General features: G+C 71.5%; 196 protein-coding genes, 4 tRNA genes and 6 pseudogenes (2 of these 206 only partly in view). 110 read left to right on the forward strand and 96 right to left on the reverse strand.

Annotation, left to right across the window (positions count from 1 at the left end; genetic code table 11):
* Positions 1-700 carry the beginning of a valine--tRNA ligase gene (locus tag AB0B29_RS02385; RefSeq protein WP_362232847.1) on the reverse strand. 1,931 nt of this gene lie to the left of the window's left edge, so 700 of the gene's 2,631 nt are visible here — the first part of the coding sequence; its start codon is at positions 698-700; its stop codon lies beyond the left edge, outside the window.
* A 138-nt stretch (positions 701-838) separates the two neighbouring features.
* On the opposite strand from AB0B29_RS02385, the gene AB0B29_RS02390 reads away from it, so the two are divergent.
* On the forward strand, positions 839-1,804 hold the full coding sequence (locus tag AB0B29_RS02390; protein WP_362232850.1) for a hypothetical protein: 966 nt from the start codon (positions 839-841) through the stop codon (positions 1,802-1,804).
* A gap of 66 nt (positions 1,805-1,870) precedes the next feature.
* On the opposite strand, the gene clpX is transcribed toward AB0B29_RS02390, so the two are convergent.
* The 5 genes from clpX to AB0B29_RS02415 all read right to left on the reverse strand — a co-directional run bounded on the left by clpX (position 1,871) and on the right by AB0B29_RS02415 (position 6,754).
* Positions 1,871-3,157 (reverse strand): ATP-dependent Clp protease ATP-binding subunit ClpX, encoded by a 1,287-nt coding sequence (gene clpX, locus AB0B29_RS02395; protein WP_086853897.1) that lies wholly within the window; start codon positions 3,155-3,157, stop codon positions 1,871-1,873.
* Between the two features lie 180 nt (positions 3,158-3,337).
* Positions 3,338-4,045, reverse strand: a complete 708-nt coding sequence (locus tag AB0B29_RS02400) for an ATP-dependent Clp protease proteolytic subunit (protein ID WP_362232853.1) — start codon at positions 4,043-4,045, stop codon at positions 3,338-3,340.
* Positions 4,046-4,154: 109 nt separating this feature from the next.
* Complete coding sequence (locus AB0B29_RS02405) at positions 4,155-4,760, reverse strand: ATP-dependent Clp protease proteolytic subunit (protein WP_362233886.1); 606 nt, start codon at positions 4,758-4,760, stop codon at positions 4,155-4,157.
* Between the two features lie 338 nt (positions 4,761-5,098).
* A complete protein-coding gene (tig, locus tag AB0B29_RS02410; RefSeq protein WP_362232856.1) occupies positions 5,099-6,484 on the reverse strand; it encodes a trigger factor in 1,386 nt (461 codons plus the stop codon).
* 193 nt (positions 6,485-6,677) lie between these two features.
* Positions 6,678-6,754: transfer RNA gene (locus AB0B29_RS02415), tRNA-Pro, on the reverse strand.
* Positions 6,755-6,918: 164 nt separating this feature from the next.
* On the opposite strand from AB0B29_RS02415, the gene AB0B29_RS02420 reads away from it, so the two are divergent.
* Positions 6,919-6,989: transfer RNA gene (locus AB0B29_RS02420), tRNA-Gly, on the forward strand.
* Positions 6,990-7,096: 107 nt separating this feature from the next.
* Here AB0B29_RS02420 and AB0B29_RS02425 read toward each other — a convergent pair.
* Positions 7,097-7,291, reverse strand: a complete 195-nt coding sequence (locus AB0B29_RS02425; protein WP_362232859.1) for a hypothetical protein — start codon at positions 7,289-7,291, stop codon at positions 7,097-7,099.
* 226 nt (positions 7,292-7,517) lie between these two features.
* Between AB0B29_RS02425 and AB0B29_RS02430 the strand changes: the two genes are divergently transcribed.
* Positions 7,518-7,721 (forward strand): hypothetical protein, encoded by a 204-nt coding sequence (locus AB0B29_RS02430; protein ID WP_104779999.1) that lies wholly within the window; start codon positions 7,518-7,520, stop codon positions 7,719-7,721.
* Positions 7,722-7,853: 132 nt separating this feature from the next.
* Here the strand turns inward: AB0B29_RS02430 and AB0B29_RS02435 are convergent, their stop codons facing one another.
* From AB0B29_RS02435 to AB0B29_RS02445, 3 genes are all read right to left on the reverse strand, one after another.
* On the reverse strand, positions 7,854-9,878 hold the full coding sequence (locus AB0B29_RS02435; RefSeq protein WP_362233888.1) for an outer membrane protein assembly factor BamB family protein: 2,025 nt from the start codon (positions 9,876-9,878) through the stop codon (positions 7,854-7,856).
* Positions 9,878-10,003, reverse strand: a complete 126-nt coding sequence (locus tag AB0B29_RS02440; protein ID WP_362232862.1) for a hypothetical protein — start codon at positions 10,001-10,003, stop codon at positions 9,878-9,880. Before AB0B29_RS02440 ends, AB0B29_RS02435 begins: the two co-directional genes overlap by 1 nt.
* Positions 10,004-10,107: 104 nt before the next feature.
* On the reverse strand, positions 10,108-10,302 hold the full coding sequence (locus AB0B29_RS02445) for a hypothetical protein (RefSeq protein ID WP_003990237.1): 195 nt from the start codon (positions 10,300-10,302) through the stop codon (positions 10,108-10,110).
* 624 nt (positions 10,303-10,926) lie between these two features.
* Between AB0B29_RS02445 and AB0B29_RS02450 the strand changes: the two genes are divergently transcribed.
* On the forward strand, positions 10,927-12,111 hold the full coding sequence (locus AB0B29_RS02450) for an acyltransferase family protein (RefSeq protein WP_362232864.1): 1,185 nt from the start codon (positions 10,927-10,929) through the stop codon (positions 12,109-12,111).
* A 15-nt stretch (positions 12,112-12,126) separates the two neighbouring features.
* Here AB0B29_RS02450 and AB0B29_RS02455 read toward each other — a convergent pair whose 3' ends face one another.
* Positions 12,127-12,564 (reverse strand): HD domain-containing protein, encoded by a 438-nt coding sequence (locus tag AB0B29_RS02455; protein WP_362233891.1) that lies wholly within the window; start codon positions 12,562-12,564, stop codon positions 12,127-12,129.
* 30 nt (positions 12,565-12,594) lie between these two features.
* Positions 12,595-13,773, reverse strand: a complete 1,179-nt coding sequence (locus AB0B29_RS02460) for a PP2C family protein-serine/threonine phosphatase (protein ID WP_362232867.1) — start codon at positions 13,771-13,773, stop codon at positions 12,595-12,597.
* A 162-nt stretch (positions 13,774-13,935) separates the two neighbouring features.
* Here AB0B29_RS02460 and AB0B29_RS02465 point away from each other — a divergent pair, with 162 nt between their 5' ends.
* Entirely contained in the window at positions 13,936-15,186 is a 1,251-nt protein-coding gene (locus AB0B29_RS02465) for a GNAT family N-acetyltransferase (protein WP_362232869.1), read from the forward strand.
* A 71-nt stretch (positions 15,187-15,257) separates the two neighbouring features.
* On the opposite strand, the gene AB0B29_RS02470 is transcribed toward AB0B29_RS02465, so the two are convergent.
* Together AB0B29_RS02470 and AB0B29_RS02475 are read right to left on the reverse strand one after the other, a co-directional pair.
* Positions 15,258-16,067 (reverse strand): Fpg/Nei family DNA glycosylase, encoded by an 810-nt coding sequence (locus AB0B29_RS02470; RefSeq protein ID WP_362232872.1) that lies wholly within the window; start codon positions 16,065-16,067, stop codon positions 15,258-15,260.
* A gap of 257 nt (positions 16,068-16,324) precedes the next feature.
* On the reverse strand, positions 16,325-16,810 hold the full coding sequence (locus AB0B29_RS02475; RefSeq protein ID WP_344453552.1) for a ribose-5-phosphate isomerase: 486 nt from the start codon (positions 16,808-16,810) through the stop codon (positions 16,325-16,327).
* 277 nt (positions 16,811-17,087) lie between these two features.
* On the opposite strand from AB0B29_RS02475, the gene AB0B29_RS02480 reads away from it, so the two are divergent.
* Entirely contained in the window at positions 17,088-18,578 is a 1,491-nt protein-coding gene (locus AB0B29_RS02480; RefSeq protein ID WP_362232875.1) for an amino acid permease, read from the forward strand.
* A gap of 104 nt (positions 18,579-18,682) precedes the next feature.
* On the opposite strand, the gene AB0B29_RS02485 is transcribed toward AB0B29_RS02480, so the two are convergent.
* The gene (locus AB0B29_RS02485; protein WP_436845768.1) at positions 18,683-20,794 is read right to left on the reverse strand and encodes a protein kinase domain-containing protein; all 2,112 of its coding nucleotides are present in this window, start codon (positions 20,792-20,794) and stop codon (positions 18,683-18,685) included.
* A gap of 250 nt (positions 20,795-21,044) precedes the next feature.
* On the opposite strand from AB0B29_RS02485, the gene AB0B29_RS02490 reads away from it, so the two are divergent.
* The gene (locus AB0B29_RS02490; protein WP_362232878.1) at positions 21,045-21,770 is read left to right on the forward strand and encodes a hypothetical protein; all 726 of its coding nucleotides are present in this window, start codon (positions 21,045-21,047) and stop codon (positions 21,768-21,770) included.
* A 182-nt stretch (positions 21,771-21,952) separates the two neighbouring features.
* Here the strand turns inward: AB0B29_RS02490 and AB0B29_RS02495 are convergent, their stop codons facing one another.
* Entirely contained in the window at positions 21,953-22,534 is a 582-nt protein-coding gene (locus AB0B29_RS02495) for a biotin transporter BioY (protein ID WP_362232880.1), read from the reverse strand.
* A 449-nt stretch (positions 22,535-22,983) separates the two neighbouring features.
* On the opposite strand from AB0B29_RS02495, the gene AB0B29_RS02500 reads away from it, so the two are divergent.
* The 8 genes from AB0B29_RS02500 (at position 22,984) to AB0B29_RS02535 (ending at position 31,592) form a co-directional block, all read left to right on the forward strand.
* Positions 22,984-24,183: an ROK family transcriptional regulator gene (locus AB0B29_RS02500; protein WP_362232883.1), complete on the forward strand. Its 1,200-nt coding sequence runs from the start codon at positions 22,984-22,986 to the stop codon at positions 24,181-24,183.
* Positions 24,184-24,414: 231 nt separating this feature from the next.
* Positions 24,415-25,470, forward strand: coding sequence for an ABC transporter substrate-binding protein (locus AB0B29_RS02505; RefSeq protein WP_362232885.1), 1,056 nt, complete (start codon positions 24,415-24,417; stop codon positions 25,468-25,470).
* Positions 25,467-26,330 carry an ABC transporter permease gene (locus AB0B29_RS02510; RefSeq protein ID WP_362232887.1) on the forward strand — a complete coding sequence of 288 codons (864 nt, stop codon included), beginning with the start codon at positions 25,467-25,469 and terminating at the stop codon, positions 26,328-26,330. Before AB0B29_RS02505 ends, AB0B29_RS02510 begins: the two co-directional genes overlap by 4 nt.
* Positions 26,306-27,040: an ABC transporter ATP-binding protein gene (locus AB0B29_RS02515; protein ID WP_362232890.1), complete on the forward strand. Its 735-nt coding sequence runs from the start codon at positions 26,306-26,308 to the stop codon at positions 27,038-27,040. The genes AB0B29_RS02510 and AB0B29_RS02515 overlap by 25 nt, the downstream gene beginning before the upstream one ends.
* Positions 27,037-28,377 (forward strand): LLM class flavin-dependent oxidoreductase, encoded by a 1,341-nt coding sequence (locus AB0B29_RS02520; RefSeq protein ID WP_362232893.1) that lies wholly within the window; start codon positions 27,037-27,039, stop codon positions 28,375-28,377. The genes AB0B29_RS02515 and AB0B29_RS02520 overlap by 4 nt, the downstream gene beginning before the upstream one ends.
* A gap of 38 nt (positions 28,378-28,415) precedes the next feature.
* Positions 28,416-29,309: a TauD/TfdA dioxygenase family protein gene (locus AB0B29_RS02525; RefSeq protein WP_362232895.1), complete on the forward strand. Its 894-nt coding sequence runs from the start codon at positions 28,416-28,418 to the stop codon at positions 29,307-29,309.
* A gap of 120 nt (positions 29,310-29,429) precedes the next feature.
* The gene (locus AB0B29_RS02530; protein WP_362232898.1) at positions 29,430-30,809 is read left to right on the forward strand and encodes an amino acid permease; all 1,380 of its coding nucleotides are present in this window, start codon (positions 29,430-29,432) and stop codon (positions 30,807-30,809) included.
* A gap of 135 nt (positions 30,810-30,944) precedes the next feature.
* Positions 30,945-31,592, forward strand: coding sequence for a superoxide dismutase (locus AB0B29_RS02535; RefSeq protein ID WP_362232901.1), 648 nt, complete (start codon positions 30,945-30,947; stop codon positions 31,590-31,592).
* A 113-nt stretch (positions 31,593-31,705) separates the two neighbouring features.
* Here AB0B29_RS02535 and AB0B29_RS37720 read toward each other — a convergent pair.
* The 3 genes and pseudogenes from AB0B29_RS37720 to AB0B29_RS02545 all read right to left on the reverse strand — a co-directional run.
* Positions 31,706-31,817, reverse strand: a pseudogene (locus AB0B29_RS37720) (SAM-dependent methyltransferase); the annotation flags it as partial.
* Positions 31,818-31,839: 22 nt separating this feature from the next.
* Entirely contained in the window at positions 31,840-32,463 is a 624-nt protein-coding gene (locus AB0B29_RS02540; protein WP_362232904.1) for a histidine phosphatase family protein, read from the reverse strand.
* A complete protein-coding gene (locus AB0B29_RS02545; RefSeq protein WP_362232907.1) occupies positions 32,460-33,956 on the reverse strand; it encodes an FGGY-family carbohydrate kinase in 1,497 nt (498 codons plus the stop codon). The genes AB0B29_RS02540 and AB0B29_RS02545 overlap by 4 nt, the downstream gene beginning before the upstream one ends.
* A gap of 156 nt (positions 33,957-34,112) precedes the next feature.
* Between AB0B29_RS02545 and AB0B29_RS02550 the strand changes: the two genes are divergently transcribed.
* From AB0B29_RS02550 to AB0B29_RS02595, 10 genes are read left to right on the forward strand one after another with little or no spacing between them, the layout of a single operon-like run.
* Entirely contained in the window at positions 34,113-35,534 is a 1,422-nt protein-coding gene (locus tag AB0B29_RS02550) for an ABC transporter substrate-binding protein (protein ID WP_362232910.1), read from the forward strand.
* A 2-nt stretch (positions 35,535-35,536) separates the two neighbouring features.
* On the forward strand, positions 35,537-36,415 hold the full coding sequence (locus tag AB0B29_RS02555; RefSeq protein WP_362232913.1) for a carbohydrate ABC transporter permease: 879 nt from the start codon (positions 35,537-35,539) through the stop codon (positions 36,413-36,415).
* Positions 36,412-37,236: a carbohydrate ABC transporter permease gene (locus tag AB0B29_RS02560; RefSeq protein ID WP_362232916.1), complete on the forward strand. Its 825-nt coding sequence runs from the start codon at positions 36,412-36,414 to the stop codon at positions 37,234-37,236. Before AB0B29_RS02555 ends, AB0B29_RS02560 begins: the two co-directional genes overlap by 4 nt.
* A complete protein-coding gene (locus AB0B29_RS02565) occupies positions 37,233-38,321 on the forward strand; it encodes an ABC transporter ATP-binding protein (RefSeq protein WP_362232919.1) in 1,089 nt (362 codons plus the stop codon). The genes AB0B29_RS02560 and AB0B29_RS02565 overlap by 4 nt, the downstream gene beginning before the upstream one ends.
* Entirely contained in the window at positions 38,318-39,145 is an 828-nt protein-coding gene (locus tag AB0B29_RS02570; RefSeq protein WP_362232921.1) for a DeoR/GlpR family DNA-binding transcription regulator, read from the forward strand. The genes AB0B29_RS02565 and AB0B29_RS02570 overlap by 4 nt, the downstream gene beginning before the upstream one ends.
* Entirely contained in the window at positions 39,123-40,211 is a 1,089-nt protein-coding gene (locus AB0B29_RS02575; protein WP_362232923.1) for an ABC transporter ATP-binding protein, read from the forward strand. The genes AB0B29_RS02570 and AB0B29_RS02575 overlap by 23 nt, the downstream gene beginning before the upstream one ends.
* Positions 40,208-41,239: a 2-hydroxyacid dehydrogenase gene (locus AB0B29_RS02580; protein WP_362232925.1), complete on the forward strand. Its 1,032-nt coding sequence runs from the start codon at positions 40,208-40,210 to the stop codon at positions 41,237-41,239. Before AB0B29_RS02575 ends, AB0B29_RS02580 begins: the two co-directional genes overlap by 4 nt.
* 19 nt (positions 41,240-41,258) lie before the next feature.
* Entirely contained in the window at positions 41,259-42,683 is a 1,425-nt protein-coding gene (locus tag AB0B29_RS02585) for an FGGY-family carbohydrate kinase (RefSeq protein ID WP_362232928.1), read from the forward strand.
* Between the two features lie 26 nt (positions 42,684-42,709).
* Complete coding sequence (locus AB0B29_RS02590; RefSeq protein WP_362232930.1) at positions 42,710-43,747, forward strand: glycerophosphodiester phosphodiesterase family protein; 1,038 nt, start codon at positions 42,710-42,712, stop codon at positions 43,745-43,747.
* The gene (locus AB0B29_RS02595) at positions 43,747-43,974 is read left to right on the forward strand and encodes a hypothetical protein (RefSeq protein WP_362232933.1); all 228 of its coding nucleotides are present in this window, start codon (positions 43,747-43,749) and stop codon (positions 43,972-43,974) included. The genes AB0B29_RS02590 and AB0B29_RS02595 overlap by 1 nt, the downstream gene beginning before the upstream one ends.
* Positions 43,975-43,977: 3 nt before the next feature.
* Here AB0B29_RS02595 and AB0B29_RS02600 read toward each other — a convergent pair whose 3' ends face one another.
* The gene (locus AB0B29_RS02600) at positions 43,978-44,616 is read right to left on the reverse strand and encodes a mycothiol-dependent nitroreductase Rv2466c family protein (RefSeq protein ID WP_362232936.1); all 639 of its coding nucleotides are present in this window, start codon (positions 44,614-44,616) and stop codon (positions 43,978-43,980) included.
* A gap of 137 nt (positions 44,617-44,753) precedes the next feature.
* Here AB0B29_RS02600 and pepN (AB0B29_RS02605) point away from each other — a divergent pair, with 137 nt between their 5' ends.
* Positions 44,754-47,333 carry an aminopeptidase N gene (gene pepN / locus AB0B29_RS02605; protein WP_362232939.1) on the forward strand — a complete coding sequence of 860 codons (2,580 nt, stop codon included), beginning with the start codon at positions 44,754-44,756 and terminating at the stop codon, positions 47,331-47,333.
* Between the two features lie 196 nt (positions 47,334-47,529).
* A complete protein-coding gene (locus AB0B29_RS02610) occupies positions 47,530-48,570 on the forward strand; it encodes a hypothetical protein (RefSeq protein WP_362232941.1) in 1,041 nt (346 codons plus the stop codon).
* A 79-nt stretch (positions 48,571-48,649) separates the two neighbouring features.
* Here AB0B29_RS02610 and AB0B29_RS02615 read toward each other — a convergent pair whose 3' ends face one another.
* The 3 genes from AB0B29_RS02615 to AB0B29_RS02625 form a co-directional block, all read right to left on the reverse strand.
* Positions 48,650-49,801 carry a serine hydrolase domain-containing protein gene (locus tag AB0B29_RS02615; protein ID WP_362232944.1) on the reverse strand — a complete coding sequence of 384 codons (1,152 nt, stop codon included), beginning with the start codon at positions 49,799-49,801 and terminating at the stop codon, positions 48,650-48,652.
* 100 nt (positions 49,802-49,901) lie between these two features.
* Positions 49,902-51,674: a TIGR03767 family metallophosphoesterase gene (locus AB0B29_RS02620; RefSeq protein WP_362232946.1), complete on the reverse strand. Its 1,773-nt coding sequence runs from the start codon at positions 51,672-51,674 to the stop codon at positions 49,902-49,904.
* A 231-nt stretch (positions 51,675-51,905) separates the two neighbouring features.
* A complete protein-coding gene (locus AB0B29_RS02625) occupies positions 51,906-52,364 on the reverse strand; it encodes an NUDIX hydrolase (RefSeq protein ID WP_362232949.1) in 459 nt (152 codons plus the stop codon).
* Between the two features lie 225 nt (positions 52,365-52,589).
* Between AB0B29_RS02625 and AB0B29_RS02630 the strand changes: the two genes are divergently transcribed.
* Positions 52,590-55,901, forward strand: a complete 3,312-nt coding sequence (locus tag AB0B29_RS02630) for a S8 family serine peptidase (RefSeq protein ID WP_362232952.1) — start codon at positions 52,590-52,592, stop codon at positions 55,899-55,901.
* A 60-nt stretch (positions 55,902-55,961) separates the two neighbouring features.
* Here AB0B29_RS02630 and AB0B29_RS02635 read toward each other — a convergent pair whose 3' ends face one another.
* Together AB0B29_RS02635 and AB0B29_RS02640 are read right to left on the reverse strand one after the other, a co-directional pair.
* Positions 55,962-56,723: a hypothetical protein gene (locus AB0B29_RS02635; RefSeq protein ID WP_362232954.1), complete on the reverse strand. Its 762-nt coding sequence runs from the start codon at positions 56,721-56,723 to the stop codon at positions 55,962-55,964.
* A 1-nt stretch (position 56,724) separates the two neighbouring features.
* On the reverse strand, positions 56,725-57,297 hold the full coding sequence (locus AB0B29_RS02640; RefSeq protein ID WP_436845782.1) for an RNA polymerase sigma factor: 573 nt from the start codon (positions 57,295-57,297) through the stop codon (positions 56,725-56,727).
* Positions 57,298-57,698: 401 nt separating this feature from the next.
* On the opposite strand from AB0B29_RS02640, the gene AB0B29_RS02645 reads away from it, so the two are divergent.
* Complete coding sequence (locus AB0B29_RS02645; protein ID WP_362232957.1) at positions 57,699-58,715, forward strand: aspartate-semialdehyde dehydrogenase; 1,017 nt, start codon at positions 57,699-57,701, stop codon at positions 58,713-58,715.
* Here the strand turns inward: AB0B29_RS02645 and AB0B29_RS02650 are convergent.
* Positions 58,712-59,275, reverse strand: a complete 564-nt coding sequence (locus AB0B29_RS02650) for a DUF1203 domain-containing protein (RefSeq protein ID WP_362232960.1) — start codon at positions 59,273-59,275, stop codon at positions 58,712-58,714. The genes AB0B29_RS02645 and AB0B29_RS02650 overlap by 4 nt on opposite strands.
* A gap of 5 nt (positions 59,276-59,280) precedes the next feature.
* Positions 59,281-60,528, reverse strand: a complete 1,248-nt coding sequence (locus tag AB0B29_RS02655) for an MFS transporter (protein ID WP_362232961.1) — start codon at positions 60,526-60,528, stop codon at positions 59,281-59,283.
* A 96-nt stretch (positions 60,529-60,624) separates the two neighbouring features.
* Here AB0B29_RS02655 and AB0B29_RS02660 point away from each other — a divergent pair, with 96 nt between their 5' ends.
* Complete coding sequence (locus AB0B29_RS02660) at positions 60,625-61,521, forward strand: LysR family transcriptional regulator (protein ID WP_362232964.1); 897 nt, start codon at positions 60,625-60,627, stop codon at positions 61,519-61,521.
* A 55-nt stretch (positions 61,522-61,576) separates the two neighbouring features.
* Complete coding sequence (gene pepN / locus AB0B29_RS02665; protein ID WP_362232966.1) at positions 61,577-64,156, forward strand: aminopeptidase N; 2,580 nt, start codon at positions 61,577-61,579, stop codon at positions 64,154-64,156.
* Between the two features lie 93 nt (positions 64,157-64,249).
* Here pepN (AB0B29_RS02665) and AB0B29_RS02670 read toward each other — a convergent pair whose 3' ends face one another.
* A complete protein-coding gene (locus AB0B29_RS02670; protein ID WP_362232968.1) occupies positions 64,250-65,179 on the reverse strand; it encodes an EamA family transporter in 930 nt (309 codons plus the stop codon).
* Positions 65,180-65,298: 119 nt separating this feature from the next.
* Between AB0B29_RS02670 and AB0B29_RS02675 the strand changes: the two genes are divergently transcribed.
* Positions 65,299-65,811 carry a MarR family winged helix-turn-helix transcriptional regulator gene (locus tag AB0B29_RS02675; protein ID WP_362232970.1) on the forward strand — a complete coding sequence of 171 codons (513 nt, stop codon included), beginning with the start codon at positions 65,299-65,301 and terminating at the stop codon, positions 65,809-65,811.
* Positions 65,812-65,868: 57 nt separating this feature from the next.
* On the opposite strand, the gene AB0B29_RS02680 is transcribed toward AB0B29_RS02675, so the two are convergent.
* The 3 genes from AB0B29_RS02680 to AB0B29_RS02690 form a co-directional block, all read right to left on the reverse strand.
* Entirely contained in the window at positions 65,869-66,156 is a 288-nt protein-coding gene (locus AB0B29_RS02680; RefSeq protein ID WP_362232973.1) for a hypothetical protein, read from the reverse strand.
* A 63-nt stretch (positions 66,157-66,219) separates the two neighbouring features.
* Positions 66,220-68,304 carry a 4-alpha-glucanotransferase gene (gene malQ, locus AB0B29_RS02685; protein ID WP_362232975.1) on the reverse strand — a complete coding sequence of 695 codons (2,085 nt, stop codon included), beginning with the start codon at positions 68,302-68,304 and terminating at the stop codon, positions 66,220-66,222.
* The gene (locus AB0B29_RS02690) at positions 68,305-68,562 is read right to left on the reverse strand and encodes a hypothetical protein (protein WP_184846438.1); all 258 of its coding nucleotides are present in this window, start codon (positions 68,560-68,562) and stop codon (positions 68,305-68,307) included.
* 223 nt (positions 68,563-68,785) lie between these two features.
* Between AB0B29_RS02690 and AB0B29_RS02695 the strand changes: the two genes are divergently transcribed.
* From AB0B29_RS02695 to AB0B29_RS02710, 4 genes are all read left to right on the forward strand, one after another.
* Positions 68,786-71,680, forward strand: coding sequence for a beta-N-acetylglucosaminidase domain-containing protein (locus AB0B29_RS02695; protein WP_362232978.1), 2,895 nt, complete (start codon positions 68,786-68,788; stop codon positions 71,678-71,680).
* A gap of 78 nt (positions 71,681-71,758) precedes the next feature.
* Positions 71,759-72,292, forward strand: a complete 534-nt coding sequence (locus AB0B29_RS02700) for a PadR family transcriptional regulator (RefSeq protein ID WP_362232981.1) — start codon at positions 71,759-71,761, stop codon at positions 72,290-72,292.
* On the forward strand, positions 72,289-72,975 hold the full coding sequence (locus tag AB0B29_RS02705; RefSeq protein WP_362232983.1) for an ABC transporter ATP-binding protein: 687 nt from the start codon (positions 72,289-72,291) through the stop codon (positions 72,973-72,975). Before AB0B29_RS02700 ends, AB0B29_RS02705 begins: the two co-directional genes overlap by 4 nt.
* Positions 72,972-74,327 carry an FtsX-like permease family protein gene (locus AB0B29_RS02710; RefSeq protein ID WP_362232986.1) on the forward strand — a complete coding sequence of 452 codons (1,356 nt, stop codon included), beginning with the start codon at positions 72,972-72,974 and terminating at the stop codon, positions 74,325-74,327. Before AB0B29_RS02705 ends, AB0B29_RS02710 begins: the two co-directional genes overlap by 4 nt.
* Before the next feature lie 103 nt (positions 74,328-74,430).
* Here the strand turns inward: AB0B29_RS02710 and AB0B29_RS02715 are convergent, their stop codons facing one another.
* On the reverse strand, positions 74,431-74,967 hold the full coding sequence (locus AB0B29_RS02715; RefSeq protein ID WP_033314199.1) for an HNH endonuclease: 537 nt from the start codon (positions 74,965-74,967) through the stop codon (positions 74,431-74,433).
* A gap of 313 nt (positions 74,968-75,280) precedes the next feature.
* On the opposite strand from AB0B29_RS02715, the gene AB0B29_RS02720 reads away from it, so the two are divergent.
* The 14 genes from AB0B29_RS02720 to AB0B29_RS02785 all read left to right on the forward strand — a co-directional run bounded on the left by AB0B29_RS02720 (position 75,281) and on the right by AB0B29_RS02785 (position 94,525).
* Complete coding sequence (locus AB0B29_RS02720; protein ID WP_436845769.1) at positions 75,281-76,390, forward strand: mechanosensitive ion channel family protein; 1,110 nt, start codon at positions 75,281-75,283, stop codon at positions 76,388-76,390.
* 229 nt (positions 76,391-76,619) lie between these two features.
* Entirely contained in the window at positions 76,620-77,831 is a 1,212-nt protein-coding gene (locus AB0B29_RS02725; protein WP_362232988.1) for an ROK family transcriptional regulator, read from the forward strand.
* A gap of 171 nt (positions 77,832-78,002) precedes the next feature.
* The gene (locus tag AB0B29_RS02730; protein WP_362232990.1) at positions 78,003-79,340 is read left to right on the forward strand and encodes an ABC transporter substrate-binding protein; all 1,338 of its coding nucleotides are present in this window, start codon (positions 78,003-78,005) and stop codon (positions 79,338-79,340) included.
* A 3-nt stretch (positions 79,341-79,343) separates the two neighbouring features.
* Complete coding sequence (locus AB0B29_RS02735) at positions 79,344-80,288, forward strand: carbohydrate ABC transporter permease (RefSeq protein ID WP_362232992.1); 945 nt, start codon at positions 79,344-79,346, stop codon at positions 80,286-80,288.
* Complete coding sequence (locus AB0B29_RS02740) at positions 80,285-81,178, forward strand: carbohydrate ABC transporter permease (protein WP_362232995.1); 894 nt, start codon at positions 80,285-80,287, stop codon at positions 81,176-81,178. Before AB0B29_RS02735 ends, AB0B29_RS02740 begins: the two co-directional genes overlap by 4 nt.
* Before the next feature lie 2 nt (positions 81,179-81,180).
* Entirely contained in the window at positions 81,181-82,446 is a 1,266-nt protein-coding gene (locus AB0B29_RS02745; protein WP_362232997.1) for a 6-phospho-beta-glucosidase, read from the forward strand.
* The gene (locus tag AB0B29_RS02750; protein WP_362232999.1) at positions 82,437-83,408 is read left to right on the forward strand and encodes an N-acetylglucosamine kinase; all 972 of its coding nucleotides are present in this window, start codon (positions 82,437-82,439) and stop codon (positions 83,406-83,408) included. Before AB0B29_RS02745 ends, AB0B29_RS02750 begins: the two co-directional genes overlap by 10 nt.
* Before the next feature lie 254 nt (positions 83,409-83,662).
* Positions 83,663-85,105 (forward strand): hypothetical protein, encoded by a 1,443-nt coding sequence (locus AB0B29_RS02755; RefSeq protein WP_436845770.1) that lies wholly within the window; start codon positions 83,663-83,665, stop codon positions 85,103-85,105.
* A 59-nt stretch (positions 85,106-85,164) separates the two neighbouring features.
* The gene (locus AB0B29_RS02760) at positions 85,165-86,154 is read left to right on the forward strand and encodes a glutamate ABC transporter substrate-binding protein (protein ID WP_436845783.1); all 990 of its coding nucleotides are present in this window, start codon (positions 85,165-85,167) and stop codon (positions 86,152-86,154) included.
* Between the two features lie 68 nt (positions 86,155-86,222).
* Positions 86,223-87,560, forward strand: a complete 1,338-nt coding sequence (locus AB0B29_RS02765; protein WP_362233004.1) for a hypothetical protein — start codon at positions 86,223-86,225, stop codon at positions 87,558-87,560.
* Positions 87,561-87,577: 17 nt separating this feature from the next.
* Positions 87,578-90,142 carry a serine/threonine-protein kinase gene (locus tag AB0B29_RS02770; RefSeq protein WP_362233007.1) on the forward strand — a complete coding sequence of 855 codons (2,565 nt, stop codon included), beginning with the start codon at positions 87,578-87,580 and terminating at the stop codon, positions 90,140-90,142.
* Between the two features lie 3 nt (positions 90,143-90,145).
* Positions 90,146-91,570 carry a PP2C family serine/threonine-protein phosphatase gene (locus tag AB0B29_RS02775; protein WP_362233009.1) on the forward strand — a complete coding sequence of 475 codons (1,425 nt, stop codon included), beginning with the start codon at positions 90,146-90,148 and terminating at the stop codon, positions 91,568-91,570.
* Positions 91,571-91,670: 100 nt separating this feature from the next.
* Positions 91,671-93,017 carry a vWA domain-containing protein gene (locus AB0B29_RS02780; protein WP_362233012.1) on the forward strand — a complete coding sequence of 449 codons (1,347 nt, stop codon included), beginning with the start codon at positions 91,671-91,673 and terminating at the stop codon, positions 93,015-93,017.
* A gap of 32 nt (positions 93,018-93,049) precedes the next feature.
* Entirely contained in the window at positions 93,050-94,525 is a 1,476-nt protein-coding gene (locus tag AB0B29_RS02785; RefSeq protein WP_362233015.1) for an FHA domain-containing protein, read from the forward strand.
* A gap of 145 nt (positions 94,526-94,670) precedes the next feature.
* Here AB0B29_RS02785 and AB0B29_RS02790 read toward each other — a convergent pair whose 3' ends face one another.
* On the reverse strand, positions 94,671-95,654 hold the full coding sequence (locus AB0B29_RS02790) for a methyltransferase domain-containing protein (protein ID WP_362233018.1): 984 nt from the start codon (positions 95,652-95,654) through the stop codon (positions 94,671-94,673).
* Between the two features lie 59 nt (positions 95,655-95,713).
* On the opposite strand from AB0B29_RS02790, the gene AB0B29_RS02795 reads away from it, so the two are divergent.
* On the forward strand, positions 95,714-96,127 hold the full coding sequence (locus tag AB0B29_RS02795) for a globin (protein ID WP_053671759.1): 414 nt from the start codon (positions 95,714-95,716) through the stop codon (positions 96,125-96,127).
* A gap of 36 nt (positions 96,128-96,163) precedes the next feature.
* Here AB0B29_RS02795 and AB0B29_RS02800 read toward each other — a convergent pair whose 3' ends face one another.
* From AB0B29_RS02800 to ettA, 3 genes are read right to left on the reverse strand one after another with little or no spacing between them, the layout of a single operon-like run.
* Positions 96,164-96,832 (reverse strand): hypothetical protein, encoded by a 669-nt coding sequence (locus AB0B29_RS02800; protein ID WP_362233021.1) that lies wholly within the window; start codon positions 96,830-96,832, stop codon positions 96,164-96,166.
* Entirely contained in the window at positions 96,829-97,242 is a 414-nt protein-coding gene (locus AB0B29_RS02805; RefSeq protein ID WP_362233024.1) for an acyl-CoA thioesterase, read from the reverse strand. The genes AB0B29_RS02800 and AB0B29_RS02805 overlap by 4 nt, the downstream gene beginning before the upstream one ends.
* Positions 97,243-97,248: 6 nt before the next feature.
* Positions 97,249-98,913 (reverse strand): energy-dependent translational throttle protein EttA, encoded by a 1,665-nt coding sequence (gene ettA / locus AB0B29_RS02810; RefSeq protein ID WP_362233026.1) that lies wholly within the window; start codon positions 98,911-98,913, stop codon positions 97,249-97,251.
* Between the two features lie 290 nt (positions 98,914-99,203).
* Here ettA and AB0B29_RS02815 point away from each other — a divergent pair, with 290 nt between their 5' ends.
* Together AB0B29_RS02815 and AB0B29_RS02820 are read left to right on the forward strand one after the other, a co-directional pair.
* Positions 99,204-99,848 (forward strand): LysE family translocator, encoded by a 645-nt coding sequence (locus AB0B29_RS02815; protein ID WP_362233028.1) that lies wholly within the window; start codon positions 99,204-99,206, stop codon positions 99,846-99,848.
* 176 nt (positions 99,849-100,024) lie between these two features.
* Positions 100,025-100,426, forward strand: coding sequence for a DUF4234 domain-containing protein (locus AB0B29_RS02820; RefSeq protein WP_362233031.1), 402 nt, complete (start codon positions 100,025-100,027; stop codon positions 100,424-100,426).
* 51 nt (positions 100,427-100,477) lie between these two features.
* On the opposite strand, the gene AB0B29_RS02825 is transcribed toward AB0B29_RS02820, so the two are convergent.
* The 4 genes from AB0B29_RS02825 to AB0B29_RS02840 form a co-directional block, all read right to left on the reverse strand.
* Complete coding sequence (locus AB0B29_RS02825) at positions 100,478-101,887, reverse strand: Cys-Gln thioester bond-forming surface protein (RefSeq protein WP_362233033.1); 1,410 nt, start codon at positions 101,885-101,887, stop codon at positions 100,478-100,480.
* Positions 101,888-102,174: 287 nt separating this feature from the next.
* Positions 102,175-102,654 carry a single-stranded DNA-binding protein gene (locus AB0B29_RS02830; protein ID WP_362233035.1) on the reverse strand — a complete coding sequence of 160 codons (480 nt, stop codon included), beginning with the start codon at positions 102,652-102,654 and terminating at the stop codon, positions 102,175-102,177.
* Positions 102,655-102,992: 338 nt separating this feature from the next.
* Complete coding sequence (locus AB0B29_RS02835) at positions 102,993-104,813, reverse strand: YfjP family GTPase (protein ID WP_362233038.1); 1,821 nt, start codon at positions 104,811-104,813, stop codon at positions 102,993-102,995.
* Between the two features lie 3 nt (positions 104,814-104,816).
* A complete protein-coding gene (locus tag AB0B29_RS02840) occupies positions 104,817-106,424 on the reverse strand; it encodes a dynamin family protein (RefSeq protein WP_362233040.1) in 1,608 nt (535 codons plus the stop codon).
* 320 nt (positions 106,425-106,744) lie between these two features.
* Here AB0B29_RS02840 and AB0B29_RS02845 point away from each other — a divergent pair.
* Positions 106,745-106,817, forward strand: a tRNA-Arg gene (locus AB0B29_RS02845).
* 268 nt (positions 106,818-107,085) lie between these two features.
* On the opposite strand, the gene AB0B29_RS02850 is transcribed toward AB0B29_RS02845, so the two are convergent.
* Together AB0B29_RS02850 and AB0B29_RS02855 are read right to left on the reverse strand one after the other, a co-directional pair.
* Positions 107,086-107,280, reverse strand: a complete 195-nt coding sequence (locus tag AB0B29_RS02850) for a hypothetical protein (RefSeq protein WP_362233043.1) — start codon at positions 107,278-107,280, stop codon at positions 107,086-107,088.
* A gap of 89 nt (positions 107,281-107,369) precedes the next feature.
* Positions 107,370-107,555: pseudogene (locus AB0B29_RS02855) on the reverse strand (SpdD-like protein); the annotation flags it as partial.
* Between AB0B29_RS02855 and AB0B29_RS02860 the strand changes: the two are divergent.
* The 3 genes from AB0B29_RS02860 to AB0B29_RS02870 all read left to right on the forward strand — a co-directional run bounded on the left by AB0B29_RS02860 (position 107,532) and on the right by AB0B29_RS02870 (position 108,868).
* Positions 107,532-107,622, forward strand: a tRNA-Gly gene (locus tag AB0B29_RS02860). The pseudogene AB0B29_RS02855 and the gene AB0B29_RS02860 sit on opposite strands and share 24 nt — an antisense overlap.
* A gap of 59 nt (positions 107,623-107,681) precedes the next feature.
* Positions 107,682-108,629, forward strand: a complete 948-nt coding sequence (locus AB0B29_RS02865; protein WP_362233045.1) for a MerR family transcriptional regulator — start codon at positions 107,682-107,684, stop codon at positions 108,627-108,629.
* 17 nt (positions 108,630-108,646) lie between these two features.
* Positions 108,647-108,868 carry a hypothetical protein gene (locus AB0B29_RS02870; RefSeq protein WP_362233047.1) on the forward strand — a complete coding sequence of 74 codons (222 nt, stop codon included), beginning with the start codon at positions 108,647-108,649 and terminating at the stop codon, positions 108,866-108,868.
* Positions 108,869-109,165: 297 nt separating this feature from the next.
* Here the strand turns inward: AB0B29_RS02870 and AB0B29_RS02875 are convergent, their stop codons facing one another.
* Entirely contained in the window at positions 109,166-109,462 is a 297-nt protein-coding gene (locus AB0B29_RS02875; RefSeq protein WP_362233049.1) for a hypothetical protein, read from the reverse strand.
* Between the two features lie 272 nt (positions 109,463-109,734).
* On the opposite strand from AB0B29_RS02875, the gene AB0B29_RS02880 reads away from it, so the two are divergent.
* The gene (locus AB0B29_RS02880; protein WP_362233052.1) at positions 109,735-110,490 is read left to right on the forward strand and encodes a GntR family transcriptional regulator; all 756 of its coding nucleotides are present in this window, start codon (positions 109,735-109,737) and stop codon (positions 110,488-110,490) included.
* A 487-nt stretch (positions 110,491-110,977) separates the two neighbouring features.
* Here AB0B29_RS02880 and AB0B29_RS02885 read toward each other — a convergent pair whose 3' ends face one another.
* Entirely contained in the window at positions 110,978-111,160 is a 183-nt protein-coding gene (locus tag AB0B29_RS02885) for a hypothetical protein (RefSeq protein ID WP_362233054.1), read from the reverse strand.
* 220 nt (positions 111,161-111,380) lie between these two features.
* Positions 111,381-111,569, reverse strand: a complete 189-nt coding sequence (locus AB0B29_RS02890; RefSeq protein WP_362233056.1) for a KOW motif-containing protein — start codon at positions 111,567-111,569, stop codon at positions 111,381-111,383.
* Between the two features lie 225 nt (positions 111,570-111,794).
* Between AB0B29_RS02890 and AB0B29_RS02895 the strand changes: the two genes are divergently transcribed.
* Together AB0B29_RS02895 and AB0B29_RS02900 are read left to right on the forward strand one after the other, a co-directional pair.
* The gene (locus AB0B29_RS02895; protein ID WP_362233059.1) at positions 111,795-112,232 is read left to right on the forward strand and encodes a hypothetical protein; all 438 of its coding nucleotides are present in this window, start codon (positions 111,795-111,797) and stop codon (positions 112,230-112,232) included.
* A gap of 109 nt (positions 112,233-112,341) precedes the next feature.
* Positions 112,342-113,301, forward strand: coding sequence for a D-2-hydroxyacid dehydrogenase family protein (locus AB0B29_RS02900; protein WP_362233061.1), 960 nt, complete (start codon positions 112,342-112,344; stop codon positions 113,299-113,301).
* A 122-nt stretch (positions 113,302-113,423) separates the two neighbouring features.
* On the opposite strand, the gene AB0B29_RS02905 is transcribed toward AB0B29_RS02900, so the two are convergent.
* The 3 genes from AB0B29_RS02905 to AB0B29_RS02915 form a co-directional block, all read right to left on the reverse strand.
* Positions 113,424-113,699 carry a hypothetical protein gene (locus tag AB0B29_RS02905; RefSeq protein WP_362233064.1) on the reverse strand — a complete coding sequence of 92 codons (276 nt, stop codon included), beginning with the start codon at positions 113,697-113,699 and terminating at the stop codon, positions 113,424-113,426.
* A gap of 130 nt (positions 113,700-113,829) precedes the next feature.
* Complete coding sequence (locus AB0B29_RS02910) at positions 113,830-114,096, reverse strand: hypothetical protein (RefSeq protein WP_362233068.1); 267 nt, start codon at positions 114,094-114,096, stop codon at positions 113,830-113,832.
* Positions 114,097-114,321: 225 nt separating this feature from the next.
* Positions 114,322-114,588 carry a hypothetical protein gene (locus AB0B29_RS02915; protein WP_362233071.1) on the reverse strand — a complete coding sequence of 89 codons (267 nt, stop codon included), beginning with the start codon at positions 114,586-114,588 and terminating at the stop codon, positions 114,322-114,324.
* A 229-nt stretch (positions 114,589-114,817) separates the two neighbouring features.
* On the opposite strand from AB0B29_RS02915, the gene AB0B29_RS02920 reads away from it, so the two are divergent.
* Both AB0B29_RS02920 and AB0B29_RS02925 read left to right on the forward strand, forming a co-directional pair.
* On the forward strand, positions 114,818-115,117 hold the full coding sequence (locus AB0B29_RS02920; protein ID WP_362233074.1) for a chaplin: 300 nt from the start codon (positions 114,818-114,820) through the stop codon (positions 115,115-115,117).
* A 105-nt stretch (positions 115,118-115,222) separates the two neighbouring features.
* A complete protein-coding gene (locus AB0B29_RS02925; protein ID WP_436845784.1) occupies positions 115,223-115,561 on the forward strand; it encodes a hypothetical protein in 339 nt (112 codons plus the stop codon).
* An 869-nt stretch (positions 115,562-116,430) separates the two neighbouring features.
* Here the strand turns inward: AB0B29_RS02925 and AB0B29_RS02935 are convergent.
* Positions 116,431-117,018, reverse strand: coding sequence for a hypothetical protein (locus AB0B29_RS02935; protein ID WP_362233079.1), 588 nt, complete (start codon positions 117,016-117,018; stop codon positions 116,431-116,433).
* Between the two features lie 186 nt (positions 117,019-117,204).
* Positions 117,205-117,924, reverse strand: coding sequence for a hypothetical protein (locus tag AB0B29_RS02940; RefSeq protein WP_362233082.1), 720 nt, complete (start codon positions 117,922-117,924; stop codon positions 117,205-117,207).
* A 396-nt stretch (positions 117,925-118,320) separates the two neighbouring features.
* Here AB0B29_RS02940 and AB0B29_RS02945 point away from each other — a divergent pair, with 396 nt between their 5' ends.
* From AB0B29_RS02945 to AB0B29_RS02980, 8 genes are read left to right on the forward strand one after another with little or no spacing between them, the layout of a single operon-like run.
* Positions 118,321-119,400, forward strand: coding sequence for a DUF3344 domain-containing protein (locus AB0B29_RS02945; protein ID WP_362233085.1), 1,080 nt, complete (start codon positions 118,321-118,323; stop codon positions 119,398-119,400).
* A gap of 50 nt (positions 119,401-119,450) precedes the next feature.
* Positions 119,451-120,701, forward strand: coding sequence for a glycosyltransferase family 4 protein (locus tag AB0B29_RS02950; RefSeq protein WP_362233088.1), 1,251 nt, complete (start codon positions 119,451-119,453; stop codon positions 120,699-120,701).
* Positions 120,698-122,125 (forward strand): exopolysaccharide biosynthesis polyprenyl glycosylphosphotransferase, encoded by a 1,428-nt coding sequence (locus tag AB0B29_RS02955; RefSeq protein WP_362233091.1) that lies wholly within the window; start codon positions 120,698-120,700, stop codon positions 122,123-122,125. The genes AB0B29_RS02950 and AB0B29_RS02955 overlap by 4 nt, the downstream gene beginning before the upstream one ends.
* A gap of 5 nt (positions 122,126-122,130) precedes the next feature.
* Positions 122,131-123,471, forward strand: coding sequence for an O-antigen ligase family protein (locus AB0B29_RS02960; RefSeq protein WP_362233094.1), 1,341 nt, complete (start codon positions 122,131-122,133; stop codon positions 123,469-123,471).
* On the forward strand, positions 123,468-125,168 hold the full coding sequence (locus AB0B29_RS02965) for a lipid II flippase MurJ (RefSeq protein WP_362233097.1): 1,701 nt from the start codon (positions 123,468-123,470) through the stop codon (positions 125,166-125,168). Before AB0B29_RS02960 ends, AB0B29_RS02965 begins: the two co-directional genes overlap by 4 nt.
* Positions 125,152-125,916, forward strand: coding sequence for a polysaccharide deacetylase family protein (locus AB0B29_RS02970; RefSeq protein ID WP_362233100.1), 765 nt, complete (start codon positions 125,152-125,154; stop codon positions 125,914-125,916). The genes AB0B29_RS02965 and AB0B29_RS02970 overlap by 17 nt, the downstream gene beginning before the upstream one ends.
* Before the next feature lies 1 nt (position 125,917).
* Entirely contained in the window at positions 125,918-127,069 is a 1,152-nt protein-coding gene (locus tag AB0B29_RS02975) for a glycosyltransferase (protein WP_362233103.1), read from the forward strand.
* Positions 127,066-127,713, forward strand: a complete 648-nt coding sequence (locus tag AB0B29_RS02980) for a lipopolysaccharide biosynthesis protein (protein WP_362233106.1) — start codon at positions 127,066-127,068, stop codon at positions 127,711-127,713. Before AB0B29_RS02975 ends, AB0B29_RS02980 begins: the two co-directional genes overlap by 4 nt.
* A 67-nt stretch (positions 127,714-127,780) precedes the next feature.
* Here AB0B29_RS02980 and AB0B29_RS02985 read toward each other — a convergent pair whose 3' ends face one another.
* Positions 127,781-129,103: a glycoside hydrolase family 26 protein gene (locus tag AB0B29_RS02985; protein WP_362233109.1), complete on the reverse strand. Its 1,323-nt coding sequence runs from the start codon at positions 129,101-129,103 to the stop codon at positions 127,781-127,783.
* Positions 129,104-129,270: 167 nt separating this feature from the next.
* On the opposite strand from AB0B29_RS02985, the gene AB0B29_RS02990 reads away from it, so the two are divergent.
* Complete coding sequence (locus AB0B29_RS02990; RefSeq protein WP_362233112.1) at positions 129,271-130,521, forward strand: carboxylate--amine ligase; 1,251 nt, start codon at positions 129,271-129,273, stop codon at positions 130,519-130,521.
* Positions 130,521-131,789, forward strand: a complete 1,269-nt coding sequence (locus AB0B29_RS02995; RefSeq protein WP_362233114.1) for an NAD(P)-binding domain-containing protein — start codon at positions 130,521-130,523, stop codon at positions 131,787-131,789. Before AB0B29_RS02990 ends, AB0B29_RS02995 begins: the two co-directional genes overlap by 1 nt.
* Positions 131,790-131,989: 200 nt before the next feature.
* Here the strand turns inward: AB0B29_RS02995 and AB0B29_RS03000 are convergent, their stop codons facing one another.
* The 4 genes from AB0B29_RS03000 to AB0B29_RS03015 form a co-directional block, all read right to left on the reverse strand.
* Positions 131,990-132,703, reverse strand: a complete 714-nt coding sequence (locus AB0B29_RS03000) for a chaplin (protein ID WP_362233116.1) — start codon at positions 132,701-132,703, stop codon at positions 131,990-131,992.
* A 396-nt stretch (positions 132,704-133,099) separates the two neighbouring features.
* Complete coding sequence (locus AB0B29_RS03005) at positions 133,100-134,620, reverse strand: vWA domain-containing protein (protein ID WP_362233118.1); 1,521 nt, start codon at positions 134,618-134,620, stop codon at positions 133,100-133,102.
* A 191-nt stretch (positions 134,621-134,811) separates the two neighbouring features.
* Complete coding sequence (locus AB0B29_RS03010) at positions 134,812-135,678, reverse strand: ABC transporter permease (protein WP_362233120.1); 867 nt, start codon at positions 135,676-135,678, stop codon at positions 134,812-134,814.
* Positions 135,675-138,332 (reverse strand): CocE/NonD family hydrolase, encoded by a 2,658-nt coding sequence (locus tag AB0B29_RS03015; RefSeq protein WP_362233123.1) that lies wholly within the window; start codon positions 138,330-138,332, stop codon positions 135,675-135,677. Before AB0B29_RS03015 ends, AB0B29_RS03010 begins: the two co-directional genes overlap by 4 nt.
* A 1,074-nt stretch (positions 138,333-139,406) precedes the next feature.
* Here AB0B29_RS03015 and lxmK point away from each other — a divergent pair.
* The 7 genes from lxmK (at position 139,407) to AB0B29_RS03050 (ending at position 147,246) form a co-directional block, all read left to right on the forward strand.
* On the forward strand, positions 139,407-140,528 hold the full coding sequence (gene lxmK / locus AB0B29_RS03020; protein WP_362233126.1) for a class V lanthionine synthetase subunit LxmK: 1,122 nt from the start codon (positions 139,407-139,409) through the stop codon (positions 140,526-140,528).
* The gene (locus tag AB0B29_RS03025) at positions 140,525-141,586 is read left to right on the forward strand and encodes a T3SS effector HopA1 family protein (RefSeq protein WP_362233129.1); all 1,062 of its coding nucleotides are present in this window, start codon (positions 140,525-140,527) and stop codon (positions 141,584-141,586) included. The genes lxmK and AB0B29_RS03025 overlap by 4 nt, the downstream gene beginning before the upstream one ends.
* Before the next feature lie 63 nt (positions 141,587-141,649).
* Positions 141,650-143,455, forward strand: a complete 1,806-nt coding sequence (locus AB0B29_RS03030; protein ID WP_362233131.1) for an ABC transporter ATP-binding protein — start codon at positions 141,650-141,652, stop codon at positions 143,453-143,455.
* Positions 143,452-144,117, forward strand: coding sequence for a flavoprotein (locus AB0B29_RS03035; RefSeq protein WP_362233134.1), 666 nt, complete (start codon positions 143,452-143,454; stop codon positions 144,115-144,117). The genes AB0B29_RS03030 and AB0B29_RS03035 overlap by 4 nt, the downstream gene beginning before the upstream one ends.
* Positions 144,114-144,917, forward strand: a complete 804-nt coding sequence (locus AB0B29_RS03040; RefSeq protein WP_362233136.1) for a class I SAM-dependent methyltransferase — start codon at positions 144,114-144,116, stop codon at positions 144,915-144,917. The genes AB0B29_RS03035 and AB0B29_RS03040 overlap by 4 nt, the downstream gene beginning before the upstream one ends.
* A 68-nt stretch (positions 144,918-144,985) precedes the next feature.
* Positions 144,986-145,981: an ABC transporter ATP-binding protein gene (locus AB0B29_RS03045; RefSeq protein ID WP_362233139.1), complete on the forward strand. Its 996-nt coding sequence runs from the start codon at positions 144,986-144,988 to the stop codon at positions 145,979-145,981.
* A complete protein-coding gene (locus AB0B29_RS03050) occupies positions 145,978-147,246 on the forward strand; it encodes an ABC transporter permease (RefSeq protein ID WP_362233141.1) in 1,269 nt (422 codons plus the stop codon). The genes AB0B29_RS03045 and AB0B29_RS03050 overlap by 4 nt, the downstream gene beginning before the upstream one ends.
* 293 nt (positions 147,247-147,539) lie before the next feature.
* Here the strand turns inward: AB0B29_RS03050 and AB0B29_RS03055 are convergent, their stop codons facing one another.
* Complete coding sequence (locus AB0B29_RS03055) at positions 147,540-148,889, reverse strand: M16 family metallopeptidase (RefSeq protein WP_362233144.1); 1,350 nt, start codon at positions 148,887-148,889, stop codon at positions 147,540-147,542.
* Positions 148,886-150,199, reverse strand: a complete 1,314-nt coding sequence (locus AB0B29_RS03060; RefSeq protein WP_362233146.1) for a M16 family metallopeptidase — start codon at positions 150,197-150,199, stop codon at positions 148,886-148,888. The genes AB0B29_RS03055 and AB0B29_RS03060 overlap by 4 nt, the downstream gene beginning before the upstream one ends.
* Before the next feature lie 195 nt (positions 150,200-150,394).
* Here AB0B29_RS03060 and AB0B29_RS03065 point away from each other — a divergent pair, with 195 nt between their 5' ends.
* Positions 150,395-150,574, forward strand: coding sequence for a hypothetical protein (locus AB0B29_RS03065; protein WP_159030605.1), 180 nt, complete (start codon positions 150,395-150,397; stop codon positions 150,572-150,574).
* Positions 150,575-150,674: 100 nt separating this feature from the next.
* Here AB0B29_RS03065 and AB0B29_RS03070 read toward each other — a convergent pair whose 3' ends face one another.
* Together AB0B29_RS03070 and AB0B29_RS03075 are read right to left on the reverse strand one after the other, a co-directional pair.
* Positions 150,675-151,142: a hypothetical protein gene (locus tag AB0B29_RS03070; RefSeq protein WP_362233149.1), complete on the reverse strand. Its 468-nt coding sequence runs from the start codon at positions 151,140-151,142 to the stop codon at positions 150,675-150,677.
* Positions 151,139-151,411 carry a helix-turn-helix transcriptional regulator gene (locus tag AB0B29_RS03075; RefSeq protein WP_362233151.1) on the reverse strand — a complete coding sequence of 91 codons (273 nt, stop codon included), beginning with the start codon at positions 151,409-151,411 and terminating at the stop codon, positions 151,139-151,141. The genes AB0B29_RS03070 and AB0B29_RS03075 overlap by 4 nt, the downstream gene beginning before the upstream one ends.
* Positions 151,412-151,506: 95 nt before the next feature.
* On the opposite strand from AB0B29_RS03075, the gene AB0B29_RS03080 reads away from it, so the two are divergent.
* Complete coding sequence (locus AB0B29_RS03080; protein WP_362233154.1) at positions 151,507-152,496, forward strand: LLM class flavin-dependent oxidoreductase; 990 nt, start codon at positions 151,507-151,509, stop codon at positions 152,494-152,496.
* Positions 152,489-153,676: a phosphotransferase family protein gene (locus AB0B29_RS03085; RefSeq protein ID WP_362233156.1), complete on the forward strand. Its 1,188-nt coding sequence runs from the start codon at positions 152,489-152,491 to the stop codon at positions 153,674-153,676. Before AB0B29_RS03080 ends, AB0B29_RS03085 begins: the two co-directional genes overlap by 8 nt.
* A gap of 55 nt (positions 153,677-153,731) precedes the next feature.
* On the opposite strand, the gene AB0B29_RS03090 is transcribed toward AB0B29_RS03085, so the two are convergent.
* The 5 genes from AB0B29_RS03090 to iolC all read right to left on the reverse strand — a co-directional run bounded on the left by AB0B29_RS03090 (position 153,732) and on the right by iolC (position 160,015).
* Positions 153,732-154,424, reverse strand: a complete 693-nt coding sequence (locus AB0B29_RS03090; RefSeq protein ID WP_362233159.1) for a GOLPH3/VPS74 family protein — start codon at positions 154,422-154,424, stop codon at positions 153,732-153,734.
* Between the two features lie 54 nt (positions 154,425-154,478).
* Complete coding sequence (gene mmsA, locus AB0B29_RS03095) at positions 154,479-155,981, reverse strand: CoA-acylating methylmalonate-semialdehyde dehydrogenase (protein WP_362233161.1); 1,503 nt, start codon at positions 155,979-155,981, stop codon at positions 154,479-154,481.
* Between the two features lie 14 nt (positions 155,982-155,995).
* Positions 155,996-157,879: a 3D-(3,5/4)-trihydroxycyclohexane-1,2-dione acylhydrolase (decyclizing) gene (iolD, locus tag AB0B29_RS03100; RefSeq protein ID WP_362233164.1), complete on the reverse strand. Its 1,884-nt coding sequence runs from the start codon at positions 157,877-157,879 to the stop codon at positions 155,996-155,998.
* 298 nt (positions 157,880-158,177) lie between these two features.
* Positions 158,178-159,068, reverse strand: a complete 891-nt coding sequence (locus AB0B29_RS03105) for a Cgl0159 family (beta/alpha)8-fold protein (RefSeq protein WP_362233167.1) — start codon at positions 159,066-159,068, stop codon at positions 158,178-158,180.
* A complete protein-coding gene (gene iolC / locus AB0B29_RS03110) occupies positions 159,065-160,015 on the reverse strand; it encodes a 5-dehydro-2-deoxygluconokinase (RefSeq protein WP_362233170.1) in 951 nt (316 codons plus the stop codon). Before iolC ends, AB0B29_RS03105 begins: the two co-directional genes overlap by 4 nt.
* A gap of 449 nt (positions 160,016-160,464) precedes the next feature.
* Here iolC and AB0B29_RS03115 point away from each other — a divergent pair, with 449 nt between their 5' ends.
* The gene (locus AB0B29_RS03115) at positions 160,465-160,665 is read left to right on the forward strand and encodes a helix-turn-helix transcriptional regulator (RefSeq protein ID WP_362233172.1); all 201 of its coding nucleotides are present in this window, start codon (positions 160,465-160,467) and stop codon (positions 160,663-160,665) included.
* Positions 160,666-160,723: 58 nt separating this feature from the next.
* On the opposite strand, the gene AB0B29_RS03120 is transcribed toward AB0B29_RS03115, so the two are convergent.
* Together AB0B29_RS03120 and AB0B29_RS03125 are read right to left on the reverse strand one after the other, a co-directional pair.
* Positions 160,724-161,767 carry a zinc-dependent alcohol dehydrogenase family protein gene (locus AB0B29_RS03120; protein ID WP_362233174.1) on the reverse strand — a complete coding sequence of 348 codons (1,044 nt, stop codon included), beginning with the start codon at positions 161,765-161,767 and terminating at the stop codon, positions 160,724-160,726.
* Positions 161,768-161,922: 155 nt separating this feature from the next.
* Positions 161,923-164,166 carry an MMPL family transporter gene (locus AB0B29_RS03125; protein WP_362233177.1) on the reverse strand — a complete coding sequence of 748 codons (2,244 nt, stop codon included), beginning with the start codon at positions 164,164-164,166 and terminating at the stop codon, positions 161,923-161,925.
* Positions 164,167-164,327: 161 nt separating this feature from the next.
* Between AB0B29_RS03125 and AB0B29_RS03130 the strand changes: the two genes are divergently transcribed.
* From AB0B29_RS03130 to AB0B29_RS03140, 3 genes are all read left to right on the forward strand, one after another.
* Positions 164,328-165,023 (forward strand): TetR/AcrR family transcriptional regulator, encoded by a 696-nt coding sequence (locus AB0B29_RS03130; RefSeq protein WP_362233180.1) that lies wholly within the window; start codon positions 164,328-164,330, stop codon positions 165,021-165,023.
* A gap of 70 nt (positions 165,024-165,093) precedes the next feature.
* Complete coding sequence (locus AB0B29_RS03135; RefSeq protein ID WP_362233182.1) at positions 165,094-165,333, forward strand: heavy-metal-associated domain-containing protein; 240 nt, start codon at positions 165,094-165,096, stop codon at positions 165,331-165,333.
* A gap of 138 nt (positions 165,334-165,471) precedes the next feature.
* Positions 165,472-167,709 carry a heavy metal translocating P-type ATPase gene (locus AB0B29_RS03140; RefSeq protein ID WP_362233185.1) on the forward strand — a complete coding sequence of 746 codons (2,238 nt, stop codon included), beginning with the start codon at positions 165,472-165,474 and terminating at the stop codon, positions 167,707-167,709.
* A 724-nt stretch (positions 167,710-168,433) separates the two neighbouring features.
* On the opposite strand, the gene AB0B29_RS03145 is transcribed toward AB0B29_RS03140, so the two are convergent.
* On the reverse strand, positions 168,434-169,723 hold the full coding sequence (locus tag AB0B29_RS03145; RefSeq protein ID WP_362233188.1) for a citrate synthase: 1,290 nt from the start codon (positions 169,721-169,723) through the stop codon (positions 168,434-168,436).
* Positions 169,724-169,902: 179 nt separating this feature from the next.
* Positions 169,903-172,182, reverse strand: coding sequence for an SF1B family DNA helicase RecD2 (recD2, locus tag AB0B29_RS03150; protein ID WP_362233190.1), 2,280 nt, complete (start codon positions 172,180-172,182; stop codon positions 169,903-169,905).
* Positions 172,183-172,753: 571 nt separating this feature from the next.
* Here recD2 and AB0B29_RS03155 point away from each other — a divergent pair.
* Together AB0B29_RS03155 and AB0B29_RS03160 are read left to right on the forward strand one after the other, a co-directional pair.
* Positions 172,754-172,924, forward strand: coding sequence for a hypothetical protein (locus AB0B29_RS03155; protein ID WP_157851227.1), 171 nt, complete (start codon positions 172,754-172,756; stop codon positions 172,922-172,924).
* An 85-nt stretch (positions 172,925-173,009) separates the two neighbouring features.
* Positions 173,010-173,258 (forward strand): annotated as a pseudogene (locus AB0B29_RS03160) (GNAT family N-acetyltransferase); the annotation flags it as partial.
* Between the two features lie 154 nt (positions 173,259-173,412).
* Here the strand turns inward: AB0B29_RS03160 and AB0B29_RS03165 are convergent.
* The 8 genes from AB0B29_RS03165 to AB0B29_RS03200 form a co-directional block, all read right to left on the reverse strand.
* On the reverse strand, positions 173,413-173,730 hold the full coding sequence (locus tag AB0B29_RS03165; protein ID WP_362233193.1) for a hypothetical protein: 318 nt from the start codon (positions 173,728-173,730) through the stop codon (positions 173,413-173,415).
* A gap of 280 nt (positions 173,731-174,010) precedes the next feature.
* A complete protein-coding gene (locus AB0B29_RS03170) occupies positions 174,011-176,194 on the reverse strand; it encodes a glycosyltransferase (RefSeq protein ID WP_362233196.1) in 2,184 nt (727 codons plus the stop codon).
* Complete coding sequence (locus AB0B29_RS03175) at positions 176,194-176,877, reverse strand: hypothetical protein (protein ID WP_362233199.1); 684 nt, start codon at positions 176,875-176,877, stop codon at positions 176,194-176,196. The genes AB0B29_RS03170 and AB0B29_RS03175 overlap by 1 nt, the downstream gene beginning before the upstream one ends.
* 302 nt (positions 176,878-177,179) lie before the next feature.
* Positions 177,180-177,569, reverse strand: a complete 390-nt coding sequence (gene rbsD, locus AB0B29_RS03180) for a D-ribose pyranase (protein WP_362233202.1) — start codon at positions 177,567-177,569, stop codon at positions 177,180-177,182.
* Positions 177,566-178,468 carry a ribokinase gene (locus AB0B29_RS03185; protein WP_362233204.1) on the reverse strand — a complete coding sequence of 301 codons (903 nt, stop codon included), beginning with the start codon at positions 178,466-178,468 and terminating at the stop codon, positions 177,566-177,568. The genes rbsD and AB0B29_RS03185 overlap by 4 nt, the downstream gene beginning before the upstream one ends.
* Before the next feature lie 76 nt (positions 178,469-178,544).
* Positions 178,545-180,494 carry an ABC transporter permease/substrate-binding protein gene (locus AB0B29_RS03190; protein WP_362233206.1) on the reverse strand — a complete coding sequence of 650 codons (1,950 nt, stop codon included), beginning with the start codon at positions 180,492-180,494 and terminating at the stop codon, positions 178,545-178,547.
* The gene (locus AB0B29_RS03195) at positions 180,484-182,028 is read right to left on the reverse strand and encodes a sugar ABC transporter ATP-binding protein (protein ID WP_362233208.1); all 1,545 of its coding nucleotides are present in this window, start codon (positions 182,026-182,028) and stop codon (positions 180,484-180,486) included. Before AB0B29_RS03195 ends, AB0B29_RS03190 begins: the two co-directional genes overlap by 11 nt.
* A complete protein-coding gene (locus AB0B29_RS03200; RefSeq protein ID WP_362233211.1) occupies positions 182,025-183,044 on the reverse strand; it encodes a LacI family DNA-binding transcriptional regulator in 1,020 nt (339 codons plus the stop codon). The genes AB0B29_RS03195 and AB0B29_RS03200 overlap by 4 nt, the downstream gene beginning before the upstream one ends.
* Before the next feature lie 264 nt (positions 183,045-183,308).
* Between AB0B29_RS03200 and AB0B29_RS03205 the strand changes: the two genes are divergently transcribed.
* Both AB0B29_RS03205 and AB0B29_RS03210 read left to right on the forward strand, forming a co-directional pair.
* Positions 183,309-183,674 (forward strand): hypothetical protein, encoded by a 366-nt coding sequence (locus AB0B29_RS03205; protein ID WP_362233215.1) that lies wholly within the window; start codon positions 183,309-183,311, stop codon positions 183,672-183,674.
* Positions 183,675-183,850: 176 nt separating this feature from the next.
* Complete coding sequence (locus AB0B29_RS03210; protein WP_362233218.1) at positions 183,851-184,498, forward strand: dihydrofolate reductase family protein; 648 nt, start codon at positions 183,851-183,853, stop codon at positions 184,496-184,498.
* Positions 184,499-184,505: 7 nt separating this feature from the next.
* On the opposite strand, the gene AB0B29_RS03215 is transcribed toward AB0B29_RS03210, so the two are convergent.
* Complete coding sequence (locus AB0B29_RS03215) at positions 184,506-185,306, reverse strand: MBL fold metallo-hydrolase (protein WP_362233221.1); 801 nt, start codon at positions 185,304-185,306, stop codon at positions 184,506-184,508.
* Positions 185,307-185,392: 86 nt separating this feature from the next.
* Between AB0B29_RS03215 and AB0B29_RS03220 the strand changes: the two genes are divergently transcribed.
* Positions 185,393-185,986 carry a CGNR zinc finger domain-containing protein gene (locus AB0B29_RS03220; protein WP_362233224.1) on the forward strand — a complete coding sequence of 198 codons (594 nt, stop codon included), beginning with the start codon at positions 185,393-185,395 and terminating at the stop codon, positions 185,984-185,986.
* Between the two features lie 127 nt (positions 185,987-186,113).
* Complete coding sequence (locus AB0B29_RS03225; protein WP_362233226.1) at positions 186,114-186,974, forward strand: RCC1 domain-containing protein; 861 nt, start codon at positions 186,114-186,116, stop codon at positions 186,972-186,974.
* Between the two features lie 55 nt (positions 186,975-187,029).
* Here the strand turns inward: AB0B29_RS03225 and AB0B29_RS03230 are convergent, their stop codons facing one another.
* The 3 genes and pseudogenes from AB0B29_RS03230 to AB0B29_RS03240 all read right to left on the reverse strand — a co-directional run.
* Positions 187,030-187,860, reverse strand: coding sequence for a tetratricopeptide repeat protein (locus AB0B29_RS03230; protein WP_362233228.1), 831 nt, complete (start codon positions 187,858-187,860; stop codon positions 187,030-187,032).
* Between the two features lie 192 nt (positions 187,861-188,052).
* Entirely contained in the window at positions 188,053-188,856 is an 804-nt protein-coding gene (locus AB0B29_RS03235) for a sugar phosphate isomerase/epimerase family protein (RefSeq protein ID WP_362233231.1), read from the reverse strand.
* Between the two features lie 66 nt (positions 188,857-188,922).
* Positions 188,923-189,101, reverse strand: a pseudogene (locus tag AB0B29_RS03240) (MarR family transcriptional regulator); the annotation flags it as partial.
* Positions 189,102-189,236: 135 nt separating this feature from the next.
* Here AB0B29_RS03240 and AB0B29_RS03245 point away from each other — a divergent pair.
* Positions 189,237-189,809, forward strand: a complete 573-nt coding sequence (locus AB0B29_RS03245; RefSeq protein WP_362233233.1) for a dihydrofolate reductase family protein — start codon at positions 189,237-189,239, stop codon at positions 189,807-189,809.
* A 101-nt stretch (positions 189,810-189,910) separates the two neighbouring features.
* Here the strand turns inward: AB0B29_RS03245 and AB0B29_RS03250 are convergent, their stop codons facing one another.
* A complete protein-coding gene (locus tag AB0B29_RS03250) occupies positions 189,911-190,960 on the reverse strand; it encodes a LacI family DNA-binding transcriptional regulator (protein WP_362233235.1) in 1,050 nt (349 codons plus the stop codon).
* Between the two features lie 334 nt (positions 190,961-191,294).
* Between AB0B29_RS03250 and AB0B29_RS03255 the strand changes: the two genes are divergently transcribed.
* The 4 genes from AB0B29_RS03255 (at position 191,295) to AB0B29_RS03270 (ending at position 195,880) form a co-directional block, all read left to right on the forward strand.
* The gene (locus AB0B29_RS03255) at positions 191,295-192,446 is read left to right on the forward strand and encodes a Gfo/Idh/MocA family protein (RefSeq protein ID WP_362233237.1); all 1,152 of its coding nucleotides are present in this window, start codon (positions 191,295-191,297) and stop codon (positions 192,444-192,446) included.
* On the forward strand, positions 192,443-193,597 hold the full coding sequence (locus AB0B29_RS03260) for a dihydrodipicolinate synthase family protein (protein WP_362233240.1): 1,155 nt from the start codon (positions 192,443-192,445) through the stop codon (positions 193,595-193,597). Before AB0B29_RS03255 ends, AB0B29_RS03260 begins: the two co-directional genes overlap by 4 nt.
* 32 nt (positions 193,598-193,629) lie before the next feature.
* Positions 193,630-194,427: a sugar phosphate isomerase/epimerase family protein gene (locus AB0B29_RS03265; protein WP_362233904.1), complete on the forward strand. Its 798-nt coding sequence runs from the start codon at positions 193,630-193,632 to the stop codon at positions 194,425-194,427.
* Between the two features lie 268 nt (positions 194,428-194,695).
* Positions 194,696-195,880 (forward strand): hypothetical protein, encoded by a 1,185-nt coding sequence (locus AB0B29_RS03270; protein ID WP_362233243.1) that lies wholly within the window; start codon positions 194,696-194,698, stop codon positions 195,878-195,880.
* On the opposite strand, the gene AB0B29_RS03275 is transcribed toward AB0B29_RS03270, so the two are convergent.
* Positions 195,846-196,844, reverse strand: coding sequence for an EamA family transporter (locus AB0B29_RS03275; RefSeq protein WP_362233246.1), 999 nt, complete (start codon positions 196,842-196,844; stop codon positions 195,846-195,848). The genes AB0B29_RS03270 and AB0B29_RS03275 overlap by 35 nt on opposite strands.
* A gap of 135 nt (positions 196,845-196,979) precedes the next feature.
* On the opposite strand from AB0B29_RS03275, the gene AB0B29_RS03280 reads away from it, so the two are divergent.
* From AB0B29_RS03280 to AB0B29_RS03290, 3 genes are all read left to right on the forward strand, one after another.
* Positions 196,980-197,897 (forward strand): LysR family transcriptional regulator, encoded by a 918-nt coding sequence (locus tag AB0B29_RS03280; protein ID WP_362233907.1) that lies wholly within the window; start codon positions 196,980-196,982, stop codon positions 197,895-197,897.
* Between the two features lie 332 nt (positions 197,898-198,229).
* Positions 198,230-200,062 carry a glycoside hydrolase family 3 protein gene (locus AB0B29_RS03285; RefSeq protein ID WP_362233248.1) on the forward strand — a complete coding sequence of 611 codons (1,833 nt, stop codon included), beginning with the start codon at positions 198,230-198,232 and terminating at the stop codon, positions 200,060-200,062.
* A gap of 115 nt (positions 200,063-200,177) precedes the next feature.
* The gene (locus AB0B29_RS03290) at positions 200,178-200,861 is read left to right on the forward strand and encodes a hypothetical protein (RefSeq protein ID WP_362233250.1); all 684 of its coding nucleotides are present in this window, start codon (positions 200,178-200,180) and stop codon (positions 200,859-200,861) included.
* A 28-nt stretch (positions 200,862-200,889) separates the two neighbouring features.
* On the opposite strand, the gene AB0B29_RS03295 is transcribed toward AB0B29_RS03290, so the two are convergent.
* The 4 genes from AB0B29_RS03295 to AB0B29_RS03310 form a co-directional block, all read right to left on the reverse strand.
* On the reverse strand, positions 200,890-202,326 hold the full coding sequence (locus AB0B29_RS03295; protein ID WP_362233253.1) for a S28 family serine protease: 1,437 nt from the start codon (positions 202,324-202,326) through the stop codon (positions 200,890-200,892).
* A gap of 136 nt (positions 202,327-202,462) precedes the next feature.
* On the reverse strand, positions 202,463-202,855 hold the full coding sequence (locus tag AB0B29_RS03300; protein ID WP_362233256.1) for a hypothetical protein: 393 nt from the start codon (positions 202,853-202,855) through the stop codon (positions 202,463-202,465).
* A 109-nt stretch (positions 202,856-202,964) separates the two neighbouring features.
* The gene (locus AB0B29_RS03305) at positions 202,965-206,684 is read right to left on the reverse strand and encodes an ABC transporter ATP-binding protein (protein ID WP_362233259.1); all 3,720 of its coding nucleotides are present in this window, start codon (positions 206,682-206,684) and stop codon (positions 202,965-202,967) included.
* Between the two features lie 134 nt (positions 206,685-206,818).
* A complete protein-coding gene (locus AB0B29_RS03310; protein ID WP_362233262.1) occupies positions 206,819-207,670 on the reverse strand; it encodes a serine hydrolase in 852 nt (283 codons plus the stop codon).
* 155 nt (positions 207,671-207,825) lie between these two features.
* On the opposite strand from AB0B29_RS03310, the gene AB0B29_RS03315 reads away from it, so the two are divergent.
* From AB0B29_RS03315 to AB0B29_RS03325, 3 genes are all read left to right on the forward strand, one after another.
* On the forward strand, positions 207,826-210,129 hold the full coding sequence (locus tag AB0B29_RS03315) for an ArnT family glycosyltransferase (RefSeq protein ID WP_362233265.1): 2,304 nt from the start codon (positions 207,826-207,828) through the stop codon (positions 210,127-210,129).
* Between the two features lie 114 nt (positions 210,130-210,243).
* Complete coding sequence (locus AB0B29_RS03320; protein ID WP_436845771.1) at positions 210,244-210,864, forward strand: DUF7691 family protein; 621 nt, start codon at positions 210,244-210,246, stop codon at positions 210,862-210,864.
* Positions 210,865-211,043: 179 nt separating this feature from the next.
* On the forward strand, positions 211,044-211,652 hold the full coding sequence (locus AB0B29_RS03325) for a hypothetical protein (RefSeq protein ID WP_362233270.1): 609 nt from the start codon (positions 211,044-211,046) through the stop codon (positions 211,650-211,652).
* A 22-nt stretch (positions 211,653-211,674) separates the two neighbouring features.
* On the opposite strand, the pseudogene AB0B29_RS37725 reads toward AB0B29_RS03325, so the two are convergent.
* Positions 211,675-211,773: pseudogene (locus AB0B29_RS37725) on the reverse strand (thiamine pyrophosphate-dependent enzyme); the annotation flags it as partial.
* Positions 211,774-211,977: 204 nt separating this feature from the next.
* Between AB0B29_RS37725 and AB0B29_RS03330 the strand changes: the two are divergent.
* Positions 211,978-212,784, forward strand: a complete 807-nt coding sequence (locus AB0B29_RS03330; RefSeq protein ID WP_362233273.1) for an endonuclease I family protein — start codon at positions 211,978-211,980, stop codon at positions 212,782-212,784.
* Positions 212,785-212,787: 3 nt separating this feature from the next.
* Here AB0B29_RS03330 and AB0B29_RS03335 read toward each other — a convergent pair whose 3' ends face one another.
* The 4 genes from AB0B29_RS03335 to AB0B29_RS03350 form a co-directional block, all read right to left on the reverse strand.
* Positions 212,788-212,997 carry a YgjP-like metallopeptidase domain-containing protein gene (locus AB0B29_RS03335; RefSeq protein WP_362233276.1) on the reverse strand — a complete coding sequence of 70 codons (210 nt, stop codon included), beginning with the start codon at positions 212,995-212,997 and terminating at the stop codon, positions 212,788-212,790.
* 71 nt (positions 212,998-213,068) lie between these two features.
* Complete coding sequence (locus tag AB0B29_RS03340; RefSeq protein WP_362233279.1) at positions 213,069-214,760, reverse strand: thiamine pyrophosphate-binding protein; 1,692 nt, start codon at positions 214,758-214,760, stop codon at positions 213,069-213,071.
* Positions 214,757-215,737: an agmatinase gene (gene speB / locus AB0B29_RS03345; RefSeq protein WP_362233282.1), complete on the reverse strand. Its 981-nt coding sequence runs from the start codon at positions 215,735-215,737 to the stop codon at positions 214,757-214,759. The genes AB0B29_RS03340 and speB overlap by 4 nt, the downstream gene beginning before the upstream one ends.
* Positions 215,738-215,803: 66 nt before the next feature.
* Positions 215,804-217,261 carry a sodium:solute symporter gene (locus AB0B29_RS03350; protein WP_362233285.1) on the reverse strand — a complete coding sequence of 486 codons (1,458 nt, stop codon included), beginning with the start codon at positions 217,259-217,261 and terminating at the stop codon, positions 215,804-215,806.
* A 123-nt stretch (positions 217,262-217,384) separates the two neighbouring features.
* Here AB0B29_RS03350 and AB0B29_RS03355 point away from each other — a divergent pair, with 123 nt between their 5' ends.
* Positions 217,385-218,884: a helix-turn-helix domain-containing protein gene (locus AB0B29_RS03355; protein ID WP_362233288.1), complete on the forward strand. Its 1,500-nt coding sequence runs from the start codon at positions 217,385-217,387 to the stop codon at positions 218,882-218,884.
* Positions 218,885-219,048: 164 nt separating this feature from the next.
* Positions 219,049-219,837 carry a phosphatase gene (locus AB0B29_RS03360; protein WP_362233291.1) on the forward strand — a complete coding sequence of 263 codons (789 nt, stop codon included), beginning with the start codon at positions 219,049-219,051 and terminating at the stop codon, positions 219,835-219,837.
* Here AB0B29_RS03360 and AB0B29_RS03365 read toward each other — a convergent pair.
* The 3 genes from AB0B29_RS03365 to AB0B29_RS03375 form a co-directional block, all read right to left on the reverse strand.
* On the reverse strand, positions 219,830-220,711 hold the full coding sequence (locus AB0B29_RS03365) for an acyl-CoA thioesterase (RefSeq protein ID WP_362233294.1): 882 nt from the start codon (positions 220,709-220,711) through the stop codon (positions 219,830-219,832). The two genes, AB0B29_RS03360 and AB0B29_RS03365, sit on opposite strands and share 8 nt — an antisense overlap.
* A gap of 35 nt (positions 220,712-220,746) precedes the next feature.
* Positions 220,747-221,904: an acyl-CoA dehydrogenase family protein gene (locus tag AB0B29_RS03370; protein WP_102912870.1), complete on the reverse strand. Its 1,158-nt coding sequence runs from the start codon at positions 221,902-221,904 to the stop codon at positions 220,747-220,749.
* Between the two features lie 174 nt (positions 221,905-222,078).
* A complete protein-coding gene (locus tag AB0B29_RS03375; RefSeq protein ID WP_362233297.1) occupies positions 222,079-222,699 on the reverse strand; it encodes an SACE_7040 family transcriptional regulator in 621 nt (206 codons plus the stop codon).
* 87 nt (positions 222,700-222,786) lie between these two features.
* Between AB0B29_RS03375 and AB0B29_RS03380 the strand changes: the two genes are divergently transcribed.
* From AB0B29_RS03380 to AB0B29_RS03395, 4 genes are read left to right on the forward strand one after another with little or no spacing between them, the layout of a single operon-like run.
* Positions 222,787-224,403 (forward strand): carboxyl transferase domain-containing protein, encoded by a 1,617-nt coding sequence (locus tag AB0B29_RS03380; RefSeq protein ID WP_362233299.1) that lies wholly within the window; start codon positions 222,787-222,789, stop codon positions 224,401-224,403.
* 14 nt (positions 224,404-224,417) lie between these two features.
* Complete coding sequence (locus AB0B29_RS03385; RefSeq protein WP_362233302.1) at positions 224,418-226,334, forward strand: acetyl/propionyl/methylcrotonyl-CoA carboxylase subunit alpha; 1,917 nt, start codon at positions 224,418-224,420, stop codon at positions 226,332-226,334.
* Entirely contained in the window at positions 226,331-227,281 is a 951-nt protein-coding gene (locus tag AB0B29_RS03390) for a hydroxymethylglutaryl-CoA lyase (RefSeq protein WP_362233305.1), read from the forward strand. Before AB0B29_RS03385 ends, AB0B29_RS03390 begins: the two co-directional genes overlap by 4 nt.
* A 5-nt stretch (positions 227,282-227,286) precedes the next feature.
* Positions 227,287-228,447, forward strand: a complete 1,161-nt coding sequence (locus AB0B29_RS03395) for an acyl-CoA dehydrogenase family protein (protein WP_362233309.1) — start codon at positions 227,287-227,289, stop codon at positions 228,445-228,447.
* A 113-nt stretch (positions 228,448-228,560) separates the two neighbouring features.
* Here the strand turns inward: AB0B29_RS03395 and AB0B29_RS03400 are convergent, their stop codons facing one another.
* Together AB0B29_RS03400 and AB0B29_RS03405 are read right to left on the reverse strand one after the other, a co-directional pair.
* The gene (locus tag AB0B29_RS03400) at positions 228,561-228,926 is read right to left on the reverse strand and encodes an Imm53 family immunity protein (protein ID WP_362233311.1); all 366 of its coding nucleotides are present in this window, start codon (positions 228,924-228,926) and stop codon (positions 228,561-228,563) included.
* Between the two features lie 247 nt (positions 228,927-229,173).
* Positions 229,174-229,521: pseudogene (locus AB0B29_RS03405) on the reverse strand (polymorphic toxin-type HINT domain-containing protein); its annotated part runs 1,317 nt beyond the window's last position; the annotation flags it as partial.

A 229,521-nucleotide genomic window follows, 5' to 3' on the forward strand; every position in this document is an offset into this window, starting at 1 on the left:
GCATCGTCTCGGCGCGGGTGGTGGCGACGACGATGGTGTCGTCCCCGTCGCCGTACTTCATGGAGACGAGCTCGCCGTCGTCGTCCTGGTACTCGACCTCGATGTCCGAGATGGCCGTCAGACAGCGGGGGCACCAGTTGATGATGCGCTCGGCGCGGTAGATGAGTTCGTCGTCGTAGAGGCGCTTGAAGATGGTCTGGACGGCCTGGGACAGGCCCTCGTCCATCGTGAAGCGCTCGCGCGACCAGGCGACACCGTCGCCCAACCGCCGCATCTGGCCGCTGATCTGCCCGCCGGACTCGCCCTTCCACTGCCAGACGCGCTCGACGAAGGTCTCACGGCCCAGGTCGTGGCGGGACTTGCCCTCCTTGGCGAGCTCCCGCTCGACGACGTTCTGCGTGGCGATGCCGGCGTGGTCCATGCCGGGCTGCCACAGCGTCTCGTAACCCTGCATGCGCTTGCGGCGGGTCAGGGCGTCGATGAGCGTGTGCTCGAAGGCGTGCCCGAGGTGCAGGCTGCCCGTGACGTTCGGCGGCGGGATGACGATGGTGTACGGCGGCTTCTCGCTCTTCTCGTCCGCCTCGAAGTAACCCCGCTCTACCCAGCGCTCGTACAGCGGCCCCTCTACGTCGGCCGGCGCGTACTGGGTCGGCAGGTCGGTGCTGGGCGCTGGTGGCTGCTGCTGAGCGTTCTCGGTCACGGGGGTCAGTTTAGAGGTGTCACCGGCCCGTACCGAAACGCGTTTGCTTCGTAACGACCGGGGCCCCGATGCCATGCACACGGCGGGTCTGCGCCAGGATGTCCGGAACACACAAGCATCTGGAGGGGAACCCAGACCATGAGTTACAACCAGCCGGGCCCGTACGGCGGGCAGCCCCAGCAGCCCGGTCCGTACGGTCAGCCGGGCCCGTACGGCCAGCCGCCGCAGGCGCCCCAGCCCGGCTACGGCTATCCGCAGCAGGCCCCTCCGCCCCAGCCCGGTTACGGCTACCCGCAGCAGCCCCCGCAGGGCGTCCCGCCCCAGCAGGCTCCTTACGGCCAGCAGCCCCCGTACGGCCAGCAGCCGCAGCCGCCCTACGGCCAGGCCCCTTACGGCGTCCCCCAGCCTCCGGCCCCGGGCGGCGGCAAGAAGAAGACCGGCATCATCATCGGCGCGGTCGCGGTCGTGGCGGCGATCGGCGTGGGCGCGTACTTCGTCATCGGCGGGGGCGGCGGCGCGGGCGCCCTGGAGGACGACGGGCCGCACAAGCTGGCGACGCCGGCGAAGGTGCTGAGCGAGTACAAGCGCAGCACGAAGGACGGAGCGACCGCCGGCGCGGAAACGACGGCGGAGCTGGAGAAGAGCGGCGTCAAGAACGCCAAGTCCGCGACCGGCCTCTACTCCACGGTGGACCTGGGCGACTACGACCCGAACGATCCGGCGTCCGTGGCGAAGATGGCAACGGCCAAGACTCTCTCGGTGGCCGGCGCCTACGGTGAGATCTCCGACCCAGAGGCGACGCTGGACCTGTTCTTCGCCAACTTCAAGAAGTCGGCGGACAAGGAGTCCGCCACCGGATCCGGCAAGCCCGAGCTGGTCGGCGAGCCCGAGGCCGCGGACCTGGACGGCGCGGTCATGAAGTGCCAGTCGGTCAAGGGGCAGGACCAGGTGACCAAGAAAGACAAAACCAACTGGTTCTGCGCGTGGGCCGACTACAGCACCATCGCCATCGTGTCGCCGGGTGACGCGGCACAGGGCGTCACCAAGGACGTCGCGATCGACCTCACCACCAAGATCCGCCCGGAGATCCGCGTCAAGGCCTGACGACGGACGAAGGCACAAAGGGAAGGGCCCCGGTCGACGACCGGGGCCCTTCCCTTTACGTCTGTGTCACGCCGTCTTCTGCTCGCCCGGCCCCCGCCCCCGCGCGTCCCGCGGGATCAGCGTCGGGTTGACGTTCGACTGGACGACGTCCGCCGTGATGACGACCCGGGCCACGTCCTTGCGGGACGGGACCTCGTACATCACGCCCTGGAGGACTTCCTCCATGATGGCGCGCAGGCCGCGCGCGCCGGTCTGGCGGAGGATGGCCTGGTCGGCGATCGCCTCGAGGGCCTCGCGCTCGAAGTCCAGCTCCACGCCGTCGAGTTCGAAGAGGCGCTCGTACTGCTTGACGAGCGCGTTGCGCGGCTCGACGAGGATCTGGAGCAGGGCCTCGCGGTCGAGGTTGTGGACCGAGGTGATGACCGGGAGACGGCCGATGAACTCGGGGATCATGCCGAACTTGACCAGGTCCTCCGGCATGACCTCCTGGAACTGGTCCTTGGACTCCATCTCGCGCTTGGAGCGGATCTGCGCGCCGAAGCCGATGCCCTTGGCGCCGGCGCGGGACTCGATGATCTTCTCCAGCCCGGCGAAGGCACCGCCCACGATGAACAGCACGTTCGTCGTGTCGATCTGGATGAACTCCTGGTGGGGGTGCTTGCGGCCGCCCTGCGGCGGGACCGAGGCGGTGGTGCCCTCCAGGATCTTCAGCAGGGCCTGCTGGACACCCTCGCCCGAGACGTCGCGCGTGATGGAGGGGTTTTCACTCTTCCTCGCGACCTTGTCGATCTCGTCGATGTAGATGATCCCGGTCTCGGCCTTCTTGACGTCGTAGTCGGCCGCCTGGATCAGCTTGAGCAGGATGTTCTCGACGTCCTCGCCGACGTAACCGGCCTCCGTGAGGGCCGTGGCGTCGGCGATCGCGAAGGGGACGTTCAGCATGCGCGCGAGGGTCTGCGCGAGGAGGGTCTTGCCGGAGCCCGTGGGGCCGAGGAGCAGGATGTTGGACTTCGCCAACTCGATGGCGTCGTCCCGGCCGTTCGCCCCGCCGTTCTCGCCGGCCTGGACGCGCTTGTAGTGGTTGTACACCGCTACGGAGAGGGCCTTCTTGGCGGCCTCCTGGCCGACCACGTAGCCCTCGAGGAACTCGTAGATCTCGCGCGGCTTCGGGAGTTCCTCCCAGCGGACCTCACTGGTCTCCGCGAGCTCTTCCTCGATGATCTCGTTGCAGAGGTCGATGCACTCGTCGCAGATGTACACACCGGGCCCTGCGATGAGCTTCTTGACCTGCTTCTGGCTCTTGCCGCAGAACGAGCACTTGAGCAGATCGCCGCCGTCACCGATGCGTGCCACGGTGTGCTTCCCCTTCGCCTGGGAGACTCCTGGACGCGACGTCCAGCGGACTCCTGGTGCTGCCTTATGTCCGACGGTACCTTGCCGGGCCCCCCGTTCGGGCCCCCCTTGGCGCGGTTCGCTTTGACGTGAACCGAGCCAAACCGTGCCAAGGGGCGGCAGACGTTACAGCCTCTCGCCTCAACGCAGGCTCGAGTTGTCCATCTTCCGGGTGGTGATGATCTGGTCGATCAGGCCGTAGCTCAGCGCGTCCTCGGCCGTGAGGATCTTGTCGCGCTCGATGTCCTCGCGGATCTTCTCGACCGGCGTGGTGGAGTGCTTGGCCAGCATCTCCTCCAGCTGCGAGCGCATCCGCAGGATCTCGTTCGCGGCGATCTCCAGGTCGGAGACCTGACCGCGGCCGGTCTCGCTGTACGGCTGGTGGATCAGCACGCGCGCGTTCGGCAGGGCCATGCGCTTGCCTGGCGTACCGGCGGCCAGCAGGACGGCGGCGGCGGAGGCGGCCTGGCCCATGCAGACCGTCTGGATGTCCGGCTTCACGTACTGCATCGTGTCGTAGATGGCCGTGAGCGCCGTGAAGGAGCCGCCGGGGCTGTTGATGTAGACCGAGATGTCACGGTCGGGGTCCATCGACTCCAGGCACAGCAGCTGGGCCATGACGTCGTTGGCGGAGGCGTCGTCGATCTGGACGCCGAGGAAGATCACGCGCTCCTCGAAGAGCTTCGCGTACGGGTCGTACTCGCGAATGCCCTGGGAGGTGCGCTCGACGAAGCGGGGGATGACGTAGCGGGACTCGGCCTCCGGGCCGGTGTAGCGGCCCTGCGAGGCGCTCATGTCCTGCACGGCGTGCATACGGTCGTAGATCCCGCTGCCGGGGAACTGGTTCACGGTGTCTCCTGAAAAGGGCTGAGGCGGTCGGCTGGGGCTGTCTGGGGTCGCTGGGGCCCGGGAGGGCTCCGTGGGCCTCACGGGGCGCCACAGGCCCCGTGGGGACCGCTCAGGCCCCGGTGCCGCCGCCGCCCGGCATACCGGCGGCCGTGGGAATCACGTCGTCGATGAGGCCGTACTCCTTGGCCTCGAAGGCGTCGAACCAACGGTCGCGGTCCGAGTCGCGGGTGATCTGCTCGACCGACTGCCCCGTGTGCTGGGACGTGAGCTCGGCCATGCGCTTCTTGGTGTGCAGCAGCCGCTCGGCGTGGATCTTGATGTCCGAGGCCGAGCCGGCGAGGCCGGCGGAGGGCTGGTGGATCAGGATCTCGGCGTTGGGCAGCGCGAAGCGCTTGCCGGGCGTGCCGGCGCTGAGCAGGAACTGACCCATCGAGGCCGCGAGGCCCATGGCGATGGTCACCACGTCGTTCTTGATGTACTGCATCGTGTCGTAGATCGCCATGCCGGCCGTGATCGAACCGCCCGGGCTGTTGATGTACATGTAGATGTCCTTGTCCGGGTCGGCGGCAAGGAGCAGCAGCTGTGCGGTGATCTTGTTCGCGATGTCGTCGTCGACCGGCTGGCCGAGGAAGATGATCCGTTCGTTGAGCAGCCGGTTGTAGACATGGTCGCCGAGACCGCCACCGATAGAGGGCTCGCCGGCGGCTGAGGGCATCAGATTCGTCACGTATCCACCTGCTCGTCTTACGACGGCGCCGGGCCGTCTCACGTTTCCCTAGGGGCCTAGGAGCCGTTCGGGGACTCCACTGCCCTCGTATTCATGGACCCTAACGCGCGGGTCCCTTCGGGGAATCCCGGAGATGGGAGTGTTCGCCGGGGGCGTAGCGCTGCGCGGCAGGGCCGGGGTGTTTCGGGCCGTGGGCGGCTGCAGGGGCGTGGGGGCTTGTCGCGCAGTTCCCCGGGCCCCTGGGGTGCGCTGCCGTCCTGGGTGACAGGAAGGCCCCGGGGTGTGACACCCCGGGGCCTTCCTCACGAACTCACGGCGACCGGGGCTCAGCCCTCGGTCTTCTCCTCGGCGGACTCGGCCGGGGTCTCCTCGGCGGAGGCCTCGGTGGTGTCCTCGTCCTCTTCGTCGTCGAGGTCGATGACCTCGCCGTTGGTGTCCTTGACCGTGGCCTTCTCGACCACGACGGCCAGGGCCTTGCCGCGGGCGACCTCGCCGACCAGGAGCGGAACCTGGCCGCCCTCGACGACCGCCTGGGCGAACTGGTCGGGCGACATGCCGGAGGAGGCCGCACGCCGCATGAGGTGCTCGGTGAGCTCCTCCTGGTTGACGTTCAGCTTCTCCTGCTTGACGAGCTCGTCGAGGACGAACTGGGTCTTGATGCCCTTGACCGCGGCCTCACGGGTCTCGGTCTCGAACTCCTCCTCGCTCTTGCCCTGGATCTCCAGGTACTTCGCGAGGTCGAGGCCCATCTGGCCGAGCTGGTGGTGCTCCAGGTTGTGCTTGCGGGTGTTGACCTCGTCCTCGAGCAGCTTCTCGGGGACGGGGACCTCGACCAGCTCGAGCAGCTTCTCCAGGACGCGCTCCTGGGCCTGCGTGGCCTGGTCGTACTGCTTCATGTTCTCGAGGCGCTTGCGGCTGTCCGCACGCAGCTCCTCGATGGTGTCGAACTCGGAGGCGAGCTGCGCGAACTCGTCGTCCAGCTCGGGCAGTTCACGCTTGGCGACCTGGGTGACCTTGACGGTGACCTCGGCCTCCTTGCCGGCGGCCGAGCCGCCCTTCAGCTCGGAGGTGAAGGTGGCCTCGCCACCGGCCTCCAGGCCCTTCACGGCGTCGTCGATGCCGTCCAGCAGCTCGCCGGAGCCGATGGTGTAGGAGACGCCGTCGGCGACGCCGTCCTCCAGGACCTCGCCGTCGACCTTGGCCTGCAGGTCGATCGTCACGACGTCGCCGTCCTCGGCGGCACGCTCGACCGGGGCGGTGGAGGCGAAGCGCTCGCGCAGCTCCTCGACGGCCTTGTCGACGTCCTCGTCGGTGACCTCGACCGCGTCGACCTCGACCTCGATGCCGGAGAAGTCCGGGATCTCGATCGACGGACGGATGTCGACCTCGGCGGTGAAGTTCAGCGTCTCGCCGTCCTTCAGCTCCGTGATGTCGACCTCGGGCTGGCCCAGCACGCTGAGCTCGGCCTCGTTGACCGCGTCGGTGTAGAACTTCGGAAGCGCGTCGTTGACCGCCTCCTCCAGAACCGCACCGCGGCCGAACCGCTGGTCGATGACCCGGGCCGGGACCTTGCCCTTGCGGAAGCCCTTCACCGTGACCTGCTGGTTGATCTTCTTGTACGCCGCGTCGAGGCTGTCCTTGAGCTCCTCGAAGGGCACCTCGACAGTGAGCCGAACCCGAGTCGGGTTCAGGGTCTCCACGGCGCTCTTCACGGTTCGGTCTCCTTGTGGCTGACTTCTTGGTTTCTGCCGGGGCCAGAACGGCCCGGCGGATTTCGCCGCCCGGAGGACTTCAGACGATGAGACACACGGGCGTGCAGCTTGCATAGTAACGGCAGCGACTACAGCGCCCAAAAGGCGATCACATGAGTGATCCGATGGGCGATCACGCGAGGTGATCGGTGGCTGGTCGGGGTGGCGGGATTTGAACCCACGGCCTTCCGCTCCCAAAGCGGACGCGCTACCAAGCTGCGCCACACCCCGTCTGGTGCGACACGTAGGGTACATGCCGACGAGCGGTGTGGCCGCCGCATTTCCACCGCATCTCCGCCTCGCCGGCCCCGGCCGGAATGCGGTGTGCGGCCGGAGGGTCCGACCCGCTACGATGCATTCTGTGCCGCGGTCGCCCGACCTGCGGCGCGTGCTGTGCGGGCGTAGCTCAATGGTAGAGCCCTAGTCTTCCAAACTAGCTACGCGGGTTCGATTCCCGTCGCCCGCTCTCCATGGCTCAGGGCCAGGTCGGAGGATCATTCCTCCGCCTGGCCCTGAGTGTTTCCGGGGGCTGCTGGATCAGCGCGACCCGGCGGGTGCTGTGGCCCCTGTGCGTCATCGGTCTTCGTCGTCCGACGATGAGCCCCGTCGTACGGAGAACACCAGGACCCCGGCCAGCGCGAGGATGATCAGGACCGCGACCACCCCCCAGATCCCGGACACCCAACCCGCGCCGGTGTCCCGCTTGAGGGGCGAGAGGCCACCGGGTCCCACAGCGAGGAACCAACGCCCCGCATCCTCCAGATTCATGGGCGAAGCGTATGGCCGCCCATGGTCTGCCGCTACGGAGGGGGCGCGGCCCCTCCCTGCCGGGGGCTTTCGTCCGTCCGGGGGACCGTGGGCCTTGTCCGGGGCGCTCCGGATACCTCGTGCCGGTAGAGGGGCCACTATGGGGCTCAAGCAGGAGGCCCGCACCACCGAACGGGCTTGGCGGCGTGATCGGTGGGGCGGGCACCGAGTACCAGGAGGTACCGCTATGAGTGTGGTTCCCACCCGCTCTGTACTGTCAATCGCTCGCCCGAGGGACTGGGCGGCCCTGCTCGTCGTCATCGTGATCGTCTACGCCCCGGCGACACAGATCCAGGACATCCTGACCAGTCTGATCGCTCTGTCCGGGGTGCTCGTCTCGGGCTCGGCGGTGAGGGCCGTGTCGGCGCGGCATCCGCAGACGGCCGCCTGAGGTTCCCGTCGCCCGCCCCCCGTGGCTCGGGCCCGGTTCTCCGGAACCGGGCCCGAGGTGTTTCCCGGCACGGAGGAGGCCCGCGCGTTTCCGTTTCTCCGACGCGCTCGGATGCCCCGGCGCGTTCCCGGCTCAGAGGTCGCGTACGTCCACCGTGTAGACGGAGCGGATGCCATAGGGGACGTACAGGGCGTCGCCGACGAGCAGGGGCGACGCCCCGGAGGTGACGAGCATGCTGTCGGCCCGGCCACCGTCGTCGCGGCCGTCCCGGGTGTCCTCGACCTTGCCGCTGCGCGCGTTCAGCGCGGCCAGGCGGCCGCTGGGCGACGCGAAGTACACGCGGGTGGCCGAAGCCGTCGGCGGCCCCTGCCGCTCCAGGGTGGAGTTGGATTCCCACCGCGTGCGCCCGGTGAGCGGCGCGACGGCGCGGACGCCGCCGCTGCTGCGTGTGAAGTAGACGGTGCCGCGGGCCAGGTACGCCCTCGACCCCTCCGGCCGGGGCTTCGCCAGTCGGCGCACGGTGAGCTGGTGCGAGGCGACATCGATCAGCACGAGGCCTCGGGCCGTGGAGTAGCCGTCCGCGAGCACCAGACGTCCCCCGTGCCGGCCGAGCAGTTGCAGGGCGCCCTCGCCCTCGACGGTCCAGCTGGCCTTTCCGGTGGCCGGATCGAGCTGCGCGACGGTGGTCTCGGCGGCTTTCCCGCCGTCCGCCCTCGTGGTGCAGAGCAGGTAGGCGCGGTCGGCCGCCGCGTCCAGGACGCAGTCGCCGCCGTTTCGCGGCTCCGGCTGCCGCCAGCTCACCTCGCCCGTCTCGGCGTCCAGCAGGGCGTACTGGTCGCCCTGCGGCCCGTAGAAGGTGACGACGCCCTCGGGCACGGCCGTGGCAGCGCCCTGGGGTCGTTCGGGGGCTCTCGCCATCTCGCCGCTGCCGGTGGGGGTCCGCCATAGTTCCTTGCCGGAGTCGGCGGCCAGGGCGTAGACGGTGTAGCCGGACCCCACACCGCTCGTGCCCTCCCCGTCCTCGGACCCGTAGGCGTAGACACGGCCGTCGCCGGTGCCGATGAGTGCGCCCTCGTCGCCGGAGGCGCCGTCGGGGGTGGGGTCGACGGGGCGGCTCCAGGTGTTGCGGCCGTCGGCGAGACCGAAGCGGGTCGCCATGAGGTCGGAGCCGGCGCAGACGAGGGAGGCGCCGACGACGGAGCAGCCCTTGAAGGGGGTGTCCGTCCCGGCCAGGCCGCCCTCGCTGCCCGCGGGGGCCTTCGCGGTGGCGACCCACGGTTTCCAGCTTGCGGGGAGGTCGGCCACGCCCTTGGGAGGGTCGGCCACCTCGGCGGCGGACGAGGGCGGGCGGTCGTGGTCGCGGATCAGGGTGAGGGTGGTGGTGACGATCGCGGCGAGTGCGACGGCCGCGGCGGCCGAGATCAGCAGCAGTCCGTGCCGACGGCGGCTGCGGGTGCGCCCGGGCGACCGGGTCCCGGCTCCGAGCGGCCGTGCCCCGGGTCCGGGCGACCGTGTCCCGACTCCGGGCGACCGTGCCCCGGGTCCGGGCGGTACATCGGTCGCTGCGTGGTCCAGCCCTCCGTCCGCCGCGTCGTCCGCTCCGTCGTCCGCTCCGTCGTCCGTTTCGGCGGGCAGGGCGTGGGACGTCGTGCCCCGCTCGGTGCGGGCCGCGTCGGGCCGGGCCGTGCCGGCCGGCTCGGTCGGCCGCGCGCCCGGCCATGGACGCACGGGGCGGGGTGCCCCGGGGCCGGGCACGGTGAGCGTTCCGGGCGCGGCGCCTTCACGGAGCAGCGCGAAGAGTTCGTCCGCGGCGGGGCGGGACTTCTGGTGCTTCTCGAGGCAGACGCGGATGAAGGGGAGCAGTTCGTCGGGGACACCGGTCAGGTCCGGTTCACCCTCGACGACGCGCAGGGCCGTCTCGTACGGGCTCGGGCTGTCGAAGGGGCCGCGGCAGGTGGCGGCGTAGGTGAGGACCGAGCCGAGGGAGAACATGTCGGCTGCGGGGCCGACTTCCTGCGGGGAGGCGAACTGCTCCGGGGACATGAAGGGCGGGGTTCCCATGACGCGGCCGGTCTGGGTGAGGGCGTCCGAGGCGGCGAACTCGGCGGCGCGGGAGATGCCGAAGTCGATGACGCGGGGGCCGTCCTCGGCGAGCATCACGTTGGCCGGCGGCGGCCGGAGGCCGAGCGGGCCAGGTAGACCACGCCCATGCCACCGGAGCCGAGGCGGTCCTCGATCTGGTAGCCGCCCACCGTTGCCGGGTCGGAATCGCGCAGCGCCATCCCCGTACGTTCCCCCCCGTCACGCACCGTCCTGTGGTCGGGGCGAGCGTAACCGCCCGCGCCCAGGGCGCTCGGCGCGGGGCTGGGAGGGTGCGTCGTCCCGGTCAGAAGCTGATGGAGTTGATCGTCTCCGCTATCGAGTTGAGGAACCGCTGGATGTCGTCGGCCATGCCGGTCGAGGCGAGGAAGAAGCCGAAGAGGACCGCCACAATGGCGGGACCGGCCTTGATGGATCCGCCTCTCAGCAACACCACAAGGATGATCGCCAACAGCAGCACCACAGACAGTGAAATGGCCACAACTGATCACACCCTCGGTCGGTCCGCTCTCCCGGCCCGGGGACGCGACCCCGCGCACCCCGCCAGAACCATCGTGCCACCAACATGGCCGGGCTATGCGGGCGCTGACGCATCGACCACGGCCGTGTCGCCAGGTTCGTGTGTGAGCCGCCGGTGCGTGGGGACTCGACTCCGAGCAGTCGCACGGCAATTCGACGAGCCACCTGCGCAGGGAATTCGGCCGAATCGTTTCCGTCTCCACACAACCCGTTCGCAGCTATTTCGAATTGTTGGCACAGGGCCGCCAACGCCCGTGCGAAGCAGGGTCCGTAGAGGACGGAAGCGGACATTCCACTGGAGTCGCCTGCTGGACTTATGCGCCACTTAGTCCGGAAGTGTCATGACAAGCAGGGCCGGGACAGTACGTACAAACCGCCACCGTACGATGTGTTGGCCATCACGCCGACAGCGACGTCAACTACCCGTAATCCGGGGTACTCGCAGCGAATAGCCAGGAATGACGTCCGGCGTTTTACGAATACCTGCGCGGAACGCTAGGGTGCCTCAGATGTTCCACGCTGCCTCGTCCCCCGTACGCGCAGCGAGGTCCCGGATCGTCTCCCCGAGCTCCTGGTGGGAGGGTCTGTGACGAACTCGCTGCGACCGAACGGCGACCGCAGGGCGCCACTTCCCCCGGCACACGCGCCGGCCGACGGAGTGCCGAGCCCCCGCTCGCCGCAGAGCACGCAGAAGAAGCAGAACGGCAAGCAACGCGACGCGTTCTTCGACAACGCCAAGTACCTCGCGATCGTGCTGGTGGCCATGGGTCACGCCTGGGAGCCGCTCAAGGGCGACAGCCGGATCCTCGAGGCCGCCTACCAGGTCGTCTACGCGTTCCACATGCCGGCGTTCATCCTCATCTCCGGCTACTTCTCGCGCAGTTTCGATATGCGGCCCGACCGGCTGAAGCGCCTGATCACCGGCGTGGCCGTGCCGTACATCATCTTCGAGACGGCCTATCCGCTCTTCAAGCGGGTCATCGACAACGACCCGCACCAGGAGATCAGCCTCCTCGACCCCTGGTACCTGACCTGGTTCCTGGTCGCGCTGTTCATCTGGCGCCTGACCACCCCCATCTGGAACCTGGTGCGCTGGCCGCTGCCGCTCGCGCTGGGGATCGCCATGCTGGCGACCGTCACCCCGGAGATCGGCGACGACCTCGACCTGCAGCGCGTCCTGCAGTTCCTGCCGTTCTTCGTGCTGGGACTGGTCATGAAGCCCGAGCACTTCCACATGGTGCGCCGCCGTTCGGTGCGGATCGCCTCGGTGCCGGTGTTCGCCGCCGCCCTGGCCTTCAGCTGGTGGGCGGTGCCGCGCATGAACACCGCGTGGTTCTACCACCGTGACGCCGCCCAGGAACTGGGTGCCCCGTGGTGGACCGGCCCGGTCATGGTGCTCGCGATGTTCGGCTGCTCCCTGGTGCTGACCGCGTGCTTCTTCGCCTGGGTCCCGCGCCGCCACATGTGGTTCACCGCCCTCGGCGCCGGCACGCTCTACGGCTACCTGCTGCACGGCTTCCTGGTGAAGGCCGGCGACTACCGGGGCTGGTTCGAGGCGTCCTGGCTGCACCAGCCGGCCGGTGAGATCGCCGTGACCGTCCTCGCGGCCGCCGTCGTGACGGTGCTGTGCACCAAGCCGGTACAGCGCGTCTTCCGGTTCGCGATGGAGCCGAAGATGGACTGGGCCTTCAAGCGGGACGCGGCCGAGCAGGCACGCGAACGCCAGAGCGCCGAACGGCGCGAGCGGGAGCGCGAGAAGGTCAACGCCTGACCCGCGAAGCAGGGTTCATCCGACGAGACCGAGAAGTGCGCGCATTCGCGCGTACTTCTCGGTCAGTCGTTCACGGGTCGCCTCGTCCAGCACTGCGAGTCGCGCCGGGTCCGCGTTGTGCGCCAGGTCCGACTCCTTCACCAGCAGCGCGCCGGGCGTGGCGAGGATCCGCGCGGCGTACGCCTCCGGCGGCTCCCCCGCCCTCTTGGTGACCGCGAGCACGATGTCCTTCGTACGGCTGCTCAGGGCGGCCTCGCGCAGCCACTGCGCGGACAGGGCGTCGTCCTCCACGGCGTCGTGCAGCCAGGCCGCCGCGATCTGCTCCTCGTCGCCGCCCCGCGCCCGTACGCCCTCCGCCACGGCCTGGAGGTGCTCCGCGTAGGGCCGTCCCGCCTTGTCGGTCTGGCCGGCGTGCGCGGCGCGGGCGGTGGCCTCGACCTGGGCCGGGGTCATACGGGTTGTCTCGCTCACCGCTCCAGTGTCTCAGCGGTTCGCGGCGGCCGTCGGTCCCTCGCGGCAGATCAGCAGCAGGGCCCGGTCGTCGTTGACGTCCTTGGCCACGGCCTCGATGAGATGCCAGGCGGCACCGTGGAAACCGCCGGCCACATAGCGGTCGGCCTCTCCGGTGAGGCGGTCGATGCCCTCGACGATGTCGCGGTCGGCGGTCTCCACCAGGCCGTCCGTGAACAGCATCAGCACGTCACCGGGCCGCAGGGAGCCCTTCACCGGGTCGAACTGGGCACCGTCGTACACCCCGAGGAGCGGGCCCTCGGCGGCCTTCTCCTCCCAACGGCCGGTGCCGGCGCTGAGCTGGAGACCCGGTGGGTGGCCCGCGGAGTAGAGCTCGTAGTCGCCGGAGTCCAGGTCGAGGACCAGGTGGATGGAGGTGGCGAAGCCCTCGTCCCAGTCCTGGCGGAGCAGGTAGCCGTTCGCGGCGGGAAGGAAGGCGTGCGGCGGGAGGGAACCGAGCAGGCCGCCGAACGCGCCGGACAGCAGCAGGGCGCGGGAGCCCGCGTCCATGCCCTTGCCGGAGACGTCGGTGAGGACGACCTCCAGCGTACGGCCGCCGTTGGTGCGCGCCGCCACCACGAAGTCGCCCGAGAAGGACTGGCCGCCCGCCGGGCGCAGCGCCATCTCCCGGTGCCAGCCGTCCGGCAGGTCGGGCAGCTTGCTCTGCACCCGGATGCGTTCGCGCAGGTCGAAGAGCATGGTGCCGCCGCGCCGCCAGGGCACACCGACCCGGCTGCGGAACTGGGCCAGCAGCAGCCCGAAGAAGCCGCAGGCCGCGACCACGAGCACGACACCCGGGGTGACCCGCGACGGGCCCTCCGTGTACGGGCCGAGCCGCACCGACTCCACGATCAGTGCCGTGGCCGCCGCCGCGTACAGGCCGAGCAGGCTGGCGGGCCGCAGCAGCAGGCCGCCGACGACGACGGGCAGCACCAGCGCGGCGGGTGAGAACCACACCGAGTTCGCCAGCGTGGCCGCCGCGATCAGCGGGACGGTCAGGAGCAGACCGGCCAGGGCGATCCAGTCCGAGCCGTTGCCGCGGAAGTAGTCCACGGCGGCCCGGCGCACGCCGACGCGGACCCGGTGCCACTGCTTCTTCAACCGGGCCGTGAACGTCTCGGCTTCCGCGCGCCGCTCTCGTCCTGATGCCATTAGTTCGGGACCCTATCCATCGGACCAGCCCCTTGGCACGGGAGGTCCCACTTGTCCCCCGTCCGAGGGCCGACATCACAGTGAACTTCACCGTGCTCAGCCTTGCCGCCGCCCGTCGGAAATTGCCTCGCCGGGCCCGCATCGCCCTGGTAGGCATGCTTCATGGCAACTGACGCGAACGGCCTTTCGCCCGGTCTGCGAGTCCTGCGGCCAGACGATTGGGACAAGTGGTACGACGCCCTGCTCCGGGGCTTCGGAGGGGTGCCGGAGGCCGCCGAGGAGCGGGAGTTGTGGCGCTCGCTGACCGAGTGCGACCGTTCCCTCGGCATCTGGGACGGGGACGAGTGCGTGGGGACGGCCGGGGCGTTCGGCTTGCGGCTGACCGTGCCCGGCGGCGCGTCACTGCCGGTCGCGGGCGTCACGATGGTCAGCGTCGCCGCCACGCACCGCCGGCGCGGTCTGCTGACGTCGATGATGCGGCGGCAGCTGGACGATGTGCGTGCGTGGGGTGAGCCCCTGGCGGTGCTCACCGCGTCCGAGCCGGCGATCTACGGGCGGTTCGGATACGGCAATGCGACCCTGTCGTTGGCCGCCGAGATCGACACGACCCGGGTGGAGCTGTCGGTGCCGGACGGTACGGATGACGTACGGGTGCGGTACGCGGTGCCGGCCGATGTGCTCGACGTGTGCGAGGCGTTGTACGCCCGGCTGGTTCCGGCGCGGCCCGGGATGCTGGCCCGGCGGCCCGGCTGGGAGCGGCTGGGGGTGCTCGATCCGGAGAGTGAGCGGGGCGGGGCGTCGCCCTTGCAGTGCGTGCTCGCCGAGCGGGACGGGGAGACGGTCGGTTACGCGCGGTTCCGCGTCAAGCCGGAGTGGGAGTTGGCCGGGTCCAACGGCACGGTGATCGTGACGGACTTGGCGGCGCTCGACCCCGCGGCGGACGCGGCGCTGTGGCGTTTCCTGTTCGGGATCGACCTGACCTCGAAGGTGACCGTGCGGTCGCGTCCGGTGGACGACGCGTGGCAGTACCTGGTGTCCGACCAGCGACGGTGCCACCCGTGGTTCCGGGACTCGCTGTACGTGCGGCCGGTGGAGGTGGGCGCCGCGCTGGAGGCACGGACGTATCAGGCCCCGGTGGACGTGGTGTTCGAGGTGGAGGACGCGTTCTGCCCCTGGAACGCCGGGCGTTGGCGGCTGACCGGGGACCCGAAGGGTGCGTCCTGCGAGCGTACGACGGATGCGGCGGATGTCGCCCTGTCCGTACGGGAGTTGGGCGCGGCGTACCTCGGGGGTGTGTCGCTGGCCTCGCTGGCGGCGGCGGGGCGGGTACGGGAGATCCGGCGGGGCGCGTTGGCGGAGGCGTCGCTCGGGTTCGGGACGACCGTGCCGCCGTGGCTGCCGCACGGGTTCTGAGGGACGCCGCCCGGCTGTTCAGGGCGTTGCACCGGGGCGCTCGCTGCGTCAGGGGCTGCTCGAGGCGCTTTTCAGGGGCGTTGGCAGGCCGGGCACCAGAAGAGGTTGCGGGCGGCGAGGTCGGCGGTGCGGATCTGGCCGCCGCAGAGGTGACAGGGCAGGTCGGCCCTGCGGTAGACGTACACCTCACCGCCGTGGTCGTCCACGCGCGGGGGGCGGCCCATCGCCTCCGGGGTGTGTTCCGGGCGGACGGTGTCGATGCGGTTGTTGCGGACGCCCTCGTGCATGAGGGCGACGAGGTCGGTCCAGATCGCGTGCCACTCGGTGGGGGTGATGTCCTTGCCGGCGCGGTACGGGTCGATGCGGTGCCGGAAGAGGACCTCCGCGCGGTAGACGTTTCCGACACCGGCGATGACCTTCTGGTCCATGAGGAGGGCGGCGATCGTCGTACGGCTGCGGGTGATGCGGCGGTAGGCGGTGTCCGGGTCGGCGTCGTCGCGGAGGGGGTCGGGGCCGAGGCGGTCGTGTATCGCCTGCTTCTCCGGGGGCGTGATGAGGGCGCAGGTGGTGGGGCCGCGGAGGTCGACGTAGGTGGTGTCGTTGGCCAGGCGGAGGCGGACGGTGTCGGTGGGGGGCGGTTCGGGGGCCGGGCCGAAGGTGACCTTGCCGAAGAGGCCGAGGTGGATGTGGATCCAGTCGGTGTCGCGAAAGCCGAGGAAGAGGTGCTTGCCGTGGGCTTCCGTGTGGGTGAGTTCGGTGCCGGTGAGGAGGGTGGCGGCGGGGGTGAACTTGCCCTGGGGGCTGGTGGTGCGGGGTTTCGTGCCGAGGAAGGCGGCGGCGTAGTCCTGGGCGAGGCGGTGGATGGTGTGGCCTTCCGGCACGGTTCTCCCTCAGATCATGGCCTTCGCCTTTGCCCATCGGGCCGGTGGTCGTGAGAAGGCTGAGGTCGCGGGGCTCGGCCCCGGGCCCCGGCTTTCGCCCACCCGCCCGCCCCGGTCGCTCACGAGGCTGAGGTCGCGGGGCTCCGCCCCGGACCCCAGGCTTTGCCCACCCGCCCGCCCGACACGGTCGCTGGAGAGGCCCGGGCCGAAAGGCCTCGGGGCTCCGCCCCGGGCCCCTGGATCGCCGGGCCGACGGGTTACTGCTGGGGGTGGTGCGGGGGGATGGGGGGCAGGTCGCCGGTCGTTTCGTAGGACGACAGCATGTCGATGCGGCGGATGTGACGTTCGTCACCGGAGAACGGGGTGCCGAGGAAGGTCTCCACGAACTTCGTGGCCTCGTCCTGGGAGTGCATGCGCGCGCCCACCGCGACGACGTTCGCGTTGTTGTGCTGGCGGCCGAGGGACGCCGTCTCCTCGCTCCAGGCGAGGGCCGCGCGGACGCCCTTGACCTTGTTCGCGGCGATCTGCTCGCCGTTGCCCGAGCCGCCGATGACGACGCCGAGGGCGTCGGGGTCCGCGGCCGTGCGCTCCGCCGCACGGAGGCAGAAGGGCGGGTAGTCGTCCTGGGCGTCGTAGATGTGCGGGCCGCAGTCGACGGGGTCGTGACCCGCCGCCTTCAGCCACTCGACGAGGTGGTTCTTGAGTTCGTAGCCCGCATGGTCCGAGCCGAGGTACACGCGCATGGCACGAGTGTGACACGGGTGTTTCGGGGAAGGCGCGCGGGGTGGCGCTCACAAAAACCTTGGGCGAATGTGAGCCCGATTACGGAACCTCAGGAAAACCTCAAGTAACAATCTGGATTCAGAGGTTCTCCTATTCGTTCGCCTCCGATTCACTGGACCGGCTCGTACACCGCTCGTACGGGCCCCCCGTGCACCGCCATGCCGCGAAACACCCCGTTCGTGCGGCTCGCGGGTTCGCGCGGACGTACAGCTCCCCGGCGCAAAGGAAATCCGTTCCATGACCTCGCAGCCGACTCTGAACAAGACCGGAAACGACCCCGGAGGGCCCGGAGACCCCGGAGCCGCGGGCTCCGGGCTGCAGGCCGGGCTCAAGAACCGGCATCTTTCGATGATCGCCATCGGCGGTGTCATCGGCGCCGGCCTCTTCGTGGGGTCCAGCTCCGGTATCGCCACCGCCGGGCCCGGCATCCTGCTGTCGTACGCACTCGTCGGCACGCTCGTGGTGCTGGTGATGCGGATGCTCGGTGAGATGTCGGCCGCCAACCCCACCTCGGGTTCCTTCTCCGCGCACGCCGACCGGGCCCTCGGGTCCTGGGCCGGTTTCTCCATCGGCTGGCTGTACTGGTTCTTCTGGGTCGTCGTGCTGGCGGTCGAGGCGACCGCCGGTGCGGTGATCCTGGAGGGCTGGATACCGGCCGTGCCCCAGTGGGGCTGGGCCCTGATCGTGATGCTGGTGCTGACCGCCACCAACCTGGTCTCCGTCGGCTCCTACGGCGAGTTCGAGTTCTGGTTCGCGGGCATCAAGGTCGTCGCCATCGCCGCGTTCATCGTGATCGGCGGACTGGCCGTGTTCGGGGTGCTGCCCGGTGTGGACAGTGAGCAGGCCGGGGTGAGCAACCTGACCGCACACGGCGGCTTCCTGCCCAACGGCGCCGGCGCCATCCTGACGGGTGTGCTGCTCGTCGTCTTCTCCTTCATGGGCAGCGAGATCGCCACCCTGGCCGCCGGTGAGTCCGAGAACCCGCGGCAGGCCGTCACCAAGGCGACCAACAGCATCATCTGGCGTGTCGCCGTCTTCTACCTCGGCTCGATCGCCGTCGTCGTGTGCCTGCTGCCGTGGGACAGCAAGTCCATCACCAAGGACGGCTCCTACGTCGCCGCGCTGGACTCCCTCGGCATCCCGCACGCCGGTCAGATCATGAACTTCATCGTGCTGACCTCGGTGCTGTCCTGTCTGAACTCCGGTCTCTACACCGCCTCGCGCATGGCCTTCTCCCTCGGCCAGCGCGGTGACGCGCCGAAGGCCTTCGCCCGCACGACCTCCAACGGCGTGCCGCGCACGGCGATCCTCGCGTCCGTCGCCTTCGGCTTCGTGGCCGTGTTCTTCAACTACAAGTTCCCGGACTCCGTCTTCCTCTTCCTCGTGAACTCCAGCGGCGCGGTCGCCCTGTTCGTGTGGCTGGTGATCTGCTTCTCCCAGCTGCGCATGCGGAAGATCATCAAGGCCGAGGCGCCCGAGAAGCTCGTCGTGAAGATGTGGCTGTACCCGTACCTGACCTGGGCGACTGCCGCGCTGATCGTGTTCATCCTCGGTTACATGCTCACCGACACCGAGCACGACGGACGTCAGACCATCCTGCTGTCGCTGCTCGTCGCGGCGGTGGTGCTCGTCATCGCCTTCGTGAAGAAGGGGCTGCGCGGGGAGCGCACGGCTCCCGACGCCCCGCAGGCCCAGGGTGAGGAGCGCAGCGAGGTGTCGGCCGGCTGATCCTCCGGTCTCTCGCCGCTCGCCGTTCGTCGTTGACGTGAGCGAGGGCCCGGGGTGCGTGCGCAGGCACGCGCCCCGGGCCCTTTCGTTTGCCCGCAGCCGGCCTACAGCACCGTGAAACTGTCCCTGACCTTCTCGTAGGTGGCGAGCGCCTCCTGCTCGATCTCCTCCTGGTACCAGGTGTTGACCTGGTACGACTTGCCGGTCACGTTGAAGCCGAGCAGGTGGGCGTGCCAGTGGACGCCCTTGAGAGTGAACGTGTACTCCCAGACCACCGCCGGGTGGCCGCGGAACGTCGTCTCCTCCAGGCGGATCTTGCGGTAGTCCTGGCCCTGGTGGGCGTTGCGCTCCGAGGTCTGCCAGGTCTCCAGCAGGTCGCCGCGGGCCAGGGAGGACTTGCCGACCAGTTCCTGGGAGCCGTCCGGGGAGGTGTAGTGCACCTCCGCGCCCGTCTTCACGTCCCGCCGCCAGCCGTCGGGTGTCGCCCAGGCGAACCCACCGGCCTCCCGGTGCGTGCCGGGCGGGAGGGTCTGCGGCCTGGTCGTGCCCTCGACGGTGGGTGAGGGGGTGGCGTCTGCGGTGGTGTCCCCGGTGGTGGCTCCAGTGGTGCCGCCGGTGCCGCCGGTGGTGGCCGGTACGGACGCCGAGGACCCCGCGCGGGGAGTCTCGTCGCCGTCACCGGGCGTGCCGGATGACGTCGCCAGCAGGATCGCCGCGACGGTACCGGCGGTGGCGAGGGCGGCCGCCGCGGCGGTGAGCGCCGTACGGCGTCGGCGAAGTGGGCGGGGGTGCGGGTGGGGGTGCGGGTGGGGACGGGGAGCGGCCGGGACGGCCGGCCCGGGGAGTGCGCCCGGCGGCATCGGCAGGGGGGCGGGGTGGGGGCGGCACTCGGTCTCCGCCTGTGCGCGGGTGAGGGAGACGGGGGTCTGGGAGCTCGCGGACGTCTGGGTGGGTGCGGTGTGGGGGTGCTGGTGCGGCTCCCGGACGGGAGCGGGACTGCGGGGGTCCGGGGGCGCGAGGAGGTAGGCGGGGGTGGGCGATTCGGGTGCCGGTACCGGGTGGGGTGTCCGCGACCGCGGCTCCGGGGCTGCTCCTCGTCCGCCGAGGGTGGCCGGCGCGAACTCCGGAGGAGGCGCGGACTCCTGCGGGGGCGCGGGCTGCCGAGGGGGCTCGGGCTCCGGAGGGGGTTCGGGCTTCTCGCCCGCTGCGGGCTCCGGCCCCCTGGCCGGCACGGACAACGCTCCCGCCGCAGACTCCGGCCCCCGTCCCCGCAGGGACAACCCCCCTGCCACAGAGCTCGGCTCCGGCTCCGGCCCCCGTTCCGGCGCCGCGTCCCCCACCGCCACGGTGGGTGTCGGAGCCGGGAACGCCACCTGCTCCAGTGCCGTCTGCAGAGTCTCCAGGTCCGGACGGGCCGACGGCTCCTTGGCCAGCAGGGACGCCAGGATGTCCCGCAACGGTCCCGAGGTGGCGGGGAGTTCCGGCTCCTCGTACAGGACCGCGTGCAGGGTCGCCAGTGTGGTGCCGCGGGAGAACGGGGAGCGGCCGCCCAGGGCCGCGCAGAGGGTCGCTCCGAGGGACCAGATGTCCGACGGTGGGCCCTGGGGGCGGCCGGAGATGCGCTCGGGGGCCATGTAGTCGGGCGAGCCGACCAGCATGCCGACCATGGTGAGCGCCTTCGCGTCCTGGATCGCCGCGATGCCGAAGTCCGTGAGGACGACGCGCCGTCCGGGGCCGGAACCGTTGCCGCGTCCGGAACCGTCGCCCATGCCCCGTCCGGATCCGTTGCCGTTGCCGCGTCCGGAACCATTGCCGTTGCCGCGTCCGGTTCCGGCCATGTCGTCCGCGTGCTCCACGAGGACGTTTCCGGGCTTGATGTCGCGGTGCAGCACGCCCCGTTCGTGCACCTGCCGCAGCGCCGCGACCAGACCGAGTCCCACGCGGGCCGTCTCGCCGGGGCCCAGCGGGCCCGCCTCCGCGAGGAGCCGTTCCAGGGAGCGGCCCGTCACCAACTCCATGACGATCCAGAGCCGTTCGCCCTCGTCGACCACGTCATAGACCCGTACGACGTTGGGGTGGTCGATCCGGGCCGTCGCCCTGGCCTCGCGCAGGGTGCGTTCACGGCGGGTCCTGCTGTCCTCCGCGTCGAGCCCGTCGATGCGCATTTCCTTGACGGCGACCAGCCGGTCGAGCATTTCGTCGACGGCTCGCCACACCCGCCCCATTCCCCCCTGGCCGATACTCTCGACCAACCGATAGCGCCCCGCCACCAATACCCCTGGAACACCACCGTTGTTCGCATTCCCCGGCAATTCGCTGCACCCCCTCCACGACGCCGTGACCGGCTCCAGTGAAACACAACGGTCACACTTCGTGCCGTACCAGGATAGTGCGGGTAAATCTTGTGGTACCTCTTTCAGTGCTGCGAATTCAGGCGCAGCCCAGGGGGACGCAAGGGGGACGAACATGAGTTCTCGTCGTACGGCAGCGGTCACGGGATCGCTGGTCATGGCATCTTTCTCGGCGGTGATGATCCTTTCCGGCACGGCCCGTGCGGAGGACGACGGACCCGCAAGCAGCAAGGGGGGAAAGGTGGTTGACGCCGCCCCGGCAGGGGTGAAGCTGACCACGACGCTGCCCGGGAAGATCTCGGTCGACAACGGCTCCGAAAAGACGGCCATTACCGCCACGGTGAAGAACGAGGGGAGCAAGGACAGCGGGAAGATCAGGCTGCTGGTCGTCGGTTTCGACGGGCTTGTCCTCAAGAACGTCGAGGGGTGTTCGGCGATACCCGAGAAGGGACTTCCGGAAGGTTCGAACAGCGGATTCGCATGCCCGATCGACAATCTCGCGGCCGGTAAGTCGAAGTCGTACGCCGTCGACGCGACGTTCGACCTCGGCAAGACCGGGAAGATCTGTCTGCCCGTGCAGACGAGCGACGGGAAGAAGACGTTCTGGCAGCAGGGCCCGGTGCCGTTCGGCACGAGCAACCCGTCGCCGGACGCCCCGGCCACGCCCCTGCTGCTCGGTACCGACAACGAACCCGCGGGCCCGGGCGGCAAGGAACTCCCGAAGACCGGCCCGGCCCGCGAGCTGCTGCCGCTCGGCGCGGCCGGGGCGTGTCTGGTCGCCGCGGGCGTGGCCGGAATGTGGTGGTCGCACCGGCGCCGCCCGAGCTCCCATCAGGCCTGATCCGGCCATCTGCGAGTGAACACACGCGAGAGGCCCGCCGGGACAAGGACGTCCCGGCGGGCCTCTCGGCAACGCCTACCGTGTACAGCGCTCGGCAACGCCCGAGGTGTCGGCGCACGGCACGCCTGCAGCGTCAGGCCACGGCGTGCCCGCGGCGTCAGCCCACCGCACCCCCTGGGGTGTCAGCGCTTGTTCGCGAACTTCCAGGCCGTCGGCAGGGCGCCCATCGCCAGGGCCGCCTTCAGCGCGTCGCCGATGAGGAACGGCGTGAGGCCGGCCGCTATCGCGGCGGTGGCGGACATGCCGGTGGCGAGGGCCAGGTAGGGCACGCCGATGGCGTAGATGATCGCCTCGCCCACCAGCATCGTGCCGGCCGTGCGCAGCACCGAGCGGTCGGCGCCGCGGCGGGCCAGGGCGCCGACGACGGTGGAGGCGAGGATCATGCCGAGGATGTAGCCGAAGGAGGGGGCCACGCCCGAGGTGCCCTGCGCGAACCACGGCACACCCGCGATGCCCGCCACGGCGTACAGCGCGAGCGCGAGGAAGCCGCGGCCGGCGCCGAGAGACGTGCCGACGAGCAGCGCGGCGAAGGTCTGGCCGGTCACCGGCACCGGGGAGCCCGGCACGGGCACGGAGATCTGGGCGGCGAGGCCGGTGAGCGCGGCGCCGCCGAGCACGAGGGCCGCGTCCCGGACTCGGGAGGCAGGGAGCAGGTCGGCGAGGACCTGTCCGGTGCGGGCGGGTGTGGCGGCAGCGGTGCTCATGGGGACTCCGCGAGGGTGAGGGCGATCGGGACATCGTGACGCTATCCCAGCGCCCTCGTCCCGATCACCGTCAGCGCTCGACAAAGGCCGGGACCGGCCGTTGGTCGGCTTCACACAAAGGATGCGGGTTACAGCGAGTCAGGCGTGATGCCGGTCACGGTGATGGGGTGCCGTGAGACACGGGAGCGGGAAACCGGCCCTCTGTAGGTTTCCCCCAAAGGCGCCGGGGCGGCCGTCTCGCCCGTCGGTCGCCGTCTGGGCAGCCCGGGGCCGTTTTGCTAGCGTCGCGGACATGGTTGCCCAGGCCCGGTACTTCTCGTCGCGTCGCTACGTCGACCTGCGACGCCAGGGCACGGCCACCTGTCGCCGCCCTCGGTGAGGCGAGGCGGAGGGATCCGGCTCGCCGACCGAAACGGCGCAGTGTCGGACCGGCCTCCAGGAAGATTCCCATGCCCCGTACCGCGGCTCCCCCTCTGACGTCCCCCATCCCCCGTGTCGCCGACAGCGACCGGCGCCGCACCAGCGCGAGCGTCGTCCTGCGGTCCGTGTTGGAGCACGGGCCGGTCGCGCGCAGCACCATCGCCCGGCTGACCGGCCTGTCGCCGGCGTCGGTGACCGACTACTGTGCCCGCTTCGCCGAGTTGGGGCTCATCCGTGAGTCCGCCGAGCTGCGGCGTCCCAAGGGCGTGGGCCGGCCGCATCTGCCGGTCGATCTGGACGACTCCCGGTTCGTGGTGGGCGGCGTGCACGTGGCGGTGCCGTACACCACGGTCGCGCTGCTGGATCTGCGCGGACGGGTGGTGGCCCGCGGCGAGGTGAAGCACGTGGGCACCGAGCCCGCGCGGGTGCTGGGCCGGGCCGCGGACGCGCTGGCGGCGCTGCTCGCCGGGGCGCCCCGCAGCAGGGCGCTGGGCGTCGGGTTCGCGGCGGGCGGCTGGGTGGACCGGGACTCGGGCACCGTCGTGGAGCATCCGCTGCTGGGCTGGCGCGAGGTGCCGGTGCGGGAGGTACTCGGGGCGCGTACCGGGCTGCCGGTCCATGTGGACGGTCACGCGCGGGCGTTGGTGAACGCGGAGCGGCTGTTCGGGCGGGCGCGGGGCAGCCGCAGTGTGCTGCATCTGTTCGCGGGCAACGTGGTCGACTCGGCGTTCGCCACCCATGACGAGGTGCACCACGGACCGCGCTCACAGGCGGGGGCGATCGCCCATCTGCCGGTGCCGGGCGGCACGGAGCCCTGCGCGTGCGGCCGGGTGGGCTGCCTCCAGGTCGAGTTGAGCGAGCGGACGCTGTGCCGGCTGGCCCGGGAGGCGGGGGTCGTCGACGGGGTGAACCCGATGCACGTGGTCTCCGCCGCGGCGGCCGGTGACCCGGTGGCCGGGCGGCTGCTGCGGGAGCGGTCGCGGCGGGTGGGCCGTGCGGTCGGGCTGCTGCAGGACGTGCTCAACCCCGAGCGGGTGGTCGTGACGGAGATCGGGGCCATGCACCGGGCGGACTGTCTGGCCGCGCTGCGGGAAGAGGTCGGAGCGGATCGCGCGGCGACCGTCTCACCGATCAGTTTCACGGATTCCGTACTGGCCGTGGCCGGCGGTTCGGTCGCGCTCGACGTTCTCTACCGGGATCCGCTGGCCGCGTCACCTGAGGCTATTTAATTCAGAAACTCGGAATGTTGACAGGACGGGCTGCTGACCAGGAACATCCTGTTCATGACCCCGCTCACGAGCTGTCGCACTCTCTGTTGCTGACCCGTTGACGCGCCCAGGCGCCCGTTCACGGAGCGCCTTCTTCTTCCCCGTGTGAAATTCACGTGAATTCCCCTGCCCGGCTTTTCCTGTCCGGAATTCCGCGTGCGGTGCCGCCTTCCATACCCAGGGAGTCCTGCCATGCCCTCTCCTCCCCTGCCCGGTCTCGACCGGCGTCTGTTCCTGACCTCACTGCTCGGCGTGACGGCCGCGGCGGCCGGACTGAGCGGCTGCGCGAACAGCAGTGCCGCCGCCGAGGAGGCCTCCGACGCTCCCCTGGCCTCCAAGGTTCCCGCCGGTACGAGCCTGAAGATCGCCTCGTACCAGAACGCGCAGCAACTCCAGTTCAAGCTGGCCGGTTTCCGGGATCTGCCGTTCAAGGTGGCCGACTGGCTGAACATCGGCGCGGGCCCGGATGTCATCAACGCCTTCCGCGCGAAGTCCCTTGAGGTCGCCAACAACGCGGGCATTCCGCCGATCCAGGCGCACTACCAGGGCTTCGACGCGAAGATCGTCGCGATCAACATCACCCGGAAGCCCAATTACCTGTTCGCCACCAAGCCGGGCAGCGACATCCGTACGGTCGCCGGATTCAAGGGCAAGCGGCTCGCCTTCTCCCAGGGCCAGGCACAGGGCGTGGTCCTGCTGCGGGCGCTGAAGAAGGCCGGGCTGGCCTACGACGACGTGGAGCTGGTGCCGCTGACCAGCAACCAGTTCCTCACCGCCCTGCAGTCCGGGCAGGTGGACATCGCCCCGCTCGCCAACACCCAGGCGCCCGCGTATCTGGCGCAGTACAAGTCGGCCCGCACCATCACCACGGACGTGGTGGACCTGCTCAACCTGCTGTGGGCGCCGGTCTCGGTGCTGAACGACAAGGCGAAGGCCGCCGCGATCGCCGCGTACGTCCCGTACTGGGCGAAGAGCCAGGTGTGGACCTACGAGCACCCCGACGAGTGGAACGAGCAGTTCTACGTCGGGACGCAGAACCTGACGCTCCCCCAGGCGAAGGCCGTCACCGCCTTGGCCAACAAGCCGCTGTTCCCGCCGAGCTGGGACGAGGCCATCAGGTGGGAGCAGGAGACCGCCGATCTGCTGGCGGAGGGCGGCTTCGTGAAGAAGTTCGACGTCTCCGGGCTCTTCGACCACCGCTTCGAGTCCCTCGCGGCCAAGGCCGTGCCCGCGGAGTACCGGAGGTGACCGCCGTGACCACGACGACGCACACGACCGCCAAGGCGCCCGCGGTGCTCGCCCCGGTGGAGGGGACGCACCAGGTGCGCAGGCGCCGGCGGCTGGCTCCCGGCAGGCGGCTGCCCGCCACCCGGCTCGTCGGGCCGACGGCCGTCCTCGCGCTGTGGAGCGCCGCCTCGGCCGCCGGTCTGCTCGATCCGGGCGCGATCCCGGCCCCGTGGACGGTGCTGGAGACGGGCAGCCGGCTGTGGACCGCCGGCACCCTGCCGGACGACATCCTGACGTCGCTGCAGCGCGCGGCCACCGGTTTCTCGATCGGTCTGGCCGTGGGAATCCTGCTCGCGCTGGCGTCGGGGCTGACCCGGACCGGTGAGGCCCTGATCGACGGGACGGTCAACCTCAACCGGGCGATCCCCACCCTCGGTCTCATCCCGCTGTTCATCCTGTGGCTGGGCATCGGGGAGACCTTCAAGATCGCCATCATCGCGATCGTCGTCTACATACCGATCTACCTCAACACACACGCCGCACTGTCCGGCATCGACAGCCGCTTCGTCGAACTCGCCGAGGTACAGGGCCTGTCCAAGTACCAGTTCATCCGGCAGGTGGTCGTCCCCGGTGCCCTGCCCGGGTTCTTCGTAGGGCTGCGGCTCGGCGTCACCGGCTCCTGGCTGGGCCTGGTGGTGCTGGAGCAGATCAACGCCACCAGCGGCCTCGGCTACATGATGTTCCAGGCGCAGAACTACGGCCAGACGGACGTCATCCTCGTCGGCCTGGTCGTCTACGGCGTCTTCGGCCTCATCTCCGACAGCGCGGTCCGTCTCATGGAACGGAGGGTGCTGTCATGGCGCCGCACACTGAGCAGCTGACCCGGCCCGCCGTCCAACTGCGCGGCTTGACCCGGTCGTTCGACGGGCGCACCGTCCTGGACGGCATCGACCTCGACCTGCCCGCCGGGCAGCTGACGGCCCTGCTCGGGCACAGCGGCTCCGGCAAGAGCACCCTGCTGCGGGCGATCGCCGGGCTCGACCACGGCGTCACGGGCTCCGGGCAGCTCACGGCACCCGAGCGGGTGTCGGTGGTCTTCCAGGACTCCCGGCTGCTGCCCTGGCGGCGGGTCCTCGACAACGTGCTGCTCGGCGCGGAGGGCAAGGACGCCGGGCGCAAGGGCCGTGAGGCACTGGCAGAGGTGGGCCTGAAGGGCCGCGAGCGGGCCTGGCCGGGCCAGCTGTCCGGCGGGGAGGCCCAGCGCGCCGCCCTGGCCCGGTCACTCGTACGGGAGCCCGAACTGCTGCTGGCCGACGAGCCGTTCGGGGCGCTGGACGCGCTCACCCGGATCCGGATGCACGGTCTGCTCCGGGAACTGTGGGAGCGCCACCGGCCCTCGGTGCTGCTGGTCACCCATGACGTGGACGAGGCGATCGTGCTCGCCGACCGGGTGCTCGTCCTGGAGAAGGGCCGGATCGGCCTCGACCTCACCATCGACCGCGCGCACCCGCGGTCGTACCGCGACCCCCTGCTCGGCGAATACCGGGAGCGGCTGCTGGCCGCGCTCGGTGTCACGGAGGACCATCGATGACCCGCAGACAGCTCCACCTCAACGCGTTCCTGATGAACACCGGCCACCATGAGGCGTCGTGGCGGCTGCCGGAGAGCGACCCGTACGCGCACGTGGACCTGGCCCACTACGTACGGCTCGCCCGGATCGCCGAGCGCGGCACCTTCGACTCGCTGTTCCTCGCCGACGGCCCGCAGCTGTGGAGCAGCGTGGGCCAGCGGCCCGCCGGGGCGCTGGAGCCGATCACGCTGCTGACCGCTCTGGCCACGGCGACCGAGCACATCGGCCTGATCGCCACGGCGTCCACGTCGTACAACTCGCCGTACAACCTGGCCCGGAAGTTCGCCACGCTGGACCATCTCAGCGGTGGCCGGGCGGGCTGGAACATCGTCACGACGGCCGGTGCCGAGGCCGCCCGCAACTTCGGTCTGGACGCCGAACCGGCGCACGCCGAGCGGTACGCGCGGGCCGCCGAGTTCCTCGACGTGGCGCTGAAGCTCTGGGACAGCTGGGAGGACGACGCGATCGTCGCCGACAAGGCGGCGGGCGTGTGGGGTGACGACACGAAGATCCACCCGCCCCGGCACCAGGGCCGGTACTTCAGCGTCGAGGGAGCGCTCAACGTGCCGCGCACGCCCCAGGGTTACCCCCTGCTCGTGCAGGCCGGCTCCTCCGAGGACGGCAAGCGGTTCGCCGCGCGGTACGCGGAGGCCGTCTTCACCGCCCAGCAGACCATCGAGGACGCGCGGGCCTTCTACGCCGACCTCAAGTCCCGGACCGTCGCGGCCGGCCGGGACGCCGAGCACATCAAGGTGCTGCCGGGCATCGTCCCGGTGATCGGCTCGACGGAGGCCGAAGCGCGGGCGAACGAGCAGGTTCTGGAGGACCACATCGTGCACGCGCACGGCGTGGACCGCCTGGAGCGGCTGCTGCAACTCGCCCCCGGCAGCTTGGAGCTGGACGGCCCGCTGCCCGCCGACCTGCCGCCGGAGAGCGCCATCGAGGGCGCCAAGAGCCGCTACACGCTCGTCGTCGAGCTGGCCCGGCGTGACCGGCTCACCGTGCGCCAGCTGATCGGGCGGCTCGGCGGCGGCCGCGGGCACCTCACCTTCGCCGGAACGCCCGAGCAGGTCGCCGACACCATCGAGCTGTGGTTCGAGTCGGGCGCCGCGGACGGCTTCAACATCATGCCCGCGGTGCTGCCGTCCGGCCTGGAGGCCTTCGTCGACCACGTCGTCCCGATCCTGCGCGCCCGCGGACTGCTCCGCACCGAGTACGGCAGTGCCCGCCGCACCCTGCGGGAGCGCTACGGCCTCCCGCGCCCCGCCAACCAGCACGTCGCCCCCGCCCTCGTCTGATCCCCTTCGTGATCACCCTCTTCCGGAAGGAACCCGTCATGGCCATCGAGATCCACAAGGTCACCGCGAACATCGGCGCCCGTGTCGAGGGCGTCGACATCACCAAGCCCCTCGATCGGGAGACCTCCACCGCCCTGCGGGACGCGCTCAACGCCCACAAGGCCCTGGTCTTCGACGCGGAGGGCCTGGACGACGCGGGCCAGCAGGCCTTCGCCCGCCACTTCGGCGACATCACCACCGCCCATCCGACGGTGTCGGCCGTGGACGGCGCCCCGAACGTGCTGCCCGTCGACAGCGAGCGGGGCCGGGCCGCCAACCACTGGCACACCGACGTGACCTTCGTCCTCAACCCGCCGCAGGCCAGCACCCTGCGCAGCATCACGATCCCCCCGTACGGCGGCGAGACGCTGATCGCCAGCTCGGCCGCCGCCTACCGCAATCTGCCCGAGTCGCTGCGCAGCCTCGCCGACGGCCTGTGGGCCGAGCACACCAACGACTACGACTACGCCGTTGCGGAGGAGGACGTCGACGAGGAGCAGGCCGCCCGGCGCGCCCAGTTCACCTCGATCAGGTACCGCACGGTCCACCCGGTGGTCCGCGTCCATCCGCTGACGGGTGAGCGCGGGCTGTTCATCGGCGGTTTCGCCCAGCGGATCGTGGGCCTGTCGGCGGGCGAGTCGCGCAAGATCCTCGACCTGCTCCAGGCGTACGTCACCCGGCCCGAGAACGTCCTGCGCCACCGCTGGTCGCCGAACCAGCTCGTCCTGTTCGACAACCGCATCACCCAGCACTACGCGATCGACAACTACGACGGCCTGCCGCGCCGCCTGCACCGTGTCACGGTCGCGGGGGACATCCCCGTCGGGATCGAGGGTAAGGAGAGCTACGTCATCGAGGGCGACGCCTCGCACTACACACCGGTCGCCGCCTAGCCACACAGAGCGACGCGACCGTCCACATGGTGGGATGCCTCTCCGTCCGGCGGAGAGGCATCCGAGACTGGCGGCGTTTTTGCCCTCGCACGCCTCTCACGCATAGGACGAGTCGCGCCCATGCCCAGCACCACCACCGGGACGCCGCCCAGCGCGGACGACGTCTCCCTCTCCCACGGCCTGAAGCAGCGCCACCTGTCGATGATCGCCCTCGGCGGGGTGATCGGGGCCGGTCTGTTCGTCGGCTCCGGCGCCGGTATCGCCGCGGCCGGTCCGTCGATCGTGGTCGCCTACGCCCTCTCCGGTGCCCTCGTGATGCTGGTGATGCGGATGCTCGGCGAGATGTCGGCCGCGTATCCCTCGTCGGGGTCGTTCTCCGCACACGCCGAGCGCGCGATCGGCCCCTGGGCGGGGTTCACCGCCGGCTGGTCCTTCTGGGTGCTGCTCTGCACGGCCGTCGGCCTGGAGGGCATCGGCGCCGCGAAGATCGTCACCGGCTGGCTGCCGGGCACGCCCGAGTGGGCGTGGGTGGCGCTGTTCATGGTCGTCTTCTGCGGCACGAACCTCGCGGCCGTGAAGAACTTCGGCGAGTTCGAGTTCTGGTTCGCGGCGCTGAAGGTCGGGGCCATCACCCTGTTCCTGGTGCTCGGCGTCCTGGCGATCGCGGGCGTCCTGCCCGGCACGGACTCCCCCGGCGCGAGCCACCTCACCGACTTCCTGCCGAACGGCGGTGAGGGCCTGGTCATCGGGCTGCTCGCCTCGGTCTTCGCCTACGGCGGCCTGGAGACGGTCACCATCGCGGCCGCCGAGTCGGAGAACCCCGTCAAGGGCGTCGCCAGCGCGGTCCGCACGGCGATGTGGCGCATCGCGCTGTTCTACATCGGCTCGATGGCCGTCATCGTCACGCTCGTCCCCTGGGACTCCAAGGCGGTCGTCGAGAAGGGCCCGTACGTCGCCGCCCTCGACGAACTCGGCATCCCGGGCGCCGGGCAGCTGATGAACGTGGTCGTCCTGGTGGCCCTGCTGTCCGCCATGAACGCCAACGTCTACGGCGCCTCCCGCATCGCCTACTCGCTGGTGGAGCGCGGCCAGGGCCCGAAGGGGCTGGGCCGGGTCTCGGGCGGGGTGCCGCGGATCGCCGTGCTGGCGTCCTCGGTGTTCGGTTTCCTGTGCGTGCTGCTGAGCTACTGGCGGCCGAACGACGTGTTCCCCTGGCTGCTGAACATGATCGGCGCGGTGATCCTGGTCGTCTGGATCTTCATCGCCGTCTCGCAGCTGCGCCTGCGCCGCCGCCTGGAGCGCGAGGCACCCGAGAAGCTGGCCGTGCGCATGTGGGCGTTCCCGTGGCTGACCTGGGTCGCCCTGGCCGGCATGGCCGCGGTCTTCGTCCTGATGGCCCGGGAGCCGGACACGCGGGTACAGCTGTACTCGACGGGCGGGATGGTCCTGTTCCTGGCCGCGGTCGGATACGCGTGGCAGAAGGCCCGCGCCAAGCGGTAAGGAAGCCCACCGCCGAAGGCCCCCGCGACACACGCGGGGGCCTTTCGTGTGCCCGGGCCACCCACAGGATCCCTTCTGCTGCTAGCGTGCAGTTGCAAGGCTGTTGCAATAAGAGGTCCGGAGGGGATCCCGCCCATGCCCGTCTACACGCTGCCTGAACTGCCCTACGACTACTCCGCGCTCGCCCCCGTGATCAGCCCCGAGATCATCGAGCTGCACCACGACAAGCACCACGCCGCCTATGTGAAGGGCGCCAACGACACGCTGGAGCAGCTCGCCGAGGCGCGGGACAAGGAGACGTGGGGGTCGATCAACGGGCTGGAGAAGAACCTGGCCTTCCACCTGTCCGGGCACATCCTGCACAGCATCTACTGGCAGAACATGACCGGCCCCAAGGACGGCGGCGGTGAGCCGCTGGCGCAGGACGGGGTGGGTGAACTGGCCGACGCGATCACCGAGTCCTTCGGGTCCTTCGCCGCCTTCAAGGCCCAGCTGACCAAGGCGTCCGCGACCACGCAGGGTTCGGGCTGGGGCGTGCTCGCCTACGAGCCGCTGAGCGGGCGGCTGATCGTGGAGCAGGTCTACGACCACCAGGGCAACGTCGGCCAGGGCGCCACCCCCCTCCTCGTCTTCGACGCCTGGGAGCACGCCTTCTACCTGCAGTACAAGAACCAGAAGGTCGACTTCATCGAGGCGATGTGGCGGGTCGTCAACTGGCAGGACGTGGCTCGGCGTTACGAGGCTGCCAAGTCCCGGGCGGACGTGCTGCTGCTGGCCCCCTGAGGCCGTGAGCGTCCTGCCTCGTGATCGTCTTCTCACCTTTCACGCACGGCAGGCGGAAGAAGGAGACCCCCGCGAGGACAGGACTCGCGGGGGTCTTCCCGTGCCCGGTGGGCTCAGGGCTTGCGGCCCAGGCCGCCGTGCCGGCCGATCGGGCCCGTGGGGGCACCCGGCTCGGGGCCACAGCGGCACCGAGACCACGCCCGGCTCCACCAGCTCCAGGCCCTCGCTGCGTCATGTGCCCATGGTGCTACGGCCTTTCGGCCTCGCACGGCACATTGAGTGAGAGGAGTGCGGCGGAACCGTCGGGGTTCATGCGCAGTTCGCTGATCGCGGCGTTCCGCAACCGCGGGAGCACTCTGCGGTACTCGCTCACCGGGATCGACAGCAGGGTGCACAGCACCAGCCGCAGCAGGGTGTTGTGGGCGACGACCAGGACGCGTTCGCCGGGGTGGGCGGCGGTGATGTCCCGCAGGGCCCGCACGCCGCGGGCCGCCGCGGCGTGCGGGTCCTCGGCGCCGGGGAAGGAGTGCTCCACCGGGTCGGCCCGGTAGGCCGCGGCCCACTCGGGGTCCTCGGCCTCGAACTCGGCGAGCGTACGGCCTTCGAGGATCCCGAAGTCGCATTCACGCAGGTGGGGTTCGCTCTGGGCGGTGAGGCCGAGGGCACGGCAGGCGGGCTCGGCGGTGGCGACGGCCCGGGACAGCGGAGACGTCCAGATCGCGTCGACGGGGTGGGCGGCGGCCCAGCGGCCGAGGGCGTCGGCCTGGGCGCGGCCGGTGTCGGTGAGGTCGATGTCGCTGATGCCGGCGTAGCGGTTCTCGGCGTGCCAGACGGTCTGTCCGTGACGGACCAGCAGGAGGGTCGTACTCATGAGGCGGAAGTATCCCGGTTCAGCCGGCTGTGCGCGTGCGCGGCGAGCGGGGCGGGCAGCCAGCCGCGGTCCCGCAGGGCGTCGACGAGACGCGCGTACGGCTCCGCGAAGACCGCGGTGCGGCCGGGGCGGGGCTCCACGACGGTCCGGACGCGGACCATGCGTTCGGTGACGTCCGCGAGTGCGCCGGACCCCGACGCCCCGTACGCGGCCAGCGCGGCCATGCCCAGGGCCGGTTCGGTCTGCTCGGGGACGTGGGCCGGGCGGCCCAGGATGTCGGCGCGCAGCTGGTTCCAGTAGCGGCTGCGGGCGCCGCCGCCGGTGAAGGTGAGCGGGCCGTCCAGGGGGGCGCCGAGGTGGTGCAGGTAGTCCAGGCACAGGCGTTCGGTGAAGCCGACGCCCTGGAGCAGCGCGGCCCACAGGTCGGCGTCCTCCGCGGGGGCGCCCAGGACGAACGGGGACGCCTGGGGTGCCCGGAACGGGAACCGCTCCCCCGGCGAGACGAGGGGGTAGGCGATCACGCTCGACGGCTCGAACGCCATGGCCGGTGGGTCCATCCGGGCCGGGTCGGCCTCCGGGAAGTGCGCGGCGAGCGCCCCGGCCCCGACGCTCGACGCCCCGCCGGGAAGCCAGGTGCCGTCGGGGGCGCGGTGGTTGTAGACCACGCCGGTGGGGTCGCGGACCGGGTCGCGGGCGGCGCCCTTCAGCACGAGCGTGGTGCCGAGGACGGAGTTCCAGGAGCCGGGCCGCAGGGCGCCGGACGCGATCTGGGCGGCGCAGCCGTCGGTCATCCCCGCGAAGACCGGGGTGCCGGCGGGGATGCCGGTGGCGTCGGCGGCGCCCGGGCCGACCTCGCCGAGGCGCGTCCCCGGGCGGACGACGTCCGGGAACAGCTCGTCGGGGACGCCCAGTTCGGCCAGGGCGGTCTCCGGCCAGCGGTCGCCCTCCAGGTCGTAGCCCGTCTTCAGGGCATGGCTGGAGTCGGCCGGGGGCGGCTCGCCGGTGAGCCGGGAGACGACCAGGTCGGGCTGGTGCATCAGGCGCAGCGAGGTTCCGCCGTACTCGTCCAGCAGCCACAGCGCCTTCGGCAGCGCCCAGGTGTCCTGGACCGCGAGTCCCGCCTCCCTGGCCCGCGCGGCCTGGGTCTTCGCCCGGCCGTCGTCGTACATCAGTGCGGGGCCGAGCGGACGGCCCGAGCCGTCCGTCAGCAGGACCGTGCCGGACGTGCCGCACACCGCGAGTCCGCCGATCGGCAGGCCCGGGGGCGCGGAGCGCAGGGCCTGCCGGGACGCCTCACACAGTGCCGCCCACCAGAGCAGCGGGTCCTGCTCGTGCCGCACGCCGTCCCGGCGCCCCGTCAGCGGGGCCGAGCCGCTGCCCAGGACCGTGCCGTCGGCGGTGACGAGCAGCACGCGGACGCTCTGCGTGCCCAGGTCCACGCCGAGCCAGGCCGCACCCGGGCCGTCGCCGTCGCCCGCACCGTCGTTCACCATCCGGAACCTCCCACGCCGTCGCAGCCGGATCTGTGAACTTCTCACTGTGCCCCGATATTTTCCCGTGCGCGAGGGATTGACGCCCAACTTCAGCCGTTCCACCCTCTGTTAACGAGTCGACTCGACGTGTTAACCAGGCTCCACGCGGAGGTACGGATGGACACGCACGTGCACGACCGCCGACGCTTCCTCGCCCTCGCCGCCGGGGCGGCGGCGACCCCCTTACTCGCGGCCTGCGGCGCCGGTTTCGGCGGGAACGACGACAAGAGCGACGGCTCGGCGGCGGACGACGTCACCGGTTCCTTCGACTGGAAGCGGGAGAAGGGCACCACCGTCAAGGCCCTGCTCAACAAACACCCGTACACGGACGCCCTCATAGCCGACCTGAAGTCGTTCACCGCGAAGACGGGCATCGAGGTCGAGTACGACGTCTTCCCCGAGGACAACTACTTCGACAAGCTCACCGTGGACCTGTCCAGCGGGCGTGCCTCCTACGACGTCTTCATGCTCGGCGCGTACATGGTGTGGCAGTACGGGCCGCCGGGCTGGTTGGAGGACCTCGGGCCCTGGATGCGCAACTCCTCCGCGACGGGCGCCGAATGGGACCAGGCGGACTTCTTCCCGAACCTGCTCCGGGCCGACCAGTGGTCCCTGAAGGCGGGCGCGCCGCTCGGCCAGGGCGGGCAGTACGCGCTGCCGTGGGGCTGGGAGACGAACGTCGTCGCCTACAACACCGAGCTGTTCGGGAAGCTGGGGGTGAAGCCCGCCGAGACCTTCGAGGAGCTGGCCGAACTCGCCGGGACCATCAAGCGCAAGGCGCCGGGGGCCGGTTTCGACGGCATGTACGGCATCGCCGTACGCGGCTCGCGGAGCTGGGCCACCATCCACCCCGGCTTCATGACGATGTACGCCCGCAACGGGCTGAAGGACTTCACGGTCGACGGCGGGAAGCTCACCCCCGCCATGAACAGCCCCGAGGCCGTCGCCTTCACCGAGGACTGGGCCCGCATGGTCAAGCGGGGCGGGCCGCCGTCCTGGACGTCGTACACCTGGTACCAGTGCTCCAGCGACCTCGGAGCGAAGAAGGCCGGGATGCTGTTCGATGCCGACACGGCCGCCTACTTCCAGGCGGTGAAGGGTGCGAGCCCCGCCTCCGGGAAGATCGCCTTCCACCCCGGGCCGAAGGGCCCGGACGGGTCGCTGGCCACCAACATGTGGATCTGGTCGCTCGGAATGAACGCCAAGAGCAAGAAGAAGAGCGCCGGTTGGCTGTTCCTGCAGTGGGCGACCGGCAAGGAGCACCTGCGCAAGGGCGCGATCACGCACAACCACATCGACCCGGTGCGCAAGTCGGTCGCGAACGACGCCGCGTACAAGGACAAGATGCGGCACCTGCCGGGCTTCCTGGAGACCTTCGAGACGGTCGTCGACCGGACGAAGATCCAGTTCACCCCGCAGGCGCAGTTCTTCGACGCGACGACCAGCTGGGCGGCGGCCCTCCAGGAGATCTACGGCGGCAAGGGCGCGAAGTCCGTCCTGGACGGGCTGGCGGACGATCTCGCCGGCAAGGTGGGCTAGCCATGCGGCTCGCGCTGCGGCCGTACCTCCTGATCGTCCCGGCACTGCTGCTGACCTGCGGGATCCTCTACCCGTTCGGGCTCGGGCTGTACTACACGCTGTTCGACTTCTCGGCGAGCAAGCCGCAGCCGGACATGGTGCGCTTCCAGAACTACACGACCGTCTTCACCCAGGAGGCGTTCTGGAGCTCAGCGTGGGTGACGGTGCTGTACGCGATCGGGGCGGCCCTGACGGAGACCGTGCTCGGCGTGGCCGTCGCCCTGCTGCTGCACCGCTCGTCCCTGCTGGGCCGGGTCCTGGAGAAGATCCTGATCCTGCCGCTGATGATCGCCCCGGTGATCGCGGCGATCATCTGGAAGCTGATGCTCCAGCCGTCGGTCGGGGTCGTCAACCATCTGCTCAAGCCCTTCGGCCTGGGCGGGGTGCAGTGGACGGACACCCCGACGGGCGCACTGCTGTCGTCGATCGCCGTGGACGTGTGGGTCTACACGCCGTTCGTGGCGATCCTCGCCCTGGCCGGTCTGCGGTCGCTGCCCGCCTCCCCGTTCGAGGCGGCGGCCGTGGACGGCGCGGGGTGGTGGTACACCTTCCGGCGGCTGACCCTGCCGATGCTGTGGCCGTACGTCCTGGTCGCGGTGATCTTCCGGTTCATGGACTCGCTGAAGGTGTTCGACATCATCTACGCCCTGACCGAGGGCGGGCCGGGTGACTCGACCGTCGTCCTGCAGATCCGGGCGTATCTCGAAGCCATCCGCTTCCAGCGCTACTCCTTCGGCATCAGCTACACGATCGTGCTGTGGGCGGTGGTGTACCTGGCCGCGATGGTGCTGGTGAAGCACCTGGGGAAGATCCAGCGGAAGGCCGCGGAGGTCACCACATGAACAAACGCGTCCTGGGGTGGCTGGGCGATGCCGCCCTGATCCTCTACTTCGTCTTCGCGCTGTTCCCGATCGCCTGGATGGTGATCCTGTCGCTGAAGCCGGCCGACCAGCTCTTCTCCACGTACTTCTCCTTCTCCCCCACCCTCGACGGCTACCGGACGGTCCTCGGCGACAGCGAGGGCATCCCGTTCGTGCGGTTCTTCGTCAACAGCCTGGTGGTGTCGGTGGGGGCGGTCGCGCTGTCGCTGGTGGTCGGGCTGCCGGCGGCGTACGCCTCGGCGCGGTGGCGGTTCAAGGGCTCCGAGAACCTGATGTTCACCCTGCTGTCGTTCCGCTTCGCGCCCGAACTGACGGTGATCATCCCGCTGTTCGTGCTGTACCAGAAGCTCGGGTTGTTCGACACGTACGTCGGCATGGTGTGGGTGCTGCAACTCGTCACGCTGCCGCTGGTCGTGTGGATCATGCGTTCCTACTTCGCCGATCTGACGCCGGAGCTGGAACAGGCGGCCCTGCTGGACGGCTACACCCGCAAGCAGGCGTTCTTCAAGGTGGCGCTGCCGCTGGTCAAGCCGGGCATCGCGGCCGTGTCGCTGCTGGCGTTCATCTTCGCCTGGAACAACTTCGTCTTCCCGCTGATCCTCACCTCCAACGAGGCCCAGACGGTGACCGTGGGCGCCCTGTCGTTCCTCGGCGGCGACCGGCCCAAGTACAACCTCACGGCCGCCGCCGCGCTCGTCTCCGTCGTACCGCCCCTGCTGCTGGCGCTGACGATCCAGCGGTATCTGGTGCGGGGACTGTCGTTCGGGGCGGTGAAGTCTTGATCCGGCTGAGCGGGATACGCAAGGCGTACGGGAGGACCCAGGCGCTCGACGGGCTCGAACTGGACGTGCGGGAGGGCGAGTTCTTCTGTCTGCTGGGCCCGTCGGGCGCGGGCAAGACCACGACCTTGAAGACCGTCGCCGGGCTCGAGCAGCCCGACGCCGGGACGGTCCTGCTCGACGGCGAGGACATGCGGGGCGTGGAGCCCTACGACCGGGGCGTGGCGATGTGCTTCGAGAGCTACGCCCTCTACCCGCACCGCTCGGCCTACGACAACCTGGCCTCGCCGCTGCGCTCGCCCCGGCACCGGCTGCCCGCCGCCGAGGCCCGGCAGCGGATCGGCGCCGTCGCCGAACTGCTGGGCGTCTCCGGGCTGCTGGACCGGTCCGTCGGACAGCTGTCCAACGGCCAGCGGCAGCGCGTCGCCCTCGGCCGGGTCCTGGTCCGCCCGGCCCGGGCCTTCCTGCTCGACGAGCCGCTGTCCCACCTGGACGCCAAGCTCCGTCAGCAGATGCGGGCCGAGCTGAAGGCGATCGGGGCCGTGCAGCACACCACCACCCTCTACGTCACCCACGACTCCGTCGAGGCACTCGCGCTCGGCGACCGGATCGGGGTCATCCGTCAGGGCCGGATCGTGCAGACGGGCACCCGGGAGCAGATCTGGTACGAGCCGTACGACACGGAGGTCGCCCGGGCCTTCGGCCGCCCCCGGATCAATCTGCTGCCCGGCGTGGCGACGGAGAGCGGCGTACGCGCGGACGGCGGGGTCGAGCTGCCGGTCCGCGCACAGGCGGCCCCCGGCACGGACGTCCTGGTCGGTCTGCGGCCCCGGGACATCGCCCTGCACGGCGAGGGCCACGAAGTGACCGGGACCGTGTACGTCACCGAGGTGCTCGGCCGGTCCGTCGAGGTCACCGTCCGGCTCGGGACCGGGGAGCAGCGGGTGTCGCTGGTGGCCCCCCGGGCCGACGCGGCGCGCCTTCGTACCGACGATCCGGTACGGCTCGTGGTCCGGCCTGAGAACCTGCTGCTGTTCGAGGCCGACCGGCCGGAGCGACCGGGACGACGGATAGAGACACAGCCATGAGCAGCAACAGCAGTGGTGGACAGCAGGGGCCCGCGGCACGCCAGGCCGCCATGGCGGAGCAGGTGCTCGCCGACGGCTCGGCGACGGCGGCGGAGCTCGCCGAGCGGTTCGGGGTGAGCCTGATGACCATCCACCGGGACCTCGACGAACTCGAACGGCAGGGCATCGTGAGGAAGTTCCGGGGCGGGGTGACCGCGCAGCCGTCGGGTGTCTTCGAGTCGAACGTGCAGTACCGGCTGAAGACCATGCGGGCCGAGAAGGCGGCCGTCGCCGAGCACGCGCTGGGCATGGTGGAGCCGGGGATGGCGATCCTGCTGGACGACTCCACGTCCACGCTGGAGATAGCCAGACGGCTGCGCACGGCCGAGGTCACGCCGCTGACGGTCGTGACCAACTTCCTGGAGGCCATCAACCTCCTGTCCGACCAGCGGGGCATCCATCTGATGGCGCTCGGCGGCGATTACGACCCGCTGCACTCCTCGTTCCTCGGGGTGTCCTGCGTGGAGGCGGTCCAGCAACTGCGGGTGGACGTGTGCTTCGCGTCGACGTCGGCCGTGCACGGGGGGTACGCCTACCACCAGGAGCAGCACATCGTGTCCGTGAAGCGGGCGATGCTCGACGCGGCGGCACGCAACGTCCTGCTGATCGACCACACCAAGCTCGGCCGGGTCGCCCTGCACCGGGTCGTCCCGCTGTCCCGCTTCGACACGGTCCTCGTGGACGACGGGGCGACACCGGAGGCATTGCGGGATCTGGACGAGCACAAGGTCCGGTACGAGGTTTGCGGCATGAAGGGCGGCCATGACGGGACTGGAACTACGTGAGCTGAGGAAGACCTACCGGTCGCGGGGACGGCCGGGCGTGGACGCCGTCCGCGGGATCGACCTGAACCTGCGGTCCGGGGAGCTGCTCGGGCTGCTCGGGCCGTCAGGGTGCGGCAAGTCGACCACGTTACGGATGATCGCCGGTCTGGAGTCCGTCACCGGCGGGGACATCCTCGTCGGCGGCGCGTCGGTCGTGCAACGGCCCGCGCAGGAGCGGAACATCGGGGTGGCGTTCGAGAACTACGCGCTGTATCCGCCGCTGTCGGTCGCGGAGAACCTGGCGTTCGGCCTGAAGGCCCGGCGCAGGGCCGCCCGGGGTTCCAGGGGGGACGTCGAGCGCAGGGTGAAGGAGATCGCCGAGCGGGTCGGTCTGACCGACCTCCTCGGTGCCCGCCCGGCCGGCCTCTCCAGCGGCCAGAAGCAGCGGGTGTCGCTGGCCCGGGCCCTGATCCGCGAACCGGACGTGCTGCTCCTCGACGAACCCCTCTCCCACCTGGACGCGGCCCAGCGCGACACCACCCGCCGGGAACTCAAACGCATCCAGAAGGACCTGGGCCACACCACGATCCTGGTCACCCACGACCAGGAGGAGGCCCTCTCCCTCGCCGACCGGATCGCCGTGATGAAGGACGGCGTCATCCAGCAGCTCGGCACCCCCTACGAGATCTACGACAGCCCGGCCAACGTGTTCGTCGCGGACTTCGTCGGCGAACCGGCGATCACCCTGCTGCCCGGTATCTCCGGCGGGGACGGGCACGCCCGCCTCTCCGACTCCGTGCGCATCGCGCTGCCGGTGCCGGTGGACCGGGGCCGGGAGGTGGTGGTCGGGATCCGTCCCGAGGACGTCCGGCTCACCGCCGAGGGCGGACTGCCCGCCCGGGTCGTCGCCCACGAGCCGCTCCTGGAGTCGGGCCTGGCGACCCTCGCCCTGGACGGGGTCGAACGGCATCTCGTCGTCCTCACCGACCCCGAGGTGCGGCTCGCCCACGACGAGCGGGTCCGGGTCGCCGCCGATCTCGAGCACACCCATGTCTTCGACGCCGAGACAGGAGCCGCACTGCGATGACCGAACGGAACAGCGTGCGTGTCGTGGCCGCCGGTGACCACTTCGTCCTGCCGTCGCTCATCGCGCGGGCGGTGGAGCACGAGGTGGGGCGGGCCGACGTGAGGGAACTGCGGCTCGGCTGGCCCCTGGAGCCGTTCGGGCCGGTCGCCGAGGTGCAGGAGGCCAGTGACGCCGAGGAGGCGATGATCGAGGCGCTGGCCGGGGCGGAGGTCCTGGTCACGCAGATGGGTCCGGTCACCGGGAAGGTCCTCGCCGCCTGCCCGGAGCTGAGGCTGGTCGTGGTCTGTCGGGGCGGGCCGGTCAACGTCAACCTGGACGCGGCCAGGAACCATGACGTGCGGGTGTGCTTCGCGCCGGGCCGCAACGCCGCCGCCACCGCCGAGTTCACCGTCGGCATGATGCTGGCGGCCCTGCGCCGCATCCCCCACGCCCACGAACCGCTCGCCCGGCGGGGCAGCTGGGAGGGGGCGACGTACTACACGTACGAGCAGAGCGGACTGGAGCTGGAGGACCTGCCCGTCGGGCTGGTCGGGTACGGGGCCGTCGGCAGCCGGGTCGCGCGCGTGCTGTGCGCGTTCGGGGCGCGGGTGATGGTGCACGACCCGTATGTGCACGGCGAGATCCACGGTCTGCGCGTCAGCTCGCTCGACGACCTCCTGCGCCGCTCCCAGGTGATCACCCTGCACGCCCGGCTCACCCCCGAGACCCGGGGGCTGATCGGCGCCCGGGAGCTGGGGCTGCTGCCGTCCGGCGCGGTGGTGGTGAACGTGGCCCGGGGCCCGCTGCTGGACGAGGGCGCGTTGTGCGACGCGCTGGAGAGCGGGCGGGTGTCGGCGGCGGCGCTGGACACCTACGAGCGGGAGCCGCTGCCGGCGGAGTCCCGGCTGCTGGGACTCGCCGACCGCGTGGTCCTCACCCCCCACCTGGGCGGGGCGTCACGGGCCGTCGCGGAGAAGGCCGCCCGGATCGCCGCCGAAGAGGTGGGCCGCTGGGTGCGCGGGGAGCCGCTCGCGCACTGTCTGACCTGAGGGCCGGGAGGAGAGCCGCATGTACGTCGGTATCGATGTGGGCACGTCCATGGTCAAGGCGGCGGCCTTCGACGCCACGGGCCGCCAACTGGCCGTGGAATCCCGGCCGGTGGCCCTGGACCTGCGCGGCGGGGTCGTCGAGCAGGACATGGAGGAGGTGTACGGGGCGGTCGTCGCGGTGCTGGAGGCGCTGACCTCCGCCGTGGACGAGCCCGTGGAGCTGGCCGGGCTCACCGGGCAGGGCGACGGGGTGTGGCTGGTCGACGGCGAGGGCCGGCCGGTGCGTCCCGCCGCCTCCTGGATGGACGGGCGGGCGCACGAACTGGTCGACGGCTGGCTGGCGGACGGCACGTTCGAGTCGGTGTTCCGGCGCACGGGCAGCGCGATGTTCCCCGGCTGCCCGGGGCCGCTGCTGGCCTGGCTGGACCACCACGAACCGAAGGCGCTGGACCCCGCGAAGGCGGCCCTGTACTGCAAGGACATGGTGTTCCAGCGGCTGACGGGGGCCGCGGCGACGACGGATGTGTCGGACGCGTCGATGCCGTTCCTCGACCCGCGGACCAGGACGTACGACAACCGGGTCGTCGAGATGCTGGGGCTCGCGCACCGCCGGGGCCTGCTCGCCCCGGTCAGCGACCCGGTCGCGACCGCGAAGGCACGGGGCGAGGGACTGCCGTCGGGGACACGCATCGCGAACGGGCCGTACGATCTGCCGGCCTGCGCGCTGGGCGCCGGGGTGACGTCCCCGGGGGACGGGCTGCTGATCGTCGGCACCTGTCTGGCCAGTCTGGTCGCCACCACCGAGCTCGACCTGACCGGCGAGCCGGCCGGTCTGTACATCTCCACCGACCGGCCCGGGCACTGGCTGCGCGCCATGCCCGCCATGGTCGGCACGGCGGCGCTGGACTGGGTGCTGTCGACGACCGGAGTGCGGCACGACGAGGTGGACGGCCTGCTGGCCGGGACCCCGCCCGGGGCGCACGGCGTGCGGGTGCTGCCGTACTTCGCGCCCTCCGGCGAACGCGCCCCCTTCGTGGAACCGCGGCTGCGCGCCGAACTCACGGGCGTCTGCCTGGAGTCGACCCGGGGCGATCTGGTCCGCGCCACCTGCGAGGGCATCGGGTACGCGGCCCGGCACTGCCTGGAGGCGGCGGGCCTCACCGGGAACCTGGCGGTCTGCGGCGGCGGCACCCGCAGCTCCGCCTGGATGCGGCTGCTGGCCGACGTGCTCGGCCGGCCGCTGCGGGTCGTCGAGGGCGAGGTGGGCGCACGGGGCGCGGTCCTGGCGGCCGCCGAGCGGTACGGGGTCGGGTTGGACACGCAGGCGTGGACGGCACCGACGGCGGTCGTCGAGCCGGACCCGGAGCGGGCCGCGTTCTACGCGAGCGGTTACGAGGAGCACCTGGACCGGCTGGCCGGTGCCCGGGCCCGGGCACGTCAGTGAACCCGGCATCGACGAAAGGGAGTTGCATGCAGCTCGGACGGAGATCCCTCCTGCTGGCGGCGGCCGCGGGAACCGCCACGGCCGCGACGGCCACCGCGGCGGCGGCCGAACCCCGCAAGGGCGGCGGCCCGGTCGTCATCGGGCATCGCGGCGCGGCCGGCTGGCGCCCGGAACACACGGCGCCCTCGTACACGTACGCCGTGCAGACGGGCGCCGACTGGATCGAACCGGACCTGGTGCCGACGAAGGACCACGTGCTGGTGGTCCGGCACGAGAACGAGATCTCCCAGACGACCGACGTGGCCCGCCGCCCGGAGTTCGCGGACCGCCGTACGACGAAGACGGTCGACGGGCGGCCGGTCACCGGCTGGTTCACGGAGGACTTCACGCTGGCCGAGCTGAAGACGCTACGGGCCGTGGAGCGGCTGCCCGCGGTCCGCAACCGCAACACCGTCTTCGACGGGCGCGCGGAGGTCATGACCTTCCAGGAGGTCGTGGACCTGGCGCGGCGGCTGTCACGGGAGCACGGCCGGACCGTCGCGGTGTTCCCGGAGACCAAGCACCCGACGTACTTCCGGTCCATCGGCCTGCCGCTGGAGCCGAAGCTGGCGGCGGCGATCCGGCGCAACCGGCTCGGCCGGCGCGAGTGTGTCGTGCAGTCCTTCGAGCCGACGAGCCTGCGGCGCATGACGGGCCTGGGGGTGCCGCTGTGGCAGGCGCTGGGGACGACGGGCGGCCCGTACGACCTGCCCGGGAGGACGTACACGCAGATGATGACGCCGGCGGGCCTGGCGGAGATCGCCGGGTACGCGGACTGGATCGGGCCGGACAAGGCGTCCCTGGTCGGCACCTCGCTCGTCGCGGACGCGCACGCGGCGGGGCTGCGGATCGGGCCGTACACCTTCCGCGCCGAGAACCAGTTCCTGCCCGCGCAATTCCGACACGGGAGCGGACCGAACGATTTCGGGGACGCTTTCGCCGAATACACGCTGTACTACCGCATGGGGGTCGATGCGGTCGTGACCGACTTCCCGGACCTGGCGGTGATCGCGAGGAGGGGCTGATGACGGTGAGCCGGGCGTGCCGGACCTGCGGCAGCATGCAGGAGTTCCGGAAGTTCAACGCCGCCGAGCGGGCGGCGGTCCGGGCGGAGAAGGGGGCCGGGCACTTCGTGGACGACTACTGGCGCTGCACGGCCGTCGGCTGCCGGTGGTACCAGCGCTACCTGAACCGCGGCGAGGACGGCCTGCTCCCGGAGGAACTGAAGATCAAGGCCGTCCCCGCCGAGTGAGCCCTACAGGTTGGAGAAGTCCGGGCCCTTGGTGCGGGTGCGCTTGATCTCGTAGAAGCCGGGGACCGAGGCCACGGCGAGGGTGCCGTCCCACAGGCGGCCGGCCTCCTCGCCCTGCGGGGCCGGGGTGACGACCGGGCCGAAGAAGGCGATCTGCTCGCCGTCGGATCCCGGCACGGCGATGACCGGGGTGCCGACGTCCTGGCCGACCTTGTCGATGCCCTCCTGGTGGGAGGCGCGCAGCTGAGGCTCGTACGGGGTGGAGTCCCAGTGCTCCAGGAGGGAGTCGGGCAGGCCCACGTCCTTCAGGGCGGCGGCGACCGTCTCCTTGCCGGGGCCCTCGGCCTGGTTGTGGATGCGGGTGCCGAGCGCGGTGTAGAAGTCGCCGAGGACCTCGGGGCCGTGCTCCTGCTGCGCCGCTATGACGACCCGGACGGGGCCCCACGCCTTGGTCTCCAGCAGCTCGCGGTACTCCTCGGGCAGCTCGTCCAGCCGGTTCTCGTTCAGGACGGCGAGGCTCATGAGGTGCCAGCGGACCTCGATGTCCCTGACCTTCTCCACCTCCAGCACCCAGCGGGAGGTCATCCAGGCCCAGGGGCACAGCGGGTCGAACCAGAAGTCGACGGGGGTCTTGTCCGACATGTCTCTCCTCGAAAGGCAACCGTTTCTCCGGCAACGCCGGTACGCGCTCACCACATTCCCGGCTGCCCCGTGTCAGGTGCACGTGGCAGGATCGGTCCTGTCCAGCCGTACCCCACGACATCCGAGGAGTGCCGCCCGTGCCCGGTGAGAATCTGTCCCGCGACGAGGCCCGGGAGCGGGCCGCCCTGCTGAGCGTCGACGGGTACGAGGTGTCCCTCGACCTGCGTTCCGCGGTCGGTGAGGACCCGGGGGACGGGCCCCGCACCTTCCGCTCCGTGACGACGGTCCGCTTCCGCTGCAACGAGCCCGGGTCGAGCACCTTCGCGGACCTGATCGCGCCGAGTGTGACGGCCGTATCGCTCAACGGCCGTGATCTGGACCCCGGAGAGGTCTTCGACGGCTCCCGGATCACGCTGGAGGACCTCGCCGCGGACAACGAGCTGGTGGTCGACGCCCAGTGCGCCTACTCCCGCACCGGCGAGGGCCTGCACCGCTTCGTCGACCCCGAGGACGGCGAGGTGTACCTGTACACGCAGTACGAGCCGGCCGACTCGCGCCGCGTCTTCGCCAACTTCGAGCAGCCCGACCTCAAGGCCCCCTACCGCTTCGAGGTGCGGGCGCCCGAGGGCTGGACGGTGTGGAGCAACGGCGCCGGCGAGCAGGCCGACGGCGTGTGGCGGTTCGCCGAGACCAAGCCGATCTCGACGTACATCACCTGTGTCGTGGCCGGCCCCTACCACTACGTGACGGACTCCTACACGCGTACCTTCGCCGACGGCACGACGCTGGAGATCCCGCTCGGCGCCCTGTGCCGCAAGGGCCTCGCACCCTACTTCGACGCCGACGACGTGTTCCTGGTCACCAAGCAGGGCCTGGACTTCTTCCACGACCACTTCGACCACCCCTACCCGTTCGGGAAGTACGACCAGGCGTTCGTGCCGGAGTACAACCTGGGCGCGATGGAGAACCCGGGGCTGGTGACGTTCCGGGAGGAGTTCATCTTCCGCGGGAAGGTGACGCAGGCCTCCTACGAGGGCCGGGCCAACGTCATCCTGCACGAGATGGCGCACATGTGGTTCGGCGACCTGGTCACCATGGAGTGGTGGGACGACCTGTGGCTGAAGGAGTCCTTCGCGGACTTCATGGGCGCGTTCTCCCTGGTCGGCGCGACCCGTTTCGCGGGCGGCTGGATCACCTTCGCCAACCGCCGCAAGGCCTGGGCCTACCGCGCGGACCAGTTGCCCTCCACGCACCCGATCACCGCGGACATCCGCGACCTGCAGGACGCCAAGCTCAACTTCGACGGCATCACGTACGCCAAGGGCGCGTCGGTGCTGAAGCAGCTCGTGGCGTACGTCGGCGAGGAGGCGTTCCTGGAGGGCGCCCGGCGCTACTTCGAGCGGCACGCCTACGGCAACACGCGCCTCGGCGACCTGTTGTCGGTGCTGGAGGAGACCGGTGGCCGGGACATGAGCGCCTGGTCGCGGTCCTGGCTGCAGACGGCCGGGGTGAACTCGCTGACCCCGCAGGTGCTGCTGGGCCCGGACGGCCGCGTCGAGGAACTGGCGGTGCTCCAGGAGGCGGCCGAGTCGCACCCGGAGCTGCGGCCGCACCGGGTGGCCGTGGGCCTGTACCGGGTGACGGACGGCGGGGCGCTGGAGCGCTACGCGCGCGTGGAGACCGATGTCGACGGCGCGCGGACGGTCGTCGCGGAACTCGCCGGGGCCGAGGCTCCCGATCTGGTCCTGGTCAACGACGACGACCTGACCTACTGCAAGATCCGCTTCGACGAGACCTCGCTGGCCACCCTGCGTGAGCACCTGGGCGCGATCACCGACCCGCTGGCGCGTGCCCTGTGCTGGTCGGCGCTGTGGAACATGACGCGTGACGCGCTGCTCCCGGCGCGGGACTTCGTGGACCTGGTGCTGCGGTTCGGCGGGCGCGAGTCCGAGATCGGCGTCGTGCAGATGCTGCACGCGTGGGCGGAGTCGGCGGTCACGCACTACACCGCGCCCGCCCGGCGGGAGACGGCCGCGCGGCTGCTCGCCGAGGGCGCCCGGCGCGAGCTGTACGCGGCCGGGCCGGGCAGCGAGCACCAGCTCGCCTGGGCGCGTTTCTTCGCCCGGACGGCCACCGCGGAGGCCGACTTCGAGCTGCTGCGGGACCTGCTCGCGGGCACGGCGACGGTCGAGGGCCTCGACCTGGACCAGGAGCTGCGCTGGGTGTTCCTGGAACCGCTGGCCGCGCACGGGGTGGTGGACGAGAAGGTGCTGGCCGAGGAGCTGACCCGGGACGACACGGCCTCCGGCAAGCGCCACCAGGTGCGCTGTCTGGCCGCCCGCCCGTCCGAGGCGGTCAAGGCGCAGGCGTGGGCGCAGGTCGTGGAGTCGGACGCGCTGTCCAACGCCATGGTCGAGGCGACCATCGCGGGCTTCTCCCAGGGCTCGCAGCGGGAGTTGATCGCGCCGTACGCCGGGAAGTACTTCGCGGCGATCGAGCGTGTGTGGGCCGAGCGGTCGATCCAGATCGGCATGCACGTGGTGCAGGGCCTGTTCCCCTCGCTCCAGCAGTCCCAGGACACGCTCGACGCCACGGACGCCTGGCTGGACTCCCACCGGGAGGCGGCCCCGGCGCTGCGTCGGCTGGTGCTGGAATCCCGTGACGACCTGGCACGGGCGTTGCGTGGACAGGCGTGCGACGAGGGCGCTGACCAGTAGCTTTGGCCTGAGATCGGGGTGTTCCGCCTTCGTTACGAGACGAATGCCCCGTGAGCCGTAACCCCTGGCCCGTACCCGAACGGACCAGGGGCTTTCGGCATCCGAACATTCGTCCTTTAGTGCCGGGTTGTCCGTATTTGTCGACGGGCCTGTAACAGCGGTTCAAGGAGGGCCGGAACGCGGGAAATTGCGGGTCATGACCCACAACGCCCCGCTCTCCCCCCGCCCGCTGCACGACCTGTCGGGCGGTGGCCGCCCCCGCGTGCTGACGACGGCCCAGCTCCGCGCGCACGGTGTCTCCACGGCCGAGACGAACGAGCAGTGCCGCACGGGTGGTCCCTGGCAGCAGCTCCTGCCGGGCGTCGTCCTGCTCCACCCGGGCCCGCCGACCAGCGAGGAGCGGCTGCACGCGGTGCTCATGTACGCGGCGCGGGAGCACGGCTCGGGGGTACCGGCCCAGCCCGGCGCGAGTCGGCCGCACGCCGCCGCCTACCCCGAGGTGATGATCACCGGCCTGGCCGCGCTGACGCTGCACGGCTTCTCCTCCACTCCCCCGCTGCCCTCCCTGGACGCGATCGACGTCCTGGTCCCGCGGCTGCGACGGCTGCGGTCCACGGGCTGCGCGCGCGTCGTCCGCACGCCCGTCCTGCCCGACCCGGAACAGGTCACGGGGGTGCCGGTGGCACCGGTGGCCCGCGCGCTGGCCGACGCGGTGGCCGAACTCGACGACGCCGTCAGCGTGCGCCGGCTGCTCACGGAGGCGGTCCGCGGCGCCCACTGCGACCCGGCGGCGGTGGTCCGCGAGCTGAACCAGGCCCGGCTGCTGAGCCGGCCGCACGTCGTGGACGCGGTGGAGTCCCTGCTCGCCGAGGGCCGGGCCCGCGCGGAGGACCGCCTGTACCGCATGATCGCCGAGTACGGTCTGCCCGACCCGGTCTGGAACGTCGACCTGCGCCTGCCCGGCGGGCCCTACCTCGGCGGACTCGACGCGTACTGGCCCGACCAGGCGGTGGCGGTGGAACTCGACACCCGGGCGCCCCGGCAGGACGACGACGCCCTGTGGTCCGAGTACGCCCGCAAGCGCGAGCACCTGGAACGGCTGGGCATCACGGTCGTCCACATCACGCCGCGCAAGCTCCGCGACTCCCCGGAGCAGCAGGCGACGGTGATCCGCACGGCCCTGATGGCCTCGGCCGACCGCGAACCGGCCGCGTATGTCGTGGTGCTGCCCCGGTAATGACGGACCGGGACGACACCAGGAGGGGAGAGGAGGGGCCGCCGGGACACACCGGCGGCCCCTCCTCGTGCCGGGGCCGCTACGCGCCGCAGAACTCCGCCTCGATGATCGCGTCGACGCTTCCCGACCAGTCGCCGTTGAAGTTGACGGCGAGGGAGTGCCGGCCGTCCGAGGTGGTCACCCCGCTCGACATCGAGCCGTAGATGCCCCCGTCATGGCCCCAGACGTGGACGCCGCAGCCCAGCTTGCGGTCGACCAGGCCCAGGCCGTAGCGGCTGGTGCCGCGGCCGGAGGGGACCGTCGTCTTCATCTCCTTCAGCTGTTCGGGCGGGAGCAGCTCGCCGCGCAGCAGTGCCGAGTAGAAGCGGGTCAGGTCGGCCGAGCTGGAGACCATCTGGCCCGAGCCGTAGGCCAGGCCCGCGTTGAGTTCCGTGACGTCGTACGTGGGGCCCGTGTCCGTCCTGGCCAGCTTGGAGTAGGCGCGGCTGCTGGGCCGGGGCAGGGTGATGCGGAGCGTGGGGACCGACGTCGAGCTCAGGTGCAGGGGGGCGATGATCCGGCGGTCGATCTCCTCGCCGTAGTCGTTGCCGGTGGCCTTCTCGATCACCCGGGCGGCCAGGAGGTAGTTGGTGTTGGAGTACGCGAACGATGCTCCGGGCTCGAAGTACGGCCGGTTCCTCATCGCGACGGCGAGCAGGTCCTCGGGGGCCGCCTCGTCGAAGCGATGCCTCATGAAGCCGTCCGGGGTCGTGTAGGTCTGCTGGAAGTCCGAGTCCTCCAGGTAGTCGAAGACGCCGCTGGTGTGGTTCAGGAGCTGCCGGATCGTGATGCGGCCGCCGTCGTGGCCGTTACCCCGCACGGCGCCCGGCAGCCAGTGCTCCACGGTGTCGTCGAGCGACAGCCGCCCCTCCGCCTCCAGGTGGAGGACGACCGTGGCGACGAACGTCTTGGTGATGCTGGCGACGCGGTATCGGTCCCGGGCCGAACGCGGCTTGCCCGTCTCCAGGTTGCCGGCGCCGGCCGTGGCCGCCCAGGTGCCGTGGCCCCGCCGGACCGTCACCGTCACGCCAGGCACCCCGTCGGCCACCGCCGCCCGGATGGCCCGCTCGGTCCGGTCATGGCCGCCGGGTGCGGCAGACGGGCCCGCCGCCACCGCCGGAGCCGTGAGGGCCACCGACAGTGTCACCGCCGTCGCCGCCGTCACGGCCGCCGTGAACGCGCGTCTGTTCATGTCCCCGTTTCCCCCTGTCACGTCATGTCGAGTCGTGCCGGGAGAGGGGACTTGGGCGGTCGCGGCTGGGGTTGACCGGCGCGGGGTGGTTGAGCGGTTTTCAGACCTTCTTGAGCACCAGCTCGGTGTTGCGGTCCGCCGGGTCGCCGCCGAGGGTCGTGCTCGCGCCCGGGGCGTTGAGGGACAGCTCGCGGTAGAGCGCCGCGAGGCCGGTCTGGGAGAGGTCGGAGAAGTCCGTGCGGTGCGGGGCCGAGGACTCCACCAGCGTCGTGAACAGGGAGATCGTGCCGTCCTTGTTGTCGGTCAGCTCGATGATCCGGGCGAGCTGCGGGAAGTCGACGTGGGAGGCCGTGGAGATCTCCCAGAACGAGCCGCCGCTCGCCAGGGCGTGCGGGGTGATGACGTTCTTGTGGATGTGCCCGTTCACCCAGGCGAGCACCCTGGGGTGGCCGCCGAGCAGGGCGAGGACCTCCTGGCCGTCGTGGCGGCGCTCGTTCGGCCTGGACGGGTCGCTGCGGAGGTTGGTCATCGTCTTGCTGGTGTGATGGCTGAAGATCACCGCGTAGGAGTCCTTGTTGTCCCGCAGCGTCTTGTCGAGCCACTTCAGCTGGGCCGTGCCGATGGACCCCTCGTAGTGACCGCCGGAGTCGGTGGTGTCGAGGCTGATGCCGATCACGTCGTCGGAGATGCGGAAGGCGTAGTACTGGGTGCCCGCGTCGAGGTTGGCGGAGGAGTAGCCGTGTCCGGCGGGGCCGAGGCCGCGGTGGGCCGGATCCAGGTGGGCCTTCAGGTACTCGGCCGGGGTGAAGGGGGCGCGCCTCTCGTCGGGGGTGACCGAACGCATGGAGCGGGCGTGGGACTTCAGGAAGTCGTGGTAGCGGACGCCCTTGGGGTCGGTGGCCTTCTTGATCTGCGCCTGCAGCTGCCGCGCCTCGGCCGCGGTCGCGTTCATCAGCTTCTTGCCGCCGACGGCGAGTTCGGTGAGGTAGGGGTCGGCGTGCGAGCCGTAGCAGCCCATCGGCAGGGAGTCGTGGTTGCCGACGGTCGAGTACCAGGGCAGGTTGAGGCCGGGGCTGCGCACCTCGCGGATCGCGGCCTTCAGGAAGCCGTCGAGCTGGGGGAAACCGGCCTGCTTGTCGCTGTCGCGGACGGCGGCGTCCGGCTGCCAGTACTGCTTGAGGCCGCTGTTCTGGACGCCCTCGTAGCGGCGCGGGTCCCCGGTGTTGGGTGTGATGCGCCCGCCGCTCATGATCTTCAGGAACCAGTCCAGCTCGGACTTGGCGTTGTTGTCGGTGTTGTCGCCGGTGGTCATGGCGAAGTGCAGCGGACCTCCGGTGACGGGGGCGCCGCGCAGCGCGTTGATCCGCTCCACGAGCGCGATCGCGCCCTGCACGGTCAGCGCCTCGTGCGGCCGCCAGGCGTGGATGTCGGCCGCACGCAGGTACTCCAGGCGCAGCGGGTGCTGGGCGTCGATGATGTGCAGGTCGGTGAGCTGCACGAACGCGGCGAGCGCGGTACGGCGGCCGGCGCGGCCGGGCTTGGGTGCGGCCAGGTCGGAGCGGACGACCCGCTGCCAGCCCGGTCCGTCGCCCAGGCGCCGGTAGCCGGAGCCGGAGCCGGAGCCGCCGCGCGGGGCGGCGACGGACGCCACGGTGGTGCCCTTGGTGTAGGGGGCGAGTGGTGCGGCGGGTGCCTGTCGCGAGGAGGCGGCGACAGCCTCGGTGGCCTGCTGGCTGCCCGTGGCGGCCTGGCTGTCGCTGGGCCGCAGGGCGTAGCCGACACCCCCGGCCAGGGCGACCGCACCGGCGGCGGCGAGGACGGAACGACGGTGGATGCCCTGGCCGGAGCCGGCGACTGAGCGTGTGCGCGACATGCGCTTCTCTCCCCGAGTGCGAACGCGTCGGCAGTGGTCGCGGGGCCTTCACGACGTGAACACCCCGCTCGTACTGGATCGTTGGCAGCGGGAATGACCTGCGCGTGAACGAGACGGCAACGCGCAGCGCCGATCACCGTACGTGGATCTCGGACCACCCCGCGCGTCGCCGCCTGCTCCGGACACGGCCCGGAGCCGGTCACGCGGCGTTCATCTTCCGGGGTACTGCACCTACTCCAGGGCGTCGGCCAGCCGTCCGGTGGCCGGGCGTTCGCGCCACATCCGCAGTGCGATGTCGACCATCGAGATCCGCACCAGCCCGGGAACCGCGTCCAGGTCGTGCCAGGCGGCCAGGTCCGTGGAGCCGTTGACCTCGTTGCGGAGTTCGCCGCCGGTGATCCGGCCCTCGTAGACGAGCCGGACGCCGTGGTGGTCGACGGGGGGCCCGAAGCCTTCGCGGAAGACGCGGTGCGAGGAGTCCACGCCGAGCAGCCCGGTCACCTCGATGCGGTACCCGGTCTCCTCCTCCACCTCCCGCCGGACGGTGTCGTAGGGATCCTCGCCGTGCTCCATGCCGCCGCCCGGCACGACCCACTCGGGCGTGCCGTCCCAGGCGGGCGAGCGGGCGAGGAGGATCTGTCCGTCCCGGACGCATATGGCGTAGGCCGCCACCCTCAACTTCTGTCGCACTCCGGGACGTTAACCGATTTCTTCGCCACCTTCGGGACTGATGACCACAAATCGCATCGGGGGTTTTCCCCATACATCCATTTCGTTTGGGTCAACACTCCCCAAAGGACTTCACCTTGCGTAAAGCTGTGCGATCGTCCGGGCTTGCCGTTCGGACCATCTGCGACCAGGACCGATCGGGCCTCGGTCGCTTCCCGCTCGTTCCTTTACCTACAAGGGATGCCGATGACCCCTCCCACCCCGCGCGATCAGATATCGGGCCCGAGACGTGTGGCGCGCATCGCCGTGGCCGCCGGTCTCGTCGCCGCGCTCTCCGCGGCCGGGCCGATCCCGCTGGCCTTCTCCGCCGACGGGCCGGGCGCGGACGCCCCCGCAGACCAGGGCGTCAAGTCCGCGCACGCCAAGCTCGGTTCGGACGACGCCGGTCTGCTCGCGGAGGCCAAGGCCGACGGCGACAAGACCGTCACGATGATGATCGCCACCGCGCCCGGGAAGACCGAGCAGGTCGCCGGGCAGCTGGACGCGGTCAAGGGCGGCTCGGTGGGCCGGGCCGACGACAAGCTGGGCTACGTCCGGGCCACCGTCCCGACGGCCAAGGCGGACTCGGCGATCGCCGCCGCCGCGAAGCTGTCCTCCGTGCACGGCATCGACCTGCGCGAGGAGATCCCGCTGGACGACCCGACGCCGAGCGCGGACACCGCCAAGGGTGCCAAGGCCGCGAAGGGCACGTACCCGGCACCGGGGAAGAACACCCCGGCCGAGAACCCGTACAACCCGTCGTTCGAGACGGGCGCGGTCGACTTCGTCGAGGACCACCCGAAGGCCGACGGACGCGGTGTCACCATCGGCATCCTGGACTCCGGCGTGGACCTCGGCCACCCCGCGCTGCAGAAGACGACGACCGGTGAGCGGAAGATCGTCGACTGGGTGACGGCGACCGACCCGATCATCGACAACGACAACACCTGGCGCCCGATGGTCTCGGCCGTGTCCGGCCCGGCCTTCACCTACCAGGGCCAGTCGTACAAGGCGCCGGCGGGCTCCTACGCCGTCAGCCTCTTCAAGGAGTCGTACACCGCCGGTGGCGACGCCAAGGGCGACGCCAACCGCGACGGCGACACCACCGACGTCTGGGGCGTGCTGTACGACGCCAAGACCGGCACGGTGCGCGTCGACCTGAACAACAACAACGACTTCGGCGACGACGCCCCGATGAAGCCGTACAAGGACGGCCACCAGGTCGGGTACTTCGGCACCGACGACCCGAAGACCGACGTCGCCGAGCGGCAGCCGTTCGTCGTGGAGATCCGCAAGGACGTCCCGATGGACCCGCTGGGCGGCTCCTGGGTCGGCAAGAAGTCCGACTTCGTCAACATCGGTGTCATCGAGTCCGAGCACGGCACACACGTCGCCGGCATCACCGCCGCCAACGGCCTGTTCGGCGGGAAGATGAACGGCGCCGCCCCGGGCGCCAAGCTGGTCTCCTCGCGCGCCTGCACCTGGTCCGGCGGCTGCACCAACGTGGCGCTCACCGAGGGCATGATCGACCTCGTCACCAAGCGCGGCGTCGACATCGTCAACATGTCCATCGGCGGCCTGCCGGCGCTGAACGACGGCAACAACGCGCGCGCCGAGCTGTACACGCGCCTCATCGACACCTACGGCGTCCAGCTGGTGATCTCCGCGGGCAACTCCGGCCCCGGCGCCAACACCATCGGCGACCCGGCCCTGGCCGACAAGGTCATCTCGGTCGGCGCGTCCGTCTCCAAGGAGACCTGGGCCGCCAACTACGGCTCGGTCGTGGAGAAGAAGTACGCGATGATGCCGTTCTCCTCGCGCGGCCCGCGTGAGGACGGCGGCATCACGCCGACCCTGGTCGCCCCGGGTGCGGCGATCAACACCACGCAGACCTGGCTGCCGGGCTCCCCGGTCGCCGAGGCGGGCTACACCCTGCCGGCCGGCTACTCGATGCTCCAGGGCACCTCGATGGCCTCCCCGCAGGCCACGGGCGCGTCGGCGCTGCTGATCTCGGCCGCGAAGCAGAAGAAGATCGACCTCACGCCGGCGACCCTGCGCACGGCCCTCACCTCCACCGCCGACCACATCAAGGGTGTGCAGGCGTACGAGGAGGGCGTGGGTCTGATGAACATCCCCGACGCCTGGGACGCGATCCGCGACGACGCCACGGCGCACACCTACTCGGTCAAGGCGCCGGTCGACACCGCGATCGACCAGTTCCTGAAGACCCCGGGCTTCGGCACGGGCCTGTACGACCGTGAGGGCGGCCTGAAGGCCGGGCAGAAGAAGACGTACGAGGTCACCCTGACCCGTACGTCCGGCGCCGACAAGGCGATCCGGCACGAGCTGCACTTCGAGAACAACGCGGGCGGCACGTTCCGCATCGTCGGCTCCGACGAGGTGAAGCTGCCGCTGAACCAGCCGGTGACCGTCGAGGTCCAGGCCGCGCCGAAGTCCGCGGGCATCAAGAGCGCGATCCTGGAGGTCGACGACCCGAGGACCGAGGGCATCGACGAGCAGGTCCTCAGCACGGTCGTGGTCTCCGCCCCGCTGAAGTACACCTTCTCCGCGAAGGACTCGGTGCAGCGCAACAGCACCCAGCACTACTTCGTCACCGTCCCCGAGGGCGCCAAGAGCCTCGAGGTCGCGATGAGCGGGCTGAAGGACAAGAGCCAGACCCGGTTCATCGCCATCCACCCGTACGGCACGCCGTCGGACCCGTCGTCGACGGTCAACTGCTACCCGAACTACGACAACCCGGCCAACACCTGCCGTCCGGACGTGCGTTCCTACGCCGACCCGCAGCCGGGCGTCTGGGAGATCGAGGTCGAGTCGCGCCGTACGTCGCCGCTGCTCGACAACCCGTACCAGCTGGACGTCGCCGTGCTCGGCGCGGCCTTCGACCCGGAGACCGTGACCGTGCCCGAGGCGAAGGTCGGCACCCCGGCCGCCGCCTCCTGGAAGGTGACGAACGGTTTCGCCGCGCTCGACGGCAAGCTGGTCGGCGGCCCGCTCGGCTCGGCCAAGGTGGCCCGCCCCTCGATCAAGCAGGGCGAGACGCAGACCACGACGGTCGAGGTGCCCGCGGGCGCCAGGTCGCTGGACGTCGCCATCGGCGGTGTCTCGGACAACGCCGCTGACCTGGACCTCGCCGTGTACGACGCGTCGGGCACGCAGGTCGGCAGCTCCGCCGACGGCGACTCGGAGGAGTCGGTCTCCATCCCCGCCCCGGCCGCGGGGAAGTACTCGATCCAGGTCGTCGGCTACTCGGTGCCGGCCGGCACCACGGCGTACGACTACCAGGACGTGTTCTTCTCCCCCTCCCTCGGCAGCGTCACCGTCGACGGGTCGGCTCCGGTGGAGCTCGGCACGGGTGACTCCGCGACGGTCTCGGGCAGCGCCACCGCCGCGGCGGCCGCTCCCGAGGGGCGTGAGTTCTTCGGCCAGGTCCAGCTGGTCAACGCGCGCGGCACGGTCGCGGGCGTGGGCAGCGTGAAGATCGAGAAGGTTCTGCCGTAACGGCAACGCGGCATCGGTGGGGCGGGCGTCCGAAGGGGCGCCCGCCCTTCCTACTGCTCCTCATGGGCACGGGATCGTGCGCGAGGCGGGCAGCGCCTCGGTGATCCACGCCCGTTCGCGGGCGATCTCCTTCTCCCCCGTCGCCCACTCGTCCGGGTGGGCCTGGTCCCCGGAGATACCGACGAGCATGTGGTCACCGGCTCGGAGCGAGGGCTCGGCGCCCGTTTCCAGGGGGAAGGTGATCTGCTTTCGGCCCTTGTCGGGCTTGTAGTAGCGCGTCACGTCCAGGGTGATCCGGTCCTGGCCGGTGCCGGGGACCGCCTCGACCTCGGCGACGGTGCCCTCGACGACCAACCGGGCGCAGGCCAGATACCCGGCGGGGCCGAGCTTGGCGTCCGCTTCGGCGTGCGGACGCCCGGCGGAACTGTCGGCGGCGGACGACCCGCCCTGATCACTCCCGGCGCTCAGGTCGCCGCTCTGGACGACGAGCCAGCCCATGCCGATCACGAGACTGGCCCCGACGGCGGCGACGAGGCCCTTCAGGGCCACCGCCAGGGGCTCGGGCCGCTTGCGGCGCGCCGGCAGCGGCGTCACGGAGGCTCCGCCGCCGGTCTCGGGTCCGGGTTCCGCCGGGGGCTCGGCGAGGGCGTGCCCGATGAGGCCCAGCTGCTCGCGCAGCACCCCCACGTCGGCGGTGGCGGTCCGGTACTCGGCCATGAAGGCCTCGCTCGCACGAGCCTCCCGCGGTGGCGCCTCGCCGGTGATCGCCGCCATCAGCGCATCGGTCCCGTCGCGCCCGGCCTGGTCCTGTTGGGCGGTCACGTCACACCACCTCGTCCTCGTGCAGGCGGGCGCGCAGGGCCCGTACGGCTGTGTGCAACCGGCTCTTGACCGTGCCCTCCGGGATGCCGAGCTGCTCGGCGATGGACCGGACCGGCAGGTCGGCGTAGAAGCGCAGGACGACGACCTGCCGCTGGGCGTCGGGCAGCTCGTCCAGGCCCTGGGCGACGGCGACGGACAGCACGCTGCTGTCCTCGCCGGAGGGATGCTCCATCTGGCGCAGGGCGGCCAGCCGCTCCCCGAGCCGCTCCTGGCGGCGCTTGGCCCGGTGCCAGTCCATCGCGAGGTTGGAGGCGACGACCGCCGCCCACGCCGAGACGTCCCGCGGCGCCTCCCGGCCGCTCGCGGACCGCTCCAGCAGCCGCAGGCGGACCTGCTGCACCCCGTCCGGCAGGTCCGCCTGCGGCACTCCGCCGAGCGCGAGGACCGCCCGCACCCGGCGCTCCTGTGCCGCGTCCAGCGGATCGGCCTCCCTCCGGCGATCGCCCTGTCTCGGCGGAACGTCGCCGGACCCTGCGTGCGCCTCCCTGGCGCGCCGGGCCCTCCCGCGCAACAGCACAAGCCACCCCCCCAGCCGTGTTTCTCCTACGACGCCGGGACGGCCCGGAACGTTCGGTGGTCTTTCCGCCGAGTTCCGGCCGGGGCCCGTCGCGCTCCGCCGGGCCCCGTCACGGTCGGCCGGGCCCCGTCACGGGTCGGCCGAGGCGTACATCACACTTCCGTGTGGCCGGGACCGGCATGGGCAGGCGAGCTTGCGGCGCACGACCCCTGCCGGACGAATTCCTCCAGCTCAGCGGGGTCGACACCGCAGGTCCGCAACCATGGAGCGGGACGAGCCGTCCCACTCTCCGGGCAGACCGGGGAAAGAAGTGGACAGGCGGGCCGTGGTCGGCCGCATGATGGAAAAGCCTCGGCCAAGCAACGAGTACGTGAAGAGACGCAGGAGAGGGAGTCACCGTGAGGGTCGGAATCGTCGGAGCCACCGGACAGGTGGGCACGGTCATGCGCAGGATCCTGGCGGAGCGGAACTTCCCGGTCACCGAGCTGCGTCTGTTCGCCTCGGCCCGTTCCGCGGGCTCGGAGCTGGACGGCGTGACGGTGGAGGACGCCTCCACCGCCGACTACACCGGCCTGGACATCGTGCTGTTCTCCGCGGGCGGTGCCACGTCCAAGGCGCTGGCCGAAAAGGTCGCCTCCCAGGGCGCCGTGGTGATCGACAACTCCTCCGCGTGGCGCAAGCACCCGGAGGTGCCGCTGGTCGTCTCCGAGGTCAACCCGCACGCGATCAAGGACCGTCCCAAGGGCATCATCGCGAACCCGAACTGCACGACCATGGCCGCGATGCCGGTGCTGCGTCCGTTGCACGCCGAGGCGGGCCTGGAGGCCCTCGTCGTCGCCACGTACCAGGCGGTCTCCGGTTCCGGCCTCGCGGGCGTGGCCGAGCTGCACGGCCAGACGCAGAAGGTCGTCGCCGACGCCGAGAAGCTCACCCACGACGGCGAGGCGGTCGACTTCCCCGAGCCGGGCGTCTACAAGCGCCCCATCGCCTTCAACGTGCTGCCGCTCGCGGGCAACATCGTCGACGACGGGCTGAACGAGACCGACGAGGAGCAGAAGCTCCGCAACGAGTCCCGCAAGATCCTGGAGATCCCCGAGCTGAAGGTCTCCGGCACCTGCGTGCGCGTCCCGGTCTTCTCCGGCCACTCCCTCCAGATCAACGCCCGCTTCGCCCGCCCGATCTCCCCGGAGCGCGCGGCGGAGCTGCTGAAGGACGCCCCGGGCGTCGAGCTCTCCGACATCCCGACCCCCCTCCAGGCCGCCGGCAAGGACCCGTCCTACGTCGGCCGCATCCGCCGCGACGAGACGGTGGACAACGGCCTGGCCCTCTTCGTCTCCAACGACAACCTCCGCAAGGGCGCCGCGCTGAACGCGGTGCAGATCGCGGAGCTGGTGGCGGCGGAGCTGAAGGGCTAGTCCCTGCCCTCCCCGCCCTCCTCGGAGCCCCTGCGCACCTCGTAGAGGAAACAGCCGTACTCGACGGCCCGGACGTGGACCAGTGCCACGGCCGGGTCGTCGAATGCTTCCGTGAGGGCTTGACGGACGGCGGCGGCGGTGCCTCGGACCAGCCGTCCGCCCAGGATGTGCCCCTCGGCCGAGTAGCGGCGGAGCGTGCGGTGGCCGTCGGTGAAGGGGAGGGCGTCGGTGTCCGGCCCCTCGCAGTCCTCGGCATGGATGAAGACCGGGCCCTGTTCGTCGTAGGCGCCCGGGGTGGCGCCCGTGTCCGCCGCCCAGCGGCGCAGCGGGGCGTAGGACACCAGGGCGATGCGTTCGCCCGGGTCGCTGCGGCGCAGGCAGCAGCGGAGCGGGGCGCCGCCCTCGGTGTCGGTGAAGGGGGCCGCCGGGCGGCCGGCGTCGTCCGTGGCGCGGAGTTCCCTCAGCACGGGCGGGGCGATGGGGCGGGCTGTGTACGGGGTCGTCGTCGTCCGTGTCGCTGTCGCTGTCGTTGTCACCGTGGCTGTCGTTGTCGCTGTCATGCTCATCAGGCTCGCTCGCGCGGGGCCGCGTCACCGGCGGGATCCGGACGTCGCGTTCGCGCGCTCAGCACGGCCGGCACGGCCAGCAGCGCGAGTGCGCCGCCCACGGCCGGCACCGCCGCGGGCCCCAGGGCGTCCGCCGTCCGGCCACCGGTGAACGCCCCCAGCGCGATGGCCGTGTTGAAGACCCCCGCGAAGAGCGCCGACCCCGCCTCCCGCGCCCCGGGTGCCGCGGCCGACAGCCAGTTCTGGGCGGAGACCGACACGCCCCCGTAGACCAGGCCCCACAGGACCAGCAGGGCCGTGGAGGCCGCGGGTGAGTTCCCCGCCGGGATCAGCAGCAGGACCACCGCGCCGAGTCCGGCCGCGATGAGGAGCAGGGCCCTGCGGGGGTCGCGGGCCGCCAGTGCGCCGCCCGCGAACGTGCCGGCGACGCCCGCCAGGCCGTAGCCGAGGAGGAGCGTGCTCACCGTCCCCGCGCCGAGGTCCGGGACCCGGTCGAGCACGGGGCGGACGTATGTGTACGCCGCGAAATGGCCGGTGACCAGGAGCGCCACCGCCGGCAGGCCCCGGCCGACGCCGGGCGTGCGCAGCAGCCGCGCGAACGTGCCCGGGCCGACGGGCGTCCCGGCCGGGAGTGGCGGCAGCGCGAGGAACAGAGCCGCCGTCACCACCGTGGTCACACCCGCCAGGGCCGTGAAGGCCCAGCGCCAGCCCGCGAGCGAGCCGAGGAACGTGCCGGCCGGGACGCCCAGCACCGAGGCGATCGCGATGCCGCTGAAGATCAGCGCGGTCGCCCGGCCGGCCCGGTGCGGTGGCATCAGCCGCGTGCCCAGTCCGGCAGCGATCGCCCACACCCCGCCGATGCACACCCCGACCAGGGCGCGGGCGAGCAGCAGGACGGCGATGTGCGGGGCGAGGGCCGAGAGCAGGTTGGCGGCCGTCAGCAGGAGCAGCAGGGCGCACAGCACCGTGCGCCGGTCGGCGCGGCGGGCGGCGATCGGCAGCAGCGGCGCGCTCGCCGCGGCGACCAGGCCGGGCAGGGTGACGGCGAGCCCGGCGGTTCCCGCGGAGACTCCCAGGCCGTCGCCGAGCGGGGTGAGCAGGCCGACGGGGAGCATCTCGGTGGTGACGACGGAGAACGTGGCGGCGGCGAGGACCAGGACGGCGGCCCATGGACGCGGGCGGGCGGAGCCGGTCGCCGGTACGGCGGTGGGGATGGAGGGGGTGCGGGTGGAGGGAGTGGAGGGCATGCCTCCACCCTTTTGCGCCGTCCGGCCGGGAACAACGGCGAAGTCCTCACCCTTCCATGAGCGGGACTGATCGATCGGAACGCGAGGGGAACCACGGTGGCGGGGCTGGAGTTGCGCGAGCTGGAGTGCTTCCTGGTGCTGGCGGAGGAACTGCACTTCGGGCGGACCGGCGAGCGGCTGTACGTCTCGCAGAGCCGGGTGAGCCAGCTGCTGAGCGCGCTGGAGCGGCGGGTGGGAGGCCGGCTGGTGCGACGGACCAGCCGCCGGGTCGCGCTGACCCCGCTCGGGGAGCGGTTCGTGGAGCGGCTGCGCCCGGCGTACGGCGGGCTGCGGGACGCCGTGGAGGACGCGCGGATGGCCGCCCGGGGCGTCGAGGGCAGTCTGCGGATCGGCTTCCAGGGGACGGCGGACACGCGCCTGGCGGCAGCGGTGCGGGCCTTCCGCTCCGCGCACCCGGAGTGCGCCGCGGACCTCGTGGAGATCCCGCTCGCCGATCCGTTCGGCGGGGTGCGGGAGGGGGCGGTGGACGCGGCCGTCGTCCTGCTTCCGGTGGAGGAGCCGGATCTCGTGCTCGGTCCCGTCTTCTCGCGCCGGCCGCAGACCGTCGCGGTCGCACAGGACCATCCCTTCGCCTCCCGTACGGCCGTGACGGCGGCGGAGGTCGCCGAGACGCCGCTGGTCACGGCGGCGCCCCCGGCCCCGGCGTACTGGCGGGCCGCCCACGCACCGACCGCCGTCCCCGGCCCTGCGGTGACCACGCTGCAGGAGGGGCTGACCCAGGTCGCCGCCGGACGCGCGGGGATGCTGCTGTGCCGACCGACGGCCGCGTACCACCGGCGCGAGGACGTGGCGTTCGTGCCGGTGGAGGGCGTGCCGGAGTCGGCGCTCGGCCTGGTGTGGCACCGGGACGGGGAGTCGGCCGGGGTGCGCGAGTTCGCCCGGACCCTCGCCTCCCGAGGGGTAACCCTCGAAGACCCCCGGGTCGTCGCCTGACGCCGAGCCGCCGTGGAAAGATGACGCAACCCACCCATAACGAGGAGATGACCGCGTGCCTGGCACAAACCTGACCCGCGAAGAGGCGCAGCAGCGGGCGCAGCTGCTCGCCGTTGACTCGTACGAGATCGAACTCGACCTCTCCGGCGCGCAGGAGGGCGGCACCTACCGGTCGGTGACCACGGTGCGCTTCGATGTGACGGCCGGGAACGGCGCGGAGTCGTTCATCGATCTGGTGGCGCCGGCCGTGCACGAGGTGACCCTGAACGGGGACTCCCTCGACCCGGCCGAGGTCTTCGCGGACTCCCGGATCGCCCTGCCCGGCCTGCTCCAGGGTCGCAACATCCTCCGGGTCGTCGCCGACTGCGCGTACACCAACACCGGTGAGGGCCTGCACCGGTTCGTCGACCCGGTCGACGACCAGGCCTACCTCTACACCCAGTTCGAGGTCCCGGACGCCCGCCGGGTGTTCGCGAGCTTCGAGCAGCCGGACCTGAAGGCGACCTTCCAGTTCACCGTGAAGGCCCCCGAGGGCTGGACCGTCGTCTCCAACTCTCCGACCCCCGAGCCCCAGGACAACGTCTGGGTCTTCGAGCCGACGCCGCGCATCTCGACGTACATCACGGCGCTGATCGTCGGCCCGTACCACTCGGTGCACAGCGTGTACGAGAAGGACGGCCAGTCCGTCCCGCTGGGCATCTACTGCCGCCCCTCGCTCGCGGAGTACCTCGACTCGGACGCGATCTTCGAGGTGACCCGGCAGGGCTTCGAGTGGTTCCAGGAGAAGTTCGACTACGCGTACCCGTTCGAGAAGTACGACCAGCTGTTCGTGCCGGAGTTCAACGCGGGCGCGATGGAGAACGCGGGCGCGGTGACCATCCGCGACCAGTACGTGTTCCGCTCGAAGGTGACGGACGCGGCGTACGAGGTGCGCGCCGAGACCATCCTGCACGAGCTGGCCCACATGTGGTTCGGCGACCTCGTGACCATGGAGTGGTGGAACGACCTGTGGCTGAACGAGTCGTTCGCCACCTACACCTCCATCGCCTGCCAGGCGCACGCGCCCGGCTCGCGCTGGCCGCACGCGTGGACCACCTTCGCCAACTCCATGAAGACGTGGGCGTACCGGCAGGACCAGCTGCCGTCCACCCACCCGATCATGGCCGAGATCCGCGACCTGGACGACGTCCTGGTCAACTTCGACGGCATCACGTACGCCAAGGGCGCCAGTGTCCTGAAGCAGCTCGTCGCCTACGTCGGCATGGACGAGTTCTTCCGGGGTGTGCAGGCGTACTTCAAGCGTCACGCCTTCGGCAACACGCGCCTGTCGGACCTGCTGGGGGCATTGGAGGAGACCTCCGGCCGCGATCTGAAGACCTGGTCGGAGAAGTGGCTCCAGGCGGCCGGCATCAACGTGCTGCGCCCGGAGATCGAGACGGACTCCGACGGGGTCGTCACCGCCTTCGCCATCCGCCAGGAGGCCCCGGCCCTGCCCGCGGGCGCCAAGGGCGAGCCGACGCTGCGCCCGCACCGGATCGCCGTCGGCCTGTACGACCTCGACGAGGCGAGCGGCAAGCTGGTCCGCCAGGAGCGGATCGAGCTGGACGTGGACGGTGAGCTGACGGCCGTGCCGCAGCTGGTGGGCGAGCGCCGCCCGGCCGTGATCCTGCTCAACGACGACGACCTGTCGTACGCGAAGGTCCGCCTGGACGAGCAGTCCCTGGCCTTCGTCACGGAGCACCTCGGCGACTTCGAGTCCTCCCTGCCGCGCGCCCTGTGCTGGGCGTCGGCCTGGGACATGACGCGGGACGCCGAACTCGCCGCCCGTGACTACCTGTCGCTGGTGCTGTCCGGCATCGGCAAGGAGTCCGACATCGGTGTCGTGCAGTCGCTGCACCGCCAGGTGAAGCTGGCGATCGACCTGTACGCCGACCCGGCCGCCCGCGAGGCGCTGCTGGCCCGTTGGACCGACGCGACGCTGGCGCACCTGCGGGCGGCTGCGCCGGGCAGCGACCACCAGCTGGCGTGGGCGCGCGCGTTCGCGGCGACGGCCCGCACGCCGGAGCAGCTGGACGTGCTGGACGCGCTGCTGGAGGGTTCGCAGACGATCGAGGGCCTGGTCGTCGACACGGAGCTGCGGTGGGCGTTCGTGCAGCGCCTCGCGGCGGTCGGCCGGTTCGACGAGGCGGAGATCGCGGGCGAGTACGAGCGGGACCGCACGGCCGCCGGTGAGCGGCACGCGGCCACGGCCCGTGCGGCCCGCCCGACCGCGGAGGCCAAGGCCGAGGCGTGGGCGTCGGTCGTGGACTCCGACAAGCTGCCGAACGCCGTGCAGGAGGCGGTCATCGGCGGCTTCGTCCAGACCGACCAGCGCGAGGTGCTCGCCCCGTACGCGGAGCGGTACTTCGAGGTGGTCAAGGACATCTGGGAGTCCCGTTCCCACGAGATGGCCCAGCAGATCGCGGTGGGTCTCTACCCGACGGTCCAGGTGTCGCAGGAGACCCTGGACAAGACGGACGCGTGGCTGGCCTCCGCCGAGCCGAGCGCGGCCCTGCGCCGCCTGGTCTCGGAGTCCCGCGCGGGCGTGGAGCGGGCCCTGCGGGCGCAGCGGGCGGACGCGGCGGCCGGGGCGTAACCCCGGCGGTATCCCGTACGACGGAAGGGGCGTCCGGTGTGTGCCGGGCGCCCCTTCCGCCTGTTCTCCGGCCGCGGCGGCCAAAGTCCCCTCCTACCGTCGCAGCGCCCCGCCCGGCACGACCACAGCTTCGGAGCGGGCCTTCACCGGGTGGCCCTCGGTCCGCGGCCGGGTCACGAACTGTCCTGCCACCGTCGCCCCGAACGCCAGCGCCATTCCCAGCAGTTGCACCGGCGTCAGCGCCTGCCCGAGCGCCGCCCAGCCGACGACGGCCGCGGTCAGCGGGGAGAGCGGGCCGAGGAAGGTGACCTGGGTGGCGGTCATGTGGCCGATGCCGCGGAACCACAGCCAGTACGCGAGGGCCGTGTTCGCGAGGGCGAGGTACAGGTAGCCGCCGACCGCCCGGCCGTCCAGGGCCGGTGGGGCGCCCTCGACGAGGAAGGCGAGCGGCGCGATGAGCAGGCCGCCCGCGGTCAGCTGCCAGCCGGTCAGCGCCAGCGGTCCGACGCCCTCGGGGCGGCCCCACCGCTTGGTGAGCACGGTGCCGGTGGACATCGACGCCGTGGCGGCGACGGCCGCCAGCACGCCGAGCGCGTCCAGCGCCCCGGCCGCCCGCAGCACGACGAGGCTGACCCCGAACGCGGCCACGGCCCCGGTCACCAGCGTCCGCGCCGACGGCCGCTGCCCGAGCAGCAGCGCCGAGAGCGCGGCCACGAACAGGGGACCGGCGGAGCCGACGACCGCCGCCATGCCGCCGGGCAGCCGGTAGGCGGAGAGGAACAGCAGCGGGAAGAAGGCACCGATGTTCAGCGCGCCGAGCACCGCCGCCTTCCACCACCAGGCACCACGCGGCAGCACCCGGGCGAAGGCGAGCAGCAGCAGACCGGCGGGCAGGGCGCGCACCAGGGCGGTGAACAGGGGCCGGTCGGGCGGGAGGAACTCGGTGGTGACCGCGTAGGTCGTGCCCCAGGAGATCGGGGCGAGGGAGGTGAGGGCGATGAGAGCCGGGCGGGAGGCGGCCATGGGAAGACACCCTTCGAAGTAGGTCCCGAAGTAGGTCGGCAGAAAGTAGCTTAGCGCTAAGCAACTTTCCGTCAAGCTACTTTCTTGCGGGTGACCTAGAAGGGGCGGATACTCGAGGCATGAGCGAACGCCCTGAGCCGCGCAAGGACCCCGTCGACGCGATCATCGAGCAGTGGGCCACGGTCCGGCCCGACCTGGACACCGCCGCCATGGAGGTCTTCGGCCGGGTCGGCCGGCTCTCGCTCGCGATGGGCGACCGGATGGACAAGGCGTACGCGAGGTTCGGGATCTCACGCGGGGAGTTCGACGTCCTGGCGACCCTGCGCCGCTCCGGCGAGCCCTACACGCTCTCTCCCCGTCAGCTGTCCGCGACGCTGATGCTCACGACCGGCGGCATGACGGGGCGCCTGGACAAGCTGGAGCGCGCCGGGCTGTTGCGCCGCTCGCCGGATCCGCACGACCGGCGCGGACTGCGGGTCACGCTCACCGACAAGGGCCTCGGGGTGGTCGACGAGGCGGTCGCGGCCGGCCTGGCCGTCCAGACGGAGGCACTGTCCGCCCTGGACGCGGAACGGGCCGCCCTCCTGGCCGGCCTCCTGCGGGAACTGCTGGCGGCGACGGAGAGGCCCTGACGACGACGAGGGCGTCGCCGCGGTGACCGCGTCGACGCCCTCGAAGGGGAAAGCTGATCAGGCCTTGACTTCGCTCTTCGCCTCGGCCTTGGTGGCGATGTTGGAGCTGGTCGGGTCCTTCTTCTTGTGCGTCTTGTCGCCGACCATCACCAGTCCGGCGATGACCAGGTACAGCACGATCGGGGCAAAGACGAAGAGGCCCAGCGTCTCGATGACGCTCAGGCCCGTGCCGGGGTCGTCACCGTCGTCGCGCGTGAGCGCGGAGGCGGGCGACGACAGGAGCAGCATCATCAGCGTCGTACCGGCTGCCAGGGCGCCGGCGCGCAGGGCGTTCTTCTTGTCCACGGTGTCAAAATATCCAACGCCGACCGGGCCCGCGCGCCCGGGGTGCCGTAAGAGACCCGGGGCTCACGACCCGCCCTCCCTGAGCACCTGCATCAGCGCGTGCAGCCGGGGCGAGGCCGCGAGGTCCTCCAGCGTCACGGGCCGTCCCTGTGCGTCCGCGATGGGCAACCGCCAGTTCGGGTACTGGTCCCAGGTCCCCGGGAGGTTCTGCGGGCGGCGGTCGCCGACGCCGTCGGGGAGCCAGACGCCGACCATGCGGGCCGGGGTGCGCAGCAGGAAGCGGTGGACGGCCTGGATCTGCGCCTCCTCCGACGAGGTGTCGCTGCCGCCGCCCGTGCCCTGCAGCAGGCCGAGCCGGGACAGCAGGGACAGCCACTCCCCCGCGTCGGCGGCGGCCTCGGCGCGCTCCTCCTCCAGGGGGCGGGTCAGCAGACCCAGGCTGTCGCGGAGCTCGACGTGCTCGCCGGTGAGGCGGGCGGCCGTGGAGGGCAGGTCGTGGGTGGTGGCGGTGGCCAGGCAGTCGGCGCGCCAGCTCTCGGGGGGCAGGGGATGGCCGTCGCCCTCCCAGTCGCGCTCGAACCACAGCACGGACGTGCCCAGCACACCGCGCTCGCGCAGCGTCTCGCGGACGCCGGGCTCGACGGTGCCGAGGTCCTCGCCGATCACCAGCGCCCCGGCCCGGGAGGCCTCCAGGACGAGGACGGCGAGCATGGCCTCGGCGTCGTAGCGGACGTAGGTGCCCTCGGTGGGCGGGTGGCCCTGGGGGACCCACCAGAGGCGGAACAGGCCCATGACGTGGTCGATGCGCAGCGCCCCGGCGTAGCGGAACAGGGCGCGCAGCAGCTCGCGGAACGGGGCGTAGCCGGACGCGGCGAGGCGGTCGGGCCGCCAGGGCGGCAGGCCCCAGTCCTGGCCGCGGGCGTTGAAGGCGTCCGGCGGGGCGCCCACCGACATGCCTGCGGCGAAGTACTCCTGCTGCGCCCAGGCGTCGGCACCGCCGGGGTGCACGCCGACCGCGAGGTCGTGCACGATCCCGACCGGCATCCCGGCCTCGCGTCCGGCCCGCTGGGCCGCGGTCAGCTGGGCGTCGGTGAGCCAGGCGAGCCGGGACCAGAAGTCGACCCGGTCCATGAGGCCGTTGCGGGCCCGGGCGGTCTCGGCCGACCGCGGGTCGCGCAGGCCCGTCGGCCAGCGGTGCCAGTCTGAGCCGTGCACCTCGGCGAGCGCGCACCAGGTGGCGTGGTCCTCCAGGGCCTGGCCCTGTGCGGCGAGGAAGTGGGAGTAGGCGGCGCGCCGGCCGGGTCCGAGGGGGACCTCGCCGAGCAGCTCCAGCGCCTCCCGCTTGAGCTCCCACACGGCGTCCCGGTCGATCAACGCGCCCTGCCGCAGCACCGCTTCGCGCAGTCGGCCGGATCTCTCCAGCAGGGCGCGCAGGCGCTCGGGGTCCTGGACGTAGGCGGCCTCGGGGACGTCCTCGACGCGCAGGTGCACGGGGTCGGGGAAGCGGCGCGAGGAGGGGCGGTAGGGGGAGGGGTCGGTGGGGGCTCCGGGTACGGCCGCGTGCAGCGGGTTGACCTGGATGAATCCGGCGCCGAGCGACCGCCCGGCCCAGCCGGCCAGTTCGGCGAGGTCACCGAGGTCGCCCATGCCCCAGGAGCGTCGGGACAGCAGGGAGTAGAGCTGGACGAGGAGTCCGCAGGAGCGTCCGGGCGGGGCGGGCAGGCGGGGTGGGGCGGCGATCAGGTGGGCGGTGCCGGTGCGGCCGTCGGGGGTGGTGGCGGTCAGCCGGTGGACGCCGGGTGGGAGGCCGTCCGCCGCGGTGCGGCTCTCGCCCTGCTCGGTGTCGATGCGCAGCCGGGTCCCCTCGGGAAGCGCCGCCAGGGCGGCCGGGGGGCTGCCGCCCCAGCCGACGACGGTCGGCGGCAGCAGCCGTTCGCCCAGTTCCCCCTCGCGGGCCGCGAGCGCGGCGCGGACGGCGCCGGGCGTGCTCGCGTCCACGCCGAGGGCGGCCAGGGTCAGGGTGACCGCGGTGGCCGAGGCCGCGACCGTGCGGTCCGGGGACGGACTGTAGGAAGGGGCGACGCCGTGCAGTACGGCGAGGCGGGACAGGTCCTCGGAGGGCGGGTCGGCCGGCCGGGGTGCGGTCATCTACATCCTCGTGAAGTCCGGGACGAAGGCCGGGGGCTCGCTGGTCAGGGGGGCGGCTTCGGCGAGCGGCGGCTCACTGGTGAGGGGCTCGGCGTCGGGCAGCGGGGGCTCGCTGGTCAGCGGCAGTTCGGTGTGGGTGCTCTCGGAGCTGAAAACGCAGTAGCGCGGGTCGTCGTGGTGGGTGTCGTCGAGGTCGGCGGACGGGTCCGCCACGGGTTTGGACGGGGCCGGGAGCGGAAGGAAAGTCATCGCAGCCACGGGGGCCTCCTTGTCGGGTAAGACTTCAACGGGTCATCGCAGCCCTACCCAGTCGACGCGAAGGCAGACGCCCCGGACCCGACATCGTGCTTCTGCTCACATTCCGCTTCCTCCCACACAGTCAAGATTCCGGCATTTCAGTCACAACGGCCACTCTCGTTGACACCCTCACCGGACGGATGGTGGGCTCGTTCCGCCGGGCGAACGCATCTGGAGGGGGCCTGTGGCACTGCGGCGTGGGAAGCGGACCGTGGCCCTCGCGGTCGCCGTCGTCGCCGGGAGCCTCGTCGCCCCGCCCGCCGCCCTGGCGGCTCCCTCTCCCCCGGGCACGACAGCGACGCCGGCCCCCGACACCGCCGGAGAGGACCTCTCCGTCTGGCCCCGCCCGCAGTCGCTGCGCGCGAACGACGCCCCGGTCGCGGTGCCCGACGAGGTCGCCCTGATCACCGACGGGCAGGCGGGTCCTCCCTCAAGCTCTCGGATTCGCTCGAGCAGGGGGGAGGACCCCCATGCGGTGGAAGTCCTGCGCGAGCTGCTGCGGCGCGCCGGGGCGCGCCGGATCACGGACACGCCCGGCCCGGGCGCCCTGGTCGTGCACGCCCGCACGGAGCCCGTTCGCCCGGGCGACCGCCACGCATTGCCCTCCGGGGGCTACGAGCTGTCCGTCGGCCAGGGCGGCATCTCCCTCACCGGCACCGGCGAGGACGGTCTCTTCCACGCCGTCCAGACGCTGCGGCAGCTTCTGCGGCCCGACCGAACGATCGCGTCCGCCGTCGTCCGCGACTGGCCCGGCACCGCCGTACGCGGCATCACCGAGGGCTTCTGGGGCACCGCCTGGACGCAGGGGCAGCGGCTGGCGCAGCTCGACTTCATGGGGCGCACCAAGCAGAACCGCTATCTGTACGCCCCCGGGGAGGACCTGTACCGGCAGGCTCGCTGGCGTGAGCCCTACCCTGCCGCGCAGCGGGCCCGGTTCCGGGAGCTGGCCGAGCGGGCGCGCCGCAACCACGTCTCGCTGGGCTGGGCGGTGGCCCCGGGCCAGGCGATGTGCTTCGCCTCGGACGCCGACGTGCGGGCGCTGACGCGCAAGCTGGACGCGATGTGGGCGCTGGGGTTCCGGGCGTTCCAGCTCCAGTTCCAGGACGTCAGTTACAGCGAGTGGCACTGCGGGGAGGACGCCGACCGGTTCGGCTCCGGCCCCGAGGCGGCGGCGCGGGCGCAGGCCCGGGTGGCGAACGAGGTGGCCCGGCATCTGGCGCGGCGGCACCCGGGCGCAGCGGGCCTGTCGCTGATGCCGACCGAGTACTACGAGGACGGCACGACCGACTACCGGCGGGCACTGGCGAGCGAGCTGGCCGCGCCGGTCGAGGTGGCGTGGACGGGTGTCGGGGTGGTGCCCCGCACCATCACGGGCGGCGAACTGGCCGATGCGCGCGAGGCGTTCGGGCATCCGCTGGTCACCATGGACAACTATCCGGTCAACGACTACGAGCCCGGCCGCCTCTTCCTCGGCCCGTACCGGGGCCGTGAGCCGGCCGTCGCGACCGGTTCGGCCGCCCTGCTGGCCAACGCGATGCAGCAGCCGGAGGCGTCCCGCATCCCACTGTTCACCGCCGCCGACTTCGCCTGGAACCCGCGTGCCTACCGGCCCGGCGAGTCCTGGCGCGCCGCGATCGCCGACCTCGCGGGCGGGGACCGCAGCCGCGAGCAGGCCCTGGCCGCGCTCGCCGGCAACGACGCCTCGTCGGTGCTGGACGACGGGGAGTCGGCGTATCTGCGTCCGCTGACCGAGGCGTACTGGGCGTCCCGCACGGCGGCCGGAACCGCGACCGGCCGCGAGGCCACCCGGCGGCTGCGCGAGGCCTTCACCGTGCTGCGCGAGCTGCCCGCGCGGCTGTCGGGAACCGGGCTCGGCTCCGAGGTCGCCCCCTGGGCTCACCAGCTGGCTTCGTACGGCGAGGCGGGCACGGCCGCGCTCGGCATGCTGGACGCGCAGCACACCGGGGACGCGGCGGCGGCCTGGAGCGCGTACCGCAGGCTCGGCGCGCTGCGGGCCCGGCTGGAGTCGGCGCCGGTCGAGGTCGGCACGGACGTGCTGGACCCCTTCCTGCGCCGGGCGCAGAAGTCGTACGCGGCCTGGTCGGGCATCGACCACGAGCCGCCCCGCAATCCCGGGGACGGCCGTACCCTGCGCTTCCCGCGGGCGCGGGCGCTGACCGCCGTGACGGCCCTGACGGAGCCGGGCACCGAGGGAGCCGTCGAGGTGCACGTTCCGGGGCGGGGCTGGCGGGAGGCGGGCCGGCTGGACGGGTCCGGGGCGACCGAAGTGCGGTCGGCGGAACGCGCCGACGCCCTGCGGGTCACCGGCCCCGACCCTTCCCGCGTCCACCACCTCATCCCCTGGTTCGGCGGGACTCCCGCCGCCTCCCTCGGTCTGCCCCGTGACCGGGCGGACGTCGAGACCGGCCGCACCGAGCGGCTGACCGCCCGGCTCGGGTCGCTGCGCCCCGCCGACGCCCGCGGCAGGCTCACCGCCGAGGCGCCCGAGGGCGTCCGGGTCAGGGTGCCGAAGGGCGAACTGACCGTGCGGCGCGGCGCGACGGTGGAGGTCCCCGTGGAGGTGACCGTCGAGCGCGGTGCCCCGATGCGGTCGTACGAGGTCCGGCTGGGGTTCGCGGGAGCGGACCGCACACTCGCCGTCCGCGCCGTCCCGCCCACCGGCGGCCCCGACCTGGCCCGCTCCGGCACCGCCCGTTCCTCGGGCGACGAGACGCCCGACTTCCCCGCATCGGCGGCGAACGACGGCGATCCGCGGACGCGCTGGTCCTCGCCGGTCGACGACGGCGCCTGGTGGCAGGTCGAGCTGGCCCGCCCGGCGCGGCTCGGCCGGCTCGCGCTGCACTGGCAGGACGCCCACCCCTCGGCGTACCGCGTCCAGGTCTCCCCGGACGGCCGCCGCTGGCGCACCGCCGCCACCGTGCGGAACAGCGGGGGCGGCCGGGAGAGCGTCCCCATGGACGAACGGGACGTGCGTTTCGTGCGCGTACAGGGCGACAAGCGGGCGACGCAGTACGGCTATTCGCTGTGGTCGGCGGAGGCGTACGCCGTCTCGGAGTGAGCTCCCGGTGATCGGCTGAGGAAGTTCCTCGGCGCCCGCTATTCACTCAGTACATATACTCAGTACATAATGATCGCCATGAGCACCCGCCACATCCTGCTGGGCCTGCTCGCGACGGGTCCCAGCCATGGCTACGACCTCAAGCGACGCCACGACGAACGCTTCCCGCAGGCCCGCCCGCTGGCCTACGGGCAGGTCTACACGACCCTGCAGCGCCTCGTGCGGGACGGCCTCGCCGAGGTCGAGGGCACCGGCTCGGACGGCGGCCCGGAGCGCACGGCGTACCGGGCGACCGACGAGGGGACCCGGGAACTGGCCCGGTGGGCGGGGGAGATCGCACCGCCCGCGCCCTTCGTGGCGAACGAGATCTTCGCCAAGGTCGTGGTCGCGATCCTCTCCGGCGGTGACCCGGCCCGGTACCTGAGCGCCCAGCGTGCCGCGCACATGGAGCGGATGCGGGAGCTCACGGCGGTCAAGGCCGCCCGGGGAGCAGATCTGGCGACCGTGCTCTCGGCGGACTACGCCCTCAACCACCTCGACGCCGACCTCCGCTGGATGAACACCACGGCGGCCCGGCTCACCACCCTGACCGCGGAGGTCGACGCAGCATGAGCAGACCCGTGCCCCTTCTCACGGCCGCCGGTCTCACCAAGGCGCACGGCCGGACCCCCGCCCTGCGCGGCGCGTCGGTCGAGCTGCACGCCGGCGAGATCCTCGCCGTGACCGGCGCGAGCGGCAGCGGCAAGTCGACGCTGCTGCACTGCCTGGCCGGCATCGTCCGCCCGGACGCGGGCTCGGTGACCTACGACGGCCGGCGGCTGGAGGACCTGCCCGAGAAGCGGCTGAGCGAGCTGCGGCGCACCGAGTTCGGCGTGGTGTTCCAGTTCGGCCAGCTCATCCCCGAGCTGACGGTCCTGGACAACGCCGCCCTGCCCCTGCTGCTGGCGGGCACCGGCCGGGCCGAGGCGCGGGCCCGGGCCGGGGAGTGGCTGGAGCGGTTCGGGGTGCGGGGCCAGGAGGACCTGCGGCCGGGCGAGCTGAGCGGCGGCCAGGCGCAGCGGGCCGCGCTGGCCCGGGCCCTGGTCACCGGGCCGAGGGTGGTCTTCGCCGACGAGCCGACGGGCGCGCTGGACTCCCTGGCCGGTGAGCAGGTCATGACGGCCCTCGTCCACACGGCCCGCGAGTCGGGCACAACCGTCCTGCTGATCACGCACGACGCCCAGGTGGCCGCGTACGCGGACCGCGAGGTCCAGCTGCGGGACGGGGCCGTGGTGGCGCTGGGGGTGACGGCATGACATCGCTGAGAGCCGATCTGCGGCTGGCCTGGGACCTCACCCGGGGTTCCGACCGCGGCGAGTGGTGGCGCGTGACCCTGACGGCGACCGGTGCGGCGCTCGCGACCGGGTTCGCACTGGCCGCCGTCGCCCTGGCGTCGCTGCGCGGCCAGTACAACGTGCCCGTGGCCGCGGGCCTGCTGGACCAGCCCGGCACCCGGTCCGGTGTGATCGCCGGCCTGATGCTCCTGCTCGTGCCGGTGCTCGGGTTCCTCGGCCAGTGCGCCCGCATCGGTGCGGTGCACCGCGACCGACGGCTGGCGGGGCTGCGGCTGGCCGGGGCGGCACCCTGGCAGGTGCGGCGGATCGCCGCGCTGGAGACCGGCCTGGCCTGCCTGCTGGGCTCATCGGTCGCCACCGTCTTCTCCGTGCTGTTCCTGCTGCGCCTGTGGGACCGGCCCACCGCCCTGGCCTGGGTGGGGATCGTGCTGGTCGCGGCCGGCGTACCGCTGCTGGGCGCGGCGGCGGGCGCGCTGGCCCTGCGCCGGGTGGTGGCCTCGCCGCTGGGCTGGGTGCGCAGGGTCGGGCCGCGTACCGGGCGGGGGCCCGGGCTGCTGTTCCTCGCGGGGGTCGTACTGGTCGGGGTGGTGACGCTGTTCGCCGTGCTCGGCACGTCCTCGGCCGCCGCCAACCGGCCGTACGCCGGACCGCCGCTGACGATGGTGGGCGTGGTCCTCGCGGCCGGCGCGGGCGCGGTGTGGCTCTCCGGGGCCATGGCCAAGGTGACCGGACGGGTCCTGGCGGGCCGGGCCCGCTCTGCGGCGACCCTGATCGCGGCGGAGCGGCTGCGCGACGACCCGTGGGCCGCTGCCCGTACCCACGCGGCGGTGCTGCTCGTGACGATCGCCGGGGGCGGCTTCATGGGCGTGCGGGAGGTGATCCTCGACAGCGTGCGCACCGACGAACAGCTCACCGGGACAGCGGATTACTACCTCACCGGCCTCGACCTCACCGGCGCCGCCCTCGCGGTCGCCTTCGCGATCACGCTGTCGGGCCTCGCCGTCGGCACCGCCGAGTCCCTGGCCACCCGCCGCCGCGGTCTGGCCGCGCAGGTCGCCGCCGGGGTGCCGCGCGTGGTGCTCGGCCGGGCCCTGCTGCTGGAGACGGCGCTGCCGCTGGCACCCGCGGTGCTGGTCGCGGGCCTGGGCGGGACGGCCGTCGCCGCCTGGTACGCGCCGCTCGCCCATGGTCCGTTCCCCTGGGCGGCGGCCCTGGTGCCCGTCGCCGTCTACGCCGCCTGCCTGCTCGCCGCGGCGACCTCGCTGCCACTGCTGGGCCGCACGGTGCGGCCGGGGGAACTGCGGTACGCCTGACGCGGGAGGGGTGAGGCGGCCCATGACCGGCCGACCCCGGGGGAACAGGGGACTCCCGGGGCCGGCTCACCGCGCGTTCGGCAACACGAAGGCCCGGATCTCGTCAGGCGGAAATGCCGTCGATCCGGGCCATGGCGTCCTCCGCGCCGTACGGCTGCAAGTACGGCAGCCAGCGCGGGTCCCTATGGCCGGTCCCGATGATGCGCCAGGCCAGGCCGGACGGCGGAGCGGGTTTGTGGCGCAGCCGCCAGCCGATCTCGAAGAGGTGCCGGTCCGCCTTCACGTGGTTGCAGCGACGGCAGGACGCCACCACGTTGTCCCAGACGTGCTTGCCCCCGCGGCTGCGCGGGATGACGTGGTCGACGCTGGTTGCGACGCCACCGCAGTACATGCACCGGCCCCCGTCGCGGGCGAACAGCGCCCGGCGGGTCAGAGGAACGGGCCCCCGATAGGGAACCCGGACGAATCGCTTGAGCCGGACCACGCTGGGTGCGGGGACTGTGACGGTCGCGCTGTGCAGATAGGCGCCGGACTCCTCGAGGCAGACGGCCTTGTTCTCGAGGACGAGGACGAGCGCGCGGCGGAGCGGTACGACACCTAGCGGCTCGTACGACGCGTTGAGGACCAGGACATGCGGCACGGATGCCTCCTTGGACGCCGGCGGCGCGTGGCTCGCGCCGGGACGATTCGTAGCCAGTCTCCCCTCATGCCTGGTGGAAGCGCCACCATGTCCCCGTAACGGGCTGGGAGTGTTTTCGACCACATCCCATTCATCCCCCGGATCATGGCCTGTTCAAGCCCAGGTGAGCACGGTCTCTCCTTCACACATCCCGCCGAAGCACACACAATGCCCCGTTAGTGTGGTGGTTCTGCCCCTTCGGTGACCCAGCCGTGACCTTGGCCCCCCAGAACCACCGCGCCGGGGCAGACCGCTGCACCTGGAGGTACCTGCCGTGTTCCTGTCCCTCGCGGACTCCGTCCTGTCGGCCGCCGACCCGTCACCGTCGCCGACCCCCTCGGAGACCCCGTCGCCGAGAGTGCCTTCACTCCAGGACGCCCAGGAGAGCGCGACGAACGCCGCCGGGTGGGTGGAGCAGAACTGGTCGACGTGGCTCGCGATCGGACTGCAGGTCCTGCTGATCGTGGTGATAGCGGTGGTGCTGCGCGTCGCGGTGCGCCGGGCGATCACCAAGCTCATAGACAGGATGAGCCGCACCGAGCAGACGGTGGACAGCACGCCTCTGGGCGGCCTGCTGGTCAACCTGGAACGCCGCCGTCAGCGCTCCCAGGCGATCGGCTCGGTGCTGCGCTCGGTCGCCAGCTTCCTGATCGTGGGCACCGCGGCCCTGATGATCCTCTCCGCGTTCAACATCAACCTCGCCCCGCTGCTGGCCTCGGCCGGTGTCGCCGGTGTGGCGATCGGTTTCGGCGCGCGCAACCTGGTCACGGACTTCCTGTCCGGCGTCTTCATGATCCTGGAGGACCAGTACGGCGTCGGCGACACGATCGACGCCGGCGTCGCCTCCGGTGAGGTGATCGAGGTGGGCCTGCGCGTGACCAAGCTGCGCGGCGACGGCGGCGAGATCTGGTACGTCCGCAACGGCGAGGTCAAGCGCATCGGCAACCTCTCGCAGGGCTGGGCCACCGCCAATGTCGACGTCACCGTCCACGCCGGCGAGGACCTGGACAAGGTGAAGGCCACCCTGGACGAGGTCGCCGAGAAGATGAGCGCCGAGGAGCCCTGGAACGAACTGCTGTGGGGCCCGATCGAGGTGCTCGGCCTGGACAGCGTGCTGCTGGACTCGATGGTCGTGCGCGTCACGGCCAAGACCATGCCCGGCAAGTCCCTGACCGTGGAGCGCGAGCTGCGCTGGCGCGTGAAGCGGGCCTTCGACGCCGCGGACATCCGGATCGTCGGCGGCGCCACGGCCCCGGTGGAGGAGCAGCCCGCCGACCCGACGGCGGGCATGGCCGCGCCGTCGGTGTACGCGAACGCGTCGTCCCCGCAGTCCGCGGCGGCGTCCCCGCTCGCGCCGCCGACGCCGACGAGCACCACGAAGTAGCAGCGCACACCCTGACGCGGAGGGCGGTGTCCGGTTCTGCCGGACACCGCCCTCTCGCATGTCCGGATGACGACAGGCCGTCCCCTCTTGACGCCGCCGGGCACCAGGCCTACCTTCCTCCCATCGATAGGAAACTTTCCTAACAGTGATCCGAGGGAGTGGCCCCTTGATGGACTTCCCCGCCCGATCACTGAGAAGCTGAGCAGCCGAAGGGCAGGTGTGGACACGCATGGCAGGAACCGCCGGCACGCCGGGCACCCCGCGCGTCCTGCGCGCCATGAACGACCGGGCCGCCCTGGACCTGCTGCTGGAGCACGGACCGCTGTCCCGCACCCGGATCGGCAAGCTCACCGGCCTGTCCAAGCCGACCGCCTCCCAGCTCCTGGCCCGTCTGGAGGCGGCGGGTCTCGTCCTGGCCACCGGCACCACCGAAGGCCGGCCCGGCCCGAGCGCCCAGCTCTACGAGGTCAACCCCGCGGCCGGTCACGCCGCCGGGCTCGACGTCACCCCCCAGCGCATCCTCGCCGCGGTCGCCGACATCACCGGCCGCACGATCGGCCGCCACGAGCTGCCCACCCCCGGCAGGCGCACCGGCATCCCGGTCGTCCAGCAGGTCACCGACGCCCTGGACGGCGCGGTGAAGGCGGCCGGACTCGCCCGGGACGACATCCACCGTCTCGTCATCGGAACCCCCGGCGCCTTCGACCCCACCACGGGCCGGCTGCGCTACGCCTCCCACCTCCCCGGCTGGCACTCCCCCACCCTGCTGGAGGAGATCGCCGCCGCCCTGCCGATGCCGTTCGAGTACGAGAACGACGTCAACCTGGCCGCGCTCGCCGAGCAGCGTCTCGGAGCGGCCCGGGGCCACGCGGACTTCGTGCTGCTGTGGAACCAGGAGGGCTTGGGCGCCGCCCTGGTCCTGGGCGGCCGACTGCACCGCGGCTGGACCGGTGGCGCCGGCGAGGTCGGCTTCCTGCCGGTGCCGGGCACGCCCCTGGTCCGCCAGGTCACCAAGGCCAACAGCGGTGGCTACCAGGAGCTGGCCGGTTCCCAGGCCGTCCCGCGCCTGGCCCGCGAACTCGGCATCGAGGACGTCCCGCCCGGGCCGTACGCCGAGGCCGCCGCCGAGCTGGTGGCCAGGGCCGCACAGGCCGGCGACGACGCCCACCGGCAGCTCCTGCACACGTATGCGACCCGGCTGGCCACCGGTCTGGCCTCGCTGGTCTCGGTCCTCGACCCCGAGCTCGTCGTGCTGAGCGGCGCCGTCCTCACCTCGGGCGGCGAGCCGCTGCGCGCCCTCGTCCAGGCCGAACTGGAAGAGCTGGCCGCGTCCCGCCCGCGTCTGGTCGTGGGCGACGTCCGTGAACACCCCGTGCTGCGCGGCGCGCTGGAGAGCGCGCTCGCGACCACCCGCGACGAGGTCTTCGACACCTCCCGCTGAACCGACTCAGGTCGACCGACTCAGGCCGACCCGGTCCACCCACTCAGACCGACCGGCTCAGGCCGGCCGACTCAGGCCGGCCGACGAAGGCCGCCCCCTCCTGCACCACTCACACCGCCCCACCCCCTCCCCCCGGTAATCCCTTTCCCCCGTGCCTCAGGGAGCTCTGCCATGCCCGGAACATCCAGAAAAGCGACGTTCGCTCTCGTCGCCTCCGCCTCCCTCGCCCTCCTCGCCACGGCCTGCACCGGCCAGTCGGACGCGGGCGCGAGCGACGACGCGTCCAAGGAGACGACCCTCACCTTCTGGCACGCCTGGAGCGCGCCCTCGGAGGTGAAGGCCGTCAAGGACCTGGTCGCCGGATTCGAGAAGGCGCACCCCAACATCCACGTCGACGTCGTCGGCAACATGACGGACGACAAGATGAACCAGGCCCTGCGCACCGGCGGCGCCAAGGCCCCGGACGTGATCTCGTCGTTCACCACCAACAGCGTCGGGAAGTTCTGCTCCTCGGGCGCGCTGGTGGATCTCAACCCGTTCTTCGAGAAGTCGGGCATCGACCCGCAGCAGACCTTCCCGAAGGCGATGAACGAGTACACCCAGTTCGACGGCGACCGCTGCGCGGTCCCCCTGCTGGGCGACGCCTACGGCCTCTACTACAACAAGACGGCGTTCGAGAAGGCCGGCATCACCGCCCCGCCGAAGACCTGGTCGGAATTCACCAGGGACGCCGAGAAGCTGACGATCCCCCAGGGCGACACCTACAAGCAGCTCGGCTTCATGCCGGACTACCACGGCTGGGAGACCACCACCGAGCACTACCTCGGTCAGTTCTCCCCCACGTACTTCGACAAGGACGGCAAGTCGAACGTCGGCAAGGACCCCGCGTTCGCCCAGGCCTTCACGGTCCAGAAGAAGCTGGTCGACGAACTGGGCGGCTACCGCAAGCTGGAGACCTACCGCTCCACGCTCGGCGACGAGTGGGGCCCCAAGCACCCCTTCCACACCGGCCAGGTCGCCATGCAGCTCGACGGGGAGTGGCGCCTGGGCATGGCCCTGGCCGCCAAGCCGAACTTCGACATCGGCGTCGCCCCGCTGCCCGTCCCCGACGACCGGGCCGACCAGTACGGCAAGGGCTACATCACCGGCACCATCGCCGGGATCGCGGCGACCAGCAAGAAGCAGAACGCCGCCTGGGAGCTGGTGAAGTACATCAGCACGAACACGGACGCGGTGGTGAACTTCTCCAACGCCATCCACAACGTGCCCTCGACGCTGGCGGCCCTGAAGTCCCCGAAGCTGACGTACGACCCGCGCTTCAAGACGTTCCTGGAGATCGCCGCGAACCCGGACTCCACCACGGCCCCCGCCTCCGTCAACGGCGGTGTCTACCTCACCACGATCCAGGAGTTCGGCTACGACTACGAGAGCGGCAAGGCGACCGACCTGAAGAAGGGCCTGCGGGAAACGGCCCGGCAGATCGACACGGACATCGCGCAGGCGAAGTAGGCCATGACCACCCCCACACTGCGGGCGAAACACCGCCGCTCGACCCTGCGCACCCTCGCCTTCCTCTCCCCCTGGCTGATCGGCTTCACGGTCTTCTTCGCCTATCCCCTGCTCTCCACCGTCTACTTCTCCTTCATGCACTACGACGGCTTCAGGCCGCCCGTGTGGAGCGGCACGAAGAACTGGGTGTACGTCTTCGAGCACTACCCCCTCTTCTGGCCCGCCCTGCGCAACACCCTGTGGCTGGTCGTCGTCATGGTCGCGCTCCGGGTCGCCTTCGGCCTGGGCGTGGGCCTGCTCATCACCAGGATCAAGACGGCCACGGGCGTCTTCCGCACCCTCTTCTACCTGCCGTACCTGGCCCCGCCCGTGGCGGCCACGATGGCCTTCGCGTTCCTCCTCAACCCCGGTACGGGCCCGGTCAACTCGCTCCTGGAGAAGGCCGGCCTGCCCACCCCCGGCTGGTTCAACGACCCCACCTGGTCCAAGCCGGCCCTGACCCTGCTGGCCCTGTGGGGCATCGGCGACCTGATGGTCATCTTCATGGCGGCCCTGCTCGACGTGCCGAAGGAGCAGTACGAGGCGGCGGAACTGGACGGAGCGAGCCCCTGGCAGCGCTTGCGCTACGTCACGCTCCCGAACATCTCGCCGATCGTCATGTTCGCGATCGTCACGGGAGTGATCCAGACGATGCAGTACTACGCCCAGCCGCTGATCGCCGGAAAGGTCGCCTCGGGCGTGATCCAGGGCGCGGGAACGCAGTTCGAGCCCGGCTACCCCGACAAGTCGACCCTCACCCTCCCCCAACTCGTCTACAACCTGGGCTTCCAGCGCTTCGACTACGGCTCGGCCTGTGTGGTCGCCCTGGTCCTCTTCGTCCTCTCCATGGCCTTCACGGCCCTCCTGATGCGCCGCCGGGGCGGCCTGATCCAGGCAGGTGAACGATGACGCAGGTACTCGACAAACCTCTGGAGCTGAAGGCACCCCCGTCGCCGGCGGAACGCACGGCCCACCGCAGGGCCCTGCTGGAGTGGATCGCGGTCCACTCCCTCGGCATCGCGGCGGCCCTCTTCTTCACCCTCCCGTTCGTCTTCGTCCTCCTCACCTCCCTCATGAGCGACAGCCAGGCGCTCAGCCGCGACCTGGTCCCGCACACCTGGGAGTGGGGCAACTACGCCAAGGTCTTCGACACCCCCGGCTTCCTCACCTGGTGGAAGAACACCCTGGTCTACGCGGGCCTGGGCACGGTCCTCACGGTCGTCACCTCGATCCCCGTGGCCTACGCCCTGGCCAAGTTCCGCTTCCGGGGCCGCAACCTGGCCCTGATGCTGGTCATCTCGATGATGATGCTGCCGCCGCAGGTGATCGTCATCCCGATGTACCTCTTCTGGGCGAAGCAGCTGGACCTGTCCGGCACGCTCTGGCCGCTGATCATCCCCATGGCGTTCGGCGACGCGTTCTCCGTCTTCCTGCTGCGCCAGTTCCTCACCACGATCCCCGACGAGTACCTGGACGCGGCGCGGGTCGACGGCTGCGGCGAGGTGCGCACCCTCCTCACGGTCGTTCTCCCGATGGCCAGACCGGGCATTGCCGCGGTGGCGCTCTTCCAGTTCTTCTCCGCGTGGAACGACTACTTCGGCCCCCAGATCTACGCCTCGGAGAACCCGGGCGCCTGGACGCTCTCCTACGGCCTGGAGTCGTTCAAGGGCGCACACCACACCGACTGGAACCTCACCATGGCCGCCACCGTGCTGGTCATGGCCCCCGTGATCCTCGTGTTCTTCTTCGCCCAGAAGGCGTTCGTCGAGGGTGTCACGCTCACCGGAGTAAAGGGTTGAACATGAAACTCACCGTGGTCGGCGGAGGCTCGACCTACACCCCCGAACTCGTCGATGGCTTCGCCCGCCTGAGGGACACCCTGCCCGTCGAGGAACTGGTCCTCATGGACCCGGCCCAGGACCGTCTCGACCTGGTCGGGGGCCTGGCGAGGCGCATCTTCACCCGCCAGGACCACGCGGGCCGCATCACCACGACGAACGACCTCGACGAGGCGGTGGACGGCGCGGACGCGGTCCTCCTCCAACTGCGCGTCGGCGGCCAGGCGGCCCGTCAGCAGGACGAGACCTGGCCCCTGGAATGCGGCTGCGTGGGCCAGGAGACCACCGGCGCCGGCGGCCTGGCCAAGGCCCTGCGCACGGTCCCGGTCGTCCTGGACATCGCGGACCGCGTCCGCCGCACCAACCCCCACGCCTGGATCATCGACTTCACGAACCCGGTGGGCATCGTGACCCGTGCCCTGCTCCGGGCGGGCCACAAGGCGGTGGGCCTGTGCAACGTGGCGATCGGCCTGCAGCGCAAGGTCGCGGCCCTGCTGTCCACAGACCCTGCCGCGATCCACCTGGACCACGTGGGCCTGAACCACCTCACCTGGGAGACGGCCGTACGCCTCGGCGGCCCGGAGGGCGAGGACGTCCTGCCGGAACTGCTGGGCGAGCACGGCGACACGATCGCCGCCGACCTCCGTCTGCCCCGCCCCCTGCTGGACACCCTGGGCGTGATCCCCTCCTACTACCTGCGCTACTACTACGCGCACGACGAGGTCGTACGGGAACTGGGAACCAAGCCGTCCCGGGCGGCCGAAGTGGCGGCGATGGAGCGACAACTGCTCACGATGTACGCCGATCCGGCCCTGGACGAAAAGCCGGAGCTGCTCGCCGAGCGGGGCGGTGCCTACTACTCGGAGGCGGCGGTGGACCTCGCGGCGGCCCTGCTGGGCGGCGGCGGTACGCCGTACCAGGTGGTGAACACGTACAACCGGGGCACGCTCCCCTTCCTCCCCGACGACGCGGTGATCGAGGTCCAGGCGGCCGTGGGGGCCAAGGGCGCGTCCCCCCTTCCCGTACAGCCCGTCGACCCGCTCCACGCGGGCCTGATGGCCCACGTCACGGCCTACGAGGACCTGGCCCTCCAGGCCGCCCTGCACGGCGGCAGGGACCGCGTCCTCCGCGCCCTCCTCTGCCACCCCCTCGTCGGCCAGTACGCGTACGCCGAGACGCTCACCGACCGGCTGATCGCACACAACCGGGAGCACCTCGCGTGGGCCTGACCGCACGAGTCCTCGCCATCGACGCGGGCAACAGCAAGACGGACGTCGCGATCGTCACGGCGGACGGGGACGTCCTCGCCACGGCACGCGGAGGCGGATTCCGTCCCCCGGCCGTCGGCGTCGACACGGCGATGGACGCCCTCGCCGAAACGGTGACGAGGGCCCTCACCACCGCCGGACTCCCCTCGGTCACCCACGTCTCGGCATGCCTGGCGAACGCCGACTTCCCCGTGGAGGAGGACCGGTTGGCCACTGCACTGCGGGCACGGGCCTGGGGCACGACGGTGACGGTCCGCAACGACACCTTCGCGATCCTGCGGGCCGGTGTCACCGAACCCCGGGGGGTCGCGGTCGTCTGCGGCGCCGGCATCAACTGCGTGGGCATGCGCCCCGACGGCCGCACCGCCCGCTTCCCGGCACTGGGCAGGATCTCCGGCGACTGGGGCGGCGGCTGGGGCCTGTCCGAGGAGGCCCTCTGGCACGCCTGCCGGGCGGAGGACGGCCGCGGTGCGCCCACCGCCCTGTCCCGCACCCTCCCCGCCCACTTCGGCCTGCCCTCCGTGTACGCCCTCGTCGAACAGCTCCACCTGGAGCACATCCCGACGCTCCGGCGTCACGAACTGACCCCGGTCCTCTTCGCCACGGCCGCCGACGGCGACCCGATCGCCCGCACGATCGTGGAACGCCAGGCGGAGGAGGTGGTCTCCATGGCGGTGGTCGCCCTGACCCGCCTGGACCTCCTGCACGAGCCGACTGCGGTCCTCCTGGGCGGCGGCGTCCTGTCGGCCCGGCACGCCCAACTGAACGACCACATCGAACACTTGCTGACCGACCGCGCGCCCAAGGCGGTCCCCCAGGTGGTGACGGCCAGCCCGGTGCTGGGCGCGGCACTGCTGGGCCTGGACAGGGTGGGCTCGGGCGAGGAGGCACAGGGGCGGTTGCGGCGGTACTACGGCGTGTGAGCAGCAAGGGCGGTTACCGCTGAGGCCGGGTGGGTGCGCAGCCCGGCGCAACGGGGTGCCGCACGCATCCCCACCACCCCACGGGAACCGAACCCACCCTCCGTACGTGTTCCTGGACAGAGGGTGGCGCGCCTCGGGGGGTGGCGCGCCACGCTGCGATCCGATCAAGATCAGGGCAAGGCCGGTGCGGATGTCGGTCCCGGCAGCGATACTTGCGGCGACGGATGACCACGGGGGAGGTCACAGTGACGCACATGCCGAAGAGCAGCCCGCCACCACAAGGCCCTGCCCTGCCCGTCCTGCCGGCGGTCCCGGCACAGGCAGCGCCCCCCGCCCGGCCCCCCGAAAACGCTCCCGCACCCCCGACCCCCCCGACAGCCCCCCGCCGCACCGCGTTCGCCGAGGGCATCGACCAGCTCCGCTCCGCCGCCACCACCGAGCCCGGCCGCCTGCGCATCATCGGCGCCCTGCTGGCCCTCCTCGTCATCGCCTTCGGCGCCGTCACCGCCTGGCAGATGACCGACCGCGCGGCCGCGGCCGACGACGTCCTCACCCGCAGCCAGCCCCTCAGCTCGGACGCCGCCGACATCTACCGCTCCCTCGCGGACGCCAACACCGCAGCCTCCAGCGGCTTCCTCGCCGGCGGCCAGGAATCGGCCGCCACCCGCGACCGCTACGAGCGGGACATCCGCACGGCCGCGGAGAAGCTCGTCAACGCCGCCGCGAACGCCGACCCGGGCTCCCCCTCCACGGCGACGATCGCCAAGCTCAACCGACTCCTCCCGGAGTACAAGGGCCTGGTGGAGCGCGCCCGGACGTACAACCGGCAGGGCTTCCCCGTCGGCGGCGCCTACCTCCGCTACGCCAACGAGAAGATGCAGGAGCAGATGCTCCCGGCGGCGGAGGACCTCTACAAGAAGGAGAACCAGCGCCTCAGCGCGGACTACGCGGCCGCCACGCCCTACCCCTGGGCGGCCATCGCCCTCGGCGTCGCCGCCCTGGCGGCCCTCGCCTGGGCCCAGCACCGCAACTACCGGCGGACGAACAGGGTCCTGAACCACGGCCTGGTGGCCGCCACCGCCACCGCCACGGTCGTCCTCCTCTGGCTGGTCGTCGGCCACACCCTCGCCCGCGCGGGCCTGAACGACTCCTTCGACCACGGCGTCCGCTCCCTGAACGTGCTGCACGACGCGCGCATCGCCTCCCTCAAGGCCCGGGGCAACGAGAATCTCACCCTGGTGGCCCGCGGCGCGGAGACGAAGAAGGTCGGCGACAGGACGTACGACGCCTACGACTACGACTTCGGCACGGACATCAAGGCCCTCGCCACCCACCTGGCGGCAGCCGAGAAGCTCGCCGACGACACGTCGGGCGAGCGCCCCGTCACCGCCGCCGTGGACAACATGCAGGAGTGGAAGAAGCGCCACACCGCGGCCCGTGACGAGGACGAGAACGGCAACTACCAGCAGGCGCTGGAACGGGTCATCGGCACCAAGGACGCGACCGGCGAGTGCTTCGACAGCGTCGACGAGAACCTGCGCACGGCACTCGCGCACGAGGAGACGGAGTTCAAGCGCGCGGCGGGCGACGGCCGTGACGCGCTGACCGGCATGCCGGCGGGTGTGGCCGTACTGGCGGTGCTGGGCGCCGCGGGCGCGGTCGTGGGCATCGGCCGCAGACTGTCGGAGTACCGGTGAACGGGCCAGGGGCGAAGGGAGGAACGACCGTGCGAGACACGCTCAGGGGCTGGGGCGGAGTGACCGCGATGGCAGTCGTCTGCGCCCTGGTGGCGCTGGTGGCCCTGTGCCTGCCGCTCACCACGACCACGAGCACCGCCCGGAACACCACCGCGACCACCTACACCGCCGAGACCGAGGCGAAGAAGGACTGCGAGGCCCCCGAGAAGCAGACGCTCTCCCCTTCCTCCGCCGACGGCGACACCATCCGGAAGATCAAGGACCGCGAGGGCGGGAAGCGCAAACTGGTCGTCGGCGTCGACCAGAACAGCTACCGGTGGGGCTACCGCAATCCCAACAGCGGCGAGGCCGCCGAGCTCGAGGGCTTCGACATCGACCTGGTCCACCGCATCGCCGAGGACATCCTCGGCGACCCGGACGCCGTCCAGTTCAAGGCGATCCCCACCAACCAGCGCATCCCGGCGATCCAGGACGGCAGCGTGGACATGGTCGTCCGCACGATGACGATCAACTGCGACCGCATCCAGGACGTGGCCTTCTCCGCGCCCTACTTCAAGACGGGCCAGCAGGTCCTCGCCCCCAAGTCCTCGCCCGTCAAGGGCTACGACGACACACTCGCGGGCCGCAAGGTCTGCACCGCGGCCGGTTCCACGGCGTACTCCACGCTGGAAGCGGACCAGAAGGCGGGCGAACTGCCCGCCGACACCGACATATCGATCACGGTCCCGAACCAACTCGACTGCCTGGTGCGGCTCCAGCTCGGCGAGGTCGACGCCGTGGTCACCGACGGCGCCCTCGCGGCGAGCCAGGCGGCACAGGATCCGACGGTCGAGCTCAAGGGCGACGCCTTCACTGCCGAGTACTACGGCGTGGCGATGAAGAAGAACGCGGACGACCTGGTACGCCGGGTCAACCAGATCCTGGTCGACTACCGCAAGGACACCGCGAACGGCTGGCAGGCCTCGTACGACCGATGGCTGTCGGCGACTCTGGGCAAGGATGCGAAGAACTCGGAACCACCGGCACCGCAGTACCTCCGCACGAGCTGACGACCGGCACACAGCCGGACCACGACCGAGAACGCCCTGACGGGCACTACCGCAGCGAGAGGTGATCGATGGGCGCCACGGGACCCACCGGGCCGGTGATGGACCGGGACGAGGTGGACCGTGCGCTGGCGCGGCTCGGCGCGGAGCACGAGGCGATCGAGACCTCGCTCCTCGCCCTGCAGGACCACGCGGGCCGCAGACTCCTGGAGGGCGCCGAGCTCACCGGCGTCACCCGGGAGCGCTGGACGTCCACGGAGGCGTCGATCACGCTGCTGTGGACCTACTTCGACGCGTACACCGACGCGCTGCGCTCCGCCCGCGACATCCGCTCGCGCCGCCGCTGGTCAAGCCGCGAGGACCTGGTGGAGCTGACGGAGCTCCTGAACGGCGAATCGGTCACCGTCGCGGGCAGCGCCACGGCCACGGCCAACGCCCCGACGCTGCACTCCGGTCCGACGAAGCTCAGCGAACGCCACTCGCTCGGCACGCTCGTCGACCGGATGAACGAGCTGTACGCGGCGAGCCTGGACATGGTGGTCGCCGCGGACGCGGTCTGGTCGGCGCTGCCGGCCCGGATAGACCTGCTCGCGGCCGAACTCCAGCGCACCCGCCGGCTCGCGCACTCGGTCGGCGTGCGCCCCGGCGAGCACCCGGCCGGTGACGACCTGGAGCGCATCACGCGGGTGCTGACCAAGCTGCGTGAGCAGGTGGTCTCGGACCCGCTGGCGTTCTGGCTGGCCGCGGAGGGCAGTTCGGCGCCGGGCGGCGGCAGACCGGACACGACGGTGTACGACCGCGAGGCCCGCGCCCTGGAGGACGTACGCCGTGAGATCGACGCCGTCCTGGCGGTCCGCCAGGACGCCGAGAAGCGGATCGTGCGGCTGCGGGACATCCTCAGCCGCGCCGACCGCACGCTCGCCGAGGCGCGCACGGCACGCGGCGAGGTCCTGGCGAAGATCGCGGCGACGGAGGTTCCGGTGGTCAGCGGACCGCCGACGGTGCTGCAGGAGCAGTTGGCGGCGGCGGCCGAATACCGCAGGCAGGCGCAGTGGCACCGGCTGTCCCCACTGCTGGAGTCGCTGGAGCAGAAGGCCGAGGACGAACTGCTGCGCGCCCGCGAGTCGTTGACGGAGGTCACCGCCCCCCTGGCGGTCCGTGCCGAGCTGCGCGGCCGTCTCGACGCGTACAAGGCCAAGGTCGCGCGGCACGGCTTCGCCGAGGACACCCTGCTGGTGGAGAGGTACGAGAAGGCGCGCCGCATGCTGTGGAGCGCCCCCTGCGACCTGCGGGCCGCCGAGCAGGCGGTGCTGCGCTTCCAGCACGCGGCCGCGGAACTGCTCGGCGGGGGCCCGCGGCGTCCGGAGCAGGCCGTCCCCGAGGACGACCGGAGGGGGCCGGGCGCATGAGCGACGAGGGGAAGTCCATGAGTCAGGCAGCGCACGAGCCGGCCGGCGCGCCGCCACGCACCTGCCAGCGCCCGGGTTGCGAGGGCACGTACGAGGACGTCGGCGGCGGCGAACTGTACTGCGACACCTGCGGTCTGGCGCCGGTCGTCGCGCCTGGGGGTACCCCCTCCGGGGACGGCATGGTCGGTTCGCCTCCCACCGGCGTCACCGCCGGGGGCCAGGGCGGCTCCCGCGGCTCCGCCGGCAGCGGCAGTTCCCGCTCCAGCGACCGCGGTTCGCGGACGTCGTCCCAGTCGTCGAAGTCCCGCCGCTCGGTGTCGGGGCGCCTGTCGCGGTCGCTGTCGGGCAAGTCGACGGGCCGCTCGGTGTCGGTGCGCAGCTCCGGCTCGGCCGCCGGTTCCGGGTCCCGTGGCCGGCTGGGCGCCGGTCTGGTGCAGGTGCCGCCGATCCCGCGGCCGGACCCGCGCGAGATGGTCCTGGACAACCCCGAGGTGCCCGAGCGGAAGCGGTTCTGCTCGCGCTCCGACTGCGGCGCCCAGGTGGGCCGGGCGCGCGGCGACCGGCCGGGCCGTACGGAGGGCTTCTGCACCAAGTGCGGGCACCCGTACTCGTTCGTGCCGAAGCTGAAGGCCCTGGACGTCGTGCACGGCCAGTACGAGGTGGTCGGCTGCCTGGCGCACGGCGGACTCGGCTGGATCTACCTCGCCGTCGACCGGGCGGTCTCGGACCGCTGGGTGGTCCTCAAGGGCCTGCTGGACACGGGCGACCAGGACGCGATGGCCGCGGCGATCTCCGAGCGGCGCTTCCTCGCGGAGATCGAGCACGCCAACATCGTGCGGATCTACAACTTCGTGGAGCACCTGGACCAGCGCACGGGCTCGCTCGACGGCTACATCGTGATGGAGTACGTCGGCGGCAAGTCGCTCAAGGAGATCGCCAACGCCCGCCGCACCCCGCAGGGCAGACGTGACCCGCTGCCGGTGGAACAGGCCTGCGCGTACGGCATCGAGGCGCTGGAGGCGCTCGGCCACCTGCACAGCCGGAACCTGCTGTACTGCGACTTCAAGGTCGACAACGCCATCCAGACCGAGGACCAGCTCAAGCTGATCGACATGGGCGCGGTGCGCAGGATGGACGACGAGGAGTCGGCCATCTACGGCACGGTCGGCTACCAGGCCCCGGAGGTGGCCGAGGCGGGCCCGTCGGTGGCGAGCGACCTCTACACCGTCGCCCGCACCCTCGCGGTCATGACCTTCGACTTCCAGGGCTACACGAACGTCTACGCCGACTCGCTGCCCGACCCGGACCACATCGAGGTGTTCCGGCAGTACGAGTCGTTCTACCGGCTCCTGGTCCGGGCCACGGATCCCGACCCGGCCCGCCGGTTCGCCTCCGCGCAGGAGATGACCGAGCAGCTGACGGGCGTCCTGCGGGAGGTCGTCTCCCTCCAGACGGGTCGCGCCCGCCCCGCCCTGTCCACGCTGTTCGGTCCGGAACTGCGGGTCACGGACACGGAGTTGTTCCCGCGGCCGGCCGGCGAGGTGTCCCGCCTGGGGGCCCGGGTGCCGGGGTCCCGGGCCCGTGCCGGTGCTCCCGCCGCCTTGCCCGGTCCGCAGCGACCCGGGCCCGTGCACAGCCTCGTCAAGCCCGTCGACACTCCAGCCGCCGCGTTCGCCCTGCCCGTCCCGCGGGTGGACCCGACCGACCCCAACGCCGGTTTCCTGGCCGGCCTGATGACCTCGGCGCCGGGCGAGCTGCTCGGCGCCCTGGCGGCCGCCCCCGCCCCGTCGATCGAGACGCGGCTGAGGCAGATCAGGGCCTGGCTGGAGACCGGCGATCCGACCGCGGCGCTGCAGGCACTGGTCTCGCTGGAGGGTGAGCGGCCCGACGACTGGCGGGTGGTCTGGTACCGGGGCCTGGCCGCCCTGGTGACCGGCGACGACGAGGGAGCCGCCCTCGCCTTCGACGCGATCTACGACGCCTTCCCGGGTGAGATCGCGCCCAAGCTGGCGCTGGGCCTGTGCGCGGAGGTGCTGGGCCAGCTCGACAACGCCGCCGAGTACTACCGGCTGGTGTGGTCGACCGACCCGAGCCATGTGAGCGCCGCGTTCGGCCTGGCGCGCGTCGAGCTGGCGACCGGGGACCGACGTGGCGCCGTACGCACGCTGGAGTCGGTCCCGGAGTCCTCCATCCACTACACGGCCGCCCGGGTGGCGGCCGTGCGCGCGCGGCTGCGGGAGCGCACGGCGAGCGCCTCCGACGCGGCGTTCCTGGGGGATCTGACGGCGGCCGCCGCGCAGGTCGAGGCGCTGGAGGCGTACGGTCTGGATCCGGCGCGGCGCGAGCAGTTGTCGGCCGAAGTCCTCGGTTGCGCGCTGGACTGGGTACTCTCCGGGGGCCAGGGTTCCGCCCCTCCCGCCGCCGGGGGACGGACGCTGCTCGGCAGCGGCCTGGACGAGCGGGGCCTGCGTTTCGGTCTGGAACGCTCGTACCGCACGCTGGCCCGGCTGGCGCGGGGCGGCGAGGAGAGGATCGACCTGGTGGAACGTGCCAACCGTTACCGCCCCCGGACGTGGGTGTAGTTGATGTCGCAGATGCCCCGGCAGGCCGCTCTGTCGAAGTGCCCGAGTTGCGAGGAACCCCTCGAGTCGGGTGACCGTTTCTGCGGCGCGTGCGGATACGACCTGTCCGCCGTGCCGGAACGGCCGCAGGACAGCCCGACCCTCACCATGAACGGCTCGGTGCCCGCCCAGGGCGCTCCTGCCGGTGAGTATCCCGAGCCGCCGTCGGCGCCCCCCGCCGGCACGGCCTGGCCCGCGCCCGGGCCGGACGGCGCGGGTGCCCCGGACGCGGTGCACCTGCCGGCGGACCTGCCGGGCACGGACTCGGGCGGCTCCGCCCTGCCGCCTGGGACACCCCCGCCGCCGAGCGCCCCGCCGGCCGCGGGCGGGGGCGTGCGGTTCGACCGGCCGCAGCAGGCCGACGGATCCGCCGCATCACCGGAGATCTACCAGACACAGCCCGACGAGTACCTCCTCCAGGCACCGGACCCACGGGTGTCCGCCGACCTCGCGGCCCAGGCCGCGGGCGCCGGCGGCAAGGTCTGCGTCGCCTGCCGGGCCGGCCGCGTGGACGACGACGGCTACTGCGAGAACTGCGGCCACGCCCAGCCGCGCGAACGGGACCACATGGAGCAGGAGTCCGGCCCGGTGGCCGCGGTCAGCGACCGCGGCCTGCGCCACCACCGCAACGAGGACGCGTTCGCCATCGGCACCACCGCGCTGCCCGACGGCTCCCCCGCCTCCGTCGCGATCGTCTGCGACGGTGTCTCCTCGGCGACCCGCCCCGACGACGCCTCCGCGGCGGCGTCCAGGGCGGCGGGCGAGACGCTGCTGGCGGCCCTGCCGCGCGGCACCCACCCGCAGCAGGCGATGCACGACGCGATCCTCGCCGCCTCGCGGGCCGTCAACTCACTGGCCGCGGAACCCGCCACGGCCCTCGAGCAGGCCCCTCACCAGAACGCCCCCGCGTGCACCATCGTCGGCGCCGTGGTGACGTCGGGCCTGCTGATCGTCGGCTGGGTCGGCGACAGCCGCGCCTACTGGGTCCCGGTCGACCGCAGCGCTCCCCCCGCCCGGCTCACCGAGGACGACTCCTGGGCCGCCCAGATGGTCGCCGCGGGCCTGATGAACGAGGCGGAGGCCTACGCCGACGAACGCGCCCACGCGATCACTGGCTGGCTGGGCGCGGACGCCTACGAGCTGGAACCGCACACCGCCGCGTTCAAGCCGGACCGGCCCGGCGTGGTGGTGGTCTGCACGGACGGCCTGTGGAACTACGCGGAGGCGGCCGAGGAGATGGCCCGGGTCGTCCCGCTCGACGCGGCCACCCATCCGCTGCACAGCGCCCGGGTGCTCCTCGGCCACGCCCTGGACGGCGGGGGCCACGACAACGTAACAGTGGCGCTCGTGCCGTTCCCGGCCGTGCCCCAGGGGGCAGGATCGGCCTGAGGCCACGTACGCCGGACGCCTCGGCGGACCGGAGGGGACCGGTCCGCCTACCGTCATCACCCCGCCGCGGCGGGGGCTTTGGAGGGGGATCGAAGCAGGCATGGCCAATTTCTCGAAGTCGAACGTGCCCCAGTTCTCGGTGGACGTCTACCAGAACGAGTACCTGCCGGAGGGCGCCGGCGAGGTCAACGCCATCGTCACGGTGACGGCGACCGGCGGCGGCACGATCGGCAGCGCGGTCGCGGCGCCCCACCTCTACTCGCCCGGCCAGGGCCCGTCCGCGGCCGTGGCGATCATGGTCGACTGCTCCGGGTCGATGGACTACCCGCCGACCAAGATGCGCAACGCCCGCGACGCCACGGCAGCCGCGATCGACACGCTGCGCGACGGCGTGCACTTCGCCGTGATCGGTGGGACGCACGTGGCGAAGGAGGTCTACCCGGGCGGTGGGCGCGTCGCGGTCGCCGACGCCACCACCCGAGAGCAGGCCAAGCAGGCGCTGCGCTCGCTCAGCGCGGGCGGTGGCACCGCCATCGGTACCTGGCTGAAACTGGCCGACCGTCTGCTGTCCTCCGTGGACGTCGCGATCCGGCACGGCATCCTGCTCACCGACGGCCGCAACGAGCACGAGTCGCCCCAGGACCTCAAAGCCGCGCTCGACGCGTGCGCCGGGCGCTTCACGTGTGACGCCCGCGGTGTGGGCACCGACTGGGAAGTGAAAGAAGTCACAGGGATCGCTTCCGCCCTGCTCGGCACCGCCGACATCGTCGCCGATCCGGCCGCGCTCGCCGCGGACTTCACGCAGATGATGGAGACGGCGATGGGCAAGGAGGTCGCGGACGTCTCCCTGCGACTGTGGACCCCCGTCGACACGATCGTGAAGTTCGTCAAGCAGGTCGCGCCGACGGTCGAGGACCTGACCGGCCGGCGCACCGAGGCGAGTCCCCGTGCCGGCGACTACCCCCTTGGTTCCTGGGGGGACGAGTCGCGTGACTACCACGTCTGCATCGAGGTCCCGGTCGCGAACATCGGGCGGGAGATGCTGGCGGGCCGGATCTCACTGGTCATTCCGCAGCCCGACGGAAGCGTCCAGAACCTCGGCGCACAGGGCCTCGTGCGGGCCGTGTGGACGGACGACATGGTCGCCTCGACGTCGATCAACCCTCAGGTCGCCCACTACACCGGGCAGGCCGAACTGGCACAAGTCATCCAACAAGGGCTGGATCTTCGCAAGTCAGGCGATATGGATGGCGCAACGGCCAAACTGGGCCGGGCCGTTCAGCTCGCGAGTGCCTCGGGGAACGCCGATACTGCGAAACTGCTTGCGAAGGTGGTGGACGTGGTCGATGCCGCGACCGGTACTGTGCGACTGAAGGCGAAGGTCGCGGAGGCAGACGAGATGACGCTCGAAACCCGTTCCACCAAGACCGTTCGCGTCAAGAAGTGACCTAGAAGAGATCGAAGGAGGGACGCGCCGACATGCCGACCTGCCCGAACGGACACCAGTCGGGTTCCGACGACTGGTGCGAGGTCTGCGGTCACCGCATGGCGGGTGCCGTGCCTCCGCCTCCTCCCCCGCCGCCCCCGCCCGGCGGCTACGGCTTCCCGCCCCCCGCCGGACCGGGCGGCCCCGGTGGACCCGGTGGCCCTCCCGGCGGTCCTGGTGGGCCCGGTGGTCTCGGCGGCCCGGGTGGTCCGGGTGGACGCCCGCCGCACCTGTCCGCCGTGCCGAACGCCGAGCCGGAGCTCTGCCCGCAGTGCCGCACGCCCCGCGAGGGCGGCGCCCCGTTCTGCGAGGAGTGCCGGTGGAACTTCCTGACGAACACGGCGACGTCCTACACTCCCGCGGCCCCGCCGCCCGGGCCGGGCGGGCGTTTCCAGCCACCGGGCCAGCAGGGCGGACCGCCCCCCGGCCCGTCGTACGGCGGTGGTGACTCCTACGAGTACCAGGGCTCGCGCCCGTCCCAGGTGAACCGCCCGGCCGAGCCGATCCCGCCGTTCGGCGGCGACCCCTCCGGCCGCCCCGGCCCGGGTGGCCCCGGCGGGCCCAGCGGCCCTCAGGGCGGTGGCTACGGCTACCCGCAGCCCGGCGCGGCCCCGACCTCGCCCGGCCCCGGCGGTCCTGGCGGCCCCGGTGGCTTCGGCGGCCCTCCCGGCCCGGGTGGGCCTGGTGGTCCCGGCGCCTTCGGCGGCCCCGGCGGTTTCGGTGCCGACCCCTCGCGGCCGGTCCCGCCCCCGCCCGGCCCCGGCGGCCCGGGCGGTTCCGGTGGCCCCGGTGGCCCCGGTGCTCCGCAGTCGTTCCACCCGTCCGGCCCGCCGGCCCCGCCCGGGTTCCCGCAGGAGACCCAGCGGCCCCCGCAGCAGGGCGGTCCGTCCTTCGGCGGCGGTGACGACGACTGGGTGATCTCCCCGCCGACGTCCGGCCCGGGCGGCCAGGGCGGCCCCGGTGGCCCCGGTCAGGGCGGCTACGGCTACCCCCAGCCCGGCGGGACCCAGGCCCCGCCCGGCCCGGGCGGCTTCCCGCAGCAGCCCCAGGCGCCGCAGGGACCTGCGACGTGGACGGCGACCATCGGCCCGGACCGTGACTACTTCATGGCGATGATGCAGCGCTCCGGCCCCGAGGCCGCGGGCCTGAACCTGCCTGCGTACTCGCCCGAGCAGCAGCGCACGCTCACCGGCAACCAGCTCACGATCGGCCGCCGCCGGCACTCCACCGGCGACACCCCCGACATCGACCTGTCGACGCCGCCGGAGGACCCGGGCGTCTCGCACCAGCACGCGGTGCTGGTCCAGCAGCCGGACGGCAGCTGGGCGGTCGTCGACCAGAACTCGACGAACGGCACGACGGTCAACGGCTCGGAGGAACCGATCCAGCCCTTCGTCCCCGTACCGCTCCGGGACGGCGACCGGGTGCACGTGGGCGCCTGGACGACGATCACGATCCGCCGCGGCTGAGACACCCGCTCCGGCCGCACGGACGATCACGATCCGCCTCTGCCGAGAGGCGGTGACGGACGGCTCCGGTGCCGCAGTCCGCCGTGGAGGCGGGCTGCGGCATCGTCGCGTCCGGGGGTGGTCCAGTCCCGCGGCGGAAGACCTTTCACGACGGGAGGGGCCAGGCGTACGGCCCCTCCGGGTCGTCCAGCCAGGCCCACTCCGTCTCCCCGCCGACCGTGATGCCGTAGCGCTCGCGCTGCGGTCTGCCCTCCTGCTCCCACAGCGCGTGGGCCTCCTGCGGGTCCAGGCTGCCCCGGGTCAGGGCCAGCAGGAACCGGAACAGGTCGTCCTCCCGCGCCCGGTGCGGGACCCCGCCCAGCTGGACCGGCTCGCCCCCGGGCCGGCCCGCGCCGCGCAGCGGCACGAAGTAGGCGGGCGTGTGCAGGAAGCGTCCCTCGGCGTGCCCCGTACCGCTCACCGTCAGCAGGATCAGCCCGGTGGCCAGCGGCATGAGGATCCGGCCCCCGGGGCGGCTCTGGGCCACCCAGGCGCGCGGGACGCCGCTCAGGGCGCAGGTGGCGATGATCCGGTCGAACGGCGCGCGCTCGGGCACGCCCCGGGCGCCGTCGCCGGTGACGACGGCCGGGTGGTACCCGGCCGCTGCCAGGTGGCGGCGGGCCGACTCGGTGATCTCCGGGTCGAGGTCGACGGTCGTGACCTTGTCGTCGCCCAGCCGGTGGGCCAGCAGCGCCGCGTTGTAGCCGGTGCCGGCGCCGATCTCCAGGACGGTGTGACCGTCCTCGACGCGCAGCGCGGCCAGCATGTCCGCCATCAGGGACGGCTGGCTGCTGGAGGACAGCAGCTCGCCGTCGCGCAGCCGGGTCGCCAGCGGGGTGTCCTCGTAGGCGCCGCGCAGCCACCGCTCCCGCGCCTCGGGGTCGGCGCTCTCACCCCAGCGGCGTTCGTAGCCGCCGGCGACACCGACGTAGTAGTACGGCACGAAGAGATGCCGCGGGACCGCCGCGAAGGCCTCCCGCCAGCCCGGGTCGGCGGTCCAGGCCCCGCTCGCCTCGATCCGCCGCACCAGCGCCGCCCGCGCGACGGCCGCGAGAGAGTCGATGTCCCTGCCGGGTGCGTGCCCGCCCATGCCTCCACAGTAGGGGCAGGGTCCTAGGTCTTGAGTCCTATGCCGGGACGTCTGAGACCATGGATCGCGTGAATGAGATTCGGCGCGGCACGCTTCAGGAGCAGACCTTCTACGAGCAGGTCGGCGGGGAGGAGACCTTCCGTCGGCTCGTCCACCGTTTCTACGAGGGGGTCGCCGAGGACCCGCTGCTGCGGCCGATGTACCCCGAGGAGGACCTGGGCCCGGCGGAGGAGCGCCTCGTGCTGTTCCTCATCCAGTACTGGGGCGGCCCCACGACGTACAGCGAGAACCGCGGTCATCCCCGGCTGCGCATGCGGCACGCGCCCTTCGCCGTCGACCGGGCGGCGCACGACGCGTGGCTGAAGCACATGCGCGTCGCCGTCGAGGAGCTCGGCCTGTCCGAGGAGCACGAGCACACGTTGTGGAACTACCTGACGTACGCGGCGGCGTCGATGGTCAACACCGCGGGCTGAGGCCTGCGGCGCGTCGCCGGGACGCTCCGGGGGGGCTCAGCGGACGCTGACGTCCAGTGCCCCGAGCCCGGCGCGGCGTACGGCGACGGACCCGTACGGCGTGCGCAGCCTCAGCCACGCGCCCGACGAGAACAGTGCCAGGGGCACACCGGGGCGCATGAAGCCGAGGGAGTGCGCCGCGTGCACGGCGCGGACGGGCAGCCGGGTGTCCCCGACCGTGCGGGACCAGACGTCCCGGCCGATCCGGTCCAGCTCGGCCCGCGTCCGCCCCTCGGGGGGCAACTCCTGCGTACGCGTACGGAACTCGGCGATCACGGCGGCCACGAGCTCGCGCAGCGCCTCGGGCTCCGGCAGCCCCGGCTCGGCCCGCCAGTCGCCCCGAGGTGGCAGCACGCCGGCCCACGGCGGCCCGGTCACGGCGCCCGGCACGACGGCCGTGCCGGCCTTCTCGTCCACCGTCTCCAGGAATTCACCGGCGGACACGGTCACGTCCAGCGTGGCCTCGAGACCCTTCTCGTACGGCTTCGCCAGCCGCACCGCCCGCACGGCGAGCACCTCGAAGGACGGCGGCCGACCGAAGACGGCCAGTGCGGTGCCCGCGGCCTGCAGACGCACCGCGGCGCCGCGGTCGTAGTGGAGCAGCCGGGAGAGGAAGGCAGCGAGATCCGCCGCCTCCCCCTCGTCGGCGAGGTGGAGCACCGTCATGCGGCGACGGCCTCCTCCTCGGCGTCGTCCATGTACTCGCGCAGGAACTCCCGTTCCTCCGCGGTGATCCGGCGCGGGCGCTGCGCCTCGAAGTCGAACGGCACGATCACCGTCGAGGCCCGCACGTAGACCTGGTCGTCGTCCTTCACCTCGTAGGTGAGGGTGAAGGACGCGGCCCTTATCTCGGTGACCCACAGCTCGATGTCCACCGGGTGGTGCCGGTGGACGAGCTGCCGCTTGTAGTCGATCTCATGGCGTGCCACCACGGACCCCTGCTTGAAGTCCTTCTCCGGGCGGAACAGGAAGTCGATACGGGCTTCCTCCAGGTAGCGGAGGAACACCACGTTGTTGACGTGGCCGTACGCGTCCATGTCCGCCCAGCGCAGCGGGCAGCGGTAGAGGTGCCGCAAGATCGATCAGCCCCGGGTCAGCTTCTTGTAGGTGGCGCGGTGCGGACGGGCGGCGTCCGGACCGAGGCGCTCGATCTTGTTCTTCTCGTACGACTCGAAGTTGCCCTCGAACCAGAACCACTTGGACTCGCCCTCGTACGCGAGGATGTGCGTGGCCACGCGGTCCAGGAACCACCGGTCGTGGGAGACGACCACGGCCGCACCCGGGAACTCCAGCAGCGCGTTCTCCAGGCTGGAGAGCGTCTCGACGTCGAGGTCGTTGGTCGGCTCGTCGAGGAGCAGCAGGTTGCCGCCCTGCTTGAGGGTGAGCGCCAGGTTCAGGCGGTTGCGCTCACCGCCGGAGAGCACACCGGCCGGCTTCTGCTGGTCCGGGCCCTTGAACCCGAAGGCGGAGACATAGGCGCGGGACGGCATCTCGACCTGGCCGACGTTGATGTAGTCGAGCTCATCGCTGACCACGGCCCACAACGTCTTCTTGGGGTCGATGTTCTCGCGGCTCTGGTCGACGTAGGAGATCTTGACGGTGTCGCCGACCTTGATGGCGCCGGAGTCCGGCTGCTCGATGCCCTGGATCATCTTGAACAGGGTGGTCTTGCCGGCGCCGTTCGGGCCGATGATCCCGACGATGCCGTTGCGGGGGAGCGTGAAGCTGAGGTCGTCGATGAGGAGCTTGTCGCCGAAGCCCTTGCTGAGGTTGCTGACCTCGACGACGACGTTGCCCAGGCGCGGGCCCGGCGGGATCTGGATCTCCTCGAAGTCCAGCTTCCGCATCTTGTCGGCCTCGGCCGCCATCTCCTCGTAGCGGGCCAGACGCGCCTTGGACTTGGCCTGCCGCCCCTTGGCGTTGGACCGCACCCACTCGAGCTCTTCCTTGAGCCGCTTCTGCCGCTTGGCGTCCTTCTGGCCCTCGACCTTGAGGCGGGCGGCCTTGGTCTCCAGGTACTTGGAGTAGTTGCCCTCGTAGGGGTAGAGGCGACCACGGTCGACCTCGCAGATCCACTGGGCGACGTTGTCGAGGAAGTACCGGTCGTGGGTGACCGCGACGACGGTGCCCGGGTACTTGGCGAGGTGCTGCTCCAGCCAGTTCACCGACTCGGCGTCGAGGTGGTTGGTGGGCTCGTCGAGCAGCAGCAGGTCGGGCTGCTCCAGCAGCAGCTTGCACAGCGCGACGCGGCGGCGCTCACCACCGGAGAGGTTGGTGACGGGCCAGTCGCCGGGCGGGCAGCCCAGGGCGTCCATGGCCTGCTCCAGCTGGGCGTCGAGGTCCCACGCGTTGGCGTGGTCGAGCTGCTCCTGGAGCTTGCCCATCTCGTCCATGAGCTCGTCGGTGTACTCGGTCGCCATCTGCTCGGCGATCTCGTTGAACCGGTCGAGCTTGCCCTTGATCTCGGCGACACCCTCCTGGACGTTCTCCAGGACGGTCTTCTCCTCGTTCAGCGGCGGCTCCTGGAGCAGGATGCCGACCGTGTAACCGGGAGTGAGGAAGGCGTCACCGTTGGACGGCTGCTCGATACCGGCCATGATCTTCAGGATCGTCGACTTGCCGGCGCCGTTCGGGCCGACGACGCCGATCTTCGCCCCCGGGAGGAAGCTCGTCGTCACGTCGTCGAGGATCACCTTGTCGCCGTGCGCTTTGCGCGCCTTGCGCATGGTGTAAATGAACTCAGCCAAGAGAAACCGTCCGGCAGCTTGAAACTGGCAGTGGGCAGATACACCCCATCTTGCCGTACCGCCACCCCTGGGCGGAAACGCGTATGACTGCAGGCGACTGACCTGCCCTTTCCCGGATGCCGACCGCCGGGCGGGCCGGGAACCAGTCTGGGGGTGCGTGAAGACACCCAGCGGCAAGATCGTATTCTGCAGCAGGCGAGACGGGCGCTGTCGATGCGTCGTGGCCGTCCGTTGCAGTGGGCGACCCATTCCGTCAACGGGTGCCCGACGAACCACCAGGAGGTTGACCGGTGATCACTCTGACCGCAGTCGGAGGAGTCGCCCTGGTCGAACTGGGCATGGCCCTGACTCCCGGTCCGAACATGATTCACCTCGTCTCCCGCGCGATCACCCAAGGCCGCAGAGCGGGCCTGGTCGGTCTCAGTGGAACCGCCGTGGGTTTCGTGTGCTACCTGCTGGCCGCGGCAGCGGGCCTGTCCGCGTTGTTCGCCGCCGTGCCGGTGGCGTACACGGTGGTCAAGCTCGCCGGTGCCGCCTACCTGGCCTATCTCGCCTGGGGCATGCTCAAGCCCGGCGGCAGCTCGCCCTTCGCCCCGGCCCGGGACCTGCCTCCGCTCTCCGACGCCCGCCTGTTCTCGACGGGGTTGCTGACCAACCTGCTCAACCCCAAGATCGCTCTGATGTACGCCGCCCTACTGCCCCAGTTCATGGACCCGCAGGAAGGTCCGGCCTGGGGGCAACTGCTCCAGCTCGGTGGTGTGCAGACCATCGTCGGACTCTCGGTCAACGGCCTGATCATGCTGGGCGCAGCACGGGTGGCGCGGTTCCTGGCCGCCCGGCCCCGCGCCATGACCGCCCAGCGGTTCGCGGCGGGTGGACTCCTCAGCGTCTTCGCGCTGCGTACCGCCCTGTCCCGCACTCCTGCCGGCGTCTGAGCCAGGCAGGAGTGCGGGCACCTGCGGACGCCGGAGCACTCATCCCTGCCCAGCCCACCACTTACCCCAGCTCCCGCCCCGTCCGCCGTCGCCCTACACCGCGGAGCGGGTGCTTCGACCTCACCACGCGCGTCCCACTGCGGACCGTGATGAACTGGACATATGGGAGGTGTGCCATGTCAGGTAGCGCCGGTAAGACCCGCAACATCTTTCTCGTCTGGCTGATCTGGCCACTGATCACCCTGGGGATCTACCACCTGGTCTGGTACTACAAAATCAATCGCGAAGCGCGGGACTTCGATCAGCGGATCGAGGTCAATCCGGCCATGGCGGTCGTGACCCTCGCTCTCGGCTGGGTACTGATCGTTCCCCCCTTCATCTCCGTCTACAACACCGGTGTGCGCATAGCCCGCATGCAGCGCGCCGCCGGGATGGAGCAGGAGTGCAACCCCTGGATCGGCCTCATCCTCTTCATCGTGGCCGGCCTGTATCCGCTCTACTACCAGCACGAGTTGAACCAGATCTGGGCGCACTACCAGGTCCCGGCCGAGGGCGCGCAGGTGCCTCTCGCCGCCTGAGTGCACCGCGGCCCGCAACGACCGCCGGGGAATCGAACGGCGGTCGCCCGGTCACTCCCCCGCCGTCTGCTCCCTGCGTCGCAGCACGATCAGCGTCGCCCCGCCGATCAGGACGAAGCCGATGGCCACACCCGCGATCAGGGGCGTCATGCCCGATCCCCCCGTCTCGGCGAGGTTGGTGTCCGCTGCCGCGCCGCCCACCGTCGCCGGTATCGGTTCGCTCAGGGTCTGGGTGGTCGTGCCGGTGTCGCTGCCGCGGGTCCGGCAGTCCAGCATGCCGGTGAAGCGCTTCTCGAAACCGCCGGGGCCGTGGATCGTGAAGTCGTAGGCCTGGTCTTCCTGGAGCGGGACCGTCACCGTGCGGGACTCGCCCGCGGCGATGGTGTGCTGCAGTCCGGCCAGTTCGAAGGTGAACGGCTCGTCGCCCTTGTTGGACGCGATGATGTCGACGCCGCCCTCGGCGCAGTTCTTCGCCGCCGACAGCGCCGGGGCCGGGCCCTGCTTCGCCCACGTCGCCCCGGCCGTCGCGGACACCGTCGACTCGCTGGAACCGGCCAGGATCTGCGTCTGGCTGCGGCTCTCGGAGGCGAAGGCCCGGCCGACCGGCACGGTGGTCGAGGCCTGCACGGTCAGTTCCGACGTGTCCGCCGCCGCGTCCTGCGGCACGTCGAAGTACACCTGCCCGCCGTCGGACGTGGAGGTGACGGCCTTGCCCTGCTTGTCGACGACCCGCACCCCGCTCGTGGCGGCGTCGGCGGGCGGGGTCACCGTCGCGCTGCCGGCGTTGGTGCGCACCGTCACCGGTCCGAGCAGCTCCCCCGGCCGGCCGGAGACCGCGGACGGTTCGAGGGTGAGCGAGGCGCGGGGCTCGGGCAGGTTGCGGGCGCTCTTCTGCAGGTAGTCCGCGAGCTGCTCGGCCTGCGGGTCGAGAGCGTCGACGGCCATGTCGTCCGAGTAGCGCCAGATCGCCACCTGCGTGCCGGCCGCCGCGTCCTGCTCGGTCAGCGCACCGCGCACACCCGCCTTGCGTGCCAGCGTCGCGAGGTCGTTCACCTGCGGGTAGGAGTTCTGCAGGATCCATCGGATCTTGCCGGCGTCCTTGTTGGACCCCAGGGACGTGCCGCTCCAAGGCGTCTCGTGGTACTTGGCGTCCCGCTGCGTGGGGTTGTGAAGGTCGACGCAGTACGTCTGCAGCATGCCACCGCCGTCGACGGACATCTCGAACAGGCCCGCCGAGATCTCCTGGTCACCGGTGCCCGCGTGTATCACTGCCGCGCCGAACGTCTTGAGGCCGCCTATCGTCGCGGCCGCCCCGCCCTGACTCTGCGTCGTATCGTCCGCGGCGGCCCGGCCGGCACCGGCCAGCCCGCCCGCGGCGACAAGTCCGGACACCACGGTCGCGGTGGCGAGGCGGGCCGCGCCTCGCCTGCGAACGAGCAACTCAGAGAACGAAGCAAACACCAAATTCCCCTTCGAGCAGGACCCGTTGACGTGGGGGGACGGTCCCACCTGCAGAATCAGAGGCCTCACCGGACACAAAAGTCCCGAGAGCCATGTCCGGCATCCTAGGGACGCGGGAGACCGCGCCCGCCGGTCAGACGGTCGGACGAGTGATCCGAATCGGAATCGTTATCGCCAACACCCCCGGCGAGCAGGGCTTATCGACAAATCACCCCTGGTCGTTCGGTGCGCACTCGCCGATAAGCCGCAGTTCGGGCGCGCCGATCAGGTCGACTGTGAGGATGACGTCACGTCAAAACCGCTGTACCTGAACCGGATTGCGCGTGAGCGGCCGTCTCTTCCTCCGAACCCTCCTGTGATGTCTCCCAGTTGGGCTCGGGCTGTGCCGGCGAAGGCGCGGCGGCCTCCGTCTTGCCCGCGCGCCTGAAGGCCGCGGTGCCCCACGCCAGGTCGTGACCGATCGCCACCGCGTCGATGTCCGCCGACGTCCAGCTCTGACCCTCGCGGACGTCGGTCCGCACCTTCAGCCTGCCCTGCACGATCACGGGCTCGCCGACCGTCAAAGACGCCGCAGTGTTCGTGGCCAGCTGGCGGTTGGCCCACACCGTGAAGAAGTTGGTGTGCCCGTCGGTCCAGGTGTTCTTCTCGCGGTCCCAGTAGCGCGCGGTCACCGCCAGCCGGAACCTCGCCGACGGGCCGGACGCCGTCTCCCGGTACACCGGCTGCGTCGCCACCCTGCCCACCGCGCAGACCATCGTCTCGTTCATCGCGAACCCTCCCTCGCCCGGACCACGGCTACGCACCGGGCCGACACGCGTACGGGCCCGTCCCGTACGGCTGTGTCTGCCAGACTGCCGCCGCCGGGCCGGGCCCGCTGAGCGCTGTGGATCACCGTCGCCCTGTGGACAACGCCGCCACCCACAGGGGTGAGGGTGAGACGGGCGCCTCAGGAGCGACCGCAACACCGGCGGCCCGTCACAGCCGCCACCGCACAAAGCCAACACTTCCCCGGCGCCCTACCACTCCCCAGGCGCCTCACCACTCCCCCCGCGCCCTATCACTCCCCAGGCGCCTTCCCACTCCCCGACGCCTCACCACCCCAGCGTCACCGCCCCGCTCCCACCACCCTTCCGTACTGCTCCCTGACCTCCCGGTAGCGCAGCAACTCCGCCGCCACCGGGTCCAGCACCCGGGCCCTGCCGCATCCGGACGCCGCCTCCCGCAACCGGCGTTCCGCCTCCAGGCCGTAGCGCCGGGCCGGGCCGCGGGCCGCCATCCGGCAGCTCCACTCGATGAGCGGGCCGCCGACGATGCCGATCACCATCAGCAGCACCGGCACCCCGAGGTTGGGCGACACGACCCCGATGATCTGGCCCAGCAGCCACAGTCCGCCCAGGAACTGCAGGATCGTCATGGAGGCCTGGACCAGTACGGCCACCGGCCACCACCCGGGCCGCGGCGGCCGCCCCGTCGGCACCCCCGCGCGCACGCTCAATTCGTCCAGCGCCTCCGGCAGCCCCTGCGAGCCCCGCACGGCCGCCTCCCGCACCGCCTGCGCCCAGGGCGCGGGCAGCCCGGCCGACGCCCGGTCGGCCACCGTTCGCACCGCCTGCTCGACCCGCTGACGTGCGGTCACCTCCTCGTCGGCCTGCGTGCGCCCCGGAAGCCGTCCCGTGGTGGGCTCGCCGCGGTCCTGGTACCAGCGCCACAGCCGCAGCCAGGGCGTACCGCAGGCCCGGTTGGCGTTGCGCAGCCACGCCCGTTCGGCCGCCTCGCCCGCCGCAGTGGCGCCCACCGCGTCCGCGAGCCGGTCGGAGAACTCCTCCCGGGCCTGTTCGCTGAGCCCGGTCCGCCGCTGGGTGGCGTAGACGGGCCACAGCCGGGCCGCGGCGATGTCCACATCGGCCGAGATGCGGCGGTTCGCCGCCCCGCGCTCCGAGACGAACTGCCCGAGGGACTCGCGCAGTTCACCCAGGCCCTCCCCGGTGAGCGCGGACAGCGCGAGCACGGTCGTGCCCGGCTCGCCGTACTCCCCGAGGGCGATGCCGTCCTCGTCGAGGAGTCTCCGCAGATCGTCGAGGACCTGTTCGGCGGCTTCCCCGGGCAGCCGGTCGATCTGGTTGAGGACGACGAACATGACCTCGGCGTGGGCCGCCATGGGCCGCAGGTAGCGCTCGTGGAGGACGGCGTCGGCGTACTTCTCGGGGTCGACGACCCAGATGACCGCGTCGACGAGTGCCAGGATGCGGTCCACGTGCTGACGGTGCTGTACGGCGGCGGAGTCGTGGTCGGGCAGGTCGATCAGGACGAGTCCGCGCAGCGGCGACTCCCCGTCCCCGGTCGGCAGCGGCCGCCGGCGCAGCCGGGGCGGGATGCCGAGCCGTTCGATGAGGCCGGCTCCTCCGTCGCTCCAACTGCACGCGATGGGCGCCGCGGTGGTGGGACGGCGTACGCCCGTCTCCGAGATGGTCACCCCCGCGAGCGCGTTGAAAAGCTGCGATTTCCCGCTGCCGGTGGCGCCCGCGATGGCGACGACGGTGTGCTGCCCGGAGAGTTTGCGCCGCGCGGACGCCTCGTCGAGCACCCGGCCGGCCTGCGACAGGGTCCGGCTGTCGAGCCGGGTACGGGAGAGCCCCACCAGTTGACGCAGCGCCTCCAGCCGGGCGCGCAGGGACCCCTCGTACACCAGTGGGGTCACCGTCGGCGGGACGGCGGAGCGGCTGTCCCTCACGGGAAACCGGTCCCCTTCGGCCTTCTCGTTGACCCTGCGCGCGATGAGCCCGTCGTCCCAGGTCTCCGCGGAGTCGGTGCGCGTCGCGCGTTCGCCGTCCGGGGCACGTCGTTCGGCGGTGCCTGCCGCCTTGTGGGCGTCGTCGTCCGGCTGGTCGGCGTGCTCGGTGGGGTCCTGGTCAGTGACGGCGGTCACCGGTCACCTCTCCTTCTGCAGTACGGACAGCGCGGCGATGAGTTCGGCCTGTGGCTCGGGGTGGACGTCCAGTGCGTCGAGCGGGGCGAGCCGGCGCTCGCGTTCGGCGTGCAGGACGCGGTCGACGTGCTCGGCGAGCAGCCGCCCGGCCCGGTCGCGCAGGCGCAGCGCGCCGTGGGCGCCGATCCGCTCGGCGAGCCCCTCCCCGGCCATCCGGCCCCGGCGGCCGCCCAGCAGGGAGGTGGCGACCAGGGCCGCGACCAGTTCGGGGTCGGGCGCGAGGTTGCGGTCGAGTTCGCGCACCTCGTCCTCGGCGTGCTCCTCCAGCTCCCGCCGCCATCGCCGTACGGCCAGCCCGATGCGTTGCTCTGCGCTCTCCGCATCGGCATCGTGTGCGGCGAGTTCCGGGGCGGCGGACGCCGGTTCGCGCCGCCAGGCGTCGTCGACGCGCTCGTCGGCGGCGGTGACGGCGCACAGCAGCAGCGCGCTGAGGCTCTCCACGAGCGCGTCGAGCAGTTCGGCGGCGGTGCAGTCCAGGGGGAAGGCGCGCCACCGCTTGAGCGCGTCCCCGGCGAGGACCGCCCCGCTCTGCAGCCGGCCCCGCACGCGCGCGTGCTCGTTGTCGTACGCCCCCTCGACGGCGGAGGTGAGCCGCAGTGCGGCGGCGTACTGCGCGGCGGCGGCACCGGCCAGCTCGGGCATGCGGGACTTGAGGGACTCGAGGACGCCGTACGCCGTGCGGGCGAGGACGTGCTGCCGGGCAGCGGGGTCCTGGGCCTGGTGGATCAGCCAGGTGCGCAACTGGGCGACGGCGGAGGCAGGCAGCAGCCCGCCGCCCCAGGCGGACTCGGGCAGCTCGGGCACGGTGAAGCGCGGCACCTCGCCGAGCCCGGCCTTGGTGAGCAGGGCGCCGTACTGCCGTGACACCTCGTTGACCACCTGGTGGGGCACACGGTCGAGCACGGTCACGAGGGTGACGTCGTACTCCTTGGCGGTGCGCAGCATGTGCCAGGGGACCGCGTCGGCGTAGCGGGCGGCGGTGGTGACCATGACCCAGATGTCGGCGGCGCAGATGAGTTCGGCGGCCAGGACCCGGTTGTCGGAGACGAGGGAGTCGATGTCGGGCGCGTCGAGGAGGGCTAGGCCGGGCGGGAGGGTCTCGGCGGTCTCGACGCGCAGCACGCGCGCGGGGTTCTCGCCGGGGAGCAGCAGGTCTTCGGTGGCCTCCTGCTCGGACACCCACACGCGTGTGAGGTCGGGCAGCACCCGCATGCCGCTGAACCAGTGGTGGTCCTCCGGATGGCAGACCAGTACGGGGGTGCGTGTCGTCGGCCGCAGTACGCCGGCCTCGCTGACCCGCCGGCCCACGAGGGAGTTCACCAGTGTCGACTTGCCGGCTCCGGTCGACCCGCCCACAACGGCCAGAAGCGGCGCTTCGGGGTCCCGCAAGCGGGGCACCAAGTAGTCGTCGAGCTGCGCGAGGAGTTCATCGCGGTTGGCACGCGCGCGTGGGGCCCCCGCCAGGGGTAGCGGGAAGCGTGCGGCGGCGACACGGTCGCGCAGGGCGGAGAGTGCGTCGAGCAGCTGAGGCCTTACGTCCAAGGTCACCACATGTGAAGAATGCCCAATTTTAGGGGAATTCTGAAGCATATGAGCATGTTGCGCGCCGATAGAACACAAGGGACGGAAGGGGCGACTGGGACACAGGCACACTCCAGGCATAACGAGTGCACAACACCCGATGCGTCTGACGCCAAAAGCGGTGCACGATTCGTACCTGCCTGCGATTATCAGGACCGCTTCACCGAACCTCCACATCGAGCCACGGAGGCGAAGCAACAGGGACAAGGACGCGGGAGCCCTATCCTTGTCCCCGGCAACGTCACGGTTCGGCCCACACCCGGGCACCACGACAGAGGCCACCACACCCGGCCCCCGTAGCTCAGTGGATAGAGCAGGCGCCTTCTAAGCGCTTGGCCGCAGGTTCGAGTCCTGCCGGGGGCGCAAGTCTCCGCCCTCCCTTTGGGGAGGGCTTTTTGCTGGTCAGGGTGGGTGTCGGCCGACCCGCCGAAGCCCCGGACGCCCTCTAGATGATCAAGGGCGGGCTCCGGGGCTGTCCGGCTGTTACCGGGTTTTTGCGGGTGGCCGTGTCGAATACGTGTCGAAGTTTCCGCGGGCCGCGAGGTCAGTCGGCGGACGGCCGCTCAGGAAGATCTCCGGCAGCTTCGAGCCGCCTCTTCAGGTCGGGCAGCTGGCCCTCGACGCAGCGGGCTTAGGTCGGCAGGAGCACGGCAACACTGTTTCCGGCCCACTCGGCCACCTGGGCGGGTGGAATCCCGTCGTTCAGCCACTTCGTCAGGCGCGTGTTCCGGTTGTCGTCGCGGCTGCCGGTGGTGATGGCGGCGGTGGCGAAGCCGTCGCAGTTCGGGCAGATGCGGGGCGTCGGCGTGGTAGTGGGGTGCGTCATGCTGGGGGTTCCTTCCGGTTCAGTGGATCGGACAGGGACGGCGCCCGGGCGGCGGATGCTTGGCGGTATCGGAGCCGCCCGGGGGCCGGTCAGCGTCGCTTCGTCTCCGAGGCGAGCAGGGAGCGCAGGACGACGGCGCAGACGGCGACCGAGGCGCTGGTGATGGCGACGGCCAGGAGCATGGAGACCAGGACGGCGCCGACGACCAGGACCACGGCGGTGCCGCCGCCGACCAGGGCGAGCGCGGTGCCGGGGGTGAGCTGCATCATTGCCCGGACAGACGCCAAGTGCTCGCAGCTTTCCAAGCTGAGAGCGCGAGTTCGATTCTCGTCACCCTCTCCACGAAGAAGCCCCGGGTCAGAGATTGAGTCTCCCGTGGGGGGAGACAGCAAGCTGGGGGCATGGACAGCGACACGCTCTATTCCATCGGAGAACTATCCCGCCGGACCGGCCTGACGGTGAAGACCATCCGGTACTACTCCGACCAGGGCATCGTCCCGCCGACCGCCCGGAGCCCGGCGGGCTACCGGCTGTACGGCCTCGACGCACTCGCTCGCCTGAGCCTGGCCCGCACGCTGCGCGATCTCGGGCTCGACCTGGCGACCGTGCGCAAGGTGCTGGCCCGGGAGGCGTCCATACCGGAAGTCGCCGAAGCACACGCCGACGCCCTGGACGTACAGATCCGGACCCTCCGCCTGCGCCGGGCAGTGCTACGAGCAGTCGCCAGGGGCTGCCCCACCACCATGGAGATGGACCTCATGCACCGACTTGCCACGCTGTCCCAGGCCGAACAACGCCGGCTGGTGGACGACTTCATCGACGACGCCTTCAAGGGTTTTGACGCCAACCCCGAGTTCGTGACCCTGATGCGATCCGTCCTGCCCGAGCTCCCCGACGATCCCACGCCCGAACAGGTCGGGGCCTGGGTGGAACTCGCCGAACTCTGCCAGAACGAAGACTTCCGTACCGCAGTACGCCGCATAGCTGAGGACCAGGCGGAAGAGCCTTCCCAGCACGATGTCAGCGATCTGCACGCCAGTCTCAACCAAGCGATGCGTGATCGAATCGACGAAGCCGTATCCGCCGGCATCCTCCCGGCCTCCGCCACCGCAGCCCTTGCCGACTCGCTGAGCGGCCTCTACGGCCACGCATTCTGGAGCGCCGGCGACGGCGACCTGCGCCGCTGGCTCCTCGCCCGCCTGCAGAAAACCGCCGACCCACGAGCCGAGCGCTACTGGCAGCTCCTGGCGACGATCAACGGATGGCCTGCATCACCAACACTCGCTCCCGTTTACACCTGGTTCACCACCGCCCTTCGCGATGGTTCTGCCACGGCAGCGGCATCTTGAGCTCCGGAAGGCATCACATGAAGTACGACGCATTACAGATCCTCGGTGTGGCTCTCCTCATCCTTGGAGGACAGGGAGCAATCCGCCAGCTCGTCGACCACAGCAACGCCGGCCTACTCCGCTGGCTCCCAGGCGGATTCGCGGTCAGCATCACCGCCTACCTTGTCGCCGTCGTCATCGGCGCGGTTGTCGCGGGCTGGGCCCACAGCAAAGCGAAGGCTGTCGGGCGCAAAAGCTGACAGGTCGACCTGCTAGGGCAGGCGGCAGGGCCCCGAGACAGGACAAGCCCTGTGCCCACTCCAAAACTGACATCCATGAGTGACATCAACGGCGCCAGACGCCAGCGTCCTTGCACGTTCCGGGATGGCCGGTGTGGCCTTGCGGCTCCCTCACAACGCCGGCCAGTGATCGAACTCCTAGAGGGTGTTCATAGAGATCAGCCCTACCAGGCGGCCAAGTGCACGCCGGACGTGAGCGGGGAGCCCCGGGCCGTGGACGAGGCTCCCCGCATCACACACTGCTACAGCTCAGCCTCCTCAGGGGCGCCCAGGCGCGACGGGCCTGCGTCCGCGGCTGGTGGCGACGCGCAGCACGTCTCGCAAGGCACTGGTCAACTGGGCGGCGAGAAGGTGCAACTCCTCCAGATCGTCGGCGCCGTCGTCGAGTACCTGACGTGCGTGCTCCAGTAGCTGAGACGCCATCCCGAGTTGATACGCCTCGATATGGTCCGCCAGGCGGGACACGTAGCCGCCGTGGTCATCTGTGCTCAGGCAGCAAGGCTTGCCGTCCGGCCCCGCCCAGGGAAGCAGCCTCAGTTCGTCTCGTGTTGTCATCGCTGCACTCCCCCGCCGGTGGCCTCGATGGTGGGCACCGACGCGCCGCTGGATGCCGAGTTCCTCGCCGTGTCATCCCTTCCGGCACCTCCGCCTCGACCGACGCATACCGGTCGTGCTCCTCCACGCGCGCGGGAAGCCCGAGGTCGGACAGTCGGGCAGCGATGGCTACCGCGCTAACTCCCGAAGCGGGCACAGGGCAGCCTCCGTCACCGGCAATCACTTCCAGTGAAGCTAGTTAACTAGATAGAGCTAGTGGATAGATTTTCCATATGCCTGAGCAGCCGCCCTATCTCCGCATCGCCGACGAACTCCGGCGGCGGATCGCGGAGCACGCATGGGAGCCCGGTGACCGCCTGCCGTCCCGCGCCCAGATCGGACAGGAGTGCGGCGTGGGCGAGAACGTGGTCCGCCGGGCTCAGGAACTGCTGATTTCCCAAGGTGTGCTTGAGGGGCGCGCCGGTTCGGGCACGTACGTCGCCGAGCCCCGACAGCGGGTCCGGGTCGTCCGGTCATCAGCACGGGAGCAGCCCAGCGGATCACCCTTCCGGGCGGACATGAAGGCCCTGGGCAGGCAAGGCGATTGGGAGAGCCGGACCGAGGCCAAGGTGCCGGCTCCGGCGGACATCGCTGCGCGGCTCGGCATCGCCGAGGGCGACCTGTGCGTCCGGACGGTGTACGAGTTCCTTGCCGACGGCAGGCCGGTGCAGTTGTCGACGAGTTGGGAGCCGTACGACGTCACCGCCGGCACACTCGTCGTCCTCCCCGAGGGAGGGCCGCACGCCGGGGCGGGAGTCGTGAACCGCATGGCAGCGATCGGCGTCAACGTCAGCCACGCCGTCGAGCAGCCCGAGCCGAGGCAAGCAACCGCCGAGGAAGCGTCCCTCCTGGGCATCCAGAAGGCCGCACTCGTCACGCAGATCCGGCGGACGTACTACAGCGACGAGGGGCGGCCGGTGGAGACGGCAGACATCGTGGTGCCCGCCGCGCATTGCGAGATCGTCTACGAGATCCCGATCAACCGTTAGCCAACAGTCGAGACCGACCCGGAGTCACTGGAGTGCGCCGCATGCCCAACGAGGTCCCGGCCTGCCCCGAATGCGGCCAGCCCATGACGTCCGGCGGACTCGTGCTCTCCGAACGGGTGGACGACGGTCGGCGGGCGTGCCGCTCCCTGTGGAGGTGTAGCGATCGGCATCTGTGGTGGGGCTGGGCAGACAGGCCGGACGAGCCTCTCGAGGCCTGCACGGTGCCGAACCTCTTCCACTGAGATCAAACAGCGCAAGACCGCGTGTCGAATGCGTGTCGAGTTCACGGGCGAACGCGCTGCGGGCCGCACAAGTATGCAGGTCAACAGTGGCGAGTCACTCGATACACAAAGCGCCTTCTAAGCGCTTGGCCGCAGGTTCGAGTCCTGCCGGGGGCGCCACCTCTCACCAGCAAAACGCCCCAGAGGGGATCTCCCCTCCAGGGCGTTTCGTGTCTCTGACGGCAACGCTGACAGCAACGACCCCGTCACCGGAAGCGGACGTCCAGGCCGAGCCGATCGCGGATCGGGCAGAAGTCCGCGTCGGACAGGCCGCGACCGACCCGGTATCGAGGAGTCTGGACCTGCACGAGCTTGGCGACGTTGCACCACGGCACCAGCTCCTCACCTGCTTCGTGCTGGAGGGCATTTGCGCTGTACCAGTTCCTCACGGACCGCTGGTTGTCATCCCCCGTGAGCACCCGTAAAGGTCGTAAAGGTCTACCCCGTCTGGTGGGCTGTCCGGTTGCTCCATTCGGACCCCACCTCCTCATGGTCAGCCACGGCCCGAGTCGCAGTACAGCAGCGAAGGACGGCAACCCGACCGACCGGTGCCTCCAGCAGGTCAGCGGGACTGTCGGCCCTGTAAAGGCCTAGCTTCAACGGCAGTACTCAGGCGTTGGGTACCTTCTCAACGGTGTCGAGGGGGACATCGATGCGGGTGTCGTCTCCGAAGATCTGCACAACCAGCTCTATCCGGTGGCGCTCGCGGTCAATGGCGCGAACCGGCCCCGTGAACTGCGCGAACGGGCCATCGGTCACGAGGACGGCGTCCCCTGGCTGCAGCTCTGAGATCGGCAACTGGTCCTCCCTGGTGGTTCGGTCCGCCTTGAGCTGGTGGGTGGTGCTCAGGATCCCACGATGCCGCCGCGGGGACGCCGTCTCAGTTTCCGTCTCATGGCAAAGGGTGTCGGCCCCCGCCGCCACGCCGGTTGCTCGCGCAAGTGGCCACCGCCCGGGAAGTGCTTCCGGGGCGGTGATCGTCCGGTCGGCTTCGTTCCTCCGGAGCGACAGTAGGGTTCTGCCATGACGGCGGCGAAGAGGACTTCGAGCCCGCACGAACGGCTCACCGCCATGCGCGATGTGTACGACCTCCTGGAGGAGGTACGGCTGCGCCCGGGCATGTGGGTGCGTAACGGGTCGCTGCGGCATCTGGACTCCATGCTGGTCGGATACCGGATCGCTCTTGCCGTGCACGGTGCCGAGGAGCCGTTCGACTTCTGGAGCCCCGGAGAGCCGAGTCCGTTCAGCATGTGGCTGGAGCGGCGAATGGGCGAACAGTCCTCTCTGGGCTGGTCGACGGTGATCGAGCGCAGCGCCGAAGCCACCGGCCGGCCTGCGCTGGAGCTGTTCTTCGAGCTGCTCGACGAGTTCCGTGGCGAGTCCAGTGGTGAGTCCTGTGGTGAGTCCCGCCACGAGTCCCGTGGTGCGTTCCCCAACGAACAGGGCCCGTCGCAGTCCTAGTCGAGGGCACGCGCGATCATGGTCCCCGGATGCCGAGCCGAACCCGATGAGCCGAACCCGATGAGCCGAACCCGATGAACCGGGCCCTGCACCGCGAAAGGGGCAAGCCGTGCGGCTGCGATGCGCTGTACTGGACGACTTCCAGAGGGTGGCTACCGAGGTCGCCGACTGGGCGGAGGTCGCGGACGACGTGGAGGTCGTGACCTTCGATCGGCACATCGAGGGCGAGGACGACCTGGCCGCGGCGCTGGCCGGCTTCGACATCGTCGTGACACTGCGCGAACGTGTCCCGTTCCCAGGGTCGCTGATCGCCCGGCTGCCCCGGCTGAAGCTGATCGTCGCCTCCGGCATGCGGAACTCCGTCATCGACTACGCGGCCGCCGATGCCCACGGCGTCACGGTGTGCGGCACGGCCAGTTCCTCCACCCCGCCGGTCGAAATGACCTGGGCGCTGCTCCTCGGCCTCGCACGTGGCCTCGTCGAGGAGAGCAACGCCCTGCGCTCCGGCGGTCCCTGGCAGAGCACCGTCGGTGCCGATCTGCACGGCCGGCGCCTCGGGCTGCTCGGTCTGGGGAAGATCGGCAGCCGGGTCTCCCGGGTCGGGCTGGCCTTCGGCATGCGGGTCGGGGCCTGGAGCCAGAACCTCACCCGGGAGCGTGCCGACGAGGTCGGCGTGGAACTCGCCGCCTCCAAGGAGGAGCTGCTGACGGACAGCGACTTCGTGTCGGTCCACCTCGCTCTCGGCGACCGCACCCGTGGCCTGCTCGGCAGGCCCGAACTCGCCCTCCTCAAGCCGTCGGCGTACCTCATCAACACCTCACGCGCGGCGATCGTCGACCAGGACGCCCTCCTCGACGCCCTGCACGCGGGCCGTATCGCCGGCGCCGGTGTGGACGTCTTCGACGTCGAGCCCCTCCCCGCGGACCACCCGATGCGTACGGCACCCCGCCTCCTCGCCACGCCGCACCTCGGCTACGTCTCCCGGGCCAACTACGCGACGTACTACGGGCAGGCGGTCGAGAACATCCGCGCGTTCCTCGCGGGCGCGCCGGTGCGACGGCTGCCTTGACGCCCCTGTCGCTGGAAACACGACGATGGCCGGGACCCTTCAGGGTCCCGGCCATCCCTGGCTCCGGGTGGACTTACGCGAGTGCCGGCTCGGCCAAGGCGCCTCAGCTGCCCGGCCGGACGTCAGGACTTCTTGTCACCGATGACGACATTGCTGCTGCACTTCTCGCTCGAGCAGCTCTGTGACTGACTCGCGACCACGTGAACGGTCCCGTTCGCGTCGCGGTACACGGCTTCGTGCACGCAGCGGACGTTGCCCCTGCCGTCGTCGACGCACTTGCCTGAGCCGCTGGAACCGCCGGAGCCGTCAAGGGCGAAGGCCTGACCGGCCCCGGCGCCGAGGAGAGCAACGCTCCACAGAACTCCGGCCACCACTGCGATCCTCTTTGAATTCGGCATGGGCATACTCCTTTACGTCGATTCCCCGACTGGACGACACGGACCTTCGAGAACTTGCTGAGCAAAAGCCAGGGGTGGCCCCGGGGCTCGAAAAGTCCTTCGAGCCCCGGGGCCTGCCCAGATCACCTGGTCAGCGACCGCCACCGAGGGCAAAGCCGTTGGTGCAGGACACCTTCTTGCTCTGGTCGACGGGCTGGTTCGCCAGGATGTCCAGGATCTGGACATTGATGCGGCCGATGTTCAGCACGCCCGACTGGCTCTCGTTGCCGCAAGAGTTGGCCTGGGTGCTGTCCACCTCGAGCGCCGGCGCGTCGTCGGCCTGGCTGACGCCAGCGCCGAGGAAGCTGACGCTACCGAGCATGGCCGCGACGACCGCAGCCTTCTGGAACTTGCGCATTACGTCTCCGTTTCCTACGTCACACACGGTCCGTGATGGACCGGCTACTGACGGTGTTGAATCTAGGAGACGTGCGCGGGTTTCGACAAACGAAACGCCGGACAGCGGAAGATTCCTGAAATGTCGTACTGGTCCACGCCCCCGGGCGCGACGGAGCGGAAACACAAGCGGGCCCCGCGCCCGGACGCATGGTCCGAACGTCGAGGCCCGCCCCGGATCAGTCGGTCAGTGACCGGCCTTGATGCCGAAAGCGTTGTTGCAGGACGACGTGTGGCTCTGGTCGACCGGCTGGTTCGCCAGGAGGTTCAGAGCCTGGACGTTGGCGTCGCCGATGTTCAGCACGCCCGACTGGGCCTCGTTGCCGCAGGTGTTGGACTGGACACTGTCGATGTCCACCTTGTCCCCGCCGTAGGCCTGGCTGACGCCAGCGCCGAGGAAGCTGACGCTACCGAGCATGGCCGCGACGACCGCAGCCTTCTGGAACTTGCGCATTACCTCTCCGTTTCCTGGGTTGACACGATCCGTGCTGGATCAGTCACTTGCAGTCGTGAGAGTAGACAGTTTTTTCGCGTTTTTCACAGACAAAACGCGCATGCGCGCAACTTTCATGAAAAACCCATCGTTGTGGCGACCGTGACCAGTTGCTTGCTGCCGCGTTGAGACGGGCAGTGCGGTCGCGCGTTCCGCTGCCGCACTCATCCGAGTCAATAAGGAGAACGTGATGTCTCGCATCGCGAAGGTTGGCGCTGTCGCACTGGGCACGGGCGCCATGGTGCTCAGCGGGGCCGGTCTGGCCTCTGCGGACGCCGGCGCCAAGGCTGCGGCGATCGGCTCGCCGGGCGTCCTGTCCGGCAATGTGATCCAGGTCCCGCTCCACGTGCCGATCAACGTGTGCGGCAACACCGTCACGATCATCGGCGCTCTCAACGAAGCCTCTGGCAACGTCTGCAAGAACGGCGACGACGACAAGGACAAGGGCAAGGACAAGAAGGACGGCAAGAAGGCCCACCGCGGCCACTGATTCTGTCGTCCCGCGAGAGCCCCGGCGCACTTCAGCGCCGGGGCTCTTCCCGTGCGTCCTTCGTGTCTCGACGCAGATCATTCCGAGGTGTGGGTGATCGATGGCGTGTCGTTCCCTGCGTGCGGGAGGGCGTCGGCCAGGGGCGCCCGCCGGTACTCCGGGGCGGTCGGAAGACCGGCGAACTGCCGGGACGCAGTCAGAGTGCGCCACGGGCACCGCCTCGTACCCGTGGTAACTGGCAGCCGTCTCTGCCGCGTGAGTGGGCGGACGAGCCGGACCGCTGTCGCAGGGCAGGGGTGCCGGACGGCATCGTCTATCAAGAAAGGGGGCGCTCGCACTCGGCCTGCTCGACACGCTTGCCGGGTGGTGTGTGAAGGCGCCTGTTGCGGTCGCAGATGTCCTCGTGACGGTGGCCGGTGTGCATCCTTCAGCGAGCTGACCTGACAGCAGGACAGAGCAAGGCGCGTGACCTCAGGGTCCGCGGTCCTGACGGTCCAGCGCGCGGGCAAACAGCACCTGGCCGTACCTGAGGAAGCGGGCGGCGGCCACAACCGGTGGGATGGCGTGACGTCGATGTGGAGCCGTTCGCCGGGGCGGGAGCGCTGGTAGCGGCGTATGGGTTCGCCGGTGGGCCGGTCGGTGCGCCCAGGGCAGGCAGGCCGTTCGGGAGGAGGATGCGGTGGCCCGTGGAAGCGGCACCCGCGATCCGGGCCAGGCAGCAGCGGCCTACGGTGGCGGAGCCATGTGGATGCTTCAGCAGCGCGACGCGGGGGGACACGGAAACCGGACCGCGCACTCCGGGCACTGCCTGGCGCAAGGACTTGTCACAGGGCTCGGCGGTGGTCGTGCGGAGGCGGTCCGGTCCTCGTCACCGGCAGATGTAGTACGCGTGGACCACATCGAAGTCGCCGGAGGGGGGTGACGACGGGGGTTCAGCAGGTGAACGCGCCCGCACCCGGGCGGGGCATCTCAGCGTGCACCACTCGCTGTTGTCCCCCGCAGGGGCCCGGCCTCGCATCCCGGGGCAGACCGCTACCGCGCCAGGTGGGCGAACACGACGGGCTCGGCGTTCGTTCGGTTGGCCATCGGCTGCCGGCCGGGGATCACATGGGCGCGGTCATCGTTGCGCGGCCGGGCCGGTCGTCACCGGCGACCATTCCGGTGACAGGGAGAGACGAGGGGGCGAAGACACAGCGGCAGGGTGTGGATGCGCGCAGGACCGGTGCGGCGGGTCAGTCTCCCGCATCGGGTGGAGCGCGTGGAGGCGGCCCCGGAACCAGTGAGCGCCGCCTCCCATTCGGTGTGCCTGTGGCCTACAGCCACAGGCTGCCGTGCGCGGGCTTGACCTCGTTCACCGCTGCCGCGGCCTCCTTGGCCGTGGGGAGCAGGGCGTTGGAGCCCTCGGCGGTCACGCCGAGCGGAACCCGCGTCGTCATGTCGCCACTGAGACTGGTGGTGGCCAGGTCGGGGGTACGGCGGTCCTCCGTCGCTGCGGGAGCCGACTGCGGGGCCGGCGCCTGGTACGGAGCAGCCTGCGGGGCGGCCTGCTGCGGAGCAGCCTGCGGGGCAGGAGCCTGCTGGGGGGCGGGAGCCTGGTACGGAGCAGCCTGCGGGGCGGGAGCCTGCTGGGGGGCGGGAGCCTGATACGGAGCAGCCTGCGGGGCGGGAGCCTGCTGGGGGGCGGGAGCCTGGTACGGGGCGGCCTGCGGGGCAGGGGCCTGCTGCGGAGCAGCCTGCGGCGTCTGTGCGTAGTACGGAGCACTCTGAGCAGCCGGCGCCTGGTCGGGGGCGCTGTAGCCGGTCGGGCCCTGCTGAGGAGCTTCGTAGGCGAACGCGGGAGTGGCGGAACCAGCGGCGATCAAGGACCCGGCAAAGACGGCGGCAGCCTTCAGAGACTTCATCGTGTTCCTTTCTTCGGCAACGCGCGTCGCCGGAGGGGATTCTGTCGCCGTGCCTAACGAGCCCTGGCCTGGGCGGAAACCGGAGATGCCGAAGATTGCCAATACCTCATACGTAATCTATTAAAAGACCGAAGAACGGCGGTCGTGGCGCCGCTCGCAGGGGAGCGGCGCCACGACCGGGCGGGGTCAGGATGCGGTTGGCAGCACCGGCTCCAGCAGTGGCAGACCGGGGAGCGTGACGGCCGTCTCCTCGGGTGCCGTCGACGAGGGGGCGGACGACGAGGGGGCGGACGACTCGTCGGCCACGTCGTCGGACGGGCTCGACACGGCGGGTTCCTCCGGGAGCGATGGGTTGCCGCCGGTCAGCGCGGCGAGGAGGTCGTCGACCCCGCCGAGCAGGTCGTCGACCGTGGGGAGGATCCCGCCGACACCGGAGGTGATCGCCTTCAAGAGGCCGTCGACCGCTCCGACCACGAGGTCCAGCAGGTCGGTCACGGGGTCGGCGGCGCGCTGCACCGACACTCCGGGTACCGCGGCGGGCAGGGCGGGGGACGGCAGCCGTACCACCGTGGACACGAGCGAGGTCTGCGCATCGTGGGCGGCCGACTCGGCCAGGGCGGCCTTCGCGGCGGCTGCCAGCCGCGCGGCCTCGGCCGGGGGGAGCTTCCCGTCGCTGTCCCGGAGCACGGCGTTCAGCAGGTCGGCAACAGGGGTGAGCTCGCCCCAGTTCAGTTTCCCGATCTGCGCGAGCCGCGCGTCCGCGCCGGGCAGCCGGGCCTCGGGCGCCGCACGGTGGCCGTGCCCCCGGGACGATTCGGCCGCCATGGCGACGGGGCCGGTGATCCCGACCAGAAGGGCGGCACAGAGCGCGCCGGACACGATGCGCCGTGCGGACAGAGCACACATGGAGATTCCTTTCGACGGCGTTGGATCTTGAACCCACCGTGAAAGCGCCCAGGGCTTCCCGCAACCGCTCATACGCTTTTCGGGATTTCGCAATTCCCCCTTTTGCTGTGTCCAGCCTGATCAGACGGTTTGTCAGGGCACGCTCTCGCGCACCCTGATGGAGCAATGCGGCGACACACGCCGGGCGGTGGCCCTCGCCGGGGGCGAGATGGCGGCAGGAACCGGCAAGACGTGCGATTTCACGATTCCGACACACTTGTCAGATTTCATCGAATTTCATCGACTATGTCCGGTTGATGACTAGAGTTGCGAACCGCCCGACGCACTCTCAGCGCGGACACATCGCATTCGTGGCGCTCTGCCACGGCCTCCCGTTCGAAAGGGCAACGACCGGTCATGCGTCATTCCTTGGGCCCGCTGTTCCGCCGCGCGACCGTGGGCGTCCTCGCCCTTGCCGCCATGTGGGCGGCCGGCGGTTCTCCCTCCGCCGCACCGGCTGCCGCGCCCGCGCCGGAAGCCGAGCATCTCAGCTTCACCGAGCGGTACCACGTGCTCCAGCACGGCGGCATCGTACGCGCTGCCAACGCGTCGATCACCTGCCGCGCGGGCGAGGGCCCGTCGTGTCAGGAAGTCCAGGCCGGCGGCCCCGGTGTGAACGGCGACTTCGACATGTTCTACGTCGACGTCGACCGCGATGCCAACACCTACAACTCCTCCCGCGGGGAGGTCCGTCTGCCCAGCGGCTCACGGGTGACGTACGCGCGCCTGTACTGGGGTGGGAATCTGCGCGTGGGCGAACAGAAGCCGCCGCAGGACAACGGGCGCGTGCTGATCGCCGAACCCGGCGGCGAGTACAAGGAGTTGGTTGCGGACACCACGGTCGGACACCGCGTCATGAACGGCATGGACGCCTTCCAGGCCTCGGCCGACGTAACTCGCCTGGTGCGGGAAGCCGGAGCCGGCCTGTACACCGTTGCGCAGATCAACATCGCCATGGGCAGGTCCACGGCCGGAGCCTGGGGCGGCTGGACGCTCGTGGTGGCCTACGAGAACCCGGCGGAGCCGCTCCGGCACCTCACGGTCTGGGACGGCTTCACCCCCCTGGGTGCCGTGGAGCTCGGCCTGGGCAGCCTCGATTTCCCCGCGGGCGCGTGGGGCCGCGCGGGCCTGGTGACGTACAACGGCGACCGCGGCACCGGCGGAGACTCGTTCACCGTGACGGCCGGCCAGTCCGCGTCCGCCCTCAGCAACTCCGCCAACCCCCGTGACGACGTCCTCAACTCCACCATCAGCGAGCCCGGGGCGGATGCGTCGCGTGTGCCCGCCCACGCCAACACCCTGGGCTACGACTCCGACGTGTTCGACATCGGAAGCGCCCTGCAGAACGGCGGCGACCAGGCCGCCTTCCGGATCCAGTCTCAGCAGGACGCGGCGTGGGCCGGCGTGCTCTTCGCCGCCGTCGACGCACGGCGGTGAGTACCACGCCGTCCGCCCCGAACGCCTTAGCGAGCGAGGAATCCGCGCACATGCATCTGTCACCCACCGCACCTCATCCCAGAGTCCTGCACCTCACCCAGCCGGTGGACGGCGGTGTCGCCCGCGTCGTCACGGACCTGGTCCAGGCGCAGCTGTCGGACGGCCTGGACGTCACCGTGGCCTGCCCCGACAGCGCGCTCACCACGCGACTGCGGACGCTCGGCGCGCGCGTGCGGCACTGGCACGCCACACGGTCTCCCGGCACGTCGCTCATCCGGGAGGTACGGCATCTGGCACGGGTCATCGACGAGGTGCGCCCGGACCTGATCCACGCGCACAGCGCGAAGGCCGGACTCGCCGGACGGCTCGCGGTACGCGGGCGGATCCCGACGGTCTTCCAGCCGCACGCCTGGTCGTTCGAAGCGGTCGGCGGGGGCACCGCGACCCTGGCGCTCATGTGGGAACGCTGGGCGGCGCGGTGGGCCTCACGCGTGGTGTGCGTGAGCGAGGCGGAGCGCGCGACCGGCATGGGCGCCAGGATCACCGGCCGCTGGACCGTCGTCCCCAACGGCATCGACCCGGAGCGCTTCCACCCGGCCGCCGCGGGCGCCGTACGGGCCCGGCTCGCCCCGCTCGCCGGCATCCACCCCGAGGCACCGCTCGCCGTGTGCGTGGGGCGGCTGTGCCGGCAGAAGGGGCAGGACGTCCTGCTGCGGGCGTGGGAAACCGTCGAACAGCGGGTGCCCGACGCCCGTCTCGTGCTGGTCGGCGACGGGCCGGACCACGACCGGCTTCGCGAGAACGCCCCGAGCTCCGTGGTGTTCGCGGGAGCCGTCGCCGACGCCTCCCCCTGGTACCAGGCCGCCGATCTCGTCGTCCTGCCGTCCCGCTGGGAGGGCATGGCCCTGGCGCCGCTGGAAGCGATGGCCTGCGGGCGGCCGGTCGTGGTGACGGACGTCGACGGCGCCCGCGAGAGTCTGCCGTCCTTCACCTCCGCCCGGTGCCTGGTGCCGCCGGAGGACCCGGCGGCACTGGCCGAAGCCGTCACCGCGCTGCTGGCGGACCCGCTGCTGCGCGCGTCGCTCGGCGACCAGGGCCGCCGGCACGTGCTGTCCGCCCACGACGTGCGGCACACCGCCGAAGCCGTCTCGGACGTCTATCGCGACCTGCTCGGCCCATGGACCGCCACCACCCCCAGCGCTGAGCACGGTCAGCCGCTCGACACCGGACGTGGCGCCGAGACGAACCGGCCGGCACAGCGCGTCGAGCCCACCGAGTACAGGGAGTCCATCCACTCGTGACCGCCGAACGTACCGTGCCCTCCCCCGGCGTAACGCCGCGGGACCACGGGCCCTCACCAGTCTCGGTCATGCCCCCGCGCGGCACGACCACCGGCTTCCGGTCGTCCGCCCCGCGGCCCCCGGCCCGGCCGGCCTCATCCGTGCCGCTGCTCGTTGCCGACGGCTTCGCCGCCCTCGCGGGCACGCTCGCGCTCACCGGGGCCCAGCGCCACCCGCTCCTCGTCACCCTGCTGATCGTCGCCTCGCTGCTGCTGCGCCGCCGCGACGGGCGGCCGCCGGTGGCCGGGGTGCTGGACGAACTGCCCGCCCTGTGCGGCCGCATCACGGTGGCGTGGCTGGCTCTCGCTGCGCTCCTCGCGGCGTACCGGCCGGAGCACGCGTTGTCCCTGCGTACCGTGCTGACCGGCCTCACCCTGCACACGGCGGCCGGCTGCGCGCTGCGCGGAGCCGTGCACGCGCGGCGTCGCGCCGCGCTGCTGCGCCACCCGCACACGGCACTCGTCCTCGGCCCCGTCGCGACCGCGCAGCGGGTGGCCGCCGCCGTACTGCGCCACCCGCGCTGCGGCGTCCGGCCGGTGGGGATCGTCGCCGAGCAGCCGGAGGGCACCGAGACCCTGCCGGTGCTGACGACCGCCGAGGAGGTCGAGCGTGCGGTCATCCAGAACGGGGTGCGGGCGGTGCTGGCCGTGCACCCCTCCGTACGCGCCGAACAGGAGCCGCTGCTGCGGGCGCTGGCCGATTCGGGCTGCGTGGTCTGGGAGGTCGACGCCGACACCCCGTCGTACGCGACGCGGGAACGGCTGGCCGGGTTCTCCTGCCGACGGCTGGACCTGTCCCCGGCCCGGCGTGACAGTGTGGCCAAGCGGACGCTCGACATCCTGGTGTCGGGCGCGCTGTTGTTGCTGGCCGGCCCGCTGCTGCTGACCTTCGCGGCGGTGCTGCGGATCTGCGACGGGCCGGGCGTGGTGTTCCGGCAGGAGCGCATCGGCAGGGGCGGCAAGCCGTTCACCCTGCTGAAGTTCCGTACGCACCGCCCGGTCGACGAGCACGAGTCGGCGACCCGGTGGAGCGTGGCGAACGAGAACGAGATGCGCTGGTTCTGCCGGATGCTGCGGCGTACCTCGCTCGACGAACTGCTCCAGCTGTGGAACGTGCTCCGGGGCGACATGAGCCTGGTGGGACCCCGGCCCGAACGCCCCTACTTCGTGGCGCAGTTCGGACAGACCTATCCCGGTTACTCGGTCCGGCACCGCATGCGGACCGGCATCACCGGCCTCGCCCAGATCCACGGCCTGCGCGGCGACACCTCGATCGAGGACCGCTGCCGTTTCGACAACGCCTACATCGACGACTGGTCCCTGTGGCAGGACGTCTGCATTCTGCTGCGCACCGCCGCCACGGTGGTACGTCCCACGGGGAGCTGAGACAGGTGAGCCTCGCACTCACACCGCTCTCCCGCCGCGACGCCGCCCTGACACCGGCCCTGCTCGTGGTGGCCGTACCGGCCTTGCTGGCGCTGCCGCTGACGTCGGACGGAGCGGGGCCCGCCGACGTGTTCTCCGGGCTGGTGGTGGTCTACTGCGTGTTCCGTCTGCTGTTCGAACGGCGGCGCCCGCTGTCGCCCGCCGCCGCCGTGATCCTGGGCCTGCCGGTCGTGGGGCTCGCGCTCGCCACCATGGGGGCGTTCTCGCCCCAGGCCGGGCTCACCGGCCTCGGACGCTATCTGCAGACCTTCGTGCTCGTTCCGGCGGCCGTATTGCTGCTGTTGCGCGACCGGGCCGGCTTCCGGATGGTGGCCTGGGCCTGCGTGGGGCTCGGTCTGTGCCAGGGGGCCCTCGGCGTCCACCAGTTCGTCACCCGGACCGGTGCCTCCTACCAGGGCGCGAACATCCGGGCGGTGGGCACCTTCGGCTCGCACGACGTGATGGGCATGGCGACGGCGGTCTCCCTCGGCCTGGTGTGCGCGGTCGGTATCGCGCTGGGCCGGGTGTCCGTGCGGCAACGTGCGGCCGCCGCCGCGTGCGCGGCGGTGCTGCTGCTGCCGCTCGCGCTCTCCTTCAGCCGGGGTGCCTGGATCGCGACGTTCCTGACGTGCGGCGTGCAGCTGGTCCTGACCGGATGGCGGCGCGCTCTCAAGGTGGCCGCCGCCGCGGTCGCGGTGGGGGTGATCCTGGTGGGCGGCTTCGGTGTGGGCTCGGTTCTCCTGCAACAGCGCATCGGCAGCATCGCCCAGGTCGCCGACGCCCCCGACCAGTCCGTCGTCGACCGGTACACCCTGTGGGCGTCCGCCACGGAGATGTGGCGGCAGCACCCGCTGACCGGGGTCGGGCTGAAGGGCTTCCCCGAGTACCGGGACGGACACGCCACGCTCGCGCTGTCGTCGGGCAGTGAGACCGAGGGCGCGGGAGCGGTGTACCAGCGGCAGCCGCTGCTGTCGCCGCACAACATGTACCTGCTGGTGCTGAGCGAGCAGGGCCTGATCGGGCTGTTCGCGCTCGCCGGGAGCTGGCTGGCGCTGCTGGTGTGCGGGGTGCGGCGGCTGATGAGCGTGCGCGAGGGCGGCCCGGGAGCCGACTGCGGGCTCGTGGCCTGCGGGCTGCTGATCTGGCTGCTGACCGACTTCATGTACGGCGACATCGGCGGGCCCTCGACCGTGCTGATCGCCGTGGCGATGGGGCTCGTCGCCTGGTGGGCGCTGACCGGCGACACGCGCGCGGAGGCCCCCCGCAGCGAAGTGCGTGAACCCGCCGAGGAGGCCCTGGTCCGATGACGGTGGTGCCTTCGCATTCCCCCGGCTCCGAAACGGACGACGCGGCGACCGTGCCCCCGGCTCGGGCCGCCACCAAGACCGGCGACGCCACCGATCAGGCCCCGGCGCCCTCGTCGGTCTCCGGGAGCTTCCTGGCCCGGGCCGCGCTCGTCACGGCATCGCTGTCCATCGCCGGTTCACTGCTCGGCCTGGTCCGCGACCAGTCGCTGGCGCGGCTGTTCGGCGCCGGGAGCGACACCGACGCCTTCCTGGTGGCGTGGACGGTTCCGGAGTTCGCCGCCACGCTGCTCATCGAGGACGGGCTGGCGATCGCGCTGATCCCGGCGTTCAGCATGGCGCTGGCCCGCCGTGCCCGGGGCGCGCCCGGCGACCCGGTCCGCGCCCTGGTCGGCGCCACCCTGCCCCGGCTCTGTCTCGCCCTCGCCGCGGTGGCCGCCCTGATCGCCGGCACGGCTCCCTACCTGGTCCGGGCTCTCGCTCCCGGCCTGCCCGACCCCGGGCTCGCCGCCGGCTGCACCCGCATCACCGCCACCTGCGTGCTGGCCTTCGGGCTCGCCGGATACTGCAGTGCCGCCCTGCGGGCACACCGCTGTTTCCTCGCCCCCGCGGCGATCTACGTCGTCTACAACAGCGGCATCATCGCCGCGATGTTCCTGCTCGGCGAGGACTGGGGCGTGCGCTCCGCCGCGGTCGGGGTCGCGGCGGGCGGCTGTCTGATGGTGGCGGTGCAACTGCCCTCGCTGTGGCGGCGGCTGGCGTCGCCCACGCCGCACCTCGCCAAGGCCGGGGCGGTGGCCGAGGAGCGGCCGGTGCAACTCGCCCTGATCGCCGCGGTGCTGCTGTTCGCCCTGTGCCGCCAGTCGCAGGTCCTCGTGGAGCGCTTCCTCGCCTCCGGCCTGCCGGCCGGTGCCATCTCGCATCTGAACTACGCGCAGAAGGTCGCGCAGATCCCGATGACGCTGTCGCTGATGGTCTGCACCGTCACCTTCCCGGTGGTGGCGCGGGCTCTCGCGGAGGGTGACACCGCGCGGGCCCGCAGCCGCGTGGAGCGGGATCTGGCGCTCGCCTCGTGGCTGGTCCTGCTGGGCATGTGCGCGGTGGTCGCCTGCGCCCCTCAGATGATCGAACTGCTCTTCCAGCGGGGGGCGTTCACCCCGAACGACACCGGCGCGACAGCGGACGTCATGCGCGTGTACGCCCTCGGGCTGCTCGGCCAGACGCTGGTGGGCGCCCTCGTGCGGTCCTACTTCTCGGCGGGCCGGCCCAGCTGGTACCCCCTCGGCGCGATGGCGGCGGGCATCGCCGTGACGTCCTGGGTCGGCGCCGGATCCGTGCATTCCTGGGGCGTGGCGGGGATCGCCGCCGCCAACGCCCTCGGCATCACCGTCACGGCGGCCCTGCTGCTCGCCGGGCTGCGAACCGGCCGGCCGGACGGCGCCCACGGCGTCTCGGTCCGTGTCCGGCCGGTCCTGGCCGAGCTGGGCAGGCTGGTGTCCGCCGCGGCCGTCGCCACGGCCGCGGGGGCGTTCGCCGCGAGCCGGCTGCCGTCCCCGGCGGCGGGCCTCACGGCCGGCGTCCTGACCGTGACCTTGGTCTTCGCCCCGCTCAGCTGGGCCTTCGGTGCCCAGAGTTCCGCGTCCGCTCTGCGCTCCCTACGCGCCGTCACACGAAGGCTCACACATGGCCGTTTCCGTTGACTCCCTCGACACCGGCAGACCCCGGGCCCCGCGCAAGGGCCCGGCCCCCTGGGTGGCGATGTACCACTCGGTGGGCGACTGCTCGGACGATCCGTACCGCATCACGGTCACGCCCGCGCGGCTCGGGGCGCAGCTGGCCTGGCTGCGCCGGCGCGGGCTGCGGGGCGTGTCCGTGACCGAGCTGCTCGCCGCCCGCGCCCGGGGCGAGGGTGACGACCTGGTCGGGCTGACCTTCGACGACGGGTACGCCGACTTCGTCACCGACGCCCTGCCGCTGCTGCACCGCTGGGACTGCGGCGCGACCCTCTTCGTGCTGCCCGGACGGCTCGGTGGTGACAACGCCTGGGATCCGCTCGGCCCGCGCAAGCCGCTGCTGACCGCGGACGGCATCCGGCGCGCGGCCGCCGAGGGCGTGGAGATCGGCTCGCACGGGCTGACGCACGTCGACCTCACCAAGGCGGACGACCGCACGCTCAGGGTCGAGGTCGCCGAGAGCCGCGCCCGGCTCGAGGAGCTGACCGGCGCCCCCGTCGACGGCTTCTGCTACCCGTACGGCACGATCGACGCCCGCGCCGTGGAGGCCGTACGGGAGGCGGGGTACACCTACGCCTGCGCCATCGACCCGGGCCCGCTGACCGGTCCGCACGCCCTGCCGCGCGTGTACGTCGGCCAGGACGACACGGCGTGGCGCCTGCAGCTCAAGCACTGGCTGCACCGGCTGCGCCGGCGCCCGGTGGAGGGCCTGTGAGATGAGGGCCTTGCACATCATCACCGGGCTCGGAGTCGGCGGCGCCGAGCAGCAGTTGCGGCTGCTGCTGCGTCACCTGCCCGTCGACTGCGACGTCGTGACGCTCACCAACCCCGGCGCGGTCGCCGAGGGTCTGGCGGCCGACGGGGTCCGCGTCACGCATCTGGGCATGGGCGGCAACCGTGACCTGGCGGCGCTGCCGCGCCTGGTCCGGCTGATTCGCTCCGGCGGCTACGACCTGGTGCACACCCACCTCTACCGGGCCTGCGTCTACGGCCGTTTCGCGGCACGCATGGCCGGGGTCCGGGCGGTCGTCGCCACCGAACACTCCCTGGGTGACTCGCAAATGGAGGGCCGCGGTCTGACCGCGGGGGTGCGGGGGCTGTACCTCGCCAGTGAGCGGCTCGGTTCGGCGACGGTCGCCGTCTCCCCGACGGTGGCCGAGCGCCTGAAGCGCTGGGGCGTGCCCGCGCCCCGCATCGAGGTCGTCCCGAACGGCATCGACCTCGACCGTTTCCGTTTCGACCCGGAGCGGCGCGCGCACGCCCGCCGGCATTTCGGCCTGCCGGAGGACGCCTGGGTCGTGGGCGGTGTCGGCCGGCTCACCGCGGGGAAGCGGTTCGACGTCCTCGTCCGCGCGCTCGCCCTGCTCCCGGACGAGTGCCGGCTGCTGCTGGTGGGCGGCGGCCCCGAGGAGCGGGCCCTGCGTCGCACGGCCCACGAGGCCGGTGTGGCCGAGCGCGTCGTCTTCGCCGGCGAACGGCCCTACCTGCGCGGCGACTCGCCGGGCCCGGACCTGCCGTCCCTCACCTCGGCGATGGACCTGCTCGCGTCCCCGTCCACGGAGGAGGCCTTCGGTCTGGCGGCCGTGGAGGCGTTGGCGTCGGGACTGCCGGTGCTCTACGCCTCCTGCCCGGCCATCGAGGACGTGCGGCCGTCCGCTGCCGCCGGCGCCCGGTGTGTGCGCGGCGGCCCCGAGGCGTACGCCCGTGCGATGGCCGAGGTCCGGGCGGCCGGGGCCCGGCCGCGCGAGGCCTCGGAGGTCGCCCACCACTACAGCATCACCCACTGCGCGGCCCGTCTCACGGACGTGTACGCGACAGCGGTCTCCAGTTCGCAGCCCCTCTCACCTCTGGGAGCCACCTCCTCATGACCGATACTCCGCCCCGTCAGCACCGCTTGTCCCCGGCTCGTCTCAGGGGCCTCCCCCTGTGGTCCGTACTGGCGGCGGGCACCCTCGTCGGGGGTCTGCTCGGCGGCTCCTACGGCTTGCTCACCCCCTCCACCTACACGGCCACCAGCTACGTCATCGCCGTGCCCACCGAGAAGTCCACGCCGGACGCCGCCCTCGGATTCGCCCAGGCGTACGGCCGGGTCGCCACGCAGCTCGCGGTGCTCGGGGACGCTCAGGTGTACGCGGGTGTTCCGGTGCGCACCCTGCAGAGCAGCGTGCGCACGGCGACCTCGCCGGACGCGCCGATGGTCGCCGTCTCGGCCACTTCCTCGCGCCCCGGCCTCGCCGTCGACATGGCCAACGCGGTCACCCGGTCGCTGACCCGGCACGCGGACGACAGCAGTGACAGCACCCATGTGCGGCTCGTGCGGTTCTCCCGGGCGGTGGAGCCGCGCGAGCCGACGTCCGCGTCACCGGCGGTGACCGGTCTGGTGGGGGCGAGCGCCGGTGGTCTGCTGGGCGGCCTGGCCCTGCTGGCGCGGCCCCGGAGGGGCGGCCGGGACGGCGAGAGCGCCCCGGCCCCCTCGGTGCCCGGACCGGCCGCCGCCGCCGATGTGCGCTGACAACGGTGATGACGGCGGTCCCGGCCCGGCACCGTACCGGGGAGCGGGGTTCGGGCAGGCCGGCGGATCACCACCAGTCGAAGCGGAGGCAGAGTTTCCCGCCGAGCCACTCCTCCACCCAGCTGCCGAGGTCCAGCGGTGTGCAGTCCGCCGGGGGCGGCGTCGTACCGGGTGGGGTCGGCTTCGGCGTGGGCGTGAGGGGCGGGGCCGCCTGGTCGGTGCGGCCGAACAGGGTGGACCGGTAGACGTGGGACGACTTCGGGTTGGCCCCGCACTGCCAGACACCGTGCGGGCAGTAGTCGGTCAGCGTGTTGTAGAGCGGCCTGTACTCGTCCATCCAGGCGAGCATGCGCCGCATGTACTCGGGATTGTCACCGTTGCGGAAGAGCCCCCATTCCGGATAGGAAATGGGTTTGCCGTGCGCCTTCGCGAAATCCACGTGGTGCTGCAGCCCGTAGGGCTCTTTCACCTGCTGGTCGAACGACATTCCGTTCGGCTGGTCATAGGAATCCATGCCGATGACGTCGACCGTGTCGTCCCCCGGATAGCATTTGGTCCAGGAAACGGCGTCCTGGCCACGGCTCGGTGTGAAATCGAACCGGAACTGCTGGCCCGGCACGGAACGCATGGTGGCGACGATCCTGTTCCAGTACTTCTTCCAGGCCTCCGGGTCCGGCCCACAGCGATGGGTGTACGTGGTGCCATTCATTTCCCAGCCGAGCACGATGACCGTGTCCGGCACCTTCAGCTTCACCAACCGTTCGGCGAGGACACGGAAGTGCTGATCGAACTCCCCGGCAGCGCCGCGCCGCAGCAACTGCCTGACCTCACCGTCGGAGACGCCCTCCTCATTGCGCTCCTGCATGGGGACGTTGAGGACCAGCATCCGGTCGGCCTTCTTGTTGCGCCAGTGCGCCCACACGTCCAGGAAGTCGGCGGCACCCTCGATGTCGCGCCAGCGGTGTCCCGGCAGGTAGGTGTGGCCGACGCGGAGTTCCGTGCCGCCCAGCCAGTGGCTGAACAGCGGCATCCGCGCCACGCCACGGGCGTCGGACTTGAGGAAGACGCCGAAGGCGGGAAGCCCCTCGCCGGCCGCGGGTGTGGTGGCCGGGGCGGGCGCCGGGGCCTGGGTGAGATCCGGAGGCGTGAGATCCGGAGGCGTGAGGGCCGAGGGCGTGGCGGCCGGGGCCGGGGGCTCGACGACGGCCGGAGGTGCGACGGCCGAGGGCGTGGCGGCGGGCGCCGGGGTCGGCGCCGGAGCCCTGGGCTCGGCGGCCTGCGCCACCCCCACCTCCGCCACGAGGCCGGACGCCAGGGCGGCCGACGCGGCGACCGCTGCCGCGCCCAAGGTCAGCCGGCGGACCTTGGCCCGCCTGTGCTGTGGGGCCATGCCTGCTCCTTTGTTCGCTCTCGTCCGGAGTACTGCCGCAATCGGTGTTATTGACGGGCAGTCATATAAGTGAGTCATAGAAAAGCCTGAAGCGCCAGTGCCGTTGCGGCTTTCGAGTGCCGGGCTCGCCCGTGCGGGTGAGCCGATCGAAGAGAAAGAGAGAATTCGTGTCGCTGCTCGACATCCGCGTCCCCGCTGTTGTGCTGCGGATCGACCGGAATCCTTTTCACCACGGAACACTGGGGGCCGTTCGCTCACTGGGCAGGGCGGGAGTGGAAGTACACGTCGTCGCTGATACCTCGGGAAGCCCCGTCGGAGCGTCACGTTACGTACGCCAAATGCACCCCCCGCCGCCCCCGGGAGCGTCCACGGAAAACATCCTCGCCGTGCTGCGCCGCGTGGCCGAGCGGATCACGCGGCCCGCCGTCCTGGTCCCGATGGACGACGCGAGCGCGATCACCGTGGGACGGGCGCGGGACGAACTCGCGTCCTCCTTCCTGCTGCCGGAGATGCCCGGCACCCTGGCCGAGCGGGTCGCCGACAAGGCCGAACTGGCCGCCGTGTGCGCGTCCGCCGAGGTCCCGCACCCGGTGACACTGATCCCGGACAGCCCGGCCGAGGTCGACGAGGCCCTGCGGCGGCTCGGGCTGCCGCTGGTGGCGAAGTGGAGCCGTCCCTGGCTGCTGCCCACCGGCAGCGGACTGCGCAGCACGGTGCTGGTGCGGTCCTCGCAGCAGGCCCAAGAGCTGTTCGCGCGCACCGAGGAGGCGGGCAGCCGGCTGCTGCTCCAGGCGTACCTGTCACCGGGGGTGGACCGGGACTGGTTCTTCCACGGGTACGCCGACCGCTCGGGCGGCGTACGGGCGGGCGGGCCGGGCCGCAAGCAGCAGGCCTGGCCGCGAGGGGCGGGCCTGACCGCGGTGGGCTGCTGGACCCCCAACCCCGAGGTGCAGGCGCTGGCCGAGCGGCTCACCGGCGAGCTGGGCTACCGGGGCATCTTCGACCTCGACTTCCGGCGCTGCGGCGAGACGGGCCGTTACCACCTGCTCGATTTCAACCCCCGCGCCGGCGCCCAGTTCCGGCTCTTCGCGGACAGCACGGGCCTGGACGTCGTACGGGCCCTGCACCTGGATCTGACGGGCCGTTCACTGCCGGCCGGGGCCCCGCTGGCCGGGCGGGCGTTCGTCGTGGAGAACTACGCGCCGCTGGCGGCGCTGCGTGGTGCTCCGGGCGGGCGCGAACTGGCCTGGTACGCCGCGGACGACCGCTCTCCCGGACGGGTCATGTGGGCCCAGTGGTGCCGGCACGTATCCCGTCGGCTGTACGAGCGGCTGGGCACGGCGACGGTGCCGACGCCCCGGCGGACCCCCCGGGCGGCCTCGCCCTCCCTGACCGACAACGAGAAAGCGAGCAGTTGATGGTGTACGACCTTCTGGTGGTGGGCGCAGGCCCGTACGGTCTGTCGATCGCGTCCCACGCCGCGGCCGCCGGGCTGAACCTGCGCGTGTTCGGCCGGCCCATGGCGTCCTGGCGGGACAACATGCCGCGCGGCATGTTCCTGAAGTCGGAGCCGTGGGCGTCCAACCTCTCCGACCCGGCCGGGCAGTGGCGTCTGGACGTCTACTGCGCACAGAACGGCTTGACGGCACGTCATGCGCAGCCGATCCCGGTCGAGGCGTTCGCGGAGTACGGCCTGTGGTTCGCGCGCAATGCCGTACCGGAGGTGGACGAGCGCACGGTGAGCCGTGTGGCGGCCGGGCCCGGCGGTTTCACGGCGGTCACCGAGGACGGCGAGGAGGTGCAGGCGCGGACGGTGGCCCTGGCGGTCGGCGTGATGCCGTTCGTCGAGGTGCCGCAGGCACTGCGCGCACTGCATCCCGCCCTGGTGACGCACAGCAGCCACCACAGCGACCTCGACCGCTTCCGCGACAAGGACGTCACGGTGATCGGTGGCGGGCAGGCGGCCCTGGAAACGGCGGCCCTGCTCGCCGAACAGGGCACGCGGGTCCGTGTGCTGGCGCGGGCGGAACAGCTGCGGTGGAACGACGTGCCGCCGCCGTGGGAGCGCCCCTGGTACCAGTCGGCCCGCTCCCCCCACAGCGGCCTCGGCCCCGGCTGGCGGAACTGGTTCTACGCGGAGCGCCCGAACCTCTTCCGGCGGCTGCCGGAGCCGACAAGGGCACGCATCGCGACGACGGCGCTGGGGCCGGCGGGCGCGTGGTGGGTGCGGGACCGGGTGGAGGGCGTGGTGGAGCTGCTGCCGGGCCATGAGGTCACCGCGGCCTGTGCGGTGCCCGGCGGGGTACGGCTGGACATGGCCAGCCGTACGGGTGCCCTGCGCAGCCTGGAGACCGAACACGTCATCGCCGCCACGGGGTTCCGGCCGCGGTGCGACCGGCTCGGACTGCTCTCCCCGGAGTTGCGCGGAACGCTGGCGGCACTGCCGGACGGCTCCCCGCGGGTCGGGCGCAGCCTCGAGTCCTCCTACCCCGGCCTGTTCCTCGCGGGTCTGGTGACGGCCTCGGGCTTCGGCCCCGCCATGCGCTTCGTGCAGGGCGCGTCCTTCACGGCGTCGACACTGGTCCGCGGAGTGCGCCGCCGGCTCGGGGCCAGGCCGGTCGGCGGCATCGTGCCCGCTCCGGTGGACGGCAGCCGCAGCGAGTCGCCGTCGCCCGTGCACCGCTGACGGGGGACCACGCACGGTGACCGGCGGGCCGCTGACGGCGACAGCGTCGTCAGCGGCCCGCTCTTGTGCCGGTAAGGGCGGGCCGGAGAAGCCCCGCGACGGCCGACACCCCCCGGACCGTGGTCGACGGGGGGTGTGGGTGATGCGAGGCCCGGGGCGGCGGGTACGGATGACCCGGCACCCGGCCGCCTCGTCAGCGGCTAGCGGGACGCGGTGGTGCGGGCGCGGCGGTACATCATCACTCCGCCCGCGATCAGGACGGCGCTGGCGGCCGATGCCGCCGCCAGGGCCTCGCTGCCGGTCTCGGCCAGCTGGGGCAGGGTGCCGGGCTCCTCCTGCTCCTCCGCTTCCTCGGTGACGGACGAGTCCTCGGTGTCCGGGGTCGTCGAACGCGGCGTCTCGCTCTTCGGCGGGACGGAACCGTCCTTGGCCGGGGGCTTCGGCTGCTCTTCCGTCGACGGCTTGTCGTCGTCGTGGCCGCCGCCGTGAGAGCCGTTCTCGCAGTCGTTGTCGAGCGCGTCGTTGAACAGCGCGCCCCCGTTGAGGCTGTTGCCGCAGGCGTTCACGGGCACGTCGAGCGGCACCTGCACGTTGTTGCCGGACCCCACGCCGGGAGAATCCTTGACGACCGCCGACGCGTCCGCGCCCGCCTCGTGGCCCGACGACTTGTGCGAGATGTTCCTGCAGGAGTTGCCGAACGCGGTGTTGAGCGCCGCGAGCACGTTGACGGTGTTGCCGCACAGGTTGACCGGCACCTCGACCGGCACCTGAACGCTGTTCCCGGACAGGACACCAGGGGAATCCTTCGCCACTCCCGACGCGTCGGAGTCGGCGAGGGCGGGGCTGCCGTACAGGGACAGAATCCCCGTGGCGGCGGCCGCCGCGAAAGCTCCCTTGCTCAGGGTCTGTCGCATTGCAGTTGTCCTCCTGCTTGAAGAATTGGGGCGGCCGGCCTCGGAGCGGAGATCCACATCCAGGGCCGACGGTGCGGCGGCATGAACAGATCGCAGCGCTGAACAGGAATCAGGCGTTGGGACGCCGTCTCGCGGCACAGGGGCTGCGGAGGCGGCGTTACTCGCCGAGGCCCTTCGCGACGAGCGGTCCGCCGGCGAGTGCCGGGACAGCGGCCGTCACCGGCACATCAAGGGCGGAAGCGGCGGCCGCCGCAGCGATCATTGCCTCCTTGAGCACTGCGCGTTCCTTTCTCGTGGCGCCGCAAGCTCTACTGCCTCATCAACCCGGTGCAGAAGAATTGGTTCCGCAGGTTCACCCGGTTGGCCCGCGTCCCGTCCCGGGAGGCCGGTAGGTGTTCAGTCCCGCTGCCGGTCCGCCTGCTCGATGGCCCGGGCGAGTCCACGCACCGCTCCGTCCTCCGTGGTGTCGGACAACACGCGTGCGTGGCGTGCGAGTTCGGCGAAACCGGCCGGAGCCCCCGGGAGGCGGTCGTGGCGGTCGTCCCCCGAGCGGAGGGCGTCGGCGAAGTAGGCCGCCACCGCGGTGACCTGGAAGCGGCTGGGGGCGGCGCGCAGGGAGCCGTGGAGGGCGTCGGTCTCCAGGTCGCCGGTCTCCTCGTGCGGGTCGCGGGTCTGCGGGTCGAGCCAGCGCACGGTGGCGGTGGCGAGGTGGCCCTCGGCACCGGACTCGGTGCGCACGGCGTACAGCGCGGTGACGGTGTGACCGGGGCCGACCTCGCCGCCGTCGACACGGTCGTCGCGGAAGTCCTCGTCGGCGACGCGCCGGTTGTCGTAGCCGACCAGGTGGAACTCCTCGACCGTCTCCGGGTCGAAGGCGACCTGGGCCTTGGCGTCGCGGGCGGTGAGGTCGACGTTGCGCGGGAGCTGCTCGGAGAAGACCTTGCGGGCATCTCGGGAGTCGGACACGTAGACGGTGTGGCCGTCGCCCTTGTCGGCGAGGCGTTCCATCAGGGCGTCGCCGTAGTCGCTGCCGACGCCGACGCCGAAGAGGGTGATGCCGTGCTCGCGGCGTTCGCCGGCGATGCGTTCCAGGATGGCGTCCGCGTCGGTGTCGCCGGTGTTGGCGAGCGCGTCGGAGATGAGGACGACGCGGTTGGTGGCGCCCTCGCGCAGGCCTTCGACGGCCGTCTCGTAGCCGGTCTCGACGCCGGCGCCGAGGTTGGTCGAATCCTGGGTGTCCAGGTCGGAGACGGCGTCCTGGATCTTGTCGCGGTTGCCGTCGAGGCGGGTCATGGGCAGGACGGTCTCGGCCTCGTCGCTGAAGGTGACGAGCGCGACCGAGTCGTCGTCGCGCAGCCGGTCCGTCATCACCGAGAGGGACTCCTTGGCGAGGTCCAGGCGGCCCGGTTCGTCCATGGAGCCCGAGACGTCGAGGACGAAGGTGAGGGCGGCGGGCGGGCGTTCACCGGAGCGTTCCGTCGTGCGGGTGGCGAGGCCGACGCGGACCAGGGACCAGTCCTCGTCGTCGGTGCGGGCGCCGTCGACCGTGACCGAGAAGCCGTCGCCGTCCGGGCGGTCGTAGTCCTGCCGGAAGCTGTTGACGAACTCCTCGGGGCGGACGGTCGACGGGTCGGGCAGCCGCCCGTCGGCGAGGGCCCGGCGGGCGTAGTCGTAGGAGGCGGTGTCGACGTCGAGGGCGAAGGTGGAGAGATGGCCGGGGTCTTCGCGGAGGTCGTCCCGCTCGCTCGTGCCGTCCTCGTCGCCGTGGGCGGGAGCGGGCTCGCCCGCGCCGTACCCGGGGCGGTCGGCGGCCTTGCTGCCCTCCCCGGTGTCGGCGCCCCCGCTGCACGCGCTGAGCAGCAGGCCACTGGCGGCCGTGAGGGCGAGCAGCGCTTTTCGTGTCCGGAACCGCTCCATCGTCCGTACCCCCTGCATCCGTTGGCGTCGGCTTCTTGCGACTGTGACGGTGCGGGGGGCCCGAACGTGCGGTACGGGGCGTTGCGGAAGCGTCTCGATGCGGCCACGGGGCGGGCTTCCGAGACCGGTGGGTGATCCTCCGTTGATCTGTCCGTTGGACTGTCGGGATGTGGGGCTGTCGGGCTGTCGGGTCAGGAGACGACGTCCTTGCGGGCGAAGCCGCGGAAGGCCAGGGCGAACAGGACGAGTGCGTAGGTCACGGAGATCGACGTGCCCTGGATCATGTCCGACCACTCCAGCCGGGGCCGGACGGCGTCGAGCCAGGCGTACTGCCAGTGCGCGGGCAGGAAGTGGCGCCAGTCGCCGAGGGCCGTCACCTCGTCGAGGACGCTGCCGATGATGGTGAGGAACACCGCGCCGCCGACCGCGCCGAGCGGGGCGTCCGTCCGGGTCGACAGGCAGAACGCCAGGGCGGCGGTGACCAGTTGGGACACCATGAGGTAGGCGACGACGATCAGCATGCGCCGGCCCGCGGTGCCGGTGGACAGGCTGCCGCCGGTGGGGAGTTCGAGCGGGCCCCAGCCGTAGGCGGCCGTGCCGACGAGCAGGGCGACGACCGGGAGCAGGACCATCGCGGCGAGGCTGAGGGTGAGTCCGACGGCGAGTTTGGACCACAGCAGCCGGGCCCGGGGCACGGGGGCCGCGAGCAGATAGCGCAGGGACGACCAGCTCGCCTCGGAGGCGACCGTGTCGCCGCAGAACAGGGCGACGGGGATGACGAGCAGGAAGCCCGCGGCGGAGAAGAGGTTGACCGCGGTGAAGTTGACCCCGGACGCGGTGGCCGTGTCCATGAGGTTGACGCGGTTGTTGTTGCCGCCCGGATCGCCGCCGACCTGGAAGGCGATCAGGAGGATGATCGGCAGGGCGACCAGGACGCCGCCCATGACCAGGGTGCGGCGCCGCTTCAGCTGCCGGGCCAGCTCGACGCGGAAGGGCAGGGTGCGGCCCGCCCGGTAGCCGTCGGCGACCTCGGCGGGCGGCTCGGCGAGCGTGCTCATGCTTCGGCTCCGATCAGGGTGAGGAAGGCGTCCTCCAGGCGGCGGTGGGGGCCGACCGACCGCACCGCGACGTCCAGCCGTACGAGGTCGGCGACCAGGCGCTGGGGGGTGCCGTCGGCGTCGAGCTGGATCAGGAGACCCTCGTCGGCGCGCACGGCGGAGGCGACGCCGGGCAGGGCGCCGACCTTCTCCACGAGGGGCTCGTCCACGGGCGCGGCCGTGCCGACGAGGAGGGTGTCGCCCGACCCGGTGATGTCCTCGACGGGGCCCGCCTGGACGAGCTGCCCGTGATCCATCACCACGAGGTGGGTGCAGGTCTGCTCGACCTCCGCGAGGAGGTGGCTGGAGACGATGACCGTGCGGCCGGCGGCGGCGTAGCGGATCATCACCTCGCGCATCTCGCGGATCTGGGGCGGGTCCAGGCCGTTGGTCGGTTCGTCGAGGATGAGCAGGTCCGGCAGGCCGAGCATGGCCTGGGCGATGGCGAGGCGCTGGCGCATGCCCTGGGAGTAGGTGCGCACCGCGCGGGCGAGGGCGTCACCGAGGCCCGCGATCTCCAGGGCCTCCTCCAGGTGCGCGTCCCCGGTGGGGCGGCCGGTGGCGCGCCAGTACAGCTCCAGGTTCTCGCGGCCGGACAGGTGGGGCAGGAAGCCTGCGCCCTCGACGAAGGCGCCGACCCGGGAGAGGACCGGGGCGCCGGGGCCGATGGCGTGGCCGAAGACGCGGATCTCGCCACCGTCGGGCCTGATCAGGCCCATCAGCATGCGCAGGGTGGTCGTCTTGCCCGCCCCGTTGGGGCCGAGCAGGCCGAGGACCTGGCCCTGCTCCACGCGGAAGGAGAGGTCCTTGACCGCGTACCGGTCGGTGGACTTCGCGTACCGCTTGGTGAGGTCCGTGATCTGGAGGGGGACTTCGGCCAGGGCCGGGTCCGGCGGGGCGGGTGCGGCCGTGCGGCGGCGGCCCGTGAGGATCAGCGCGAGGGCGATGCCCGCGCCGGCGAGCGGCAGCCACCACACCCAGGCGGGCAGCCCGTCCTGGGTGTCGCGCTGCCCGAGGGCCGAGGGGACCGACAGGTCGCCCTCGAGGGAGACGGTGTACGTCGCCGGGGCCGTCGGGGAGGCGTAACCGAGGTCGGTGGAGGCGAGGACCAGGCGGAGCCGGTGACCGTCGTCGATCTCGTGGTCGATCGCCGGGAGCGTGACGGTGACGTCCTTGCCGGCCTTGGCGCCCTCGACCCTGAGGGGTGTGACGAGCTGGGAGGGCAGCACCTGCTGGGTGCCGCCACCGGGGCCGACGTCGTAGAGCTTGGCGAAGAGGACGGCGTCGTCGCTGGTGGACTTCACGTGGACGGTGGCGGTGGGCGAGCCGGTGATCTGGAGGTCCTCGCGCATCGGCGCGGACTCGAACGCGGCGAACTGGCCGGGGAAGTCCAGGGAGACGCCGAGGCCGAGGGTGGACAGCTGACCGAGGCCGCCGGCGGCGCCGAGGCCGGGCAGGGCGGAGACGCCGGGCGGGCTGGCGCCGGGCGGGTTGTCGAAGCTCTGCTCGCGGCCTGTCAGGGAGACGGATCGCTGCTTGCTCTCCAGACCGAGGTAGCGGTCCGACGTCACTCCGGTCAGGCGGGGTTCGCCGTCGCCGGAGCCCTGGCCGAGGGTGCGGCTGACGCGGAAGGCGGGGCCGGTGTCGGCGCTCTCGTCGTCCTTGAGGTAGCGGTCGAACCAGGACGTCACGCGGCCTTCGACCCGGCCGGTCTCCATGTCGCCGCCGTCGTGACCGCCGGCGATCCAGTCGACGTCGACGGGGGCGCCGTTGGCCCGGATCGCCTTCGCGGCCCGGTCGGCCTCACCGAGCGGGAACAGCGAGTCCGACTGGCCCTGCATCAGCAGGGTCGGCACCTTGATGTTCCGGCCGACGGCGGACGGCGAACGCTCCTGAAGCAGCTTGCGTGCCTCGGCGTCCGGCTTGCCCGACTCGGCGACCCGCTCGTACATCCGGCACAGGGCGGGCTCGAACTTCTCGCAGCCGCCGCCGGAGTTGACGAAGATGCCGGCCCAGAGCTTCTTGAAGACGCCGTTCGGGAAGAGGGCGTCGGCGAGGTTCCAGTAGGTGATCGCCGGGGCGATGGCGTCGACGCGGTCGTCGTGGCCCGCGGCGAGCAGGGCGATGGCGCCGCCGTAGGAGGCACCGGCCATGCCGACCCGGGGGTCGCCCTTCTTGTCGAGTTCGACCTGGGGCTGCTTCGCCAGCCAGTCGATGAGCTTCGAGACGTCGGCGACCTCGCCCTCGGGGTCGTTGAGGCCGATCTTCCCGTGGGACTTGCCGAAGCCGCGGGCCGACCAGGTCAGGACCGCGTAGCCGTCCCGGGCGAGGTTCTCGGCCTGCTGCCGTACGTCGTTCTTGCTGCCGCCGAAGCCGTGCCCGAGCAGGACGGCGGGACGGCGGCGGTCTGCTCCGGAGGTGAAGAACGAGGTGTCGATGCGGACGCCGTCGCCGGTGGCCAGGAACCGGTCCTGGCGGTGGACCGGGGGCGTCTCGTCGTTCGCGACGGCCGTCCACGTGCCCGCGCCCGCGAGGACGGCGACGGCGGCCCCGGCGGCGAGGAGCCTGCGAGGCCTCCGCAGCAGCCCGTGGAGTCCGGGCAGTCGAAGATCCATGCGTCAACGGTACGGGGTGAAGCTGTCGAACAGTTGTCGACCGTAGGGCGGACCGGCACCCCTCCCAGGGGAGTACGGGGCTCCGCGGCATACCGCATCCGCGGTACGGCGACCAGGGGTGCGCCGCCGCACCCGGGATTCCATTGTTCTCGGGTCGGTGAGCAGGGCAAGGACCCGACACTGCTTTTACATGCGAACAAATCCCAAGAGGAGAGCGAAGCACAATTGGAATCTCAAGTTCCGCGCAAATATTGACGATGTGACGCCCGTCACATGGGTAAAGCATTGATCAAGCGGAGTCAGCCCTTCGTATACTGCCCGCGTGGACGATCGCGCCAACGAACGGCCAGGGGGAAGCATGATTCGCACCAGAACCCGCATGATCAGTCAGTACCGGCTCAGTTTCTGATCAATAGCTCCGTCTGACGCGCGCCTCAGGGGATCTCGGTGCCGCCGAATTCCTCGTTCTTGACGGCGTGGCGGGCGCACCGGCCTGGAACCGGAGTTTCTGACGTACCCGCCCGCGGTTGGCTGAGCAGCTGGGCGATCAGCACAATCCTCACGCCCTCAGGCGGAGCTCCGACGCCCCACCGTCGGACGAAAATGAGGTAGATACATTGAATGGTTCCTTGACAGAGCCCCACCTCAGATTAGGGAACGATCACTTGAGAATATTGCGACTCGTCTCCCAGGGCTGCACCATGACGCAGGTCGCCAGACGAATGGAGATGAGCGATCGCACACTGCGTCGCAAACTGCGGTCGATCTGCGACTGCGTCGACGTGGAAACCCCGATAGAAGCGGTGGTATGGGCCGTGCGTCGAAGAATCATCTGACCTAGGAGCGCACGGCAGGCAGGTCCGATGCGGCGGCGGGTGACGGTTAGCGGAGGAAACCGTCACCCGCCGTCCCTCTTTCCACCCCGCCGCGCCCCCACTTCACCGCGCCCCACACCATGGCCTGTCACGCCGCCGGGCGGCTGCCCTGCCGAGCTCCGCACCTGGATCCCGCCGGCCGTGGCCGATGCCGGTCAATTCGTTGTCCGGCGCCTGCGCCCCGCGATAGAAAGCCCGTGTGGCAGGAGAGAAGATTGCATATCCGCAGGGCCGGTCTTCCGCGTCGGCCGTCGACAGTCCCGTGGACTCGTCGGTCGAACGGCTGCTGAACCGGCTCGGGTTGGGATCGCTGAACGCCTCGGAGATCTACTCCTATCCCGGACGGAACGACAACTGGTCAGGTATCACGGACACCGGGAACTCGGTATTCGCGAAAAAACTCAAAGGAAACCCCAGGGAATCCCTGAAACGGTATCGGAGAATCCTGCTCTTCGAGCGTCTGGCACGGGACGGCGAACACCCCTTCCCCCGTCCGGAGTTCCTCGGGGGCGACGAGGAGCAGCGGCTGCTGGTGTTCCGGATGCTCGACGACGTCCGGTCCGGCAGCGAGCTGGCCGCGGACCAGGAATTCACCGAGTCCATGTCCGCCGAAGCCGGACGGACGTTGGCGGCGCTGCACGGGCTCTCGTACAGGGACGGGGATTTCCCGGAAGCGGATCCCCATCCGTACCCACCGGTCGAGGACCTGCGGTCGCTTCCGCTGGAGAGCTACGTCAACGCCACCGGTGCCTTCGTCGAGGCGTGGGGGCTGCTGCAGCGCGACGCCCCCCTGGTCGAGGAACTGGAGCGGCTGCGCGCGACCGAGGCCGGGGCCGCACGCGTGCCCGTCCACGGAGACCTGCGGCTGGATCAGTTCCTGATCACCGACACGGCGTTCTACGTCAACGACTGGGAGGAGTTCCGGCTCGGTGACCCGGCCCGCGACGTCGGATCGTACGTCGGCGAGTGGCTGCACCGTGCGGTGCTGCGGATTCCCGCGCAGGAGACGGACGACGCGTTCTCGGCCGTGCTCACCCACGAGGAGGTCGTGGCGCGGGGCAGCGAGGAGCTGACCCGGGTGCTTCCGCTGATCTCCGCGTTCCACCGGGGTTACCGCGAGGGCGGCGGCCCCGACGACGACGGGTTCCTGGTGCGTGCCACGTCCTACGCGGGATGGCACCTGATCGACCGTCTGATCGCCTCGACCAGGGAGAGCGGCCGGCTGTCGGCCATCGTCCGGGCGGCGGCGGGCATCGGCAGGACCGCGCTACTGGATCCGCGGAGCTTCGTCTCCACGGTCGGACTCGGGGAGGCAGCATGAGCACGGGCGTCGAGGAGACCGTCACGGCCGTCCGGCCGGGGCGCGACGATGCGCCGGGGGGAGCCGTACCGGAGCTTGCGGCCGGGCTCCGCCGGGCGCTGGAGGACGTGACGATCACGCCGGACGGCAGGACGGCCTGGGTGCGCGACGACGAGGTGAGCGCCGAGTCCGCGTCGGCGATGCGCTTCCTGCTGGCCCGGACGCTGTACGAAGTGCTGCACACCGGACGGGGTGTGAAGGACCGCGAGGCGCCCAGGACCTTGCGCGCGCCGGACTTCGAGGCACGGCTGGCACAGGCGACCCCGCACCGCGAGACGGTCGCCGCGGGGATCCTCACCGGGCAGCGCACGGCTTCCGGCCGGCAGATCGTCCAGCTCGACGGCCTGCGCGTGAACGTACCGGACTCGGTCGCGCCGCGGGACAGCGGGCGTACGGCGGGCGATCCCGCGCGCCCGGTGGTGCGGATGAACGTCCCGGCGGCCCGCCCGCTCGTCTCCCCCGGCTTCTTCCTCGTGGACAGCGGGGCCGGCCGCGCCACCGGCGGCGGCGCGCTGCTGCGGTTGTACCTGAGGGTGGCCGACCCCGACGCGGCGCCCGGGCTGTGGCATGCCGTGCTGAGCGCTCTGGAGAGCCGCTCCGCGACCTACCGGGCGAAGATCATCTCCAATCCGGCGAGCCTGCCGCGCAACGACGGCATGGTCGTCTACCTGGGCCGGGGTTCCTGGGACGCCGTCGGCACGGTGGTCGAAAGCGCCCTCGCCACCGCCCTGCCGGAGGGGCCCGCCCCCGCCTTCGCCCACGTGCTGGCGCCGGGTGTGACGGCCGCCTGGGAGCCGAAGGACACGCGGACGGGCATGCGTGCCCTGAGCTTCGGCGAGCACCGGGCCCATGTGATCGCGCGGGCCTTCGTGGCCGCGGCCGAACGCAACCGTGAGCGTCCGACGGCCGCCGAACTGGCCTCCGCGTGCGTCGCGGCGAACGTGGACCCCGCCGACCCCGCCCGCAACCTCGACTCGGACGACTGGCCGTGGAAGACGGCCCTCCGGTCCGCGATCTGAGCCGTCCGCCGTGCCGCCGCCGGCCGGCCGGATGTCACCGCACCCTGCAGGAGGTCCCTCACCATGGCCAGAGAACCACGCCCGGACGGCACGGACGAACTGCGTGTCTTCGCACAGCTTCTGAAGGGCCGCAAGGCGACCGTCGCCGCCGCGGTGGTGCTGAGCCTGCTCTCCGCCGCCGCCACCCTCGTCCTCCCCCTCCAGGTGCGCGACCTGGTGATGGCCCTCGCCGAGGACGAACGTCCCGTCGGTCCGCTGCTGACGATGGCGGGCCTCGCGGTGGGCGCCGGGCTCGCGTCGGCGGGGTCCTCCTACCTGCTCGCCCGTGCGGGTGAGGGCCTGGTGTCCGAGGCACGGTTCCGCATCGCCTCGCACATTCTGACCCTGCCGCTGCGACGGGTACGGCGCGAAGGGGCCGGCAACCTGGTCGCGCGGGCCAACTCCGACAGCACACAGCTGCGTTCCGTCGTGGACGTCGGCGTGGCGCAGATCCCGTCGTCGCTGTTCCTGGCTGTCGGCACGCTGATCGCCATGGGCCTATTGGACGGAGTCCTGCTGCTCGTCGTGCTCGCCACGTTCACGATCGCCGGCGTCGGCATCTTCCTGTGCGTACGGTCGATCCGCAGCGGTGTCGAACGCCAGCAGAACGCCGTCGGCACCATGTCCCAGCACATGACCGCGGCCGTGCTGTCCCTGCCCACGGTCAAGGCGTTCCTCGCCGAACGCCAGGTGGCGGGCACGCTGGGCCGCAGCATCGAGGACGCCCGCGGGGCCGCGGTGTCGGTCGCGCGGGTGACCGCCCTGGTGGGCCCCACGATGCAGCTGGGACAGCAGCTGTCGATCGTCGCGGTGATGGTCACCAGCGGCGCCCGGCTCGCCTCCGGCGACCTGGGCATCGGCGAGTTCGCCGCCTTCATCGTCTACCTGCTGCAACTCGTCGCGCCGCTGACCCTGCTGGTCTCGGGCGTCGCCCGGATGCAGAGCGGCCTGGCGGCGCGCGCCCGCCTGAACAGCGTGCTCACGATCCCCCCGGAGAACCGCGGGGGCCTCGTGCCCGTCCAGCCGTCGCCGACCGCGTCCGCGGTGGAGTTCGAGTCGGTCACCTACCGGGACGGCGGACGCACCATCATCCACGATGCGACGTTCGCGGCCCCCGCACGCGGTCTCACCGCCATCGTCGGGCCGTCGGGGGCGGGAAAGACGACCCTGCTCGGCCTCACCGAACGCTTTCTCCTGCCCGAGTCCGGCCGGATCGCCGTGTGCGGACTGCCCGTCGAGCAGTGGCCCCTGCACCAGTTGCGCGGCGCGATCAGCTACGTCGACCAGAGCTTCACCCTCGTGGAGGGCACGGTGCGGCAGAACCTCCTGCTCGGACGGGACGACGAGGCGGGTGCCCTGCCGGAGCCGGAGCTGTGGCGGGCGCTGGAGGCACTGGCGCTGCGCGACGCGGTGGAAGCGCTGCCGAACGGTCTGGACACCGAGCTGGGACGGGCCGAGGACCTGTCGGGCGGTCAGCGGCAGCGGCTTGCGGCCGCCCGCGTTCTGCTGCGGGACTCGTCGATCGTCCTGTTCGACGAACCGACCTCCCAGCTCGACAGCGAGAACGAGGAACGGCTGCGGACGCTGATGCGCACCCTCGCCCAGGAGCGTGCGGTGCTCGTGATCGCGCACCGCATCTCCACGGTGCAGGACGCCGACCTGATCGTGGTCGTGGACGAGGGACGCACCGTGGATCGGGGCACCCACGAGGAGCTGCTGACGCGCTCGGCGCTGTACCAGGAGCTGGTGCACGGCCAGTCGCTGCGCGGCGGGGGCGTGCGGCGGCCGGCCGGCGTCGGACCGGCGGCGGCCGGGGCGGTGGGCCGGTGACCGGCGCCCCGACCGCCGTCGAACCGCTGGGAACGCGGCGCCTGCTGGTGATCGGGACCGGTTCGGTCACCGCCGCGCACCTGCCCTTCTGGGCGAGCTGGCTGAAGATCGGGCACCCCGGGACGGAGGTGCGGTACGTCCTGACCGGGGCGGCCGGCCGGTTCGTCACCCGCGAGGCGCTGACCGCCATCGGGGGCTGTGACGTGCAGGCGGACCGGTGGCCCGACGAGCCGGAGCCGAGGGCTCGGCACGTGGACCTCGCGCAGTGGCCCGACACGGTCGTCGTCTTCCCGGCGACGCTGAACTACCTGGCCAGGCTGGCTCTGGGGCTGGGCGACTCGCCCTCGCTCCTCGCGCTGCAGTGCACTCGGGCGGCGATCGCGCTGGCGCCCGCACTGCCGCCCGGCGGCGCGCAGAGCGCGGCGTACGCGGAGCACACCGCAAGGCTCCGCGCGCGGCGCAACGTGGTCGTCGTGACGCCCCACCCCGGCCGCAGCACGACCAGCGGGAAACGCGACGCGTGGGCGCCCGCTCCCTTTCCCGACGTGCTGTCCGCGGCCGACCGGCTGCGGACGGCGCTGGATGAACCGGCCGTCGACCGCCCCGACGGGCCGGAGCAGGACACCGAATCCACCCGACACCCCGCGGAGGCAGCTCCATGACCACCGAGACACACCGGCCGGCCGACGCCGAGGCGCCCTCCGGCGGGGGCGCCGGACCGGGCGGGGCCAGCAGCGCGTACGGCGAGTCGCTGGCCGACGTCTACGACTCGCTCTATCCCGCCGCCGGCCCCGCCATCGACGCGATGGTCGGCTTCCTCCAGGAGCTGCGCCCGGCACCGGCTTCTCTGCTCGAACTCGGCGTCGGCACCGGCCGGCTGGCCGTCCCGCTGGCCGAGAACGGCTACCGGGTCCACGGAGTGGACGCCTCCCCCGCGATGCTGGCGAAACTCCACGAGAACGACCCCACCGGCCGTGTCACCACCGCGGTGGGCGACTTCGGCGCACTGGTCGTCGAGGAGCGTTACGACCTCGTGCTCACCGCGCTCAACACCTTCTTCATGCTGCCCACCCAGGAACAGCAGATCAGTTGCCTGCGCGGCATTCACGACGCGCTCGCGGACGACGGTGTCGCGGTCTTCGAGACCTACAACCCGCAGGTGTACCACCGGCTCACGGAAGCGACGACCCGGGTCGGCCATCTGGCGCCGGACGCGCTGCTGCTCGACACGATCCAGGTGAACCAGTCGCTCCAGTCCGTCCTGGTCGTCCACACGATCATGAGCGCCGGCGGGCTGCGGAAGGTGCCCGAGGTCAGCCGGTACGCCTGGCCCGCCGAGTTCGACGTGATGGCCCGGCTCGCGGGGCTGCGCGTGACAGGGCGCTGGGCCGACTGGGACCGCAGCCCGGTCACGGACCAGTCGGAGAAACACGTCTACGTGGTAGAGCGGCAGAACGTATGACTACCTTGACGGGTTGATGTGTTAACGCAATACTTCATCGAGTTAGTACATCGCTCTGGAGGTACGGCATGACGGGGCCCGCGCTGGAGGTCGACGGCGTACGCAAGAGGTACGGCAAACGCCAGGCGGTCGCGGACATGACCTTCGGGATGCGCGCCGGTGAGCTGTTCGGCTTCGTGGGGAGCAACGGCGCGGGCAAGACCACCACGATGCGGATCATCCTCGGCGTCCTCACGCCCGACGAGGGAGAGGTCCGCTGGCGCGGCCGCCCGGTCGACTTCGCCGCCCGCAGACAGTTCGGTTACATGCCCGAGGAGCGCGGCCTGTACCCGCGGATGAAGGTCGGCGAACACCTGCGGTACCTGGGCGAGTTGCACGGCCTGCCGTCGGCTGGCGCGCGAAGGGCGGCCGACCGGTGGGTCGAGCGGCTGGAGCTCTCCCGGTACGCCTCCGAGGAGGTCCAGAACCTCAGCCTCGGCAACCAGCAGCGCGTCCAGCTGGCCGCGGCGCTGGTCCACGACCCCCAGGTGCTGGTGCTCGACGAGCCGTTCTCGGGCCTGGACCCGGTGGCGGTGGACGTCATGCACGACGTGCTCGTCGAACGGGCCGCCCAGGGGGTGCCCGTCATGTTCTCCAGTCATCAGCTGTCGCTCGTCGAGCGGGTCTGCGACCGGGTCGGCATCGTCTCGGGCGGGCGCCTCGTCGCCTGCGGCACGATCGAGGAACTGAGCGAGAACGCCGAGCGACGGCTGCTGGTCGACGCCCCGGAGGCGGGTGAGAACTGGACCGCGGGGCTGCCGGGCGTGTCGGTCGTCAGCCGGGAGGGCTCCCGTACGCGCCTGCGCCTGGCGAAGGGCGCGGACGACCAGCGGGTCCTGCACGCGGCGCTGGCCACCGGACCGGTCGTCGCCTTCGTGTCCGAGCGACCGCCGCTGTCCGACCTGTACCGCGAGCTGGTCACCGGAGTCGGCGCGGACGGGGAGGACACCGGGCGGAGACCGGACACGGACACCACGGCAGGCGCCGCTGCGACAGTGAACGACACCGACGGGGACGCGACATGAACACAGTGGCACCGGCACCGGGCGGCACACACGGCCCGGACGTCCCGGACGGGGAGGGCACCTCGGGCCCGGGGAACGGCACCGTGGCGCTGCCGGCCCGCCGGGCGGTCGGCCTGGTCGCCCGGCGGGAGATCAACAGCCGGATGCGGACCAAGTCCTTCGTCCTGAGCACCCTGGGGCTGCTGCTCGGTCTCGGCGTCTACGCCCTCGTGATCCTCCTCGCCGAGGACGGCCCTGACAGGGTCGGCGTCGAGCGTGAGGTCGCGGCGATGCGCCCGGTGCTCGCCGCCGTCACCGAAAAGGCGGGCGGTGACTTCGAGTTCGTCACCGTCGACGGCGACCGTACCGACCGGATGCTGCGCGACGGGGACCTCTCCGCCGTGCTCGGCCGCACCGACGGGCGGCTCACGCTCTCGGTGGAACGCGAGGCGGACGAGAACCTGCTCGGCGTCGTGCGCGCCACGATCACCGAGGAGCGCACCACCCGGGAACTCGAGCGCGCCGGCGTGGACCCCGCGGAGTTCAGGGAGCGCGTGGCATCGTCCACGGTGAGGGTCCACGCACTCGAGCCGTCGCAGAACAGCGCCGCCGAGCAGTTCGCGCTGATCATCACCTCCACCGGGCTGCTGTACTTCTTCTTCGTCTTCTACGGGATCACACTGGCGCAGGGCGTGGTGGAGGAGAAGAGCAGCCGCGTGGTGGAGCTGCTGCTCTCGACCATCCGCCCCTGGCAGCTCCTCGCCGGAAAGCTCATCGGTGTCGCCGTGGCCGGCCTGACCCAGCTCCTGCTGCTCGGCGGAGCCGCGGTGGCGCTCGCACAGGGCACCGGCGCCCTCACCCTGCCGAGTGCGGTGGGCGGGTCGCTGGTGACGATGGGCGTCTGGTTCCTGCTCGGTTTCTTCCTCTTCGCCGCCCTGCTGGCCGCGGCCGCCGCCCGGGTCTCGCGGCAGGAGGACCTGCAAGGCGTGCTGCAACCGGTGATGTTGCTCATCACCACGCCGTTCGTGCTGGGCATCGCCCTGTTGAGCAAGGACGCGCACGACCCGCTGATCGAATGGCTGTCGCTGGTACCGCCGCTCAGCCCGATCCTGATGCCGGCCCGGATGCTGCTGGGCACCGCACCCGTCTGGCAGATCGCCCTCTCCCTGGTGCTGGCGGTCGCCGCGCTGGCGGGGATGACCCGCTTCGCCGGGCGGATGTACGCGGGCAGCGTGCTGCGCAGCGGCTCCCGGGTACCGCTCGCCGAAGCACTGCGGATGCGTTAGTTCCCTGCCTCGGGCCGGTCTCCTCCTGTCCCCGGCCAAACCCCCTGTTGTCCCGTCAACCCCCTGTCCCGTCAACCCCCTGCTGCCCGCGTTTCCCTGATGTTCCGTCAACCCTGCCGAAAACCCTCGAAGGAGCACCTCATGAGCACCGCCCTCTGGATCGCCGTCGGTATCGCCGTTGTCGTAGCCGTCGTCGCCGGCATCAAGAAGAGCCGGGGCTGACCCGCCCGATCGGCTCGCACCGAGGGGCTGTGCTTCCGAGTGGTCATGCGGAAGCACAGCCCTTCGGGCCGTCAGAAGTTCAGTTCGCCAGTGGTGCCCCTGCGCAGGGGCACCACCGCCGTCCCGTCGGCGACGACCACCCCGGTGAAACCGGCGGGTTGGAAGAACCTGCGGGCCGCCTCGCCGACCTGGTGGTGGGTCACGCCGTCCAGCAGCGGGCCCCAGTTGTGCAACCAGTCGGCACCGACCCCGACATGCAGCAGGTTCGCCAGCCCGGACGCCAGGGCTGCCGGCGACGACATCGCCGTCGCGGTGGAACCGGTCGCATATCTCCTGACGGCGTCGATCTCGCGCACCGAGGGCGGGTCGGCGGCCATGCGCTCCAGTTCTTCCCTGATCACCGCGAGAGCCGCGACGGTGTGTTCGGCGGCGGTGTCGGCCTCGACCATCAGCGTCGAGGCCCCCGGTACCGACTCCACGCCCGAACCGAGTTGGTAGGCGTACCCCTTGTCCTCGCGCAGGCGCGTGACCAGCCGGGAGGCGAAGGACCCCCCGAAGACCAACTGGGCCAGGTGCAGGGCCGGGTAGCCCGGGTCCGTTCGGGGCAGGGCGGGGGCGGCCAGCCGGATCACGCTCTGGACGGCCCCGGGCCGGTCCACCTGCTGCAGGGGCCCGCCCGGGAACCAGGGCGGCACCTCGGGTACGTCGCCTTCAGGCCCGGGCTCCCACGACCCCAACGACTCGGCGGCCATGTCGACGGCTTCCTCCGGCTCCAGGTCTCCGACCAGAACGAGCACCGCGCCCCGGGCTCCCAGATGCAGCGCGCGCAGTCGCGCCAGGTCGTCCCGGGTGCAGGCGGCTGCCTGTTCGGGCGTCGGCTGCCAGCGGGCGGCTCGCTGTTCGCCATACCTCCGCCGCAGCAGTGCGTGCTGTGCGAGCGCCGCCGGCTGGTGGGTGGCCAGCCGTATGCGGCGGGCAAGCCGTTCGCGCTCGGGGGCGAGGGCTTCCTCGGTCGGTTGCGGCCCGCCGACGGCTTCGGCCAGCGCGGCGAGCACGGCGGACAGGCCGTCGGCCATGACGTGACCGGTGACGGTGAGTTTGCGGGCGTCCGCGGAGGCCTCGAGGGTGGCGCCGTGCTCGGCCGGCGCCGCGTCGTGGCCGTCGGCGCTCCGATGGGCGGTGCCACGCAGCAGGAGCTCGGCCAGCAGCTGGCAGTGCGCGACCTCCCCGGGTGCCGTGGCGGCGTAGGGGACGGTGAGCCGGATCTCCACCAGAGGGACGACGGGAGCCGAACACACCACGACGCGCAGCCCGTTGCCGAGGGTGAGGTCGGCGTCGGGCAGCGGCAGCCGCCCCTGCGCAACGGCCGCCTCCGGCAGGCTGCCGTACTCGGCGAGTTTCCTCGCCGCACCACCGGTCATGACGTCGTCTCCTGTGCGATGTCCCGCGGCACGGCCTGGCGTTCCGGAACGAAGCGCACGACCGCCCGGTGGGAGGACCTGAGCCGGGCGGCCGCCCGGCTCACCTGTTCGCCGGTCACACCGGCGCGTACCAGCTCGGGCAGCGCATGGGTCAGCTCTGCCTCGCCGAAGAGCGTCTCGCGCAGGCCGAGCAACTGTGCCCGGGTGCCCGGATCACCCAGTTCGCGCAGCGCCCCGGCGGCCCAGCGGGCGCTCGTGGCACGCAACTGTCCGGCAGCGACCTCGTTCGTCGCCAGCGCTTCCAGCGTGCCGTCGAGCGCGTCCAGGACGTGCTCAGCGCCTCGCTCGTGCTCGTGCACGGCGAACAGCGTCAGCAGATCCGGCCCCACCGTGTCCAGGGGCAGACCGAAGAGGCCGCAGCCCACCGAGAGGCTCGACGCCCCCACTGCCGCGGTCGGCCCCCGGCGCAGCAGGGCGTGTCCGCCCTGTCCGAGCAGTGCCGCCAGGACGAGGTGAGCGAGGTAGTCGGTGCGCTCGGTGACCGGGTCCGGCATCCGGTAGCCCACCGCCACGGCGGGTGAACCGGCGTGCGGGTCGGCGACCGTCAGCCGCCGCTCCTCCCCCGGCGGCGGCTCATGGGGATCGGGCGACCGCAGCGTCGGACGCGGCGACAGGTCGTCGAAGTGCCGGTGTACGAGCCGTTCCGCCATGCGGTGGTCGAAGGTGCCGGTGACGGTCAGCACCGCATTTCCGGGAGCGTAATGGTCGGCGAAGAATCTTTCGCACAACGCGGTGTCGACGGCGGCGAGGTCGACGGTTTCGCCGTAGCCGTCCCTGACGTTCTCCGGGCGCCGGTGCAGGGCCCGCGGCAGGGCCCACGGATAAGTTCCGTACGGGCGATTGCGGACCATGAGCCGGATCTCCTCGTCGATCACAGCGGTCTGTGTGCGGAGGTTTCGCGCGGAAATGCAGGGCGAGCGCATTCGGTCCGCTTCGAGGGCGAGCAGCATTTCCAGTGCGGAGGCGGGCGCGGCCGCATAGTAGACCGTGACGTCCTGGCGGGTCCGGGCGTCGCCGAAGCCGCCGGCACGCTGAACCCGCGGCAGATACCCCTCGGGCTCGGCTTCCCGGCCACCGCGGAACATGAGGTGCTCGAAGAGGTGCGCCAGGCCCGTACGCCCCTCGGGTTCGGTTCGGAAACCAACGCCGTAGTGCACGGCGACGCCGATCGAAGCACCCACGGGATTCGGTGCCAGCAACACCCTGAGGCCATTGTCCAATACCAGGCGGTGCAGCTGATCTCGGCTCATCCCGGCGAGCATAGAACCGAGTCAAGTAGCCGCTCAACAGCGGGCGTTGACCGATTGCGGACAGTGTCCGCATGCGGTCAACTCCGTTGCCATCGCGGCACCGTTCGAGGAATGGTTCTGCCACGGCCGGAGAACGCGGTTGCAGAAATCGCCGATCCGGCCGCCATGTAGAAATCCGAGAATACGGGAGTCAGCATGAACACCCAGTCCCTCATCAGCGGTTACTCCACCTACGCCGCCGCCGACGAGATCGTCCCGGCCGTGGAGGCCCCGGCCGCCACGATCACGATCACCACCTCGTCGCAGGCGTGCATCTCCGCCGCGTCCGCCGTCTCGGCCGTCTCGGTCGACAACACCTTCGACCACTCCTGCTGAACCGCGTGACCCGCTGAGAAAAAGGGGCGGGTGCCCACCGCCGCAATCGGTGGGCACCCGCCCTGTCGCACGAGAACCTGATTCCCGCTCAGCGTCCGAATCACTCGCCCTCGTCCTCGTCGGCGTCCTCGACGCCCACGCCGGACATCCCGAGGACGACGGAGGGCACCGCGGACGCGGTCAGCATGAGGGTCGTCAGCAGCGCGGGCATCCGCTCGATCATCTCGGGCTGGTTCTGGAAGACGACCATGAGCAGCACGACGGCCATCCCGGCGCCGACCGCGCACTGGTAGCCGATGAAGGACACCTGGTCGCGCAGCCCGCGCTCCCGTTCGTCCAGTCCTGCCTGGGGCCGCTCGGCCACACCGCGGGTCATCGAGCGCAGCACGCCCCACAGCAGCAGCCAGAGCACGAAGGCCACGAGCCACCACGAGTCGGAGAACGCGTTGCCGTCCGAGATGAGCGACAGCACCACCATGGCCGCGCTCAGCACGCAGAGGGAGAGCGCCACCGGGCGCATGGGACTGCGCGCCAGGTCCGTCGTCCCGTTGACACCTTGCCGGCTCACGAGCGGTCCTCCTTGTTGTACAGCTGGGCGGAGAGGGGAGAGAAGGGTTTGCGGTTGAAGATCGCTTCCACCGGAAGCTCGAACACGTCGCTGAGCCGGAACGCCAGGTCGAGGCTCGGGAAGTAGTCGCCGCGCTCGATGGCACCGATGGTCTGCGGGTGCACCTCCACCAGCTTGGCCAGCGCGACGCGACTGAGGCCTCGCTCCGCGCGGAGCACTCTCAGCTGGTTGTAGATCTGCATTCCCTCGCGATGACTCACTGGGCTCATGAAAAAAACGTAGTAGAAACACAACAGTTCGTCAAGGAACGACAACAGCTCCGGCAGATGTCAGAGCACCAGCGACATAAGGAAGGTGTCCCGCCGTGACCGCCGACAACGTGCTCCCGAGCGTGCTCGTGCCGAACATGCCGGAGACCCCGGACTCCCTGCGGCCCCACACCGAGCTGGTCCGCGACACCGGCGTGCGCCGCCTGTGGACAGGACAGTCGCTCAAGGTGGAGGCCCACCAGGCGTTCGCCCACCTCGCCGGCGCCGGGCTACGCGTCCCCGTAGGCCTCAGCGTGACCCTGATGCCGCTGCGCCATCCGTACGAGGCCGCCCTCCAGGCCCGCTCGCTCGCCCTGCTGACCGGCCTGCCGGTGGTGGCCGGCTACGGCGTCGGCTCGACGGCGTTCGTCCGCAGCCTCAACGGACGCCCCTACGCCAGCCCGCGCACGATGGCCGGGGACTACCTGCGCACCATCCGGGCCCTGCTCGACGGGGAGATCGTCGACCACGCGGGCGAGTACCACAGGCTGCAGGGCCGGCTGATCCCCATGGAGCACCCGCACGTGGAGGTCGGCGTGGGCGTGCTGCGCCCCAACATGGCCCGCACCGCCGGCGGTGTCGCCGACGTCGCCATCACCTGGATGACCCCGCCCGGGTATGTCGCGGAGACCTTGCTGCCCGCCCTGGAGGAAGGGGCCAAGGACAGGGACCGGGACACCCGCTGCCGGGTCGCGACCGTCGTCCACGTCGCGGTGGAGCGCGAAGGCCGGGACCCGCACGTGCTCGCTCACACGGCCGCCTCCGGGCACCTCACCATGGAGCACTACACGGACATGCTGCGCCGGGCCGGTGTGCCCGTCGATCCGGCGGACCCCGTCGCCGGTGCCGCCGCCCTCGTGGACAGTGGCACGTACCTGTACGGCTCGGCCGACCACATCGCCGCGGGGCTGGAGCAGTACCGGAACGCCGGTGTGGACGAGGTGATCCTCAACTGCGCCGGAGTGATGTTCACCGAGGGGCAGGCAGCGGCGTTGCGGGACACCCGGGAGATCATCGAGGCGGTCCGGCGGCGGAACAGTGGCTGAGCCGGTCGCTGCCGGACCGGCAGCGCGAGCGGAGCCGCCGGACACGGGGCGGCCTCCCGGCACGGAGCCCGTCACCGTCCGCGAGTACGGGACCCGCTATCTGCGGATCACCGTGCGCTACCACGGGGACGCGGGATTCAGCTGGCTGCGCGCCCCGGGACCCGCCCACTCCGCTGCGCAGCGCCTGCCCCCGCCGGCTGTCGAGGCGGCACTGCGACGCGTGGACGAGGCCGTCGGTTCGGCAGCGGCCGGGGCCCCCGGCACCACCGGTGCGCCGGGCGGCGCCCGGCTCGCCCTGGGCGAACCGGCGGGTGGCCGCGCCACGCGGAGCGGGGCGGCCGTGCCGCACTCGGGCGTGCTCTACCGCGTGCCCGGCGCCTTCTCGGCAGCACGGCTGCTGCCCTCCGGCGACGACACCGCCTTCCGGCTCTCGGTCGGTGCGCTGGCGGATCTGGGCAGGACCCTGCGACGGCTGCACCAGGAGCCGTGGGACCTCCCGGAACGGCCGCCCCATCCGGGAGTGCGACGGCTCACGGCCTGGCTCTCCGGAGAGGAGGACGCTCCAGGAACGTCCCGGCTGCGCACGCTGGCCCGAACCCGGCTCGGTTCCTCACTGTGGGCCCGGCTGACGGAATGGTCCCGGGCCGCGGACAAGCCACCCGGAGGCGGCCCGGTCCTGCTGCACGGAGCACCCAGCACCGGCTGGCTGGTCCCCTCCACTGCCGGTGACCGCACCGCCCTGCTCACCGGCGAGGAGGTCACCGGGGGCGACCCGGCCCTCGACCTCGGCTGGACCCTCGGCGAGTTGCACGAACTGCGTGCCGCCGCCGCCCGTGGCCTCGGAGCCGCCGGAAAGGGCCCGCGGGTCGACTACCCGGCCGCGGCCCACGCCCTGCTCGGCGGTTACACCGGCGGCTACGGCACCGCCGCCGTCCCCCCGGGCACCGCACGCGCGGCCACCCTGCGGCTGGCCGTCCACATGCGGGACTTCGCGTCGTTCGTCGGCTGGCACGAGGACCTGCGCCACTACTGCGACCTGCTGGCGGAGGCGCTCACCGAGAACGGCGCCCCCTGCCTCCGCTGGCCCACGCCAGGGGCCTCCGCCGAGGGCGCCGTCGCGGAGCCGTCCCCGGGACGTCCGGCACATCAGCAGGGATCGGGCCCATGTCACCCCCGATGACGTCTCCGGCGGACACCACGCTGCTCGCCCCGGCGCCTTCCGGCGACCGCCGTGGTCAGCCGCCGGCGGTGATCGTCGTCGTCGTGGTCACGGCGATGATCACTGCCAGCGCCTCCTCGGCCGCCCGCACGACGTGCCGCACGGCCGTCGCGGACCACTGGCCCTCGGAGAGCGCCTCCATCGCCGCCCTGACCTCACGCGCGTCGGCGTCCGGGAAGGCCAGCCGGTGCAGCTTCGCCCCGTGCAGCAGGGCCACCAGGGACGCCGTACGCTCGTCCGGCTCCGCTCCTCGCAGGACGACCTCGTCGAGCCGCCGCCGCACCGCCGCTTCCGCCGAGCCGTCCGCCTCGGGATAGCGGCGCACGGGGAAGAGGCCGAGCACCTTCTTCTTCTCCTCCCGGACCAGCCCCTTCTCGATCAAGCCCCGGTTCGCCCACGCCACCGCGTCCGTCTTCAGCCGGGTGATCCAGTCCCTGGTCCTGCCCGGCTTGTCACGTCCGGCGACCTCGGCGAGTGCCGTGTCCAGGGCGGGGTCGCCCAGCGGTGTGGTGTCGACGACGGTCACCTTGTCGTCGGCCACATCGATCCGGCCGGCCAGCGCCAGCTCCACCAGCAGGGCGGCGGATATCGCCGGCGCCACCTTCGCCGACTCCTTCGCCGCGCCGGACTCGTCGTCCAGCGACAACAGAAGGAGCTGCTCGCCCAGGGTCGTGGGGGTTTCCGCGGGAGGGTGCATCGGTGTGTGCATGTCCCACAGTCTCCGTGATCGACTCCCGGCCCGGCGAAGAGTGGCCGATACCGGTCAGTGGTTGCGCGGGAAGCCCAGGTCCACGCCCGCCGGGGCGTCGGCCGGGTCCGGCCAGCGGGTGGTGACGACCTTGCCGCGGGTGTAGAAGTGCGTGCCGTCGTTGCCGTAGATGTGGTGGTCGCCGAAGAGCGAGTCCTTCCAGCCGCCGAAGGAGTGGTAGCCGACGGGGACCGGGATCGGGACGTTCACACCGACCATGCCGGCCTCGACCTCCAGCTGGAAGCGGCGGGCCGCGCCGCCGTCCCGGGTGAAGATCGCGGTGCCGTTGCCGAACGGGGAGGCGTTGATGAGGTCAAGGGCCTCCTCGTAGGTCTCGGTGCGCAGCACGGTCAGCACCGGGCCGAAGATCTCGTCCTGGTAGGCCTTGGCGGACGTGGGCACCTTGTCGAGCAGCGAGATGCCGATCCAGTGGCCGTTCTCGAAGCCGTCGACCGTGTGGCCGGTGCCGTCCAGGACGACCTCGCAGCCCTCGGCCGCGGCGCCCTCGACGTAGGAGGCGACCTTGTCGCGGTGGACCTTGGTGATGAGCGGGCCCATCTCGGAGGTGGGGTCGTTGCCCGGGCCGATCTTGATCTTCTCGGCGCGCTCGCGGATCTTCTCCACCAGTTCGTCGCCGATCGAGCCGACCGCGACGACCGCGGAGATGGCCATGCAGCGCTCGCCGGCGGAGCCGTAGGCGGCCGAGACGGCGGCGTCGGCGGCCGCGTCGAGGTCGGCGTCGGGCAGCACCAGCATGTGGTTCTTGGCGCCGCCCAGGGCCTGTACGCGCTTGCCGTTGGCGGAGGCCGTGGTGTGGATGTAGCGGGCGATCGGGGTCGAGCCGACGAAGGAGACGGCCTTGACGTCCGGGTGCTCCAGCAGGCGGTCGACGGCCACCTTGTCGCCGTGGACGACGTTGAAGACGCCGTCGGGCAGGCCCGCCTGCGACAGCAGCTCGGCGATCTTGATCGACGCCGAGGGGTCCTTCTCGGACGGCTTCAGCACGAAGGTGTTGCCGCACGCGATGGCGATGGGGAACATCCACATCGGCACCATCGCCGGGAAGTTGAACGGCGTGATGCCGGCGACGACGCCCAGCGGCTGGCGGATGGAGGACACGTCGACGCGGCTGGCGACCTGCGTGGACAGCTCGCCCTTCAGCTGCACGCTGATGCCGCAGGCCAGGTCGACGATCTCCAGGCCGCGGGCGACCTCGCCGAGGGCGTCGGAGTGGACCTTGCCGTGCTCAGCGGTGATCAGCTCGGCGATCGCGTCCCGGTTGGCGTCCAGCAGGGCACGGAACGTGAACAGGATCGAGGTGCGCTGGGCCAGCGAGGACTGGCCCCAGGTCAGGTAGGCCTCCTTGGCGGCGGCGACCGCCGCGTCCACCTCGTCGACCGAGGCGAACGCGACCTTCGTCGTCACCTCGCCGGTCGCGGGGTCGGTCACCGGCCCGTGCGTGCCCGAGGCGCCTTCGACGGTCTTGCCGCCGATCCAGTGGTTGACGATCTTCGTCATGGCCGGGAACTCCTTCACAGATGGCGGCGTCGGGTGGAGACGTGCCGTTCGTACAGCTCACGTGCCTTGACCGCGGACGGCCGTGTCGCGGTCTCGGCCACAGGTACATCCCACCAGGCCTGCGCGGGAGGCGCGCCCGACACTGTGTCTGCCGTTTGGGTCTCGACGTAGACACATGTGGGAGTGTCGGCCGCCCGGGCCTCGGCGAGCGCCTCGCGCAGGTCCCGGACGGTCCTCGCGCGCAGGACGCGCATGCCGAGGCTGGCCGCGTTGGCGGCGAGGTCTACGGGCAGCGGAGCCCCGCTGTACGAGCCGTCCTCGGCGGGGAAGCGGTAGGCGGTGCCGAACCGCTCGCCGCCCACCGACTCCGACAGGCCGCCGATGGACGCGTAGCCGTGGTTCTGGACGAGCAGGACCTTGATCGCGATGCCCTCCTGCACGGCCGTCACGATCTCCGTCGGCATCATCAGGTACGTGCCGTCGCCGACCAGCGCCCACACGGGCCGGTCCGGGGCGGCCATCTTGACGCCGATGGCGGCCGGTATCTCATAGCCCATGCAGGAGTAGCCGTACTCCAGGTGGTACTGGTCGGGCGACCGGGTCCGCCACAGTTTGTGCAGGTCGCCGGGGAGGGAGCCGGCGGCGTTGATCAGGATGTCCGAGGCGTCGGCGATCTCGTCCAGGGCGCCGATGACCTGGGGCTGGGTCGGACGGGTGTCGGGTTCGTCCACCTCGTAGCAGGCGTCGACGCGCTGCTCCCAGCGTTCCTTGTCCTCGGTGTACTCGGTGGCGTAGGTGCCGGCGACCCGGTACGCGTGCAGCCGGAGGGCGTCGGTGAGCTCCTGCAGGCCGCTGCGGGCGTCCGCGACGAGGGGCTGCCCGGCGAGCTTGTGACCGTCGAAGGGCGCGATGTTGAGGTTGAGGAAGCGGACGTCCGGGTTGCCGAACAGCGTGCCGGAGGCGGTGGTGAAGTCGGTGTAGCGGGTGCCGACGCCGATCACCAGGTCGGCGGTGCGGGCGAGTTCGTCGGCGGTGGCGGTGCCGGTGTGGCCGACGCCGCCGACGTCCTGGGGGTGGTCGTGACGCAGTGAGCCCTTGCCCGCCTGGGTGGAGGCGACCGGGATGCCGGTCGTCCCGGCGAACTCGGCGAGCGCCTCCTCGGCGCGGCTGTGGTGGACGCCGCCGCCCGCGATGACCAGGGGCCTCTTCGCCGAGCGGATGATCCGTACCGCCTCGGCCAGTTCCGTCGGGTCGGCGCCGGGCCGCCGTACGGTCCAGGTGCGCTCGGCGAAGAACGCCTCCGGCCAGTCGTACGCCTCGGCCTGTACGTCCTGGGGCAGCGCGAGGGTGACGGCGCCGGTCTCGACGGGGTCGGTGAGGACGCGCATCGCGTTCAGCGCGGAGGGGATCAGGGCTTCGGGCCGGGTGATCCGGTCGAAGTACTTCGACACCGGGCGCAGGCAGTCGTTGACCGACACGTCGCCCGCGTACGGCACTTCGAGCTGCTGCAGGACCGGGTCGGCGGGCCGGGTCGCGAAGATGTCACCGGGCAGGAGCAGCACCGGCAGGTGGTTGATGGTCGCGAGGGCGGCGCCGGTGACGAGGTTGGTGGCGCCCGGGCCGATGGAGGTCGTGACCGCCTGGGTGGACAGCCGGTTGGACTGCCGGGCGTAGCCGACCGCCGCGTGCACCATGGCCTGTTCGTTGCGGCCCTGGTGGTACGGCATCTCGGCGGCGTGTTCGAGGAGGGCCTGGCCGATGCCGGCGACGTTGCCGTGGCCGAAGATGCCCCAGGTGGCGCCGATGAGCCGCTGCCGGACGCCGTCGCGTTCGGTGTACTGGGCCGCCAGGAAGCGCACGAGCGCCTGTGCGACCGTCAGCCTCGTCGTCGAGGTCATCGGTGTCCCTCCCTCTGGGTGGTCACGGATACGCGGCGCCCGCACCGGGCGTTGACGGGGCGGGGCCGTGCGGGCCTCACCCTTGGGACCTCCGGCGCGGGGCCGTAGCGGGCGGGGAGTTGTCGCTCGCACTTCGCTCCTGCCAAAGCAAAGCGGCTTCCCGCGCCGGAGGCGATCTGGGCCCGGGACCTGCCCGGGCGAGGGAACTGCCGGACTTCCGCGCCGCCGCCCGGAAGAGGGAGCCCTCGGTCTTGCGTGCCGTCGGCCGTGGTGAAGGCGGGGGTGGTCATGACGGCCCTCACAGCAGTCCGACGGCGGTGTCCACTGCGCCGGCCACGTCGCCGTCCGCCGGGTACAGCAGCGAGCGGCCGACCACCAGCCCGCGCACGGTGGGCAGTCGCAGGGCGCCGCGCCACTTCTCGTACGCCCCGGCCTGCTCCTCGGCGGAGCCCCCGACCTCCCCGCCCAGCAGTACGGCGGGCAGGGTGGAGGTCGCCATGACCTCGGCCATGTCGTCGGGGTTCTCGGTGACCGGCACCTTCAGCCAGGTGTAGGCGGAACTGCCGCCCAGGCCCGAGGCGATGGCGATCGACTTGGTGACGGCCTCGGCGGAGAGGTCGTTCCTGACCTTGCCCTCCGGGGTGCGGTGGCTGAGAAACGGCTCGACGAAGACGGGGAGGCGGCGCGCGGCCATGTCGTCGATCGCGCGGGCGGTGGACTCCAGCGTGGTGAGGGAGCCCGGGTCGTCGTAGTCGATGCGCAGGAGCAGCTTGCCCGCGTCGAAGCCCAGGCGCTCGATGTCCTCGGGGCGGTGGCCGGTGAAGCGGTCGTCGAGTTCGAAGCGCGCGCCCTGGAGGCCGCCGCGGTTCATCGAGCCGAGGACGACCTTGTCGTCCAGGGCGCCCAGCAGGAGCAGGTCGTCGAGGATGTCGGCGGTGGCGAGGACGCCGTCGACGCCCGGGCGGGACAGGGCCAGGCAGAGGCGTTCGAGGAGGTCGGCGCGGTTGGCCATGGCCATGCTGCGGCCGCCGGCTGCGAGGGCACCGCGGGCCGGGTGGTCGGCCGCGATGATCATCAGGCGGCCGCTCGTGTTCAGCAGCGGCCGCCGGATGCGACGGGCGGCGGCCTCGGCGATCGCCTCCGGGCGGTGGCTGCGCAGGTCGACGAGCTCGGAGATGTCGACGGTCACCGGACGGCCCCCGCGGTGACGGCCGCCTCGATCTCGTCCGGGGTGGGCATGGCGGAGGAGCACTCCAGACGGGAGGCGACGATGGCGCCGGCGGCGTTGGCGTGCCGCATGGTCTTCTCCAGGTCCCATCCGGCCAGCAGGCCGTGGACGAGGGAGCCGCCGAAGGCGTCGCCGGCGCCGAGGCCGTTGAGGACGTTCACCGGCAGCGGCGGGACCTCGGCGCTCTCGCCGTCGCGGTGCACGGCGAGGACGCCCTTGGGTCCCTGCTTGACGACGGCGAGTTCGACGCCCGCGTCGAGGAGGGCACGGGCTGCGGCGTGGGGTTCGCGCACGCCCGTGGCGACCTCCACCTCGTCGAGGTTGCCGACGGCGACGGTGGTGTGCCGCAGGGCCTCCGCGTAGAAGGGGCGGGCCGCGTCGGGGTCGGTCCAGAACATCGGGCGCCAGTCCAGGTCGAAGACCGTCGTGCCGGACTTGGCGCGGTGGGCGAGGGCCGCGAGGGTCGCCGTACGGCTGGGCTCCTCGCTCAGGCCCGTGCCCGTGACCCAGAAGACCCGGGCGTCCCGGACCGCGTCGAGGTCGAGCTCGTGGGCGTCGATCTCCAGGTCGGGGGCCTTGGGGCGGCGGTAGAAGTACAGCGGGAAGTCGTCCGGCGGGAAGACCTCGCAGAAGGTGACCGGGGTGGGCAGGCCGGGGACCGGGGTGACCCAGCGGTCGTCCACGCCGAAGTCCTTCAGGGCCTGGTGGAGATAGGTGCCGAAGGGGTCGTCGCCGGTGCGGGTGATCACCGCCGTCCGCCGCCCCAGACGGGCCGCCGCGACCGCGACGTTGCTCGCCGAACCCCCGAGGAACTTGCCGAAGGACGTGACCTGCGGCAGCGGGACACCGGTCTGGAGCGGATACAGATCCACTCCGATCCGCCCCATGGTGATCAGGTCGTACGTCATCGGTGTCCCCTCGATGCTCGGCTCTCCCCGGTTTTGTAGCCCCCTCTCGACGCCCTGTCAATGTTTTGTCCGGACATTCGGACCAGATCATGACAGCGCTTTCCACATGTCGGCGCCCCGTCCACGCGCGCGTCCTCGGTTCCGAGTCTTCAGCCCCCCGTCCCGGCCCGCCTCTCCGGCCGATCGGCGGCCGGACCCGAGTGTGGCGTCAAGGAACCCCGCCGCCGCACCGGCACGCGTCTTTGCCCCGGCTGTGTCACAAACGCCCCTCCCGTGTCACACATGTCGCGCGTACGCGGGTCTTCTGTCACACCCGGCGCACAGGCCCTGCCCGCTCTCGGGGGGCGTCGTTGACCGGACACAGGCTTGTTGATCGCCAGCGCAGCGCCCGGCTCCCCCGGACGGCCGTCCACGGCCGCCCCCGTGGTGCGCGCGGGGAGGTGCACGTCATGACCGACCGAAGACTGTGGTCCTACAAGGAGATCGCGGCGCACATCCGGGTGCAGCCGGACACCGTGCGGTCCTATCGAAAGCACGGGCTTTTGCCCCCGCCCGACCGTGTGGTGAGCGGCAAGCCCTACTGGTACGCCGACACCGTCCGGGCCTGGGTCGCCTCCAGGCCCGGCAACCGCGGCCGAGGAACCGACTGACCCGATCCCTGCGCCCCGTGCCCCACGCTCCCGTGGGGCACGGCGGTTCGCCGGCGCGTCAGCTCCACGGCTCGATGACCGTCGCCCCCGCTCCCGGCGCCGTCCCCATCGCCGCCAGCGCGGAGGGGACGTCCTCCAGCGTGATGGCCGACGTCACCAGCAGGTCGGGGCGCAGCACGCCGCTGCGGACCAGTTCCAGCATCGGCGGGTAGCTGTCCGCGGCCATGCCGTGGCTGCCGAGGAGTTCGAGTTCCAGGGCGATCGCGCGGGCCATCGGCACGGGTGTCGTGCCGTCCGGCGAGGGCAGCAGGCCGACCTGGACGTGCCGACCGCGGCGGCGCAGGCCGTTCACGGAGGCGGCGCAGGTGCCGGGTGAGCCGAGGGCGTCGAGGGAGAGGTGGGCACCGCCGCCGGTGAGGTCACGGACGGCCGCCGCGGTGTCCGGCACGGACGTGGCGTCCAGGCACTGCGCGGCCCCGAACTCCCGCGCCAGGTCCAGGGCCCGGGCCGACACGTCGACGGCCACCACCCGCGCACCCGAGGCGGCGGCGATCATCACGGCGGAGAGCCCGACCCCACCGCAGCCGTGCACCACCACCCACTCCCCTGCCGCAAGACGCCCCTGCTGCACCACCGCCCGGTACGCCGTGGCGAATCGGCAGCCGAGCGAGGCCGCCGTCGCGAAGGACAACTCCCCGGGCAGCGCCACGAGGTTCACGTCGGCGTGGTCCAGCGCCACGTACTGGGCGAAGGATCCCCAGTGGGTGAAGCCGGGCTGGGTTTGGCGCTCGCACACCTGGTGGTCGCCGGCCGCGCAGGACGGGCAGGTGCCGCAGGCGCAGATGAACGGCACGGTGACCCGGTCGCCGGGCCGCCATCCGGTCACCCGGGCGCCTACGGCCTCGACGACCCCGGCCAGTTCGTGCCCAGGCACGTGCGGCAGGGCGATGTCCGGGTCGTGGCCCTGCCAGCCGTGCCAGTCGCTGCGGCACAGACCGGTGGCCTCGACTCGCACCACCACGCCGTGCTCCGCGGGCACCGGCTCCGCGACCTCCCGCACCTCGGCCGTCTCCCCGTACCGCTCGAACACCACGGCCCGCATGGACCCACCCGCCTTCCGTTCCTGTCCGGGACCGCCGACCGCCCTCGCGCCCCGGTCGGTCGCGCCCTGGTCACCGATCGCCCCGGTCGGGTGCTTCGGTCGGTCGCGCCCGCTCCGGTCGCCGGCGCCCGGTCGGGCGCGCCCTCGGGGGAACGCTAACCCCGGGCCCCGGCCTTGTCCCGGGCCGGCTCCTGCTCCCCCGCCCGTTCCCGCTGCCGCGCCCGTTCCCGCTCCCCCGCCGGGGCCGGCTCTCCCTCCGTCAGGCCGAAGCGTGCGTGGAAGCGGCGCAGGGGGGCCGGGGCCCACCAGGTGACGCGGCCCGTGAGGCGCATGACCGCGGGGACCAGGAGGCTGCGGACGATCATGGCGTCCACCAGGACCGCCAAGGCGATGCCCAGGCCCAGCATCTTGGTGTTGGTCACCCGCGAGGTGCCTATCGCGACCATGACCACGGCCAGGATGACCGCCGCAGCCGAGATCAGCCCGCCGGTGCGCTGGAGGCCGTGGCGGACGGCCCGGTCGTGGTCGCCGGTGTGGTCGTACTCCTCCTTGATGCGGGAGAGAAGGAACACTCCGTAGTCCATGGACAGGCCGAAGGCCACGCAGAACATCAGGACCGGCAGGGTCGTCTCGATGGATCCGGGGCTGGTGAAGCCGAGCAGGCCGGAGAGGTGACCGTCCTGGAAGACCCAGACGACCGCACCGAACATGGCCGTCAGACTGAGCGCGTTCAGCACGACCGCCTGGATCGGAATCAGCACGCTGCCCGTGAGGAGGAAGACCAGGAGCAGGGTGACGATCGTGATGAAGACGGCCGCCAGGGGCAGGCGCTCCCCTATGGCGTCCTTGGAGTCGACCAGGACGGCCGCGGTACCGGTCACCTTTGTGTCGAAGGAGGCCCGGACCTCGCGCAGTTCGCCGACGAGACGCTGCGCCGGATCACCGACCGCCTCCCCCTTCGGCAGCACCGTGAAGTACGCGGAGTCGCCCTTCACCAGCGGCCCGTCCACCCGCACGACATCGGGGAGCCGGGCGATCCGCTCCTTGTAGGCGCCGTACTCCGCCTCGCCGGCACGGCCCTCGGCCAGCACCTCGAGGCCACCGCCGGGGCTGCCCGGGAAGCCCTCGCGAAGGTGCTGCTGCACGACATGGGACTCGGAGGCCGAGGGCAGCTGACGGTCGTCCGCGGTGCCGAACCTCACGCCCAGGAAGGGCAGTCCGAGCAGGACGAGGACGGCTGTGGTGCCCAGCGCGAAGAACGGGGCGCGGCGCATGACGAGGGTCGCCGTGCGCGCCCAGGCCCTGCCCTGTTCCTCGGCCGGCTTCGGCCGGTGGCCCCGCCGGAACACGCGGCGCAGATCCCAGGAGTCGACCCGGTGCCCGAGCAGCACCAGCGCGGCCGGGAGCAGGATCAGCGCGGCCGCGGCGGCCAGCAGGACGACGGCGATCCCGGCGTAGGCGAAGGAGCGCAGGAAGTACTGCGGGAAGACCAGCATCGCGGCCAGGGACACCGCGACCGTGAGGGCGGAGAACAGCACGGTGCGGCCCGCGGTGCGCAGGGTGGTGCCGATCGCCGTGACCGGTTCGGCGCCCGTGGACAGTTCCTCGCGGAAGCGGCGGACGATGAACAGGGCGTAGTCGATGGCGAGGCCGAGTCCGAGGGCCGTGGTCAGGTTGATCGCGAACACGGACACGTCGGTGAGTTCGGTGAGGCCGCGCAGGATCGCGTTGGTGCCGAGGATGGCGACGATGCCGATACCGAGCGGCAGCAGGGCCGCGACGGCGCTGCCGAAGACCATCACCAGCAGGACGAGCGTGATCGGCAGGGCGATGAGCTCGGCCCGGGTCAGGTCCTCCTGGATGATCGTCTGCATCTCGTGCCGAACGGCGACCGGGCCGCCGACCGTGACCTCCGCCGGGCCGTGCACGCCGCGGTAGTGGGGCGCGATGCGCTCCAGGGTCTCGCCGGCGGTCTTCTCGTCGCCGGTGATGCGGGCGGCGATCAGTGCCTCGTGACCGTCGTTGGAGCGCAGGGCCGGGGCGCCGGACCGCCAGTAGGAGCCGATGCCGGTGACGCCGGGCTCGCCCGCCAGCCGCTCGGTGAGCCGCTCGGCCTCGGCGGCGACGGCCGGGTCGTCGACCGATGCGCCGCCCGCGTCGAGCAGGAGCAGGAAATTGGGCTGGGAGCCGGGGAACTCGCGCTCCAGGGCCTTGGTCGCGTAGGTGGACTCGGCGGCCGGGTCCTCCCAGCCACCGGCGCCGAGCCGGTCGGCGACGCCGCTGCCGGCCAGGACCGCGAGCACGGTGAGCACCAGCGCCACCAGCAGCGACAGCCTGGGGCGGGCGGTGACGAAACGGGTCCAGCCCCGGACGCGCGGTGGTGTGTTGACTTCGGTCATCGTGCGGTGTCCCCTTCACCGAGACCCGTGTCCAGGCGCAGCCTGACAGCATGGAGCTGCCAAGAACCGGCAAACACGAGAGATCGCTCGCATTTTCTGGGTCCAGAATGCGAGTGACCGCTCGCGTTTGTCAATCACGTGATCAGACCTGGGGATAACGCGTGCCCGAGAAGCCCGAGAAAGCCGGAACCGAGACGACGGCCGGAACCGAGACGGCAGCCGCGACGGCCGAGGAACGGCCGCGCCGTCGGCAGGCCCGCGGCGAGCGCCGCATCACCCAGCTGCTCGAGGCCGCCGCCGCGGTCTTCTCCACGACGGGCTACACGGCCGCCAGCACCAACGCCATCGCCCGCGAGGCAGGCGTCTCACCGGGCACGCTGTACCAGTTCTTCCCGAACAAGGAAGCGATCGCGATCGAGCTGGGCAGCCGGCTCATGCACGAGATGCGGCAGTCGTACGACGAGGTACTGACCCCCGCCGACCCCGCGGCGACCTCGCTCGAGGAGGTCATCACCGGGGCCGTCGACCGCTTCATCGAGTTCAACGGCCGCCACCCGGCCTTCTTCGCACTGATGCACGGGCCCGACATCCCGGGGCGCATCGCCGAGGAGCACGACGCTCTGCACACCACGCTGGTCGCCCGGGTCGAAACGCTCGTCGCGCCGTTCGTGCCCGACGCGCCCGCCCCGGCCGTCACCCGCACCGCCCGGATGTGCGTCGGCATCTACAAGGCCGGCCTGGAGCTGATCCTGGCCCACGAGGGCGCCGAGCGGGAGGCGTACATCCAGGAGCTGAAAGAGGCCCTCCTGCGCTACCTGCGCCCACTGACGGGGGCGTCGTGCGTTGATACCCCCTAGGGGTACAGTTGACGGTGCGGATCCCCCAGCGGACCCCACAGCCCCACCTGCCTCTGCGAGGAGTAACGACATGACCGCCCAGACCGACACCACGGGCCCCGTCACCACCGTCTTCAAGGTGAGCGGCATGAGCTGCGGACACTGCGAGGGAGCGGTCTCCGGCGAGATCTCCCAGATCTCCGGCGTGAGCTCGGTGACGGCCGTCGCCAAGACCGGCGAGGTCACGGTGGTCTCCGCGACCCCGATCGACGACGAGGCCGTGCGCGCCGCCGTCGACGAGGCCGGCTTCGAACTGGCCGGCCGGGCCTGAGCCCCTGAAGTCCCGCGGCCGGCAGGCCTGAGACGCGCCGACCCTGGCACTCGTACCCGTGTACGGGCCGTACGCCGCCACCCCGGCCCGTACGGCCCGTTCCGTTTCCGGGCGCCCCGCATCTCCAGGAGTGAGGACATGACCAGCACCACCGCCAAGGCGCCGACCGGCCGGGAGCCCGCGCTCGCCGAGGTCGAGCTGCTCATCGGCGGGATGACCTGCGCCTCCTGTGCGGCCCGCGTCGAGAAGAAGCTCAACCGCATGGACGGCGTCACGGCCACGGTCAACTACGCGACGGAGAAGGCACGGATCGCCTTCCCCGAGGGCACCGAGGTCGCCGACCTCATCGCCACCGTGGTGAAGACCGGCTACACCGCCGAGGAGCCCGCACCCCGGCGGGAGGAGACCCCCGACGCCGAGGTGGACCCCGAGCTCTCGGCCCTCCGGCGGCGCCTCACCGTCTCCGCCGCCCTCGCCCTGCCCGTCATCCTGCTGGCGATGGTCCCGGCCCTGCAGTTCGACAACTGGCAGTGGCTCTCGCTCACCCTCGCCGCACCGGTCGTCGTCTGGGGCGGACTCCCCTTCCACCGGGCCGCCTGGACGAACGCCCGGCACGGCGCCGCCACCATGGACACACTGGTCTCCCTGGGCACCCTCGCCGCGTTCGGCTGGTCCCTGTGGGCGCTGTTCCTCGGCGACGCGGGCATGCCGGGCATGCGCCACCCGTTCGAGTTCACGGTCTCGCGCGGGGACGGCGCCTCCGCCATCTACCTGGAGGTCGCCTCCGGCGTCACCGCCTTCATCCTGCTGGGCCGCTGGCTGGAGGCCCGTTCCAAGCGCCGCGCCGGAGCCGCGCTGAGGGCGCTGATGGAACTGGGCGCCAAGGACGTCGCCGTACTGCGGGACGGGCGCGAGGTGCGGATCCCGGCGCAGCGGCTGACCGTCGGCGACCGGTTCGTCGTACGGCCCGGGGAGAAGATCGCCACCGACGGCACGGTCGTCGAGGGAACCTCCGCGGTGGACGCCTCGATGCTGACCGGCGAGTCCGTTCCGGTGGACGTGGCGGCCGGGGACACGGTCACCGGAGCGACGGTCAACGCGGGCGGCAGGCTGGTCGTCGAGGCCACCCGGGTCGGCGCCGACACCCGGCTGGCGCGGATGGCGAAGCTGGTGGAGGACGCGCAGAACGGCAAGGCCGAGGTGCAGCGGCTCGCCGACCGGGTCGCCGGGATCTTCGTGCCGGTGGTGCTGCTGATCGCCGTCGCGACGGCCGGCGCCTGGCTCGGGCTGACCGGGGACGGCGTCGCCGCGTTCACGGCCGCCGTCGCGGTCCTGATCATCGCCTGTCCGTGCGCGCTGGGCCTGGCCACCCCGACCGCGCTGATGGTCGGCACGGGCCGGGGCGCGCAGCTCGGCATCCTCATCAAGGGCCCGGAGGTCCTGGAGTCCACGCGCCGGGTGGACACCGTCGTGCTGGACAAGACCGGCACGGTCACGACCGGCCGGATGACCCTCCAGGAGGTGCACGTGGCCGAGGGCGCGGACGAGAAGGAGGCGCTGCGGCTCGCGGGCGCCGTCGAGCACGCCTCCGAGCATCCGGTCGCGCGGGCCATCGCGCGGGGCGCCGAGGAGAGCGCCGGGCCGCTCCCGGACGTCGAGGGGTTCGAGAACGTCCCCGGGCGGGGCGCACGCGGGCGCGTGGAGGGACGCGACGTCGCCGTCGGGCGGCTCTTCGACGACGTCCCGCCGGAGCTGGCCCGCGCGCGGGACGAGGCCGAGCGGGCCGGGCGTACGGCCGTCCTGGCCGGCTGGGACGGGACGGCACGGGCCGTGCTGGCCGTGGCGGACGCGGTCAAGGACACCAGCGCCGAAGCCGTGCGGGAACTGCGCGCACTGGGGCTCACACCGGTGCTCCTGACGGGGGACAACCGGACGGTGGCCGCGACGGTGGCCGCGGCCGTGGGGATCGAGCAGGTGGTGGCCGAGGTCCTGCCCGAGGACAAGGTCGCCGCGGTACGGCGGCTGCAGGCCGAGGGGCGGGTCGTCGCCATGGTGGGCGACGGCGTCAACGACGCGGCCGCGCTCGCCGCCGCCGATCTGGGTCTGGCGATGGGCACCGGCACGGACGCGGCGATCGAGGCAGGTGATCTGACGCTGGTCCGCGGCGATCTGAGGGTGGCGGCGGACGCGATCCGGCTGTCCCGCCGGACCCTGGCCACGATCAAGGGCAACCTGGTGTGGGCGTTCGGCTACAACGTGGCCGCGCTGCCGCTGGCCGCCGCGGGTCTGCTGAACCCGATGATCGCGGGGGCCGCGATGGCCTTCTCGTCGGTCTTCGTCGTCACGAACAGTCTGCGGCTGCGGACATTTCGGTGAAGTCACCCGAATTCCGACTAAGTTCATGGCGAACGTGATTTGAGCCCCTCTGGAGTCCCGGGCGCGGCTCACATAAGCTCTTCACAAGGCTCGCGCATCTTCCTTACGCTGGAGCCTCGGACGGGATATCCGAGGCTCTTGCGCACCTAACGGACATATGCAAGAGACGCAGATCACAGTGATGTGAACGTAACCATCAGAGGGGTTCGAAGGTCTAAGTTGACGATGTCGGGGAGCGTCTTGGGGGGCGTCACCTGGCAGCTGGGGATGTCTTGGGGGACTTCCTCAGGTGGGGGTGCCTCCCTGCTCGAACGGAGTTGAGAGCTTGGGGGAGCGTTGCCGGGGCACGTACACCGGGAAGCTTTGAGCGGCCCTCCCGGGCGTGCGCTGTCCCGGCAGATCGCACCTCACAGAAGTACGGCGAGTTCTGCTCGTTCTGCTCAACAGCGATTCAGGCGCTGTCCTCACAGACGCCCGGCCGGATCCCGTGGGGGGAATCCGAACCGGGACTGGGAAGGCGCCCTGGTCGTCGGCCCGTGGGGGGACCGACGCCGGGGCGCCTTCTTCATTGCATAAGAAATCCCGTGAGAGATCACACGACAGCACACGCCGTTCCTCGCCCGCGCCCGCCTTCTCTCACCCGACCCCGCCCAGCCCGTCCCACGCAAAAGCCCCCGCACCCGGCAAGCGGATACGGGGACCTGACGCGCTACTGCTCCTGCGCTCAGCGCTCCTCGACGGGGACGAAGTCGCGCTCGACCACGCCCGTGTAGATCTGGCGCGGGCGGCCGATGCGGGAGCCCGGCTCCTTGATCATCTCGTGCCACTGGGCGATCCAGCCCGGCAGCCGGCCGAGGGCGAACAGGACCGTGAACATCTCGGTCGGGAAGCCCATGGCCCGGTAGATCAGACCCGTGTAGAAGTCGACGTTCGGGTAGAGGCTGCGCTGGACGAAGTAGTCGTCGGAGAGCGCGTGCTCCTCCAGCTTCAGCGCGATGTCCAGCAGCTCGTCGGACTTGCCGAGAGCGGACAGCACGTCGTGCGCGGCGGCCTTGATGATCTTGGCGCGCGGGTCGAAGTTCTTGTAGACCCGGTGGCCGAAGCCCATCAGGCGGACGCCGTCCTCCTTGTTCTTCACCTTGCGGATGAAGGTGTCGACGTCGCCGCCGGAGTCGCGGATGCCCTCCAGCATCTCCAGCACGGACTGGTTGGCGCCGCCGTGCAGCGGACCCCACAGCGCGTTGATGCCGGCGGAGATCGAGGCGAACATGTTCGCCTGCGAGGAGCCGACGAGGCGCACCGTGGAGGTCGAACAGTTCTGCTCGTGGTCCGCGTGCAGGATCAGCAGCTTGTCGAGCGCGGAGACCACGGTCGGGTCCAGCTCGTACTCCTGCGCCGGGACCGAGAAGGTCATGCGGAGGAAGTTCTCGACGTAGCCGAGGTCGTTGCGCGGGTAGACGAACGGGTGACCGATCGACTTCTTGTACGCGTACGCGGCGATCGTCGGAAGCTTGGCGAGCAGGCGGATCGTGGAGAGGTTGCGCTGGCGCTCGTCGAACGGGTTGTGGCTGTCCTGGTAGAACGTGGACAGCGCCGAGACGACCGAGGAGAGCATCGCCATCGGGTGGGCGTCGCGCGGGAAGCCCTTGTAGAAGTTCTTGACGTCCTCGTGCAGCAGGGTGTGCTGCGTGATGTCGTTCTTGAACACCGAGAGCTCGTCGACGGTCGGCAGCTCGCCGTTGATCAGCAGGTAGGCGACCTCCAGGAAGGTGGAGCGCTCGGCCAGCTGCTCGATCGGGTAGCCGCGGTACCGCAGGATGCCCGCTTCGCCGTCGAGGTAGGTGATGGCGGATTTATAGGCGGCGGTGTTGCCGTAGCCGCTGTCCAGGGTGACCAGACCGGTCTGGGCGCGGAGCTTCCCGATGTCGAAGCCCTTGTCGCCGACGGTGCTGTCGATCACCGGGTAGGTGTACTCGCCATCGCCGTACCGCACTACTACAGAGTTGTCGCTCACGTCATCCCTCACCGACGTTGTGCCTCTTCTTCGAGGTTGCCCTGACTGTCTCTACCATCCCCCACTTGGCTCAGGAGAGTGCACTCGGGGTCGACCATCGGGCCTATTGACGGCACTGAGTGCCGCCAACTTGCTCATCCTGCCCCCTGTGTTCCCCTTCCGGAAGTGTCTTGTGACCTTCACGACTCATTTGATCGATCATTTTTTGCGGAACCGAGCCGGAAGTCGAGTGCCGTGCACCGCCGGCCTGCCGAAACGGTGCGCACCGCCTGGCCGATCGCCTTGCGCGAACCGACGAGGACGACCAGCTGCCTGGCCCGGGTGACCGCCGTGTAGAGCAGGTTCCGCTGGAGCATCATCCAGGCGCCCGTGGTGACCGGGATGACGACCGCCGGGTACTCACTGCCCTGGGAGCGGTGGATCGTCACGGCGTACGCGTGGGCCAGCTCGTCGAGCTCGTCGAACTCGTACGGCACCTCCTCGTCCTCGTCGGTGAGCACCGTCAGGCGCTGGTCGACCGGGTCGAGCGAGGTGACCACCCCGACGGTGCCGTTGAAGACACCGTTCTCGCCCTTCTCGTAATTGTTGCGAATCTGGGTGACCTTGTCGCCGACACGGAACACCCGTCCGCCGAACCTCTTCTCGGGCAGGTCGGGGCGGCCCGGGGTGACGGCCTGCTGGAGCAGGCCGTTCAGGGCGCCCGCGCCGGCCGGGCCGCGGTGCATCGGGGCGAGGACCTGGACGTCCCGGCGCGGATCCAGGCCGAACTTGGCCGGAATGCGGCGGGCGGCCACGTCGACGGTGAGGCGGCCGGCCTCCTCGGTGTCGTCCTCGACGAAGAGGAAGAAGTCCTTCATGCCGTCCGTGAGCGGGTGTTGGCCGGCGTTGATCCGGTGGGCGTTGGTCACCACACCGGACTGCTGGGCCTGCCGGAACACGCGGGTGAGCCGGACCGCGGGGATCGGGCCGCCGTCGGCCAGGAGGTCCCTCAGGACCTCGCCCGCGCCGACGCTCGGCAGCTGGTCGACGTCCCCGACGAACAGCAGGTGTGCCCCCGGCGGGACGGCCTTGACGAGCTTGTTGGCCAGGAGCAGGTCGAGCATGGACGCCTCGTCGACGACCACCAGGTCGGCGTCCAGCGGGCGGTCCCGGTCGTAGGCCGCGTCACCGCCGGGCTTGAGCTCCAGCAGGCGGTGCACGGTGGAGGCCTCGGCGCCGGTGAGCTCGGCCAGGCGTTTGGCGGCCCGGCCGGTCGGGGCGGCGAGCACGACCTTGGCCTTCCTGGCGCGGGCCAGCTCCACGATCGAGCGGACCGTGAAGGACTTGCCGCAGCCCGGGCCGCCGGTGAGCACGGCGACCTTCTCCGTCAGCGCCAGCCGGACCGCGGCCTCCTGCTCGGGAGCGAGATCGGTGCCCGTACGCCCCTTCAGCCAGCTCAGCGCCTTGTCCCAGGCCACGGTCCGGAAGCCCGGCATCCGGTCCTCGCCGGTGCGCAGGAGGCGCAGCAGCTGGGCGGACAGGGAGAGTTCGGCGCGGTGGAAGGGGACGAGGTAGATCGCGGTGACGGGCTCGCCGCCGTCCGGGCCGGGCACCTTCTCCCGTACGACGCCGGGGTCCTCGCCGTCCTGCAGGGGCTCGGCCAGCTCGGCCAGGCACTCGATGACCAGGCCCGTGTCGACCTGGAGGAGCTTCACGGCGTCCTTGATCAGCTGCTCCTCCGGGAGGAAGCAGTGGCCCTGGTCGGTGGACTGGGACAGGGCGTACTGCAGGCCCGCCTTGACGCGCTCCGGGCTGTCGTGCGGGATCCCGACCGACTGGGCGATCCTGTCGGCCGTGAGGAAACCGATGCCCCAGACGTCGGAGGCGAGCCGGTACGGCTGGTTCTTCACGACCGAGATGGAGGCGTCGCCGTACTTCTTGTAGATGCGCACGGCGATGGAGGTGGACACCTCGACGGTCTGGAGGAAGAGCATGACCTCCTTGATGGCCTTCTGCTCCTCCCAGGCGTCGGCGATCTTCTTCGTCCGCTTGGGGCCGAGGCCGGGGACCTCGATGAGGCGCTTGGGCTCCTCCTCGATGATCTGGAGGGTGTCCATGCCGAAGTGCTGGGTGATGCGGTCGGCGAAGACCGGGCCGATGCCCTTGACCAGGCCGGAGCCCAGGTAGCGGCGGATGCCCTGGACGGTGGCGGGCAGGACGGTCGTGTAGTTCTCCACGTGGAACTGCTTGCCGTACTGGGGGTGGGAGCCCCAGCGGCCCTCCATGCGCAGGGATTCGCCGACCTGCGCGCCGAGCAGGGCGCCGACGACCGTGAGGAGGTCGCCGGCGCCTCTTCCGGTGTCGACCCGGGCGACCGTGTAGCCGTTCTCCTCGTTGGCGTACGTGATGCGCTCGAGTACGCCCTCCAGCGTGGCCAGTCGCCGCTCGCCCGTCTGGGCGGCCCCCGCCTGATCGGTCATGATCCGACCGTACCGCCCGGGTACGACAGTGCGGTGGTGCCGGACTTCCGGAGCGGCCCTTCGCACAGAGCGACCGATCAGTATGCGGTCGGGGGTTCACCTTTCACGATGAATCCACAAGAGAGCCGGAAACTTTACAGTTCAAGCATCCGGGCCGACCTTTTTATGATGCCGTCGCATGGAAGAATTCAGGGGTCCATGAAAAAGGGGCGGACTCGATTCCGGAGCGACCGTGGTACCGATGCGTCCCCCAGGGCGGAACGCCCCCGGGCGCGCGTACAGGGCGGGCACCCTCCTCGTCGGCCTGTGCGCCGTCAGCACGTTGGCCCTCCTGGTGACGGCTCCGATGTCCGGGCACCGCGCGGTCGTTGCCCCGGGGACTTCCGCGCCGAACGGGAGCACACCCGGCCCTCCCCCGTCGAACAGGGCACCGCTGCCGGAATTCCCGCCCCTCCCCCGTCCGGGGCCGAGTTGATTCTCCTCGGCCCTCTCCTTTCCGCGGCTCGCCCGATCAATGACGCTGAACGACGCCGGACGATGAACAACGAACGACGAACGACGACGAGGAACGATGTCACCTCAGGCCCAGAGCGTCGCTCTGTGGATCATGTCCCTGGCCATCAACATCACGGCGGCGTGCGCGGGGATCGTCTGGGGCTGGGAAGCCTTCGCGCAGTTCCTGCTGCCGGCTTTCGGGTCGGTGGTGGGGGCGTCGATGGTGAGCTACAGCCTGCGGCGGTGACGGCTTTGACCGGAAGCCCTGCGTGCGTCGAGACGGACGAAAGTCGATTGCCGCCCCGCGAGCCCGGCGAGTAGGGTCCCCCGGCATGCCCCCGACCCTGCGCACCCCGCGCCTTCTGCTCGACGCCTACGGCCCGGACGACGAGGAGGGATTCGTCGCTCTGTTCCAGGACACGAGGGTGTCCCGGTGGATGGGTGACGGGCCTGCTGCCGAGGCGGAGGACCGGGCGCTGTTCGGGCGGATCTTCAGCAAGGTGTACGCGCGGGACCTGTTCGACGTGTGGGCGGTCCGGCGCGGGGGGCTCCTGGTCGGGCGCGACCATGCGGTGCGCACTCGCTGACGAACGCGTACGGTGACCTTCCGCGTCGAGCAGGCCGATGCGGAGGCCGCGACGGCGAGGGAGACCGAGGCTCCCTCGCCGTGCCCGCAACCGCCGGGCAGGGGCGCCGGGCGCCCCCACCACTTCGGCTGCACAGCGCTTCAGCAGGTCAGGGGGCTGACCCTGGCCGCAGGACACCCCTGGTCTCTTCCCGCTCGCCCGCCGCCGTGCCCTCTTCGCACCGGGTCTCCTGCATCTGCACGACCTGGGACCCGAACAGCACAGTCCAGACGATGTCCTCAAGACCATGTCTCTGCACGCGGGTGGTCTGGCACGAAGAAGTCTGGCCCGGGTCACGGTCGGGTAGCGCGACGGGCTGGGCGGCGACGGGGGCGGCGGAGGCCAGGGCTGCCGCGAGGACGATGACGGTCGCGCCGGCCGAGTGCGCGAGTGAACGGTGCACGGAGTGCAGTCGGGTAGTTTTCATGATCATAGGCTGCGTGCACAAGCACCCGGGAGAAAGGCCGGCAGCCCCGAAGACGGGCCAAGTCAACCCGATCGCGCGACGCGCTACGGCGATCGAGCGAGGGTGCGTCGGCAAGGGCGGCGCCAGAGCGTGGCGGTGACATCGTGCGATGCGCTGGGGCGATCGAGCGAGCGTGCGTCGGCAAGCCGGCGTCGGAGCGTGCCGGTGACCTCTGCGACTCGGGTAGGCCGTCCGGCCCTGGGGACATCCGGTATCCGCACGGCCCTCCCCAGGGGCCGGTTCACGGCCCGCGAGTGGAGGGCTGAGGGGGCAGCATCACGTCTCCGCTGCGGCTGAGCCGCTGCCAGGGCAGTCGGTAGCCGTTGATCGCGGTCAGGCAGGCCTGCACCAGGACCAGGTACATCACCTGGCGGTAGACGATCTGCTGGAGTGGCAGCGCCCACAGCGGCCGGAGTGGTTCGCCGTCGAGGTGGAAGGCGTACGCGGCGCAGACGGCCTGCACGGCCAGCACGCCGGTCCAGGCCAGCGCCGTGGTGAGCGGGTTCCCGAACACCAGGCCGTACAGGGCCAGTATGTCGATCAGCGGGGCGAGCAGCGGGGTGAGGATCTGGAAGACGGCCAGCAGGGGCAGACCGAGACGGCCGAAGCGGCCCGCGGGACCACGCTCGACCAACGCGTGCCGGTGCTTCCACGCCGCCTGCATCGTGCCGTAGCTCCAACGGTAGCGCTGGCGCCGCAGTTGACGCAGCGAGACCGGTGCCTCGGTCCAGGCGAGGGCGTCCGGCACGTAGCGGATCTCCCACCCTGCCCGGTGCAGGGCCATGGTGAGGTCGGTGTCCTCGGCGAGGGTGTCCGCACTCACCATCCCGGCGTCCCGCAGGGCCTCGACGCGAAATGCGCCCACGGCACCGGGAATGGTGGGCATGCAGTGCAGCAGGTCGTACATGCGGCGGTCGAGGTTGAAGCCCATGACGTACTCGATGTGCTGCCACCGGCCGAGCAGGCGCCGACGGTTGCCGACCTTGGCGTTGCCCGCCACGGCTCCGACGCGGGGGTCGGCGAACGGCTGGACGAGACGGCCGACGGTCGACGGGGCGAAGACGGTGTCGGCGTCCAGCATGACGACGAGGTCGTGCGAGGCCCGCAGAACGCCGTTGTTGAGGGCGGACGGTTTGCCGCCGTTGGGCTGCCGGACGACGGTGACGTTCTCCAGAGCCAGGGACTCGGCGAGGTCGGCGGTGCCGTCGTGGGATCCGTCGTCCACGACGATGATCTCGACGGGGTGGTCGCTCGCGGCGAGCGACCGGAGTGTGTTGCGGATGCACAGCTCCTCGTCGTAGGCGGGTACGACGACGCTGACCGGCCGGGTGACGGGCCGGTGGGCGCCGGTGGACCGGCGCCGGTAGCGACGGGCGTGATGGCGGGCCAGCACGAGCAGGACCACGCACCGGGCGAGGACGAGCGAACCGACCACCAGCAGCAGCACGCTGACGGCCGACACCGCCGTCCCCGACACGGTCACAGCGGCCACGAAGACGCGGCCCTGCCACAACTCCGGCGTACCGACGGGGCTGGTGAAACTGTCGGTGCCGACGAGGTCGGCGAGGGTGGTGAAGCGATACCCCTGGGCCTTCAGCCGGGGGATCAGACTGTCGAGGGCTTCGACGGTCTGTGACCGGTCTCCTCCCGCGTCGTGCAGGAGGATGACCCCGCCGGCCGGTGCGTCGGGTATGGCCGCGGCGGCGATGGCCCGGGCGCCCGGCCGCCGCCAGTCGCTGGTGTCCTGGTCGATGAAGGCCAGGACGTAGCCCTTCTCGCCCAGACGCCGGGAGACGGTCCACGCCCGGTTGTCGAGGGCGGAGGTGGTCGAGGAGTAGGGCATCCGCATCAGCGACGTGTTGATGCCCGCGGCCCCGGCGAGGGCGAGTTGGGTCAGCGCCAGCTCACGGTCGACGCTGCTCGCGGACTGGGTGGCCAGGTCCGGGTGGGAGAAGGTGTGCACACCGACCTCGTTGCCGGAACGGACCACGCGACGCAGGACTTCCGGGTGCCGGACGGTCTGCTGACCGGTGACGAAGAAGGTGCCGGGCGTGCCGTAGTGGTCGAGAACGGCCAGTACGCGGGGCGTCCACGTGGGGTCGGGGCCGTCGTCGAAGGTCAGCACGACGGTCTTGGCCGGTGGGTGGTAGGTCCGCAGGTGGTCGTGGGTGGTGTCCACGACCGGGCCGCCGCCGGCGATCACGCGGGGGACGGCGTTGGTGGGGCGCCCGCCGCGGGCTTCCTGGTCACCGGTGAAGCCCCGCGTGGTGTACCCCTCGATCATGAGGACCGAGACGACGAAGGCCAGCAGGACGAGGGGAACGACGATGCGGAACCGGTGCCGCGGCAACAGGGGCGCTCGCGTCCGCCGCGGGCCGGGCGACCTCGGTGGGCGGCCGGGTGACCGGTGAGGGCGCCGCCGCATCAGGAGGCCTCGGCCACCGAGGGGTCGGAGGGCAGGAGGGGGGCCGTGGAGCCGGACGGCGCCACGGGGCCGGCGGCCGGCCCCGGCGGCTGGGAGCCGGACGGCGGCGTCTGCGCCGGAGGCTCGGGGGCCGGTGGGGCGGTGGTCGGCGGAGCGGGCGGGGGCGAGGCGGGGGTGGTGCCCGTGCCGGGCGCGGGGGTGGTGCCCGTGCCGGGCGTGGGAGTTGTGCCCGTGCCGGGGGTGGTGCCCGTGCCGGGCGTGGGAGTGGGGGCAGCGGGATCATTGGGGGCCGCGGGCTGCCCGGACGGGGTTGTTGGTGCTTGCGGTCCTGGTGTGTCAGGGCGGGCCGGTGAGGCGACCGGTGGGCCCCCGGGCACCCCGGGTGGGGCTATGGGAGCGCCGGGTTGGGCGGCTTGCGGAAGGAGCAGGGTGCTCGGGGAGCCGGGGCCCACGCGCCCGGCCGCGGGAAGCTCGCCGGGTGCCTGGGGCGCCCGGCCGGGTGTGCGGGGTCCCGGTGCGGCGGGCCCCGCGATGTCGCCGGGCAGGATGGTCCCCGGGGCGAAGGGAGTTGCTCCCATCATGCTCAGGCCCAGTACCGCCATGTACGTGGCCGCGGCGGTGGCCAGCCCGTAGCCGGTGCGTCGCAGGTACCGGGCACGCCTGCCTGTGGAGTCGACGAACACAGGGGTGCTCTGCTCGCCCGACGACCCTTGCCCTGTATGCCCCTTATTAGCCCGAAGAAGCACCATAAAGTCAGCGTACGCCGCTGCGGTGTCGGAGAGTTGTCCCAGAAACCGGCAAGAATTTCTTACTCCGCCGTGCAACCCTTCCCGTCTCCCGCGGGTCGTACTTGGTGTCAGGACCCTTGGGGGTGGGATCTGGGGGGATCGTGGGGTTCCTGACGGGAGGGGAAAAGCCGAGGGGGCCCGGTCGACGGACCGGGCCCCCTCGAAACCGTTCAGAGCCTGCTGCGCCCTCGCGGGCGTCAGAAGAAGACCCCGCACCTCAGCAGGACGTTCGCGTACGGCCGCGCCTCGCCCGTGCGGACGACCAGCCGGGCCCCCGCGGACAGTTCCTTGAGCCGTTCGTGCGACACGAGATCCAGCCCCGGGAAGTGCCCTTCCAGCAGCGACGACGCCTCCGGGTTGGCGTCCCGCAGCTCCCGCGCCGCCGTCGCCCCCTCGACCACCAGCTCGGCCAGCAGCCCGTCGAGCACTTCGGCGAACGACGGCACACCCGCCCGGAAGGCGAGGTCAACCACCTGAGGACCGTCCGGGATCGGCATGCCCACGTCGCACACCAGCACCCCGTCGCCGTGGCCGAGCCCGGCCAGCGCTCCGGCGAGGTGACGGTTCAGTATTCCGTCCTTCTTCATGAGCCGGCGACCTCCGCCGCCGTCGGGAAGGACGCCTGGGCGCCCTCCTTCGTCACGGTCACGGCACCCACCCGAGCCGCGTACGACGCCGCCTGAGCCAGCGACTCGCCCGCGCCCAGCCGGTAGGCCAGCGCCGCGGTGAAGGAGTCGCCCGCCCCCGTCGTGTCCACCGGATCCACCTGCACGGCCGGCACCCGCGAGACCCCCTCCGACGACGCCACCAGCGCGCCTTGTCCGCCCAGCGTCACCACCACCGACCTCGGGCCCTTGGCGAGCAGTATCCGCGCCCAGTCCTCGGGGGTGTCCCCGACGGCGGAGTCGCCCAGGATCACCTTCGCCTCGTGCTCGTTCACGATCAGCGGGTCACAGGCCGCCAGCACCTCCGAGGGAAGGGGGCGCGGCGGCGAGGGGTTCAGCACGAAACGGCTCTCGGGAGCCAGGTTCCGTACGGCCTCCACCACCGTCTCCAGCGGGATCTCCAGCTGCGCCGACACCACCTTGGAGCCCTGGAAGAGACACCCGGCGGCCCTGACGTCCTCGGGTGTGAGACGGCCGTTGGCGCCGGGCGAGACGACGATGCTGTTGTCCCCGGACGGGTCGACCGTGATCAGGGCGACGCCGGTCGGCGCACCGCCCACCAGGACGCCCACCGTGTCGACGCCCGCCGCGCGCTGCGAGTCCAGCAGCAGCCGGCCGTGCGCGTCGTCGCCGACCCGGGCCAGCAGGGCCGTGCGGGCACCGAGCCGGGCGGCGGCGACCGCCTGGTTCGCGCCCTTGCCGCCCGGGTGGACGGCCAGGTCGGAGCCGAGCACGGTCTCGCCGGCACCCGGCCTGCGCTCCACCCCGATCACCAGGTCGGCGTTGGCCGACCCCACGACCAGGAGGTCGTAGTCGTACATGAGTTGCTCCCCACGTCAGTGACAGGGCCGGGTGGTCGCCACACGCCGTGGGCCACCACCCGGCCGTTCCCCGATGTCAGCCGGTGAAGCCGGCCACGTTCTCCTTCGTGACCACCTTCACCGGCACCTTCACCGTCTCCTCGACGTCCTTGCCCTGGAGCGCCTTCAGGGCGTTGTCCACGGCGATCTTCCCCAGCTGGGACGGCTGCTGCGCCACGGACGCGTACAGCGTGCCGCCCTCGACCGCCTTCAGTCCGTCCGGCGTGCCGTCGAAGCCGACGACGGAGACCGACTTGCCGGCCTTGGAGCCCAGGGCCTTGATCGCGCCGAGCGCCATCTCGTCGTTGGCGGCGATGACGCCCTGGACGTCCGGGTGGGCCTGGAGCAGGTTCGACATCACGTCGAGGCCCTTGGTGCGGTCGAAGTCGGCGGGCTGCTGGGCGACGACCTGGATGCCCGGGTAGGCCTTGAGGCCGTTCGCGAAGCCCTGCGCGCGCTCCCGGGCCGCGGAGGTGCCCGCCTGGCCCTGGAGGATCACGATCTTGCCCTTGCCGCCCAGCTTGTCGGCGATGGTCTTGGCGGCGAGTTCACCGCCGGCGACGTTGTCGGAGGCGACCAGGGTGTCCACCGCGGCCTTGTTGACCGTCCGGTCGACGGCGATGACCGGGATGTCGGCCTTGTCGGCGGCCTTCACGGAGTTGCTCGCCGCGTCGGAGTCCACCGGGTTGACGATGATCGCGCCCAGCTTCGAACTGGTGAAGTTCTGCAGCTGGTTGGCCTGCTGGGAGGCGTCGTTCTGGGCGTCCGTGACGGTCAGGTCCACGCCCAGCTTCTTCGCCTCGGCCTGCGCGCCCGCCCGGATCTGCACGAAGAAGGGGTTGTTGAGGGTCGACAGCGACAGGCCCATCTTCGGCTTGTCCGCGGAGGCGGAGCCGTTGTGCAGGAAGGACGTGGCGCCGACGATCGCGACGGTGACCACGGCCGCGAGCCCGTACGTCGCCGCCTGCCTGCCCTTGCCCCCCTGGGAGGCACCGGCCACCGGGGTCGCCCCCGCCTTGCGCCGCAGCGTGTCGAACAGCACCGCGAGCGCGATGACGACACCGATGACGACCTGCTGCCAGAACGCCGAGACGTTCAGCAGGTTCAGCCCGTTGCGCAGCACCGCCAGGATCAGGGCGCCGATCAGCGTGCCGGACGCCTTGCCGGTGCCGCCCGCGAGGGAGGCGCCGCCGATGACGACGGCGGCGATCGCGTCCAGCTCGTAGCCGTCGGCGGCCTGGGGCTGCGCGGAGGACAGCCGGGCCGCGAGCACGACACCGGCGACGGCGGCGAACACGCCGGAGAAGGCGTAGATGGCGAGCTTCTGCTTCTTCACGCGCAGACCGGACAGCCGCGCGGCCTCCTCGTTGCCGCCGATGGCGTACATGGAGCGGCCGATGTAGGTCCGGCCCAGCACGAACGCCGCGATCAGGCCCATGACGACCATCACCAGGACCGGCACCGGCAGCCAGCCGCCGAGGGTGTCACCGAGGTGGGAGACCGAGTCGGGGAAGGCGATCGGGGAGCCCTCGGAGATGACGAGGGACAGGCCCCGGGCCACGGACAGCATGGCCAGGGTGGCGATGAACGGCGGCAGCTTGCCGTAGGAGATCAGGATGCCGTTGACCAGGCCGCAGACGATGCCCGTGGCTATGGCGAGCAGGACGGCGAGGACGACCGGGACGCCCGCGGTGGTGGCGCTCCAGGCGAGGACCGTCGCGGACAGCGCGGCGACCGAGCCGACGGACAGGTCGATGCCCGCGGAGACGATCACGAAGGTCACGCCGAAGGCGAGGATGGCCGTCACGGCCGCCTGCACACCGACGTTGAGGAGGTTGTCCGTCGTCAGGAAGTCGCCGGACAGCGCCGACATCGCGATGACGAGGACGATGAGCGCGGTGAGCGCCCCGTTGTCGAGCAGGAGGCGGCGCAGACCTCCCGAGGCGCCACCCGCGCCCGTCGTGCTCTTGAGCGTGTCAGTGGCCACGGGAGGCCTCCGTTCCGGTCGTGATCGTGCTCGTGGTCGTGGTCGTCGGGGTGCTGACGGCGAGGGCCATCACGGCGTCCTGGGTCGCCTCGTCGGCGGAGAGTTCACCGGCGATCCGGCCCTGCGCCATCACCAGCACCCGGTCGCTCATGCCGAGCACCTCGGGGAGGTCGCTGGAGATCATCAGGACGGCCGCACCGGCTGCGGTGAGTTCGTTGATCAGCTGGTAGATCTCGACCTTGGCGCCGACGTCGATGCCGCGCGTCGGCTCGTCGAGGATCAGCACCTTGGTGTCGGCGAGCAGCCACTTGCCGATGACGACCTTCTGCTGGTTGCCGCCGGAGAGGGTGCGCACGTGCTGGCCGAGCCCGGCCATCCGCACGCCGAGCTGCTTCGCGATCCGCTCGGCGGACTCGCGCTGCCCCTTGAGGTCGACGAGCCCGCCGCGCGTTGCCGACCGCAGGGTCACCAGGCCGAGGTTCTCCTCGACGGAGGCGTCCAGCACCAGGCCCTGGCCCTTGCGGTCCTCGGGCACGAGCCCGATGCCGGCGGTCATGGCCGCGTTGACGTCGTACCGGGCGATCGGGGCGCCGGAGACCTTCACCGTGCCCCTGTCGTAGGAGTCGGCCCCGAAGACCGCCCGCACGACCTCGGTACGGCCCGCGCCGACCAGCCCGGCGATGCCGACGACCTCGCCGGCGTGCACCTCGAAGCCGACGTCGTGGAAGACGCCGTCCCGGGTGAGTCCCTCGACGGACAGCAGCGCGGCGCCCCGGTCGGCCCGTTCGCGCGGGTACTGCTGCTCGATGGAGCGCCCGACCATGAGCCGCACGAGCTCGTCCTCGGGCGTGGACGCGGGCACCTGGCCGACGCTCTTGCCGTCCCGGATGACCGTCACCCGGTCGCCGAGCGCGGCGATCTCCTCCAGGTGGTGCGTGATGAAGACGATCCCGACGCCGTCCTCGCGCAGCGCCCGCACGATCGCGAAGAGCTTGTCGACCTCCTCGGAGGTGAGCACGGCGGTCGGCTCGTCCATGATGAGCACGCGCGCGTCGAGGCTGAGCGCCTTGGCGATCTCGACCATCTGCAGGCGCGCGATGCCGAGTTCACGGACCCGGGCGCGGGGCGACACGTCCACGCCGACCCGCTTCAGCAGGACCTCGGCGTCGGCCTCCATCTTCTTCCGGTCGATCATCCCGAACCGGCGCGGCTGGCGGCCCAGGAAGATGTTCTCGGCGACCGTCAGATCCGGGACCAGGTTGAACTCCTGGTAGATGGTGGCGATCCCGAGCCGCTCGGAGTCCTGCGCACCGTGGATGCGGGTCTCCTCGCCGCCGACCAGGATCCGACCGGCGTCGGGCGTGTAGGCGCCGGAGAGCATCTTGATGAGGGTGCTCTTGCCGGCACCGTTCTCACCGAGCAGCACGTGCACCTCGCCCCGGCGCAGGTCGAAGTCGACGCCGTCCAGCGCGACCACGCCCGGGAAGGTCTTCCGTATGCCCTCGATGCGCAGCAACTCGTCCGCGTTGCTCACGTCGTGCTCCTTTGCACTGGGGTGGGGTTCTCGCCGCACGAGCGGCGTACGACGAGCCGGGCGGGGAGGGTCACGGACTCGCCGGGACGTCCCTCGATGCGGTCGACCAGGGCCCGTACGGCGGCCCGGCCCAGCTCGCCCGTGGGCTGGGCGATCGCGGTGACCGGCGGGTCGGTGTGCACGAACCACGGGATGTCGTCGAACGCGGCCAGCGCGAGGTCGTCGGGGACGCGCAGGCCACGCGCGCGTACGGCGTCCAGCGCGCCGAGCGCCATCAGGTTGTCGGCGGCGAAGACGACCTCGGGCGGTTCGGCCAGGTCGAGGAAGCCCTCGGTGACCTGCCGGCCGCTCTCGGCCTGGAAGTCGCCCTGCCCTATGTAGGCGTCGGGCAGTTCGAGCCCGTACGCGCCGAGCGCCTCCCGGAAGACCTCGACGCGCTCGCGGCCGGTCGTGGTCGCCGCCGGACCCGCGATGATCGCCAGCCGCCGGTGCCCGAGCCCGTGCAGATGCGCCACGAGGTCCCGCACGGCGGCCCGTCCGTCCGCCCGCACCACCGGCACGTCCACGCCCGGGATCCACCGGTCCACGAAGACCATGGGCGTCCCGGCCCGTACGGCGTCCAGCATCAGCGGCGAGCCGCCGTCCGTGGGTGAGACGAGCAGTCCGTCGATGCGGCGGTCCAGGAGGTTCCGTACGTGGTGGTCCTGGAGGTCCGGCCGCTCGTCGGCGTTGCCGATGATGACGCTGTAGCCGAGCGCGCGGGCCTCTTCCTCGACGGAGCGGGCCAGCTCGGTGAAGTAGGGGTTCATCACGTCGCTGATGACCAGGCCCAGGGTGTGGGTCTGGTCGGTGCGCAGGGAGCGGGCGACGGCGTTCGGGCGGTAGCCCAGGGCCTCGACGGCGGCCAGCACGCGGGTGCGTGCTTCGGCGCTGACCGACGGGTGGTCGTTCAGGACGCGCGAGACCGTGGCGACGGACACGCCGGCCTCGGCAGCGACGTCCTTGATGCTGGCCACCGCCGCTCCACCTCCTTGTGGATCAGTCGTGGGAGCACCCGCGACGCAGGGCGCGAGCGCTCGTGGAATCGATTACACCGACGGAGGGATGGAATCGATTACACGGCGGTAAATCAAGCCCCTGCCGGCACCTCTTGACCGGATCGTGATGTCGCGGGAGGCTCCCGGGCGGTTCAGGGTGGAGGGAGCAGGTCCGTTTCGACGGCCGGTTCCACGAAGAGTTCGACGAGGCCGACGGCGAGTCCCACGGCGAGCGGAGAAACCATGACGGCAACGACTCGCGACGACGTACCCGTCGTGCTCGGAGGCGAAGGCGTAGAGGTGCGCACCATGCCGATCGGGGGCGGTATGTCGGTCAGCTACATCACCCTGCCCCAGGGCACGGACATGGGCCCCGCCCTCAAGGGGCTGCCCGACGACGCGTGCCAGTGCCCGCACTGGGGTTATGTACTGAAGGGCCGGATCCGGATGCGGACGGCCTCCGGCGAGGAGGAGTACGAGGCGAGGCAGGCGTACTACTGGGGGCCCGGCCATGTGCCGGTCGCCCTGGCGGACACCGAGCTGGTGGAGTTCTCCCCGGACGCGGACTTCAAGCAGGTGATCGACCACGTGGTGGCGCAGACCGGGTGAGCCGGGGGTCGCCGGGTGGGCTGATGGGCGCCGACGGAGCCCGCGGCGGCCTCGCGACGGGGCCGCGCCACGCGCCGGGTCGCCTCGGCGAAAGGTCCGGATGATCGGCCGGGGTCGCGGCGATGAGTTTCGCCGCTCCGGGCGGTCTCCCTTGCATCGATCACAGGAGGAGCCCCGTGTCCCAGTTGCTGCGTGTGCAGAACTTCAACGTCTCGAGTGACGGCTTCGGCGCCGGTGAGGGCCAGAGCCTGGAGCGGCCCTTCGGCCATGCCGACCCTTCCACGATGTTCGCCTGGGCCCTGGCCACGGCGAGCTGGCCCAACCGCACCGACCCGGGCGGGAGCCGCGGCATCGACGACTACTTGGTACGCGACTTCCACCACGGCATCGGCGCCGAGATCATGGGCCGCAACAAGTTCAGTCCGCAACGCGGCCCCTGGGAGAACCACGAGTGGCAGGGCTGGTGGGGCGACGAACCCCCCTTCCACACGCCCGTGTTCGTGATGACCCACCACGAGCGCCCCTCGTTCACCCTGTCCGACACGACGTTCCACTTCGTCGGTGGTGATCCCGCCGAGGTCCTCGCCCAGGCGCGCAAGGCGGCCGGGGGCAAGGACGTCCGGCTCGGGGGCGGGGCGACGGTCGTCCGGCAGTTCCTGGACGCCGACCTGGTCGACACCCTGCACGTGACGGTCTCACCCGATGTGGTGCTCGGGTCCGGCTCACGGCTGTGGGAGTCCCCCGAGGAACTGCTCGACCGCTTCCACTGCGACGTCGTGCCGAGCCCGAGCGGGGTGGTTCATCACCTGTTCTGGCGGAAGTAGCAGCAGGTCAGGCGCCCTTGCCCCAGTCCAGCCGGTCGGCGAGTCCGGCGGCGGTGAAGGCCGTTTCCAACTGCTCGCGGCCCTCGGTGAAGTGCGCCCAGCTGTCGTAGTGAACGGGGACCACGCGGCGGGCGCCGAGGATCTGCGCGGCCTGTGCGGCCATCGCGCTGTCCAGGACGAGGACCTGGTTGTCGAAGAGGACCGGGAAGCGGGGCGCGCCGGCGAAGAGGACGGCGGTGTCGACGGAGCCGAAGCGGCCGGCGATCTCGCGGACCGCGTCGAGTGAGGCGTTGTCGCCGCTGACGTAGACGGTGGGCAGGCCCTCGCCGGTCAGGACGAAGCCGACGACCTGACCGGTGAACGGCTCGACCTGCTCGCGGGGGCCGGGCCCGTGCAGGGCCGGGACGCCGGTCACGGTGACCGTGCCGCCGCCGGGCCGGTCCAGCTCGACGGACTCCCAGTCGGCCAGGCCCCTGACCTTGTCCCCCAGGTCCTCGCGCAGGCGCTCGCCGCCGCCCGGCGTGGTCAGGGTGAGGGGTATGCCGGGGAGCAGGGCCCGGCCGGAGGTGTCGAGGTTGTCGGCGTGCTCGTCGTGGGAGAGCAGCACCACGTCGACGCCGCCGAGGTCGGCGGGCGTGGCGGTTGCGGGCGCGGTCTTCGTCAGGAGCGGGCCCCCGGGCCGGGCGTAGTCGCCGGGGGCGTCGAAGGTCGGGTCGGTCAGGAAACGCAGGCCGCCGTACTCGAAGTGGGCGGTCGGGCCGCCGAGGACGCGGACGGGGAAGTCGGCCGTCACGGGAACAGAAGACATGAAGCACCTCACGGATAGAAACCATCGAACCGTGAGATGACCGTAGCCCCTTCTCACGGATACGGGCAAGCCTTAACATGAGAAACATGGAGGAGCCCGTGACCGAACAGCCCGCCCCGCCGCCCGCCCAGGGCGAGGAGGAGCACCCCTCCCTGGCCCTCGCCAACACCGCGATCGCGCTGCCCGGCGGGCGCACGCTCGACCTCTTGGGCACCCCCGCGCAGGCGAACCACTGGCTGACCCAGCGCGGCCTCGCACCGGTCGACGCCGGCATGCGGGAGATGTGCGCGGCCCAACTGCGGGCGCTGCGCGAACAGATCCGATCACTGTTCGCCGCCCGCACCGACGGCGTGCCCGCACTGCCCGCGGCGGTGACGGCCGTCAACGACGCGATGACCAGGGTCCCGACGGCCCCGCTGCTGCGGTGGGACGACACGACCGGCCCCTACCGCACGGCCCCCCACCCCACCACCGCGATCGTCGACCTCGCCCTGGCGACCCTCGCCGCGGACGCCGCCGACCTGCTCACCTCCCCCGCGGCCGAGCGCCTGACCGCCTGCGGCTCCCCTCCCTGCAGCCGCTACCTGCTCCGCCACGGCCGCCGCCACTGGTGCTCCACCCGCTGCGGCGACCGCGCCCGCGCGGCCCGGGCGTACGCACGGCGTACCGAGTCGCTCTGACTCCGCCCCGGTCATGGACGAGGCCTGTGGGTGAGCCGTGCCCTCCGCTCTCCGCGACGCCCTGATGTCCCGTCCGGAGCAAGGTGCAATTCATGGCGCGCGAACGCGCCGAGCACAAGGAGGCGTCATGCTCGCCAAGTCGTCGGCGCTGGCGGCCGGACAGCGCCACTCGGTCGCACGGCGCCGCGATGGAACCGTTCTCGCCGTGGGCAACACCGCAGCCGGCGAATGCCGGGTCGAGCGATGGGAAGACGTCGTCGCGGTGGCAGCCGGCAACGTCCATACCGCGACGAACACCGGCAGGTCCCACACGGTGGGACTCCGGTCGGACGGCACGGTGCTGGCAACGGGGTGGAACGGCGACGGGCAATGCGACGTTGCCGGATGGCGGGGCGTCACAGCCGTGGCCGCGGGCTGGCGCCGCACGCTGGGGCTGCTCACGAACGGCCGCGTGCTGGCGGTCGGCCGGAGTTCGGAAGGGCAGTGCGACGTGCAGTCCTGGCGCGAGACGGTCGCCCTCTCGTGTGGTGACTGGCACTCGGTCGGCATCCGGTCGGACGGTTCCGCACTGGCCGCGGGGAACAACCGACGACGGCAGTGTGCCGTTGAAGGGTGGCGCGACCTGGCCGCCATCACGGCCGGGTACCTCCATACCGTCGGCCTCAGAGCCGACGGGCGGGCTCTGGCGACCGGAGACCGGGCGACCGGGGCGTGCGAGGTCGACACGTGGGAAGACCTGGTGGCGCTCAGCGCGGGCAGCTACCACACCGTCGGGGTCACCGCGTCCGGACACGTCCTCGCAACGGGAGACAACAGCCACGGACAGTGCGAGGTCGACGATTGGCGCGACATCGTCGCCGTGGCGGCCGGTTCGACGCACACCCTCGGCCTGCGCGCCGACGGCACGGTCGTGGCCACAGGAAACAATGCCGACAGCCAGTGCGAGGTCGATGCCTGGTCCGGGGTCCGGCCTGGCACTTTGCGATAGCCGGGTGAGCTGCCATGGGAGCGCCTGCGACTCGCCCCGAGCGGGGGCGCCGCGCTTACGGTCGAGTGCCGTCGATGTGTTCGAGCAGCGTCCGGGCTTCGACGGTGCGGCGGTGATCCGGGCCGAAGGAGGCCAGGCAGACATCGTGAGCGGCTGCAGCCCGGCGACGGGCATCGGGAACGCGGCGCAACCCGAACAGGGCAGTGGCAGAGGCCAGTTCGACGGCACCGGCATCTGGACGGCGCTGGTACTCGGGCAGAGCGCGGTACAGCTTGTCGGCGCCCTGCGCCTCGGTGAGGGCGTCTTCGTGTCGGGCTTGGCCGTTGAGGCTGCGGGCCAGGCCGAGTCGCAGAACCAGGGACATCCGGTCCCGTGCGTCATAGGCCGCCAGGGCCTCGCGGGCGAGTGCCTCGGCCTCCTGGTGGCGCCCCTGCGCGTTGAGGGCGAAGACCAGCCCATTGCGGGCGGCCGCTGCCACGCGTGACATATCCGGGCCGGTACCGCGGCCCGCGGCCTCGGCGACGGCCGCACATTCTGCCTCGCACTCGGCGTACTGACCGAGCGAGATCATCTGCTGGGCGCGGTCCGAGCGCAGCTTCAGGGTCAGGCAGTGATCGGCTCCGAATATCCTGCTGAAGGCAGACAGCGCTTCGTCGTAGGTGGCGAGTGCCTCGGCATGGCGGCCCTGGGCACCCGTGGCGAGCGCGGCGATGTTCAGCGCCACGGCTGCGTACTCGTCGTCGCGCGGCCGCGATCGGGCCACGGCGCGGGCTTCGGCCTCCGCCTCGGCGTAACGCCCGGCGTCGTAAGAGGCTTTCGCCTCAGCCACCGGCGTCCCCGTCATTCGTTCGGCGTCGCTTCGGCCGCGCGGCCGTAAAAATCTCATGCCCGGGAGCATACGCATGCTGCGCAGACTGCTCGGCGAAGAGGCAAAGAGGTGGCGGCCCGGCCGTGTGGAGGGCTCGCTGCCCCTGCGCGCGACGCGGGGCCGGATGCCGTGGCTGTGTGACCGTCGGCGCAGGTGATGGCGGCGCTCATGGTGCCGGCCGTGGCGGTCCGGCCCGCCGACGACCGACCCTCACGCCGACTCGTTCAGCAATCGGCTCAGGTGCTCACGGCCCGCTTCCAGGAGGTCGGGCAGCGGCGGCGCCGCCTCGTACCAGCGCTTCTCGTACTCCCAGCACAGCCAGCCGTCCCAGCCGTGGCGGGAGAGGACCTCGACGCACTCGGCCAGGGGCAGTACGCCCGCGCCGAGCGGCAGGGGGGTGGTGTCCTCGACGGAGGCGATGTCCTTGACCTGGACGTAGCCGAGGTGGGGCGAGAGCGCCGCGTAGGTCTCGGAGGGCTGTTCCCCGCCGAGCCAGGTGTGCATCACGTCCCACAGGGCGCCGACCTGGCGGTGCCCGACGAGGCCGAGGATCCGCATCGCGTCCGCGGCGGTGCGGTGCGAGTCGTGGGTTTCGAGGAGGATGCGCACGCCGAGGTCGTTCGCGTGTTCGGCGGCCGTGCCCAGGCGGCGGGCGGCCGTCGCGTCGGCCTCCTCGGGGGTCTGGACGTCGAGGTCGCCTCCGGGGAAGACCCGGACGTACGGGGCACCGAGGTCGCGGGCCAGGTCGAGGAGGGCACGGATCTCGGCCAGGACGGGCTCGTCGTCGCCCGGCGCGGCGACCTGCGCGTAACCCGCCAGGCCCAGGAGCTCTACGCCCGCTCCCTTGAACTCGGCCGCGACGTCAGCCCGTTCGGCGGGGCCGAGGCCGGTGTGGACCGGTTCCTCGGGATGGCTGCGCAGCTCCACGCCGTGATAGCCGTGGGTGGTCGCGAGCCGCAGGACGTCGGGCAGGGGCAGGCCGGGGACACCGAGGGTGGAGAACGCCAACTTCATGTGGACGGACCCTACCCGGCACCCCGGCCTACGACTCCTCTCCGTCACTCCTGTGTTGCGTCAAGATCCAGCCGCCAGTCCTGGCCGGTCAGGTAGCAGCCGCAGGCGGGCGGCGCCGGGCGCGTCGTCCCGTACGCACAGCACACACCCCACCGGCCGGCCGGCTCGGCGATGCAGGTCCGCTCCCGGCGTGGGTCGTGGTCCTCGGCGTGGTCGGCGACGATCCTCGCCACGAGTGCCTCGTATGCGCGGCGCCCAGGACAGTCGCGACCAGGCACGAGATGATCCACAGGGGGAGACGGTCGGGAGACGGCCGATGAGTTTCTCCGTGCTCCGCAGTCAGAAGAAGAGAACCCGACACGAGACACCGAGGACCCAGGATGCGCACTCTGATCAGCACCGCTTTCATCTCGCTCGACGGCGTCGTCGAGGCCCCGGGCGGCGAGCCCGGTTACCGGAACTCCGGCTGGACCTTCAAGCACGCCGGGTTCCTTCCTGAGGCCTTCGAGATCAAGGGCCGGGAGCAGAAGGAAGCCACGGCGATGATGATGGGCCGCACCAGCTACGAGGCGTTCAGTCCGGTGTGGCCCGACATGGAGGACTTCGCCGACTACAAGGTGATGCCGAAGTACGTCGTCTCCACCACCCTCGCCGAGGAGAACCTGGTGTCGAACTGGGGGGAGACGACGATCCTGCGGTCGCTCGACGACGTCGCCGCGCTGAAGGAGACCGAGGGCGGCCCGATCATCATCCACGGCAGCGCCTCCCTCAACCAGGCCCTCTCGGACGCCGGGCTGATCGACCGTTACCACCTGCTCGTCTTCCCGCTCCTGCTCGGAGCGGGCAAGCGGCTCTTCAGCACCACGGACAAGGACGCCCAGAAGCTGCGCCTCGTCGAGCACGAGGCCTACGCCAACGGTCTGCAGAAGAACGTCTTCGACGTCGTCCGCTGAGCGTCTGCGCACGGGCCGCGGGGCCGACCACCAGCCGCGCCCCCCTCAAACGCCGGCACCCGCGCCCCCGCCGCCGACGAGGCCCCTCGAGCCCCAGCGCCTCAAGAAGACCGCGGCACCCCGCTGGACCCCCGCACCATCAACTCCCCGCGCACCGAGGCGATGCCCCCGTGCGGTGCCTCCTCGCGGCCCATCGCGATCCGGCCGGCCCGGGCGCCGGCCTCCGCCAGCGGCAGCCGTACCGTCGTCAGCGAAGGCACCGCGTCGATGCTGAACGGCAGGTCGTCGAAGCCCGCCACCGACACGTCCTCCGGGATGCGCAGCCCCGAGTCCCGCAGCGCGGCGCACGCGCCCAGCGCGACGGAGTCGTTCGCCGCGACGACCGCCGTCAGCGACGGGTCACGCCGCATCAGCTCCAGCGTCGCCTCGTAGCCGGACCGCCGGTCGTAGCGCCCGTGCACCGTCCATCGCGGGTCCTCCTCGATGCCGTGCGCGGCCAGCGCGGCCCGGTGGCCCTCCAGCCGGTGCCGGGTGGTCGTCCGCTCCTGCGGGCCCGCGATGTACCCGAGCCGCCGGTGCCCCAGCCCGATGAGGTGCTCGGTCAGCTCCTGCCCGCCGCCCCGGTTGTCGAAGGTCAGCGCGATCGCCCCGGTGTCCGGCGCCTGCGGACGTCCGCACAGCACGACCCTCGTCCCGGCCTCGGTCAGCTTGCGCACCTTCGCGTCCATGGCCGCCTTGTGCGGCGCGTCCTCGATCGCCCCGCCGGTCAGCACCACGGCCGCCGCCCGCTGCCGCTGCAGCAGCGTGAGGTACGTCAGCTCCCGCTCGGGAGAGCCGCCGGTGTTGCAGACCACCGCGAGTCGCTCTCCACCCGCGCGTCCGCCCGGCCCGCCGATCTCGCCCTGGATCGCGCTCGCCATGATCCCGAAGAACGGGTCGGCGATGTCGTTCACCAGGATTCCGACCAGGTCGGAGGTGGCGGCGGCCAGGGCGCTCGCGGGCCCGTTGAGCACATAGTCCAGCTCGTCCACGGCCTTCAGCACCCGCTCGCGGGTGGAGGCCGCCACGGGGTAGTTCCCGTTCAGCACGCGCGACACCGTCGCGGGTGAGACCTGGGCGCGGGCCGCCACATCCGCCAGGGTCACCGTCATCTCGTCGTCCTCCGGTCGCGCATCTTGTCTCCGCCCTCGTACACACTCAGACCACAGGCCATGGTTCCGGGCAGAACAGCAGGTGGACCGCCGCTGCCCTGACGAACCCATGGCCATGGTTCCGAGCAGACCTTAAGCCCCCGACCCCCTGTTGTTCGCCCCCTCGAACAACTCGTCCTGGTCACGGTCTTGTCCGGACCAGGGTTCAGAGGCTAGCTTCTCCGTATATAGAAAGCGCTTGCTGCATCGCTCACCAGTCCCACGGCCGGCCGGACGGGCCGCCTGTGAAGGGTGGGGCGTACGCGGCGCGACGACCGCGTACGAAGGGAACGACGTGACACGCAAGACGGTGCGTATCGCCATGAACGGCGTGACCGGGCGCATGGGCTACCGCCAGCACCTGGTCCGCTCCATCCTCGCCCTCCGCGAGCAGGGCGGCCTCGACCTCGGCGACGGCACCGTGCTGTGGCCCGAGCCGATCCTGGTCGGCCGCCGCGAGCACGCGCTGAAGACGCTGGCCGAGCAGCACGGACTGGAGCACGTCTCGACGGACCTGGACGCGGTCCTCGCCGACGAGACGGTGGACATCTACTTCGACGCGCAGGTCACCTCCGCCCGTGAGGAGGCGCTGAAGAAGGCCATCGCGGCCGGCAAGCACATCTACACCGAGAAGCCGACCGCCACCGGTCTCGACGGCGCCCTGGAGCTCGCCCGGCTGGCGAACGAGGCCGGCATCAGGCACGGCGTCGTCCAGGACAAGCTCTTCCTCCCGGGCCTGCTGAAGCTGAAGCGCCTCATCGACGGCGGCTTCTTCGGACGGATCCTGTCCGTGCGCGGCGAGTTCGGCTACTGGGTCTTCGAGGGCGACTGGCAGACCGCCCAGCGCCCCTCCTGGAACTACCGGTCCGAGGACGGCGGCGGCATCGTCGTCGACATGTTCCCGCACTGGGAGTACGTGCTGCACGAGCTGTTCGGCCGGGTGAAGTCCGTCCAGGCGCTCACCGCCACGCACATCCCGCAGCGCTGGGACGAGAACGACAAGCCCTATGACGCGACCGCCGACGACGCCGCCTACGGCGTCTTCGAGCTAGAGGGCGGCGCCATCGCCCAGATCAACTCCTCCTGGGCCGTCCGCGTCAACCGCGACGAGCTGGTGGAGTTCCAGGTGGACGGCACCGAGGGCTCCGCGGTCGCGGGCCTGCGCAACTGCCGTGTGCAGCACCGCAGCGCCACCCCCAAGCCGGTCTGGAACCCGGACATCCCCGCCACGGAGGTCTTCCGCGACCAGTGGCAGGAGGTCCCGGACAACACCGAGTTCGACAACGGGTTCAAGGCCCAGTGGGAGCTGTTCCTCAAGCACGTCTACGCCGACGCGCCCTACCACTGGGACCTGCTGGCCGGTGCCCGCGGTGTGCAGCTGGCCGAGCTGGGCCTGAAGTCCTCGGCCGAGGGCCGCCGCCTCGACGTCCCGGAGATCTCGCTGTGACGATCCGACTTCCCGGCACCGACGGAGCGTTGCGGACCTACGAGCCGCGCACCGAGCCCCTGGCCGTGAACCCCGGCACGCCCTTCACCTCCCGCACCGTCTTCTCGGCCGCGCACGTCGTCGCCGACCCGTACGCCGACGTCTCCCCCGACTCGCCCGCCGCCGTCGACTGGGACCTGACCCTCGCCTTCCGCCGTCACCTGTGGTCGCACGGTCTCGGCGTCGCCGAGGCCATGGACACCGCCCAGCGCGGCATGGGCCTGGACTGGGCGGGCGCGGCCGAGCTGATCCGCCGCAGCGCCGCCGAGGCCAAGGCGGTCGGCGGTCTGATCGCCTGCGGTGTCGGCACCGACCAGCTGACCGGCCCTGCCACCCTCGCCGAGGTCCGCGCGGCCTACGAGGAGCAGCTGGCCCTCGTGGAGGAGTCCGGCGCGCAGGCCATCCTGATGGCGTCCCGGGCGCTCGCTGCGGCGGCCTCCGGCCCCGAGGACTACCTGGAGGTCTACGGCCACCTTCTGCGCCAGGCCTCCGAGCCGGTGATCCTGCACTGGCTCGGCCCGATGTTCGACCCGGCCCTGGAGGGCTACTGGGGCTCGGCCGACCTGGACGCGGCGACGGACACCTTCCTGGAGGTGATCGCCGCCCACCCCGACAAGGTCGACGGCATCAAGGTCTCGCTCCTGGACGCCCGGCGCGAGATCGACATCCGCCGCCGGCTCCCGCAGGGCGTGCGCTGCTACACCGGCGACGACTTCAACTACCCGGAGCTGATCGCGGGCGACGAGCAGGGCTTCAGCCACGCGCTGCTCGGCATCTTCGACCCGCTGGGCCCGCTGGCGGCTCAGGCGGTCCGGGTCCTGGACACGGGCGACACGCAGGGCTTCCGCGGGCTGCTGGACCCCACGGTCGGACTCTCCCGCCACCTCTTCCAGACGCCGACCCGCTTCTACAAGACGGGGGTCGTCTTCCTCGCCTGGCTCGCGGACCACCAGCCGCACTTCACGATGGTCGGCGGCCTGCAGTCTGCCCGCTCGCTGCCGCACCTCGCGAAGGCGTACGAACTGGCCGACGGGCTGGGTCTGTTCCCGGACCCGAAGCTGGCGGAGGAACGGATGAAGACGCTGCTGAGCGTGTACGGGGTGAACCAGTGAGCGGGTCGCTGGAGCGCTTCTCCATCAACCAGATGACGGTGAAGCAGCTGTCGTTGCCGGAACTGGCCGACGGATGCGCCCGGCTGGGCATCCGCAACGTGGGGCTCTGGCGCGAGCCGGTGCAGGCGCACGGCCTGGAGGCCACGGCCAAGCTGGTCCGGGACGCCGGTCTGACGGTGACCACGTTGTGCCGGGGCGGCTTCTTCACGGCGATCGATCCGGCGGAGCGCGCCGAGGCGCTGGCGGACAACCGCCGTGCGATCGACGAGGCGGCGGTCCTGGGCACGGACACCCTGGTCCTGGTCTCGGGCGGGCTGCCCGCCGGCTCCAAGGACCTGCACGGCGCCCGTGAACGCATCGCGGACGCCCTGGCGGAACTGGGCCCGTACGCGCAGGAGCACGGCGTGCGCCTGGCCATCGAGCCGCTGCACCCCATGTACGCCTCGGACCGCTGTGTGGTGTCGACGCTGGCCCAGGCCCTGGACCTCGCCGAGCGGTTCCCTGCGGACCAGGTCGGTGTCACGGTCGACACGTACCACATCTGGTGGGACGACACCGCGCCCGCGCAGATCGCCCGGGCCGGTACGGAAGGCCGCATCCACACCTTCCAGCTGGCCGACTGGACGACCCCCCTCCCGGAGGGTGTTCTCACCGGCCGCGGCCAGATCGGCGACGGGTCGATCGACATGCGGGAGTGGCAGGACCACGTGGAGGCGGCCGGCTACACCGGCGCCATCGAGGTGGAGCTGTTCAACGACGTCCTGTGGGCCCGTGACGGCCAGGAGGTCCTGGCCGAGACGGCGCAGAGGTTCACCGAGCACACCCACTGATCCGGCTCCCCAGCCGGCCGCTGCCCCGCCCCGTCGACCAGGGGCGGGGCAGCGGCATGTCCGGGCCTTCCCCGGAGCCCCGTGAGCCCCCCGGGGGGCAAGCCGCTCCGGATGCAGCCACCCCCGGGGCGTGACACGCTTTTCCCAAGGACTCGGCCGGTCGCGGTGCTCTCTCTTCTCCCCCAGGGCCTGTCGTACGGATCAGGTCGTCTCAGGTCGCAGACGCGGGGGCGAACGACAAGCCTCAGCCACGATTCGGAGAGCAGCCATGGCTGACTTCCTCGTCAACACCACCACGTCCGGCGACCAGCTCCAGCCCGCTGTCGACGCCCTGTTCGGCACGCAGTTCCTGGAGCTGTGGTCGGACGAGAGCGACTTCGTCATCAAGGGCCGGTTCCTGGGGGACGACGGCGACAAGCTGGGGGACGAGTTCGCGGTCAGTACGCAGCCGGCGGACGGGCCGGCGGTGCGGCCGCTGTGGCCGTCCGTGCTGTCCGCCGGGATCGGCGGCCAGTTCGCCGTGTGGCTGGAGACCCCGCTCGGCACGCCGGGCCCCAGTCCCTGCGTGAAGCTCCAGCGGTTCACCGAGGGCCGGAAGTCCGGTCCCGGGACGCTGGTCACACAGGACGCGGATGCGCAGGTCAGGCCCTGCCTCGCGTTCATGATCGACGGTGGCGTGCTGGTCACCTGGGCGAGCCCGCGCCCCGACCGGCGCATCCGCGCCCGGCGCTTCCACGCGGACGGCAGCCCCGCGACACCGGAGTTCACGGTCAGCACCACCGAGGGCTTCCATGAGAAGCCCGCCGCCTCCATCCTCACCAACGGCAACGTGGTCGTCGCGTGGTCGACCGACCCCTCGTCGATCGGCGGCGGCCGGCTCGCCCTGCGGTTCTTCGACTTCGAGGGCAACCCGCTGGGCGGGGAGATCCAGCCGGACGTCGGCGGATTCACCGGCGTCAACGCGATCACGCTGCTCGACAGCGGACGCTTCGTCGTCGCGCACATCGAGGGCATCCAGCCCAGCGACCTGGGCAAACCGCAGACGACGGTGGCCGCGAGCATCTTCCAGCCGGACGGCACGGAGACTTTCGACATCACGGCCGGGAACCCCAGGGGCGTCACCCGGAGCTCCCCGGCCCTGTCCCGGCTGCCGAACGGACGCTTCCTGATGGCGTGGGTCGAGGAGAGCGCGGACACGCACGACACCGTGCCGACGGTGATGGCCAAGGTCTGCTCGGAGAGCCAGGGTTCACTCGGCGAGCCGGTGCGGGTCAGCACGGCGGACCCCGGGCACCGGTCCCACACCTGCGCCGCGACGGCCTTCGGCAACGGCCCGGAGAGCGTGCTGATCACCTGGGACGACGACAGTCACCTGGACGGAGACGCGGGTTTCGGCGTACGGGCCCGCACGTTCCACGTCAGCCCGCCCGGGATGCTGGTCGAGGCGTCCTGACCGCGGCCGTCGGGTCCGAGGACACCGCGGCCGTCGGATCCGGGGGCACCGCGGCCGTCGGATCCGGGGGCGCCACGCCCGTCGGGCCCGGGGACACCGCGGGTGCGGGGCCGCGCGGTGTGCGGGACGCCAGTCCCACCCCGCCGACCAGCAGCGCCGCCGCGCACCACCGCAGGGGGCTCACCGGTTCGCCCAGGAAGAGGAACGCCGACGACATGCCGAACACCGGGACCAGGAGGGAGAACGGGGCCACGGTGGAGGCGGGGTGGTGGCGCAGCAGGAAACCCCACACGCCGAAACCGAAGACGGTGGTGATCCAGGCGACGTAGACGACCGTGCCCGCGCCCTGCCAGTCCAGGGCGCGCAGGGCCGCCAAGTCGCGCGCGGGGCCCTCCGTGAGGAGGGAGAGGGCCAGCAGGGGCAGGACCGGGACCGTGCTGACCCAGACCATGAAGTTCAGCGCGTCCGGCGGGGCCGCCTTGCGGGTGAGGACGTTCGACACGCCCCAGCACGCCGCCGCCCCGACGACCAGGGCGAACGCGCCGAGCGGACCGGAGGCGCCCTCGTCCACGGCCGCCACGGCGATGCCCGCCAGGGCGACCAGCATGCCCAGCAGGCGGACGCGGGAGGGCCGTTCGCCCAGGGTCAGGGCCGCGACGGCCGCCGTGAACACCGCCTGGATCTGCAGGACCAGGGAGGACAGGCCGGCCGGCATGCCCGCGTCCATGCCGACGAAGAGCAGGCCGAACTTCGCCACCCCGAGGACCAGACCGACCGCCACGATCCACTTCCACGCCACCTTCGGGCGGCCCACGAGGAACACCGCCGGAAGTGCCGCCGCGAGGAAGCGCAGCGCGGAGAAGAGCAGGGGCGGGAAGTGGTCCAGGCCGATCTCGATGACCGTGAAGTTGACGCCCCAGACGGCGGCGACCAGGACGGCGAGGGCGAGGTGTGAGGGGCGCATGCCGTGAGCATCGCCCGAGCGACCGTGAAGCACCAGCGATGATTGCTGCATGGTTGGATGAAGCATCGCTTAGCAAACCTCGAGCGGTCCGCCCGGCAGAACCCGAGCGGCCCGGTCAGCGGAAAGGGGTACCTCGTGCTCGACCTCCAGCGGTTGCGCGCCCTGCACGCCGTCTCCGTGCACGGCACCGTCGGCGCCGCCGCGCACGCGCTCGGGTACACGCCCTCCGCGGTGTCCCAGCAGATCGCCAAGCTGGAGCGGGAGACCCGGACCGTCCTGCTGGAACGGGAGGGCCGGGGCGTCCGGCTCACCGACGAGGCCCGCCAACTGGTGTCGGCCGCACAGGAGTTGCTGGCCATCGTGGAGCGTGCCGAGACCGAGCTGGAGGAGCGGCGGGGCCTGCCTTCGGGGCGGTTGACCGTCGCGGCGTTCGCGTCGGCGGCACGCGGGCTGATGCCGCGGGTGCTCGCCGAGCTGGGCCGCCGGCATCCCACCCTGGACGCCCGGCTGTCGGAGGTCGACCCGCATCTGTCCGTCGACCTGGTGGCGAAGGGCGCCGTCGACCTCGCCGTCGCGCACGACTGGGACATCGCGCCGCTGCCCGCCCCGCCGGGCCTGGAGCAGGCGGTCATCGGCGACGACCTGTGCGACCTGCTCGTCCCCGAGGGGCACCCCTTCGCCGGGCGGGCCGCCGTACGGCGGGAGGAGCTGGGCGGGGAGCGGTGGATCTGCCAGCCGCCGGGGCGGGTCTGCCACGACTGGCTGCTGCGGACACTGCGCACGGCCGGGCACGAGCCGGACATCGTCCACCAGGCCGACGAGAATCCCACCCTCGTGGCCCTGGTCGCGGCCGGGCTGGGTGTCGCGCTCATCCCGCGTCTGGGGCGCGGGCCGCTGCCCGCCGGGGTGGTGGAGGTGCCGCTCGACCCCATGCCGGTGCGGCGGCTGTACGCGCTGTGGCGGGAAGGAGCGGCACGGCGTCCGGCCATCGTGGAAACCGTGCGGGTGCTCGGCGAGCAGTGGCCGGAAGTGGCGGCTCATCCGCCCCGTTGACCTCCTGGTGTCCCCCGCGTCCCGACTTGCGGAAATCCGGGCCGAGTCGGGAACCCGGGGCGGACCGGCCCCGTCCAATCTCAGGCCGTCGGAGAGTCACCACGGTGCGGTGTCGGCCCTCGCCACTGGCTGCGATCGCTGACCACCCTCTCCGCCGTACCGCGGCCGGCGGCACCCGCCGCCATCGGCGCGTCCCCCTCCAACCGCGCCGGTGGCGGCCCCTTCGCGGTTGCTGCGCGTTCCCTTGACTGGCAGAAACTTCCCGGATATTCGTGACCCCTTGGAAGTTTCCTTCAGTGGATCCGAACGGATCACCTCCGGAAGGAGCGCACGTGCACGACACCGGCACGGGAAGCACGGGAAACACCGCACAGCCCTCCAGACGTACCGTCCTGGCCGCCACGGCCGGCGTCACCGCCGCCCTCGCGGCCGCCGGGCCCGCGCGGGCCGCCGCCCCGGACGACAGCCGCCTACGCGCCCTCGTCTCCCGCATGACGCTTCAGGAGAAGGTCGGCCAGCTCTTCGTCATGCGGGTGTACGGCCACTCCGCCACCGCCCCCGACCAGGCCGACATCGACGCCAACCTCAAGGAGATCGGGGTCCGTACGGCCGCCGAGCTGGTGGCGAAGTACCGGGTCGGCGGGATCATCTACTTCACCTGGGCGCACAACACCCGCGACCCGCACCAGATCGCCGAGCTGTCCAACGGCATCCAGAAGGCCTCCCTCGCACTGCCGCGCGGGCTGCCGGTGCTCATCTCCACCGACCAGGAACACGGCATCGTCGCCCGGGTGGGCGAACCCGCGACGCTGTTCCCGGGCGCCATGGCCGTCGGCGCGGGCGGGTCGCGGTCCGACGCGCGCACCCTCGGCCGGATCGCGGGCGCGGAGCTGCGGGCGATGGGCATCCGGCAGGACTTCTCCCCCGTGGCCGACGTGAACGTCAACCCGGCCAACCCGGTCATCGGCGTACGCTCCTTCGGCGCCGATCCGCGGGCGGTGGCCGCGCTGGTGGCCGCCGAGGTCGCCGGGTACCAGGGGTCCGGGGTCGCCGCGACCGCCAAGCACTTCCCCGGGCACGGGGACACCAACGTGGACAGCCACACCGGCTTCCCCACCATCACGCACAGCCGGGAGCTGTGGGAGAAGCTGGACGCGCCGCCGTTCCGGGCGGCCATCGCCGCGGGCATCGACTCGATCATGACCGCCCACCTGATGGTCCCGGCCCTCGACGACTCCGGCGACCCGGCCACCCTCTCCCGCCCGATCCTCACCGGCATCCTGCGCGAACGCCTGGGCTACGACGGGGTCGTGATCACCGACTCCCTCGGCATGGAGGGCGTACGGACCAAGTACGGCGACGCCCGGGTGCCGGTGCTCGCGCTGAAGGCCGGCGTGGACCAGCTCCTCAACCCGCCCGACCTGGACCTCGCCTGGAACGCCGTCCTGACGGCGGTGCGCGACGGCGAGCTCACGGAGGCCCGGCTCGACGAGTCGATCCTGCGCGTGCTGCGGCTGAAGTCCCGGCTGGGGCTGTTCCGTTCGCCGTACGTGAGCCAGGGCGGGGTGGACCGGACCGTCGGGGCCCGGGCGCACCGGGCGGCGGCCGGCCGGATCGCCGAGCGCACCACCACGCTGCTCGTCAACGAGGGACGGCTGCTGCCCCTGTCCCGGCGACGGCACCGCAAGGTGCTGGTGGTCGGCGCCGATCCGGCCTCACCGTCGGGCACGACCGGCCCTCCCACGGGCGTACTCGCCGGCGCGCTGAGCGAACTGGGCTTCACCGCCACGGCCCTGTCGACCGGCACGGCCCCGTCCGCCGCGACCGTCGCCCGAGCGGTCGCGGCGGCGCGGGAGGCGGACGCGGTGGTGGCCGCCACGTACAACGTGACCGCGAACAGCAGCCAGAAGACGCTGGTGGAGCAGCTCGTGGCGACCGGGCGGCCGGTGGTGGCGGTGGCGATCCGCAATCCGTACGACGTGGCCCAGTTGCCGTCAGTGGGGGCCTGTCTGGCCGCCTACTCCTGGACCGACGTCGAACTGCGGGCCGCCGCCCGGGTGATCGCCGGGCGGGTGAGGCCGCGCGGGAAACTGCCTGTGCCGGTGCAACGGGCGGATGATCCGGAACAGGTGCTGTACCCCATCGGCTACGGGCTGTCGTACTAGACGTACGCCAAACTCCGTGCGCACCAGCCCCAACGTGCGCAAACCACCCTGTGTGCCTGGCGTGTGCCCGCTACGGCGGGTCACGCTGGGCAAGCACACTCGGGGGGTTTCGGCGATGCGTGAGCACAGTGGTGTGGGGGTGGTCTGCGGGCTCCTGGTTCTGATCGGCGCGCTGCTGACCGGCTGCCAGAGTCCGTCGGGAGGCCTGGCGGGGGCGGGGGGCGTGGCGGAGGACGGCCGGCTGGGCGAGTCGGCGACCGGCAGGACCGGGACGACCGCCACGGTGTCGCCGGTGCCGACGCGGCCCGCCGGGTACGGGGCGGTGTTCCTCGCGGTCGGCGAGTGCTCCTCGTTCGGTACGACGAGCTTCACCGAGGTGCCGTGCGACGGCGAGCGGGCGGCGGCCCGGGTCGCGGCGCGGCACGACGGCACCGTGCGGGACGGGCCGCGCTGCCCCTCGGACACCGACTTCGTGCTGCACATCAGCGAGCAGCGGCCCGCGTTCGACGAGGACGGCGACGGGACGGTCCCGCAGGGCTACGCCTGCATGCGCAACCTCCAGCCGCCGCATCCCGGTGACCCGGGCGGCGGGGGCGGGCCCCGCACGATCGTCGGCGACTGCGTCTACGACTCCGGCGACGGGAAGGTCCGCGAGACGGCCTGCGACGGCACGGGCGAACGGCAGCCGCAGTACAAGGTGGTCCGGGCGGTCGCCGAGCGGGCCGACTGCCCCGGCCCGACCGCCCTGTACGTCCGGCTGGGCGGGAAGCGGCCCGTGGGGTGCGCCCGGCCGCTGTGAGCGGCCGGGCGCGGCGGCACGGAGGTGCTTACGGGCGCAGCGTCATCTCGCGCTGCACGTCCCGCTTGTCGAGCTTGGCGTCGAACTTCGCCAGCGGCTTCGCCGCCTGCGGATCGGCCTGCACCGCGCCGGGGGCGACGTCGGCCCAGTCGAGGATGCGGGCGGTGGCGAGGGCCTTCTGCTCCGGCACGAGGCCCGCGACGTTGGCGCCGTGGTTCATGCCGGGGGCGGTGAAGACGTAGGAGTCCTTCGCACCCTTGCCCACGCGGAACGGCTCCGCGCCCCACGGGTCGTTCTGGCCGTAGACGAACAGCATGTGGCGGGCGTTGTGCCGGACCCAGGTGTCCACGTCACGCATCGCCGACGGCTGGAACTTCATGGGGATGTCGCGGGGGACGAAGTTCCGCGGCGGCTGGTAGCCGTAGCGGATGTACCGCTTCTCGACGTGCGGGAAGTGGATGGTCGGCGCGCCGAGCTGGGTGCCGGCCTGGTAGTAGTACGGCGTGTAGGTCGACAGGCCCTGGTCGGCGTAGGCGGAGAAGCCGGAGATCGTGTCGACGGAGTCCCAGATCGCGTCGTCGGTGGCGTTCTTGGCGTCGGCCGGGATCTGGTCGCAGTCGGACAGCAGGCTGTACTGCCAGAAGCCCCACACGTAGTCGAGGACGGTGGCCTCGTAGGCCTTGTCCAGGCTGCCGATGGTGGTGAAGGTGAGGCCGTTCTCCTCGGCGTAGGCCGCGTACTTCTTCTCCAGCGGCTCGCGGCGCACCAGCGCCTCGCGCTGCACGGCGTTCAGCCGGTCGCGGCACTCCTTGGTGCCGACCCGGGCGAAGAAGCGGTCGTAGGCCGAGTCCTCGTCGTTCACCACGTCGTTGGGGGCGACGTAGGCGACGACGCCGTCCATGTCCCGCGGGTAGAAGCGCTCGTAGTAGGTGGCGGTCATGCCGCCCTTGGAGCCGCCCGTGGAGATCCACTTCTTGCCGTAGATGCCCTTGAGCGCCTTGAAGACGCGGTGCTGGTCGCTGGCGGCCTGCCAGATGTCCAGCTTGGACCAGTCGGCCGGGGCGGGCCGGGACGGGGTGAAGAAGCGGTACTCCAGGGAGACCTGGTTGCCGTCCACGATCTGGGTGGGCTCGCTGCGGCGGGGCGTCGTGGAGACGTTGTAGCCGCTGGTGAAGAACACCGTCGGGCGCGAGACGTCCTTGTGCAGCACGGTGATGCGCTGCTGGAACGTGCCCTGGGAGGGCTTGCGGTGGTCGACCGGCTGCGTGTAGTTCAGGACGAAGAAGCGGTAGCCGGTGTACGGCTTCTCCTCCACCAGGCTCATGCCCGGTATGGAGAGCAGTCTCTCCTTGATGTCGGTGGTGCTGTCGGTGCCGGCGGCGTCGGCGGCGGTGGCCGCTCCCGCCGTGCCCAGTGTGCCTATGAGCACCGTGAGCGCCAGCAGCCATCTGAGCGCCTTGCGCATGCGCACTCCCCTGTGAGACAGATGTGCGCCGGAAGCTAGCGGACCAACTCACCGGAGCACCAGGGGACATAGGGAAAACCCTGTGCGCGGGGGCGTGTTACGGGGGGCGTCAGCAGAGGTTACGGGGGGTGCGGCGTCAGCAGAGGATCCAGCCGGAGCTGAACTTCACCCGGCCGACCTGCCCCTTGAGCCAGACGCAGCGGCGCCCGGCGTGCACGGTCACCGGGCCGGCGTGGTGGGCGTACCTGCCCCGGTCCACGACCGGCCGGTTGCCGCGCGCCTGCACGCTCACCGACATCGTGCGCTTGGTGCCGGGCTTCTTGCTGAGGGTGGCGGCGCAGACGTAGCCGCCGCGCTTGTAGACGAGCACGGTCCCGGTGGAGAACGGCAGGGTGCGGACCTTGCGCCCGGGGCAGAGCGCGTAGGTCGCGGCCTGCGCCTCGCCCGGGGCCGCGACGGCGAGCAGCCCGGAGGCGGTCAGCACGGCCAGCCCGAGCGCGAGCCGCCGGCGTATCGCTCCACTGTGCACTGTGGTCCTCCCGTACCGCGTCCTCCGCGACCATCGGCGTACGCCTGTACGGACGCATGACGTATGTCGGATGGTTGCACGAGCGTTATGGAAACGCGGTCAGGGGTGCTCAGCGGGACACGCCGACCGGCTCCTCCGGCTCCGCTGCGCCGATGAAGGTCCGCCACAGCTCCGCGTACCGCCCGCCGCGCGCGAGGAGCTCCTCGTGGGTGCCGTCCTCGGCGACCCGGCCGTGGTCCATGACGACGACCCGGTCGGCGCGGGCGGCGGTGGTGAGGCGGTGGGCGACGACCAGGGTGGTGCGGCGGCCGGCGAGGCGGTCGGTGGCCTGGTTGACCTGGGCCTCGGTGGCCAGGTCCAGAGCGGCCGTGGCCTCGTCGAGCAGTAGCACGTCCGGGTCGACCAGCTCGGCGCGGGCCAGGGCGATCAGCTGGCGCTGCCCGGCGGACAGGTTGCGGCCGCGCTCGGCTACCTCGTGGAGGTAGCCACCCTCCAGGGTGGCGATCATGTCGTGCGCGCCGACCGCGCGGGCCGCCGCCTCGACCTCGGCATCCGTGGCGTCGGGACGGCCGTAGGCGATGGCGTCGCGGACGGTGCCCTGGAAGAGGTACGCCTCCTGCGGGACGACCCCCAGACGGTGCCGGTACGAGGTGAGGTCCAGGGCCCGCAGGTCGGTACCGTCGACGGTGACCCGGCCGCCGGTGGGGTCGTAGAAGCGGGCCACGAGCTTGACGAGGGTCGACTTTCCCGCGCCGGTCTCGCCGACGAAAGCGACGGTCTGCCCGGCCGGGATGCGCAGGTCGACCCCGCCGAGGGCCTCTTCGTCGCTCCCGTAGGCGAAGTGCACGTCCTCGAAGGCGATGTCGCCGCGCAGCGACAGGACCTCCAGCGGTTCGTCGGCGGACTTCGTCGACGTCGGCTCCCGCAGCAGCTCCTGGATGCGGCCCAGCGACACGGTCGCCTGCTGGTAGCCGTCGAACACCTGGGAGAGCTGCTGCACGGGCGCGAAGAACAGGTCGATGTAGAGCAGGTACGCCACCAGCGAGCCGACGGCGAGGGTCCCGTCGTCGACCCGCGCCCCGCCCACGATCAGCACGGCGGCGGCCGCCACCGACGACAGGAACTGCACGAACGGGAAGTACACCGAGATCAGCCACTGGCCCCGGATGCGGGCCTGACGGTAGCTGTGGCTGCGCTCGGCGAACCGCCGCCCGCCGTCCCGCTCGCGCCGGAAGGCCTGCACGATCCGCAGCCCGGACACCGACTCCTGGAGGTCGGCGTTGACCACCGACACGCGCTCGCGGGCCAGCTCGTACGCCTTCACGCTCGCCCGGCGGAAGAAGAACGTGGCGATGATCAGCGGCGGCAGCGTCGCGAAGACGACCAGCGCCAGCTGCACGTCGATCACCAGCAGCGCGACCATGATCCCGAAGAAGGTGACGACCGAGACGAAGGCCGTGACCAGGCCCGTCTGCAGGAACGTCGACAGCGCGTCGACGTCGGTCGTCATCCGGGTCATGATCCGCCCGGTCAGCTCCCGCTCGTAGTAGTCGAGCCCGAGGCGCTGCAGCTGGGAGAAGATCTTCAGCCGGAGCGAGTACAGGACCCGCTCGCCGGTACGGCCGGTCATCCGGGTCTCGCCGATCTGGGCCGCCCACTGCACGACCACCGTCAGCAGCCCCAGCAGGGCTGCGGCCCACACCGCGCCGAGCGCCGCCTTCGTGACGCCCGAGTCGATGCCGTGCCGGATCAGCACCGGCAGCAGCAGGCCCATGCCCGCGTCGGTGGCGACCAGGGCGAGGCTGATCAGCAGCGGCAGTCCGAAGCCGCGCAGCAGCCGGCGCAGACCGTAGGACTCCTCGGGCTGGACGGCCCTCGCCTCGTCGACGTCCGGGACGTCGGTGGCCGGGGGCAGCGCCTCGACCTGGGCGAGCAGCTCGGGGGTGGCCGGGCTCTCGGCGAGGGCGGTGTCCTTGCGGTCGCGGTCGCCGGTCCACAGCCTGGGGGTGACCCCGCGCTCGGCGTCGAACTCGGCGTCGAGCTCGTCCCGTACGGAGATGTCCTCCTGGGGGCAGGCGGGCTGGGTGTGGCCCGGGGAGACCGCGCCCAGCTCGTCGGGGTCGGTGAGCAGGCGCCGGTAGAGGGCGGACCGTTCCTGCAGCTCCTCGTGGGTGCCGATGTCGGCGAGGCGGCCGCCGTCCAGGACGGCGATGCGGTCGGCGAGGTTCAGGGTGGAGCGGCGGTGCGCGATGAGCAGGGTGGTGCGCCCGCGCATGACGCCCTGCAGGGCCTCGTGGATCTCGTGCTCGACCCTCGCGTCGACGGCGGAGGTGGCGTCGTCCAGGACCAGCAGGCGCGGGTCGCTGAGGATGGCGCGGGCGAGGGCGACGCGCTGGCGCTGTCCGCCGGAGAGGGTGAGGCCGTGCTCGCCGACGGTGGTGTCGTAACCCTCGGGCAGCTCGGTGATGAAACGGTCCGCCTGGGCGGCGCGGGCGGCCTTCTCGATCTCCTCGAGGGTCGCGTCCGGGCGGCCGTAGGCGATGTTGTTGCGGACCGTGTCGGAGAAGAGGAACGAGTCCTCAGGGACCAGGCCGATGGCCGCCCGCAGGGACTCCAGGGACAGCTCGCGCACGTCGTGGCCGCCGACCAGGACGGCTCCGCGGGAGACGTCGTAGAAGCGCGGCAGCAGCAGGGAGACGGTGGACTTTCCGGATCCGGAGGAGCCGACCACGGCGAGGGTCTCGCCCGGGCTGATCTCGAAGCTCAACCCGTCGAGGACGGGGTGGCCGGCGTCGTAGCCGAAGGAGACGTCGTCGAACTCGACCGTCGCGGGGGCGTCGGCGGGCAGGTCCTTGTGGCCGTCCTCGATCGACGGCTCGGTGTCGATCAGCTCCAGGACGCGCTCGGTGCCGGCCCGGGCCTGCTGGCCGACGGTGAGCACCACCGCGAGCATGCGGACCGGGCCGACCAGCTGGGCGAGGTAGGTGGAGAAGGCGACGAAGGTGCCGAGCGTGATGTGCCCGCGCACCGCCAGCCAGCCGCCGACCGCGAGCATGGCGACCTGGCCGAGGGCGGGGACGGCCTGGAGGGCCGGGGTGTAGACGGAGTTCAGGCGGATCGTGCGCAGCCGGCCCGCGAACAGCCGGCGGCCGACCTCGCGGAGCTTGCCGGTCTCCTGCTCCTCCTGACCGAAGCCCTTCACCACGCGGACGCCGCTGACGGCGCCGTCGACCACGCCCGCGACGGCGGCGGCCTGGGCCTGGGCGTACCAGGTGGAGGGGTGCAGCCGGGTGCGGCTGCGCTTGGCGATCCACCACAGGGCGGGGGCGACGGCCAGGGCGACCAGGGTGAGCGGCACGGACAGCCACGCCATGATCGCCAGGGAGAGCAGGAACAGCATGAAGTTCCCGATGGTCATCGGGAGCATGAAGAGCAGGCCCTGGATGAGCTGGAGGTCGCTGGTGGCGCGGCCGACGACCTGGCCGGTGGACAGCTCGTCCTGGCGGCGGCCGTCGAGCCGGGTGATCGTGCCGTACATCTCCGTCCGCAGGTCGTGCTGGACGTCGAGGGCGAGGCGGCCCCCGTAGTAGCGGCGGATGTAGGTGAGGACGTAGACGACCAGGGCGGCGGCGATCAGGAGGCCGGCCCAGGTGGTCATGTCCCTGGAGTGGTCGCTGATGACGTCGTCGATGATCACCTTGGTGATCAGCGGGACGAGGGCCATGACGGCCATGCCGGCCAGTGAGGAGCCGAGGGCGAGTACGACGTCCTTGGGGTGGCGCCACGCGTAAGCCCACAGTCGCCGTGCCCATCCCCGTTTCGGTGTCACGCCGGTACCTTCCAGTCGTCCTGCTCTACCGGAAGGCACCAACGCGATCGGGGGCCGTTTTCATCCCGCGGTAACAGTTTCGATTCCTGTTCGAGTGCGAGTGGGCGGCGGGGTGAGGGTCGCGCCGGACCCGGTCAGCTCGCCGCCAGGTCCTTGTGGATGACCTTGGCCACGGCCTGGATGGTGGCGATGCCGTAGTTCATGGTGCTGTTTCCGTGGGTCAGCACCGTCATCACGTAGTCGTGGCCCCCGCCCTTGAACGCGCCCACGCTGTGCACCCGCCACCCGTTGCTGGAGCGCTGCAGCCAGCCGTTCTTGACGGCCACGGTGACGCCCGAGGGCACTCCGTACGGGGTCCCCCAGCGCTGGGACGACACGACCTGGCCCATGAGCTTGAGGATGTAGGCCCGCGAGTTGTCGCTCAGGACCGCGTTCTTGGCGGTGAGGAGCTTCAGCAGCTTCTGCTCGTCGGTGACGGTGATCTGGGTCAGGCCCCAGTAGCCGTTCGTCCCGGGCTTGGTCTGCGTCATGCCGGCGGCCGCGAGGAAGTTCTTGATCTTCGTCATGCCGAGCTGCTTCCACAGGGTGGAGGTCGCCGCGTTGTCCGACTTGGTGATCATCGCCTTGGCGAGGGTGTTCTCGCGGTCGGTGAGGTACCGGTTCGATTTCTTCGCGTCCCACAGCAGCGCGGCGAGGACGGTGACCTTGACGACGCTCGCCGAGTCGTAGGCGGAGCTCGCGCGCAGGGAGCAGGTGGTGTTGGTGCTGCGGTCGTAGAGGCCGACGGCGACCGTGCCCTTGCGGGTGGCCAGTGCGGCGGCGATGTCCTTCTTCAGCTTGGTGGCCAGCGCAGCCTTGGCCGACGTGCAGCTCACGGCCGGAGTGGCTGCGGAGGCGGGCGTGGCGGCGGCTACGAGCGGCACGAGCACGCCGGTACCCACGGCCGCTGCCAGCACTCTCGCGCGGCGGGATATCCCAGAAGTCATGCCCCCCTTGACACACGGACACGGTCGAAAGGTTGCATGGAGAACGAGAGCTTGTGCGAGTCGTTCACGAGTCGTTACAGGGAGCCGCCCGGATTCACAGGCGGCGCACGGCTTCGGCACAGCGGCTTCCCACCGGGGTTCCCCACCATGCCGGGGTGACATCTGCCACCGAACCCCAGCTCCGGACCGCCGAGTCCCCGCCGAAGGACGCCGCCCCCGCGCCGCGTTGGTCCCTCCCCGCACTGCTCGCGATCCTCGCCCTGGCGGCGGTCCTCTACTCCTGGAACCTGTCCGGCGACGGCCTCAACAGCTTCTACAGCGCCGCCGTACTCAGCGGCACCGAGAGCTGGAAGGCCTGGTTCTTCGGCTCGTTGGACGCCGGAAATTTCCTCACGGTCGACAAGCCGCCGCTCGCGCTGATGGTCATGGGCCTGTCCTGCCGAGTCCTCGGCTACGGCACCTGGCAGATGATGGCGCCGATGATCGTGGCCGCGCTGGCCACCATCTGGATCCTGCACTCCTCCGTGAAGGGCGTGTTCGGGCACGCGGCGGCGGCCGTCGCGGCCCTCGTCCTGGCCCTCACCCCGATCACGGTCGCCATCAACCGGGACAACAACCCCGACACCCTGCTGGTGTTCCTGATGGTGGCCGGCGCGGCACTGGCCCTGCGTGCGACGCGCGACGGCCGGCTGCTGCCGCTGCTCGGCTCGGCGGCCTGCTTCGGGCTCGCCTTCAACACCAAGATGCTGCAGGGGTACATCGCGCTGCCCGCCGTGTTCGCGGTCTATCTGTACGCGGCGAAGCCGGCGTTGGTGAAGCGCCTCATGAACCTGCTTCCGGCGGGTGTGGTGCTGGCCGTCTCCAGCTTCTGGTGGGCCGCGGCCGTGTCGCTGGTCCCGGCCTCGCAGCGGCCGTACATCGGCGGTTCGACGGACGGCACCGCCTGGAACCTGATCATGGGCTACAACGGCCTCGGCCGGATCCTCGGCGGTGAGGGCAACGGCGGTGGCGGCGGGGGCGGAGGCGGCGGCTTCTCCGGAACCGCGGGCCTCGGAAGGATGTTCAACGACATCCTCGGCGGTCAGATCTCCTGGCTGATCCCCTTCGCGGGCATCGCGCTCGCCGGCGGCCTGGTGCTGTGCGGCCGTGCCGGGCGCACGGACCTCACCCGGGCCGCGCTGGTGCTGTGGGGCGGCTGGACCGTGCTGCACTACCTGACCTTCGCCCTGGCCGAGGGCACCATGCACCCGTACTACACGACCGCGCTCGCCCCGGGCATCGCGGCGCTGTGCGGAGGCGGCGGGGTATTGCTGCTGCGGGCCTTCCGCGCGGACCGGCGGTGGGTGTGGGTGCTGCCTCTGGCGCTGGGTGTCACGGCCGTCTGGGCGGCGGTGCTGCTGCGGCGGGCCTCCGGCTGGAACACCTGGCTGTGGCCGGCCGTCCTGGTCGTCATGGCCCTGGCCGTGACGGGGCTGTTCACCTTCCGCTCCGGTGCCTTTGGGCTGCGGCTGCGGCTGCTGGCGGTTTCGGTGGCGGCGGCCGTCGTCGCGGCGGTGGCGGGTCCGGCGGCGTACGCCTGGTCGGTTCCCTCGTCGGGGGCGGGCGGCGGCATGGGCGGTACGAACCCGACGGCGGGACCGACCACGGGCAGCGGCTTCGGCGGGCCCGGGGGCGGGGGCGGCCGGGGCTTCCCGGGCGGTGCCGGTGGCGCGGAACTGCCGGGCGGCGGCGCCCGGCAGGGTGGCGATTCCCAGGCCGGTGGCGGCTTCCCCGGGGGGAGCTTTCCCGGTGGCGGGATGCCTTCGGGTGAGATGCCTTCGGGTGCGGGGTCCTCGGGTGCGGGGTCCTCGGGTGGGCAGAGCGGGCAGGCTGCCGAAGGGGCGGAGGGCCCCGGCGGTACGCCACCGACCGGCGCCGGCACCGGTAGTGGCACGGGTCGCGGCGGCATGGGCGGTGGCGGCATGGGGGGTGGCGGCATCGGCGGTGGCGCGAGCAGCGAGCTGATCGCGTACCTGAAGAAGCACCAGGACGGCGCCAAGTGGCTGCTGGCCGTGTCGAGTTCGCAGAGTGCCGCCCAGCTCATCGTCAGCAGCGGGGAGCCCGTCATCTCCATGTGGGGCTGGTCCGGCAGCGACAAGGCGATGACGCTCGCCAAGCTCAAGGAGCTGGTGAAGAAGGGCGAACTGCACTACATCCAGCTCGGCGGTGGCATGGGCGGCGGCCCGGGCGGCGGCTCCACCGTCAGCTCCGAGGTCACGGCGTGGGTGCAGAAGCACGGCACGGCGGTGCGGGAGAGCGACTACGGCAACGGCACGAGCGGGGGCTCGGGCTCCAGCTCCGGCTCGGGTTCCGGCTCCGGCTCCAGCTCCGGCCCGGCGTCCAGCTCCAACTCGGCTTCCGGCTCCTCATCGGGGTCCGGGGCGGCCGTCTACCGTCTCGACCCGTCCGACGTCGGCTGATCCGCCATAACCCAGCATGATCGAACGGCCCCCGACTTCCCGGTCCGGGGCCGTTCCCGTGTCCCCGATCATGGACACCGGTGTCCGGATGAACGGGTGAAGGGAAACGAAGCGGTGGGCTACTGCCTAGAGATGAGCACCGGCGACATGAGAACGGTGGTGCGGCTGCTCACGGCGGTGGAGCGGACCGAGCAGCAGGAGCGCACGCTCGCCCGGGTGCGCACGGAGTGCGAGCGGACCGACACCCGCTTCCGGGAGCAGGGCATCGCCCTGGACGTCTCCATCAGCCGGGCCCTCGGCGAGCTGATCGACGGCACGCCGAGCACCGACCGCTGTCCGGCGTACAGCTACGCCTTCTACCAGGCCGTCGCGGCCCACTTCTCCGACCCGACCGACCTCGGCACCTGGCGCCGGCCGGCCTGGTTCCACGCCATGGACGACGAACTGGCCCGGCACGGCGTACCGTCCGACCTGCTCCCGGGCACGTTCCTGTTCAGCGGTCCGCCGCTGCGGCTGCCGCACCCCGGCGACGCGGTGCCCGCGATCGGCACGCTGCCTGCCCGGCGGGCCGCCGCCCTGGCCGATGCCTACGGGGGCGTGCTCGACCGCCTCGACCCCGAATTCCGCGGCCCTGCCCGGCGGTTCGCCGACGCTCTGCGCTTCGAGGCGGAGGAGTGGGAAGGCGCGCGGCGGCTCGGGACGAACCCCGACACCCTGCTCTTCTGGTTCCACTGACCTCTGCCGGAACTCTTGACGCTGCCTTTCCCACCGGGATACTTGCGGTCGACAGCGCGCCAACTGCCGTGTCATTCAGGGACTTTGAGTGAACGGCGGCGCCGCTTGTCCGAGATCCCGAACGTCGTGCGAAGTTTCGCCAACTTCGTGACGACCACCCCCCACAGGAGGATCCGCACATGAGCCCACGCAAGGCCCTCATAGCCGCCCTGACCGCCGCTCTGCTGGCCGGCCCCGGTGTCGCCCAGGCCGCCCCTCACCAGGCTCCCCCCGCCCCCGCCCCCGCCCGGGACCGCGCCGCGGCGGCCACCATCACCTGGTCCCTCGTCCGTGCGAGCAACCCCACCGCGGACCAGCGCTCGGCCTACGACCTCATCACCAAGGCCATGAACGCGGCGGTGGCCCGCTACAACAACCTCAGCGACCTGGGCAAGACCCTCACCGTCCGCTACGAACCGGGCGTTCCCACCGCCGACGGCAACATCAACGGGACGATCCGCTTCGGCAGCAACCGCAGCTACATGAGCGAACGGACGGCCCTGCACGAGATCGCCCACACGATCGGCGTGGGCACCAGCTCGGGCTGGTCCCGGCTCGGCGGCAGCGGCACCTGGACCGGCGGCCAGGCCACCGCGCTGGTCAAGCAGTACGACGGCTCGGGCGCCAAGATCTCCACCGGCGGCGGCCACTTCTGGCCCTACGGCCTGAACTACGACAACGAGTGGTCGGGCACGGCCGCCGACCGCCACGTCCACATCGTCGCCGCGATGGTCCGCGACGGCCTGTAGGAGCCACCGCGGCGGCCGTCGCTCAGCCCAGGTGCGTCGGGGCGAACATCCGCGGCACGGCCGGGAGCAGGACCGCCGAGGGTCCGGGCGCATCAAGCGCCCTCGTGAGGCCCTGCTCCAGCCGGCCGACCCGAACCGTCACCCGGACCGAACGGCCCCCGACCCACCCGCGGGGACTGTTTCGGTGCGTCAACTCGCGTAGAACACGCCCGGCTTGCCGGTTTCCGTCACCTGATTGCCATGCCAGATTCATTTACACGGCCGCATGTCCATGTCACTCTCCCGATTGCCGCCTCCGATCAACCCGCGTAGATGGGACCCCCACATGCCGGCGACAACACGGATACACCGATGGAAGCCGATAGCACTGGCCACCGCCGCCACCCTGGCCGGCCTCACCGCGTCCACCCTGACCGCCACCCCGGCCGCGGCCACGACGACCGCGTACGACACGACGTACTACAAGAACGCGGTCGGCAAGACGGGCGCCGGCCTCAAGTCCTCCCTGCACACCATCATCAGCAGCCAGACGAAGATCTCGTACTCCGCGGTCTGGAACGCCCTCAAAGTCACCGACCAGGACCCGAACAACAGCAACAACGTGATCCTGCTGTACAGCGGTGTCTCGCGCAGCAAGTCCCTCAACGGCGGTGACCTCGGCGACTGGAACCGCGAGCACACGTGGGCCAAGTCCCACGGCGACTTCGGCGAGACGACCGGCCCCGGCACCGACCTGCACCACCTGCGCCCGGCGGACGTGCAAGTCAACAGCGTCCGAGGCAACAAGGACTTCGACAACGGCGGCAGCACGGTCAGCGGCGGGGGCGGCAGCCTCACGGACTCCGACTCCTTCGAGCCACGCGACGCCGACAAGGGCGACGTGGCCCGCATGATCCTCTACATGGCCGTGCGCTACGACGGCGGCGACGGCTTCGCCGACCTCGAGCCGAACGAGAAGGTCAACAACGGCAGCAACCCCTACATGGGCAAGCTCTCCGTGCTCAAGCAGTGGAACGAGCAGGACCCGCCGAGCGCGTTCGAAGAGAAGCGCAACCAGGTCATCTACGACACCTACCAGCACAACCGCAACCCGTTCATCGACCACCCGGAGTGGGTCGAAGCGATCTGGTAGCGATCACCGTGACTGAACTCCCTTTGCACAAGGGAGTTCCGTCCGGCCTACCGGACCTCGCCCGTCCAGAGCCGCCAACTCGTCGGGGTACGCCCGCCGTGCTTCGTACTCGGGCTGCGCGGTTCGCAGCAACCGCCAGAAGCCCTCCCGGTGCCCGGACACCTTCCCATGGGCCGGTTCATGGGCGATGACGTAGTCGAGGTTCAGGTGCATGGGATGCGGCGCGCCCGGTCGGTGCGCTGGTGCTGTCCCGTGAAGATCGTCGCGCCCGGCCGATCGGGTGATCAGGCCGAGCCCAGGTGCGTCGGCGCGAACATCCGCAGCACGGCCGGGAGCAGGACCACCGAGGGCCCGGGCGCGGCAAGCGCCTTCGCCAGGTCCTGCTCCAGGCTCTCCGGGGTCGTCCGGACCCCGGGGACGCCGAAGGACTCCGCCAGGGCCACGTAGTCCGGCCGGGTCAGTTCCGTCGCCGTCGCCTCGCCGAACGCGTCGTTCATGTACTCGCGCAGGATGCCGTAGCCGCCGTCGTCGACGATCAGCCAGGTGACGTTCAGGTCGTACTGGCGGGCTGTTGCCAGCTCGGCGATGGAGTACAGGGCCCCGCCGTCGCCGGAGACGGCGAGGACCGGGCGGGTCGGGTCGGCCGCCGCCGCGCCGAGTGCGGCGGGGAAGGCGTAGCCGAGGCCGCCGGCGCCCTGAGCGGAGTGCATGTGGTTGGGGCCCTTGGCGTCGAAGGCCGACCAGGCCCAGTACGCGAGGATCGTCATGTCCCAGAAGGACGGGGAGTCGGCCGGGAGCGCCCTGCGGACGGACGCCAGCACGTCCTGCTCCAGGGTGAGTTCCTGGGCGGCGATGCGCTCGGCGACCTTGGCGAGCACGTCCCGGACCCGGTCCGCCGCCGTCGCGTCCTCGCGTTCCGGCACGGTCTCCAGCAGCGCCTGCAACGCGAGACGGGCGTCCGCGTGGATGCCGAGCGCGGGATGGTTGGACTCCAGCTTGCCGAGGTCCGCCTCGATCTGGATGACCCGGCCGCGCGGCTTGAACGTGTGGTAGTTCGAGGAGAGTTCGCCGAGGCCGGAGCCGATGACCAGGAGGACGTCGGCGTCCTCCAGGAAGTCCGTGGTGTGCCGGTCCTCGATCCACGACTGGAGCGACAGCGGGTGCTTCCAGGGGAAGGCGCCCTTGCCGCCGGGGGTGGTGACCACCGGTGCCTGGATCAGCTCCGCGAGCTGCCGCAGCTTGCCGGAGGCGTCCGCCCGGACCACTCCCCCGCCCGCGATGATCGCCGGACGGGCCGCCCTCGACAGCAGATCGGCGGCCACGGCGGTCAGTTCGGGGCGCGGCGGCAGCTCCTCGGGGAAGGCGTCCCCGCCCGTCACGACCGGGATCGCCGTCTCGGCGAGCAGCACGTCCTGCGGGATCTCCACCCACACCGGGCCGTGCGGGGCGCTCAGCGCCGATGTCCAGGCCGCCTCGATCGCGGAGGGGATCTGTGACTGGGTGCGGACGGTGTGCACGGACTTCACCACGCCCCGGAACGAAGCGGCTTGGTCCGGCAGTTCGTGCAGGTAGCCGTGCCGGCCACCGCCCAGGCCCGCCGTCGGGACCTGGCTGCTGATCGCCAGCACGGGCGCGGAGGCCGCCGCCGCCTCCTGGAGAGCGGCCAGGGAGGTCAGGGCGCCCGGCCCCGTCGACAGCAGCAGCGGCGCGGCCTCACCGGTGACCCGGCCGTACGCGTCCGCCGCGAACCCGGCGTTGTTCTCCACCCGCAGGCCGATGTACCTCAGGTCCGAGCGGCGCAGGGCGTCGAACATGCCGAGCGCGTGCTGGCCGGGCAGCCCGAAGACGGTCGTCGCGCCGAGCCCGGCCAGCGTCTCCACGACCAGGTCTCCGCCGTTGCGGCCGGGAGGAGGGTTGAGGGCGGCCTCCGTCTGGGCGGGCGTGGGACGGAGCACCAGGTCGTGGTCGTGAGTCACTTGGCTTCCGAGTCCTTCCGGGCCGCGGCGATCTGGCGGGACATGATCGTGGTCAGTTCGTACGCCGTGTGGGACGCGGCCACCGACGTGATCTCCGCGTGATCGTACGCGGGGGCCACCTCGACCACGTCCGCGGAGACCAGGTTGCACGAGGCCAGCCCGCGCAGGATCTCCAGCAGTTCGCGCGAGGTCATGCCGCCGGCCTCGGGGGTGCCGGTGCCGGGGGCGTGAGCCGGGTCGAGGCAGTCGATGTCGATGGAGATGTACAGCGGTCGGTCACCGATGCGCTGGCGCAGCTGGTCGGCGACCTCGTCGGCACCGCGCCGGTAGACGTCGGCCGAGGTGACGATGCCGAAGCCCATCTTCTCGTCATCGGTGAGGTCCTGCTTGCCGTACAGCGGGCCGCGGGTGCCGACGTGAGACAGGGCGGAGGTGTCGAGGATGCCCTCCTCGACCGCGCGGCGGAACGGGGTGCCGTGCGTGTACTCCGCGCCGAAGTAGGTGTCCCAGGTGTCGAGGTGGGCGTCGAAGTGCAGCAGGGCGACCGGGCCGTGCTTCTTCGCGACCGAGCGCAGCAGGGGCAGCGCGATGGTGTGGTCGCCGCCGAGGGTCATCAGGCGGGCGCCCGTGCCGAGCAGGTCGTCCGCGGCGGCCTCGACGGTCTCGACGGCCTCGTTGATGTTGAACGGGTTCACGGCGATGTCGCCGCCGTCCGCGACCTGGGCGAGGGCGAAGGGGGAGGCGTCCTGCGCCGGGTTGTACGGGCGCAGCAGCCGGGACGCCTCACGGATCGCGTTGCCGCCGAAGCGGGCGCCCGGCCGGTACGAGACACCCGAGTCGAACGGCACGCCCATGACCGCGACATCGGCCCGGCCGACCTCGTCCAGCCGGGGCAGCCGGGCGAAGGTCGCCGGGCCCGCGTACCGGGGAACGCGGGAGGAGTCGACGGGCCCGCGCGGAGTCTCGTTGCTGCTCATGAAGAAATGCCTTCTTTCTTACGCTTCATCGCGTGTGTACTGCTATGCGCTGCTTGTACTACGACTCTACTGGGGAGCCGTGACCGGTTCGGACGCGAGTTCGGGAGACCGGCCCGAGAGCCGCCGGCGCCATGCGGTGAGGACGGCGGCGTCGGTGGCGGGCGTGGCCAGGGAGACGGCCAGATAGGCGGCGAGGGAGGTGAGCAGGCCGTAGTAGACGGGCTCGTTGGCCAGGATGCCGTGGGTCGCCATCAGCACGACGACCGCGAGTCCGCCGACCACGACGGAGGCCAGGGCGCCGTACACGGTGCCGCGCTTCCACACCAGGCCGCCGAGGATCGGCACGAGCAGTCCGCCGACGAGGAGGTTGTAGGCGACGGTCAGGGCCTCCACGACGTTGTCGATCGCGATGGCTGTGCAGATGACCGCGAGCCCCATGATCAGGATGAAGGCGCGGTTGCCCTTCACCTCGTCGCGTTCCCCTCCGGGGGAGTTCCCCCGCAGCCGGGACCAGATGTCGTTGTTGGCGACGGTGGCGCAGGCGATCAGCGCGCCGGACGACGTCGACATCACGGCGGCGAGAGCGGCGGCCAGCACCAGTCCGCGCACGCCGACGGGCAGTTCGTCCTTGACGATGGTCGCGAAGGCGTCGTCGGGGCTGCCGAGCTTCGGGTACAGCACCTTGGCCGCGGTGCCGATGACGGCGCCGGCGAGGGCGTAGGCGAGGCAGTAGGTGCCGGCGACGGTCCCGCCCCACTTGGCGGTCCGGTCGCTGCGCGCGGTGAAGACGCGCTGCCAGATGTCCTGCCCGATGAGCATGCCGAAGGTGTAGATCAGCACATAGGTGAAGATCGTCTCGCCGCCGATGCCCAGCGGGTCGAAGTACTCGGTGGGCAGCTGCGCCTTCATCTCGCCGAACCCGCCCGCCTTCACGACGGCGATGGGCAGCAGCAGGAGCAGCACGCCGATGGTCTTCACGACGAACTGCACCATGTCGGTCAGGGTGATCGACCACATGCCGCCGAGGGTGGAGTACGCGACGACGATCGAGCCGCCGAGGACGATCGCGACCGTGCGGTTCATGTCGAACAGGACGTCGAAGATCGTGGCGTACGCGATGGTCGAGGTGACGGCGAGCATCAGCGTGTACGCCCACATCACGACACCGGAGACGACCCCGGCCCGCCCGCCGCCGTAGCGCAGGTCGAGCATCTCGGAGACGGTGTAGACCTTCAGCCGCGCGATGCGGGCGGAGAAGAAGACGGACAGGGCGAGCAGGCCGAGGCCGATGGTGAAGACCATCCAGGCGCCGGACAGGCCGTACTGGTAGCCGAGGCCCACCCCGCCGATGGTGGAGGCGCCGCCGAGGACGATCGCCGCCATGGTGCCGGAATACAGGGCCGGGCCGAGGCGGCGGCCGGCCACGAGGAACTCGCTCTTGGAGCGGGCGCGGCGCATGCCCCACCAGCCCATGGCCAGCATGCCGGCCAGGTACACGACGATGACGGCGTAGTCGACGGCCATGAGGGCCTCCTTCGATCGGTGTCGCCGGCGGGTGACGAGGACTGACCTTAGGTGGCCGGAAAGCGACTGCGAAGTGTACGTTTCATCCATTCGAGCCGGTGCCGGATGGAGGGAACGCACACCATGCCGGATCCGGCGGTTCCGCCCACCCCGCCCGTCCCGCTGACCGCGCTGCTGGCCCGCGAGGACCTGGGCCTGCGACAGCTCGCGGGGCCGCCCGCCGAGGACGTCGTCGTCCACTGGGTGCACACCTCGGAGATGGCGGACCCCTACCCCTATCTGCTGGGCGGGGAGCTGCTGCTCAGCGCCGGGGTGCACATCCCGGAGGCGGCGGGCCCGGAGACCTCCTACTCGGGACCGGAGACCTCCTACTTCGGCGACTACGTCTCCCGGATCGTGGCGGCGGGCGGCGCGGCCCTCGGCTTCGGCGTGGCGCCCGTGCACGACACGGTGCCGGAAGGGCTGGTCGCGGCCTGCGCCTCGCACGGCCTGCCACTGCTGGAGGTGCCGCCCCGGACCACCTTCTCGGGCGTGGCCCGCGCGGTCTGGCAGCTCATGGCCCGGGCCCGCCTCGCCGAGCTCCGGCACGTCACCGAGGCCCAGCAGAGCCTCGCCGCCGCCGCGTCCCGCCCCGACCCGGTCCCGTCGGTGCTCCGGCAACTCGCGGGGCGACTGGGCGGCTGGGCCGTGCTGTACGGCCCGGAGGGCACGGAGATCGCGGGAGCCGGCCGGGAGCCCGGGGACGAGGTGCGGACGGCACTGACCCGGCTGGCGACGGTGGTACGGCCGACCCGGGCGGCGGGGGCGCCCGCCCCCTCCTCCGCCACCGACTCCGTCGCCGGTCTGCACCTGGCCGCCTACAGCCTGGGGGCCGGGCACGGGTTCGTGCTCGGCGTCGTCACCGCGCAGCGGACCCCCGGCGACCACACCGTCGCCTCCGTCGCGGCCGTCCTGCTGTCGCTGCTCACCGGCGAGCAGCAGAGCGGCACCGGGGCCGCCCGCTCCTCCGCGCTGGTGCGGCTGCTGCTGGGCGCGCCGCCCGAGGAGGTCGCGGGGTTGCTGGGCGACGGGCCGTGGCTCGTGGTGCACGCCCGGCCGGACGGGGACGGCGCCGCCGACCCCGTCGCGGCCTCCGCGCTGGGTGCCGCGCTCGGGTCCGCCCTGGTCGACCCGGCGGGCGACGCCGTACGCGTCCTGGTCCCGGCCGGCCGGGCACCGGACCCGCTGCCCGGCTGGACCCTGGGCGTCAGCGCCGCCGTCGCCCCGCACGACTGGCCCACCGCCGACACCCAGGCCGCCCGCGCCCTGGCCCGGGCCCGCGCCACCCGCTCCCCGCTGCAGCGGCACAGCGCCCGCCCCGCCCTCGCCGACCTGGTCCCCTCCGAGGAGGCGGCGGTCCACGCCCGTGCCGTCCTCGCCCCCGTCACGGCCCACCCCGCGCTCACCGAGACCCTGCGCACCTGGCTGTCCCTGCACGGCAGCTGGGACCGCACGGCCGTCGCCCTGTCCGTGCACCGCAACACCGTGCGGCAGCGCGTCGCCCGCTGCGCGGCCCTGCTGGAGACGGACCTCGACGACCCGGACGTCCGGATGGAACTCTGGTTCGCGCTGCGGCACGTGTGAGTGGCGACGGCCGACAGCCGCGGCACCGTCTGGCCAGCCACGGCACGTGCGGGCGGCTACGGCGCGTCTGAGTACGTGAGCGGGGCCGCGCTGAGTACGTGACGCACGTCCCAGCGCTCGATACGCCAGGGACGCCCCCGGTCGGCTGCCTCACAATGGATGCCATGCCGATATCCGGGACACCCAGCCGCGCCGAACTCGTCGAACACCTCGTCAGGACGCGCATCGCGGGCGACGTCGCCACCCCCCGCGAGAACAACCTCTCCCACTACCGCAAGCTGGCGAACAGCGACCGCCACTACTGGCTCGGACTGGAACTCGGCGACCGCTGGAACGACGAGCAGGACGTCCTCGCGGTGATGGCGGAACGGGTCGGCGTGAACGACGACCCCGAATACCGGTACGGCCAGGACACCATCGACCCGGAGCTGACCGTCGACGGCCTGGAGCGGATGGCCGGGCGGCTGCGCAAGGCGGCGGACGGGCAGCAGCGCGTCCTCTTCGCCACCGGCCACCCCGGCGGCCTCCTCGACGTACACCGCGCGACCGCGTCGGCGCTGCGCGCGGCCGGCTGCGAGATCGTCGTCATCCCGGACGGGCTGACGACCGAGGAGGGCTACGTCATGCAGTTCGCAGACGTGGCGGTCCTGGAGCACGGTGCGACCTTGTGGCACACCCACTCGGGCGAACCGATGAAGGCGATCCTGACGGCCTTGGAGCGCGCGGGCCGCCCGCTGCCCGACCTGGTCGTCGCCGACCACGGCTGGGCCGGCTACGCGGGACAGCACGGCGTGGACTCCGTCGGATACGCCGACTGCAACGACCCGGCCCTCTTCATCGCCGAGGCCGAGGGCACCGTGCAGGTGACGGTTCCCCTCGACGACCACGTGATCAGCCCCCGCCACTACGACCCGATGACGGCGTACCTGCTCGCGCAGGCGGGCCTCAGCTAGAACCCCGCTCGCGCGGGACGCGGACCACGCCCTCCTGGATCACGGTGATGGCGAGCTGTCCGTCCTGCGTGTAGATCCGCGCCTGCCCCAGTCCCCGGCCGCCGTGCGCGGACGGGGACTCCTGGTCGTACAGCAGCCACTCGTCGGCGCGGAACGGCCGGTGGAACCACATGGCGTGGTCGAGCGAGGCCCCGACGACGTCCCCGACGGCCCAGCCACCGCGCCCGTGCGCGAGCAGCACGGAGTCGAGCAGCGTCATGTCGGAGACGTAGGTGGCGAGGACGACGTGCAGCAGCGGATCGTCCGCGAGCTTGCCGTTGGTGCGGAACCACACCTGCGAGTGCGGCTCGCGCGGCTCGCCGAACCGGCCGTAGGGCGGCTCGTCGACGTAGCGGAGATCGACCGCGGCCCGGGCCTCGAGGAACTTCTCCACCACGACGGGGTCGAGATGCCCGTACCCGCGCAGCCGCTCCTCACCGGTCGGCAGCGTCACGGGATCGGGCGCGGCCGGCATCGGCTCCTGGTGATCCAGCCCGTCCTCGTGCACCTGGAACGATGCCGAGAGGTGGAAGATCGGTTTGCCGTGCTGGACGGCGACCACCCTGCGGGTGGTGAAGGAGCGGCCGTCGCGGATCCGGTCGACGGTGTAGACGATGGGCGCGCCGGGGTCGCCGGGGCGCAGGAAGTACGCGTGCAGCGAGTGCGCGGGCCGGTCCTCGGGGACCGTGCGCCCGGCGGCGACGAGCGCCTGGGCCGCGACCTGCCCGCCGAAGACCCGGGGGACGACGGCGGACCGGGACCGGCCGCGGAAGATGTCCTCCTCGATCTGCTCGAGGTCGAGCAGATCGAGGAGGCTCTCAAGTGCATTGCTCATGGCAACTGTTGTACCGGCCAATGACTACGGTCGGCTTACAGGCCCATGTTCTTCGCGATGATGGACTTCATGATCTCGCTGGTGCCGCCGTAGATGCGGTTGACGCGGTTGTCCGCGTACAGGCGGGCGATGGGGTACTCGTTCATGAAGCCGTAGCCGCCGTGCAGCTGGAGGCAGCGGTCGATGACGCGGTGGGCGACCTCGGTGCAGAACAGCTTCGCGGAGGCGGCCTCGGCGGGGGTGAGCTCACCGGCGTCGAGGGCCTCGGTCGCGCGGTCGGCGACGGCCTCGGCGGCGTCCACCTCGGCCTGGCAGGCGGCCAGTTCGAACTTGGTGTTCTGGAAGGAGGCGACCGTCTTGCCGAAGACGGTGCGGTCCTGGACGTACTGCTTGGCGAACCGCACGGCGGCCTTGGCCTGGGCGTAGGCGCCGAACGCGATGCCCCAGCGCTCGGAGGCCAGGTTGTGGCCGAGGTAGTAGAAGCCCTTGTTCTCCTCGCCGAGGAGGTCCTCGACGGGGACCTTGACGTCGACGAACGCCAGCTCGGCGGTGTCGGAGGTCTTCAGGCCGAGCTTGTCGAGCTTGCGGCCGACGGAGTAGCCCTCGGACTTGGTGTCCACGGCGAAGAGGGAGATGCCGTGGCGGCGGTCCTCGGCGGTCGGGGCGGAGGTACGGGCGCAGACGATCATGCGGTCGGCGTGGACGCCGCCGGTGATGAAGGTCTTGGCGCCGTTGAGGACGTAGTGCGTGCCGTCCTCGGAGAGCTTGGCGGTGGACTTCATGCCCGCGAGGTCGGAACCGGTGCCCGGCTCCGTCATCGCGATGGCCCACATCTCCTCGCCGGAGACGAACTTCGGCAGGAACCGCTTCTTCTGCTCGTCGGTGGCGAGCATCTTGATGTAGGGCAGGGCCAGCAGCACATGCACGCCGGAGCCGCCGAACGCGACGCCCGCGCGAGCGGTCTCCTCGTACAGCACGGCTTCGAACTTGTGGCTGTCCAGGCCCGCACCGCCGAACTCCTCGGGCACGTTGATGCCGAAGATGCCCAGCTCACCGAGCTTGTAGTAGAAGTCGCGGGGCGCCTGGCCCGCCGCGAACCACTCGTCGTACACGGGTACGACCTCGGCCTCGATGAAGGCGCGAAGGGTCTCCCGGAACGCCTCGTGATCCTCGTTGAACACCGTACGGCGCACGCCGCCACCTCCAGGACTCCGCATGTCTAAGCGCTTGCTCAGTCAAAGATACCGGCGAGTATCGACGACCGTCCAGGGAGGGGGTGGGGAGACGCTCGTCACGCCGGTGGGGCGGGGGGCGGCCTCCTGGCCGACAGTTCCGGGCGGGCGGGTGGTTGGGTGGGCAAAGGCCCCCTAAACCCCCGCCGCAGCAAACGCCCCCCGAGCCATCCGATGCAACAACTCCGCCGTGGCCCCCCGCCCCGGCAACGCCCCGCCCCTCCCCAGGTGCGGAGTCGAGTTCAGCAACCCGAACACCGAGTGCACCGCCGACCGGGCCGCCGGCTCCCCCAGCCCCGGGTACACCTCCCGCACGACCCCCACCCACAGCTCCACGTACTGCCGCTGCAGCTGCCGCACCATCTTCCGGTCGCTGTCCCGGAGGCGATCCAGCTCCCGGTCGTGCAGGGTGATCAGAGGCCGGTCATCGAGCGCGAAGTCGATATGCCCCTCGATCAGCGAGTCGAGGACCACCTCAGCCCTCGCACCCCCGTCCGCACCACCGTCCGCCTCCGCCTCCGCGTCCGCCAGCCTCCGCTTCGCCCCCGTCAGCAACTGTCCACTGATCCCCACCAGCAGCTCCGCGAGCATCGCGTCCTTGCCCGCGAAGTGCCGGTACAGCCCGGGTCCGCTGATCCCGACCGCGGCACCTATCTCGTCGACTCCGACCCCGTGGAAGCCCCGCTCCGCGAACAGCCGCGCGGCCTCCCTGAGGATCTGCTCACGGCGGGTGGGGGCGTCGGTTCTGGTGGCCATGAAATCAATTCTAGACAGGGAGGTTAGCGGTCGTTAACCTGAAGGAAATGCGTTAACGCTCATTAACAAGGTGAGGGGACCCGCAGGATGCACGAGGCACCGGAGCTCACGAGCGCGGCAGACCCCGCGTCGGAGGCCTTTCGGGCCAACGAGGAGGCGCACCACGCCCTCGTCGAGGAGCTGCGCACCAAGCTCGCCGCCGCCGCACAGGGCGGCGGCGAGAAGGCCCGCGCGCGCCACACCGCGCGCGGCAAGCTGCTCCCCCGCGACCGCGTCGACACCCTCCTCGACCCGGGCTCGCCGTTCCTGGAGCTGGCCCCGCTCGCGGCCGACGGGATGTACGAGGGCCAGGCCCCGGCCGCCGGCGTCATCGCCGGCATCGGCAGGGTCAGCGGCCGCGAGACGGTGGTCATCGCCAACGACGCCACGGTCAAGGGCGGCACCTACTACCCGATGACCGTGAAGAAGCACCTCCGCGCCCAGGAGGTCGCCCTCGACAACCGCCTCCCCTGCGTCTACCTGGTGGACTCCGGCGGCGCCTTCCTCCCCATGCAGGACGAGGTCTTCCCCGACCGGGACCACTTCGGCCGCATCTTCTACAACCAGGCCCGCATGTCCGGCGCCGGCATCCCCCAGATCGCCGCCGTCCTCGGCTCGTGCACGGCCGGTGGGGCGTACGTCCCGGCGATGAGCGACGAAGCGGTGATCGTCCGCAACCAGGGCACGATCTTCCTGGGCGGCCCGCCCCTGGTGAAGGCGGCCACCGGCGAGGTCGTCACGGCGGAGGAGCTCGGCGGTGGCGAGGTCCACTCCCGGGTCTCGGGTGTCACGGACCACCTCGCTGAGAACGACGCGCACGCCCTGCGCATCGTCCGCACGATCGTCTCCACGCTCCCCTCCCGAGGCCCGCTCCCCTGGGAGGTCACGGAGGCGACGGAACCCAAGGTCGACCCGCACGGCCTCTACGGCGCGGTCCCGGTCGACTCCCGCACCCCCTACGACGTGCGCGAGATCATCGCCCGCGTCGTCGACGGCTCCCGCTTCGCCGAGTTCAAGTCCGAGTTCGGCCAGACCTTGGTCACGGGCTTCGCCCGGATCCACGGCCACCCGGTGGGCATCGTCGCCAACAACGGCATCCTGTTCTCCGAGTCCGCCCAGAAGGGCGCCCACTTCATCGAGCTGTGCGACCAGCGCGGCATCCCGCTGGTCTTCCTCCAGAACATCTCGGGCTTCATGGTCGGCAAGGACTACGAGGCGGGCGGCATCGCCAAGCACGGCGCCAAGATGGTCACGGCGGTGGCCTGCACGCGCGTGCCGAAACTGACGGTCGTGGTCGGCGGCTCCTACGGCGCGGGCAACTACTCGATGTGCGGCAGGGCGTACTCCCCCCGCTTCCTGTGGATGTGGCCGAACGCCAAGATCTCGGTCATGGGCGGCGAGCAGGCGGCCTCGGTCCTGGCGACCGTCAAGCGGGACCAGCTGGAGGGGCGCGGCGAGTCCTGGCCGGCGGAGGACGAGGACGCCTTCAAGGCCCCGATCCGCGCCCAGTACGAGCGCCAGGGCAACGCCTACTACGCGTCGGCCCGCCTCTGGGACGACGGTGTCATCGACCCGATGGACACCCGTCAGGTGCTGGGCCTGGCCCTGACCGCCTGCGCCAACGCGCCCCTGGGTGACCCCCAGTTCGGCGTCTTCCGGATGTGAGGGGACGGACGACGATGTTCGAGACAGTGCTGGTGGCCAACCGGGGCGAGATCGCCGTACGCGTCATCCGGACGCTGCGGTCGATGGGCGTGCGCTCGGTGGCCGTCTTCTCCGACGCGGACGCCGACGCCCGGCACGTCCGCGAGGCCGACACGGCGGTGCGGATCGGCCCGGCTCCCGCGTCCGAGAGCTACCTGTCGGTGGAGCGCCTGCTGGAGGCGGCGGCCCGCACGGGCGCGCAGGCCGTCCACCCCGGCTACGGCTTCCTCGCGGAGAACGCGGCCTTCGCGCGCGCGTGCGCCGAGGCGGGCCTGGTCTTCATCGGCCCCCCGGCGGACGCGATCGCGCTCATGGGCGACAAGATCCGCGCCAAGGAGACGGTCCAGCAGGCCGGGGTGCCGGTCGTGCCGGGCGGACGCGACCCGGACCTGGCCGAGGCGGCCCGCGCGCTGGGCGCACCCGTCCTGCTGAAGCCCAGCGCGGGCGGCGGCGGCAAGGGCATGCGCCTGGTGCGGGATCTGACGCGGCTGGAGGACGAGATCGCGTCGGCCCGCCGCGAGGCCCGGGCCTCCTTCGGCGACGACACGCTCCTCGTGGAGCGCTGGATCGACCGCCCCCGCCACATCGAGATCCAGGTCCTGGCGGACGGCCATGGGCACGTGGTCCACCTCGGGGAGCGCGAGTGCTCCCTCCAGCGCCGCCACCAGAAGATCATCGAGGAGGCGCCGAGCGTGCTCCTCGACGAGGGGACGCGCGCCGCGATGGGCGAGGCGGCGGTCCAGGCGGCCCGCTCGTGCGGTTACCGGGGCGCGGGCACGGTGGAGTTCATCGTCCCCGGCGGCGACCCGTCGTCGTACTACTTCATGGAGATGAACACCCGCCTCCAGGTGGAGCACCCGGTCACGGAGCTGATCACGGGCCTGGACCTGGTGGAGTGGCAGCTGCGCGTGGCGGCCGGGGAGCCCCTCGGCTTCACCCAGACGGACGTACGGCTGACCGGTCACGCGGTGGAGGCCCGCATCTGCGCCGAGGACCCGGCCCGCGGCTTCCTCCCCTCCGGCGGCACGGTCCTGAGGCTGCGTGAGCCGCAGGGCGACGGCGTCCGCACCGACTCGGGCCTCACCGAGGGCACGGAGGTCGGCAGCCTCTACGACCCGATGCTCTCCAAGGTCATCGCGTACGGCCCGGACCGTGCGACGGCCCTGCGCAAGCTCCGGGCGGCCCTGGCGGAGACGGTGACGCTCGGCGTGCAGACGAACGCCGGTTTCCTGCGCCGTCTGCTCGCCCACCCGGCGGTCGTCTCCGGCGACATGGACACGGGCCTGGTCGAGCGCGAGGTCGAGTCACTGGTTGCCACGGACGTACCGGAGGAGGTGTACGAGGCGGCTGCGGCCGTACGTATGGAGGCCCTGAAGCCCGAGCCGGGCGGCTGGACGGATCCCTTCTCGGTGCCCAGCGGCTGGCGTCTGGGCGGCGCACCGAAGCCGCCGGTCTTCCCCTTGCGGGTCCAGGAGCCCCTGGAGCACACCCCGCGCGGCACGGCCACGGTCACCGCCGACCGGGTCTGCGTCACGCTGGACGGCGTCCGGCACACCTTCCACCGCGCCGCCGACTGGCTCGGCCGTGACGGCGACGCCTGGCACGTACGCGACCACGACCCGGTCGCCGCGTCGCTCACCCGCGCCGCCCACGGGGGCGCCGACTCGCTGACCGCCCCGATGCCCGGCACGGTGACGGTGGTGAAGGTCGCGGTCGGCGACGAGGTGAGTGCCGGTCAGAGCCTGCTGGTGGTGGAGGCGATGAAGATGGAGCACGTCATCTCCGCGCCGCACGCCGGAAAGGTCACCGAACTGGACGTGGCCCCCGGCACCACGGTCGCCATGGACCAGGTGCTGGCGGTCATCGCACCGCACGAGGAGGCGGCGGAATGACAGTCCCAGGGCTTCCGATGGTCGTCCCGAGCAGGGACCTGCCCACCCGGGTCCGCATCCACGAGGTCGGCGCCCGGGACGGTCTGCAGAACGAGAAGGCGACGGTCCCCACGGAGGTCAAGGCGCGGTTCGTCCACCGCCTGGCCGAGGCCGGCCTGACGACGATCGAGGCGACGAGCTTCGTGCACCCCAAGTGGGTGCCCCAGCTGGCGGACGCCGAGCAGCTGTTCCCGATGGTCGCCGACCTGCCCGTCGCGCTCCCGGTCCTGGTCCCGAACGAGCGCGGTCTGGACCGCGCGCTGGCGCTGGGCGCCCGCCGGGTCGCCGTCTTCGCCAGCGCCACGGAGTCCTTCGCCAAGGCCAACCTCAACCGCACGGTGGACGAGGCGCTGGCGATGTTCGAGCCGGTGGTGGCCCGCGCCAAGGCCGATGCGGTCCACGTCCGCGGCTACCTCTCGATGTGCTTCGGCGACCCGTGGGAGGGCGGGGTCCCGATCGCCCAGGTGGTGCGGGTCTGCCGCGCCCTGCTGGACATGGGCTGCGACGAGCTGAGCCTGGGCGACACGATCGGCGTGGCCACTCCCGGCCACGTGGTGGCACTCCTCGCAGCCCTGGACGAAGCGGGCGTCCCACCGGCCACCCTCGCGGTCCACTTCCACGACACCTACGGCCAGGCCCTGGCCAACACCCTCGCGGCGCTCCAGCAGGGCGTCACGACGATCGACGCGTCCGCAGGCGGCCTGGGCGGCTGCCCGTACGCGAAGTCGGCGACCGGCAACCTGGCCACCGAAGACCTCGTGTGGATGCTGCGGGGCCTCGGCATCGACACCGGAATCGACCTCGGCCGCCTCGTCGCCACCAGCGCGTGGATGGCCGCCCACCTGGGCCGACCCAGCCCGTCCCGCACCGTCCGAGCCCTGTCCCACGAGGACACCGAGGAGCACTGATCACGATGGACTACCGTCTCTCCCCCGAGCTGGAGGAACTACGCCGTACGGTCGAGGAGTTCGCGCACGAGGTGGTGGCGCCGAAGATCGGCGACTTCTACGAGCGGCACGAGTTCCCTTACGAGATCGTCCGCGAGATGGGCCGCATGGGCCTGTTCGGCCTGCCGTTCCCCGAGGAGTACGGCGGCATGGGCGGTGACTACCTGGCCCTCGGCGTGGCCCTGGAGGAGCTGGCGCGGGTCGACTCCTCGATCGCCATCACCCTGGAGGCCGGCGTCTCGCTGGGCGCGATGCCGATCCACCTCTACGGCACCGAGGCGCAGAAGCAGGAGTGGCTTCCTCGCCTCTGCTCGGGCGAGCTTCTGGGCGCGTTCGGCCTGACGGAGCCGGACGGCGGCAGCGACGCGGGCGCGACCCGCACGACGGCCCGCCTGGACGCCGCCACGAACGAGTGGGTGATCAACGGCACCAAGTGCTTCATCACCAACTCGGGGACGGACATCACGGGCGTGGTGACGGTCACGGCGGTCACGGGCCGCAAGCCCGACGGCAGGCCGCAGATCTCCTCGATCATCGTGCCGTCCGGCACGCCCGGCTTCACCGTGGCGGCCCCGTACTCGAAGGTCGGCTGGAACGCCTCGGACACCCGCGAATTGTCCTTCACGGACGTCCGCGTCCCCGCGGCGAACCTCCTGGGCGAGGAGGGCCGCGGCTACGCCCAGTTCCTGCGCATCCTCGACGAGGGCCGCATCGCCATCGCGGCCCTGGCGACGGGCCTGGCGCAGGGCTGCGTCGACGAGTCGGTCAAGTACGCCAAGGAACGCCACGCCTTCGGCAAGCCGATCGCCGCCAACCAGGCCATCCAGTTCAAGATCGCGGACATGGAGATGAAGGCCCACACGGCCCGCCTCGCCTGGCGCGACGCGGCGGCCCGCCTGGTGTCCGGAGCCCCCTTCAAGAAGGAAGCGGCCCTGGCGAAACTCCACTCGTCCACGGTCGCGGTGGACAACGCCCGAGAGGCCACCCAGATCCACGGCGGCTACGGCTTCATGAATGAATACCCGGTCGCCCGCATGTGGCGAGACTCCAAGATCCTGGAAATCGGCGAGGGCACGAGCGAGGTGCAGCGGATGCTGATCGCGCGGGAGTTGGGGTTGGTGGGCTGAGCAACGCCGAAGGACCTGCACCGGCCATGGCGCAGGCCGACGGCAGCCGTGCACGGCCCAAGAGCAGGGGTTCTTCCCGCACCTGGTGCGGGAAGACCCCCTGCTCTTTCACTTCACTTGCTCGACTCTTCCGCCTCACCAACAGCGGCGCCCTCGGCCACCTCTTCGAAGAGAGCATCCACGTCACGGAGTGACATGGGACCACAGGCCGCCTGGAAGACCTTTCCGTCGCTCCAGGCGATCATCCATCCTCCGTCGGAGAGATCGTGCCTTTCGCGAGGCACGACGACACCTTCCAAGTCCGTTTCGCTCACATCGATCCGAATGTGCCACCCAGGATTATCCGTAGTGGCCATTCTGATGCCGAACTCGTGCTCCCATTCGCCGTCGCAGTTGGATGCGTACCACGACTGGATATAACGGATACCCCGGCCCCCATCAGGAGCAGCCGAGGGGCTTCTCCCAGTCTTGCGGCGCACGCGCGTCACCCCCGTTCGGAAGATTGATGTGAGGTGTTTCCACTACGGTACCGTCCGCGTTCGTATGCGCGGGCCCTTCAAGGTCAAACCTCTTTACGAGTTCGAAAGGAGCTGGATTCCGCGGGTTGGACTGCGGTGCCCACTCTGCATACTTCTTGATCTGCCCCGTTCCACCGTGACGCACGAACGTGGTGTGAGGACCTTCGGCATCGTAATTAGGCCGCTGCCCAGGCTTTCGCCCTCCCATGTTGTGCACGAGAAGACTTCTGTCACCTGCCACAACATAGTAGGTGTGCAGATCACGGACGGTGAGGTTGTGAACCGTAGCCAGACCCGTCGTCCACCGTTTCACGGAAGCGACCTGCACACGCGAGCCCGCGCCAGTTCGCAGCCACTCCCCCGCCTTCAGATCAGTGGCGTCGACCCACTCCCGCAGCTCAGGCACCCAGAACGGATGGCCATCAGTCGCCGTGACCGAAGCCGTCTTCGAGCCCCTCTTGCCGTCTATGTCCACTGTGACCTTGACCAGGTGCTTGAGGCCCCGGCCCTTGATCTCGGCTGTGACCGTCTCGACCCTCGTCTCGCCCGTCTCCGG

This window comes from Streptomyces tibetensis (genome assembly GCF_040647715.1).
GTDB classification, from domain to species: Bacteria; Actinomycetota; Actinomycetes; order Streptomycetales; family Streptomycetaceae; genus Streptomyces; species Streptomyces tibetensis_A.

Coding starts and splice junctions, on each gene's coding strand:
- AB0B29_RS03125 (WP_362233177.1), bottom strand. CDS start 164,166: ATGACCGAAGTCAACACACCACCGCGCGTCCGGGGCTGGACCCGTTTC.
- AB0B29_RS02575 (WP_362232923.1), top strand. CDS start 39,123: ATGACGGGACTGGAACTACGTGAGCTGAGGAAGACCTACCGGTCGCGG.
- AB0B29_RS03290 (WP_362233250.1), top strand. CDS start 200,178: ATGCGTGAGCACAGTGGTGTGGGGGTGGTCTGCGGGCTCCTGGTTCTG.
- AB0B29_RS02765 (WP_362233004.1), top strand. CDS start 86,223: ATGGGCGCCACGGGACCCACCGGGCCGGTGATGGACCGGGACGAGGTG.
- AB0B29_RS03165 (WP_362233193.1), bottom strand. CDS start 173,730: ATGAAAACTACCCGACTGCACTCCGTGCACCGTTCACTCGCGCACTCG.
- AB0B29_RS02735 (WP_362232992.1), top strand. CDS start 79,344: ATGACCACCCCCACACTGCGGGCGAAACACCGCCGCTCGACCCTGCGC.
- AB0B29_RS02745 (WP_362232997.1), top strand. CDS start 81,181: ATGAAACTCACCGTGGTCGGCGGAGGCTCGACCTACACCCCCGAACTC.
- AB0B29_RS03230 (WP_362233228.1), bottom strand. CDS start 187,860: ATGAGATTTTTACGGCCGCGCGGCCGAAGCGACGCCGAACGAATGACG.
- AB0B29_RS02755 (WP_436845770.1), top strand. CDS start 83,663: ATGCCGAAGAGCAGCCCGCCACCACAAGGCCCTGCCCTGCCCGTCCTG.
- AB0B29_RS02705 (WP_362232983.1), top strand. CDS start 72,289: ATGAGCAGACCCGTGCCCCTTCTCACGGCCGCCGGTCTCACCAAGGCG.
- AB0B29_RS02585 (WP_362232928.1), top strand. CDS start 41,259: ATGTACGTCGGTATCGATGTGGGCACGTCCATGGTCAAGGCGGCGGCC.
- AB0B29_RS02615 (WP_362232944.1), bottom strand. CDS start 49,801: ATGAACAGACGCGCGTTCACGGCGGCCGTGACGGCGGCGACGGCGGTG.
- AB0B29_RS02595 (WP_362232933.1), top strand. CDS start 43,747: ATGACGGTGAGCCGGGCGTGCCGGACCTGCGGCAGCATGCAGGAGTTC.
- AB0B29_RS02505 (WP_362232885.1), top strand. CDS start 24,415: ATGCCCTCTCCTCCCCTGCCCGGTCTCGACCGGCGTCTGTTCCTGACC.
- AB0B29_RS02870 (WP_362233047.1), top strand. CDS start 108,647: ATGAAGTACGACGCATTACAGATCCTCGGTGTGGCTCTCCTCATCCTT.
- AB0B29_RS03360 (WP_362233291.1), top strand. CDS start 219,049: ATGCCGATATCCGGGACACCCAGCCGCGCCGAACTCGTCGAACACCTC.
- AB0B29_RS02455 (WP_362233891.1), bottom strand. CDS start 12,564: ATGACCCCGGCCCAGGTCGAGGCCACCGCCCGCGCCGCGCACGCCGGC.
- AB0B29_RS03025 (WP_362233129.1), top strand. CDS start 140,525: ATGAGCACGGGCGTCGAGGAGACCGTCACGGCCGTCCGGCCGGGGCGC.
- AB0B29_RS02775 (WP_362233009.1), top strand. CDS start 90,146: ATGTCGCAGATGCCCCGGCAGGCCGCTCTGTCGAAGTGCCCGAGTTGC.
- AB0B29_RS02405 (WP_362233886.1), bottom strand. CDS start 4,760: ATGCCCTCAGCCGCCGGCGAGCCCTCTATCGGTGGCGGTCTCGGCGAC.
- AB0B29_RS03215 (WP_362233221.1), bottom strand. CDS start 185,306: ATGTCTTCTGTTCCCGTGACGGCCGACTTCCCCGTCCGCGTCCTCGGC.
- AB0B29_RS02965 (WP_362233097.1), top strand. CDS start 123,468: ATGACGGTGGTGCCTTCGCATTCCCCCGGCTCCGAAACGGACGACGCG.
- AB0B29_RS02985 (WP_362233109.1), bottom strand. CDS start 129,103: ATGGCCCCACAGCACAGGCGGGCCAAGGTCCGCCGGCTGACCTTGGGC.
- mmsA (WP_362233161.1), bottom strand. CDS start 155,981: ATGACGAAGATCGTCAACCACTGGATCGGCGGCAAGACCGTCGAAGGC.
- AB0B29_RS02475 (WP_344453552.1), bottom strand. CDS start 16,810: ATGCGCGTGTACCTCGGCTCGGACCATGCGGGCTACGAACTCAAGAAC.
- AB0B29_RS02515 (WP_362232890.1), top strand. CDS start 26,306: ATGGCGCCGCACACTGAGCAGCTGACCCGGCCCGCCGTCCAACTGCGC.
- AB0B29_RS02430 (WP_104779999.1), top strand. CDS start 7,518: ATGAGTGTGGTTCCCACCCGCTCTGTACTGTCAATCGCTCGCCCGAGG.
- AB0B29_RS02500 (WP_362232883.1), top strand. CDS start 22,984: ATGCCCCGTACCGCGGCTCCCCCTCTGACGTCCCCCATCCCCCGTGTC.
- AB0B29_RS03225 (WP_362233226.1), top strand. CDS start 186,114: ATGCTCGCCAAGTCGTCGGCGCTGGCGGCCGGACAGCGCCACTCGGTC.
- AB0B29_RS03000 (WP_362233116.1), bottom strand. CDS start 132,703: ATGCGACAGACCCTGAGCAAGGGAGCTTTCGCGGCGGCCGCCGCCACG.
- AB0B29_RS02820 (WP_362233031.1), top strand. CDS start 100,025: ATGTCAGGTAGCGCCGGTAAGACCCGCAACATCTTTCTCGTCTGGCTG.
- AB0B29_RS02550 (WP_362232910.1), top strand. CDS start 34,113: ATGGACACGCACGTGCACGACCGCCGACGCTTCCTCGCCCTCGCCGCC.
- AB0B29_RS02905 (WP_362233064.1), bottom strand. CDS start 113,699: ATGCCGAATTCAAAGAGGATCGCAGTGGTGGCCGGAGTTCTGTGGAGC.
- AB0B29_RS02520 (WP_362232893.1), top strand. CDS start 27,037: ATGACCCGCAGACAGCTCCACCTCAACGCGTTCCTGATGAACACCGGC.
- AB0B29_RS02785 (WP_362233015.1), top strand. CDS start 93,050: ATGCCGACCTGCCCGAACGGACACCAGTCGGGTTCCGACGACTGGTGC.
- AB0B29_RS03380 (WP_362233299.1), top strand. CDS start 222,787: ATGCACGAGGCACCGGAGCTCACGAGCGCGGCAGACCCCGCGTCGGAG.
- AB0B29_RS02915 (WP_362233071.1), bottom strand. CDS start 114,588: ATGCGCAAGTTCCAGAAGGCTGCGGTCGTCGCGGCCATGCTCGGTAGC.
- AB0B29_RS03090 (WP_362233159.1), bottom strand. CDS start 154,424: ATGCACACACCGATGCACCCTCCCGCGGAAACCCCCACGACCCTGGGC.
- AB0B29_RS02700 (WP_362232981.1), top strand. CDS start 71,759: ATGAGCACCCGCCACATCCTGCTGGGCCTGCTCGCGACGGGTCCCAGC.
- AB0B29_RS03245 (WP_362233233.1), top strand. CDS start 189,237: ATGCGCACTCTGATCAGCACCGCTTTCATCTCGCTCGACGGCGTCGTC.
- AB0B29_RS03265 (WP_362233904.1), top strand. CDS start 193,630: ATGACGGTGAAGCAGCTGTCGTTGCCGGAACTGGCCGACGGATGCGCC.
- AB0B29_RS02995 (WP_362233114.1), top strand. CDS start 130,521: ATGGTGTACGACCTTCTGGTGGTGGGCGCAGGCCCGTACGGTCTGTCG.
- AB0B29_RS03185 (WP_362233204.1), bottom strand. CDS start 178,468: ATGTACGACTACGACCTCCTGGTCGTGGGGTCGGCCAACGCCGACCTG.
- AB0B29_RS03395 (WP_362233309.1), top strand. CDS start 227,287: ATGGACTACCGTCTCTCCCCCGAGCTGGAGGAACTACGCCGTACGGTC.
- AB0B29_RS03030 (WP_362233131.1), top strand. CDS start 141,650: ATGGCCAGAGAACCACGCCCGGACGGCACGGACGAACTGCGTGTCTTC.
- AB0B29_RS03015 (WP_362233123.1), bottom strand. CDS start 138,332: ATGGATCTTCGACTGCCCGGACTCCACGGGCTGCTGCGGAGGCCTCGC.
- malQ (WP_362232975.1), bottom strand. CDS start 68,304: ATGACCGCACCCCGGCCGGCCGACCCGCCCTCCGAGGACCTGTCCCGC.
- AB0B29_RS03115 (WP_362233172.1), top strand. CDS start 160,465: ATGACCGACCGAAGACTGTGGTCCTACAAGGAGATCGCGGCGCACATC.
- AB0B29_RS03205 (WP_362233215.1), top strand. CDS start 183,309: ATGACGGCAACGACTCGCGACGACGTACCCGTCGTGCTCGGAGGCGAA.
- AB0B29_RS02530 (WP_362232898.1), top strand. CDS start 29,430: ATGCCCAGCACCACCACCGGGACGCCGCCCAGCGCGGACGACGTCTCC.
- AB0B29_RS03220 (WP_362233224.1), top strand. CDS start 185,393: ATGGAGGAGCCCGTGACCGAACAGCCCGCCCCGCCGCCCGCCCAGGGC.
- AB0B29_RS02425 (WP_362232859.1), bottom strand. CDS start 7,291: ATGAATCTGGAGGATGCGGGGCGTTGGTTCCTCGCTGTGGGACCCGGT.
- AB0B29_RS03325 (WP_362233270.1), top strand. CDS start 211,044: ATGAGCCCACGCAAGGCCCTCATAGCCGCCCTGACCGCCGCTCTGCTG.
- AB0B29_RS02560 (WP_362232916.1), top strand. CDS start 36,412: ATGAACAAACGCGTCCTGGGGTGGCTGGGCGATGCCGCCCTGATCCTC.
- AB0B29_RS02830 (WP_362233035.1), bottom strand. CDS start 102,654: ATGAACGAGACGATGGTCTGCGCGGTGGGCAGGGTGGCGACGCAGCCG.
- speB (WP_362233282.1), bottom strand. CDS start 215,737: ATGAGCAGCAACGAGACTCCGCGCGGGCCCGTCGACTCCTCCCGCGTT.
- AB0B29_RS02740 (WP_362232995.1), top strand. CDS start 80,285: ATGACGCAGGTACTCGACAAACCTCTGGAGCTGAAGGCACCCCCGTCG.
- AB0B29_RS03075 (WP_362233151.1), bottom strand. CDS start 151,411: ATGAGCCCAGTGAGTCATCGCGAGGGAATGCAGATCTACAACCAGCTG.
- AB0B29_RS03010 (WP_362233120.1), bottom strand. CDS start 135,678: ATGAGCACGCTCGCCGAGCCGCCCGCCGAGGTCGCCGACGGCTACCGG.
- AB0B29_RS02710 (WP_362232986.1), top strand. CDS start 72,972: ATGACATCGCTGAGAGCCGATCTGCGGCTGGCCTGGGACCTCACCCGG.
- AB0B29_RS02650 (WP_362232960.1), bottom strand. CDS start 59,275: ATGACAGCGACAACGACAGCCACGGTGACAACGACAGCGACAGCGACA.
- iolD (WP_362233164.1), bottom strand. CDS start 157,879: ATGACCTCGACGACGAGGCTGACGGTCGCACAGGCGCTCGTGCGCTTC.
- AB0B29_RS03050 (WP_362233141.1), top strand. CDS start 145,978: ATGAACACAGTGGCACCGGCACCGGGCGGCACACACGGCCCGGACGTC.
- AB0B29_RS02495 (WP_362232880.1), bottom strand. CDS start 22,534: ATGAGCACCGCTGCCGCCACACCCGCCCGCACCGGACAGGTCCTCGCC.
- AB0B29_RS02970 (WP_362233100.1), top strand. CDS start 125,152: ATGGCCGTTTCCGTTGACTCCCTCGACACCGGCAGACCCCGGGCCCCG.
- AB0B29_RS02670 (WP_362232968.1), bottom strand. CDS start 65,179: ATGGCCGCCTCCCGCCCGGCTCTCATCGCCCTCACCTCCCTCGCCCCG.
- AB0B29_RS02570 (WP_362232921.1), top strand. CDS start 38,318: ATGAGCAGCAACAGCAGTGGTGGACAGCAGGGGCCCGCGGCACGCCAG.
- AB0B29_RS03120 (WP_362233174.1), bottom strand. CDS start 161,767: ATGCGGGCCGTGGTGTTCGAGCGGTACGGGGAGACGGCCGAGGTGCGG.
- AB0B29_RS03040 (WP_362233136.1), top strand. CDS start 144,114: ATGACCACCGAGACACACCGGCCGGCCGACGCCGAGGCGCCCTCCGGC.
- AB0B29_RS02725 (WP_362232988.1), top strand. CDS start 76,620: ATGGCAGGAACCGCCGGCACGCCGGGCACCCCGCGCGTCCTGCGCGCC.
- AB0B29_RS02940 (WP_362233082.1), bottom strand. CDS start 117,924: ATGTGTGCTCTGTCCGCACGGCGCATCGTGTCCGGCGCGCTCTGTGCC.
- AB0B29_RS02770 (WP_362233007.1), top strand. CDS start 87,578: ATGAGTCAGGCAGCGCACGAGCCGGCCGGCGCGCCGCCACGCACCTGC.
- AB0B29_RS03235 (WP_362233231.1), bottom strand. CDS start 188,856: ATGAAGTTGGCGTTCTCCACCCTCGGTGTCCCCGGCCTGCCCCTGCCC.
- AB0B29_RS02490 (WP_362232878.1), top strand. CDS start 21,045: ATGAGTTCTCGTCGTACGGCAGCGGTCACGGGATCGCTGGTCATGGCA.
- AB0B29_RS03365 (WP_362233294.1), bottom strand. CDS start 220,711: ATGAGCAATGCACTTGAGAGCCTCCTCGATCTGCTCGACCTCGAGCAG.
- AB0B29_RS02980 (WP_362233106.1), top strand. CDS start 127,066: ATGACCGATACTCCGCCCCGTCAGCACCGCTTGTCCCCGGCTCGTCTC.
- AB0B29_RS02480 (WP_362232875.1), top strand. CDS start 17,088: ATGACCTCGCAGCCGACTCTGAACAAGACCGGAAACGACCCCGGAGGG.
- AB0B29_RS03155 (WP_157851227.1), top strand. CDS start 172,754: ATGTCACCTCAGGCCCAGAGCGTCGCTCTGTGGATCATGTCCCTGGCC.
- AB0B29_RS02920 (WP_362233074.1), top strand. CDS start 114,818: ATGTCTCGCATCGCGAAGGTTGGCGCTGTCGCACTGGGCACGGGCGCC.
- AB0B29_RS02460 (WP_362232867.1), bottom strand. CDS start 13,773: ATGGCATCAGGACGAGAGCGGCGCGCGGAAGCCGAGACGTTCACGGCC.
- AB0B29_RS03355 (WP_362233288.1), top strand. CDS start 217,385: ATGCCGGATCCGGCGGTTCCGCCCACCCCGCCCGTCCCGCTGACCGCG.
- AB0B29_RS03140 (WP_362233185.1), top strand. CDS start 165,472: ATGACCAGCACCACCGCCAAGGCGCCGACCGGCCGGGAGCCCGCGCTC.
- AB0B29_RS02945 (WP_362233085.1), top strand. CDS start 118,321: ATGCGTCATTCCTTGGGCCCGCTGTTCCGCCGCGCGACCGTGGGCGTC.
- AB0B29_RS02950 (WP_362233088.1), top strand. CDS start 119,451: ATGCATCTGTCACCCACCGCACCTCATCCCAGAGTCCTGCACCTCACC.
- AB0B29_RS03330 (WP_362233273.1), top strand. CDS start 211,978: ATGCCGGCGACAACACGGATACACCGATGGAAGCCGATAGCACTGGCC.
- AB0B29_RS02910 (WP_362233068.1), bottom strand. CDS start 114,096: ATGCGCAAGTTCCAGAAGGCTGCGGTCGTCGCGGCCATGCTCGGTAGC.
- AB0B29_RS02730 (WP_362232990.1), top strand. CDS start 78,003: ATGCCCGGAACATCCAGAAAAGCGACGTTCGCTCTCGTCGCCTCCGCC.
- AB0B29_RS03375 (WP_362233297.1), bottom strand. CDS start 222,699: ATGGCCACCAGAACCGACGCCCCCACCCGCCGTGAGCAGATCCTCAGG.
- AB0B29_RS02865 (WP_362233045.1), top strand. CDS start 107,682: ATGGACAGCGACACGCTCTATTCCATCGGAGAACTATCCCGCCGGACC.
- AB0B29_RS03310 (WP_362233262.1), bottom strand. CDS start 207,670: ATGACTTCTGGGATATCCCGCCGCGCGAGAGTGCTGGCAGCGGCCGTG.
- AB0B29_RS02675 (WP_362232970.1), top strand. CDS start 65,299: ATGAGCGAACGCCCTGAGCCGCGCAAGGACCCCGTCGACGCGATCATC.
- AB0B29_RS02975 (WP_362233103.1), top strand. CDS start 125,918: ATGAGGGCCTTGCACATCATCACCGGGCTCGGAGTCGGCGGCGCCGAG.
- AB0B29_RS02525 (WP_362232895.1), top strand. CDS start 28,416: ATGGCCATCGAGATCCACAAGGTCACCGCGAACATCGGCGCCCGTGTC.
- AB0B29_RS02440 (WP_362232862.1), bottom strand. CDS start 10,003: ATGGCGCTGCGCGATTCCGACCCGGCAACGGTGGGCGGCTACCAGATC.
- AB0B29_RS02850 (WP_362233043.1), bottom strand. CDS start 107,280: ATGACGCACCCCACTACCACGCCGACGCCCCGCATCTGCCCGAACTGC.
- AB0B29_RS03270 (WP_362233243.1), top strand. CDS start 194,696: ATGGCTGACTTCCTCGTCAACACCACCACGTCCGGCGACCAGCTCCAG.
- AB0B29_RS03060 (WP_362233146.1), bottom strand. CDS start 150,199: ATGAGCCGAGATCAGCTGCACCGCCTGGTATTGGACAATGGCCTCAGG.
- AB0B29_RS02465 (WP_362232869.1), top strand. CDS start 13,936: ATGGCAACTGACGCGAACGGCCTTTCGCCCGGTCTGCGAGTCCTGCGG.
- AB0B29_RS03170 (WP_362233196.1), bottom strand. CDS start 176,194: ATGCGGCGGCGCCCTCACCGGTCACCCGGCCGCCCACCGAGGTCGCCC.
- AB0B29_RS02790 (WP_362233018.1), bottom strand. CDS start 95,654: ATGGGCGGGCACGCACCCGGCAGGGACATCGACTCTCTCGCGGCCGTC.
- AB0B29_RS02880 (WP_362233052.1), top strand. CDS start 109,735: ATGCCTGAGCAGCCGCCCTATCTCCGCATCGCCGACGAACTCCGGCGG.
- AB0B29_RS02780 (WP_362233012.1), top strand. CDS start 91,671: ATGGCCAATTTCTCGAAGTCGAACGTGCCCCAGTTCTCGGTGGACGTC.
- AB0B29_RS02895 (WP_362233059.1), top strand. CDS start 111,795: ATGACGGCGGCGAAGAGGACTTCGAGCCCGCACGAACGGCTCACCGCC.
- AB0B29_RS02540 (WP_362232904.1), bottom strand. CDS start 32,463: ATGAGTACGACCCTCCTGCTGGTCCGTCACGGACAGACCGTCTGGCAC.
- AB0B29_RS03250 (WP_362233235.1), bottom strand. CDS start 190,960: ATGACGGTGACCCTGGCGGATGTGGCGGCCCGCGCCCAGGTCTCACCC.
- AB0B29_RS02590 (WP_362232930.1), top strand. CDS start 42,710: ATGCAGCTCGGACGGAGATCCCTCCTGCTGGCGGCGGCCGCGGGAACC.
- AB0B29_RS02610 (WP_362232941.1), top strand. CDS start 47,530: ATGACCCACAACGCCCCGCTCTCCCCCCGCCCGCTGCACGACCTGTCG.
- AB0B29_RS02655 (WP_362232961.1), bottom strand. CDS start 60,528: ATGCCCTCCACTCCCTCCACCCGCACCCCCTCCATCCCCACCGCCGTA.
- AB0B29_RS02795 (WP_053671759.1), top strand. CDS start 95,714: ATGGATCGCGTGAATGAGATTCGGCGCGGCACGCTTCAGGAGCAGACC.
- AB0B29_RS03385 (WP_362233302.1), top strand. CDS start 224,418: ATGTTCGAGACAGTGCTGGTGGCCAACCGGGGCGAGATCGCCGTACGC.
- AB0B29_RS02435 (WP_362233888.1), bottom strand. CDS start 9,878: ATGCTCGCCGAGGACGGCCCCCGCGTCATCGACTTCGGCATCTCCCGC.
- AB0B29_RS02390 (WP_362232850.1), top strand. CDS start 839: ATGAGTTACAACCAGCCGGGCCCGTACGGCGGGCAGCCCCAGCAGCCC.
- AB0B29_RS02555 (WP_362232913.1), top strand. CDS start 35,537: ATGCGGCTCGCGCTGCGGCCGTACCTCCTGATCGTCCCGGCACTGCTG.
- AB0B29_RS02620 (WP_362232946.1), bottom strand. CDS start 51,674: ATGTCGCGCACACGCTCAGTCGCCGGCTCCGGCCAGGGCATCCACCGT.
- AB0B29_RS02600 (WP_362232936.1), bottom strand. CDS start 44,616: ATGTCGGACAAGACCCCCGTCGACTTCTGGTTCGACCCGCTGTGCCCC.
- rbsD (WP_362233202.1), bottom strand. CDS start 177,569: ATGAAGAAGGACGGAATACTGAACCGTCACCTCGCCGGAGCGCTGGCC.
- AB0B29_RS03295 (WP_362233253.1), bottom strand. CDS start 202,326: ATGCGCAAGGCGCTCAGATGGCTGCTGGCGCTCACGGTGCTCATAGGC.
- AB0B29_RS02630 (WP_362232952.1), top strand. CDS start 52,590: ATGACCCCTCCCACCCCGCGCGATCAGATATCGGGCCCGAGACGTGTG.
- AB0B29_RS03350 (WP_362233285.1), bottom strand. CDS start 217,261: ATGGCCGTCGACTACGCCGTCATCGTCGTGTACCTGGCCGGCATGCTG.
- AB0B29_RS03045 (WP_362233139.1), top strand. CDS start 144,986: ATGACGGGGCCCGCGCTGGAGGTCGACGGCGTACGCAAGAGGTACGGC.
- AB0B29_RS02580 (WP_362232925.1), top strand. CDS start 40,208: ATGACCGAACGGAACAGCGTGCGTGTCGTGGCCGCCGGTGACCACTTC.
- AB0B29_RS03055 (WP_362233144.1), bottom strand. CDS start 148,889: ATGACCGGTGGTGCGGCGAGGAAACTCGCCGAGTACGGCAGCCTGCCG.
- recD2 (WP_362233190.1), bottom strand. CDS start 172,182: ATGACCGATCAGGCGGGGGCCGCCCAGACGGGCGAGCGGCGACTGGCC.
- AB0B29_RS03005 (WP_362233118.1), bottom strand. CDS start 134,620: ATGGAGCGGTTCCGGACACGAAAAGCGCTGCTCGCCCTCACGGCCGCC.
- AB0B29_RS02545 (WP_362232907.1), bottom strand. CDS start 33,956: ATGGTGAACGACGGTGCGGGCGACGGCGACGGCCCGGGTGCGGCCTGG.
- AB0B29_RS02935 (WP_362233079.1), bottom strand. CDS start 117,018: ATGAAGTCTCTGAAGGCTGCCGCCGTCTTTGCCGGGTCCTTGATCGCC.
- AB0B29_RS03390 (WP_362233305.1), top strand. CDS start 226,331: ATGACAGTCCCAGGGCTTCCGATGGTCGTCCCGAGCAGGGACCTGCCC.
- AB0B29_RS02800 (WP_362233021.1), bottom strand. CDS start 96,832: ATGACGGTGCTCCACCTCGCCGACGAGGGGGAGGCGGCGGATCTCGCT.
- AB0B29_RS03335 (WP_362233276.1), bottom strand. CDS start 212,997: ATGCACCTGAACCTCGACTACGTCATCGCCCATGAACCGGCCCATGGG.
- iolC (WP_362233170.1), bottom strand. CDS start 160,015: ATGACGTACGACCTGATCACCATGGGGCGGATCGGAGTGGATCTGTAT.
- AB0B29_RS03275 (WP_362233246.1), bottom strand. CDS start 196,844: ATGCGCCCCTCACACCTCGCCCTCGCCGTCCTGGTCGCCGCCGTCTGG.
- AB0B29_RS02875 (WP_362233049.1), bottom strand. CDS start 109,462: ATGACAACACGAGACGAACTGAGGCTGCTTCCCTGGGCGGGGCCGGAC.
- AB0B29_RS02535 (WP_362232901.1), top strand. CDS start 30,945: ATGCCCGTCTACACGCTGCCTGAACTGCCCTACGACTACTCCGCGCTC.
- AB0B29_RS03065 (WP_159030605.1), top strand. CDS start 150,395: ATGAACACCCAGTCCCTCATCAGCGGTTACTCCACCTACGCCGCCGCC.
- AB0B29_RS03135 (WP_362233182.1), top strand. CDS start 165,094: ATGACCGCCCAGACCGACACCACGGGCCCCGTCACCACCGTCTTCAAG.